This window comes from Pantoea sp. OXWO6B1 (genome assembly GCF_001641135.1).
Lineage (GTDB): Bacteria > Pseudomonadota > Gammaproteobacteria > Enterobacterales > Enterobacteriaceae > Pantoea > Pantoea allii.
Genome location: NZ_LWLR01000001.1, coordinates 771867 through 1002552, shown reverse-complemented (window position 1 = coordinate 1002552; position 230686 = coordinate 771867). Strand labels below are relative to the sequence as shown.

Here is a 230686-nt window from a genome sequence, read left to right as displayed (position 1 = left end):
AAGGAGTCGAGCGTCATGCATATTGACCTGATCCATTTTACTCCGTGGCAAAGCCTGGCGGGCGGGCTGCTGATTGGCGCGGCGGCGGGCATGTTAGTGCTATGTTGTGGCCGCATAGCCGGTATCAGCGGCATTCTGGGCGGTCTGCTTAAACGCCGGTCATCCGATAAGCCCTGGCGGCTGGCCTTCATCGCGGGGCTGGTCCTGTCGCCGCTGGTGTATCAACGGTTCAGCGCCCTGCCGTCAATCGAGATTGACGCCTCGTGGGGGCGGCTGGTGCTTGCTGGCTTACTGGTAGGGCTGGGAACGCGTCTGGGTTCGGGCTGCACCAGTGGTCACGGCGTGTGTGGATTATCCCGGCTGTCGCCGCGCTCACTGGTTGCGACACTGGTCTTTATGTTAACCGCCATGCTGACCGTTGGCGTGATGGGTCACGGGTAAAACCCAGGAGGCACGATGGCCGTTTTATTTTCTCTGCTGAGTGGACTGTTATTTGGCACGGGCTTACTCGTCAGCGGCATGGCGAATCCGGCTAAGGTTCTGGCTTTTCTGGACATTTTCCGCACCTGGGACCCGTCTCTGGCCCTGGTGATGTGCGGCGCGATTATCGTCGGGCGGCTGACGTTCTGGCTGGCTTCCCGACGGAAGCGCCCGGTATGGGGCGAAACCTTCCATCTTCCCGCCAACAGGGCACTGGATAAAAGGCTTATCATCGGCGCTATCCTGTTCGGGATCGGCTGGGGACTGGCGGGCATCTGTCCCGGCCCGGCGCTGGTACTGATCGGCGGCGGTGTACTTAAAGGCGCAGTCTTCATGATGGCTATGCTGGCAGGTATGCTGTTTTTTGCGTGGTTCGACAACCGCTCATCCACCAACATAACGTGAATTCACACAAGACAGGGATTAATGAAAACCTTCAGGATAGCGATCTCCGCCGTGCTGTTTAGCAGCACGACCCAGGCGGCTACGCTGCCAGCGCCCGTCCAGCAAATTGAAAAACAGGGCGTGGAAATAATCAAACCCTTTACGGCCCCCGGCGGGGTTCAGGGCTGGTTAGGTAAATATCAAGGCACCGGCGTCACCGTTTACCTGACGCCAGACGGTCAGCATGCGATTTCGGGCTATATGTACGATGCTCAGGGCAATAACCTCAGCGAAAAAATCATCAACGATGAAATTTACCTGCCCGCCGGGCGTGCAATGTGGAAGCGGCTTCAGGCCATGCCGGGCATCAATGAAGGCAGCACCACAGCCCGCTGTCAGGTGGTGGTGTTTGCCGATCCGTTTTGCCCTTACTGCCGAACGTTCTGGCAGCAGGTGCAGCCGTGGGTGCAGAACAACACGCTCAGCATCAAAACGCAGCTCGTCGGTATTCTTAAACCTGAAAGCGGGCGCTATGCTTCTGCCATTCTGGCGGCAGCCGATCCCGCCAAAGCCTGGCAGGATTTTGAACGCTCGCAGGGGCAAACCAAACCGGTCTTCCCGGACAGCACCCCACGGGCGCTGTTCGATCAGATTCAGCATAATCAGGCACTGATGCAGGAGCTGGGTGCCAACGGCACGCCCGCTATCTATTACCTGAATCATGACCAAAAACTCCAACAGATAGTTGGCCTGCCTGATAAGCAGCAGATGACGGACCTGGCTGCCTGTCGCTAAGCGGCGTTAACGCGCCAGAGAGGACCGGTAACGCAGCCTGGCGGGCAAGATAATTTGCTTGTCCGCCGGTTCCTGCCCCTGAATCATCTGGGTAATGACGGAAAAACACTCCTGCGCCAGGCGAGGGACGTTCTGCTCCACGGTATCGATATGCAGTGACAGCGAATCATACAGGTAGTGATCGTCGAAACTGGCGATGTGAATATCACTCTCCAGCAGACGGTGCTGACTCATGTAACGCAGTACCCCTTCCAACAGGCCACAGGCGGCGGTAAACAGCGCTTTGGGTGGTCTGCCAAGACGGGCACACAGGGCGGCAAACATCTCATAGCCGCTGCTGGGATGATAGTTGCCCTGAATAATCCATTCCGGACGTGGACTCACACCGGCGCGCTCCAGCCCCTGCATAAAACCGGCCAGACGATCTTTGGTCGGTGAAAGTCGTGGCTGACCGCCCAGGAAATACACCTCATCGGGATGCGCACGCGCCAGGCGCTCTACCAGCTCGGCGGTCGGCGTAATGGAATCGGTGATCACCAGCGGCAAACTGCTGTTATTCACATGACGGTCAAACAGCACCACCGGCAGTTGTTCACTCAGCTTCAGGTAATCGCTGTCGCTCTGCTGACTTGACGCGACGATCAGCCCATCCACCTGACGTGAGACAAGGTTGTTCACCACCAACGTTTCCTGGCTGGCATTTTCATCGGTACAGGAGATCAGCAGTTGCAGCCCGGCCTCACGACAGAGGTTTTCCAGCGCGTGAGAAAAAACGGCGAAACCGTAGTTAGTGATCTCCGGTACCACCAGCCCTAACGTATGGCTGCGGTTTTCGCGCAGCAGTCGGGCGTGGATACTCGGCAAATAATGGTGCTGTTGTGCAAGGGACATGACGCGATCGCGCGTCTCTTCTGCCACGCGCAGCTCTTTACCGCGCCCGTTGAGCACCAGGCTGGCCGTGGCTTTTGACACCCCGGCAAGCGCAGCGATATCACTGATGGTAACGCGCTTTGTTTTTTTCACGTCGGTGCTTCGTTTAAGGAAACAAGGGCTTATTCTACCATGCAGGATCGTAACGACCAGTAGCAGGCAGTGACTTCTGCGCTGCCGCTCAGGTGTAAACGGGCAGGATGCTGCGGGAAGTAGCGGCTGCTCATCACACCTTCTCCGTCGTTGATAAAAATCTCTACGCTGGAGTGGTCGCACAGAATATGCAGTTTGCGTGCGTGGCCGCACCAGTGACGATAAAGCCATTCGCCGTTTTCCAGACTGCGGCGTGCCAGACAAAGCGCATCCTGATGCCAGCTCAGCCGCAGCGTATCGGCAAAGTCCAGCGTGATATCGCCGTCAGACGTCAGCACCAGCTCAAGACGCCGGGCCTCTATCTCGGGTGCCCAGTCCGCACTGCCGTGATAGCGCTGCTCGTCCAGCCGCAGCGCCTGCAGCTCCGCGACCGGCTGTTGGTACAGTCGGCCTTCCCGCTCCGTCAGCTCACGCAGGCAGGTCATCTGATGAATCCAGCCAAACGCCACGGTCGGCTGGCGCATCTCTTCGCCGTCTGGTACGCCCATCCACCCCACCAGCAGCCTGCGTCCGTCCTGCGTCAGCGTGGTCTGCGGGGCATAAAACTCAAAGCCGGCATCCAGTTCATTAAAGGCACCGTGCTGGTAATGCGCCTGCTCATAGTCGAGCGTGCCGCTGAGCCATGCGCAGGGATGAGTGTTCAGATAGCGCTTCTCTTCCCGGGCAATGCCCTGCGGGCAGCAGATCAGAAACGTCGAGGCTCCCAGGGTAAACAGGTCGGGACATTCCCACATATAGCCCGCCGCGCCGAGTCCTCCCAGGCCGCTACCGGCAATTTCGCCCAGGTTATCCCAGTGGTGCAGGTCGCTGGAACGCAGCAGCAGGACTTTGCCCTGTAACTGCCTGTCCTGCGCGCCCAGCACCATGTACCAGTGCGCGCCATGCCGCCAGACTTTAGGATCGCGAACATGACCGGTGTAGCCTTCGGGCAGCGGAATGACCGGTCCCAGCTTGTCGAATCCGCCCTCGCTGTTCTGCACGGCCAGGCATTGCCAGGCGGTGCGCGAGCCGTCCTCGAATTTGACGTTACCGGTGTAACACAGGGTCAGCTCGCCGTTGTTGTCCACCGCGCTGCCGGAATAGCATCCACTGCGGTCATACTCTTCATCGGGCAACAGCGCGACCGGCTCGTGTTCCCAGTGCAGTAAGTCGGCTGAACGCCAGTGGCCCCAACATTTGTGCTTATGCTCGCAGCCCAGTGCATTCCACTGATAGAACAGATGATACTGTCCGTTGAAGTGGATAAATCCATTGGGATCGTTCAGCAGCCCCGTCACCGGTGCCAGGTGCCAGCCGGGATAGTGGCTGTCCTCACGCGCGTTGGGCTGGCCTTTCATTACCGCCTTAAGCATGGCGGGCAGCAGGTTTTTCAGGGCCATTATTCAGAATCCGTTTTGTACTTCAGCAGGAAAGCGATCACAAAGGCGACACTAAAGGCGATAACCATACCAATAACGTAGTTCAGCAGCGAACTGGCCTGAACAATCGCCATACCGGGTAAGCCGGTCAGCCCGACGGCGGTCATATAGACCTTAACGGACACCACCCAGGCACCGCCGATGGCTCCCCCGATCAATCCGGCGATAAACGGCTTCATAAAGCGCAGATTGATACCAAAGATGGCGGCTTCGGTGATCCCCAGTAAGGCCGAAAACGCCGAAGGTAAGGTAATGGCTTTGATCTTAGGATCGTTGGTTTTAAACCACACCGCCAGACACGCGCCACCCTGGGCAACGTTCGCCATTGCCCAAATGGGTAACAGAAAATTGACGCCGATAGCGGGATTACCGAGCAGTCCGGCTTCAATGGCATGGAAGCTGTGGTGCACGCCGGTAATCACAATCACCGAGTAAAGCCCCCCAAACAGTAATCCGGCCAGCCAGCCAGCATGGGCAATTAACGTGCTGAGTATGAAGGAAATGCCGTCACCCAGCGCGCGTCCCGCCGGACCGATAATCAGCAACGCCACAAAGCCAGAAATAATGACGGTCAGGAACGGGGTCAGAATCAGGTCGAGCGCGTCAGGGATAATGCGCCGCAGTTGTTTTTCCAGCAGGCTCATAAACCACACGGCCAGCAGCACCGGAAACACCGTGCCCTGGTAGCCGATCATTGCCACTTCAATTCCAAAGAAGTTCATGGTGTGGAAACCGGACGCCACGCCCCAGGCATTGGTTAAGGCCGGATGGGTCAGAATGCCGCCCAGCGTGGCACCCAAAAATGGGTTACCGCCAAACTCACGCGCCGCCGTAAAGCCAATCAGGATCGGCAGAATAATAAACGCCGCCGAACTGCACATATCCAGCATGATATACAGGGCATTTTCCGGGTTAACCCAACCATAGGTTTTGACCATCCCCAGCAGGCCCATTAACAGGCCGGATGCGACAATCGCCGGAATAATTGGAACAAAAATATTCGACAGTAACCGGGCAATCCGCTGGAACGGGTTGAGTTTGCGGGCGGCAATGTCGGCCGCTTCGGATTTACTCGATTCGCTGATACCGGCTTCCGCGACAAAGGCTGCGTAGACTTTGTTGACCACCCCGGTGCCAAAAATCACCTGTAGCTGTCCGGCATTACGGAAACAGCCTTTTACCCCGTCGATCTTACCAATTGCGCTGGTGTCCGCTTTGGCGTCATCGACCAGCACCAGCCGGAGCCGGGTCGCGCAGTGCGCCGCGCTGGCAATATTTTCTTTGCCACCCAGCAACGGCAGTAATGCACGGGAGATGTGTACAAAATCCATAAAAAACCTCTGTGTTATCGTGTGATGGTGTCAACCCGCCAGAAACGGCCCCGCAGGGCCGGATCGTCAGAACCAGGTTTCCATTTGTACGCCAAAGTTCCATTCACCGCCGGCTTCAAAACCGCTGCTGCCAAAGGCATCGCCGCGCGCATAGTTATCCAGTCGGTGGTCCCAGTCCATCCAGGTGGCAAAGAGGCGAATTTCCGGTCGCTTAAGGAATTCCCCTACGTTGCTGGCTTTCAGCGTAGGCGCGACGGTCAGTTTGTAGAAGTTACCACTGACCGCACTGCGCTGGTTGAAGCCCTCTGGACGTAAATCCATATACTGATAGGTGGCTTCATACTGCATTTCAAAGTTCTCCGTTATCCCCTGAATCAGACGCATGTTGGCGGTGGCCCACTGATAACTGTCGCCCTTGACGTAACGATCCTTGCTGCTTTGTGCCAGCACCGCTGGCGCGATATGCCAGTCGCCGCCCAGTGGCGTTATGCCGTAGCTGGCCAGTCGCCAGGTATCGGCATCCGGTAACAGCGCCCCGTCTGACCCAATGGCTTTCACCTCTGCGCCTAAACCGTGCCCGTAGAGCAGCGCGGTTTTCGCAGACCCTTCACGCAGGCCATAGAAGCTGTCGTTGTGCAGCCCCAGCAGCGCATGGACACCGCTATTTGCGGCGTCGCCTTTGACTTTAAGGCCGTTCACATCCAGTCGGTCATCGTTGTCTTTCGCGCGCATGCCGCTCAGCATCAGCTGGAACGGGCCGTAAAAGTTGTTGGCCGTCAGGATGTAGTTCTGCGCGGTGTTATCGTTATTCTCAATATCACCGAACGTACGTCCATACAGCGACAGGTTACTGTGAGCCTGATCGCTCCACTTCATGTCGTAAATACCCGCCCCGGTACCGGCGAGAAACACCACATCGGAGTCGATCCAGTGGATATCGAAATTATCCCGGTCAAAGCGTTTACCTGCCCAGACGGTTGTGTCTTTGAACGCCCCCGTGAAGGTCGGGAGCTGGCCCAGTTCGACAAACGCCTGACGCAGATTGAGGTCGCTGCTGGAAGCCGTCCAGTCGTTATAGGTGCGCTGACCGTCGGCCAGCATCGCCTTGAAGCGGGTGGTCGCGCCGTTTTCCAGCGTTTGTTTATGTTCCAGATTCAGCTCAACGTAAGTATCGGGTTCGTTACCCAGACGTCCCACGTGCCCGCCGGTTTCCCCCGCAGGCGTCACGGTGGGGCCACCCTGGGTTTTCGTCGCCGAACTGTTCATCAGCAACCCAGAGCGGGCATAGCCGTGAAATTCAAAACCCTCTTCACTACTCGCTTTCTGTTCAAGCTTCGCCGTACGCTGTTCAACCTGTGTCGCGGTGGCCTGGCTCTTTTGCTGCGCGCTGGCAAGCTGCTGAGCCTGTTTTTCTGCCGCTTCCGCGCGATTTTCTGCCGCATTCGCCCGCTGTTCTGCCGCCTGTAACCGCTGCTCCAGTGCTGCCAGCCGTGCTTCAATACTGCTCATGCTTGGTTCTGCTGCCAGAACCGGCCCCGAACTCAATAGCAGACCAACGGTGACGGCAAGTGCCTTTTTTCTCATCGTTTTACATCCCAGAAAAGGTAACGGTAATGATGTCGTTTTTTTGCTAAACCGGTTTAGTTTGCGGATGATATTCATCGATGTATTTTCAGGCAAAGTAATTTGCTAAACCGATTTTATGAATGTGAGACAGTTCGCAAAATGAAGCGATGCGGCAGAAAAAGAAGGCGGGAAAGCGGTGAGAAAGCAGACAACCGGATGCGCCATCGAGCCCATCCGGTCAGGTTATGACAGTGAGGTCAGGCAGCCTGACGGCGTAAAAGCGTCAAGGGCCCCGGCCCACTGAGGGTGAAAACCGAGATCAACGTAAAGGCCATCGCAATACAGCCCAGCACCAGATAGGCACCGTGGAAGCCAATACTTTCGTACATGTTACCTGCCAGAACCGACATGAAAATCATGGCTAACTGCTTGAAGAAACAGAAGCACACCAGATAAATCGTGGCAGAGAAGCGTACCTCAAACTGACTGGTGATGTACTTAAAGCAGCCAACAATCAGGAAGGGAATCTCAAACATATGCAACGTTTTGAGGATCACCACTTCCACGGCGCTAGTGGCAAAGGAGGAACCAATAATGCGCACTGACATAATGGTTCCGGCCAGTAACAGGGCGTTCTTGCCGCCGATACGGTTGACGATCAACGGGGCAAAAAACATGATGGCGGCATTCAGTAATTCGCCTAAGGTGGTCACATAGCCAAATACCCGCGTGCCCTGCTCGCCGGAGGCAAAGAAAGAGGTGAAGAAGTTAGCAAACTGTTGGTCGAACACATCATATGTACAGGACACGCCCACCACATACAGCGACAAAAACCACAGCTTTGGCTGCTTAAACAGCTCCAGAGCCAGCTTCAGGCTGAACCCTGACTGATTCGCGCCAACCGCCTGGGCCACCGTGGCTGACGACGAGGTGCTGGTACGGGAGAAGAACAGCAGCAGCGCCAGAATCACGGCACAGCCTGAGCCCAACCAGAACACGAACTGGTTGTTGATGGTGAACATGATACCGACGATGGAGGCGCACAAGGCCCAACCTACGCAGCCAAACATACGTGCCCGACCAAATTCAAAGTTGCTGCGGCGACTGACTTTCTCAATATAGGCTTCAATTGCCGGTGCCCCGGCGTTGTAGATAAAGCCCAGGTAAATACCGCCAACAATCGAACCTGCCAGAATATTCACCTGCAACAGCGGGCCAAAAACGTAAATAAAGAAAGGGGCGAACATCACCAGCATGCCGGTGATCACCCACAGCAGGTGTTTGCGCAGGCCAAGCTTATCGGACAACAGGCCAAACAGCGGCTGAAACAGCAGAGAAAACAGCGAAATACTGGCAAAAATAATGCCGGTATCCCCTTTGCTGATGTGGTTGATATCATGCAACCAGATAGGGAAGAACGGGAAATAGGCACCCATGATGAAAAAGTAAAAGAAGAAGAAAAAACCAAACAGCCAAAAATTCGAATTTTTTAAATAGTACATAACGGACGTCCTCAAGCAAGCATCAGGCAGGCGCGAGCCTGCCCGCGCATTATTTTTGCTGCCCCCAGATAAACTGGTAGCTATAACGTCCTGCGCTGAGCAGGAATTCTGGTGATACCGACGGGCTCCAGGAATCATCTCCGCCGACGCCCATATGGAAGCCATCAAGATTGAGCCACGTGCCCGCTTCAGGCTGTAACAGGTGGCGATGGCTGGTTTCCATCAGCTGTTTCTGACTGTAGCGACTGATGTTGAACTGGAAGTTGCCGCGCCACTGATGCGCGCCATAGCTGAGTTCTCGCGTGCCACAGCGCAGCCCGTTCTCGGTGGGGAAGACATACGGGGTGTACATCTCACTCAGCGGTAAATCCCAACGATCAAAGCAGGCCGAGGTCAGGCGATCCGGGTAGTTTTCATGCGGTCCCAGGCCTAACCAGTTCACCCGGTCGGCAATCTCGGTCAGCTGACAACTCATACCGATGCGGGCCGGATAAGGCGTGCCACTCGCCACCTCCACATTGACCGTTACCGCCATCTCGCCAAATCCATCAATGCGGTAGGTTTTACGGCTGATAAACAGGGTTTTGCCCTGGAACTGCCAGGCATGGGCGGTGGTGATCACGACCGCACTGGAGAGCGTTTCAGCACTGCACTGCAGGTTCATCACCTCTGCCTGATAGTGGCCCGCCGCTTTCCAGCGCTCTACCCAGGCATTGGGATCGATGCGGGTGACTTCGCTGACACCGATATCGTTATCCAGCGGCGCGCGGGTGAACTGGTCGAGCAGCGGTGTCAGTAACTGCGGCTTATCGTCAATCCAGTACTGCATCAGTGCGCCCTGATGACGGCAGAATTCCCAGCGCTGGTTGTTGACCACAATGCTGTAGCTGGCTTCGCTGCTGCTGAGTTGAGGCGCGTTCGCCGCCGGAGAGGGTACGGCGATGCTCAGAATTTCGTCCAGCGGCCACTGCTGCCAGGCGCTGATATGACCGGCTTCTGACCAGGCGGTCGGCTGAGGCTGCGCCACCCGCACCGTCAGCCAGAGCTGGCCTGCGGATGCAGGCAGCGGCACGTCCGGTAGCCTGATCTGCTGGCTGCCCTGCGGGGCGATATCCAGCGTGACGTCACCGGAGGCCAGCAGATTGCCGTCCTGGGCAACCGACCAGTGCAGGATTTCATTATCGCTGTGACGGAACAGGTATTCACTGGTCACTTCCAGCGTGCGTTCGCTGCCCGCTAGCAGTCTGAACTGGAAAAACTGCTGTGCGTGACGGGCTTCATAAAGCGAAGGATGGGGCGTACGATCGGCAAAAACCAGTCCGTTCATACAGAACTGACGATCGTTTGGCGTATCGCCAAAATCGCCACCGTAAGCGGACCAGGGTTCGCCGTTATCGTCATGTTTAATCAATGACTGATCGACCCAGTCCCAGACAAAACCGCCCTGCAGACGCGGATACTGACGAAATGCCTGCCAGTATTTTGCATAGCCGCCAAGGCTGTTCCCCATAGCATGGGCGTATTCACAGAGAATAAGCGGACGCTGTTCGCCCGGCATAGACAGCCATTTTTTAATGGACCATTTCGGCACGGCCGGGAAAGGTTGATCCTGATCGACCCGCGCATACATCGGGCAGATAATATCGGTGGCCGCCGTATTCGCGCCGCCGCCTTCGTACTGTACCGGACGGGACGGATCTTCGCTTTTCAGCCAGCGGTACAGCGCATCGTGGTTCGCGCCGTGGCCCGACTCGTTACCCAGTGACCAGATAATAATGCAGGGATGATTACGATCGCGCTGCACCATACGCGTGACGCGCTGGCTCATCGCAGGCAGCCAGGTGGGATCGTCGCTCAGACGATTCATCGGCACCATGCCGTGGGTTTCGATATTGGCTTCATCGACTACGTACAAGCCATAATAGTCACACAGGCGATACCACAAGGGATCGTTAGGATAATGGGAGCAACGCACCGCGTTGAAGTTGTTTTGCTTCATCAGCAAAATGTCCTGCACCATGGTGTCGCGATCCATCACCTGACCGCGTTCAGGATGGTGTTCATGCCGGTTGGTGCCGCGAATTAACAATGGCTGACCGTTCAGCAACAGCAGGCCGTTTTCAATGCTGACGTGACGAAATCCTACGTCACAGGCTTCCGCCTCAATCAACGTGCCGTCTGCCCGATGTAACTGCACAACAGCCCGATAGAGATGCGGGGTTTCGGCGCTCCACAGCGCGGGGTTATCGACCTTGATACACAGCGTGGCCCGGTCGTTCCACGCGCCGCGTTCGTCAATAATTGCACTGCCCAGTGGCGAGGTCGCTTCGCCGGTCAGTTGGTCAGCCGCGAAGAGCTGCACGCTAACCCGTAAGTCGTCATCCAGCGCCCCGGCTACGCGCACCTCGGCTTCCAGCCGGGCACGACTGAAATCGTCGTTAAAGTGGGTACGAATGCGCAGGTCGCGGATATGGCTGGCGGGCTTATGCAGCAGGGAGACATCGCGAAAAATGCCACTCATGCGCCACATATCCTGGTCTTCCAGGTAGCTGCCATCGCTCCAGCGCAACACCATAACGGCCAGTCGGTTTTCACCGCCGATCAGAAACTCGCTCAGATCGAACTCAGATGGCAAGCGGCTGTCCTGGCCGTATCCCACCCAGCGTCCGTTGCACCAGAGATAGAAGGCGGAATTCACGCCGTCAAACACGATTCGGGTTTGCCCGCTTTGCAGCCAGTCAGCATCGACATTAAATGTGAGCGAATAACATCCTGTGGGATTTTCAGCCGGAACGCGCGGCGGATCAACCGGAATGGGATAGGTCACATTGGTATAAACCGGCACATCGTAGCCCTGCATCTGCCAGACTGACGGCACGGCGAGAGTGACCGCATCGCTCAGGTCGTGGGTGCGCCAGCTGTCGGGCACCGCCTCGGGCGCAGGAAAAAAGGCAAATTTCCATTCGCCGCTCAGGCTTTTTCGCTGCGCGGATTGTGCATTCTCGTGCGCCGCTTCCGCGCTGCGCCAGCTGTAAAGTGGGGGATGGGCGTCCAGTCGGTTCAGTTCGGTGACGCCGGGGTTTTCCCAGTCGCGCCGGGCCAGTACGGCCGCTAGTGAATGTGTATCCAGGGTCATGGCAGTCTCCTGCGTAAAATTGTTATCCGCTCACATTAAGCTGACATTACGAGGCCGGGATGGGGATGTAAAGCAAGGAAGGGCGAATGAGTGAACTGCCTCACAGCAAAGCGTGACTGGCGATGAAGTTTATGATCCGTGTCGCTGTCCTTGCGGAACCGGACAGCACGGGCCGTCCACAAGCGGGGGCGGCCAAAAATGGGCGGGGAAACAGACTGACAGCGGTTAAAACCGGGCGCGCTGCGCCGTGGGCACCTGGCGGCCTGCAACAGGCAAAGGGGCGAACCCTGGCACTGGCACTGGCACTGGCACTGGCAATCCCAGCCTTAACGCTGCCTATCGCCAGCGGCCAGTGATTCAGCAAATGCAAGGGCCGATTGGTTAACCGCAGCCTGACGCGACAGGCTGCATAGCCACCTGAATGGTTGGCCCGTTAATGTCTTTGTCGCGCGATCCGTTGACGCTGACCGGGGCACCGCCCGCAGGCTGACCTGATGCGGGCGATGGCGGTTCGTCCATGAATCGCGGTGTTATCGACTAATTATCCTTCAATTTGATGACGATAAGGCAGCGCCGTCATGGCCCCTTTCGCCGTGGTCGCCAGCGCGCCGCACTGCTGGGCGCTGCTGAGCCGTGCCGCCAGTTCAGCCTCATTGGCTGGCATTCCTTTTTCCGCCAGGCCCCACAGCAGCCCGGCGACAAACGCATCCCCTGCGCCGGTGGTATCTACGCTGACTACAGGCAGCGTGGGATAGTGATAATGCTGCCCTTGATGCCAGACTTTTACCCCGGCTTTGCCCTGGGTAACCATCAGTAGCGGAATCGCAAAGCGTTCAGCCAGCGCCTGCATACTGTCATCGCCTGGCGCATCCTGGGTCAGAAACACCAGCTCTTCCTCAGACAGCTTGACCACATCAGCCAGCTGCAACGCCCGGTTCACACAGTCCCGTAACTGGACGTCGTCACGCCACAGATCGTGACGAATATTGGGATCAAAGCTGACAAAACCGCCGGCATCACTTATCTGCTGCATGGCAGAAAAAGTGGTTGAACGCGAGGGTTCCGCCGCCAGGGCAATCGAGCAGCAGTGAAGCCATTCACCCGGCTGAAAGGTGGGGAGATCGCCGTCTTCCAGAAACAGATCTGCGCTGGGCCGTACCATAAAGGTAAAAGTCCGCTCACCTTCATGATCCAGCGCCACCACCACCGTTGAGGTACGCTGGGCGCTGTCGAGCGTCATATAGCGGGTATCAACCTGCTCAGTCGCCAGCGTATGTTGCATAAAGTGACCAAAAGGATCGTCCCCTACCCGGCCAATAAAACCGCTACTGCCCTGCAAACGGGCAATCCCGACCGCCACATTCGCCGGCGCCCCACCGGCACACTGTATTAAATGCCCCGGCCCGTCCGGAAGCAGATCCACCACGGCGTCACCCAGACACCAGACTCGCGCTGACATATTATTCTCCCTACTCAGATGCAGCTAAAAGTTTACTAAACCGTTTTAGCATAGCAACGCTCAGGCGTAATGAATGTGATTTGCGCCAGGAAAATGCACGTCAAAAAGCGGTAAAGCTGTCTGTAGCACGGTAGTAAAGCGATACAAAGTCACCGCCATCAGGGTTAAACCGGCGCGCTGGCAACTGCTACACTCGTGAAAACTCCAAACACAAAAAAGGCGAACCTCATCATGTCTGAACAACACTATCAGCCCGCTAAAGTCTGGAAGTGGGACCCGGAAGCGAAAGGTAATGGTGCCAGCACAAACCGTCCTACCGCGGGCCCTACCCATGAAAAAGCCCTGCCAGTGGGTAAGCATCCGTTGCAGCTCTACTCTCTTGGCACACCTAACGGCCAGAAAGTGACGATTCTGCTGGAAGAGTTGCTGGCGCTGAACGTGAACGATGCAGAGTACGATGCCTGGTTAATCAATATTGGTGAAGGTGACCAGTTCACCAGCGGTTTTGTTGAGATCAACCCCAACTCCAAAATCCCGGCACTGTGCGATCATTCCGCTACCCCGCCCATTCGCGTATTTGAATCCGGCAACATCCTGCTCTATCTGGCGGAAAAATATGGTTATTTCCTGCCGAGAGATCCGGCTCAACGTACCGAAACGCTGAACTGGCTGTTCTGGCTGCAAGGCTCTGCCCCTTACCTTGGCGGCGGCTTTGGCCACTTCTATCACTACGCACCGGAAAAGATTGAATACGCGATCAACCGCTTCTCGCTGGAAGCGAAGCGTCAGTTTGACGTGCTGGATCGCCAGCTCGCTGACAACCGTTATCTGGCAGGCGATGATTACACTATCGCGGATATCGCAACCTGGCCGTGGTACGGCAGCATGGTGCTCTACAACCAGTACAATGCGGCAGAGTTCCTTGACCTTCAGTCCTACAAAAATGTGGTGCGCTGGGCCAAAGAGATCGCCCAGCGTCCGGCCGTTGTACGCGGCCGCAAAGTAAACCGTGTAATGGGCGAGCCAGCCGATCAGCTGCGCGAGCGTCATGACGCATCGGACTTTGATACACAAACCCAAGATAAAAAAGCCTGAGGAGAAACACGTTGAGCGCTTACGTTGTATTTATTCGTGACAATACCCTGAATCAGGATGAAATGGCCATCTACGCTGAGAAAGCGGGTAAGGCCCATGGCAACCATCCCATCAAGCCTTTAGCCTTTTATGGCGAGCTGGAAACCCTGGAAGGGCCTGAAGCGGAAGGTGTGGTGATTATCGAATTCCCAAGCACCGACGCCGCCCACGCCTGGTATGACAGTCCAGAATATCAGGAGGCGAAACAGCACCGCCTGAAAGGCGCTAATTACCGTGTTCTGCTGGTGAAAGGCGTCGAATAACCGTTTGCCCTGAAAACAGCCGTCGTCCAGCAGGCCAGCCCGTGAAGCTGGCTGGCCTGCTGATTTACGGCGGCTCAATACGACGTCAGTGACGGGCCCGCGCCACTCTGCGCGGCAATGGCCGGGTTTGCACCTGTGCCCTCAGCCGCGCGCCCCCACGACCGCGTTTCTGCCTGCCCCGCTTAACTAAAACGGAACAGTGAGATAGCCTGCTGTAATGCGCTGGCCTGCTGACGCTGTTGCTGTGCCACCTGAAGCGTTTCCGTCACGTGTTTAACGTTGTGATGCACGCTGTCGTCAATGCTGTTAATGCTGTGCTGAATCTGTTCGATACTCTGATTCTGCTGCACGCTCATCTCCGACAGCTCGTTCACAAGCCGGGAAAGGCTGTCGATACTGACGAGAATGGCCTGCATGGTCTGGGCGGCCTGATCAACCTGTACGGTGCCCTGCTCGGCACTGGAACTGGACATATCCATGAGCTGGCGAATATCACGGGCGGCATTTTCACACCGTTGCGCCAGGGTGCGTACTTCGTTGGCGACCACGGCAAAGCCACGGCCTTCCTGCCCGGCGCGGGCGGCTTCCACCGAGGCATTCAGGGACAGGATATTGGTCTGGAACGCGATGCCGTCGATCAGCTCAAGAATGGTTTTGACCCGCCCCGACTCCACGTTAATTTGCGCCATGGAGGCCATGGCCTGCTGAATATTGTGTTGTCCCTGACGGGTAACCTGACAGGTTTCACGGGCCAGTTCGCAGGCCGTTTGCGCTTTATCCCGCGTATGACTGGCGGCGACGCTGATTTGCGACATTGCCGCAGTGGCAACGCCCAGCGCCTGCGCCTGCTCGTCGGTGCGCTGCGACAGGGCGGCGTTGCGCGACAGCATGCTGTCGGATTCCTGCAGCAGTGCGGAGACGCCGTGGCTGACCTGATTTAGCGTACCGCGCATGGTGCCGAGCGTCTGGCTGAAGGTTTTAGCGAACGGCGTTTGACTCTGCTGCGTATCCGCCGACAGCGTCAGGCAACCCGGTTCACGGTTGATCCAGGCGGCCAGTTGGGCGACCTCGCTCGCCGAACGCATGTCTGCCGCCATCTGACGCGCAATCACCACCAGCATCGCGGTTTGTACCACCACGAACAACCCGTGGAATAACACCATATTCAGGCCGGGATGATGAAAGACCACGATGCCAAACCGATCGTTTTCCTGCAGATAGTTGAACAGCAGATGATGCACTGCACCTGTCGCGGCGGCCATCAGTAGCGGTCTGCTGTCGCGATAAACCAGCAGCACTGACAACAAGACAAACACCGAGAAGTGAAATTCGGTTTCCCCCTGGCCCAACTGAATCAGTAAGCCCGCGAAACCGATGAGCGTGAAGGCCAGCCATAATCGTGAAAACAGCGTGCCATTCGCCAGCCATCCCACCAGCGTGGCGACCAGGGCCAGGCCAGCCCCCACGATGACCGCCAGCAGGGTTGCCTGATAAAGGCTGCCCACAATGACGGAAATCACCAACAATATCCAACACAGCACCACCATCAGCCGATCGGCCTGCTGTGCAATACGCTGGAGCGAAACGCCCTCCCCCGCGCGTGATCGGTTTTTATCCATGCTACGCTTCCACCAGAGGTTAAACCGCGCCTCCGGACGGAAACGCGGGCAATTATGGTCGGCGCAACGGGCGCAGACACCTCAGATCGCTATCGACAAAGCGTCAAAATACTTTACTGATGGTGATGTTTTACGTGGAGGATTTGTGCGAACCATCACAGGTTGGTTGATGCGGTATCAAGCTGCAGGTTTTCCTGCAGAAAGGTGACAAACGCCATCATGCGGGCCGGTTGCTGACGCTGCGCCTGCCAGACCGCATAAATATCGCCGTCCGGCGAGCGCCATTCCGGCAGCACGTGCAGTAACGCCCCTGCGCCGATGCTGTGTTTCGCATCCCACCAGGAGCGCAGCAAAATGCCATGACCATCCAGTGCCATGCGCATCGCCACTTCGCCATCGTTGGTCACCAGGTTTCCGCGCACTTTCTGGCTCAGGCTCTCTGCATCGCTGACAAAGCGCCACAGGGCGAAGTCGCTGTCATGCTGTCTCAGCAAAATGCAGTTATGCTGCGCCAGCGCCCGGATGCTGTCCGGCAGCCCGTGTTTTGCCGCGTAAGCCGGCGAGCAGCAAAGTACACGTGGGTTCTGCACCAGCTTGCGCGCGACCAGCCGCGAATCCGGCGGTTCGCCGACGCGAATGTCGATATCCACATGAGCATCAAGAAAATTCAGCGGCTGACTGCTCAGCTGCAGGGAAAGCGCCAGATGAGGATGCAGGGCAGCAAAGGCAGAAACGCAGGGCGCGATATGACGGCGACCAAAGCCGAAAGAGGCATTGATATTCAGCGTGCCGCGTAGCTGGGCCGTTTCACCACTGACTGCGTCTTCCAGCGCCACCAGTTGCTCCAGCAGCGGACGGGCACCTTCCAGGTAACGGCGGCCTTCCGGCGTCAGTTCCAGCTTGCGCGTGGTGCGGCGCAGCAACTGGACACCGAGCCGCTGTTCCAGCAGGCTCAGGCGTTTGCTGACGGCCGCCAGAGAAAGCCCCAGCTCCCGCGCCGCCGCTGTTAAACTGTCCAAAGATGCCACGCGCAGAAAAAACGCTAAATCGTCGCTTGAGGTTCGTGATTCTCTACTTTGATTTAACATGGGATTAACTTTCAGGCCAATTGTTTACCTCAGGTGGAGAGTTATACTGCGCTAACGCCCGGCTATAAATCAAGCTGCATAAAGACAGCATACCGAAACCCGGCGGGCCAACCCGACCAACCTCAGAGGTGCCCTGTGACAGAGAAGATCCATCGTATTGCCGTGATCCCCGGTGACGGTATTGGCAAAGAAGTGATGCCAGAAGGCGTGCGCGTGATGAACGCGGCGGCCGAAAAATTCAACATTCCGCTGCGCTGGGAGTGGTTCGATTATGCCAGCGCCGATTACTGGCAACAGCATGGCAAAATGTTGCCGGATGACTGGTTTGCTGAGCTGAAAACGTTCGATGCGATCTATTTTGGCGCGGTAGGCTGGCCTGATGTGGTGCCGGATCATGTTTCGCTGTGGGGATCGCTATTGCAGTTTCGTCGTGAGTTTGATCAGTACGTTAACCTGCGTCCGGTGCGCCTGATGCCCGGTGTTAAAGCGCCGTTAGCTAATCGTAAACCGGGCGATATCGACTTCTATGTGGTGCGCGAAAACACCGAAGGCGAGTACTCCAGCGTCGGCGGCACCATGTTCCCCGGCACAGAGCGGGAAGTGGTCATTCAGGAAACCGTCATGACCCGCGTGGGCGTCGATCGTATTTTGAAGTTTGCCTTCGAGCTTGCCCAGCGTCGGCCCAAAAAACACCTGACGTCTGCCACCAAGTCGAACGGTATCGCGATTACCATGCCGTATTGGGACAACCGCGTTCAGGCGATGGGTGAGCATTATCCTGATATCCGGGTCGATAAGTATCATATTGATATTCTTACCGCCAATTTTGTCCTGCATCCCGACTGGTTTGATGTGGTGGTCGCCAGCAATTTGTTCGGCGATATCCTGTCGGATTTAGGCCCGGCCTGTACCGGCACCATCGGCATCGCCCCTTCCGCCAATATCAATCCGGAAGGCAAATTCCCGAGCCTGTTTGAACCCGTACACGGCTCCGCGCCCGATATTGCCGGTAAAAATATCGCCAACCCGATTGGACAGATTTGGTGTGGTGCCATGATGCTGGAGCATCTCGGCTACAAAGAGGCCGGTGATGCTGTGCTGAATGCCATTGAGCGTACCCTGGCCGCCGGTGAGCATTTAACCCGCGACCTCGGTGGCAGCGCCGACACGCAGCAGTTGGGTGCCGCGATCGCGGCGGCGCTGTAACTTACTCTGCCAGCTGCACGACGCTGTCCGGATGCCAGCCTGACGGCAGCGGCTCAGGCCGCTGAATCGTCAGGTTGTTTAACTGCAGGTTCTCTACGCCTCGTGCAAACAGTCCCGGCAGGCCGCCGGGATAGCGCTCAACACCGTAAGCGTCGCCGGTGGTTTTATCCAGCCGGTAAGCGTTATCCAGCCCCATCCCCGTCGGGGAATCCGGGTTACAGGGCGGACGCACATCGTACTGTCCCTGCACGCCCTGCGCTACACCTTGTCGCAGCTGTAAATGGTTGATAGTGATATCACGTATCCAGCCGGGCTGCGCCGCATGCAGGTTGATCGCGCCCTCTGCCACACCGCTGAGATGAGTAAACTGGATCTGTTCAACGATCCCTGGCGGCACCAGCGGATCACGGGTGCGCACCGAGATAAACAGCGGATCGGCTTTGCCCCAGTGGCAGGCGGCAACATGGTGACAGTTAAAGGTGATAGCGCTGAACAGCACGCGCCGAATCGCCCCACCATCGCGTGACACAATGCCAATACCGCGGTTGGAATCAAACAGGGTACAGCCTGAAACGGTGATGTCTTCAATATCGTCCCAGGTTTCCGTACCAATCTTAAAGGCACAACTGTCGCTGCGTAGCAGGCAGTTGCTGACCGCTATCCGTCGGGCCGGTCGGCGCAGGCCTGCAGGCTTAAAGGTGGTTTTGATGCAAATCGCGTCATCGGCGGCACTGAAGTAGCTGTTGCTGATAAAAACCGCCTCGCAGCTGTCGATATCCAGTGCATCGGTGTTGGGCAGCGTCATGGCGTTATCGATGGTCAAATGGTCAATGTGCACATGGCGGCAACTGACAAGATGCACCGTCCACATCGGCGCATGGATAACGCTGATGTCCTTCAGCGTAACCTGCTCGCAATCTTCAAACACAATCATGCGCGGCCTGTCGGGTTTTGGCACCCGGTAGCCCTGTTCGTCAGGGTCCACCGCAAACCACGCTTCGGCGTCCCCTTCAATACGGCCTTTACCACTCACCGTCAGGTTACGCTGCCCCAGGGCATACAGCAGGACATTGTGGGATTTTTCTGCACAGCTGAGCGTTTTGCACTGTTGATAGTCAGCCAGATGACGGCTGGCAATCAGGACCGCACCGGCTTCAAGGTGCAGGTCGAAATCAGAAGGAAGGTGCAGACTGCCGCTGCGATAACGGCCAGGCGGCAGCGTAAGTCGCCCACCGCCAGCCGCAGCAATCTGATCAATCGCCCGTTGCAGAACACGCGTATCCGGGGTTTCACCGTCCGCTACGGGGTGAAAGTCGGCAAGGGAAAGATGCATCATCCAGCCTTAGTTAAAGAGGAATTACCGGGTGGGTTTACTTCACCGCACCTTCCGTTACGCCACTGATAAACTTACGCTGGAAAAACAGGAAGACCACGATAAGCGGCATAATGACGATCATCGCGCCTGCCATCAGTACCGGTATATCAATGGTGTTTTTGTTCTGAAAAAACATCATGCCAATGGGCAGGGTTCTCAGCTCATCTTTGTTAACCAGAATCAGCGGAATCAGGAATTCGTTCCACGTCCAGATAAACAGCAGCAGCGCCAGCGTCGAGATCGTAGGCCAAATCGCCGGGACTAAAATACCCCAGAGGATTTTGACACGCGGCGCGCCATCCATCACCGCGGCTTCCACCAGCTCTTTGGGGACCTGCTGAAAAGCGCTGGCAATCATCAACGTGGTAAACGGCAGCGACAGCGCGATTTGCGGCAGAATCAGGGCCAGATAGGTATTGGTCAGCCCCATCCAGTGCAGTTCGTGATAGAGCGGAATAATAAAGGCTTCACTCGGCAGCACCATGCCCAGCGCCAGCATGCCCGCCACTACTTTTTTGCCAGGAATCTTCAGTAGGGCAAAGCCAAATCCGGCCAGAATACCCAGCAAAATACTGCACAGCACCACCGGGAACACCACCAGCACCGAGTTCATGAAGTAAACGTTAAAGTGCCCCTGCTGCCAGGCGGTGATGTAGTTTTTCACATTCAGTGAGGCGGGCAAATGAAAGACGCCCTGAAACAGCTCCATCTGGGTTTTAAACGAGGTCATAAACGCCATCAAAAACGGCATGATGGTCATCAGCGCCACTATCCAGATCAGCGCACGGGAAAGGATCGGGGTGCTTTTCATCAGTAATGTTCCTTCAATGCCAGATGAATCAGGTAGTTAATCCCTAACACAATCACCATACTGAACACGGCAACCGATGAGGCATAGCCGAAGTAGTGCAGATCAAAACCCTGCTTGTACATAAAGATGTTGGTCACCATGGTGGATGTGCCGGGCCCGCCCTGCGTCATGACATACACCAGATCGAAGGCCTTCAGACTGGCGATCACCGTCAGCAACAGCGCGATGCGCAACTCAGGACGCAGTCCCGGCAGCGTAATGCGCATAAACTTCTGGCGACGCGAGGAACCATCCAGATCGGCCGCTTCAAGCAGGGACGGGTCCATGCGTTGCAGGCCCGCCATAAACAGCACCAGACAGAAACCAAAAAAGTACCAGGTGGCGACCATGCCGACGGCCGGCAGTGCCCAGGTAAAATCACCGAGCCAGGACATCGCCAGCTGTGGCAATCCAACGGCACGCAGGAACTGATCGATGGGGCCAAAGGCCGGGTTATACAGCCAGCGCCAGACCACGCCCAGAACCGCCATCGGCATGATATAGGGCAGGAAGAACAGGATGCGCAGTACGCTGCGTTCGGTATTGTTACGCGTGTCATACAGAAAGCTGCACAGCAGCAGCCCCACGCTGATGGGCAGCAGCGTATAAAACAGCATCAGGATGGCGTTATTACCAAGGGCAATCCAGAAGACCGGATCGCTGAACATGCGCAGGTAGTTACTGACGCCCGCGAAAACCGGCAGGGAGGTTCCATCCCACTCGGTAAAGCTGATCCCCAGTGAAGCCAGCAGCGGCAACAGCAGAAACAGCCCATAAACCAGCACTGCGGGAAGAAGATAGAGAAAATTACGCCAACTGCTTTGATTCAACATAACCGTACTCGTCGTAGTGAGATCGACATTCAGGCCCGGCAGGTTCGCTGCCGGGCGATCGGCTTAGTGTTTCAGGGTTTTCATATAACGCTGGTAGTTGTTATCGAAGTTAATAACCATCTGCTCTGCCGTCTGTCGGCCCGCCAGTAACAGCTGAACGTTTTGATTCAGTTCGGCGTTCATGGTCGGGGTTGCCCAGTCGACGTAGTGGCCCAGGCCATCATAGGCATTGAGCGCCAGCCACACCTGCCAGGCTTCGCCCAACAGTGGGTTATCCGCCGGAATTTTTGCGTTTTTATTGGTGCTGGCTGGCAGGAAACCGACGTTCAGCCACCGGTTTGCCATGCTGTCTGACACCATATAGTTGATAAATTTGGCGGCGGCATCCTGCTGCGCTTTGCTTTTCGCCATGCTGGTCATCGAGAAGGCCAAATCGGTACCGCCGACCATTAACGGCTGTTTAACGCCGTCACCGGCTGGCATCGCGGCAAAATGGATATCTTTGTTGTCTTTAAACTGACCCAGATACCAGGTTCCACTGACCAGGAACGCAGACTGTCCGTTCTGGAACAGCGTCGCGGCATCATCATGGCCAATGCCCTGATAGCCCGGGAACAGGTAACCTTTGTCAGCCCAGCTTTTCATCATCGTGGCGGCTTTCGTCAGTTTTTCATCTTTGAAGGTGCCGCCTACGTCGTAAATCAAATCATCCAGTTTTTTGCGGTCACTGCTTTCAATTTGTGCTTCCCACAGTGTACTGAGCAGCTGCTGTCCCATATTGCCGTCTAACAAACCCAGCATCATCGGCGCAGTGCCTTGCTGTTTGAGTTTTGCCATCGCGGCGTCCAGTTCGCTCAGGGTTTTCGGTACTGCAATACCGGCTTTATCCAGCAGCGCCTTGTTGTAGTACAGGCCGACCATCTCACCAAGACTGGCCACACCGTACAGCTTGCCACTACCAAACTGGCCACTGTCAGACCAGCGGTTGCGTTTGAGAATCGAGTCCGGGAATTTTTGGGCCCAGCCATATTCGGCTGCATAGCTGTCCAGCGGCAACAGCAGTTTGTCTTTGACCAGCGAACCCATATCGCCGCCGCCCTGATTCACCTGGGCAATCTGCGGACCTTCACCGGCGGTCAGGGCCAGCTTCAACGGAATGCGCGTGTCTTCAAAGGAGTGCACGGACCGGTTGATGACGATACCGGGGTTTTGCTGGGAAAAGGCTTTAATGCCTTCGTCAACGGCCGCCGTTTGCTGAGGATAACTGTAGATATCCCACTCATTCAGAGTGACGGTGCTGTCGGCATGAGCAACGCTGCCCATCAGCAAGCCCGCCGCCAACAGGCTACGAACCGAAGTGCGAAAACGGAACGAACGAACTGAGGAATCAGACATCATGCTCACTTTCTCCAATACAGGATGGACATCCTTTCTTCACAGGGTCTGCAATCCTGCAGACTGTAGCCGCATAAATCACCTTCTCACTCATAGTTACTTTAATAAAAAAATAAAGTCAAACATCCCACGGAGTGAATTACCAGGTTGTGAGCCTGCGCAAAAAAACACAATGGCGGGCCTGCAGTCAGCATAAGCACGGGCTAATCAAGGTGGATTTAGCGCATTATCCGTGCCCGTTCGCCTCCAGACAGCAGGATAAACCACGCCTAAAGTGGCGTAATAACTTGCTGATAAAAAATATGAAAATCCTATGACGCTCACATTTTTAACTTTTTATTTACCCTGCCAATTCCTGACAGGCAGGCTGCTGCCCGCCACAGAAGCCCACAGAGACTGGTCTGGTCAGCCATTAATGCCAATGCAGATGCAGGTTTGGGATAACAGGGTAATTATTCCATCTTGAAAACTAAGTCAGCTTTCATTACCGTGAGGTTGTTCAACTACTGACCTGTGAGAGATGACGATGGCGAATCAAGGTGTCATTCGTCCGGCCACCGAGTCGGACTATCCAGCGCTTTACCGCATCTGTCTGGAAACCGCCAATGCCGGTAAGGATGCCCGTAACCACTATTCCGATCCCGAGTATCCCGGGCAGCGTTTTGCGGTGCCCTATGCCCGTTTTGCGCCGGATTTTGCTTTTGTGCTGGAGGTAGAGGGTGAGGTGATGGGCTATGTCGTCGCCGCGCCAGATACCCGCGCCTTTGAAGCGCAGCTTGAGCACCACTGGTGGCCTCAGCTTCAGGATAAATACCGCGATCGCACAGCCAGCGCCCCATATGACAGCAAAATCCTCGACAGCATTCGTCAACCCGATCGTGCCGATGCGCAGTTAGTGGCGCAGTGGCCCGCCCATTTGCATATCAATCTGCTGCCGCCGGTACAACAGGGCGGCTGGGGCCGCAAGATGATCGCGCATGAACTGGCTGCGCTGCGGCAAGCCGGCATAAAAGGCGTCCATCTTGGCGTCAGCCTGCAAAATGAACAGGTTTGCGCTTTTTATCAACGCATGGGATTCAGCCACATCCTGCGCAGCAACGCCATTTATATGGGCCAGTTACTTTGAGTGAGGGAGTTTATGACCAGCCTGCGCTTGCAGAATGTTAAGAAGTCCTATGACCATATCGATGTGATTCACGGCGTCGATCTGACGATAAACAGCGGCGAATTTGTGGTGTTCGTGGGGCCATCCGGCTGCGGTAAATCGACCCTGCTGCGGATGATCGCCGGGCTGGAAGAAATCACTGACGGAAAATTGTTGATAGAAGACAAAGACATGACCCAGCAGCCCGCGACCGAACGCGGCATCGCCATGGTCTTTCAGTCTTATGCGCTTTATCCCAATATGACGGTGCGTGGCAATCTGGCTTACCCGCTTGAAGTCATGAAAAAGTCTAAAGCAGAGATTGCTCAGGCCATCGAACACACCGCGGCGCGGTTACATCTGACCGAACTGTTGGATCGCCTGCCGCGTGCGCTTTCCGGTGGTCAACGCCAGCGCGTGGCGATTGGTCGGGCCATTATCCGCCATCCGCGCATCTTTCTGTTTGATGAGCCGCTCTCCAACCTGGATGCCGAGCTTCGTCTGCAAATGCGCATCGAGATTGCCCGCCTGCACGCCTCGCTGGGCAACACCATGATTTATGTTACCCATGACCAGTCAGAGGCGATGACGCTTGCCGATCGGATCGTGGTCCTGCGTAAAGGGCGAATCGAACAGGTTGGCGCGCCGTTAGACCTCTACAGCGATCCGGACAACCTGTTTGTGGCCGGTTTTATTGGCTCGCCGAAGATGAATTTCCTCCATGCCGAGGTCACCGCCACCGGTCAGGGAGAAGTCCAGCTACGTGTGCCGGACCTGAAGATGTCGCAACTGGTGCTGAAGATTGCTGCGCCCTGCCGTGAAGGCCAGCGCGTAACCCTGGGCATTCGCCCGGAGCACATGCAGCCCGCCGCCAGTACGCCGCCAGCGCTGCAGTTTAGCGGTACGCTGTCCTTTGCCGAAATGCTGGGGCATACCAATTATCTTTATCTGGATGTGGGCATTGAGCAGATGTTGGTTGTCGAGGCGCGCGAGGCACAACGGCGGGATTTAGGCGTGGAGGTCAGGCTGGGACTGTCGGCAGACCACTGCCTGCTGTTTGATGAGCAGGGGCAGCGTCTGCGTTAAACCGGATGGCGCTTCGGCGCCTTCAGGTCACGGGCTCTTCGTCTGCCTGAGCCGCCAGCAGATCGAGCAGCATATTGACGGCAAAGCCTGCCGCGCCCAGCGCCCACATGCGGTTTGATTCCGTCAGAAACTGTAGCGGTGTCATATGGGGAGTGAGCTTCAGGCGGTAAGCCTGAAAACTCTGGGTGATGTGGTCCAGCAGAATACGCGAAGCCATATGCGGCTCCATCGCCAGATACACCACATCGGGATCGTAGGCCACCGACAGGTTGGCCAGCGAAATACCCAGTTCACGTCCGGCCTCTTCCAGTGCGGTCAGCACCTCGGCTGTGGGCCACTGATCCAGCGCCCGCAAGGTTAACGGGCCGTCCGCGTCATCCTGGGAGACACGCTGCAAGATAGCCTGGGACGATGCCACATCTTCAAGCAGCCGCAGCGACCCATCACCGACCAGACCGTTACCGATCTCACCGGCTTTGCCGTGCCGCCCGCGATAGAGCCGACGGTTAAGAATAATGCCTGCGCCGATGCCTTTACCGTAGGTGGCGATGACCGCCGACTGTGCGTTGCCCAACTGGCCAAACACCAGCGTCGCCATCGCCATGGCGTTGGCATCATTTTCGATAAACACCGGCAGGGAAAAGCGCGTTTCCAGCATCTGCGCGATAGGGACATTCTCCCAGTCCAGCACCTTGGAACGAATACAGTAGCCGTTTTCGGCATCGACTAAACCGGATAAGGCCAGGCCGATCGCCCCCACGTGCTTCTCTTCAACGCCGCGTAAAAATTTGGCCAGCGCATCGCCCAGCTGACGTGGCGTGATCGCGCCCGAAGGCATCTGCTGTTCACCCAGCAAATTGCCGCTGAGGTCTGTCATCACAATCAGGTTACGTTCGGCGTTAAGCTGAATACCAATGACGCTGGCGCGGTCAGGATTGAGCCCCAGCAGGGTTTTAGGCCGCCCCATCGACACCCGGCGCAATCCCAGTTCCTGCACGATTCCCTGCGCCAGCAGGCGATTAGTCGCCTGAGAAACGGTCGACATGCTTAGCCCGCTACGGACCTTCAGGTCGGACTGGCTAACAGGCGCATGTTCCACAATCAGTCTCAGAATGCGCGCGGTGACGTTTGGAGCGATCATAAAGTCCTCAGATTTGACCGTGCCATCATTAATGCCCCGTCCAGGGCATCGTATTGCGCGGCGACCAGCCGGGCATGAATATCCCTTGCCAGCCAGGGCTGAATCGGTGCCGCCAGGCCACCCATGAGGGCCACCCGGCCCTGGCTAATCGCGGAGAGACGACTCACCATTAAGCCAATATCGTTCGCAGTTTGACGCAGTAAATCAATAGCATGCCGATCGTCCGCCTGCGCGGCGGCAAAAATCTCAGGCACCACGCGCGCCCAGTCGGCTGGCATGGCATCTCGCGTCCACAACAACATGGTTTCCGGGCTATGGTTAAACTGCGCCATCAGGCTATGGGTGAAGTCCGTGCTGTCGATAATCGCTTCATGAGCCAGCAATGCCAGCCGTAGCGCCCGTCGCCCCAGTTCTGCCCCTGAGCCTTGATCGGACAGTGCGAACCCCCAGCCACCCAGCAGCGTGAAGTGCTCGCCGTCCCACGCAGCGCCCTGGCTACCGGTGCCGATAATAAAGACCGCGCCGGGGGCCGCCGCATGCGCACCGGCACAGGCGATCTCGACATCGCTGACCACCTGACATGCCGCGCAGGCGGGCTGCCATTGCGTCAGGCGCGCCTTAACCGAGGCCACATTCGCCCCCGCTAACCCTGCCACCAGCGAGGTCTGCGTCAGCGCCTGTGACGCCAGCCCCGCCTGAGACAGCACTGCGGCAATGAGCTGTTCAACGCAATTCAGAGCAGCATCAAACTGTGACCAGACGTTGGCGGGGCCGCCAACGGCCTGCGCCAGCACGTTGCCATGACTGTCGGTCAAGCGGGCGCGACACTGCGTGCCGCCGCCATCAATGCCAAGGAGATAGTGTGATTGCACGCGCTTCCTCCCGCCGTAACTCATCTCGATTCTGTAATCTGCGAACGATAGGTGAAAAAAACTTAAATCGCAATAACAAATAAATATAGGGAAAAAACAATAACTATTTATTATTTAAAATCAATGAAATAAACAAAAAGACGTACGCAAATCACACAACCCGTTATTGACATTAGTTTTTCCGTCGTAATAAGTTGGTAGCCAGTCTTTCAATCATTACGTCCCGTCAGCGGCGTACTCACCGTTGTCAGAATTCAGGATCAGGGGTTTACCATGAAAGTAGGCATTATTGGTCTCGGCTTTCGTCTTTCTCACGTTGTTAAAGAGTTTCACAAAGCTGATACCGAATTTTCGCTGGTAGGGTATTACGATCCAGCACCGGCCGGTTTGCCGAATCTGCACAGTTTCGGTATCGATCCCGGCAACGCATTCGATTCCGTTGAGGCGCTGCTGCAACACGGTGGCTTTGATTTGCTGCTGGTTGGCTCGCCTAACTTTATGCATCTTGAGCATGTCACACAGGCGCTGGCAGCAGGCTATACTGTGTTTACTGAAAAGCCTGTCGTGATTAACGAAGAACAAACGATGGCGATGGCAAAACTGGTTCAGCAATATGGCGAAGACCGTATTCTGGTTGGACTGGTGCTGCGTTACTCACCGCTCTATCACGACCTGCTGGCTGCACGTGACGATCGTCGCCTGGGTGAAATCACCTCGATTGAAGCGACAGAACATATCAAGCCTTATCATGGCGCGTTCTTCCAGCGCGACTGGCGCAGACTCGAAAAATATGCCGGTCCTTATATTCTGGAAAAATGCTGTCACGACATCGATCTCTACCAGGGATTAATGCAGGAGCGCCCCGTTCGGGTGGCCAGCTTTGGCGGACGCAAATCCTTTACGCCTCAGCATGCACCGCAAGGGGCGATAACCGAGCAGTCTGAGATTTACCACACTAAGCCCAGCGGCTGGTCGAGTACCGACGCGGTATTTAGCAGCGATGCAGATATTGTCGATTACCAGACCGCCCTGATTGAATATGCCAGTGGCGCAACGCTCTCTTTTCACGCCAACCTTAATGTACCGGACGAATTCCGCCGGTTCTGCGTGATAGGCACTGACGGCATGGCGGAAGGTGATTTTGTACGTAACTATTTTCGCGTGCACAACGCACGCACCGGTGAAAAAGAGGTGGAAACCGCCTACAGCGGCAATGCCTACGACGGCCATTACGGTGCCGATGCCTTGATGGCAGAAGAGATCGTTAAGCACATCAAGCAGGGAACGCCGCTAAAAGTCTCCGTCGTTGACGCACTGGAAGCCGGCCTGACGGCGATTAAGATTGATGAAGCGCGTAAAACCCGCAGCGTCGTTGATCTGACCGAAAGCTGGAAACGTTTTGACGCCAACCTGGGAAAAACGGGAACCCACTAGTTCCCTCTTGATATCTCACTCCCCCGAGACCATCAGGTTATTCATAGCTCGACTGACTGGCACCTTACTTAAACCGGCCTCAGGCCGGTTTTTTTATTCTTTCTTTTTACCCCGCCTTCCACCTTGATGACCGCCGTTCCCCCTGCATCAGGTGCGCTACACCGGCTTCTTTTCATGATGATGACGGCGTGGGACGTATTAAAAAAACCGTCAGCTCTGCTGATAAGTTTACTCAGGATAAGATAAAGCCGTAAACGAAACGGTAAATGAAGCAGAAAAATGGCCGTTTCTGCTGGTCATCTTGTCGCGTTTATTACAGGTTTTTAGCAGAAACATCCTGTGTGATTAATTAACAGTTCCATCGGGTAATCACGTTAGAAAAGACCATTCAACGTTATCATTAGAGTGCATATAAATTTAAATAACGGGTGAGAAAAAAGCGCTGATTAATATATAAAAAACGTGTATTGCCAGGAGAATCGCGTATATTAATCGCCGGACTTTCCTCTGGTTATGCAAAGAATATAAATCACAGCAAACGTTAAATAGTTTCGATGAGATAATGAAAAATAGCTTATATAACCCCTATATTACTGAGCCTATTCACCACGTCACGAGTCAGGTGGCCGGTATTTGCTACCATCTTCCTAATTCTGACTACCCGCAGCCTGCGCAATGGATACTTAACGATGACAACATTATTTCATTACACAACCACCTTGCGACTGAAGCGGCATTAATCATTATTCCCCTTTGTGATTCACAGTTAGAAGAATGGATTTATCACCCCGGGCGTTATTTACATTTGCAGGATGCGCGGGTGCGTATCGGTATTAATTATCGCAACCTGAAGACTCATCAGGAAAAATTACTGGAATTAACTAACGCTTATCGTTTCTGGCTTTTTGATTTTGCACCGCCTGGTGCAGACTGTCATTTGGTGGAATCCTTTCCTTTTTCTGCAATTGTCTTAAGTCATACATTCTTTAATGACAACTATCGGAAATTCACCTTTCCTTTTTTTATTGAATCACTACGTGGAAAAGGTGCCAGGATAATCGTGCGGGGATATGAACCGACGTTAACAGCAGAACAACTCGCGGCATTAAACATTTGTGGCTGGCAATTACAACGTGCATCAGGCGATCTCATTCCCTTTACGCTTTAACCTTTCTTATCCCCTGGTACTATTGAATCATATCGGCAAGAACCATTAACTCCGTCTAAAGTGTTGCCTGAGGTCTCTTGTTAAGAGCTTTAAGCCAAAAAAATCAAAACTCATACCAGTTTTGCTATAACATTTAACAGATATGGATCATCAAGCGTCACGGAAGAGCGAAATAAGCATACCTTTCATCTTTTGTACTTTATGACTGATAACAATCTATCTGATTGTTTTCTTGTGTTTTATGGCAACGAAATGAGGTCAACATTATGGGGAAAAACTCCTCATCCTTTAGCGTGGTCCGTTTTTTAACGGTGCTGTTCGCCGTGCTAACGGGTGCGTTCATGTTAATTGGTGGTATCTGGTTAGCCACGATCGGTGGTTCCTGGTACTACATCATTGGCGGTGCAGCCATGCTGCTTACCGCTTTTCTGCTCTGGCGGCGTAACAGTGCTGCCCTGCTGGTGTATGCACTTTTACTGCTGGCAACGCTGGTATGGAGCGTGTGGGAAGTCGGTACCGATTTCTGGGCGCTGGCACCGCGTACCGATGTCCTGGTGATCTTTGGTGTCTGGTTAGTCTTGCCCTTTGTCTATCGGAGCTTATATAGCCCAGGTAAAGGTGCGTTGGGTGCCATGGGCATCGCCCTGATTGCCAGTGCAGCCGTGCTAACCTATGCCGTCTTTAATGACCCGCAAGTGGTGAATGGTGCAGTGCCTGCGACGGCCGATAATGCCCCTCAGGCCCAGCCGTTGAGCAACATTGCCGATGCTGACTGGCCGGCTTATGCGCGCGATCAGCAAGGTACGCGCTACTCGCCGCTCAAGCAGATCAATCATGACAATGTGAAAGAATTGCAGGTGGCCTGGCAGTTCCAGACCGGCGATCTGAAAAAACCTAGCGATCCGGGTGAAATCACCGATGAAGTGACGCCAATCAAGATTCGCGATACGCTTTATCTTTGCTCACCGCACCAGATTTTGTTCGCGCTGGATGCGGCAACCGGTAAGCAAAAATGGAAGTTTGATCCCGGCCTGAAAACCAATCCTACCTTCCAGCATGTGACCTGTCGTGGCGTGTCCTATCACGAGTTCCCGGCAGCGAAGGATGCGTCCAATACTCAGCCAGCGCTGTGCTCGCGTCGTATCTATTTGCCTGTCAATGATGGTCGTCTGTTTGCGCTGGACGCGGACACCGGTGAACGCTGTCCGGCCTTTGGTAATAACGGTGAGCTGGATCTTCAGCATCAGCAGCCGGTCACTACGCCAGGCCAGTATGAGCCAACCTCGCCGCCGGTTATCACCGACACCACCATTGTGATGGCCGGTGCCGTCACCGACAACTACTCGACCCGTGAACCCTCAGGCGCTATCCGTGGCTTTGATGTGAACACCGGTAAGCTGCTGTGGGTGTTCGATCCGGGCGCGAAAGATCCTAATGCGATTCCGGCGGATGAGCATACGTTCACCATGAACTCACCTAACTCATGGGCACCTGCGGTTTACGATCCGAAGCTGGATATTGTTTACCTGCCCATGGGTGTGACCACGCCCGATATCTGGGGCGGCAACCGCACCCCAGAGCAGGAACGTTATGCCAGTAGCGTGCTGGCGCTGAACGCGACCACCGGTAAGCTGGTCTGGTCGTATCAGACCGTCCACCACGACCTGTGGGATATGGATCTGCCCTCGCAGCCGACGCTGGCCGACATTACCGATAAAGACGGTAAAACGGTTCCGGTTATCTATGCTCCCGCCAAAACAGGGAACATTTTTGTTCTGGATCGCCGTACGGGTAAAACCGTGGTGCCCGCCCCGGAAACCCCTGTACCCCAGGGTGCCGCTAAAGGCGACCATGTAGCCGCGACTCAGCCTTACTCTGAACTGACCTTCCGTCCGAAGCAAAACCTGACGGACAAGGACATGTGGGGCGCGACAATGTATGACCAGCTGGTGTGCCGCGTGATCTTTAAGCGTCTGCGCTATGAAGGTCCGTTCACCCCACCGTCTGAACAGGGCACCCTGGTTTTCCCAGGCAACCTGGGCATGTTTGAGTGGGGCGGCATTTCGGTTGATCCACATCGTCAGATTGCGATTGCAAACCCAATGGCGCTGCCGTTCGTGTCGAAGCTGATTCCACGCGGTCCGGGTAATCCAGAAGAGCCACAAGAAGGCGCTTCTGGCGGTTCAGGTACCGAAACCGGTATCCAGCCGCAGTACGGCGTGCCCTATGGCGTTGAACTGAATCCGTTCCTGTCACCGTTCGGTCTGCCGTGTAAACAGCCTGCCTGGGGTTATGTTTCGGCGGTTGACCTGAAAACGAACGAAGTGGTCTGGAAGCAACGTATTGGTACCGTTCGTGACAGCTCGCCGCTGCCGCTGCCATTTAAAATGGGCATGCCAATGCTGGGCGGTCCGGTCGCCACGGCGGGTAAAGTGTTCTTTATTGGCGCAACCGCGGATAACTACCTGCGTGCCTACAGCACTGATACCGGTGAGCTTCTGTGGCAGGCGCGCCTGCCAGCCGGTGGTCAGGCAACACCGATGACGTATGAAGTCAACGGCAAGCAATACGTGGTGATTGCTGCCGGTGGTCATGGTTCATTTGGTACCAAGCTGGGTGATTACGTGATTGCCTATGCGCTGCCCGACCAGAAGTAACTAACCCCTGTACAGAGGCGGACTCCGGTCCGCCTTTTTTTATGCCTGCTATCCACCTGCCCCTTTTCCTTTTGCCTGTCGCTGGTTCAGCCAGGCGCATAACCCCATCACCACACAAGTCGCCAGAAACACGGGCCGCATTCCCCATGCCCCGCCGATGATCCCACCAAACAGCGGACCACTCACCTGCCCGATATACTGCGCCGATGTCGAATAGCCGAGCATGCGCCCCACCTGGGTGGCGGGAACATGGTGGCGGATAATAGCGGTGATGCAGGGCATCAGACCGCCCAACGCGATCCCCATCAGGAAGCGCAGCGGCAGGAGTTGCCAGGCATCGGTAATAAAAGCCTGAGGGATCAGTAACAGCGCGCAGCCAAGCAGACCCGCGCGTAATACCCGCCAGTGCCCAATGCGGTCAGCCAGCTTACCGGTATAAGGTGCCGAAATAATGCTGCCCAGTGCCGCCGCGGCCATCACCAGGCCCGACATCAGCGTGATGGCATGATCCTGATGTAAAAACTGACCGATATACAAGGTAATCACCGGCTCGATCGACATGTTGGCAAACACCAGCAGCATGGCGGTGAGCCACATCAGCCTGACCACCGTCCGGTTAAAGGGGGCAAGGGCTACGACCGGTTGGGAACGGGCGCTGTCTACTTTGCGCGTCGGTGCCGGTTCTTTAAGTAAAAACGTGGTGGCGAGAAAAGCCACGAAAATGACCGCACCGGTAAGCCAGAACGTGGCCCGAATACCGATCAGCGGCGGCAGTACGCCCCCCAGCAACGGGCCGATCACGTTACCGGCCATCATGCCGGAAGCCAGCATGCCCAACGCCCATCCGGTATGAGATTTAGGCGTTTGCGCGGCAATCAGGATGGTGGAACCGGATGAGTAGCCCCCGAGTAATCCCGCCAGTAAACGTAACGCCACCAGCTGCCATACGGTGGTTACCATGCCAATCAGTGCCATCGCAACTGCCATTCCCAGGCTCGCCCGGATCAGCATCAGCTTGCGCCCATAGCGATCGCCCAACCTGCCCCACAGCGGGGCGGTCAACGCCGCGCTGAGAAAAGTGGCACCATAAGCAACGCCGGACCAGCGCGCCATGGCCGCCGGTTCCTGTACACCCAGTTGTTGCACATACAAAGGTAAAAAAGGTAACAGTAAGGTCATGGCGACAAGGGTCGTAAAAGAGCCAAAGACGCAAACCCATACGTTACGTTTCCAGTGGCGAAAGGCAGGTGCCTCAGACGTCATTTCCATGCGATATCCCCATCGAGTTCAGGGACTCAGGCTAACAATGGTGACGAGGCAACAACAGTCGGCGCGTGATATTTGCTGACTGGCATAGTTTGTTGCTGTACTGCAACAATCAGCGTCCGCCCAGTTGGTCGATCAGGATGTCGCACAGCAGGCTAACGGGCGAGGCAGGCGCGATGTCCTGATGCATCAGCAGATAACTCTGTAAGCGATCCATCTGCCACTCAGGCAGAACCTGAACAATCTGCCCCTGGGTCAGCGCCTCCTGCACCATGTAGGAGGGCAGATAAGCAATCCCGTTGCCCGCCAGCGCCGCATTCAGCAGCGCCATGCTGTTATTGGCCCGAAAACGGCTACGCACGTCCACCGCCAGGCGCAGCTTGTCGCGACGAAACGGCAGCGCGGCAGTATGCGCCGGGCCGTGAAACATCAATAAATCATGACGAGGTAACAGACGGGGATGCGAGATGGCAGGATGCTGAGCCAGATAAACCGGTGCGGCATACAGCCCCCAGTGGATGTCGCTTAATAGCCGAAAGTTGCCCTGGCGGGGCGCATGGGCGCGAATAACAATCGCCACATCCACCCCGTCGCCAATCGTCTCGTCGTTATTATCCGTCAGGCTGAGATCGACATTGATGTGCAGATGACGGCGCAGAAAGCGATTAAGCAGCGGCACAATACACTGGCAGCCAAAGGTGACGGGCGCCTGTAAACGCACATTCCCGACGGGATTTTGGTGCGCCTGTTGCACAAAATCCTCGGCCTGATGCAGTTCATCCAGCATACGTACACAAAACGGATAGTAAGCCTGGCCCAGCTCCGTCAGCGTCATTCTGCGGGTGGTACGCTGCAGCAGCCGAATGCCCAACCGTTGTTCCAGCCCGGCGATTTCCCGACTGATATGGGACTTCGATACGCCGAGTACACGCGCGGCTTCCGTAAAGCTTTTAAGCTCGACCACGCGCGCAAACAACATCATGGCGATCAGGTTATCGCTGTTATTCATCGGTTTCCTACGGGCCAGAACGGCGGCTGCGGGTTATGGCACAGCAATGACGCCATGCATCTGGCAGTAAGAATAAAGCAACGGCGGGAAGGCTAACAGCGTCAGTAGCGGAAAAGGCGTGCGGGACAGCCCTGGCGATGCATGGACATTCCCACAGGCTAGCGGATGGGAATGTCCATACAGTGACTAACTTGCCATGGCATAGGGAAACAATAAACGGTCAGGCTCCACCCGGCGCTGGCGGCGCAGCTGGCCTGGCGTCACCATAAAATAGTTTTTAAACGTCCGCGTATAGGCCTGCTGGGTATCAAACCCATAGCTCATCGCCACCTGTAAAATCGCCTCGTTACTGTTGAGCAGCGTTAAGGCCGACTCGGTCAAACGACGCTGACGAATATACTCGGCCAGTGAGAAGCCGGTGTGCTGGCGAAATAAACGCTGCAGATGCCAACGGGAATAGCCCGCCCGGCGCGCCACTTCGTCCAGATGCAGATCGTGTCCTAAATTGCTTTCTATCCATTCCAGCAAACTACGAATAAACTCGCGCTGATTCATGGTGTTCTCCTGGTTAAAGCAGATGTGCAGGGAACACACTTTAGCGCGCTAAATTTATCCCTTAATTAGCGAAAACTTAGCGCAGAATTAGCAAAGCGGTAAAATCGTCCGTTTCAGGGTGCATTATCACCCCTTAACCGGGCGCGTAACGGCATTTTGCCGCACTCGGCATGCCAATAATTCTGCGCTAATAATCCAGCGCTACACTGTTGCCATTTTTCGGGGGACGTCATCCATGCGCGTGTTGTTGGTCGAAGATGATGAAATGATCGGCGCAAATCTGCAGCAGGCGCTGGAAGCGGCAGGCTGGTCAGTCGACTGGGTGCGCGATGGCGTTTACGCGCAAAACGCCTGGAGCGAAGGCGGCTACAGCTGCGTACTGCTCGATCTCGGCTTACCCCGCGACGACGGTTTGCAGGTGCTGCGGCGCGCGCGGGCGCGCGGCGATGCCACGCCGGTTTTAATTCTTACCGCCCGTGATACGGTCGCCCAGCGGGTACAGGGCCTGGATTACGGTGCGGATGACTATCTGCTTAAGCCTTTTGATCTGCAGGAAGTGATGGCCCGGATGCGGGCAATTACCCGCCGCCATCATGGCTCTGCCGATTCGCTGCTGGGCAGCGGTGATGTTCAACTGGATATGCTGACACGCGAAGTGCTGTACAAAGGGCAACGTGAGCAGTTAACCGCGCGTGAATATGCCCTGCTCTATGCGCTGCTGGAACGGCCCGGTGCCATCCTGTCACGCGAGCAGTTGGAAAACCGTATTTATGGCTGGGGTGAAGAAGTCAGCAGTAATGCAGTGGATGTCTTAATCCACGGGATGCGGCGCAAGCTGGATAATGATGTGATCCGCAATGTACGCGGACTGGGTTGGCGGGTACCGGCAATATGAAAATTTTTATGCGATCGTTACGTAATAAATTACTCAGTACGTTACTGGTGATTCATTTGCTGATGATTGGCGGCGTGGCCTGGTACTTTTTCAGCTGCTACGGTGAAATGGTTGGCGTCATCAAGGATGAGCAGTTAGCCAAGCTGGCCGATGCCTGGTCAGTGAACCGCGAAATCCCCCCGCTGATGCCGCTTATTGCGCCCGCACACAAGATTAAAAGCGCCTTCGTGATTCAGTTATGGGACGCCAAAGGCCAGTTACGCTCCAGCTCCTGGCCTGAACTGCATGCGCCGCTGCAGGCTGAAAACGGCTATAAAGATGTGCAGATTGGCGGTTGCCACGACTGCGAATGGCGGATTTACACCCGCTCAGGCCAGCCGGGCAGCGAGATAAAAACCATTCAGGTGATGCTCAATCTCAGCTACATGAAAGAAATGATGGTGAGACGGGCGCTGTCAGCCATTATTCCGCTGATTTTAATGATGCCACTGTCGTTGCTGGTGATCTGGCTGGTGGTACGCAAAATCACCCGAGATTTGCGCGTTGCCTCGCGTGAAATTGCCGCGCAGGACGCCCATCACCCACACAGCGTTTCCCCTGAAAGCCTCCCCGACGAAATTCAGCCGCTGGTCGCCGCCTATAACTCTTTGCTGGATAAGCTCCGTGCCGCCTGGTCTTCACAGCGTCAGTTTATGGAAGATGCCGCTCACGAACTGCGGACGCCGGTCACGGCGGTCACGCTCCAGTTGGAAAACCTGCGTCAGCACATTCAGCCTGGCGAGGCCAGCCGCCAGTTTGCGCAACTGGAATCCGGCGTCACCCGTACACGTCACCTGGTCACCCAGTTGCTGAATATGTCGCGCTGGGAAGATCAGTCCGTCGTCGCCAGCATGGAAAATATCGCGCTGGAAGATGTGCTGAAAGAGAGCATTGAGCAGCTCATGGTGGTGGCCGATAAGCGCGGTATCGATATCGGCTTTAGCGGAACCACGCACTACCATTTGCAGGCCGGACGTTCAGAGCTGCGGAGCCTGTTTGACAACCTGATCGGCAACGCCATGTTGCACACGCCCGAAGGCAGCCTGGTGGATGTCCTGCTGCATCGGGTGGCGGGGCAAACCGTGGTGGATATCGTTGATAACGGCCCGGGTATGCCTGAGTCCTTTATCGAACGCGCGTTTGACCGTTTTGCCCGCTCGCCCGATGTAAAAGCGCAGGGGAGCGGTTTAGGGTTGTCGATTGTGCGCAGTGTTGCGCAGAAACATCAGATCCACGTTGCCCTGTCCAACTGCCTGACTCCGCAAGGTGACCGCTGCGGTTTTCAGGTGCGCGTCACCTTTCCTTAATCCCCGTCGTTCGAACCGGAACCCGACAACGTAAACGGTTGCCTGGTTCCGTTCGCCTCCAGCAATATTGTGATTCAAGTCACAATATTGATGAATTGTTATGCAACACATTTTGACAAATGTGATCAAAAGCTATTTTCTATCTCATTGTAAAAGGCACGCTATGCTAACTAAAAAAATGCGGCCCAGATACTTCACCGCCCAACCTTTGGGATTGATTTCCAAACAGCGCGCAAACGATTGTCTTGCGCATAAGAAACCAGTGGTCAAAATACAATGAAATTTAAAACGTTAATGGCAGGTGCCCTGCTGGCAGGCTCCTTAAACGGTGCAGTGCAGGCTGCAGAAAACGATCCCCAGTACGTTTCCGACTGGTGGCATCAAAGCGTCAACGTGGTGGGCAGCTACCACACCCGTTTCGGACCACAGTTCAATAACGATGTGTATCTGGAATACGAAGCTTTCGCGAAGAAAGACTGGTTTGATTTTTACGGCTACGTTGATCTGCCAAACTTCTTTGGCGCGGGCAACAGCAATGCTAACGGCATTTTCGACCACGGTTCGCCGCTGTTCATGGAAATTGAGCCACGTTTCTCGATTGATAAACTGACCGGCACCAGCCTGGCCTTTGGTCCGTTTAAAGAGTGGTATTTTGCGAACAACTATATCTACGATATGGGCCGTAACAGCGCTAACCGTCAAAATACCTGGTATATGGGTTTGGGCACAGACATTGATACGCACAGCGATATCGGCCTGTCACTTAACGTCTATGCCAAATACCAGTGGGAAAACTACGGTGCGGCGAATGAAAACAGCTGGGATGGCTATCGCTTCAAAGTGAAATACTTTGTGCCGATCACGACCCTGTGGGGCGGTAATCTTGGCTATGTTGGCTTTACCAACTTCGACTGGGGTTCGGACTTACGCGATAAGTCGGGCCCGATTCGCACCAGCAACGCAATCGCCTCCAGCCATATCTTGTCACTGGGTTACGCTCACTGGCACTTCTCAGCCGTTGCACGTTATTTCCATAACGGCGGTCAGTGGGGAGCCGGTCAGGAGTTAGGATTTGGTGACAGCGCGTCTGAAATCAAGTCTACGGGCTGGGGTTACTACCTGGTTGCTGGCTATAACTTCTGATTGCTGGCACGACCCTAAAAAAACGTTGAGGCCTTCCTGAAGAAGGCCTCTCGTCTTTTCAGGGTTCATACCGTGCATTACGCGTCGGATTTCACCACGTTGATGCGCCATGGAATATTGAATTTATCAATAAACATAGCAAAGCCGTTTGACCAGAAGGTTTCCTGCCACGGCGTGGTGACTTTCCCGCCCGCAGACAGCTTCTCAAACCAGGCTTTACCCTGCTCTGCATCGTCCGTTGCCAGACTCACGGCATAGCCCGCGTGTTCTGAGGCCGGTGGCTGGTACGGATTACCGTCACTCATCATCAGCTCGCCCTGACCAATACGCAGATGGGCATGCATAATCTTTTCAGGTGGCAGCGGCGGTGCGGATCGATCGCCGACCTGTTCGCCCTGCTCCGGATTATCGCCAAAGGTCATTTTTTGCAGCAGTTGTCCACCCGTTGCCTGCAAATAGAATTCCATCGCTTCTTCACAGCGACCATAGAGAAACAAATAGGGACATACTTGCATTATTACCTCGATACCGGTGAGTAAAGTCTTTCTTATACAGAGATAATAAGTGTAGACGACAGGTCGGGGATAACGATGATAACCGGGAAAATCTTCATCATTCGGATTATTTACCTGGCAGCTAAAAGCGTTTCCCCCTGATATTTTTACAACCAGAACAGGGCCAGAAAAAAGAATAGTTTGTCTTGAATAACCTTTCGGTATTGTTTTATTCGCAATAATCACTATTTATTACTTCTGATAAAGCCTTTATTTATAGCCAGTTAAAGAAAAAAACGTTCGCCAGAATAACGAACTTCGCCAGAGCTGTTCCGCTTAAACCGTTTTTCTTACTTCAGGCACCAGCCTGGCTGGCCCTGAAATTTTCAGATTCAGTAACGTCATACGCTAAATAAGCGAAGCGGTAAGACAGACAGTCGCTTAATTATATTGAATCAGCTGGTTCATTATTTTGCTCATGTTTTATACACATTATTCTTTATTCCTTTCAGTACCTTCCTGCTAAATATTTACCACCCAAATGCCGATAACTGTGTTCTTAATTCATTATTCGGGACTGTGTAATGTCGTTAAAAAAATCTTCACTCCTGGTTCTCTCGTTCCTGTTGATTCTTTTCCTTATCAGTATATCGGTCAGCATCTGGTTACTGGCTCGCAGTAACGCATCGTTGAATGCCGTGAATAAAGAAATCCGTGTGGTGCTATCGGTTATCGATCCCATCAATCACAGCCGCACGTTACGCGTACGCCTGATGGAGTACATGAAGGAGATTGAGAGTGACGGCACTCAGGCCAACTCGTCGCTGGACAGCGTGAAAAGCGTGGCCGCGAAAGCCGATGCGGCCTTCCAGGCTTATCTGAGCGCGCCGCGTATTCCCGGTGAAGAGGCCGACGCCGACCGCTATCGCCAGGCCTATTTGGCTTACCGCAATCAGGGAATTCAGCCTTTAATTGAAGCCGCCGAAGCCCGCGATCAGACGCGCTTTAAAAACCAGATCGCCAACGTAGTGCGCCTTGACCGGCAGTATGAAATTGTCCTGGACCAGGTGCTGGCCCAGCATGAGGCTTACGCGAAGAAACTGAACACGGATGCCCAAAGCAACTTTTCATCCGGGATCACACTGCTCATGGTATTTGGCCTGTTATTCCTTGCCATCATCATTGCGATACTGATCTTTGTCAGACGCTATATCTTATCGCCATTGAATAACGCAAAAGCGCACTGCAGCGAGATTGCGGCAGGCGTGCTCGACCATCCGGTGCCGGTCAACGTCGGCTCACGGAGCGAGATTCAGCAACTGATGGGTTCAATGGAGCAGATGCGGACGTCCCTGACGGACATCATTATCCGGGTACGTCACTCTACCCACGCGGTGTCCTGTGCTTCTCAAGAGATTGCCAGCGGAAATATCGATCTGGCGTCCCGTACTGAACAGCAGGCCGCAGCGCTTACCGAAACGGCGGCCAGTATGGAGCAGTTGGGGGCAACGGTTAAACAGAACACGGACAACGTGTTTGAAGCCTGCCGTCTGGCCAATGAAGCGGTACAGAATGCGGAAACCGGCGAGAACGTTTCTCAGCAGGTGATCGTGTCCATGGCAAAAATCAACGAAAGCTCGAAAAAGATCGAGGACATTACCAGCGTCATTAACAGCATTGCCTTTCAGACCAATATCCTGGCGCTGAACGCGGCAGTCGAAGCGGCGCGCGCCGGTGAGCAAGGCCGAGGGTTTGCGGTGGTCGCCGGGGAAGTACGCAATCTCGCGCAGCGCAGCGCCGTGGCCGCCAAAGAAATTGAAGGCCTGATTGCCGAATCGGTCGCAACGATACGCGTCGGGTCTGATCAGGTCAGCCGCACCGGCGAAGCGATGAATGCCATTATCGCCTCGGTCAGCCGGGTTAACGAACTGATGGACCACATATCCACCGCGTCCGATGAGCAGCATCACGGTATCAGCCAGATTGAAAAGGCGGTAACCGAGATGGATGGCGTCACTCAGCAAAACGCCGCGCTGGTCCAGGAATCGGCTGCCGCTGCCGCCTCGCTGGAAGAGCAGGCGCAGCATCTTACCCACGCCGTTTCTGCTTTCCGCCTGTCGGGCGCGTAAAACAGGCTCCCGCTCTGGTGATAATGCCAGGGCGGGAAACAGATGTGTTGCCGGGCGGGGTAAGGCACTGAATGACCCGGCTGACGTCTGCCTTTACCGCTGTGCCCGTCAAGATACCTGCTGACTGCGCTTTTTGCCCTCACCGGCTCGTGCGCCGTTGACATCTGCAGTCTTGCCGTCCACCTGAAAAGCCGTGCCAGTCAACCTTGCAATATGCGTTGCTAAAAATTCATCACTATTCCTGTCGGCAAGAATCAGGTAATTGATTATTCTGCTGCTTCACGGCTCGCTAATGGGCAATTATTTCAAAACACATCACGGCCTGTAGTGGGAATGGCAATCATCCTGATATGAGGTTCACCTTACATGACATCCGCCTTCATCACAGGGATGGCACCGTCGCCGGCATCGTCGACCGCCAACACCAGCTTAGCTGAGCGCATTGATGCGCTACCTTCCTCTGCCGGCTTATGGCGCTTTATCTCGCTCCTGGCGCTGGGAGGCTTCTTTGAACTCTACGATCTGTTTGAAACCGGTTATATCAGTACGGGCTTGCTGGCAGCCGGTATTTTCCATGCGGGCAGCGCCGGAATACTGGGCATCACCGATCAGGCGGCATTTGCCTCGGCTACCTTTCTCGGGCTGTTTGTCGGTGCCAGCCTGCTCACGCCGTTTGCCGATCGCTTTGGCCGTCGACTGACCTTTATCTGCGCCCTGGCCTGGTACGGTGTGTTCTCACTGATCATGGCTTTTCAGCACAGTGCTGAGATGGTGATCCTGTGCCGCTTTTTAGTGGGGATTGGGTTGGGCGTAGAGCTGGTGACCATCGATACCTATCTGAGTGAATGGGTGCCCACTCACTTGCGTAACCGGGCGTTCGCCTTTTCGTTTTTTATCCAGTTTTTATCGGTGCCCGCCGTGGCGTTAATGTCATGGTGGCTGATGCCGCAAAACATTCTTGGCCTGGAAGGCTGGCGCTGGGTGGTGATTGCCGGTGCGGTCTGCTCACTGGTTATCTGGCTTGTTCGCAAAAATCTGCCGGAATCCGCACGCTGGCTGGCGCAGCAGGGACGCCTTGATGACGCTCATCAGGTGATGTCAAAAATGGAAAAACGTTGCGGCATCACCCCTGGCCTGCCGCTGACGACGTTAACGGGCGCGGCAAGCCGACAGGAAAAGAGCCGTTTTCGTGAGATTTGGTCATCCCGCTATCGTAAGCGCACGCTCATGCTGGTGGTGATGAACTTCTTTCAGGCGATTGGTTTTTATGGTTTTGGTAACTGGCTGCCGGCGCTGCTGTCAGGCCAGGGGACATCCATCACCCACAGCCTGCTGTATGCGTTTTTTATTACGCTGGCCTATCCGATTGGATCGCTGATTTGTGGCAGCTTTACCAGCCAGCTTGAAAACAAATGGCAAATCGTTCTCTCTTCGCTGATGACGGTGGTGTTTGGGACGCTGTTTGCCCTGCAAACCAACCCGGTCTTGCTGATTATTTGCGGTTTCCTGATCACCTTCTCGAATGCCTGGCTGACCTGCAGCTATCATGCCTATCAGACTGAGATTTTCCCCACGCACATCCGCGCCCGGGCGGTGGGGTTCTGCTACTCATTCAGCCGGTTGTCGACCGCGTTCAGCAGTATTTTAATCGGTGTGATTTTGCAGTATGCGGGAACACATGGGGTTATCGTGTTTATCGTCCTGAGTATGCTGATGGTTATGCTGTCGGTGGGCCTTTTCGGTCCGAAGACGCGCAGTATCAGGCTGGAAAACATCTGAACATTCAGCCTTCCCCCTGCGGGGAAGGCTGAAACACTGCGGTTTACTTCCCTTCTAACACCTTGATGTCCGCATTACCCTGACGATCTTTGACGTCTTCACGCAGTTCGGCCACCTGCTTCGCCGTCACGTTATCCGTGGCATTATTGCCCCAGCTGCGGCGAATAAAGTTCACCACGTCCGCGACCTGCTGATCGTTCAGACGCCAGCCAAATGCCGGCATGGTAATGGTCGAAGGCGCGCCGTTGACGCCCCGCAATTCCCCCCCGACCAGCACGATGTGAATCAGCGAGGTGGGATCGTCCGCCATCACCACAGGATTGCCCCGCAGCGCAGGATAAAACCGTTTGTAGCCGCTGCCATCGGTTTTATGGCAGGCTGCACAACTGTCAACATACGTCGCGGCACCCGTCTGGCTGTCATCGCCCTTCCACAGGGCTTTAGCGGTGGCGTCATCCGCGCTAAACGCGACCTGATGCGGATCTTTCGCGCCCAGCGACTTCAGATAACGGGCAATCGCCGTGATGTCTTCCTCCGTCAGGTGCTGCAGGCTGTGATCGACAACGTCCACCATGCCGCCAAATGCCGCGGTATGATCGTTACGGCCATAGCGCAGGAACTGGCGTAAATCCTCTTCACTCCAGCGGCCCAGGCCATCGCGGTTATCCCCGCGCAGATTGCTCGCCGTCCAGCCGTCAACCGGCGCACTGCTGCCCGCCAGATAATCGGTGCCCTCGGTGTTATTTAATGCTTTTTCCTGCATGGTGACGCTACGCGGCGTATGGCAGGCACCGCAGTGGCCCAGTCCTTCCACCAGATAACGGCCACGCGCCAGCGTCGGGTCCTCCTGCGCGGCTGGCTGGAACGCCTTCACGTCCGGTGCAAACAGGCTGCGCCAGATTGCCAGCGGCCAGCGCATGGACAACGGCCAGGGGATATCACTCTCTTTGTTGGCCTGACTGACAGGTGCGACGCCGTGCATGAAGTACGCATACAGCGCCTTCATGTCCTCATCGCTGACCACCGCATAAGAGGGATAAGGCATGGCGGGATAAAGCGTATCGCCGTTTTTTGCCACGCCGTGCCGCACCGCTTTCTGAAAGTCGTCGTAGCTGTAGTCACCAATTCCGGTCGCTTTATCCGGCGTGATATTGGTGGAGTAGATAGTGCCAATCGGCGTCGCCATCGGCAATCCACCCGCAAAGGGCTTGCCGCCGTCACTGCTGTGGCAGGCGACGCAGTCACCCGCGCGGGCCAGATACTCGCCGCGTTTTATCAGATCGCCAGCAGGCTCATCGGCCAGGGCAACAAAGGTAATACCGCCCAGAATCAGGGCTAAAATGCCGTTTTTCATCGCCATCTTCCTTATGCCTGTACCAGTGGGCCTGGGTTTTTCAGGTACTGTTCGCGAATCGCTTTCGCTGACCAGTAGGTCAACGCCGCCACCATACCGGTGGGGTTATATCCCAGCCCCTGCGGAAACGCCGACGCGCCAGGCACAAAGACATTCGGCACATCCCAGCTTTGTAGATAGCGGTTGACCGCGCTGGTCTCAGGAGACTCGCCCATAATCGCCCCGCCGCTGATATGCGTGGTCTGATACACGGTGGTGTCGAAATGCGTGCCGGGTTTTTTGGCCCCGCCAATGATCATTTTGGGGTTCATGGCTTCGGCGATCTTATGCATTTTCCCCACCATAAACTGCGCCATCTTGATGTCGTTGTCCTGCCAGTCGAACGTCATACGAAGCAGCGGCTGGCCGTAGGCATCTTTGTAATTAGGGTCCAGGTCCAGATAGTTCGCGCGGTAAGACTGGTGCGCACCATGTGCATCCATCGAAAGATGGTGCGTGTAGGTATCAGCAACGGCGGCTTTCCACTGACTGCCCCAGTTTGGCGTGCCGGTTGGCGTGGGCAGACCCGATATCGGTTTAGTGCCCGCCTGGTTCACCCAGAACGGCGACCCGCCGACAAACCCGTGTGGACCGTGATCAAAATTATCGGCATTGAAATCATCCACGGCGACACCGGCCCCGCCCGCCCCAATAAAGGGATTGGTGGTGGTGTTTTTATCGAACAGCGCTTTCAGCGTCGAGAGGTTCTGATAGGCGAAGTTGCGCCCTACCGTGCCTTCGTTGGTGATCGGGTTGTAAGGTTTGCCGATGCCGGACAACAGCATCAAATGGACGTTATGGAACTGGAAAGCAGACAGGATGACCAGATCCGCCGGTTGCACCTGCTCGCGCCCCTGCGCGTCCACATAGGTGACGCCGGTCGCGCGCTGCTTATCTTCCGTGAGGTTAACGCGCAGCACGTAAGAATTGTTGCGCAGCTCAAACTTTGGCTCCTGACGCAGTGCAGGCAAAATATTCACATTGGGCGATGCCTTGGAATACATATAACAGGCGTAACCACTGCAGTAGCCACAGAAATTGCATGGCCCCATCTGAGCGCCGTACGTGTTGGTATAAGGGCCAGAGGTGTTCGCCGACGGCAGATCGTAAGGGTGATAACCTACGGACTCGGCGGCCTGTGCAAACAGCTGAGCCGACCAGGTGCGCTTTTGCGCGGGCAGCGGAAAGTTGTCAGAGCGGTCGGGAGCAAACGGGTTACCACCCTTGTCTTTGCCGACGACCTTGCCCTGAATACTCCAGGCACTACCGGAGGTGCCAAACACTTTTTCAGCTTTATCAAAAAACGGCTCCAGCTCCTGGTAGTCGACGCCAAAGTCCTGAATCGTCATGCCTTCAGGAATAAAGTTTTTGCCGTAGCGCGCCTCATAGTGGCTACGCAGCTTCAGCTCTACGGGATCAACCCGGAAATGGACACCTGACCAGTGCAGTCCTGCGCCACCGGTTCCGGTGCCGGGCAAAAAGGCCGCCAGCTGGCGATAAGGTACTGCGGTCTGCGAGGCATCGTGACGAATCGTAACGGTGCTTTTAGACAGATCCTGGAACAGCTTTTTGCGAACGTTGTAGGTCAGTTCATCAATAGACTGTGGGTAAGAACCATCGGGATAGGTGTCACGATGCGGGCCGCGCTCCAGCGCCAGCACGTTCAGGCCCGCCTCGGTCAGCTCTTTAGCCATAATGGCGCCCGCCCAGCCAAAACCCACAATCACGGCATCGACTTTGTTTAATGCATTCGCCATGCTCAGCTTCTCTCCCCACGAATTGACACCGACGGGAACGGATAACGTTCACCGCGCTCTACCCAGTCCATAAAGTCGGCGCGTGCGCCAGGGAAGTTGATCAGCTTCCAGCCCACCATGCCCTGATTACCGCCGTGGATGGGATCGCTAAAGAAACCTTCGCGGGTGTTCTGAAGTAAATAAGAAAAAAACACGTTGGCGGGCAGCTGACTGAAGTTGGCTTTACCGCTCTCCATGTTTTGTAACAACGTGTCCTGCTGCCCGGCATCGAGTTGGGCAAACACCTTAGCGTGCTGCTGCTTGCTGTACTGGTCCGCATCCGCCAGGCCAAGACGGTAAATCTGTTGCGGCACCAGCGGCAGTTGATAACCCATTTCTTTGGGTAAGTCGGGATTAAACGGGCCCTGCATATACCAGTTCGCGCCGGTGGCATAAGGTGTATTCATCTGGCGATCGATAAACTCAGGCACGCCAGCTTCCAGCGCGCCGGGGCCTCGTTCATCGGCAGGAATCAGACGCGCAACCGCAGCCTTAATAAAGGCAAATTCTTCGGCGGTAAACCAGGTGGGCTGATAATCGCGAGCAGACGGGGTTTCGGCGGGTGCGGCCGCCTGAGCGGGTGCAGAAAATGCACCGAATGCGCTACTGCCTACCGCCACTGCGGGCGCCAGGGTGATGGTCTTCAGCAAAAAATCCCTGCGTGAATGACCCTTTTTCTGGTCTGACATGACATTGCCTCATCACCGCATCAACTGCGGTACGAAAAAGAGAAGTGAGTGCGTTGTAGTGGTTTTTATCTGCGGATTTCGGGTACAACCAACTGTTACCGGTAACAGTTGGTGCAAGTGTAACACCATTACCAATAAACATTTAGTTTAAGGAAACAAAAAAGCACAATTCCATTAACATATATTTTGTCGATGTCATGTTCAGAAACAACAGGCTACAGACAGATAGCCGTTTAAACGTTATAAAAGCGATTACACAACAGCGGAGTACCTATGTTTAAGTCTTTCTTCCCGCGACCGGGGCTGTTTTTCAGCACGGCCGCCATTTGGAGTTTGCTGGCCATTTTTGCCTGGTTTGGCTTCGCCAGCGAGTTACCCGGGCATTTTTGGCCTGCTTTTCAGGCGGCAATGAAGCAGCCATTACCCACGACGGTGATGCGTTTTATTGCACCGGGTGAATTGTGGTTTTATGCCTATTACTGGCTGATGGTCGCGATCTTCGCGGTCGCCTGGCGGTTGGTTGATAACCATCCCTGGCAGCGCTGGTCGGTATGGGGTTCGGCACTGATTATTTTTGTTACCTGGTTTGGGGTGCAGGTCGGTGTTGCCGTGAATGCCTGGTATGGCCCTTTTTACGATTTGATTCAAAAAGCGCTGACGAAAGCCGGTTCGGTGCAAATTAACGAATTTTATGCTCAGGTGATGGCATTTTTAGGTATCGCCTTAATCGCGGTCGTGATTGGCGTGATGAACGCCTTTTTCATTAGCCATTGGGTATTCCGCTGGCGTACCGCGATGAATAATTATTACATGCACCACTGGCAGCGTTTACGCCATGTCGAAGGCGCAGCCCAGCGTGTGCAGGAAGACACCATGCGGTTTGCCACGACGCTGGAAAGCTGGGGCGTAAACTTTATTCAGGCCATTATGACGCTGGTGGCGTTTTTGCCGGTGCTGATTGCCCTGTCACATCACGTCGAAAATATCCCGATTCTGGGTAATATTCCGTATGCGCTGGTGATTGCCGCGGTGCTCTGGTCCCTGTTCGGGACCGGCCTGCTGGCGCTGGTCGGAATTAAACTTCCCGGTCTGGAGTTCCGTAATCAGCGGGTTGAAGCCGCCTATCGTAAAGAGCTGGTTTACGGCGAAGACAATGCTGACCGCGCAACGCCGCCCACGGTAAAAGTGCTGTTCAACAATGTCCGGGTTAACTATTTCCGCCTGTATTTCCACTATCTCTATTTCAATATCAGCCGCATTCTTTATCTTCAGGTGGATAACGTGTTTGGGCTGTTTCTGCTGTTCCCGTCCATCGTAGCCGGAACCATTACACTGGGCCTGCTTAACCAGATAACCAACGTTTTCGATCAGGTGCGCAGCTCGTTCCAGTACCTCATCACCTCGTGGTCAACGCTGGTTGAGCTGATGTCTATCTATAAACGTCTGCGCAGCTTTGAGCAGATTCTGGATGACGTGCCGCACGGTGAGATGATGCGTGACGCCTCTGAAGACGTGTCATAACCTGAGTCTTCGCCTGCGGCGGATTCGCGCAGCAGGCGAATCATCATGCGTCCAGCGTCATGCACAGGATGCTGCCAGGCCATGCTGGCAGCGCTTTGCGCCATTCCGGCGGTTTGACGCTGACAAACCGTGCTTTTCCGTTGACAGCGATCGCCAGACTGGGAGCCGTCTTAGCGGCCTTCCGGGTGATGCTGATGCGTTTTCGCCTTTCTCCCCCTGACCTGAGTCACGCTCTCCTCACCTAAATCGGTGATGTCCTCTCACATCCCCTGGCGCCTGACAGGGCTACGGCAGCCTTACCGTTTCACGCGTTGGCGACCGTTCGGGGTAAGCGTGTTTATCACCTTGCTGCTGCTGGCAGCAAAACGTTTCCCGCATGACGCCGTTACCGGTGCAGCAAGCGCGTTAGTGTGTTTGAAATTCAGGCAAGCGCCTGATGCAGGCTGAAATGATTATTGCGTGCTTAAAAAGGTGAACGTCTGGCAGGGAAACAAGGATGAGAAAGGATAAGACGGAGACGGATATGCACCCACAAACGCCGCCAGGACGCCCAAAGGCGTCCTGTCAGCACACAACTTCCAGCATTATTTCAGCAGTTCAGCCGTCATATGTACGCCGTTGTTGGTGTTGGCTTCGGTGATTTTATAGGAAGCACCAGCTTCTTGCGCCTGCGCAGCAATTTTCGCTTCGGTGCTGTCCAGAGTAGAACCGGTCGCGGTCACAGTTTGCGCGAAGCCTGCAACAGGAAGTACAACAAGGGCGATAACAGCAGCAAAAGTTTTGATAGCTTTCATGATTAATTCCTCGGTCTTTTTCAGTTTAATTAAGGCGTTCTGCCTTGTGTGAAAACATAATAGGCCGAATCTTGATCAGAAAAAAGCAGAGGCTTTTGCTTAAGTTGTTCAATAAAACTGAAAGTAAAGAGCACGTTTAGCTTGGTTAAAACACAAAAGGTTAAAAAACCAGGATAAAATAAAAAGGCAGCATATATTGCTGCCATAGGTCCACTCAACCGTGATGCCTGACACGCGTATATATCGTGAGCGCCGCCACCAGCATCAGCGCGCTGCTGGCAAGAAACACACCGCCCGCGCCGCGAAAATCGAACATCCAGCCTCCTGCAGCCGCGCCCACCGTAATGGCCAGCTGTATGGTCGCCACCAGTAAACCGCCGCCGGATTCGGCATCGTCAGGCACCGCTCGTGAAATCCATGTCGACCAGCCCGTCGGCATCGAACCAAAGGCCAGGCCCCAGAGCGCGACGCCCACGGCGACCAGCCCACCCACATGACCAAACCCTACCAACAGTGAGGCTGTGATGCCCATCAGCAAGGCCATTCCGCTCAGCGTCAGTGACACACTGCGTGTCACCAGATAACCAGCCAGATAGGTGCCCAAAAAGTTAGCGATGCCGAATGCCAGCAGCACCAGAGAGAGCTGGCTAAGGTTCAAGCGTGCCACGCTTTCCAGGAACGGACGCAGATAGGTGAAAAAAGCAAAGTGCGCGGTAAACATGATGATCACCGCCAGCATTCCCCAGCGCATGACATTAATCCGTAGCAATGACAGCACGCCGCCGCTGCGCGTGTTGCCTTCCACCGGCATGGCGGGAAGCGTGAAAAACTGCCACAGCAGGGAAGTCGCCCCCAGGCCCGCCGTAAACAGAAAGATAGCGCGCCAGCCGACCAGCCCACCCAGATAACTGCCCAGTGGCGTCGCTATGATGGTCGCCAGTGAAATACCACTAAAGACGATGGAGAGGGCGCGCGGCACCTGATCGGCGGGCACCAGCCGCATGGTAATGGCGGTCGACAGCGTCCAAAAACCGCCGATTGCCACGCCAAGCAGGACGCGCGCCAGCAAAATGACGGTCAGATTGGCGGCAAAGGCCACCATCAATGCCGAGACGATGAGGAGTAGTGAGAATGCCAGCATCATCACCCGGCGATCGATACGTCCTGCCACGCTGCCTACGGTCAGGCTGGTAAAGAGTGCAATCAGGGCCGTGACGGTAACGGTTTGCCCTGCCAGCCCTTCTGAGACATTAAGGCTGTGCGCTATCGGCGTCAGCAGGCTGATCGGTAAAAACTCTGCGGTGATCAGGCTAAACACACCAAACGCCATCGCAAAGACGGCCCCCCACGCAGGACGCGTGGATAAGGAAACCTCATCAGCCACATCGGTGTTCAGACTCATGTTGCTTCTCCGGATAAAAAAAAGTAGTGCTGAGCATAGAGGGGAAGAGCAAGACGATCTATGATGGTTACACCGTTATTTTTGATAATTCGTCTGGATTCTGCCATGAGCCGTTACGATGAGTTAACCAGTGAGTTGCTAATGGGCATGCGCCTGTACGGCGTTAACTACCAACGTATTGCCGTCAGCGCCCCGTTTGGCTTGCGCTTTAACGCCTCGCCGGGACGTGCCCAGTTTCATTTCGTGGGTCGCGGTACGCTGTTGGTGCGAGGTGCATCCGGCGCACTCTTCACGCTCAACAGTGGCGATGCCCTGCTCATCCCACACGGTAAACCGCACAGCCTGCTTTCCAGTGAGGAGGCGGACTGTCAGTGTATTGACTCCCTGGCAAGCAAGCCGATCTGCGACAGCATCTGCGCCATTACCGCGCCCGCGGATGCCTGTGAAGATGACCACAGCGTCTTGTTATTCAGCGCCAGCATGGCGTTTGAACTGGGCGGTATGCAGCCTTTAATCAACACCATGCCGGACGTCATGCTGGTCAGTACGCTGCTGTCGCAATATCCGGAGATTCGCCCGATGCTGGAAGCGATGGAACGTGAGTCCCGCACCCGACATGCGGGCCATGCGGGCATCCTTTCGCGTCTGGCGGATGTGGTCGCTGCGCTGGTGGTGCGTGGCTGGGTGGAGAATGGCTGCGGGCAAAGTAGCGGGCTGGTGCAGGCGATGCGCGATCCGCGCCTGAGTCAGGCCATTGCGGCCATGCACCGTTCGCCAGGCGAGAACTGGACGGTAGAACGTCTGGCGCGCGAAGCCGGAAGTTCACGCTCGGTGTTTGCCGAACGCTTTCTTCATGCCACCGGTATGACACCGCTGCGCTACCTGACCGAATTACGTATGCGGCTAGCCGTCAAGCGCATCGTCAATCATGGCGAAGCGCTGGAAACGGTAGCCTTCGATTTGGGGTACGGTTCGCTGGCCGCTTTTAGCCGCGCGTTCAAACGGATTATCGGACGGTCGCCGGGTGCGCTGCGTGCCGAGTATGTCAGCACGCAGGCAGCCGTTTCTTAGCGAAACACGCTTATCGCTTCCACCAGCCGGTTAGCCTGGTGAGTCATGCGACCCGAGGCTTCCGCGCTTTCCTGTACACGGGCCGCATTTTGATGGGTGATATCATCCAGATCTTCCACCGCCGTGCTCACTTCACTCAGCGCGGTGGACTGTTCGGCGGTCGCGGCACTGATTTGCGCAATCAGAGAAGTGACATTCTGTACCTGCTGCACAATGTCCTGCATGGTATGGCCTGCTGCGCCCGCATGCTCATTGCCTGAACTGACCCGGCTGGCACTGGTTTCAACCAGCGCTTTGATCTCGCTGGCGGCTTTTGCACTGCGCTGCGCCAGGCTGCGCACCTCACCAGCGACGACGGCGAATCCTTTACCCTGCTCGCCCGCTCTGGCAGCTTCGACTGCGGCGTTCAGTGCCAGAATATTGGTCTGAAAGGCAATGCTGTCGATCACGCTGGTAATACTGGCAATGCGCTGTGAGCTGTCAGCAATTTCCGCCATCATCCCCATCATTTCTTTCATTACGTCGCCGCCTTTAATGGCAGCTTCGCTGGTGTTAACCGAGAGCGAATTCACTTCCTGGGCGGTCTGCGTATTGCTTTTCACCGTGGCGGTCATTTCGTTCATGGTCGCGGCCGTTTGCTGCACGTTGGCTGCCGCCTGTTCGGTACGCCGGCTCAGTTCGTTATTACTGCGGGCAATAGCATCACTGGCACTCAGCACATTAATGGCCTGGCCGCTGACATCATCCACTAACCAGCGAAACATCAAACCCAGCTGTCCAATGGCTCGGAGCGTCATGCCCACTTCGTCGATGCGATCCATCTGCTCAACCTGATGACTGGCACCGGTTGCCACCCGCAGCGCCTGCTTACACATGCGCTCAATGGGACGGGAAATCTGCTGTTCGAGCCACAGGCTGACCAGCAACAGCAGGCAGGCCATCCCACCAGCAAATCCGCTCAGCGCCAGCAGCGAGACGCCCATTGCCCACACACCGGCCACGGACAGCGGCAATACAGCCAGTAAGGCGGTACGGATGCGCCAGCGCAGCGGCAGCGTTTTCAATATCGACCCCAGACGACGCCAGCCGCTGCGGACAATCAGCCCTTTATGAAACTGGCGGCCTTTCGCGCGTCCTTCGCGGAAATCGCGATAAAGCGCTTCACACTGCTTCACTTCCTGCGCTGAAGGCTTGGTGCGCACCGACATATATCCCTGAACGTTGCCATCACGCACGACCGGAATGGCATTCGCCCGCACCCAGTAATGGTCACCGTTTTTACGTCTGTTTTTCACCAGCGCCGTCCAGGGCTCGCCCTGTTTTAAGGTTGCCCACATGTCTGCAAACGCTTCTGGCGGCATATCCGGGTGGCGCACCATATTGTGCGGCTGCCCTTTTACCTCATCAGATGAAAATCCACTGGCCTCAATAAAAGCGTCATTGGCATAGGTGATATAACTGTTGAGGTCGGTGGTAGACATCAGCGTTGCATGATCGTCATAGACATATTCACGCTGAGAAACAGGTTGGTTGTTACGCATAGGCGTCCTTGTTAGTACCAGTCAGACTTGCACCAGAAGCATTAATGAGTGAATGTTAAAAGGTAAAGATTACCTTTTTTTATGTTTTCGGCACTTGCGTAATGACTCTTTAGTGCTACACGTAAATTTGTTGCATTAAAAAAGCCGCTTTATCGCGGCTTTCTCTGTTTTTAGGGGATCGGATACATCACGTCGGCTGAGCTTACTTTGCCGCTACTGGTTAGCACACAGCAGGTTTACTGGGGTTTTGCGCTAAAAGGCACGCCAAATCCATTCACTTTCAGGCGTGCCAATGCGGTTTTCATCATTTACTGCTTATGAATTCAGCTCAGATCGATATTGCGCATACCGAACCACCACGTCAGTAAAAAGCCGCTTATCCAGGCGACGATCAATCCTCCCAGATAAACCGCCATGCCGGCAAAAATACCCTGATGGGAGGTCATCAACGGCAGCGTGACCAACCCAGAGGGGCCAAATACCGTATTCATGCCCACCGGTAATCCCAGCCACGCCACTGAGCCAATGAAAAATCCGCCGATGGCCCCCCCGCCGCAGGCCGTGATAAAGGGTTTAAGGCGCGGCAGCGTCACACCATATATGAGCGGTTCACCGACGCCGAGTAAGCCCGGTACGATGGCACCTTTGATCTGGGCACGCAGCAGTGCACCTTTTTCTGCTTTGCACCAGAGCGCCAGCGAGGCCCCGACCTGACCTGCACCAGCCATGGCCAGAATCGGGAACAGTGAATTAAAGCCCTGGGTTTCCATCAGGGCAAAATAGACCGGAATAAAGCCCTGATGGATGCCAAACATCACGGCAATTAAAAACAGTCCGGCCAGCAGTGCGCAACCAAACGGATTGTTATTGAGATGGATAAACAGCCACGACATGCCCTTAAACAACTCGCCGCCTAACGGCATGATCAGCAAGTATGTCAGCGCGCCGGTGATCAATAAGGTCAACAGCGACGTAAGAATCATATCCAGATTGTCCGGGATGACCTTGCGCAGTTGTCTTTCCAGCCAGCCGCCAAACATGGCCGCCAGCAGGACGCCGATAATATTGCCGCGCGGATCGATCGCCACGCCAAAAAAGCTGTCCATGCCGCTGTAGTAGCCGACTTTTGCATCGGGCACGTAGCCCAGAATAAACAGTGACGCGATGATGGCCCCGTTTACGCCCGTGCCGCCAAAGGCTTTTTGCGCATTGTAGCCAATCAGAATGCTGAGAAAGGTGAACAGCCCTTTGCCAAACACTTTCATATAGGCCACGCCCTGAATTAACCAGGCAGGATGATCGCCAGGCGTGCTGAGGTGAAGACTTTGCTCAATCAGCGTGGCAAACCCCAGCAGCAAACCTGCGGCAATAAACCCAGGGATGAGCGGGGTAAAAATGGTGGCGAAGCGCGCCAGAAACTGCTGCAGCGCGCTGGTCTGTCTGGCTTTTATGTGCTGTTTTTGTTGCGCGGCGACCTGCTGCAAAACCGGTGACTCGCCCGGCGCCTGCGCCAGTATTGTCAGCATTCGTTCTGCCGCCGTCTGCGCTTTACCGGGACCGAGCACTATCTGTAACTGATTATCGCTGTCGATGACGCCCAGCACACCAGGCAGGCTTTTCAGCCGGGCAATATCGGCCTGGTTGTGTTTCAGCGTCAGTCGTAAACGGGTCATGCAGTTGCCGCATACGGCGATATTTTCCGCCCCGCCAACCGCCTGCACGATAGCGTGCAGAAGTGCATCGGTCATTTTTGCCATCAGCGTGCTCCCGCATCCTGTAAAGCCTGGCGGATAAAGCCTTTGTGCTGAGCGAGCAGCGCGATCGCCTCGTCGGCAGTTAATCCTGCCAGCACCATCAGAATGGCGGTTTTACAGTGCCCGCCACAGGCCGACAGCGCCGAGCGGGCGCTGGCTTCATCGCAGTCGGTGGCCTGCATAACAATGTTCACCTGACGCTGTACCAGCTTCTGATTGGTGGCCTCAACATCGACCATCAAATTGCCGTAAACCTTGCCGCTGCGAATCATCGCCCCTGTGGTGAGCATATTCAGCACCAGCTTCTGTGCGGTCCCGGCCTTCATACGTGATGACCCCGTGACCACTTCTGGCCCCACCACTGGCGTCAGCGCGATATCGGCGACCTGCGCCATCTTGCTGTGGGGATTGCAGGTCAGCGCCACCGTGGATGCAGCGCATTGTCGGGCATAGTCCAGCGCGCCTAACACGTAGGGCGTGCGTCCGCTGGCGGCGATGCCAACCAGCACATCGTCGCGGCTGAACTGGATATCTTTCAGATCCTGAGCGCCTTGTTCCACATTGTCTTCCGCGTTTTCCACCGCCTGTAGAATGGCCTGATGTCCCCCGGCAATCAGGCCAATAACCTGCTCGCGCGGGGTTCCGAATGTTGGTGGGCATTCACTTGCATCAAGAATTCCCAGCCGCCCGGAGGTCCCGGCACCACAGTAAATCAGACGGCCACCCGCGCGGAATGCGGCGCAGATGACATCCACCGCGCGCGCAATCGCTGGCACAATGGCCTCCACGGCCAGGGCGACTTTTTTATCTTCATCGTTGATCACCCGCAGCATCGCCTCGGTGCTCATTTCATCAATATGCTGGCTGGCTGGATTACGCCCTTCAGTGATCATCTGACTGAGATCGATTTTCACGATCGTCCTCCACAGGAATAATTTATTCTGAATATTTTTAACACAACGAATGAATAATTCATCCATTGCAGACGTTTTTTTCTTTCATCGTTAGCGGGAATGAAAACAGGGGCAAAAAAAAGGCCCAACCACCGTTGAGCCTTTATATGATAAACCGCGATTAACTGGCAGTTTGCGTCCGTAATTGTAATTCGTACGCCCTGGCCTGTTCTACATCGAACTGATTTTCCCAGCGGGCAATCACCAGCACGGCCAGCGCGTTCCCGACCACGTTCAGCGCGGTACGGGCCATATCCATAATGCGGTCCACGCCCGCAATAAACGCCAGCCCTTCCAGCGGGATACCGACGCTGCCCAGGGTGGCTAACAGCACCACAAAGGATACGCCGGGCACACCCGCGATGCCTTTAGAGGTCACCATCAGCGTCAGGACCAGAATAATTTCGTCCGTCAGCGACAGATCGATGCCGTACAGCTGGGCAATAAAAATAGCGGCGATACTCTGGTACAGCGTTGATCCATCGAGGTTAAATGAATAACCGGTCGGGACCACAAAGCTGGTTATCGCTTTGGGCGCGCCATAGGCTTCCATCTTCTCCATGATGCGCGGCAGCACGGTTTCTGAACTGGAGGTCGAGTAAGACAGGATGAGCTCATCTTTTAAAATGCGCATCAGCGTCGTAATACGTAGCTTACAGAAACGCGCCACCGCCCCCAGCACCACAAAGGCGAAGAACAGGATCGCGACATACACCAGCAGCACCAGCTTAGCGAGCGGCCAGAGTGAGGCGAAACCAAAGTTAGCAATGGTGACGGCAATCAAGGCAAACACGCCCACTGGCGCGTAGCGCATGATCATATGCGTTACCTTGAACATGGTTTCTGACACGCCACGGAACAGGTTTACCAGCGGATCACGCTGTTCTGACGGCAGAGCGGAAAGGCCCAGGCCAAACAGTACCGAGAAAAAGATAATCGGCAGCATTTCACCTTTCGCCATCGAGGCAAAGATGTTCTGCGGGATCAGCGACAGGATGGTTGCCACCAGGCTGTGGGTGCCTTCCTGCACCTGGGCGGTCGTGGCTTCATATTTAGAGATGTCCACCGTTGCCAGCGTAGACATATCAATGCCGGTGCCGGGCTGAAACACGTTGGCCAAGGTAATACCGACAACAATGGCAACGGTGGTAATCACTTCAAAGTACAAAATCGTTTTGAAACCAATACGGCCCAGCTTTTTCGCATCCCCGACACCTGCAATGCCGACAATCAGGGATGAAATCACGATGGGCACGACAATCATCTTTATCAGATGAATAAAGATATCGCCCGCCGGGCTGAGAATATTATTGACTAACCATTCACGATCTTCTGGCTGATTATGCAACACGGCACCGACGATGATGCCAAGTACAAGTGCGATCAGAATCTGCCAGGCAAGGCTGATTTTAAAACCTTTCATAACGCGTAATTTCCTCAGTCAAAACCCGTTTCTCTCTACTGCGAAGGTGCAGAAGACAATACACACAGGGAAGTGAGCAAAAAGCCCGGTAAATTAGAGGGTGTTTGTAGACGGCGTCCCGCATTTAAATGCGATGATTTCCATACCCATTTTCAGACGCGGTCTGAGTTGATACCTGATTATCAGGGGCGGATAAGTACCATTTTCACTGCAGTAAATGCAACCCTTGGTGGCTTCGATTAAAACTTCACCATCTGGTCAGCATAAAATGCTGGCGCAGACGTTAATCCCTAACTTGCTGTTATGAAAAGTAATACTTCGATAAGTTTTCGCATAGCTATTCAGACTATGCTCAATGTGTGTGCGGTTCGTTTGCTGATTTTTTAAACAGCAACATACACAAAATGTTGCAACTTAAATCCCCATTCTCCGCAGGGAGTTAGCGTTTATTTCCTCGGTTTACGACGTTTTTATGTCAGCAAGGTTAACGCGTGATCTATGGCGCAAAAAAGAAACAAAACCGGCTGTCGGGCTTCACTTAACCATTGATTGACATATGATTAACATCTTCAAGGAGATTCGCCATGAGCCAAAATCATAACTATCCTGTTCCAGAAAATATTGCAGCAAACGCGCTGATTACTGCCGAACAGTATCAGGCGATGTACCAACAATCCGTTACCGACCCCGAAACGTTCTGGGGAGAGCAAGGTAAAATCCTTGACTGGATAAAGCCTTACAGCAAAGTTAAAAACACCTCTTTTGCGCCAGGCAATATTTCTATTCGTTGGTACGAGGACGGCACGCTCAATCTGGCAGCGAACTGTCTGGATCGTCATCTGGCTACCCGAGGCGATCATCCTGCCATCATCTGGGAAGGCGATGATGCCAACGAAAGCAAAACCCTTACCTTTCGTCAGCTTCATGCTGATGTCTGTCGCTTTGCCAACGTACTGGAACTGCTCGGTGTTAAAAAAGGCGACGTCGTCGCGATTTATATGCCCATGGTGCCGGAAGCGGCAGTCGCTATGCTGGCCTGCGCACGAATTGGGGCCGTACATTCGGTGATCTTTGGCGGCTTTTCACCCGAAGCCGTGGCCGGTCGTGTTATCGACTCCAGTGCCGCATTAATTGTGACGGCCGATGAAGGCGTGCGTGCTGGCCGTACCATCCCACTGAAGAAAAACGTGGATGATGCGTTAAAAAATCCCAATGTAAACAGCGTAAAAAACGTCGTGGTCTTTCAGCGTACCGGCAAAGATGTCGGTTGGGTGGAAGGGCGCGATCGGCACTGGCATGAGCTGATGCAGACCGCCAGCACTAACCACTCTGCGGCTGAGATGCAGGCAGAAGATCCGCTGTTTATCCTGTATACCTCAGGTTCAACCGGCAAGCCAAAAGGCGTGCTGCATACCACCGGCGGCTATCTGGTTTACGCCGCCACCACCTTTAAATTTGTTTTTGACTACCATCAGGACGACATTTACTGGTGTACGGCTGATGTGGGCTGGGTAACCGGCCACAGCTACCTGTTATATGGCCCACTGGCCTGCGGGGCCACGACGCTGATGTTTGAAGGCGTGCCTAACTGGCCAACTCCGGCCCGTATGGCGCAGGTGGTGGATAAGCATAAAGTCACCCTGCTCTATACTGCCCCCACGGCTATTCGTGCGCTGATGGCAGAAGGCGATAGAGCGATTGAAGGAACGGATCGTAGCAGCCTGCGTATTATGGGATCGGTGGGAGAGCCGATTAACCCGGAAGCCTGGGAGTGGTACCACAAGAAGATTGGCAACGGCAAATGTCCGATAGTCGATACCTGGTGGCAGACCGAAACCGGGGGCTTTATGATCGCCCCGCTGCCCGGCGCGACCCTGCTCAAGGCCGGTTCCGCGACCACGCCTTTCTTCGGCGTACAGCCCGCGCTGGTGGATAACGAAGGCCATCCTCAGGAAGGTGCCTGCGAAGGTAACCTGGTGATCACAGACTCCTGGCCTGGTCAGGCCCGCACGCTGTTCGGTGACCACGATCGTTTCGAACAAACTTACTTCTCTACCTTCAAAAATGCCTACTTCAGCGGCGACGGTGCGCGACGGGATGAGGACGGTTATTACTGGATTACCGGCCGCGTGGACGATGTGCTGAATGTGTCAGGCCACCGCCTGGGCACAGCCGAAATCGAGTCAGCGCTGGTTTCCCATCCTAAAATCGCCGAAGCGGCTGTCGTCGGGTTCCCGCACAGCATCAAGGGCCAGGCCATTTACGCCTATATCACCCTGAATCACGGCGAGGAGCCGTCACCTGAGCTTTATACCGAGGTACGTAACTGGGTACGCAAGGAAATTGGCCCGATTGCCACACCCGATGTGCTGCACTGGACCGACTCTCTGCCGAAAACCCGCTCCGGCAAAATTATGCGCCGTATCCTGCGCAAAATCGCCGCAGGCGATACCAGTAATTTAGGCGATACCTCGACGCTTGCCGATCCTGGCGTCGTCGAGAAATTACTTGAAGAGAAACAGTCCATCACCATGCCGTAATCATCCGGCGGAAAGCATCAGGCTTTCCGCCACCACTTCCCTACGTAGTGTGTTTCTGTAGTCACAAAAATATAACTAATTCACGCGCTTGCGTGAGGTCCACGCCTGCATGCTTCTGGAGATAATGTGATGAATGATGCCCTGCCCGAACAGGAAAGGATCTACCAACAAATTGAAAGTAATCCTCGCTTTCAGGAATTGGTACACAAGCGCCAGTCCTTTGCCCTGCTGCTGTCGATAATCATGCTGGTGCTGTATATCGGCTTTATTCTGCTTATTGCTTTTGCCCCTGGCTGGCTGGGTACGCCCCTGTATGCCGGTACCAATGTGACGCGCGGCATCCCGCTCGGGGTGGGGTTGATCGTCATCTCTTTTTTACTCACAGGCGTTTACGTCTGGCGCGCAAATGGCGAGTTTGATCGCCTGACTAAAGCCATCCTCAGCGAGGTGAAACTATGATTCGTCTTATGCTGTGGATGCTGGCAGCGCTGCTGCCCTTTTCTGCTCTGGCTGCCGATGCCATCACGGGTGCGGTGCAGAAACAGCCCGTCAATTATCAGGCGATCGTCATGTTTGTGATTTTCGTCGGTGCCACGTTAAGTATTACGTACTGGGCGTCGAAGCGAACCCGCTCACGTAGCGATTACTATACCGCTGGCGGCAACATCACCGGCTTTCAGAATGGCCTGGCCATGGCGGGTGACTTTATGTCCGCAGCCTCCTTTCTGGGTATTTCGGCCCTGGTGTATACCTCGGGTTATGACGGCTTAATCTATTCGCTGGGCTTCCTGGTGGGCTGGCCGATGATTCTGTTCCTGATTGCCGAGCGCTTGCGTAATCTGGGTCGCTATACTTTCGCCGATGTCGCCTCTTATCGTCTGAAGCAAAAACCGATTCGTACCTTGTCGGCTTGCGGCTCACTGGTCGTTGTCGCGCTGTACCTGATTGCGCAGATGGTCGGTGCAGGTAAGCTGATCCAGCTCCTGTTTGGCCTGAATTATCACGTTGCCGTTATCCTGGTGGGCATTCTGATGGTGATGTACGTGCTGTTTGGCGGCATGCTGGCGACCACCTGGGTACAGATCATCAAAGCCGTTCTGCTGCTGTTTGGTGCCACGTTTATGGCCATTATGGTCATGAAAAGCGCCGGGTTTAGCTTCAATACCTTGTTTACCGAGGCGATGGCGGTACATCCGAAAGGCGCAGCCATTATGCAGCCTGGCGGGTTGGTGAAAGATCCGATTTCCGCTCTGTCGCTGGGGCTGGGACTGATGTTCGGCACAGCGGGATTGCCGCATATCCTGATGCGCTTCTTTACCGTTGCCGACGCCAAAGAGGCGCGTAAAAGCGTGTTTTGGGCCACCGGTTTTATGGGTTACTTCTACTTCCTGACCTTTATTATCGGTTTCGGTGCCATTCTGCTGGTAGGGGCTAATCCGGCCTTCAAAGATGCCTCCGGCGCATTGATCGGCGGTACCAATATGGCGGCGGTGCACCTGGCGGATGCAGTCGGTGGCAGCACCTTCCTGGGCTTTATTTCAGCAGTGGCATTCGCCACCATTCTGGCGGTGGTTGCCGGTCTGACGCTGGCGGGTGCCTCGGCGGTCTCTCATGATTTGTACGCCAGCGTCTACCGTAAAGGACAGGCCAGCGAGCGCGACGAGCTGCGGGTTTCAAAAATTACGGTGCTGGTGTTGGGGGTTGTGGCTATCGCCCTTGGCATTTTGTTCGAAAAGCAGAACATCGCCTTTATGGTCGGGCTGGCATTCTCGATTGCGGCCAGCTGTAACTTCCCGATCATCCTGCTGTCCATGTACTGGTCAAAACTGACCACGCGCGGCGCAATGGTCGGTGGCTGGTTAGGGCTGATCACCGCCGTGGTGCTGATGATTCTTGGCCCAACCGTCTGGGTGCAGGTGCTGGGACATGCGTCGCCCATTTATCCTTATGAGTATCCGGCCCTGTTCTCTATCACTATCGCCTTTGTGGGCACCTGGCTGTTTTCTGTTACTGACCATTCGCAACAGGGTGCAGAAGAGCGATCACGCTTCCGGGCGCAGTTTATTCGCTCCCAGACCGGTGCCGGTATTGAGAAAGGCAAAGCGCACTAACCGCGTTAACTGAGCATAAAAAAGGGCAGTGACCGCAAGGTCACTGCCCTTTTTCTCAAGCCGACATCAGAAGCGCAGTGACGCGCCTACGTACGGACCATCAACGAGTACGTTATCTTTACGACCGCCTTTGTTATTCAGCTCAATATACTGATAACCCACGCGCAGGTTCAGCAGAGAGATCGGCGTGAAGCTCACACCACCGCTCGCTTCCTGGTAGCTGTCGAGATGATCGGTAAGGCCTTCCGGCGCATAATAATACTGACCGTACAGACCCCACATGCTGTTGAAGCTGTACTGTGCGCTACCGCCCAGCGCCACCGCAAATCCGTCTTTCCCGTCTTCAGGATGGGTAAAAATCGCCTTTGCGGTTGGCGCCAGTCGCAGATCGCCGACATCAACGTTGTAACCCAGACCCGCACCATAGGTGCTGCCGTCATGATCGCTACGCAACCAGTTGCCGTTCAGGAACAGGCCCGGCGACGTCGTGCCCAAACCGAGATTAAGGTTGGTGCTGTGCTCGCCAACATCAACGCTGCCTTCGATGGCCTGCGCGGCGCCGCTCAGCATAATGAAGCTCAGAGCGCTTCCAGTGACAAGTTGCTTAAACATGATTCTACTCCATGAAGGGTCAAATAATTCCGCATCAAGGGTAGCAGTCTGAAATGAGGTGACAACTAAATTTGGAAAGCTTTACGTAAAAAGAGATGTCATTTTGTGCCAAAAAGGACAAGTCGCTGTGAATTACGCGGAGAACAGTCGTTATCCGGGTTAACCGTATCCGGCGCAGGCTTGCCTTAGTGCGCCCACATCAGGTGCCCGATAAACGGAGCCAGTATGACGGTGACGACGCCAGACAACATCATCACCAGGCTTGAAACCACGCCTTCCTGCGGCCCCAACTGGTAGGCGCGTGCCGTACCGGCACCGTGCGAAGCGGCGCCCAGCCCAGCGCCTTTCGCCACGCCCTGTTTGATCGCGATGCGCAGGAACAGTACATCCCCTACCGCCATGCCAAATACGCCGGTCACAACCACAAACAGTGCCACCAGATCGGGCTGCGCGCCCATAGGCTTCGCTGCCGCCAGCGCGAAAGGTGTGGTAATGGATCGCACGGCGAGACTGCGCTGAATGGTTTCCGGTAAATTCAGTAAACGCGCCAGCCATACGGAACTGCATATCGACACCGTTGTGGCAGTTAACACGCCCGCACTCAGCGATAACCAGTGGCGTTTAATCACGTCCAGATTTTCGTAGACCGGCACCGCAAAGGCTAACGTCGCGGGGCCGAGTAACCACAGTAGCCAGTGGCTTTCCGCAATATAGTTTTGCCAGCTGATATGGGTCAGCAACAGCAGCGTCACCAGAATGAGCGGCGTCATGACCAGCGGCATCAGTAACAGCGTTGTCCAGCGACGATACAGCCGTTTATTCAGGTAATAAATCACCAGCGTGACGGCGGCACATAACAGACTGATGAGCAGATTATGCATTATTGCCCTGCTTACGCGCCGCGCGCGTGACTTCAAAACGGTACAGGCGATCGACCACCAGGGCTGTCGCCGCCAGCACCAGTAGCGTACTGACCGCAATCACCACCAAAATCCGCCAGCCTTCCATCTGCAGCAGGTCAGCGTAATTCACCACCGCCACCACCGCCGGGATAAAAAACAGCAGCATCTCTGCCAGCAACCAGCTTGCACCGGCTTTCACCCAGCGCAGCGGTAAAATGCGTAACGCAATCAGCATCAACATCAGCAGCATACCGACAATGTTGGCAGGCAGTGGCAGGTGCAGCCAGTTCACCAGTTGCTCGCTGGCGATAAAAACCGAGATAAACAGCACCAGCTGTAAAGGTAAGCTGAGCCGTTGCAGCCTGCCGACGTTCAGGCGGCGCAATGCCAGTGCCATCGTTTTTCTCCCATCAAGTTAATGCGCTCAGTATAGAATCACGAGGTACTGTGAAAAAAATGAATTAAAATTATTCAAATCATGCCAGAAAGGAATAGTTATGGACGTTCGCGCGTTGCGTTACTTTACCGAAGTGGTACGTCAGCAAAGTTTTACCCGTGCTGCACAGAAGCTGTTCGTGACACAGCCTACGATCAGCAAAATGGTGCGCCAGCTGGAAGAGGAGCTGGACTGCGCACTGCTCATTCGTGATGGGCGACGACTGCACCTGACGGATAGCGGGCAAGCGGTCTATCAGCGCGGGCTGGCTATTCTGCAAGAGTTTCATCAGCTTGAGGCCGAGATAGGCGATATCAATCAGCTGAAAACCGGCAAGCTGCGGCTGGGCATTCCCCCGATGGTGGGCATGCAGATCGCCGGATCGGTTTCGGCGTTTCGCCGTCGCTATCCGGGTGTGGAACTCAGTATTGCTGAGTTTGGCGGCTTAACGGTTCAGGAAGCGGTGCTGGCGGGCACGCTGGATATTGCACTGACGGCCCTCCCCGTTGATGCCGAGTTGCCCCTCGAAACGTTATCGCTTATGCAGCATCCGCTGTGTGTGCTACTGCCACGTCAGGCACCCTGGCTGCAGCGCACGCAGCTTGGCCTGAGCGATTTGGCCTCCCATCCTTTGCTGATCTTTAATGAAGAGTTTTCGCTGAACCGCCAGTTGATGAAAGCGTTTCAGCGTCAGGGGATCACGCCTGAGATTGCAGTACGCAGCGGGCAATGGGATTTTCTGGCGGCCATGGTGCAGGCGGAGATGGGCCTGGCGATACTGCCGGAGCCCATTTGCCAGCGGTTAGATAAGCAGTCGTTATTGTGGCTTCCGCTGGAGTCCGAGCTGCAGTGGCATCTGGGGCTGATCTGGCGTGAAGGCAGCTACGTGTCACGCAGCGCGCGGGCCTGGATAGCGTGTTGCCGGGAACACTGGCCTGATAATGCGCCGCGTCTTTCCGTCTAGCGCCCCAGACCGCCCGATAATCGCAGAGCGCAGGTTATCGGGCGAACGGGAGTGCATAACAAGAAGATTACTCTTCTTTCTCAATCAGCAGCGCTTCCAGCAGGTCCAGATCGTGCAACAGTTTTTGCATCGTCTCGTTTGATATCTGCTGAGTCGCACGCAGGTGATAGACCTCTGCACGCTCGGCACGTAACGCGTTCAGACGAAAACGACGTTCCAGATTTTCGGCAAACAGCGCGTGCTCAAGATCGTTTTTCCCTTCCGCGCGACGACGCAGATTCCCGATCACCCGCAGGCTGACCTCTTTCAGTAACTCAGGGTCGATGTTTTCTTCGGTTTCCTTTTCAAGCCGCGCCTCCATCTTATGCAGACTCTCGATAGCGACACCGGCCATCACCGCTCTTGCATGTTGCAGTTCGTGCCGATGGGCGCTTTTATCGATCGTCTCTACACCGCGCAGCAGCATCGGCAGAACGATGACGCCAACCAGCAGCGAGAACAGAATCACGCCGGTTGCGATAAACACCAGCTCATAACGCGCCGGGAAAGGATGGCCGTTGGTCAGGAACAGGGGAATCGACAGCACACCCGCCAGGGTAATGGCACCGCGTACGCCCGCAAAAGAGGCAATCAGCAGTTCACGCAACGAGTAGCTGGAGAACACTAATGGTTTCTTTTTCAACCAGCGTTTGCTGAAACGCTGCATGATCCACAACCAGCCGAAACGCACCACCATTAACGCCGCGTAGACCAGGACGATGTCCGCGAAAATCATCCAGATATCCACATTGGGATCGGCTGTTGCCTGGTCAATCGAGTTTTGCAGAATAGAGGGCAGCTGCAGGCCCAGCATCAGGAACACCATGCCGTTAAACACAAACTCCAGCATGTGCCAGACGCTGTTGGCGCGCAGTCGCATGGTCAGCGGCGCCTGGCGGATAATACCGGAGCGCGTGATGGTCATCCCGGCCGCGACGGCGGCTAAAATCCCGGAAACGCCCAGGTGTTCTGCAATCAGATAAGAGGCAAAAGGCAGCAGCAGCAGCAGGACAATCTGTGTGGCAGCATCGTCCCCGCCGCTCCAGCGGTTCAGGACGCGCAGCGATTTACCGTAGAGCCAGCATACCGCGACACCGGCGATCAGGCCGCCCACGGCCACTTTCAGGAACTCGACGCTGGCTCCGCCCCAACTAAACACCATGGTGCCCATCGCCACTGCGACCGCAAATTTCAGTGAAACCAGGCCAGAAGCATCGTTCATCAAGGCTTCGCCTTGCAGTATTCCCATAATTTTCTTCGGAATACGGCCTTCGCCGACAATGCCTGACAGCGCCACGGCATCGGTAGGTGATAACACGGCCGCCAGGGCGAAAGCGGGAATCAGGGGAATCCCGGGCACCGTCCAGTAAATCAGATAGCCAATACCGACAACGGTAATCAGCACCAGCACCAGCGCCAGGCCAAGGATTTCCCGCCCGTAATGCAGGAACTCGCTGACCGGGGTTTTCCAGCCGTCAGCAAATAACAGCGGCGGAATGAATAAGACGAGGAAGAGTTCCGGGTCGAAATCCACGTGCAGCCCGAAGGTCGGCCAGGCCAGCAGCGCACCGACCGCGATCTGCACCAGAGGCAGGGGAATCTGAAAAGGCAGAATACGGGCAGCCACCCCGGAGAGCGAGACCACCAGCGTCATAATCAAAATAGTAAAAAAGATTTCCATGCTTTCCTTAGGCGGTAGTTATCTTCGAATCAACATTAGGTTAAAAGTGTAAAACAAACTGGCGAGGGCGGGAAAAGCTACGCGTGCTTCAACGAGCAAAAAGCGGATAATTCCGGACATGCCGCGGCACGTCCGGTTGAACAGTCAGATCGCCCAGCCTCCGGCATAAAAAGCGACTAACGCGACGGCGATCACCACCGTGCCCACGTTTAGCCTGCGCCACTCACCCGCAAACAGACGGCCCACCACCAGGGTCGCGAAACCGATCATGATGCCGGTAACGATGTTACAGGTCAGCACGATGATCACCGCCGTGAGCAGACCGGACATGGCATCAACGAAGTCACCGAAGTCGATCTTTGCCACGTTACTCAGCATCAGCAGGCCAACGTACATCAACGCAGGCGCGGTAGCGTACGCCGGCACCAGATAAGCCAGCGGAGACATAAACAGAATGAGCAAAAACAGGAGGCCAACAACAATGGCCGTCAGGCCGGTTTTGCCCCCTGCCGCCGTCCCGGCGGCAGACTCGATGTACACGGCCGCCGGTGAGGCACCCACAAGACCGGCAAACAGGCTACTGACGGAATCCGTGGTCAGCGCCCGGCCGCCGTTAATGATTTGCCCGTCTTTATCCAGCAGGTTAGCCTGACCCGCCACCGCGCGGATCGTACCGGTGGCATCAAAGACCGCCGTCATCACTAACGCCAGCACGCTGGGTAAGACCGCAGGCTGCAAAGCGCCCATGATATCGAGGCTGAATAACAGTGACTCGCCCTGCGCATCACGCAGGCTGGGCAAGGCAAACAGCCCCTGCCAGCGCACGGACGGATCGAACGCCAGCCCCAGCGCAGAAATCGCAATAACGGTGAGTAAAATGCCGCCCGGGACACGGCGTTTTTCCAGGCCGAAAATCGCAGCCAGCCCCAGCAAAGACATCATGACGGGGAACGACGTAAAATGGCCCAGCGCAACGGGTAAACCTGAGGCCGGGTTTCTGACGACCAGCCCAACGTTGTCTGCCGCAATCAGCAGCAGAAACAGGCCAATCCCGATGCCGGTGCCGTGGGCGACGCCCATCGGCAGATTACGTAAGATCCAGGCGCGAATCCCGGTGGTGGAAATCAGGGTAAAAAGCAGGCCCATCAGGAACACGGCCCCCAGCGCGACCGGAACGCTAATGTGTTGACCCAGGACGAGGCTAAAGGCCGTAAAAGCCGTCAGTGAAATGGCACAGCCAATGGCCAGGGGTAAATTGGCCCACAGCCCCATGATGATCGATCCAACGCTCGCCACCAGGCAGGTAGCCACAAACACCGCCGAAGGTGAAAACCCCGCTTTACCGAGCATGCCAGGCACCACGATCACCGAATAAACCATGGCGAGAAAGGTGGTCAGCCCGGCGACAATTTCCTGCCGCACGCTACTGCCTCGGGCCGAAATGGCGAACCAGGCATCCAGTTTTCCACTGGCCGGGCGTGATTCAATTGACATAGTTGAGCCTCAAAAATTTTTGTTGTTGGATCGCGCGGTAACCGCCCTGAATTCCCCGAAAGCTGTCATCGCCAACAGGCTGCCGACAAAAAGGCAAACGTTTACTTAGCCGCACAGAACGGGGCATCGTACATCCCCGTTTAAAGGGGGCCGATTATCCGGCGTTTTCCCGCCGCTTTTCAACCGCTCTGTGAGGATTCCTGGCTATAAAGATCAGGTCGATAACATCGGGGATGCTCTTGATACTATCGTGTAACATTCAGTGCGTCAGGATGCGGTGATGATTACGCCGCATTATCGAGAAAGCAGACGAAGATGACGCCGGGCGGCGTCATCCGATAGGACAGGATAGTGCGCGATCAGCCCGAAAGATGAATTTCACCGCCTTGCTGAATGGCCCGTTGCCAGGCCGCACGCTGTTGCACGGTCGTTAACCATTTTTGCGTGGCGGGGGCATCCTTCAGTCCGGCGCGCTGGCTCAGCGCCAGAATCGGAAAGCTCATCTGCACATCAGCAATGCTGAAACGCTGACCGGCAAACCACGGATGCACCGAGAGGTGATCTTCAATCACCTGCTTATGCAAGGTAAGTTGTTTATCCAGCCAGGCTTTCTGAACGCCTTTGCCGAGCGCCGCACCGATGGGACGCAGCAACCACGGCACAGGCGCGCTGCCAAGGCGGCCAAAAACCAGCTTCATGACCAGCAGCGGCATCAGTGAACCTTCGGCGTAATGTAGCCAGTAACGCGCCTGCAGCCGTGCCTCTTCGTCGGTGATCTGCAGCCGCCGTTCGCTGTCGTACTTCTCTTCCAGATACTCAAGGATCGCCCCGGACTCGGCCACCACGCGATTGCCATCGGTGATAACCGGCGACTTTCCTAACGGATGCACTTTTTTTAACGCGTCCGGCGCCAGCATCGTGGGTTCACGCTGATAGCGTTTGACCTGGTAAGGCACTTCCAGCTCTTCCAGCATCCACAGCACCCGGTGAGAGCGCGATTGTTCAAGATGGTGAACGGTGATCATCATGATTCCCTGTCAGTGAATATGCAGCAAGTATAGACGTCACCTTGTCTTATGCAGTGCACCATCCTGTTCAGGATCAAGCAGTACCGCGCCCGAACCCTGCTGCCCAAGCCGATCGCCGGGATTGCGCAGCGGACAGTCACGCATCGATAAACATCCACAGCCAATGCAACCATCCAAATCGTTACGCAGGCGCGTTAGCGTTTCGATGCGCTTATCCAGTTCATCACGCCAGTGCTGGGTCAGATTGCCCCAGTCCTGAGCCGACATACGTTTATCCGCCGGCATGTTTTCAAGGCTGTCGCTGACGCTGGCAAGCGGAATCCCAATGCGCTGTGCAATTTTAATAATGGCGACCCGTCGCAGAACATCACGGCTGTAGCGTCGCTGATTTCCGTTATTGCGGGTGCTAAAGATGAGCCCTTTGCTTTCATAAAAATGCAGCGCAGAGACGGCCACGCCGCTGCGGCGCGCCACTTCACCCGGCGTCAGCACCGGTTTTGGGTAATTGCGATCTTTTTTCATTTGGCACTTTACCTCAAGTTAACTTGAGGAATTATACTCTTTTCCCATCAGAACGACACGCTCCCTCACGACGTCATTCGCCAGCAAACGGGCGCGATTTTCATCGCGACTCGCGCGCAAAGGCAGCATGAACGCACGGGGAAATTCACCAGAAGGATGAGGCCATGATACAAGAAGAGATCATTCATTCACTGACACACTGGATTGACCAAAACCTGGATAAGAGCCTGTCAATTGATGAAGTGGCCGCGAAATCAGGCTATTCGAAATGGCATCTGCAACGTATGTTCCGTAGCGTGACGAAACAAACGTTGGGTGGTTATATTCGTGAACGCCGTCTGACTCTGGCCGCAGAAGCGCTGCGGCAAACTCAGCGGCCGGTATTCGATATTGCGATGCAATATGGTTATGACTCGCAGCAGACCTTCTCCAGGGTGTTTCGCCGCCAGTTTTCCCAAACGCCCACGGCTTATCGCCATGCTATGCGCCGCCAGACGATTCAGCGTCCGCGCCTGATGAGTTTTGACTGCAGCGACAATATGACCAGCTTTACCCAGCGCACCATGGGCGAGTGCTGTCCGGTTAGCTGAATATCACCGTGCGCCTGGCTGGGCGCACACCGCTTTTCTCAGGTTTTCTTCCCCTGCACCCGCCACCCACTTCTGCTGAAAAACCAGACAAATTTTGTACAAAATTGGAAAATCGAATGCTATAGTGTGACCCACATCACATTATGACATTTGTTGCCGACGAAAGAGCCCGACCTGACAGACTTTTCCGCCGACGTGATGCTCGCAGACAGTCAGGCGTAATCTCCGATTTTGAGGTCAAAATTGATGGCTACCTTAACCACCAGTTTTCTTGTTATGCGCTGGGAATTGTTGAGCGCTGTAATGATGTTCTTTGCCAGCACGTTAAAAACCCGACTTCGCCAGGATAGCCATCACGTGATGGCATTTATCTGTGGCAGCGTTGGCGTGGGAATGTCGTGCTGGTTTGTGACGGGCTTGATGGGCATCACGCTGAGTATGGAAAACGTACACCATTTTTTCAGCGTCTCTAAAGACGTCTTTATTGACGTAATGAGTCATGCGCCAGCTAACTGGCAAATGCCCTGATTGACCAATAAAAAACCCCGCAACGCGGGGTTTTTTATATTGCTGTGTAACGTCAAATTTTCTTCAACATGACAGGAATCGCAATATCCTGCACTTCTACGTCCGGCCTCTGCGTTCCGCGACGATCCTGAATCCACATGTCACCCATCATCTGATCTAATCCGCTATCCAGTCCCGTCACCATGCCTGCGCCTGGCGTAAACGTAAGCTCGCCGAAGTAAATGTTTTGGTCATGGATATACCAGTCCACGCGCACATAGTCGAAATCGCTGGCCAGCGTTTTGCTTAATGCCAGTGCCTGCTCTAACGAAGGCATAACCGTTGAGACGTCGAGCCCGGTATCACGAATTTTATGAAACACCTCGCTCAGGTTGTTCACATAAAAGTTCATCGAAAGCTGAGGCTGGCCGCGGTTGTAAATGATCTGAAGCACATACTCAAAGTTGCCATCACGCTTGTTGAACATGTGAAACTTGTAATCAACCGGTGCCTGTTTGCCATCACCAATGTACTGCTCCACCAAAATGCGTGGCTTGATGTAGCGATAGTGGATCTCGCGTGCTTCGCTGGCAAAATCCGTTTTTAACCACGTGTAGCAGTTATGAATGATTTGCTGCTTGCGAAGGGCACTCGGTTCCTCCAGCACGATCTCTACCATGTTTGAAGCATGGTTTGGTTTAATCACCGTTCCCTTCCAGCGCGTCAGGTTGTTGAGCGTGGTGGGATCGGTGGTGTCGTGCAGCAAGGGAATCAGGTACGCATTACCGATTTTCTCAGCAATAAATTCACGCACCGAAAACTTGTCGGACAGGCGTGCATACAGCTGATAATCGCCATGGATGAACTTGCGATACAGCACTTTTTCATTGAAGACCTTTGGCTCATGCAGGTTAGGAAGCCTTCTGAACTTGCGGAAGTAATAAATCCGATCCTGATAAGTCCAGGGCATCTTCTTGATAAAGTACTGCAAACTTCTTCTAAGCTCTTGTTTTAACTTGAGCATATTTGACCTCATTTGTAGGTTTTGTAGTTGAGTGAGGAAACCTGGATTTTTTGAATAACGCCGTGTTTAAAAAAATAATTCATGACGGTCAGGGACAGGAGCTCTGAAAGAAAAACGCTCCATGCGGCTCCCGTAATGCCGTAGTCCTGAATTAGCCACCAGGAAAGCGGCATGCTGATGATCACCAGACAAATGATTTTCTTCAGTAAATAATCAAAGCCCCCTTCTTTCACCATGTAGCGATACGCGACGGTTCCCAGTGCCGAAAAGCTGGTCGCTATCGACAGCAGGGTGATGAGCTGGCCCGACTGCCTGAACGCCGGGCCATACAACGCCGTGATGATCTGTTCGCCAAACAGCGCAACGATAAGCAGCATCAGCAGGGACACGGCCATCACGTAGCCATTGAGCCGCGCCGTCAGCCTGATCGCTTCATCACCGCGCGCCCGAAAAATTTCACTGAAGCACGAGGTAATCAGCGCGACCGGGATAAAAATCCATGAAGCGGCGATGGTATTGGCTGCGGCAAACAAGCCCAGCTCTTGTGCAGACGCGATGCCTGCCAAAAACATCTGCGCGGCTTTTACCTGTATAGAAATAAAGATGCTGGAAATCGCCAGCGGCAATCCGGCATACATCAGGTAACGCAAATACAGCGTGCGCGTCGCCGGCGGCGGGAGCCGATCCTGATGCGCCTGGTAAAAGGTGTAGCGTTTGATGGCGTAGGGCACTAACGTCACCGTGACCACTGACAGCGTTAGCCACAGTGGGTTAAGGCGTAACCAGGCAATGGTAAAGCTCAGAGCAAAGCTCATCAGCATGCCAGCCGCATTCGCAACGGCGTTGAGCTTTGAAGCTAAACGCGCGTTGTTGTAGACGCTAAAGGTGTCCTGCGTGACAAAAACAGACGCCACAAATGAGGCCAGCGCAAATGCCAGGAAATTTTCCTGCATGTTGTACCAAACCCAAATTAATACCGGCACCGAGGTAAGAAGTAATAAACCCATACGCAACGTGCGTGCAATGCGCATTAAACGTAAAGCTTTTGTCGCATTTTTACTGACACGTTTAAACAAAATAGTTTCAGTGCCAAATATGGCTATGGTTTGCACCATGGCAAATAATGACGTTGAAAACGCCATCTGACCAAATAGGGTCGGACCAAAGGATTTGGCCACATAAGACGTCACGAAAATGACGCCAAAAACGGAGATAATCTTTTCAGACATCATCCAGGCGGCATTAGCCATTACGCTCAATTTCATCAACTATTCCTTAGTATTACTCTACCTCTACCGCTTCGGCATCCCCATCCCTGGGGGCGAAGTAATAAGCGTTTAAATTTCAAAGCGAAATTATAAACATCAAGCCAGTCCGGCTCGGAAATGAGAATCGGGTCTTATTTTATCGAGTGAATTCAGGAGAATTCTGATTATACCTGGCCCGAATACCGCCAATTGGAAACGATTTCAAAGTGAAATCAATAATGTTTCCAAAAACCACCCTTCCATAATAAAACAGGTCAAGGAATGTTGAATATCAAATTTACAGTCGTTTTTTATCTTTGGGATGCGATGAATTTATATCAAAAACCGCATGCCAGGAAGGCGCGGCATCCCGATCAGAATAAAATAAGATTTATCCCATGATGATATTTATTCTAAATATCTTAATTTAACCCTCGCAATTTAACGTACGTATTTAAATACGGCACTCAATGAAATCATACAGTACCAAAGGTTAATAAAGTAATTCTCATCCATTAATTGATAAGAAAGGTAAGAGCATTTATGAGAAAGTCACGATATAGCGAAGATCAAATCACAAATGCCATTAAAGCTTCTGAATCGGGCGTTAAAGTTAAAGAGATTTGTGAGGAGCTTGGCATCTCTGAGGCAACCTTCTACAGCTGGAAGAAGAAGTTCTCTGGGTTATCTTCAGAAGAAGGCAGAAAAATCAAAGAACTGGAAGAACAAGTTCAGTCTCTGACGCGCGAACTGCATGCGCTCAACTCGGATAAGGAAATGCTACAAAGCGTCCTGAAGAACTTCTTCACCACGAATGACAAACGTCAGGCGGTCAACTTCTTACAGAGCACTTTTGATGTTGGAACCCGGCGCAGCTGCCGTTTACTGGATATAAGCCGTAGCGTTTATCATTACCCAGCCGGTTCTGATAACCGCTAATAGTGAGATGACGGCTTTTAATGGCCACATCGCTGCGATTTGTTCTTACCAGAAGAGATGAAGAGCATTTAACAGGACATTTATGGTGGTGCGCTTCGCCCAGTCCGTAATTAATGAATGGATTGGCGGTTACGCTTCTTTTTTTGCGGTAAAATTGATTCACAACAGCAAAAGTCTCGCTATCTACGCCACTTTTATCCGCCCAATCTCATTTCGGTGAGATTGGCGTCTCTCTTTTTTTTCATTAGCATCCCTAAAAGAACCTATATCCCCTGTGCTTTTATGTTCAGTGCTGGTAATGATATCCAGGCCAACATGCTGTTTTTTTCAGCCCAGGCTGGCCCTGAGAAATTTTTTGCCGATCGCGGAATGATTTCCAACAGCATAAAAAGGTAAAAAAAGCCCAGAATAATCCCAGAAAAATAGTTTATTGCTACTTATCACTTTCTTCAGCAAATACCGCTTGTGGGGTGCTATTGATGCCCATTGTTAAACATTAAATAAAAGCGAAGCGTGGTGAAATCCCGATTTAATTAGGGATAGCTGGAGTAAAAGGGGGTTTTTTATAAGGAATTATCTTAACCAAACGGCCTGGCAGCCTGGTTTTCGGGCGTTAAATTCGCTTCCAGGATACACATCGCCCCCCGATCAATGCCATTTGAAGGTTAATCGTGGTCGCAACCTGGACAAAACTGTCTATTTTTTGCTCAAAATAAGGCTTTGCACGGCGGTAAATGGCCGGGTGAGATCGCATTTTGCCGGGAACAGTGCGTGGCATTTAACTGTTGGGCGCCGATTTTCGCCGTACCAGTGGCCGATTTCGGCATTATTTCGCCAATCCTGAGTGAGGCATTATCTGAAAAAGCGTGAATATCACCCCTGGTAATAATCAATCACAAGCGGTAATTATTATCAGGGATCGATGGCGGTCACCCGGGGTTGAGGTTTAATCCGCATGGCCCCTACCACGCCCAGGATCAGACAAGTAATACCAGCGGAAGTTAAGGCCGGTGGCCAGCTTTGATACCAGACAAAAGTCCATAACAGCCCAAACAAAATTTCAAACACGATGAGCGGCCCCATTAAAACCGTGGGTAAGCGTTGGCTGGCCGCGTTCCAGCATAAGGTCCCGACCCATGAGCAGAGCAGCCCGATAATCAACATTAATGAGACGAACACCTGCGGTCGGGGACCAAATGGCAGGGCAAAGTCGGGCCGTTGCCACGCCAGTTGCGCACTCACCAACGCGTACATCATCAGGGCCAGCGGCAGAGTCACTAATCCCTGGGCTGTCGCCCATGTGGCGGGTTTAAGTTGGGGATGGGTTCGTAACCAGCGCGCATTACGCAGCGGATACCAGGTCCAGCAGATGACTGCCATCACCGCCAGGCCAATCCCCGTCAGATAACGGCGGCCATCAAGCGACGCGCCTTGCGACTGCAACTCTGCTGCATTGACACAGACGAGGCCGGCTCCTGTTACCATCAATGCCGGGATCAGCCGCCGCCAGGACAGCCGTCCTTCAAGATGGCCGTAACACAGGTTAGCGGTGACGGCGATAACGATGGGTAAGGTGCCAATAATCATGGTGGAAACCGGCGCGCCCGTTCGCTGGATAGCATTGGCGAGAAACGCGTAATAAAACAGGTTGCCGATCAGCGACAGCTTCAAGGCTTCCCGCCAGTGAGCGGACGTAAGCTGACGCAGTCGATGACGATCGTGCCAGGCCAGCGGCAGGGCTATCAGCCCAAAAGCCACATAACGTCCCGCCGACTGTAAGGTGCCCGGGTAATCCGGGACCAGGATCGGTCCGACAAAAATCAGCCCCCACATCATGCCCGCGGCAAGGGCAAACAGTATCCCCATCAACATCGTTTTTTCCTGTCTGAGTTTTAACATCAGTGTGACCAAATCAGGCAAGAAAGGCTTGTAGCAAATTGCGCTCAGGCTATCGCGAGATTATCTGTTTCTGATAACGCCCTGGGGTAATGCCATAACGGTTAGCAAAGGCGCGCGTGAGATGCGCCTGGTCGGTCAAGCCCACCGCAGCGGCCACGCTGGCGATCGCCTCGCCCTGCGCCAGCCTCTCTTTGGCTTCATACAGTCGGTACGCCATTAACATTTGCTGAGGTGTCACGTGGAAACGATCGCGGAAAGCCCGTAAAAAATGCCAGGGCGATAATGAGACTAAGGCTGCCAGCGTCTCCAGCCTGACCGGTTCAGCCAGATTCGCACGCAGGTAGTCGCGCACCTTGTCGAAGCGATGCCTGGCTTCCGCTTTGCGGGGAGAGGCCATGCGCGCCAACGGGCGCAGATGAAGCAGCAGTTCTGATAACAAACTGTAACGTGCCAGCGCCGTTTCGGCGTGCCACAACGTCGAGAGAACCTGCGATAACGGTTGTGCCAGGCGGATATCCGTCCTGAGCGCGTCGTTAAACCACCAGCCGCGGTCACCGCTGAGTTCATCCATCAGCTGCGGCTGGATGTAAATCATTTGATAACGCCAGCCCTCTTCGCAGGCCGATTCGCCGGTGTGCAGCTCATCTGGATTCATCATCACCAGCGAATGCGCCGGTGCGGTGTACTGCGTACCACGATAGCGAAAACGTTGCGCGCCCGCCTCAATCGTCCCAATGCCAAACGCTTCATGCGTATGTGGTTCAAATGCGTAACGAGAGATATGTGCCTGATAAAGCTCCACGCCGGGCAGTTCAGGCGATTGCTTAAACTGCGCGCGATCTTTTTCACAGGGGAAAACCGCAGGAATGCCCTCCACGTCACCTCTCCTTTTATATGCGACACCGTCTTTTATATTGCCCGCAAAGCACGACGACAGGCAAAGATTGTCATCCCCGTTTGAATACGCAACACTGCTAACAGGCATCCTGACAAGGAACGATCATGCAGCGTGTAGTAATGGTAGTTGATATGCAAAATGGTGTGTTTGCATCGCCGCGTTTCGATCGCGCAGGGCGAGTCGCCCAGATCAACCGGCTGATCAGACAGGCTGACATTACCCTGTTTATTCAGCATCGCGAAGGAAACATGACGGAAGGCAGCCATGCGTTTGCCCTGTTACCTGATATTGAACAACCCCAGAATGCGCATTACATCACCAAAACCGCGTGCGACAGCTTCTGGCAAACGCCCCTGGCGTCGCTGCTGACCACTTTATCGGTTACCGACTTCGTGATTTGTGGCTGTGCCACCGACTACTGTGTTGATACCACCATTAAAGTGGGCGCGAGTTTAGGTTATCGCATCACCGTGGCAGCCGATGCGCACACCACCGCCGACCGCACTTACGTCAGCGCGGAGCAATTAATTGGTCAGCATAATGAAGTGTGGGCAGGGTTTGGTCTGCCGGGTAACGTGCCGCGCGTCGTCAATACCGAAACCCTGCTGGCTGAATGGCGGTAGCGGCGACCAACCAAAAGGCACCTGAGCCTATACTTTATGCTCTGACTACTCTTAACGGTAAGGCTATGACTTATGACGCATTTTGGAGGCGCCGTGTTCGAATCCTTTTCCTGGATCAATGAACCTGCACAGTGGCGGTATCATGACGGCACGTTGCAGGTCGTCACCGATGAAAAAACGGATTTCTGGCATAAGACCTGGTATGGATTTGAACGTTTTTCCGGGCATATCTTTGCCACGGAAATGCAGGAGGATTTTACTTTCCAGGTCAAAATTTGTGCGGATTTTACCACGCTGTACGATCAGGCCGGACTGATGCTGATGCGCGATGCGCAGCACTGGTTGAAAGCGGGCATTGAATATAATGATGGTGCGCCCGCCATCGGCAGCGTATTGACGCTTGGCCAGTCTGACTGGGCCACGGGCATCTTTCCCGGCGATGCGCGGGCATTCTGGCTCAGATTGACGCGCAAAGGGGACAGCCTGAGACTGCAGTATTCAACCGATGGTCAACGCTGGCCGTTACTGCGTTTGTGCCCTTTCCCGGCGGGCAGCGTTAACGTCGGTGTCATGTGCTGCACACCAGAACGCGCTGGCCTGAGCGTGGCATTTCAGGACCTGTCTTTGACCCCGCCGCTGGATAAGGCCCTGCATGACCTGAGCTGAAGGGAATCGCGTCACGCCAGAACACATGCAGAAAAACAAAAAGCCCCTGTAGGGGCTTTTGCAATACGGCACAACGACGCAATGTCTTAATCAGAACGGAATGTCGTCGTCGAAATCCATTGGTGGTTCATTGTTGTTGCTGGCCGGTGCGCCTGGCTGCTGCTGAGGACGAGACTGCGCGCCGCCACTGAACTGGTTATTGTTCGCCTGCTGCGGCTGTGGCTGCTGAGGCTGGCCCCAACCGTTGTTGCTGCCCTGACCGCCGCCTGCTGCTGGCGCGTTACCGCCCTGCTGACGTCCACCCAACATTTGCATGGTGCCGCCAACGTTCACCACCACTTCCGTGGTGTAACGTTCCTGGCCACCCTGGTCCTGCCACTTACGGGTGCGCAACTGGCCTTCAATATAGACCTGAGAACCTTTACGCAGATATTCGCCGGCAACTTCAGCCAGCTTGCCAAACAGCACGACACGGTGCCATTCGGTGATTTCTTTGTTTTCACCGGTCTGTTTATCACGCCAGCTTTCCGAGGTAGCCAGCGTAATGTTGGCGACAGCGCCACCATTTGGCATGTAACGTACTTCCGGATCCTGACCCAGATTCCCGACAAGAATCACTTTGTTAACGCCACGACTGGCCATGTTGCTGTCTCCCGATGAATTTTTACGTAAACTCTAAACGATCAATTCTAACACGTCCCGCGCCTGGTTTCCCAGTTTAGAGAGGTGTTCCATTTTTAATCATCTCCCTTTAAAAAGCAAAAAACTACTGGATATTTGTTCAGTCTATTTTTTGTGCCATAATGATGCGTTTATTCTGGCCGTGTCGTATGGCGCGGTGAGTGCTGCTAATCCGGGAAAGGTGAATGGATAAGATCGAAGTTCGTGGTGCCCGCACCCATAATTTGAAAAACATCAACCTGACGATTCCTCGCGACAAACTCATTGTGGTTACTGGCCTGTCAGGGTCCGGTAAGTCATCTCTGGCGTTTGATACGCTGTATGCGGAAGGTCAGCGCCGCTATGTGGAGTCGCTCTCTGCTTATGCGCGCCAGTTTCTTTCATTGATGGAGAAACCGGACGTCGATCATATCGAGGGTTTGTCGCCGGCTATCTCCATTGAGCAAAAGTCCACCTCGCATAACCCACGCTCTACAGTGGGAACGATCACTGAGATCCACGATTACCTGCGCCTGCTGTTTGCCCGCGTGGGTGAACCTCGCTGTCCGGATCACGACGTGCCGCTGGCGGCACAAACGGTCAGCCAGATGGTTGACCAGGTTCTTGAGCAGCCTGAAGGCCGTCGTCTGATGCTGCTGGCACCGGTGGTGAAAGATCGTAAAGGTGAACATACCAAAACGCTGGAGAACCTGGCTACGCAGGGCTATATCCGCGCCAGGATCGATGGCGAGGTGTGCGATCTTTCCGATCCACCCAAACTGGAACTGCAGAAAAAACACACCATTGAAGTGGTTATCGATCGCTTCAAAGTGCGCGATGACTTAGCGACGCGCCTTGCCGAGTCGTTCGAAACCACGCTGGAACTGTCTGGTGGTACGGCGATTGTCGCCGATATGGACGATGATGCCGCCGAAGAACTGCTGTTCTCCGCTAACTTTGCCTGCCCGATCTGCGGATACAGCATGAGTGAGCTGGAGCCGCGCCTGTTTTCGTTCAACAACCCTGCCGGTGCCTGCCCAACCTGTGATGGTCTGGGCGTGCAGCAGTATTTTGATCCTGATCGCGTGGTGCAAAATGTGGAGCTGTCGCTGGCCGGCGGCGCAATCCGCGGCTGGGATCGCCGCAATTTTTATTACTTCCAGATGCTGCGCTCGCTGGCTGAGCACCTCAAGTTTGATATCGAAGCGCCCTTTAGCAGCCTGCCGGACAACGTGCGTAACGTCATCCTGTATGGTTCTGGTAAAGAGAGCATTGAGTTTAAATATATCAATGACCGTGGTGATACCTCGGTGCGCCGTCATCCGTTCGAGGGCGTGCTGAACAATATGGAACGCCGTTATAAAGAGACGGAGTCGTCGGCGGTGCGTGAAGAGCTGGCGAAGTTTATCAGCAATCGTGCCTGCACCAGCTGTGAAGGAACGCGTCTGCGGCGTGAAGCGCGCCACGTCTACGTGGAAAATACCACGCTGCCCACCATCTCAGAAATGAGTATTGGGCACGCCATGTCGTTTTTTGAAAACCTGAAGCTGAGTGGTCAGCGGGCTAAAATCGCCGAGAAAGTGCTGAAAGAGATTGGCGATCGCCTGAGCTTTCTGGTCAACGTTGGCCTGAATTACCTGTCGATGTCGCGCTCCGCTGAAACCCTCTCGGGCGGTGAAGCACAACGTATTCGCCTGGCCAGTCAGATCGGTGCTGGCCTGGTCGGTGTCATGTATGTGCTGGATGAGCCTTCCATCGGCCTGCATCAGCGTGATAACGAGCGCCTGCTTGGTACGCTGATTCACCTGCGCGATCTGGGCAACACGGTGATTGTGGTGGAGCATGATGAGGATGCGATTCGTGCCGCCGACCACGTGATTGATATCGGTCCCGGCGCAGGGGTACACGGTGGATCGATTGTCGCGGAAGGGACCGTCGACCAGATCATGGCCGAAGAAGCCTCCCTGACCGGGCAGTTCCTCAGTGGAAAACGCGAAATCGCCTTGCCAAAAGCGCGGGTGAAAGGCGATCCGTCTAAGGTGCTGAAAATCACCGGCGCACGGGGCAACAACCTTAAGGATGTGACGTTAACGCTGCCTGTTGGCCTGTTTACCTGCATCACCGGTGTCTCCGGTTCAGGGAAGTCGACGCTCATCAACGATACGCTGTTCCCGATTGCACAGCGCGCCCTGAATGGCGCGACGATTGCCGAACCGGCCCCCTACCGCGAGGTGGTCGGACTGGAGCATTTCGATAAAGTTATCGATATCGATCAGAGCCCTATTGGCCGAACGCCGCGCTCAAACCCGGCAACCTATACCGGTATTTTTACGCCGGTACGTGAGCTGTTTGCCGGCGTCCCGGAGTCCCGTTCACGCGGTTACAATCCTGGCCGGTTCAGCTTTAACGTCCGTGGCGGACGCTGTGAAGCCTGTCAGGGTGATGGCGTACTGAAAGTTGAGATGCACTTTTTGCCGGACATCTATGTGCCGTGCGATCAGTGCAAAGGCAAACGCTATAACCGTGAAACGCTGGAGATTAAATACAAAGGCAAAAGCATTCACGAAGTGCTGGAAATGACCATCGAAGAGGCACGCGAGTTCTTTGATGCCGTACCGGCGCTGGCGCGTAAGCTGCAAACGCTGATGGACGTGGGTTTGTCCTATATCCGCCTGGGTCAGTCGGCAACGACACTCTCCGGCGGTGAAGCCCAGCGTGTGAAACTGGCGCGTGAGCTGTCAAAACGCGGTACCGGTCAAACCCTGTATATTCTGGATGAGCCGACCACCGGGTTACACTTTGCTGATATCCAGCAGTTGCTGGAAGTGCTGCATCAGCTGCGCGATCAAGGCAACACCATTGTGGTGATTGAGCACAATCTGGACGTGATTAAAACGGCGGACTGGATTGTCGACCTGGGGCCAGAAGGCGGCAGCGGCGGCGGTGAAATCCTGGTGTCGGGTACGCCGGAAACGGTGGCGGAGTGCGAGAAATCCCATACCGCGCGTTTCCTCAAACCCTTGTTGAAAAAATAAATTGTCACGCCCGCCTCTGGCGGGCTTTTTTTCAGAACTGCTCTGTTTAACCGGATAAATGCAGAATCAGGCAAGATTCAGACACGTATAGGCATATACGCTTTTCGATCCCCTGACTATCCTTAATCCGTTCCTCTTTGGTACGCCCCTGGCGTCACCTTCTTGCTGCGCGCTTTATGCTGCGGCGTTGATTCAAAAATCACGACACACCTTAACTGGAGACTCCATGAACATTACCCATGCGTATGCTGCTCAGGATGCAAAATCCAAACTGGCACCGTTTGATTTCAAACCGCGTGAGCTTCGTGCTCATGACGTACAGCTTGAAGTGCTGTTCTGTGGCGTTTGTCACTCTGACTTACATCAGGCGCGCAATGAGTGGAAAAACACGATTTTCCCTGTGGTACCTGGGCACGAAATTGTCGGTCGCGTTACCGCTGTTGGCCCGGATACGCAAAAATACAAAGTGGGCGATCTGGTCGGCGTCGGCTGTATGGTGGATTCCTGCCGTAGCTGTCCAAGCTGCCAGGAAGGGCTGGAACAATACTGTGAAAACGGTTTTGTCGGCACCTACAACGGTGAAGATCGCGTAACAGGTGCCATTACCTATGGCGGTTACTCGACCTCGATGGTAGTGGATGAAAGCTTTGTGCTGCGTATTCCCGAAAACCTTGAGCTGGCAGGCGTTGCACCGCTGCTGTGTGCCGGTATCACTACCTATTCACCGCTGCGTCACTGGAACGTCGGTCCGGGTAAAAAAGTCGGTATCGTCGGCCTGGGCGGTCTGGGTCACATGGGCGTGAAAATTGCACATGCGATGGGCGCGCATGTGGTGTTGTTTACCACCTCACCGTCAAAAATCGAAGATGGTAAACGCCTGGGTGCGGACGAAGTCGTAATCTCTAAAGATGCCGACCAGATGGCCCAGCATACCAACAGCTTTGACTTCATCCTGAACACCGTCGCAGCCCAGCACGATCTTAACCCTTTTATCACCCTGCTGAAGCGTGACGGCAATATGACCCTGGTGGGCGCGCCTGAGCATGATCACCCGGCACCGCAGGTGTTTAACCTGATCTTTAAACGTCGCAGTGTTGCCGGTTCGCTGATCGGCGGCATCGCTGAAACCCAGGAAATGCTGGATTTCTGTGGCGAGCATGGCATTACCTCAGATATCGAGCTGATTGCTATGGATCAGATTAACGATGCCTACGAACGTATGCTGAAAAGCGATGTAAAATACCGCTTTGTTATTGATATCAATACGCTGCGTAACGAATCTGCGGCATAACGCTGCCGTTCGCCCTCTCCCGCCTCGGGGGAGGGACCTTATCGTCCGGCGTCAGCCTGCTGAAAAGAGGCATCCACCAGATAGTAGATTTGCGAATCTTTTAGCGTGCCATCCAGAAACAGCGTGTTCCAGTGGGATTTATTCAGGTGTTCACTGGGGAACACATCGCTGTGCTCATCCCGCATCAGTTCAGCCAGCGCAGGCGTGGATTTTAACGACACCGCCGGTCGACCTTTCACTTCATGAACCATGGCAAACAGCACGCCGTTGCTCTTAATCTGTGTGGCCTTCCAGTCGCTGTGAACGCTTTGCTCAGCGCCAGGTTTGCTCATGCAATAGGTCAGTAACTCTGAGTTATTCATCATCATTCCCCTTGTAGGGTGGCAACGATACGTCGGGCACCACCGTGAATGCGATGCTCACCCAACCAAATACCCTGCCAGGTTCCCAATACCAGCTGGCCACGCTGCACAGGCAACGTCAACGATACGCCAAGACTGGACGACTTAATGTGCGCGGGCATATCGTCACGGCCTTCATAATCATGTTGATAAGGTGCGTCTTCCGGGACATGACGCATAAAGTGCTGTTCCATATCACGTCGTACCGTCGGATCGCAGTTTTCATTCAGCGTCAGTGAGGCTGAAGTGTGTTGCAACAGCAAATGCACCAGTCCGATCCTGATATCACGTAAACCTGTCAGCTGTTGCACGATTTCGTCAGTGACCAGATGAAAACCGCGTGATTTCGCGCTTAAGGTCAAGGTTTGTTGATGCCACATACATTTTTTTCCTGAATCTGTCAGACCATTTAAGTGTGCAGAATGTGGCGCAAAGGTAAACCCGAACCGTAAAAATAAAAAAGCCGCCAGACAATGCTGGCGGCCAGAACCTGCGACGGCTGAGAATTACATTACCGCAGCAAAGGCTTCTGCTACCTGATGGACATTTTTACTGTTGAGGCCCGCCACGCACATACGACCGCTGCCAACCAGATAAACGCCAAACTCTTCTCGCAGGCGATCCACCTGCTGCGCGCTCAGGCCGGTGTAGCTGAACATCCCGCGCTGCTTTAACAGATAGTCAACGCTTTTACCCGGCAACGCCGTACTCATCACCTGTACCAGCGCCTGACGCATGTCGATAATACGCAGGCGCATCGCTTCCACTTCTGCCAGCCAGTTCGCCTTTAGGGCAGGATCGTTTAACACGCGTGCCACCACCTGCGCGCCGAAATTCGGCGGGCTGGAATAGTTACGACGCACGGTCGCTTTTAACTGGCCCAGAACACGGCTGGACTCTTCAGCGCTGTCGCACACGATGGAAAGTCCACCGACGCGCTCGCCATAGAGCGAGAAAATTTTTGAGAATGAATTGCTGACCAGCGCAGGCAAGCCCGCCGCGGCAACCGCACGCATCGCGTAAGCATCTTCTTCCATACCTGCACCAAAGCCCTGATAGGCGATGTCGAGAAACGGAATCAGTTCCTGTGCTTTCAGCACCGCGACGGTTTCGTCCCACTGCGCATTCGTCAGGTCAGCACCGGTCGGGTTATGACAGCACGGATGCAGCAGCACGATGCTCTGGCTGGGCAATGTTTTCAGCTTGCTGAGGAAAGCGTCAAACCGCACGCCGTTGCTTTCCGGGTCATACCAGGGATAGGTATTTACCTCGAAACCTGCGCCGCTAAAAATGGCGACATGGTTTTCCCAGGTCGGATCGCTGACCCAAACGTTTGACTGTGGAAAATAGCGCTTGAGGAAATCCGCACCCACTTTGAGCGCACCCGAACCGCCTAATGTCTGGATGGATGCAACATGGCCCGCTTTCAGTACCGGATGCCCGGCCCCAAACAACAAGGGCGCAATCGCGTTGCGGTAGCTGCTTAACCCTTCCATCGGAAGATAGAGAGAAGCCTGCTGCGGCTCGGCACGCAACTGTTCTTCAGCATCGGCAACGGCCTGTAGCTGAGGAATGATGCCTTGCTCATTGTAATAAAGCCCAATACTCAGGTTCACTTTATGCTCGCGCGGGTCCTGTTTAAAGGCTTCCATCAGCGACAAAATAGGGTCGCCAGCATAGGCATCAACGTTTTGGAACACGGTGCAGATCTCCATGGTTGGTCTTGAAATAAAAAGGGCCACTAAACCCTGTAACGCCCGGGACGATGGTTCATTGCGATAATCAAATTAAGCACCACTGCGCCGGCGACAGACGCAAGCAACATCGGCAGGCTGACGACAAACAGCGACGCCAGCACCACACAGGTATCCACTGCCATTTGCAGTTTACCGGCGCGAATGCCGAAACGGTCCTGTAACCAGAGCGCCAGAATATTGATTCCACCCAGGCTGGCTTTGTGACGAAACAACACTATAAACCCAATGCCCATGATGACGTTACCGAACAATGCCGCATAAAAAGGATTCAGCGTGGAAAAATGCATAAATAACGGGTGCAGGTGGGTAAAAAGTGACACCAGGCCCACGGCACTGAAGGTTTTCAGGGTAAATTCCCAGCCCATACGCTTTACGGCCAGCCAGTAAAACGGGATGTTAATCAGAAAGAAGGCACTGCCAAAAGAGACGGGCGACAGGTAGCTGATTAAAAATGCGATGCCTGCCGTACTGCCGGTCAGGGCACCCGCCTGCTTCAGCATGATCACGCCAAACGAGACCATTAAGGTGCCGAGCAGAATAGCCAGCGCGTCTTCAAGACGAGAATGGGGAATATCAACGGGTTGTACAAGGTTATCCATAATACTTTCTCAGTGCGAAGGAATGACGCACTGATGCAATAACTACGCCAGCCTTAGTGTGCGGAAAACGCGGTTGTCTTCATCCGCCTGTGTCATCGGCTCTGACAGGGCGAATCGTGCATAGTCGATTTATGTGGCGCACAAAAAACGCATAGATTGACGATTCATCGCACCACATTTGCACATCATGCGCTTTTTTGGCGCACAGCGGGCTCAGCACTCATCATCAGACCATTCTCTTTAAGCCTGCCCAGCACAACCGACGTTTTAACATGGGAAACGCTTTGGTGCCCGGCTAACAGCTGGCTGATTAACGCACTGAGTGAGGCTAAATCGGCCACCGCCACTTTTAGCAGGTAGTCGGCATCCCCGGTGGTTTTATAAGCATCAACAATGGCCTCTTCCTGCGCCACCATCTGATGAAAACTCTCGACATACTCAGCGGTGTGGTTGATAAGACGCACTTCGATCAACCCGACCATGCCAAGACCTACCGCGTCCGGCGACAGGCGGGCGTGATAGCCAAGAATCAGGTTTGCCTGTTCAAGATTGATACGACGACGTGAGCATTGCGACGCAGAAAGACCCACTAAATCACTGAGTTCCTGATTGGTAAGGCGGCCGTTGGATTGTAACAGAGTGAGGATTTTTAGATCGTAATCGTCTACATGAGTCATGCTGTTTCCATCGCGTAGGAGTGTCGCTTTGCTACAGATAACCCGATTATCTGCGGGATTGTCCAACACTATTTCGTACGGTGGTAAGCGACATGCACAGATCGTGCATGTCGGCGCATAACAGGATTACTCGTCGTCGTATTGCGGTCCGGCGTAGTTATCGAAACGTGACCACTGACCGTTAAAGGTGAGGCGCACGGTTCCGATGGGGCCGTTACGCTGCTTGCCCAGAATGATCTCGGCAATCCCTTTAAGATCGCTGTTTTCGTGATAAACCTCATCGCGATAAATAAACATGATCAAGTCAGCATCCTGCTCGATCGACCCGGATTCACGCAGATCCGAGTTCACCGGGCGTTTATCGGCACGTTGTTCCAGAGAGCGGTTCAACTGGGACAGGGCCACCACAGGCACATTCAGCTCTTTTGCCAGCGCTTTTAACGAACGGGAAATCTCCGCGATCTCCAGGGTACGGTTATCCGACAAGGCAGGTACGCGCATCAACTGCAGGTAGTCGATCATGATCATGCTCAGTCCACCGTTTTCACGGTAGATACGCCGCGCGCGAGAACGCACTTCGGTCGGCGTCAGGCCAGAAGAATCATCGATATACATATTCTTCTTTTCCAGCAAGATCCCCATCGTTCCCGAAATGCGCGCCCAGTCTTCATCGTCGAGCTGGCCGGTACGAATGCGCGTCTGATCGACCCGCGACAACGAGGCCAGCATACGCATCATGATCTGTTCGCTGGGCATCTCCAGGCTGAAAATCAGCACCGGTTTGTCCTGTAGCATGGCGGCGTTTTCGCACAGGTTCATGGCAAAGGTGGTTTTACCCATCGACGGACGGGCGGCCACAATAATCAGGTCTGATCGCTGCAGACCCGCCGTTTTCTTATTCAGGTCCTGGTAACCGGTATCCACCCCGGTAACACCATCATGCGGCGTCTGATACAGCGATTCGATGCGTGAAACGGTGGCTTCAAGAATCTGCTCAATATTCTTTGGACCATCATCTTTATTCGCCCGCGCCTCAGCAATCTTGAATACGTTCGACTCGGCAAAATCCAGCAGATCTTCACTGCTGCGTCCCTGGGGATCGTAACCGGCATCGGCAATTTGATTTGCCACGGCGATCATTTCACGTACTACTGCGCGTTCGCGTACGATATCCGCATAGGCACCAATGTTCGCAGCACTGGGCGTATTTTTTGCCAGTTCTGCCAGGTAAGCGAAGCCGCCTGCCATGTCCAGTTCGCCGCGCGTTTCGAGCGATTCAGACAGGGTGATCAGGTCTATCGGCTTGCTGTTTTCCAGCAGACGCTGCATCTCGGAAAAGATCAGACGGTGCGAGCGATTGAAAAAATCATTAGCCACGACGCGTTCGGACACGTTGTCCCAGCGCTCGTTATCCAGCATTAACCCACCCAGCACCGACTGTTCCGCTTCCAGCGAATGCGGGGGCATTTTCACGCCTTCCAACTGGCGATCCTGCGTTTCGTTCGATTTGTTGGTGGGTTTATTTCCTGCCATAGTGAATGCATTACCGATCTTCTGTGGGGACGCGCAAGTATACCTCAGTTAAGGGGCGCGCCTCACCCTCATGATGAAACAATCACAGGAGTAAGAATGGCAAAGCGTATTCAGTTCAACGCACACGGCGGTCCCGAGGTTTTAAGCTGGGTCGATTTTGAGCTTGCCGATCCCACTGAGCATGAAATCCAGGTAGAAAATCGAGCGATTGGCATCAACTATATTGATACCTACATTCGCAGCGGGCTTTATCCAGCCAGTCATTTCCCGTCAGGCCTGGGCACCGAGGCGGCTGGCGTGGTGACGCGTGTCGGCTCGGCTGTGACACGGTTTAAGCCCGGCGATCGCGTTGTGTATTGCCAGGCGGCACTGGGTGCTTACAGTGAACAGCATAATGTGGCGGAAGAGCGCCTGATGCTGTTACCGGATGCCATTAGCTTTGAGCAGGCGGCCGCCAGTTTCCTGAAAGGGCTGACTACTCAGTATCTGCTACGTCAGACCTACAAGGTGAAACCAGATGAAATCTTCCTGTTTCATGCGGCTGCCGGTGGTGTCGGGCTGATTGCCTGTCAGTGGGCGAAAGCGCTAGGCGCGCACCTGATTGGTACCGTCGGCTCCCCCGAAAAAGCGACGCTGGCAAAAAATGCTGGCGCCTGGGCCACGATTAATTATCAGCAAGACGATATTGCTCAGCGCGTCATGGAACTGACCGGGGGCGAAAAGGTTGGCGTGGTCTATGACTCGGTAGGTAAAGCCACCTGGGAAGCCTCGCTGGACTGTCTGCGTCGTCAGGGGCTGATGGTGAGTTTTGGTAATGCTTCGGGGCCGGTGACCAATATCGATCTCAGTATTTTGAACAAGAAAGGATCGCTATTCGTTACCCGACCTTCCCTGTTCGGATACATCACCAATCGTCAGGAACTGGAAACGGCCAGTGCCGAGCTGTTTTCATTGCTGGCCAGTGGCGCGATTAAGGTCGATGTGCCTGAGCAGCAAAAATTTGCCCTTAAAGAGGCCAGTAAAGCGCATCAGGCTCTGGAGAGCCGGGCCACGCATGGCTCCAGCCTGTTAATTCCCTGAAATAAAAAGGGCTTCCCGCAGGAAGCCCTTTTTTTTATTTTTCATTCGCACTGATGTAGGGTCAGAAGCGATGAATATGTTATGAAACAACGCGACTTATCCTGACAGAAAACATAAGTAAAAAGTATGGCCACCGGCCATTATCTTACCGGCAATGTCACACCCTGTGATCCCGGACACATTTAGTACCAGCCGTCTTTTTCCAGCCGACTGAAGCGGCGTTTAAGCCTGTTGCGTCGGCGCGTCTCTTCGTCTGTAAAAAAGCGGCGATAAAGCCATACCGCTGCCACCGCCAGGATTAACCAAGGCAGAACCTTCACGATCAGCGCCAACATGCCACCTACAAACATCACCACCGTGGCGACGATCAGGGCAGCAATCACGCCTAACAGGGACACGCCGGTCAGTAACAGCATCAGGAAAAAACCCAACACAAAAAGAATATCCATTTTGGAGCTCCTCGTTATCAATACACTGACTATTACAAGAAACGCGCCAAAGGTTAACCTTTTGATTTTAATAGAAATAGCAAAAAAAACGAAACCCACAATTGATGAAATTAACCAACTAATGGTGTTAAAAAAACCAGCCGGATGGCTGGTTTTGCAGGATTATGCTTCCTGAGGAATTTTGTCGGCGACCAGGGCTAGCGCCGCCTCCAGTACACGGACATCGGCACCGGGCTTGTGGGCGTTTTCACTGAGGTGACGTCGCCACTGACGTGCGCCAGGAATCCCCTGGAACAGGCCCAACATATGGCGCGTAACATGGCCAAGGTAAGTCCCTTTGGTGAGTTCCGCTTCAATATAAGGATACATAGCCCGCACCACCGCGACCGGATCGACCGCAGGGCGATCGCGGCCAAATAACTCATGATCCACCTGCGCCAGGATTCCGGGGTTTTGATAGGCTTCACGGCCCATCATCACGCCGTCCAGATGCTGAAGGTGCATTTTTGCCTCTTCCAGCGTTTTCACGCCACCGTTGATCGCAATCGTCAACTGCGGGAAATCGCGCTTTAACTGGTAAACCCGCGGATAATCCAGCGGCGGGATCTCACGGTTCTCTTTCGGGCTGAGGCCAGAAAGCCAGGCTTTGCGGGCATGGATAATAAAGGTGTCACAGCCACCGCGCTCTGCCACGGTGCCGATAAAGTCGGTAAGGAAAGCATAGCTGTCCTGATCGTCAATGCCGATACGGGTTTTAACCGTTACCGGGATATCCACCACATCGCGCATCGCGTTGATACCCTCTGCCACCAGGCCTGCTTCCGCCATCAGGCAGGCCCCAAAGCGACCATTCTGTACCCGATCTGACGGGCAACCCACATTGAGGTTCACTTCATCGTAGCCGCGCTGTTCCGCCAGCGCCGCACACTGTGCCAGGGCGGCGGGATCGCTTCCGCCCAGTTGCAACGCGACCGGATGTTCCTGTTCGCTGTATGCCAGATAATCGCCTTTGCCGTGAATGATTGCGCCCGTCGTTACCATTTCGGTATACAGCAGCGTGTCCGCAGTGAGTTGACGATGAAAGTAGCGACAGTGACGATCGGTCCAGTCGAGCATGGGGGCAACAGAAAAGCGTTGGGATGAAAAAGTATCGGTCATGAAGCGCAGTCGATCCGGTAGTTAACAGTGATGATATTCTGCGCAAGGATAGCATAAGGGCGGACGACAAGGTATCGCCCGCCCGTTAATGGCAAGGGATTAGAAATTAAATCCAAGCTGTGCCATTGCACCCCAGGTATTGTTTTGGCCCACTGAGCCAGCCAGATCCAGATGCACAGAGTTGTTGAACGGTGACACACCGAAACCGGCTGTGGCCACGTTTTCATCAGTAGAACGCATGTCCGCGCGGTAACCGGCACGTAACTGCAACCACTCCAGCACGCGGTATTCCGCACCTACGCCAGCGTACTGGCTGTTTTCCTGCGATTTAAAGCGGTGGGTTTCGGTCAGATCAACATCACCGGTCAGGGTAACGGGGCCTTTATCCCATGCTAAGCCCGCCGTCACTAATGGGCGAATTTCGTAAGTATCGCGATAGCCGTTCACTTCTTTCGTTTGCAGATCGCGGGAAACCAGGTTTTGTCCGGTCACGCCCAGCGTCCAGTTTTCGGCAAAGACCGTCGCCACACCGGCATCGATGTTAAAACCGCTTTCGGTGCTGCGGTAACGACCGTCGCGCAAATCGTTTTTGTCGTAGTTATAGACGCTGGCGGAGTAATTATACAGCCAGGTTTTTTGCAGTTTTGGCGTAATACCGATTGAGACAGGTTGTCCGGCAATCGTGAACTCATGGGCAACGGAAATACCGTAATCCGTATTCAACGCCGCCAGGCCATTCGCGCTGGAGCCCAGCAGGTTTTGAACGTTCGCCAGGCCAAAGGCACCGCCAGGAATACCTGCAAAAGTGCCATCAGCAACGCCCTGCAGAATAACGATGTCACCTTCTTTCACATTCGCGCGAACGTGCGCGGTACCGTAAGCCTTGGTGATAAAGGCAAAAGGCAGTGTTTCATTGGGAATGGTTACGGCGATCGCCGCACCCGCTGTGGCATTGGCTTTATTACCGCGTAAATCCCTGAGCGTATTGGCTAAGTCGCCGGAGGCAGCCTGGATTTGCGGGATACGGCGTAACAGCTCAAATCCTGTGGCGTTGCCGAACAGATCCTGATAGCGATTTACCGTATCCGTGATGGTATCGATCTTATCGACCATCTTGTCTTTGTCCGTGATTTGCACACCGGCACTGGGAATAATAATGCTGACGTTATCGTCGGGCCTGGCTTTGGTCATTAACGCCGGGTTAGCCAACACAGCCGAACCGTAGTTTGAGGACGCCACGCCCGTTCCGCCCATGGCGTCGTTGCGGGCATCATACCAGGTTCCGGCGGCCAGCGCGGAAGATGAAAAAACCAGGGCATTGAATACTGCAGGAAAAACCAGAACGGAACGTGGAACGGTTAATTTTGCCATTTGCTTATCATCACCTGAAATATTGCCGTTAATACATTAACGACTGAATAGTTTGTTAGCTCCATTGTGGAGGATTGCTAACGCTTTATTGCTGTGAATTCAGAGTAAATAGTGGCGCAATTCCGTGGATTGATTGTTTTTCGATCCGATATGTGAGGTTCCCGCCGAAAATGCTTCAGGCAAATCCAGTCTGGGCCAGCACTTTATTAAGAACATTTAAACATTAGTTCTTAACTCAGTGAGATGTAAAGTAAAAGTAAAAAATATCTATAAACATTCTGAAACAGACTGGTACGAAGCCAGCTGTCGACAAAGGATAAGCGAATGGAAGGGAAGAAACAGAAGCGTGTAAGCGGGCGCTGTCTGGCTGGCGGCAAGGTTCAACGTCATAACAATTATTGTGATAAGATAACATCACCTGTCTAGCGGAGAAACGCCATGTCAACCATGACGCCAGAGCAAATTATGACCCAGGCTGAGAAGCTGTGTTTACAGCGCGGTGTTCGCCTGACGACCCAGCGAGCAGAAGTGCTACGGTTGATGGCCGGACAGCCAGGCTCTATCAGTGCTTATGACCTGCTTGATCAGTTGCGGGTTAGCGAGCCGCAGGCTAAGCCGCCTACCGTTTATCGTGCGCTGGATTTCCTGCTCGAACAGGGTTTTATTCATCGGGTTGAATCGAATAACAGCTATGTCATGTGTCATCACTTCGAAGCGCCTGCGCATACGTCGGTTATGCTGGTTTGCGATCGCTGTGCTGGGGTGACAGAGAAGCAGGCTCAAGGCGCAGAGCAGATCATCGCGTCTTTGGCTCAGGAGGCACACTTTGTGCTACGCCATAGCGTGATTGAAGCCCATGGCTTATGTGAGAACTGTGCTGAAGTTGAGGCCTGTGAACATCATGAACATTGTGATCACGACCATCAGACTGAAGGGAAAAAGCGCGGTAAACGGGGTTAACAGGGTTGGGATTACAAGGCTACAGGGTTACAGGGTTACAGGGTTAATGTGCACATCCTTGTGCGGTGGCCGGCATGAGCGTACCGACCCGGGTAGGAGCGTCCCTGAAAGCGTGATTACCAGCGGTAATCTTTGTTGGAACCTTCCCAGGCCGTTACTTCTTTCTCCGCTTCTTCTTTCGCGTAGCCGTAACGTTCCTGAATTTTTCCGACCAGCTGATCGCGTTTACCTTCAATGACTTGCATATCATCGTCGGTCAGCTTGCCCCATTTCTCTTTCATCTTTCCTTTGAACTGTTTCCAGTTACCACTCGCTTCGTCTTTATTCATTGCAGACCTCCACGTCATCCTTCGGTTTCGTTTTATTTTGCAGTTAAACAAAATCACGATATAAAGCGCTACTTAACAGCACCATTCAAAGTTAATTGTAGTAGGTAATTTCAGGTTTGCCGGAAAAAATGAAAATAATATGTATCCTGCGTCATAATTCCGGTTCAGCGATCAGGCAGTGAACCAGGTGCCATTGCGCCAGTGTTTACGCCAGACCAGCCACAAGGATAAGCCACGCAGGGCAAGGAAGACCGCTATCGCCAGCCACAAACCATGGTTGCCGAGCAGGGGCACCGTAGCGAGCGTCAGGAAATAGCCCAAGGCAGCCACCGCCATGCTGTTACGCATTTCTCTTCCCTTTGTCGCACCAATAAACATGCCATCCAACAGATAGCACCAGACGCCGATTAGCGGCATGACAATCTGCCAGATCAAAAAGCGGTCAGCGGCCTGTTGCAGCGCATGGATAGAGGTGAGGAATGCCACTATCTGATAGCCAAACAGGGCATAGACGAGTGAGAAAAACAGCGCCACCACCAGCGCCTGACGACAGGCAGATAGCCATACCTGCTGCAGCCGGGTGCCGTTTTTTGCCCCGTGCGCTTCACCGGCAAAGGCTTCTACGGCGTAGGCAAACCCATCCAGCGCGTAGGCGGTGAACGTAATGAACATTAACAGGATGGCATTGACCGCGACGACGTCAGGGCCAATGCGGGCGCCGAGCACGGTAAGAGAGGCAAAGCAGAGCTGCAACAGCAAGGTGCGCAGTAAAATATCGCGATTAAGGCGAAGAAGGCGGTGGATGTCGCCGCGCCAGCTGTGAGTGAGCATCTCCAAGGTGATACCCCGCAGCGTTAGTACGCGCCACACCATCACCGCACCGACCAGTAACGTTGCGTATTCTGCCAGCGCAGTGGCGCTAGCGGCACCCGCCACGCCCCAGTGCAAACCCAGCACGAGCCAGAGATCCAACAGGATATTAATGACGTTACCTACCACCAACAAGATGACCGGTGCCCTGGCATACTGAACGCCCAGCAGCCAGCCCAGGATGACTAAATTAGCCAGCGTTGCGGGCGCACTGAGCCAGCGAATATGGATAAACAGGGCTGCCTGTTCCAATACCGCGGGGTCCCCACCAATAAAGCGGGTGGCTAACGTCGTAACGGGATAGCGAAGGAAGATAAATAAGAGGCCCGCGACCAGCGCGATGAGCAGTGGCTGAGTCAGCGCTCGCGCCAGAGCGGTCTTATCACCCGCACCCAATGCCTGAGCCGTTAAGCCCGTGGTACTCATACGCAGAAAGAGCAGCAACATGAAGATGAAGCTGGTGATGGTCGTACCGACAGCCACACCACCCAGATAAACCGGGCTGTCAAGATGGCCGATCACGGCCGTGTCGACCAGACCGAGCAGAGGAACCGTAATATTTGACAGGATCATGGGCAGCGCTAACCGCCACAGGTTTTTATCGGTAGCTGTCAGAAAGCGCATTCTTGAATCCGTGCGATAAACCGCCGGGGCCAGAGATAAACCCACAGCGGCAAAGTAAGGGCAGACTGGAGAACGTTAAGATTGACGCATGCCAATAACCTTAACGGGTTTTACAACCACTCACCGTTACGGACAATGCCGACAGCCAGACCTTCAACGGTGAGCGACTGAGCACGCGTGTCAACAATGATAGGCTCGAAATCGTTGTTTTCAGGTAAAAGATGCACCACAGAACCCTGTTTCTTCCAGCGTTTTACCGTGACTTCATCATCAATACGCGCAACCACAACCTGACCATTACGCACTTCCTGCGTTTTGTGAACCGCCAGCAAATCACCATCCATAATGCCGATATCTTTCATCGACATTCCGCTCACGCGCAACAGGAAATCCGCTGCAGGCTTGAACATGTCAGGATCTACTTTGTAATGCGTTTCAATGTGTTCCTGGGCCAGTAATGGCTCACCGGCGGCGACGCGACCAATCAACGGCAGGCCGTCTGATGGCTCTTCTTCCATTAACAAACGGATACCGCGGGACGCACCAGAGACGATTTCAATCACGCCTTTACGCGCCAGTGCTTTCAGGTGTTCTTCGGCTGCATTTGGCGAACGAAAACCAAGCTGCGCGGCGATTTCTGCACGCGTTGGCGGCATGCCTGTTTGATTAATGTGGTCGCGAATCAAGTCGTAGACCTGTTGCTGCCTGCTGGTTAATGCTTTCATCCCGCCCCCTGGTTGTTTATACAGTCGCTGTGAGTATATACAGGTATTGGTGAAATGGAAACCAAAACTCAGGCCAAAATCAGTTATTTGACGCGAGATGGAACGCTTATCGCAAATGCGACCAAAGCAGCGTTCCCCAGACAAAAAGGGCCAGTAATATTGCGATGAAAACGGCGGCGGAGCCCATGTCTTTTGCACGCCCAGCAAGAGGATGCCGCTCCTGACCGGTGCGGTCTACCACCGCTTCTATGGCACTGTTCAGGACTTCAACAATAATCACCAGTACGACAGAGCCAATCATCAGGATGCGCGAAACGCTATCGACATCCAGCCAGCAGGCCAGGATAATCGCTACCAGTGCGGTAACCGCTTCCTGACGGAAAGCAGCTTCATGCTGCCAGGCAGCACGAAGACCTTGCCATGAATAGCCCGCAGCTTTCACAATTCGGTTAAGGCCGGTGACATTATTTGTCATAATAAAGGAACTCTTTTCAAAGGATTGACGTCAATATTGGGCAGCGCACAATTGTCGCTGTCACAGATTTTTGCTGCGCTTTCTGATAAGCTTGCGCCGCTTTGCTAACAAGAGGCTTCATGTTGTCTATGTCAGGTTGGCGTATACTTTTTTATAAATTACTGAATTTACCCCTGTCGTTTCTGGTAAAGAGTAAGGCCATTCCGGCCGATCCCGTATCCGAACATGGGCTGGACCCAACCCGGCCTATTATGTATGTCCTGCCTTATGATTCAAAGGCCGATCTCCTGACTTTGCGCGCGCAGTGCATCAGGCACGAGCTGCCCGATCCGCTTTCGCCGCTGGAGATTGACGGGGCCTTGCTGCCGCGTCATGTTTTTATCCACGATGGCCCACGCGTGTTTCCCTATTTCGTGCCCAGCGTCGAGTCGGTAAAAATCTTCCACGAGTATCTCGATCTGCACCGCAGTAACCCTGAGCTTGATATCCAGATGTTACCGGTTTCCGTCATGTTCGGCCGCGCACCCGGCCGGGAAGTGCAGGGAGAAGATAATCCGCCTCATTTACGTTTGTTAAATGGGGTACAAAAATTCTTTGCTGTGCTCTGGCATGGTCGCGACAGTTTTGTGCGCTTCTCGCCAACCGTTTCCCTGCGTCGTATGGCGACTGAACACGGTACGGATAAATCAATTGCGCAAAAACTGGCCCGGGTCGCTCGTATCCACTTTGCCCGTCAGCGTCTGGCGGCGGTCGGTCCGCGCCTGCCTGCGCGTCAGGATTTGTTCAATCGCCTGCTGCAATCGAAAGCGATAGAAAAAGCGGTAGAAGACGAAGCCCGCAGCAAGAAGGTTTCGCATGAAAAGGCACAGCAAAACGCCGTTGAAATGATGGAGGAGATTGCCGCCAACTTCTCCTACGAAGCGATTCGCGTCACGGATCGCGTGATGGGTTGGCTCTGGAGTCGACTTTATCAGGGCATCAACGTCAACGGCGGTGAGCGCGTTCGTCAGCTGGCTCAGGACGGTCATGAAATTGTTTATGTGCCCTGCCACCGCAGCCATATGGATTACCTGTTGCTGTCTTACGTGCTGTATCACCAGGGGCTGGTTCCGCCGCACATCGCCGCCGGTATTAACCTGAACTTCTGGCCTGCCGGGCCGATTTTCCGCCGTCTGGGTGCTTTCTTTATTCGCCGGACCTTTAAAGGCAACAAGCTCTATGCCACCGTCTTCCGTGAATACCTGGGTGAACTCTTTACCCGTGGCTATTCCGTGGAGTACTTCGTGGAAGGGGGCCGTTCACGTACCGGCCGGCTGTTAGATCCGAAAACCGGCACGCTGTCCATGACGCTGCAGGCCATGCTACGCGGCGGCACGCGCCCTATCACGTTAGTGCCTATATACATCGGTTACGAACATGTCATGGAAGTGGGCACCTATGCGAAAGAGCTTCGCGGTGCCACGAAAGAGAAAGAAGGCTTCATGCAGATGGTGCGCGGCTTACGTAAGCTGCGCAATCTAGGTCAGGGTTACGTGAACTTTGGCGAGCCGCTACCGCTGATAAATTATTTGAATAAGCACGTTCCTGAATGGCGCGATGCTATCGATCCCATTGAAGCACAGCGTCCCGGCTGGTTGACCCCGGCGGCAAACGATATCGCGGCCACCATCATGGTGCGTATTAACGAAGCCGGCGCGGCGAATGCCATGAACCTGTGCGTTACCGCTCTGCTTGCTTCGCGTCAGCGCTCTTTGACCCGCGAGCAGTTGGTTGAGCAACTGGAGTGCTATACCCAGTTACTGCGCAACGTGCCCTACTCGCCGGATGCCACCTTGCCCGACATGTCTGCCGAAGCCCTGCTGGATCATGCGCTCAGCATGAACAAATTCGAGAGTGAAAAAGACAGTATTGGTGACATCATTATTCTGCCGCGCGAGCAGGCGGTACTGATGACCTACTACCGTAATAACATTCATCATATGCTGGTCATGCCGTCGCTGATTGCGGCGATTGTGCAGCAGCATCGCAACCTGAGCGAAGCCGAACTGCTGCGTCAGGTCAGCCTGATCTATCCCATGCTGAAGAGCGAGCTGTTCCTGCGCTGGAGCCATGATCAACTGCCGCAGTTACTGACTAACTTATGTCAGGAACTGACGCGTCAGGGGCTGATTACCGTTGAGGCAGGTCTGCTGTCGTTTAACACCGCGCGTTACCGTACGCTTCAACTGCTGGCCGCCGGTGTGCGTGAGACGCTGCAGCGTTACGCCATCACCTTCTCGATTCTTAGCGCCAAGCCCACCATTAACCGGGGCACGCTGGAAAAAGAGAGCCGTACCCTGGCGCAGCGCCTGAGCGTGTTGCACGGGATCAATGCGCCGGAGTTCTTTGATAAAGCGGTATTCTCCTCACTGGTGCTCACGCTGCGTGATGAAGGTTATATCAGCGACAGCGGTGATGCCGACGTGGCGCAGACGCTGGCGACCTGGCACATCCTGGCTGACCTGGTCACCAGCGATGTACGCATGACCATCGAAAGCGCCGTAGCGCACGATTAGCGGATCAGTGAAGACGAAAAAGGCGACCTTGCAGGTCGCCTTTTTTATTCGCGTTTTAACATCATCCTCAAACCTGCATTAACGCATCCTTCCGTCTGCAGACTGGCAGGCGTGGCTCGCCGCGCCTGTTACAGCAGTTGTAAGAACGGCGGCGTATTCATCAGCACGCCCAGAAACAGAACCAGTCCCACATAGTTGTTATTCAGGAAGGCGCGGAAACAGGCCTGACGATCGCGCTGCGCAATCAGCTTTTGCTGATAAACAAATAACCCACCAGCCAGTAATAGCGTCCAGTAAAACGCGCCGTTCAGATCCAGCATCGTCCCCACCAGCGCCATCAACACCAACGTAGACAGCTGCAGCAGACCAATAATCAATTTGTCATAGCGACCAAACAGTATCGCCGTGGACTTAACGCCTATCTTCAGGTCATCCTCGCGATCAACCATGGCATATTGCGTATCGTAGGCCACCGTCCAGCAAATGTTTGCCAGGAATACCAGCCAACAGACCAGAGGTAAGGACTCACTAACTGCCGACCATGCCATGGGGATCGCCCAGCCAAAGGCCGCGCCTAACACCACCTGAGGCAGATGTGTATATCGCTTCATAAACGGATAGACCCAGGCCAGCGCCAGGCCCACGACCGAGAGCATAATGGTCATCAGGTTCATGCTCAGTACCAGGGCAAACGCAATCAGCCCCAACACCACAAACAGCATTTTGGCTTCTTTCGCCGTCACGGCACCGCTTGCCAGCGGCCGGTGCCTGGTGCGCTCAACGTGCCCGTCTACCTTACGGTCAGCATAATCATTGATCACACAGCCCGCAGCGCGCATCACAAAGACACCGGCGACAAACACCGCCAGTGTCGGCAGCGGTGGGACGGTCATCTTTGCCAGCCAGAGTGCCCACAGCGTTGGCCATAACAGCAGTAAAGCACCGATCGGTTTATCGATTCGCATCAGGCGGCTGTAAGCCTGCCATTTCGTCATTTTTTGTGTGTTTTGCACAGGTCAAACCCTTAACCTTGATCACGATAGACCGGCGATGCCGGTAAAAACAGTTCCGTTAACAGTAGCGGCTTACCCGACAGCCGCAGCCGGGACCGGCGTCCCCAGAGCGTTTCAACGCTGCCAGGCTCAATAAAGTCGCGGGTAAGCGTTGAAGAGGAGAACAGGTAACGTCCCAGAGGTCGCGTACCGAGTTGTTGTAACATGGTTTCCGGGCCGTTGAGGGTACTTTCAGGCACCAGCGTGCGTCCCGCCAGCCACGGCTGCTCATCTCCGTAGAGAATCACTTCACGCAGCCAGAAACGCTGGTCTGCAGGTAATAACGCGCCTTCGTCGCCTAATTCGTCAGCATCGATAAAGCCTTCCCGTACAGGTTCCACCCTGACCTTCTGGCAATGCTGTTCGAAACGTCGCGTCATGGAGTCCTCCTCCATCAGCCAGTCACGAAGCGGTTGCGTAAATGCGGCATCGTCCAGCGCCAGCCAGGTGAGTGAACGTAATAAACGGAGCGGGTCTTGCGTCATGGCACTTTCCCCCAAAAATTTTCAGAGAGGTAGTTTAGCGCAGAGCGATACAAGGAACACCGTCCTGAATGCTGACGGCTTCGTTACTCGCGTTTAAGCCGGTTACTGTTTGCCAGCCACAGGGTGATAACCAGCACCAGGATAGCCGCGGAATAACATAACGTATCAATGGGATTTTTATGGTCGACGATGATCAGCCTGATGATGGCGGTAATCCCGATGTACACAAAGTAGCGTAAAGGGAAATGGTAGCCCGACTGGAAGTACTTCACGATGAGTGCAATAAATTCGAAGTAGAGAAAATAAATCACAATGCCGTCAATCAGCAAGTAGGACGACGCCTGCTCACCGGTGCTAAACAGGACATTGGCTAAGTGAACTGTCTCTTTGCCCAAAAACACCATCAAAATCACCGCCAGGATCAGCAGTCCCGCGTTCAGTACCCACTGCATCAGGCGCGCAATCTTCTGTGCTACCGGGTTTTTGTCACTCATGTCACGCCTCAAAAATTAAATGGGGTTTTATTGGCGCTATCATGCGTGAGTGTGACCTAAATCACAATATAACCGTCAGGCTTACCGCACCCGCTGCCATTCCGCCTCCCGATGTGACATGAGCAAGGCTTATCAATGAACGCCATAACCCCTGAAAGATCAGAATCATAAAGCAAGAACAGCGCGGGTGAGGATGGATGTTTTCACGCACATCGCGCGTCAACTGCTGCTGTTGCTACGCCTGACGCCGGTTATCCCCTTATAACTGCCTGGTTGATTCCACCTGTTGGTAAAGCCTGTCATCCCTTTTTCACATGTGAGGGCTACATTGACTCGGTTTTGGCGACCGAATGATCCAGACCCGGTTTTAGCCCGACAACGCTCAGCTCTACGCATTCACAACTTTATGTAGCGGTATTGCCTGTATCGACTGGCGGCTAATCAGGCGAAGTGCCAGCGCATAAGACGCGATGCGGCCGGGAAAAGGCATTTAACCCACTCCGTTTTCGCAGAAAAGTTTGTGTGTACTTACAATCAAAAAAGCTATTGATAAACCTGGATATTCCCGATGAGCGAAACAATAACGCTGCATCAGACAACCCAATAGTGCCCTGTTAAGAGTACCGACGCGCACAACCTAAGCCACAGTAAGGAGAACAGCATGAAAACGATTCTGGTGATTCTGGACGGCCTGAGTCATCACGTGGCACAACACGCTATGGGCTACCTGCATGCAGAATGTGCCCATGGCAAAGGCCATTACTACAGCCTGACCTGTGCGCTGCCTTCGTTGTCACGTCCGCTGTATGAGTGCATTCTGACCGGCGTCACACCGGTGGAAAGCGGGATTATTCATAACGATGTCAACCGCATGAGCCACGAACGCAGTGTGTTTCACTATGCGCGTGACGCCGGGCTGACCACCGCCGCCGCCGCTTACCACTGGATAAGCGAACTGTATAACCGCACGCCCTTCGAACCGGCCCGCGATCGTCACACGGACGCCCCGACGCTGCCTGTTCAGTTTGGGCACTTTTACTCCGACGACGGCTATCCCGATTCCCACCTGTTTGAAGATGCCGAAAGCCTGCGGTTACGTTACAACCCGGACTTCCTGCTGATTCATCCGATGAATATCGATCATGCCGGTCATCAGCATGGCCTGTCTTCTGCCGCGTACCGCAACAGGGCGCGCATGGCAGATGGTTATCTGTCACAGTGGATGCCAGGCTGGCTGGCAGAAGGCTATCAGGTCATGGTTACCGCCGACCACGGCATGAACGATGACCGTTCGCATGGTGGCATGTTGCCAGAAGAAACGACCGTTCCCCTGTTTGTATTTGGTGAAGGCTTCTCGCGAAAGGCCGGGCTGGCCCCGCAACAAACCGAACTCTGCGGCACCCTGTGTTCGCTGCTCGGCGTCACACATGATAAGTCGGTCCATCGCGCCTTGCTGGCGGGTTCAGCGTCCTGACGTTAACGCGCTGAAAACCAGGCAGAGAACGTACAGATTTCCACATTCCCGCCGCGCGGGGTCATCATGAACCGCAGCGGCACCTCACCCTGGACTGACGGCGGCCGTCTTCCCCTTCAGCACTGTCAAAACGGGCGGCCTCGTCTTGTCTGTAGCCAGTCTTTCCGCCGTAGATATTCGTTCAGTCCTGTTTCAGGCGTGCACAATCAGGAAGGTGAGCGACGTGCGCCGGGTTGGATTTGTCCATGCAGATCAGTAGAGTAGTCTACATTTAAAGATGTCGACATTGCGCAGGTTGCTTAAAACACTGAAAAAAATTGCGCAGCGTCCGGTAGCCACGTTCTCAGATTGCGCTTTCCATCAGGCTGGCAATCTGCACCGCCTGAAGCCTGATGGTTGAGGAGCGACTATACGTGTTAACCCTGCTTAACTTACTCTCTGCCGTTGCGCTTCTGGTATGGGGCACACATATTACCCGCTCCGGGATTATGCGCGTGTATGGTGCCGATTTGCGCCGGGTACTCAGCCGCAGCGTGGAAAAGAAACCCATGGCGTTTCTTGCCGGCGTTGGCGTCACCATGCTGGTGCAAAGCAGCAATGCCACCACGCTGCTGGTGACGTCGTTTGTTGCTCAAAACCTGGTGAGCCTGACGCCTGCGCTGGTGGTGATATTGGGGGCAGATGTCGGCACGGCCATTATGGCGCGCATCCTGACGTTTGATCTCTCCTGGCTTTCACCGCTATTTATCTTTTTCGGCGTGGTCTTTTTCATCAGCCGCAAGCAAACCCGGGCCGGACAGCTCGGCCGCACCAGCATTGGTCTGGGACTCATCCTGCTGGCACTGCAACTGATTGTCGAAGCCGCCAAACCTATCACTCAGGCATCCGGCGTACAGGTACTGTTCTCCAGCTTAACCGGTGACGTGATGCTGGACGCCCTGCTCGGGGCCGTCTTTGCCATTATCAGCTACTCAAGCCTGGCGGCGGTGCTGATTACGGCCACGCTCACCGCAACCGGCGTAATCGCCTTTAAGGTAGCGCTGTGTCTGGTGATTGGCGCTAACCTTGGCAGCGGTCTACTGGCCGTCATCAATGGCAGTGGTTCCAACGCAGCCGGTAAACGCGTGGCGATGGGCAGCCTGCTGTTCAAGTTGATTGGCTGCGTGATTATTCTGCCCTTTGTCGATCCGCTGGCAGTGTGGCTGGATAAGCTACCGGTAAATGACGAAGAGCTGGTGATCTTCTTTCATGTCTTCTACAACCTGATTCGCTGTGTGGTGATGGTGCCGTTTGCCGACGCCATGGCGCGCCTGTGTTGCCGACTGATCGCTGACGATGCCGAAAGCGAGACGACGCTGAAGCCCAGGCATCTCGACAGCAGCGCGCTGGATACGCCAGCACTGGCGCTGGTCAATGCTGCACGTGAGGTGTTGCGCATGGGGGATGTGCTGGAGCAGATGCTGGATACGTTTCTGCAAGTGGTGCGTGGAGAAGCCCGGGCGGAACGCAGGGTACGGCGGCTGGATGATGACGTGGATGTGCTGTATACCGCCATCAAGCTTTATCTGGCGCGCATGCCCAAAGAGGATTTATCCGAGCAGGATTCCCGCCGCTGGGGGGAAATCATTGAAATGTCGCTGAACCTGGAACAGGCAGGCGATATCATCGAGCGCATGAGCGGCGATGTGGCCGACAAATCCCTTGCCGCGCGACGCACCTTTTCGCCAGAGGGGCTGAAAGAGCTGGAAGCATTACATGAACAGCTGATTGATAGCCTGCGGCTGAGCCTGTCGGTTTTTCTCTCCCACGACGTCACCAGCGCGAAGCGGCTGCGCCGCGCCAAGCACCGTTTCCGCCTGAAAATACGCCGCAATTCCCACTCCCATGTTAACCGCCTGCATCAGCAGAACGTGCAGAGCATTGAAACCAGTTCGCTGCATCTGGGGTTGCTGGGTGATATGAAGCGGCTGAACTCGCTGTTTAGCGCGGTGGCCTACACGGTGCTGGAGCAGCCTGATGATGAGCGGGACGACGATTAACATGCGGGGGCCGCTTGGCCCCCGCGAGGTCAGCTTCGCCCGCACAGCGTTACTTTTTTTTCTCGACCGGTTTGCCCGACCAGTAACCCGCAAGCAGCGAACCGGACAGGTTATGCCAGACGGAGAACAAGGCACCCGGCAGCGCTGCCAGTGGAGAAAAGTAGAGTTTGCCCAGCGTTGCAGCCAGTCCGGAGTTTTGCATGCCGACTTCCAGCGCCAGCGTGCGGCAGGTGGACTCATCGAAGCCAAACAGTTTCCCGCCCCAGTAACCTCCCAGCAGACCAATGGCATTGTGCAAGATGACCGCGGCAATCACCATCACCCCCACTGATCCAATAAAGCTCTGGCTGCCCGCCACCACGGCGCTGATGATCAACAGAATACAGATCATGGAAAAGGCCGGAAGATAAGGCTCGATCCGGCGTACCACGCTGTTCATGGTGTGATGGATGATCAAGCCTAACCCGATAGGGATCACGACGATCTTCACGATGCTCATTAACATCCCCGCGACATCAACCTGAATGTGCGTATCCACATAAAGGCGCGTCAGTAACGGCGTGGCAAACACGCCTACCAGCGCCGACACGGAAGAGATCGTGACGGAAAGCGCCACATCGCCCTTAGCCAGATAAATCATCACGTTAGAGGCGGTGCCGCTGGCAACGCTGCCAACCAGAATCATGCCTGCAGAGAGATCGGGCGGCATATGAAACAGCTTAGCCAGTGCCCAGGCCGCCAGTGGCATCACCAGATAGTGTAAAAAGGTCCCGGCGATTACCGGCGCCGGGCGCGTCAGTACGCGTTTAAAATCGTCAATATTCAGCGTCACGCCCATGCCAAACATAATCAGCATCAGCAGATACACCACCCACGGACCGATGCCAAGAAAGGTCGTAGGTGAGTAGTAGGCAGCCGCAGATAACAGGACGGCCCACAGAGGAAACAAGCGAGTTAAGGTGGCGAGCATGAACAGACATCCTTATAAGCAAGTGAGGGATTACTGTGAAAGAACGCGTTGCCGTTCAGCAGCTGGTCATTAAAAAGCCGGACAATGTCCGGCTTCAAACTTATCCTGGCGATGCGCTTATTCAAACAGATTGTGATGCAACGTACGCACCACGCTTTCAGCATCATTGCCCGGCACCAGGAAGCAGAGGTTATAGCTGCTGGCACCGTAACAGATCATCCGCAGGTTGAAAGGTTCGAGCACGCCGAAGACCTCTTTCCCAACCCCGCAGGCTTTTGACAGCTCGTTGCCGATAATCGCCACCAGCGCCAGGTTTTCTTCCACCTCGACGCGACACAGTGACGACAGTTCCGTCAGCAGCGCCTGGCTCAGCAGATTGTCGCCCGTTGAGGTTGAACCGGTGGTATCCAGCGTTAACGCAACGCTAACTTCAGACGTGGTGATGAGATCCACTGACACGTTGTGACGCACCAGAATATTGAACACTTCAGACAGGAAGCCTGGCGTGTGTAACATATTCAGGCTGTGCAGCGTCACCAGGGTTTGCTTGCGACGCAGGGCCAGCGCACGGAACAGCGGGGGATTGGCTGTCTCATTGCAGACGCGCGTGCCGCCCGCTGCCGGATCTTTGCTGGAGCCGACAAACACCGGGATGTCGCTACGAACGGCAGGCAGCAGAGTTGCAGGATGCAGCACTTTGGCCCCAAAGGTGGCCATTTCTGCCGCTTCCTCAAAGGTAATTTCATCAATACGTTTAGCCGCAGGCACCACGCGCGGGTCAGTGGTATAGATGCCCGGTACGTCAGTCCAGATATCCACGCGCGACGCTTTTAACGCTTCACCCAGCAGGGCCGCCGTGTAATCACTGCCGCCGCGACCGAGCGTAGTGGTGCGCCCTTTTTCTTCGCTGCCGATAAAGCCCTGGGTCACCACCAATGACGCCGCAATACGCGGCTGCAACTGCGCGCTGACCTGTTCCGCCAGAACGGCCACATCCGGCTCAGCACGGCCAAAACGGTCATTCGTGCGCATCACTTTGCGAACATCGAACCATTCAGCATTCACCTGGCGTTCACGCAGGATCTCGACGAACAGTAAGGTCGACATCAGTTCGCCATGGCTGACCAGCTCGTCGGTTAAGGCGTTAGAGGTGGCCAGCGCGGCCGCGTCTGACAGCATGCCGATGTTGTCGATCATTCGGTCGATTTCGTCGCGAATAACGTCAGGATGTTGCAGGCGATCGATGATGGCATATTGAATGCGGCGGATGTCATCAAGTTGAGCCGCACGCTGCGATGTCTCCTGACCTTCTGCAAGGGAGACCAGCAGATTCGTGATGCCCGCAGAGGCAGAGAGCACCACCAGCCGGGTATTGCTGTCCTGCAATACCACATCGGCGCTACGGTTCATGGCATCGAAATCGGCAACGCTGGTACCGCCAAATTTCGCTACATTCAGATTCAGAGACATTGTATGACCTCGTGTCAGGGTACGTTGCCCTCACCCGTTGACGGATGAGAAACAGTAATTCAGCCTAAGCACAAGGAAAGAGCAGAAACGGGCAGACAAGATCGAATAGACGAGTCACCCAGAAGCGCTCCACCTTGCAAAACGTCCGACTGTGGACGTTTCTGGTGACAACCCAGAGGATTCAGCCCCTGTAGCCGACAGGCAACACACCGTGTGTTGACCACCTCGGCGTCGCTCCCCCTGATGTGTTATCTCCGGATACGGTTCCTCCAACACACTGCCTGGGCGACGCGCCTCTTCTGGCTTGCGCACAGGTGCGCAAGTAGCGCGCATAGATTTATCGATTTCTACCCCTGCTGTCAATCACCGTCGTGGGACAATTTTTCATGCAGAGCGCACCGGATAACAAATTTCGCCTTATCGCAGCGACTACAGTGCTTAATGGCTTCAGCAAGGCCACCACTTTCTGATGCGGCACAAAGTATGCGGGCCGCCAATGCGCCATACTTTTCAGCCTTTCTCCCATGGGATCAGACTGAAATTTAGCGGCATTATCCACCGTGAAACAGACGGTTTTCATTACCGTGCCATTATGGCGCAGACAAAATTTTCCTTTCAGTTGCAACTGTGGTCATACTGAAATGCTAACCGGGTACGATGCGACCCCGATGGAATGACGGTTCTTAATATCAACAAGAGTGTTGCCATGAAAAATATCAATCCGACCCAAACCGCAGCCTGGAAAGCGCTGCAAGAGCACTATGAACAGATGAAAACGGCGAAAATTGCCGACCTGTTTGCCCAGGATGCCGATCGTTTTGCTAAATTCTCAGCCACCTTTGACGACCAGATGCTGGTGGATTTTTCCAAAAACCGCATTACCCAGGAAACCCTCGATAAGCTTCAGGCACTGGCAAAAGAAACCGATTTAAGTGGTGCGATTAAATCCATGTTCTCCGGTGAGAAGATTAACCGCACTGAGGATCGCGCCGTGTTGCACGTCGCGCTGCGCAACCGCAGTAATACGCCGATTATTGTTGATGGCAAAGATGTGATGCCTGAAGTCAACGCCGTGCTGGAAAAAATGAAAGGCTTTTCAGAACGCATTATCGGCGGTGACTGGAAAGGCTATACCGGAAAGCCCATCACGGATGTCGTTAACATCGGTATCGGTGGCTCCGACCTCGGCCCGTTTATGGTCACTGAAGCGCTGCGTCCGTATAAAAACCACCTGAACATGCATTTTGTGTCCAACGTTGACGGCACGCACATCGCGGAAACGCTGAAAGATCTCAGCCCTGAAACCACGCTGTTCCTGGTCGCCTCTAAGACCTTTACCACGCAGGAAACCATGACTAACGCGCACAGCGCACGTGACTGGTTCCTGAAAACCGCCGGCGATCAACAGCACGTTGCCAAGCACTTCGCAGCGCTTTCCACCAACGCCAAAGCGGTAGGTGAATTTGGTATTGATACGGACAACATGTTCGAATTCTGGGACTGGGTTGGCGGTCGCTATTCACTGTGGTCAGCAATCGGCCTGTCGATTATCCTCTCCATTGGCTTCGATAATTTTGAGCAGTTGCTGAGTGGCGCCCACGCCATGGACAAGCACTTCTCAACGACGCCCGCAGAACAGAATATTCCGGTACTGCTGGCGTTGATCGGAATCTGGTACAACAACTTCTTCGGGGCTGAAACAGAAGCCATCCTGCCGTATGACCAATATATGCATCGCTTTGCGGCCTATTTCCAGCAGGGAAATATGGAGTCGAACGGTAAATACGTTGACCGTGCAGGTCAGCCTGTCACCTACCAGACAGGCCCGATTATCTGGGGCGAACCGGGCACGAACGGCCAGCACGCGTTCTACCAGTTGATTCATCAGGGAACCAAACTGGTGCCGTGCGACTTTATCGCACCGGCAGTGAGTCACAATGCGCTTGCCGATCATCACCCTAAACTGCTCTCTAACTTCTTTGCCCAGACCGAAGCGCTGGCTTTTGGTAAATCGCGTGACGTGGTGCAGAAAGAATTTACCGATGCCGGCAAATCTGCGGAATCGGTGGCGCACATCGTGCCGTTTAAGGTTTTTGAAGGTAACCGGCCGACTAACTCCATTTTGTTACGCGAAATCACCCCATTTAGCCTGGGTGCCCTGATTGCCCTGTATGAGCATAAAATCTTCACCCAGGGTGCCATCCTGAATATCTTTACCTTTGACCAGTGGGGCGTTGAACTGGGTAAACAGCTGGCGAACCGTATTCTGCCACAGCTGGAAAATGACAGTAATATTACCAGTCATGACAGCTCCACTAATGCCTTAATTAATCGCTACAAGAGCTGGCGTTAAATTTCCACAAGCACAAAAAGGCGGCTATTTAGTCGCCTTTTTCATTGCATGGCGCTGAGTGCAACCCGCTTTTAATCTGAAAAGCCCGCAAACGGATTGGATAATTCTTAAAATAGGCTGAGGCAAATCTGAAGATGACAGGTGTTTGAATATGACAATCTTATTAAAAATGGACCTAAATCAGCACACAGAACATTCTTACCTGTTGTTTTATAATGCTATTTAATTTATTCATGCGTGAGGAAATTCCGATTATTCTTATTCCGTACCAAACAATACTAAATAAGTAGAAACCGCTTTGCTTTCTCCCTGTTCGCAGACAAATATTCGGCCTTTTAAGACAAACTCACGGCTTTAAAATAAGTTAACGCTAAATTTACTTAATTTAGCCCGTTTTTTGCCCTGCATTTCGACAGGTTTTTACGTTACTGAACTCTGGTATTTTGTTGCCCTATACTGGACGCGCCCGTAATGGGTCTGTCCTTCGACTTTGCGGCAACGGTTCATTCTGTTGTGCAGAATTGTCGGATAGCAATCCTTCATTCACTCAATGTAGGTGTTGTTATGAAAAAACGCATGATTGCCGGTCTGGCATTACTCATCGTAGCCGTCTCTTCCAGTGCGTTTGCCGCGCCGGAAGAAGCAGGTGCTGCAGCGGGCGCACAAGCGGGCACTATGTCCGCAGGTACGACTACCGCTGTGGGTATCGGCGTGCTTGGCGCGTTAGTAGGACTCGGTGTTGCCGCTTCTGGCGGTGGTGACGGGGCAAATACTGGTACAACAACCACAACCACAACGGGCACCACACGTTGATGGGTACCCTGCTCCTTCGGGCTGTAGCAAGGCTGCGAACGCGCATATCACGATTCATTTGCGCAAGTTAATGAGTCGCCATCAGGACGCCACTGCGTCGGCGGCCTGAAAGAGTAAGGGTACGGGAGCTTTAAACATAACCACACTTTCGTGTGGTTATTTTTACTTTGGCATCATTTATCAGGGACACACTGTGCGCCAACTTCCTCTGCTGCTCGTTTGCCTGCTGCTGCAGGCCTGTACACAAACGCAAAAAGGACTCGAACAAACCGTGATGATGGCCATTGAAGGGCCAGATGACGTCACCGTTACGCCTCAGCAGATTGATAATCTGCCCTATGCCAGCCTGTATGCCCGAATCAATGACGGTCCACGCATTTTTGTCGTGTTGGGTTATAACGAAAACGGTCAGCAAAAGTGGGTGACGCGCGATCAGTCCATGCTGGTCACCGCACACGGCAGACTGATTAAAACCCTGGGCTTGCCTGATAACCTGACAAGCGTCAGCAATCTCCAGCAAGACCCGCTGGCAAAAGGCCTGCACATTAGCAATGGCCAGCGCTGGACGCGGATTGTTCAGTGGACCGTTCAGGGCAACGTTCATAGCGGTACCCTGAGCTCAACCTTTGAGCGTGGCGACGATGAGGTGCTGAATATTGCGGGAAACCGCATTGCCTGTCGCGTCTGGCATGAGCAGCTGCATATCGACAGCCTTAACCGCGAGTGGCAAAACACGTTCTGGATCGACAACAGCAGTGGTCAGGTGGTGCAATCCCGACAGATGCTGGCTGCCGATACTTTCCCTGTTGATATCACCATTCTGAAGCCGGCAAAATCATGAAAAAAATAACACTATTGTTGGCAGGAGTGAGCCTGCTCACCAGTCTGGGTGCGCAGGCCGCAGGCCAGGTCACCGTGCATGCGCCCCATGATACGAACAGCGTCCAGGTCAATCAGGTAGAGAACCTGGCCCAGTTGGTGACTCAGCCCGCACTGATGGCACAAACAGACTGGCGTCGCGCCGTCATTGCCGAATACGGCGCGACGGCAATAGCACAACAACAGTATCAGCAGACACTGGCGCAGCTACGTGCCTGGCGTGCTGACAGCAGCGGAGAACAAGCCGCCGCCATTGATGCTGTGATACGTCAGTTAAGCAGCATCAAGGTGACCGGGCGGCAGTTCACGTCACTGGACCCCGACTGGATTCGCCTGCACCCAATGGATAACCGCCGCCTGGAAGGCCGTTACGATCTCTATCTGACCCAGCCCAGCACCAGCGTCCTGCTGTTTGGCCCCATCGCGGGGGCCGGTGCTGTGAGCTGGCAACCGGGTAAATCAGTGCGGGATTACCTGAGCGATCACCCGCTCCTGTCTGGTGCAGAACGCAACATCGCGATTGTGATTGCGCCGGATGGTACGACGCAGGAAGCGCCCGTGGCTTACTGGAATCACCGCCACGTCGAACCCGAACCCGGCAGCATCATTATGACGGGCTTTTCGTCATGGAGCCTGCCTGGCGCGTATGAAGACCTGAATAGCCGCCTCGTTTCTGTTCTGACTCACCGGATACCAGACTGATGAAAAAACGTTATCTTCTCAGCCTGTTGGCTGTTTCTGTGGCAAGCGCCTGCCAGGCCCATGCGGAAATGTATGCGGCCCCGGTAACGCCTTCGCAGTCTGATTTTGGCGGTGTGGGCCTGATGCAGGTGCCTACCGCGCGTATGGCGAAAGAGGGCGAATTCAGCCTGAACTTCCGTGATAATGACCAGTACCGCTACTATTCTGCTTCGTTACAGCTGTTCCCCTGGCTGGAAACCACCGTGCGTTATACCGACGTGCGGACCCGGCGTTACAGTGCGGTGGAAAGCTTCAGCGGCAATCAAAGCTATAAAGATAAGGCCTTCGACCTGAAGCTGCGACTGTGGCAGGAAGGTTACTGGCTGCCGGAGGTGTCATTTGGTACCCGCGATCTGGGCGGTACCGGTTTGTTTGACAGTGAATATCTGGTCGCCACCAAAGCCTGGGGCCCCTTTGACTTTACGTTGGGGATGGGCTGGGGCTATCTGGGCAACAGCGGCACCGTCAAAAACCCCTTCTGTTCCTACAGCGACAGCTACTGTCAGCGTCCTGGCGTCGGTCAGGCGGGATCGATCAACGGCTCGCAGATGTTCCATGGCCCTTCCGCCGTGTTCGGCGGGATCGAATACCAGACGCCGTGGCAGCCGCTGCGCCTGAAGGTGGAATACGAAGGTAACGATTACAAGGATGATTTTGCCGGACGCCTGCCGCAACGCAGCAAGGTCAACGTGGGCGCGATCTATCGCCTGACGGACTGGGCAGATATCAATGCCAGCTATGAACGCGGCAACACCTTTATGTTCGGCTTTACCATCCGAACTAATTTCAACGATATGCATCAGGATCATATCGACAGTCCGAAGCCTGCTTACCAGCCGAATCCGCAGCCTAAACTGCTGGAGACCACGGTCACCGGTAGCCAGCTGTCTGAACTGAAGTCTAACGCTGGCCTGGCAGGGCCAAAAATTCAGACCAAGGGCAGCACGTTATACGTCTCGGGCGAGCAAACCAAATACCGCGATACACGCGAAGGCGTGGATCGCGCAAATCGTATCATCATGAATAATCTGCCGGACGGTATTGAAACCATTAACGTGACGGAGTCGCGTTACAATATGCCGCAAGTCACCACGGAAACCTCTGTTGCCAGCCTGCGCAATGAACTGGGGGGTTATCCGTTAGGGCATGAGCAGCCGTTACAACAGGTCCGCAAAAATCCTGTTGATCCGGACCCAACTGAGCAGGGCATGTTTATTCGTAAAGAGCGCCTGAGTTACAGCCTGTCGCCGGTACTGAACCAGTCGGTGGGCGGCCCGGAAAGTTTCTATCTGTACCAGGTCGGCGTGATGGGCAACGTCGATTACTGGCTTACCGATCATTTTCTGGTCGGCGGTAGCCTGTTTGCTAACGTGGCGAATAACTACAACAAGTTTAACTACAACGGCGCGCCTGCGGATTCAACGCTGCCGCGCGTGCGTACGCACATTCGCGACTACGTTGAGAACAATGTTTACGTCAACGATCTGCAAGCCAACTACATGGATTATCTGGGCAATGGCTTCTATGGTCAGGTTTATGGCGGCTATCTGGAAACCATGTATGGCGGCGTAGGTGGGGAAGTGCTCTATCGTCCGGTTGACAGCAACTGGGCCGTTGGGGTGGACGCCAACTATGTGCGTCAGCGTGACTGGGATGACATGATGAGATTCACCCGTTACGAGGCACCTACCGGTAACCTCACGGGCTACTGGCGTCCCTGGTTTATGCAGGATGTCCTGGTCAAAGCCAGCGTCGGGCAGTATCTGGCGAAGGATAAAGGCGTCACCATTGATGTGTCCAAACGCTTCGACAGTGGCGTGATGGTGGGCGTTTATGCCACTAAAACCAACGTGTCATCGCAGCAGTATGGTGAAGGCGACTTTACCAAAGGCTTCTACATCTCTGTTCCAATGGATCTGTTTACCGTTACGCCAACCCGTGGCCGTGCGCAGATTAACTGGGTGCCGCTCACCCGTGACGGTGGTCAGATGCTGGGACGTAAGTACCAGCTGTACGATATGACCTCGGACCGTGACGCCCGGTTTAACTAACAAAAAGGCAGCCTTTTGGCTGCCTTGCTTTTTTAGTCTGCGTCGTAACCCAGGTTGGGCGCCAGCCAGCGTTCCACTTCGCTGACGGACATGCCTTTGCGTGCCGCATAGTCTTCAACCTGATCGCGCTGAATTTGCGCCACGGCGAAGTAGCGGCTGTCAGGGTGACTGAAATACCAGCCTGACACCGAAGCGCCTGGCCACATGGCAAAAGACTCCGTGAGTTTCATGCAGGTATGGGTTTCCACATCCAGCAGCGCCCAAATAGCCGCTTTCTCGGTATGTTCCGGGCAGGCGGGATAACCCGGAGCCGGACGAATCCCCTGATAATTCTCGCGGATCAGTGCCTCATTGCTCAGGCTTTCGTCGGGGGCAAACCCCCAAATCGTTTTACGCACCTGTTCGTGCAGATATTCTGCGAAGGCTTCGGCTAAGCGGTCAGCAATGGCTTTGACCATAATCTTGTTATAGTCGTCGTGTTGCTTATCGTAAGCCTCAGCCAGCACATCCTCCTCCAGGCCGCCCGTAACCGCAAAGGCACCCAGGTAATCTGCTTTACCGCTGGTTTTCGGTGCCACGAAATCGGCCAGGCAGTAATTGGCAAAATCTGTTTTTTCCGTTTGCTGCCGCAGATGATGGCTGACATTCAGTACAGTATCGCGCTGCTCATCGGTGAAGATATGGATATCGTCACCCACGCGGTTAGCCGGGAATATGCCCACCACGCCGCGTGGCGTCAGCGCCTTTTCTGCACTCAGCTTATCCAGCATGGCGTTGGCATCGGCAAACAGCCGTTTCGCTTCATCGCCCACTACCTCATCTTCAAGGATGCGCGGGTATTTACCTGCCAGCGACCAGGTCATAAAGAACGGCGTCCAGTCAATGTAATTGCGCAGCACATCAATGTCGGCTTCCACGCGCCTCACGCCCCTGTGCTTCGCCACCGGTGGTGTATAACTCTCCCAGTCAATTTTCGTGGCATTATCGCGCGCCACGCTGAGTGACACCGGCGGTGTGCGGGGTTTTTTACGCGCATGCTGAATCCGCACGGTTTCATATTCTTTTCGCGTACGGGCGACAAAGTCATCCCTGAGCGTGTCGGAGAGCAGGGATGACACAACACCGACCGTGCGCGAAGCGTTTTGCACATACACGGTGGGCCCACTGTAGTTCTGTTCGATTTTCACCGCCGTATGGGCTTTAGAGGTGGTTGCGCCACCAATTAACAACGGCAGCGTGAAGCCCTGACGCTCCATCTCTTTCGCCATGTTGACCATTTCATCCAGCGAGGGCGTAATTAAGCCAGAAAGACCAATGATGTCAGCATTCACTTCACGCGCGGTTTTCAGGATTTTCTCGCCTGGCACCATCACGCCGAGATCGATAATTTCATAGTTATTGCACTGTAACACCACGCCAACGATGTTTTTGCCGATGTCGTGGACGTCACCTTTTACCGTCGCCAGCACAATCTTGCCGTTACTGCGCCCGTCTTCTTTACTGGCCTGAATATAGGGTTCCAGCCAGGCGACGGCCTGCTTCATCACGCGGGCAGATTTGACGACCTGCGGCAGGAACATTTTGCCTTCACCAAACAGATCGCCGACCACATTCATACCGGACATCAGCGGCCCTTCAATCACGTCAATCGGACGTGCGGCCAGCTGACGGGCTTCTTCCGTGTCCAGCTCAATAAATTCCGTGATGCCTTTTACCAGCGAGTATTCCAGCCTTTTCACCACGTCCCAGCCGCGCCATTCGGCTTGCTGTTTTTCATCCGCACCGTCACTTTTACTGCTGCGATATTTTTCCGCCAGCGCCAGTAACCGTTCGGTGCCGTCGGCACGTCGGTTAAGCACCACGTCCTCAACCGCCTCACGCAGTTCGTCGGACAGGTCGTCATAAATGGCTAGCTGTCCGGCGTTAACGATCCCCATGTCCATACCGTTACGAATGGCGTAGTAGAGAAATACCGCGTGAATCGCCTCACGTACCGGATCGTTGCCCCGGAAAGAGAACGAGACGTTAGACACACCGCCCGAGATCATGGCATGAGGCAGCTCGCGCTTGATGTCTTCGCACGCCCCGATAAAATCCATCGCGTAGTTGTTATGCTCTTCAATACCGGTCGCAACGGCAAAAATATTGGGATCGAAAATGATGTCTTCCGGCGGGAAACCCACCTGTTGCGTCAGGATCTGGTAGGCGCGACGGCAGATCTCAATCTTCCGATCACGGGTATCGGCCTGTCCCACTTCATCAAATGCCATCACCACCATGGCAGCCCCGTAGCGGCGGACAAGCCGGGCATGATGGATAAATGCGGCTTCGCCCTCTTTCATTGAGACAGAGTTAACGATGCCTTTTCCCTGTATGCACTGCAGCCCCTTTTCGATGACCGCCCATTTTGAGGAGTCGATCATAATGGGCACGCGGGCAATATCGGGTTCACCGGCAATCAGATTGAGGAAACGCACCATCGCCGCTTCTGCGTCCAGCATTCCTTCATCCATGTTGATATCAATAATCTGGGCACCGCTCTCAACCTGCTGTAACGCGACTTCCAGCGCCTCGTTGTATTTATCTTCTTTTATCAGGCGTTTAAACCTGGCGGAGCCGGTAACGTTGGTACGTTCGCCCACGTTCACAAACAGCGACCCGGCGCTGATATTCAGTGGTTCAAGACCCGAGAGTCGGCAGGCAACCGGCAACGTGGGACGCTTACGCGGCGCAACGCCTTCTACCGCCGCCGCCATCGCGGCGATGTGCTGTGGCGTCGTGCCACAGCAGCCGCCAATAATATTCAGAAAGCCAGCGTTGGCCCATTCGCCAATCTGCTGTGCCATTACGTCTGCGTCGAGATCGTATTCACCAAAGGCGTTGGGCAAACCGGCATTGGGATGAGCCGTGACATAGCCTTCCGCGATGCGCGACAGTTCGGCGACATACTGGCGTAATTCATCCGGGCCCAGCGCGCAGTTCAGGCCAAAGGATAAAGGCTCAGCGTGGCGCAACGCATTATAAAAGGCTTCGGTAGTTTGTCCGGAAAGCGTGCGGCCTGAAGCATCGGTGATGGTTCCGGAGATCATCAACGGCAGCGCCACGCCCAGGGCTTCCATTTCCGTTTTGACTGCAAAGATGGCCGCTTTGGCGTTGAGCGTATCGAACACTGTTTCAATCATAATGATGTGACAACCGCCTTCCACCAGCGCCCGAGTGGATTCACGGTAGGCGTCCACCAACTGATTAAAGGTGACATTACGGAAAGCAGGATCGTTAACATCAGGTGAGATCGAACAGGTGCGGTTAGTTGGGCCGAGTACACCTGCCACGTAGCGCGGTTTATCTGGCGTTTTCGCCGTCCACGCATCTGCACTGGCGCGTGCCAGCTTCGCGGCCGCGAAGTTGATTTCCGCCGACAGGGCTTCCATTTGGTAGTCCGCCATCGCAATGGGGGTGGCGTTAAAGGTATTGGTTTCCAGAATGTCAGCACCGGCGGCCAGATACGCTTCATGGATCTCGCGGATCACCTCTGGCTTCGTTAACACCAGCAGATCGTTATTGCCTTTGAGATCGCAGGGCCAGTCAGCAAAACGGCTGCCACGAAAATCGTGCTCGTCCAGTTTATAGCTCTGGATCATGGTGCCCATGCCACCGTCTAATAGCATAATGCGTTGGGCAAGTTGCTGATGCAGCGCGTCGGTTAGATTGCTCACTGTTGTCTCATCCACGTCAATCCGCTGGTGAAATACCAGCCAGTCATTCTTGCATAAGGTCGTTATGGCTCAAAGTAACCTTAGTTGAGATTTTCAGCAGAAGCCGCTATCAGGTCTGACCAGCGCGTCAGCGTTTGCAATTGATGAGATTAAAACGAAAATGGTTTCCACTATGTGAAAAGGAGAGACAATATGGCAACGCCTGTCCCCGCAAAGCGCGGTAAAAAACCCCGTGGCACCCCTGCCCCATCAGCGCCCGTGGGCGGTCAGGTTCAGTCACTGACCCGGGGATTAACGCTGTTGGCGTTAATCGCCAATTCACATGGCAGCGTAGCCCTGACCGAACTGGCACAACAGGCGGGCCTGCCTAATTCCACCACCCACCGCTTGCTGACCACGATGCAACAGCAGGGTTTCGTGCGGCAGGAAGGCGATTTGGGCTACTGGACCATTGGCGCACAGGCATTTGTCATCGGCAGCAGTTTTTTGCAGAGCCGGAACCTGCTGGCGTTGGTCCACCCGGTGCTACGCACGCTGATGGAACATTCCGGTGAAACAGTCAACCTGGCGGTGCTGGATCTTAGCGATTTTCAGGCCGTTATTATCGATCAGGTGCAGTGCACGCAACTGATGCGCATGTCCGCGCCGATCGGCGGTAAACTGCCGATGCATGCATCGGGAGCCGGTAAGGCTTTTCTGGCCCATCTCAGCGACGAACAGGTCACCGCGCTGCTGCATCAGAAAGGCTTACATTACTACACGCCAAAGACACTGATGTCGCCACAAAGCCTGAAAACGAACCTGGCCCAGATTCGCACGCGGGGGTTTTCTTTCGATGATGAAGAACATGCCCTCGGTTTGCGTTGTGTGGCTGCTCCCCTTTATGACGAACATGGCGAACCTTTCGCTGCACTTTCGATTTCAGGCCCTATCGCCCGCATGACTGACGATCGCATTACCGAACTGGGTGCGCTGGTCATCCGTGAAGCGCGTCAGGTGACGCTGGCCTACAGTGGTCGCTAAGTCACGGCTGACCGCCCGATAGCACTGGCGCAGCCGCCCTCATACGTTATAAACCCCGGTCTCTATCAGCAACAGCCTGTACCCGAGCCACCTGCGGGCTGGCCAGCGCCTCAAAAAGAGGCGCCAGCCGTCAGCGCCTTCCCGTCACCGCGCCTGTAACCCTTTATACACGGCATCGCGCAGCATGATCGGGAACTGACCATTGACCCCTTCCGGTGTCGTGTTTGTCATGGCGACCACGCACAATTCGTTTTTGCGATCGACGAACCAGGTGTGGCCGTAAGCACCACTCCACGAGAGCGTACCTGCTGACTGAGGCGATCTGGCCGCATCAGGGTCCACCAGCAATGCCCATCCCACGCCAAATCCCCATCCTGGCCCCTGGGTCGCATATTTCGCCGCCACCTGTTCCTGCGTCATATAGTCAAAACTGTCTTGTGAGATGAGTGGCGATCCCTGACGCCGGAGGGTTTCCAGCAATTGCATAAAGTCTGGTGCCGTCCCTGCCATGCCACCCCCACCGCAGGGCCAGGCGTCGGGTTTAAGAATACGATCAGGGCAGAAAATAGCGGCACCTTCACCGAAAGGTATCCGCTGGTTATCACTCATCGCCGTGGGCGCCGGACTGTCGTCGGTATACACCGTGGTTAAACGCTCCCTGTCCCTGACGCTAAACAGCGTATCTTTCATCCCGAGTGGGGTTGTTACGTGATGACTCACCAGCTCCGGTAAGCTTTTTCCCGTCGCCCGCACCATGATTTCGCCCAGGACATCAATGCCCAAAGAATAACGCCAGCCGGTTCCGGGCCTGAACTGTAACCGGGTGCCTGCAAGGCGCTGCAGATTCTCCTCGAGGGTCAATCCCGGTTGGTAATCGATCCCGTCAGACACATTCAGCGTGTGGTAAAGAGAATCCGCCGGAGCGGAATAGCGGTAGCGTAAACCGGAGGTGTGGCTCAGAAGGTGCCGCACCAGGATGGTCGCAGGCTGACCGTCTTCCAGACAGGGACGAAAATCGGGAAGCCAGCGGGTAATATCGTCATCAAGACGCATGTCGCCTTGTTCAATCAGGCGCATTGCCGTCAGGCTCACTATGGGCTTAGTCAGTGAGGCAAGGCGGAAAATGGCGTCCGGCGTCATGCTTTTCTTTTGCTCTCGGTCAGCCAGCCCTGCCGCCCGCTGATAAATTAATTCGCCCGCTTTTGCCACCATCACCGTGCACCCAACAACACGCTGTATATCTATTGCATAATCAATAGCCGCATCTATTGCGGCTTCAAGCTTCGCAGAGTATTTAACCAGTCCTGATGTAAAATAAAGCATTATCGATTCCTTGAATAAATTGGAAAAATGAAAGGCATTATCGTTATGCATTCTTTGCATTACGCATTAAATTCACTTTATATATATTTTATTAACCATCCTACTTAACAATCACTCCAAATAATAAACACACTAAATAACATCCGCCTGTCGCAAAAAACACCTCACTTATTTAATTGGTCAACCAAAAATTGAATTTAAGTCTAACTGATGGACATCCAGGGGATTTGTGATCAACCTCTTTTTTTTAAAAGAGCAGAGTGATTACTATTCCCTCGCACCACTTTTATAAAAACAGACTGATAAACAATAAAAACAAACTGACTTCTTATCTCTACCGCGCTTAATACTGGTCAACCAAAATAAACCAAACATTAATACACAGCTTGCTTTACTTATTTAAAACAGCCAGATCAGAAAATAATAAAAACAACAAAGGAGGATCATCATTTAAACAAAACTCCGATTAAACATAACTATTTATCTAATTAAAAACCAAACAGAAAATATTTCTTCATCTTCACGAACGCATAACCACCGGAAGATGTTTTATGACTGTCACACTGAGTTAATCAAGGGAAAACCATGATGACAACAACAATACCGCCACGCAGGAAGGTGGGGACGGGCACCGCAATAGGCTATGGCATTACCGATATTTTTGGCGGCGGCTCCATGGCGCTAATCGGTACATGGCTACTGTTTTTCTATACGACGTTTTGTGGACTTTCCATGCTGGAGGCGAGCTCGATTTTTGCTATTGCCCGCATCATTGACGCCATTCTCAGCCCAATAATGGGCTATATCACCGATAAATTTGGCAGCACCCGATTGGGTAAACGTTTTGGTCGACGCCGCTTCTTTCTGCTGATCAGCGCCCCGATGATGTTTATCTATGCGCTGGTCTGGGTCAGTGATATGGGCTACTGGTACTATCTTGGCACCTATCTCGCCGTCGAGTTACTGGTGGCTATGGTGCTGGTGCCCTGGGAAACCCTGGCGGCAGAGATGACCAATGATTTTGGTGAGCGAACCCGGATGGCGGCAGTCCGTCTGACGTTTTCGCAGGTGGGTGTGTTTCTCACCGCCTCAGTACCGGGCATTATGATCCAGTATTTGGGCCAGGATTCAGCGCTGACCTTTACCTATACCGGCATCCTGTTTTCAGGTCTGTTTTTTATTGTGGTGCTGATCACCTGGTACTGTACCTGGGAATCAAAAGATATGAATCCCGAAGCGTTTGAGCGGCTCAATTCTGGGCCGGGTATTGGGCTTTTAGCTCACCTGAAAAATATGTTCATCGAGCTGGCCACGACGTTCAAGATAAAAATATTCAGACAGCACCTGATTATCTATATTTCATCATTCACGGCACTGGATATTTTCATTGCGGTTTTTGTTTATTTCGTGGTTTATGGTCTGAACCTGGATGCGGCAAACGCATCCGCCTACCTTTCGATTGCCACCTCCGTTTCCATTCCCGCAACGCTGCTTTTTATGTTTATGCTGGACAAGCTGAATATCCGGCCCGCGCTTGCTATGCGTATTTCTTATCTGTGTGTTTTTGTTGTACTGGGCTATCTCATTTTGATGTATATCGGCCATAGCGCGGTTTCTTCATGGTGGCTGACCACACTGGTCTTTGTTCTGTTGGGCTTTGGTCGCGCGGGACTTTATTTTATCCCCTGGAATATTTACAGCTTTATTCCTGATGTGGATGAAATGGTCACGCGTCAGCGGCGTGAAGGTGTTTTTGCCGGTGTCATGACGCTGATGCGTAAAAGTACCGTCGCCATCGCCATTATGGCGGTCGGTACCGTACTGGAACACAGTAATTTCGTTAAAGGCCAGCTAATCCAGCCTGAAAGTGCTCTGAATGCGATTACCGGCCTGCTGGTCTTTGGCACCGGCGGTTTATTACTCATCAGCTTATATATGACCTTCAAATTTAAGCTCACCCGCGAAACACATCGGGTTCTGGTGAAAGAAATTGATCGTCTGAAGGCGGGCGGGAATAAAGCCGACTGTACACCCGAGACTAAAGTCGTGGTGAAGGCCCTGACCGGCTATGACTATGATCAGGTGTGGCAGCAGGAGAATAACGCGCGTCCTTAATTCAACCAGGCCTGTTTTACAGTGGGTTGCCCGTTACGCATGGCTTATCCAACCGGATAGCAGCCCACTCTGCCTTCGCCTGAATGTCATGAAAAAAATAATAAATACGCTATGGGTTCCTTTATGAAAACACACTTTTTTCGCTACATGGCTATCGCGTTGCTGCTTTGCCCCGCGCTGCCGTACGCCGCCGCCATTAATGACAATGAAGACAGTTTAAGAATTCGTTTAAAAAATGATTTTAGACGGGCAGATAAGCCCAGTGCTGGCACGGGGCGTGATATTTACGCCTGGGTACAAGGCGGACTTATTGACGTGAATACCCGCTACTACGCTGACTTTATCGGCGTTAGCGCAGGTGCGTACTATGTTTACAAGCTGGGCGCCAAAGACAGCTGGAGCACGCGCTACTATCTGGACGGGCACGACAGTTTTGGTGTGGCTATCGGCGCACTCAAACTTAAACCCGCTGATAATCTTTACTTAACCCTGGGCCGATTTGGGACTGACTATGGTTACGGTAGTTTGCCGTACCGCATCCCATTGATTGCCGATAATTCGTCGCGCACGATACAGACCCTTTCTGAAGGTGTGCTGGCCCGCTTTGAGGCAACAGAAAACCTGACGTTGTGGTCAATGTGGCGTAAGCGCGCCTTTTACTATGTTGATTCGGCTACCGGTATACGTGATGAAGGGGTGATTGACACCGCAACGGGCAACTATTATCCCCGTCGGGCGCGCACTTATCTGGCCGGTTCCTGGCACGATGCCTCTTCACGCTATTCGGTTGGTGCCTCTTACCAGCCAGATGTTTCAACGCAGATCCAAAGCATTTTCGAAAAAACCCACACCTTTGATGATAATCGCTCGCTGAAATGGGAGTTGATGGGGTTTTACGGTCAGGTTGAGGGAATGAGTAAACCCCTCAGCTACCATCATGACACCGCGCTGGTTTCAGGTCGTTTAACCTACTCGTTTGACAATGCGCGCCTGTTTGGCGCTATCGGTAAACTGACGCATGACATTGATGGTCGCATTATTTATACCGACATCGGTTATCCCGATTCACTGAGTATCGATCGCAATAAAGAAAACATGCTGTCGGTTCAGCTTGGCGGGCAATATTTCTTTAACCAGAACCTCGGTGTGATGCTGGGGCCGGTGATCACCCGAGGTTATGAAGACAAGCAGCGCCATACCAGGATCAAAGGGCTGGGGCTGATGGGCGGCGTGATGTACAACGTCACAGAGGGATCGTTCAAAGGACTCAACATGTATGTGGCGGCTGACCGCGCCAGAGAGAAACGGCCTGGCAGCGCACTGGGTGACACACTCTATTACTGGGATGTGAAAGCCGGCATACAATACGACTTTATGCTTAAGTGACCGTTTCCCCTTGCACGTCACAAAGATGTTTCAAAAGCGGCACTTGTTAGCGCCGCTTTTTAATGATTATTTAAATACTTGTTACGCAAAGAATAAATCCCCTACCCATCTGGTTGACCTGTTTATCCTGTCGTGCGTAGAACCCTGTTGCCGCAGGATTTAGGTGGTATAGTTTTTGCCGGTAGCGCGTGTCCGACAGGAGCATCATCATGAAATCTGCCTCTCAACAGAGGCCCTATCAGCAGGTGGCTGCAAAAATTCGGCAGCTTGTTCTGGAAACCCCTTACCGCTGTGGTCAGCGTTTGCCGCCAGAGCGCGAAATGGCTGAGAGGCTTGACGTCAGCCGGACCGTGGTGCGCGAAGCCTTAATTATGCTGGAAATAGAGGGGCTGATTGAAGTCAGACGCGGTGCGGGTATTTACGTCGTTGAGTCTCAAACGCCGCTGCACATGAACAATGTGAACACCGGCTTTTGCAATGATGCGGGCCCGTTTGAGCAGCTCCAGGCACGGCAGCTGCTGGAAAGTAATATCGCCGAGTTTGCTGCACTTCAGGCCACCCGCCAGGATATCATCAAGATGCGCCAGGCCCTGCTGTTAGAAGAGCGCGAACTGGTCTCCTGCTCGCTGGAAAACTCAGAGAGCGGTGACATGCATTTCCATCTTGCCATCGCCGAAGCGACGCATAACAGCATGCTGGTCGAACTGTTTCGTCAGTCATGGCAGTGGCGTGAAAATAATCCCATGTGGATTCAATTGCATAGCCACCTTGGTGATACGCTTTATCGCAAAGCATGGTTAGTGGATCACCGGCAAATTCTTGCTGCACTCATCAAAAAAGATGCTCGCGCTGCCAAGCGGGCAATGTGGCAACATCTGGAAAATGTTAAACAGCGCCTGCTGGAGTTTTCCAATGTGGATGACCTCGACTTTGATGGTTACCTGTTTGACTCATGGCCGCTGGCAAATACTGACGCCTGAACGCCTGTCACGGCAGGCACACCGGGCGGCAACGCGCTGCCGTAACGGATGCTGAAACGCTGAGCATGTTGCCAGGCCATCACATCCTCAATATGTCCCTGGGCGATACGCTGCTGTTGCGCGCGCCACCAGCCCGCCTCAAAAATTTCCGGATGCCGCTTTTGTAGCAGCGCACCTGTCGCTGGCTCGCTGCATAATGCATAACGGAAGGTTTCAGGAAAAACGTCATCCGGCCCCACGCTGTACCAGGGTTCTGCACAGAGTTCATCTTCTTCATAACGCGCCTGTGGCACATCGCGAAAAGTGAGTTCGTGCATAGGCCGGATTTCATCATAATCATAAAACACGACGCGCCCATGTCGGGTGATACCAAAATTTTTAAACAGCATATCGCCGGGGAAAATGTTGGCGGCAGCCAGCTGCTTGATCGCATTGCCGTACTCTTCAATGGCATGCTGGCGCTGGCTTTCACTGGCCTGCGCCAGATAGAGATTAAGCGGCTGCATACGGCGCTCCAGCCAGAGATGACTGATGATCAGGCGATCGCCTTCGATGCGTAGTTTCCCGGAAATGGTCTGTTGGAACTCCAGCAGCAGCGCCGGCGCAATGCGCGCGAGCGGCAGCGCAAACTGTTCGAAAGCCTGTGTATCGGCCATGCGTCCCACACGGTCATGCTCTTTGACCTGTTGATAGCAGGCCCTCACCTGCATTTCGGTGACCTCTTTTTGCGGGGCGAACCGATCTTTGATGACTTTAAATACCCGGTCAAAGCCCGGTAATGTGAAGACCAGCATCACCATGCCACGTATGCCCGGTGCAATCTCAAACGCGGCGTCGGATTGCGCCAGCGCCTGCAGATATTCACGGTAGCTTTCCGTCTTGCCATGCTTCTGGCAACCGATGGCCATGTAACGTTCTGCCAGCGTTTTCCCTGGCAATATGGGCTTGAGCCAGGCCACCAGCGCCGCAGGTAGCGGGGCGTAAACCATAAAATAGGCGCGGGCAAAGCCAAACACGATGCTGGCATCGTTCACGTCCGTCAGGCAAGTATCAATCCACAGCTCGCCCTTATCGCTACGTTGAATCGGCAACAGACAGGGGAAAATACCGTCTGGCAGATGCAGCCGGGCAACAATCCAGGCCGTTTTATTACGAAAAAACAGTTCACTGCAAACGTCCAGCCAGCCATTATCCAACTGTGATGCGGAAAATTGCTCATGCAAATGCCGTAAAATCCACGCTTCATCGCGCTCCCGATCCTGCCATGGCAACGTTAACGGCACGTCGCGCAGTACCTGATCGAGCAGCACTTGCCAGCCCTGATGTGGCAGATAGGTTCGCGCCAGCGGGCGCGCAGAGTGCGTGGGTGCCGAGGCCGGCTGTGAGCTGAAAATGAACAGACGTTCCGGCTGCAGCGCGTGATGTCCATGCAACCGGCAGTAAACCGAATTAAAGAAGCTCTCGGCAATTTCATAGCGCGGATAGTCAGGTAACAAGGTTTCATAATGGCTTTTGATCGCCAGCCAAAATGCATCGTCCCAGTGTGCCGCCCCGTTCAGTGCCCGTAGCTGATCGGCGACCAGAGCTACGTGATGATCATAAAGATGAATACGCGCCTTCATCGCCTGCTGTACCGCTTGCCATTCGGCCTGTTCAAAACGCTGTTGTGCGCCCGCAGTAATGTCGAGAAAACGGCCATACTGCGCGTCGAACCCCTGCAGAATGGTATGCGCAATCAGTGATTCGCGTGGCGGCATGATTCCCTCCTGAAAAAGCCCGCCCGTTAATACCGGGCGGGAAAGACACAGACTCAACTCAAAACTGGTGTTCCTCGGTGGAGCCTGTCAGGGCCGTCACCGACGACTTACCGCCCTGAATCGTAGTGGTCACCCGATCGAAATAGCCGGTACCAACCTCTTGCTGATGCGAGGAGAAGCTGTAACCCCGTTCGCGGGCAGCAAACTCCGGCTGCTGTACTTTTTCCACATAGTGACGCATGCCTTCGCCCTGGGCGTAAGCGTGCGCAAGATCGAACATGTTGAACCACATGCTGTGAATACCGGCCAGCGTAATGAACTGGAAGCGATAACCCATGTCACTGAGCGCCTGCTGAAAAGCTGCGATGGTTTTATCATCGAGATTCTTTTTCCAGTTAAACGAGGGCGAACAGTTGTAAGCCAGTAGCTTGCCTGGATAGCGGGCGTGGATAGCATCGGCAAAACGCTGGGCCATTGCCAAATCTGGCGTGGCGGTTTCGCACCACAAGACATCGGCATAAGGGGCATAAGCCAGCCCCCGGCTTATGGCCTGCTCAATACCGGCGTTGGTACGGAAAAAACCTTCCGCCGTGCGGTCGCCGCGGATAAACGGCCGATCGTATTCATCACAGTCAGAGGTAATCAGATCGGCGGCATCCGCATCGGTGCGCGCCAGCAGAATAGTGGGCACGCCCATCACATCGGCGGCCAGGCGCGCCGCCACCAGTTTCTGCACGGCTTCCTGGGTTGGCACCAACACCTTTCCGCCCATATGGCCGCATTTCTTCACGGCCGCCAGTTGGTCCTCAAAGTGCACGGCCGCCGCGCCTGCGCTGATCATTGACTTCATCAACTCAAACGCATTCAGCACGCCACCAAAACCGGCTTCTGCATCGGCCACGATGGGCAGAAAATAGTCGACAAAGCGGCTGTCCCCCGGTTCGATACCGTTGGCCCACTGAATCTGGTCGGCACGCTGGAACGTCTGGTTAATGCGGGTGACCACCTCAGGCACAGAGTTAACCGGATAGAGCGACTGATCGGGATACATCTGCCCTGCCACGTTGGCATCGGCAGCGACCTGCCAGCCAGAGAGGTATATCGCTTCTATACCGGCTTTTGCCTGTTGCAACGCCTGACCGCCTGTGAGTGCCCCCAGACTGTTGATATAGCCTTTTCTGGCATCACCGTTGAGCAGCGACCAGAGTTTCACCGCCCCGCGCTCTGCCAGAGTGCAGGCTGGCAGAACCGAACCGCGTAGATTAACGACTTCTTCTGCGCTGTAGGGGCGGGTAATGCCCTGCCAGCGCGTGTCCTGCCAGTATTTTTCGAGTTGCTGGATGTGTTGAGTACGTGTCATGGCAACGGCTCCTTGAGTCAGGGAAGCAGGCGGTAGCCTGGCAGAGTAAGAAAAGAAACCAGTTCGTCCTGGGTTGTGATCTGCGCCATCAAGCGTGCCGCTTCCTCATAACGACCTGAACTGAAAGACTTATCACCCAGATGCATCTGTAACGTTTGCAACTCATCATTCAGTAGCTGCTGAAACAGTTCCGCCGTCACTGGCTGTCCATCCTGCAGGGATTTATGGTGGCGTATCCATTGCCAGATAGAGGTACGGGCAATTTCTGCGGTTGCGGCATCTTCCATCAGGCCATCAATGGGGACACAACCATTGCCGCTAATCCAGGCTTCCAGATACTGCAACGCCACCCGAATATTGGCGCGCATGCCCGCTTCCGTTCGATAGCCTTCACAGGGTGCCAGAAGCTGTTCAGCCGTTATCGGACTGTCATCCTGCCGCAGAATGTTGAGCTGATTGGGGCGTTCACCCAGTACATGGTTGAACACTGACATCGCCGTGTCTGCCAGGCCGGGATGCGCGATCCAGGTGCCGTCATGTCCGTTGTTGGCTTCACGCTGTTTATCTTCTGTAACGCGCTGCAGTACCCATTCATTTCGCGCGCTGTCTTTGCTGGGAATGAGCGCTGACATGCCGCCCATGGCGAAAGCGCCACGTCGATGACAGGTTCGGATCAGTAATCGTGAGTAAGCATCCAGAAATGGCTGAGCCATGGTTACAGACTGGCGATCGGGCAGAACCCGATCCGCATGTTCGCGCAGCGTTTTGATATAGCTGAAAATATAATCCCAGCGGCCGCAGTTCAGTCCCACGATATGATCCCGCAGATTCCACAGGATCTCATCCATCTGGAAAACAGCCGGTAGCGTTTCGATCAACACGGTGGCTTTGATGGTACCGCGCGCCAGATCAAAACGATCCTCGGCAAAGCTGAAAATGTCCCGCCACCACGCCACCTCCTGCCAGCTCTCGGTTTTTGGCAGGTAAAAATAGGGGCCACTGCCTTTTGCCAGTAAGGCTTTGACGTTATGAAAAAAGTAGAGTGCGAAGTCAAACAGACCGCCGGGAATCGCATTGCCCTGCCAGCTAACATGTTTTTCAGACAGATGCAGGCCACGAACCCGACACATCAATACCGCAGGATCGGCTCGTAGCTGATAGATTTTGCCGTTATCGCTGGTATAACGCAGCGTGCCGGCAACGGCTTCGCGTAGGGTTTGCTGCCCATCAACCAGTTTTTCCCAGGTGGGTGCCAGGGAGTCCTCAAAATCTGCCATAAACACGTTTACGTTGGCATTCAGGGCGTTAATCACCATTTTGCGATCGGGCGGGCCGGTGATCTCCACTCGACGATCCTGTAAATCGGTCGGGATGCCGCGGATGGCCCATTCACGATCCCTTATGGAAACAGTTTCCATATCGAAACCCGGTAGCTGGCCGGAATCATACTGCTTCTGCCTTACCTGACGTGCGGTTAACAGCGCCTCACGCTGTGGCGCAAAACGCGTCACCAGCGCCTGTAAGAAAGCGATGGCATCTGCGGTAAGCAGCTGTTTTTCAGCATCATTAAAGGGCTTGCTGAACAGTAATTCACTGTTGATAACGGAGTCTGTCATGTTTGCTCTCTCCTGTTTTCAGGCGGATCAAAACGGGTGATCCGCATATAGGGTAATTATTGAGCTACAGGATCAGAGCATATTCATTTTAATTTTAAAATCAAAAACTATTTCCATTTTTAATAAAAAAACAGCTTATCATCATGATTAATAAATGATTTATTTTATTTTTTAACAGGTAATACTTTTCACTAAAGTTTTACAGACGAAAAAAAACCGTGCTGCCAGCGGCTAACACGGTTCAGTTGTGGCTAAAAAAGAATTATTCCAGCGTGGGATTCATATGGCGCAGATCAAACGGCGTAATCTGGTAGACGTAATAATTCAGCCAGTTTGAAAACAGCAGGTTTCCATGGCTACGCCAGGTGGCGCGCGGTGTAAGCTGGGGATTATCCTGTGGGAAATAGTTATAGGGTACTTCAGGATTCAGCCCGGCTTCATAGTCGCGTTGAAACTCTCCCGCCAGCGTCAGTGCATCGTACTCCGGGTGCCCGGTCACAAACGCCAGCCTTTTGTCTTTGCTCGCCATAAGGTAGGCACCGGTTTGTTCCGATTCAGCAAATAATTCGAGGTCAGTGTAATCCGTGATTAACTGGGTAGGGAAATCGGCATAACGGGAATGAGGCGCCAGAAAATTATCATCAAAACCCCGGGTCAGTAATGAGTGGGGATGCAGTATCTGATGTTCAAAGACGCCTGCCAGTTTAGTCTGCCGGGTTTGTTTAGGAATGCCGTATAAAATGTTTAATGCCGCCTGCACCGCCCAACAGACAAACAGGGTTGAGGTGACATGGTTTTTAGCCCATTCCAGAACCTGTTTTATCTGCGGCCAGTACGCCACATCGTTAAATTCGACCAGCCCGAGCGGCGCACCTGTAACGATTAAGCCGTCGTAGTTATCGTGCTGGATATCGTTAAAGTTACAGTAGAAATTGTTGAGATGATCGCTGGGTGTATTGCGCGATTCCCGGCTGTCGATACGCAGCAGTTGAATATCAATCTGTAACGGAGAGTTTGAGAGCAACCGCAGAAACTGATTTTCAGTCTCAATTTTTTTCGGCATCAGATTAAGAACCAGCACTTTAAGCGGACGGATCTCCTGAACACTGGCACGTGACGACGTCATCACGAAGACGTTTTCGTTACGTAAAAAATTTACTGCCGGTAATTCATCGGGGACCCTGATTGGCATGGCTTAATCACCTCTCATAACCATATATACGTTTAGACATCCAGACAGCCAAAGATAACCAGTTAAACGCTAAATGTCGAGCCTGCATATCGACAGGTGAAAAAGTTTCAAGGCGCGGGGAGGCCTTCCCTTCAGCACAGGGTTTGAGGCGAACAGAAATTAAAGAGGCATTTTAAAACCGAGGGGCAGAAAACCGTGCTGCCGCAAAATACGTTGCGCCTCGTCGGAGCGCAGGAAGGCGGCAAGCGGCCTGGCGGCAGCTGACAGCGTGGCCCAGCCATACTTCGCCTGCACGTTGTAATCGGGAGGGATAGTCAGGACAAGGCATTGTGAATGAGGGTTCAGGCGGGGCGCATAGCTGGCGTAGCCGATAAAAAGGTCAGCACGTCCTGTATCGATTAACCACTTTGCCGCCAGTTCGCCATCTGGAACCGGCAAGCTGTCCGGGCCGCCCACCATCGCGATTGCTCTGCGCCTGAGAAAATCGCCGCAACCGGGATGGCGCTGTTCAATATTGTCGAACAGCTGCCAGGCATAATCACCGGAGGGATCACAATGTGGGGTTGAGATCGCCAGCCGTAAATCATTACGCCGCAGCAGCGACAGCCAGTCGTCCCCGGCCCGGACACAATCACGTTTCACCGTCAGGCAGAGCGTATTATTTGTAAAATGACCGGTATCTTGTGCAAGGCCTTGCAACAGCAACCTGGCAGGATGCTGCAGGTTGGCCGAAACAAACAGGTCGCACACGTCACCCTGCTCAATATGCTGGCGCAGTAAACCGGCAGGGCCATACTGCGTGTCTGCCATTAAGCCGGACTGGATGTTAAAGGCTGCGATTAGCGCCTTCCACACATCACGCAGGCTACCTGCTGCCAGAACGTGTAACGTTTTCATGGTACGAGGTCCGGTAAAAACGGTGATACCAGCGGTCAGCCTGCTGCTGCATATCAATGTCGCGAAATTTATCAGGATAGAGCTTCTTCGCCATCCACAGTTCACCTAAACCTATCGCTTCCGGCATCGGATAACCCCATGCCTTGGCATACTCAGGCATTAGCCATACCTGATGATGTTTCACTGCATCAAGGGTTCGCCAAAGCGGATTTTGCTGAATCTCCTGTACCACCTGTGGATAACGATGCTGAACGAAAATCACCTGTGGGTTCCATACTACCACCTGTTCCATACTGACCTGCCTGAAGCCCTGAATGGTCGAGGCTGCAACGTTTAGGGCACCTGCATGGGCCATCATCAGGCCGGTATATTTCCCTGCGCCATAGGTAGTGAGATCGGGATTGGCCATATAAGCGCGGACACGCTGCTGTTCAGGTCTGTTTTTGAGACGGTCAGTCACTATCTTTCGACCGGCAAATGCCGCTGAAAGTAATGCTCTGGCCTGTTGCTGCCTGTTCACCACCTCACCAATCAGCGTAATGCCTTCTTTGATACCCAGATCGTACGCCTGATCTTCGTTTTGCATATTGGGGTTAATCTCACCCTGCTGCCCGGCATCATCGTGACGCAACGAGATTGCCAGCACCGGAATGCCCAGCGCAGTGATTTGGTCAATCATCTCTTTCGGCGCATAGTTGGTAACAAATACCACCTGTGGATGCAGCGCGACCAGTTTTTCCAAATCCACGTGGGTCAAATCACCTAGCAGCGCTTTATGCGTCAGTTCAGGCACCAGGGTTGCGTAATCGTCCCCGAGCTGCTGTTTCCAGTTAGCGAGAATTCCCACGATTTTATCTGTCGCATTTAACTGCACGAGGAGATTGAGCGTTTGATGCTGAAGCACGACCACGCGATTAACCTGATCTGGAATCGTGACGGTACGGCCAATTTGATCGGTCACAACACGACTGGCGTAGCTGTTTGAGGCGGTCAACGTCAGCAGGCCAGCAAGGACCAGGCGAGTCAGTATTTTTTTCAATGAAGCGTCTCCAAAGCGTAATGCAATGGATTATATAGCGCTTATCTGCGGCAAGGTAGCCTGTTGATGCTCAACGCCTGGCACGTGTCGCAATGGAACAGTAGCGAACGGCTCAGCCTGCGGCCATTAAGCTCATCGGGAATTGGCGGATTGAGGATTGAGGCCAGAGAAGGAGAGGAGCAAGCCTGTTCAGCCTAAGTGATTTTACGGGCCAGGCTGAGCCTTTTGCCTGGATCATACTGGCGGCGAACATTGAGACATACTTATGCCCTTGGAAGGATCATGATGAACGGCATTCTCGTACCCAATTCAGATAACAGTTTGACCCGGTACGATTGAAGGCCAGACAGAATCGTTGTGTGAGTTGCATAAAACTGGCAGGAGAGTTTTGAGGTTTTTAGCCAACGCCTTTATCTGCCTGGCGTCGGAGGGCTATTACTTATTATTCGCCCTATTAACTAAAAAAGTCGGGCGGAAATTACACCTCATCTGTGTAATTCTATTATTTCAGTATTAAATCCCTACACATTTAACTCACTGATATTCTCTTTTACACTCTGACAATAATGCTATCAGCTTGATATTAATTAGAGCACACGGCGTTAATTTTAGAATGCATACATTTTGCTAACTTGATTTTAACGGAGCCATACAGACTCCTTCATCAACCGGAATTAAGGGGTAATGTTATGAAAATCAATAAAGTAACGTCAGCTGCGGCTGCTGTAGCCTTTTCACTGATGTCTTTTGGTTGTTTCGCACAAACTGTCTCTGCCACCTCATTAACGCTGGATGGCGCGGTTTCTAAAATCGCCCGACAGGCTAAACAACAAGGTGACCATTTTAAAGTTATCAGTGCAGACACGAATAATTACGCCCATGTAACGGCTGAATTATACAAATAATGCCAGCGCTAAATAAGCAAAAGGGCCAGCTGTTTTTATATAACGGATATCCGTTTTATAAAGCAGCTGGCCTTTTTTAGGTATTTTATCATTAAGTCTGCCTGTAATACCGCCGCACAGATTTCAACACTGGAAAGGGTTCTGAAGTGCGTCTTTCCAAAAGCCCCATCTGCCAATAAACGCAAATATAGCTGGAGCCTGTCTGGCTTGAGCCGGATAGCGCTGGCGACCTTTACTCATCCTGCCGTTTAGTCGACAACCATTCACGACCTTTATTGCTGTTGCGAGTTAATGCAGGGCGGCGCTGTGCTGGATCTAAAACACAGAGGGAATTTGGCGGGTGCGGGCAGGCATTCGCGGCGTTTGTTGTATCCGGATGATCAGGCGGTTCGCCGTCTTCGGTCAGGGCCGCAGGTACATGACGCCAGGTGCGGCATTCCATCCGGCTTTCTCACGCGCCGTTTTATCCCGGCCCGGCGGTTTGAATGACGCGGACGGCGCTCGCGCAGTCCCGGCCGCGCAGCATAACCGGCCTGACGCCCCGCTTTCCGCAGGTTACGGACGTAAAAAAGCCCTGAACTTTCGTTCAGGGCTTCTTCACTTGTTTGATGCCTGGCAGTTCCCTACTCTCGCATGGGGAGACCCCACACTACCATCGGCGCTACGGCGTTTCACTTCTGAGTTCGGCATGGGGTCAGGTGGGACCACCGCGCTACAGCCGCCAGGCAAATTCTTTGTGCACGAAACGACTCTTTTACGCCATGAACGCGTTGCATTCGCTCTGCCGCAACGGTCACATACTTCAGTATGCTCCCGCTGACGTCATCGCTCTGCGCCTTCTCATGCCGCAAAATCTGTCGTTTCCGCAAATTCTTTTCCGGTAAACAATGCTGAAAATTTAATCGTCTCTCAACCAAAACGCCTCTGGCGTTGTAAGGTTAAGCCTCACGGGTCATTAGTACCGGTAAGCTCAACGCATCGCTGCGCTTACACACCCGGCCTATCAACGTCGTCGTCTTCAACGTCCCTTCAGGACCCTTAAAGGGTCAGGGAGAACTCATCTCGGGGCAAGTTTCGTGCTTAGATGCTTTCAGCACTTATCTTTTCCGCACTTAGCTACCGGGCAGTGCCACTGGCGTGACAACCCGGACACCAGCGGTGCGTTCACTCCGGTCCTCTCGTACTAGGAGCAACCCCCCTCAATTCTCCAGCGCCCACGGCAGATAGGGACCGAACTGTCTCACGACGTTCTAAACCCAGCTCGCGTACCACTTTAAACGGCGAACAGCCGTACCCTTGGGACCTACTTCAGCCCCAGGATGTGATGAGCCGACATCGAGGTGCCAAACACCGCCGTCGATATGAACTCTTGGGCGGTATCAGCCTGTTATCCCCGGAGTACCTTTTATCCGTTGAGCGATGGCCCTTCCATTCAGAACCACCGGATCACTATGACCTGCTTTCGCACCTGCTCGAGCCGTCACTCTCGCAGTCAAGCTGGCTTATGCCATTGCACTAACCTCCTGATGTCCGACCAGGATTAGCCAACCTTCGTGCTCCTCCGTTACTCTTTAGGAGGAGACCGCCCCAGTCAAACTACCCACCAGACACTGTCCGCAGCCCGGATCACGGGCCTACGTTAGAACATCAAACATTAAAGGGTGGTATTTCAAGGTTGGCTCCACGCAGACTGGCGTCCACGCTTCAAAGCCTCCCACCTATCCTACACATCAAGGCTCAGTGTTCAGTGTCAAGCTGTAGTAAAGGTTCACGGGGTCTTTCCGTCTTGCCGCGGGTACACTGCATCTTCACAGCGATTTCAATTTCACTGAGTCTCGGGTGGAGACAGCCTGGCCATCATTACGCCATTCGTGCAGGTCGGAACTTACCCGACAAGGAATTTCGCTACCTTAGGACCGTTATAGTTACGGCCGCCGTTTACCGGGGCTTCGATCAAGAGCTTCAGCTTGCGCTTAACCCCATCAATTAACCTTCCGGCACCGGGCAGGCGTCACACCGTATACGTCCACTTTCGTGTTTGCACAGTGCTGTGTTTTTAATAAACAGTTGCAGCCAGCTGGTATCTTCGACTGGCTTCGGCTCGGGGAGCAGGTCCCTTCACCTACGCGCCAGCGTGCCTTCTCCCGAAGTTACGGCACCATTTTGCCTAGTTCCTTCACCCGAGTTCTCTCAAGCGCCTTGGTATTCTCTACCTGACCACCTGTGTCGGTTTGGGGTACGATTTTGTGTTACCTGATGCTTAGAGGCTTTTCCTGGAAGCAGGGCATTTATCACTTCAGCACCGTAGTGCCTCGTCGTCACGCCTCAGTGTAAAGTGAACCGGATTTGCCTGGAACACACACCTACACGCTTAAACCGGGACAACCGTCGCCCGGCTGATATAGCCTTCTCCGTCCCCCCTTCGCAGTAACACCAAGTACAGGAATATTAACCTGTTTCCCATCGACTACGCCTTTCGGCCTCGCCTTAGGGGTCGACTCACCCTGCTCCGATTAACGTTGAACAGGAACCCTTGGTCTTCCGGCGACAAGGTTTTTCACCTTGTTTATCGTTACTTATGTCAGCATTCGCACTTCTGATACCTCCAGCATGCCTCACAGCACACCTTCAACGGCTTACAGAACGCTCCCCTACCCAACAACACATAGTGTCGCTGCCGCAGCTTCGGTGCATGGTTTAGCCCCGTTACATCTTCCGCGCAGGCCGACTCGACCAGTGAGCTATTACGCTTTCTTTAAATGATGGCTGCTTCTAAGCCAACATCCTGGCTGTCTGTGCCTTCCCACATCGTTTCCCACTTAACCATGACTTTGGGACCTTAGCTGGCGGTCTGGGTTGTTTCCCTCTTCACGACGGACGTTAGCACCCGCCGTGTGTCTCCCGTGATAACATTCTCCGGTATTCGCAGTTTGCATCGGGTTGGTAAGCCGGGATGGCCCCCTAGCCGAAACAGTGCTCTACCCCCGGAGATGAGTTCACGAGGCGCTACCTAAATAGCTTTCGGGGAGAACCAGCTATCTCCCGGTTTGATTGGCCTTTCACCCCCAGCCACAGGTCATCCGCTAATTTTTCAACATTAGTCGGTTCGGTCCTCCAGTTAGTGTTACCCAACCTTCAACCTGCCCATGGCTAGATCACCGGGTTTCGGGTCTATACCCTGCAACTTAACGCCCAGTTAAGACTCGGTTTCCCTGCGGCTCCCCTATACGGTTAACCTTGCTACAGAATATAAGTCGCTGACCCATTATACAAAAGGTACGCAGTCACCCCCATAAAGAAGGCTCCCACTGCTTGTACGTACACGGTTTCAGGTTCTGTTTCACTCCCCTCGCCGGGGTTCTTTTCGCCTTTCCCTCACGGTACTGGTTCACTATCGGTCAGTCAGGAGTATTTAGCCTTGGAGGATGGTCCCCCCATATTCAGACAGGATACCACGTGTCCCGCCTTACTCATCGAACTCACAGCCTGTGCACCTTTGTGTACGGGAGTATCACCCTGTACCCTGCGACTTTCCAGACGCTTCCACTGATGCACAAGCTGATGATGGTTCTGGGCTCCTCCCCGTTCGCTCGCCGCTACTGGGGGAATCTCGGTTGATTTCTTTTCCTCGGGGTACTTAGATGTTTCAGTTCCCCCGGTTCGCCTCATGCAGCTATGTATTCACTGCATGATAGTGTGACGAGTCACACTGGGTTTCCCCATTCGGGTATCGCCGGTTATTGCGGTTCATATCACCTTACCGGCGCTTATCGCAGATTAGCACGCCCTTCATCGCCTCTGACTGCCAGGGCATCCACCGTGTACGCTTAGTCGCTTAACCTCACAACCCACAGGCGTTTTACGCTGCGTGTCATGAGCTTTTGAGAGACTCGAACGCGTTGTCCTGTGTTCCTTATTACGGAGGAACACGACAATGCGTCGTTTCAAATTTTCAGCTTGTTCCGGATTGTTAAAGAGCAATATCTTAAACACGACTCGTAAGTCATCTTTAAGATATGTGGGCAACACCTTTCACCTGTCACCAAGCAAGTGGCGTCCCCTAGGGGATTCGAACCCCTGTTGCCGCCGTGAAAGGGCGGAGTCCTAACCGCTAGACGAAGGGGACACGGACGTGTCTCGACTTCGCAGCCGTCTTGCTTCTTTAACTTTCTATCAGACAATCTGTGTGAGCACTTCGCGGGAAGGTATCTTCAGGTAAGGAGGTGATCCAACCGCAGGTTCCCCTACGGTTACCTTGTTACGACTTCACCCCAGTCATGAATCACAAAGTGGTAAGCGCCCTCCCGGAGGTTAAGCTACCTACTTCTTTTGCAACCCACTCCCATGGTGTGACGGGCGGTGTGTACAAGGCCCGGGAACGTATTCACCGTGGCATTCTGATCCACGATTACTAGCGATTCCGACTTCACGGAGTCGAGTTGCAGACTCCGATCCGGACTACGACGCACTTTGTGAGGTCCGCTTGCTCTCGCGAGGTCGCTTCTCTTTGTATGCGCCATTGTAGCACGTGTGTAGCCCTACTCGTAAGGGCCATGATGACTTGACGTCATCCCCACCTTCCTCCGGTTTATCACCGGCAGTCTCCTTTGAGTTCCCGACCGAATCGCTGGCAACAAAGGATAAGGGTTGCGCTCGTTGCGGGACTTAACCCAACATTTCACAACACGAGCTGACGACAGCCATGCAGCACCTGTCTCACGGTTCCCGAAGGCACTAAGGCATCTCTGCCGAATTCCGTGGATGTCAAGAGTAGGTAAGGTTCTTCGCGTTGCATCGAATTAAACCACATGCTCCACCGCTTGTGCGGGCCCCCGTCAATTCATTTGAGTTTTAACCTTGCGGCCGTACTCCCCAGGCGGTCGACTTAACGCGTTAGCTCCGGAAGCCACTCCTCAAGGGAACAACCTCCAAGTCGACATCGTTTACGGCGTGGACTACCAGGGTATCTAATCCTGTTTGCTCCCCACGCTTTCGCACCTGAGCGTCAGTCTTCGTCCAGGGGGCCGCCTTCGCCACCGGTATTCCTCCAGATCTCTACGCATTTCACCGCTACACCTGGAATTCTACCCCCCTCTACGAGACTCAAGCCTGCCAGTTTCAAATGCAGTTCCCAGGTTAAGCCCGGGGATTTCACATCTGACTTAACAGACCGCCTGCGTGCGCTTTACGCCCAGTAATTCCGATTAACGCTTGCACCCTCCGTATTACCGCGGCTGCTGGCACGGAGTTAGCCGGTGCTTCTTCTGCGGGTAACGTCAATCACTGCGGTTATTAACCACAATGCCTTCCTCCCCGCTGAAAGTACTTTACAACCCGAAGGCCTTCTTCATACACGCGGCATGGCTGCATCAGGCTTGCGCCCATTGTGCAATATTCCCCACTGCTGCCTCCCGTAGGAGTCTGGACCGTGTCTCAGTTCCAGTGTGGCTGGTCATCCTCTCAGACCAGCTAGGGATCGTCGCCTAGGTGGGCCGTTACCCCGCCTACTAGCTAATCCCATCTGGGTTCATCCGATAGTGAGAGGCCCGAAGGTCCCCCTCTTTGGTCTTGCGACGTTATGCGGTATTAGCCACCGTTTCCAGTGGTTATCCCCCTCTATCGGGCAGATCCCCAGACATTACTCACCCGTCCGCCACTCGTCACCCGAGAGCAAGCTCTCTGTGCTACCGTCCGACTTGCATGTGTTAGGCCTGCCGCCAGCGTTCAATCTGAGCCATGATCAAACTCTTCAATTTAAGTTTGATTTGCTGAAACCAGTTCAGCGGTGCTCATCTGTAAAACGTCATAATGAATTTCATTATGTGTTCACTCGTGAGACTTGATATTTTTTACGTCCGGAGACGCTGATATCAATCCTGCGAGTGCCCACACAGATTGTCTGATAAATTGTTAAAGAGCAGTGCGAACAGCGGGTTAACCGTCTGTCGCGAGGTGGCGTATATTACGCTTTCCTCCTTCAGAGTCAACCTCTTTTCCAGAAGTTTTTCTCCGGCGGCTCAGTTTCCCGAACCTCCCGACACCGCATTCCGTAAGCCGTTGTGCCGTGTCAGTGGAGGCGCATTATAGGGAGTTCTCTCAGGCTGACAAGGGCTAAATTCAATAAAAATGACCGTTCGCTGCATTACACAGCAAAACCCCACTTTATACGCAGTTACACACAAAGTTATCCACATTCCTGGAAGCGTTAAATTTAGACGAGCATCACGCAAACGTTTTCGCTACAATGCCCCGCAACGCAATGGATGCCCCTTTTCGGGGCGTTACCTGAAGTTTTTACGCTTTTGCTTCTCTATATAGAGAGAAGTGAGCACGCAAGCTTGATGTAACGCTCTTATTTACGCGAATCAAAGCCAAGGGATAAAACCACCATGCCACAACCTCGTCCTTTACGCCGCGCCCTGCTCAGTGTTTCTGATAAAGCCGGCATCCTCGAATTTGCTCAGGCACTCTCCCAGCGCGGTGTAGAGCTGCTCTCCACAGGTGGTACCGCTCGCCTGCTGGCAGAGGCGGGACTGCCCGTCACCGAAGTGTCTGACTACACCGGTTTCCCGGAAATGATGGATGGACGCGTTAAAACACTGCACCCAAAAGTACACGGCGGTATTTTAGGACGTCGTGGGCAAGATGATGCCGTAATGGCGCAGCACGCTATCAGCCCTATCGATATGGTGGTCGTAAACCTTTATCCCTTTGCCCAAACCGTCGCAAAGCCGGATTGTTCACTGGAAGACGCTGTCGAAAATATTGATATTGGCGGCCCAACGATGGTGCGCTCGGCAGCCAAAAACCACAAAGACGTAGCGATTGTGGTTAAGAGCAGCGACTACCAGGCCATTATCGCCGAGCTGGACGCCAACCAGAACTCGCTCACGCTCGAAACCCGTTTCGATCTGGCGATTAAAGCTTTTGAACATACCGCCGCGTACGACAGCATGATCGCCAACTATTTTGGCAGCCTGGTCCCGGCTTATCATGGCGAAACCAGCCAACCTGCAGGCCGCTTCCCGCGGACTCTCAATCTTAACTTCATTAAAAAGCAGGATATGCGCTATGGCGAGAACAGCCATCAGGACGCGGCCTTCTATATAGAAGAAGATGTGCAGGAAGCATCAGTCGCTACCGCCAGGCAGGTGCAGGGCAAAGCGCTGTCTTATAACAACATCGCGGATACCGATGCCGCGCTTGAGTGCGTGAAAGAGTTTGTTGAGCCCGCCTGCGTTATTGTCAAACATGCTAACCCTTGTGGTGTCGCTGTGGGCGAGTCCATTCTGGCGGCTTACGAGCACGCTTATCAGACTGACCCCACTTCTGCCTTCGGCGGCATTATTGCCTTTAACCGCGAGCTGGATGAGGCTACCGCAAAGGCCATCATCAGTCGGCAGTTTGTTGAAGTCATCATCGCCCCTGCGGCAACGGAAGCTGCGCTGAAAATTACGGCGGCTAAACAGAACGTCCGCGTTCTGGTATGCGGTAAATGGCAAGGTCGGGTCGCCGCCCTTGATTTCAAACGTGTGAACGGAGGTTTGCTGGTTCAGGATCGCGATCTCGGTATGGTCGATGCCAGCCAGCTACGCGTGGTAAGTCAGCGCCAGCCTTCAGAGCAGGAGTTGCGTGATGCGCTGTTCTGCTGGAAAGTAGCCAAATTCGTTAAGTCCAACGCGATTGTCTATGCACGGGACAACATGACCATCGGCATTGGTGCCGGACAGATGAGCCGCGTCTACTCAGCCAAAATTGCAGGCATTAAAGCCGGTGATGAAGGTCTGGAAGTGAAAGGGTCCGCGATGGCTTCCGATGCTTTCTTCCCGTTCCGCGACGGCATTGATGCCGCTGCTGCCGTGGGCGTCAGCTGTGTGATTCAGCCGGGCGGTTCTATTCGCGACGATGAAGTCATTGCAGCAGCCGATGAGCATGGCATTGCCATGATCTTTACCGATATGCGTCACTTCCGCCATTAATTCTGTGGAGCGTTTTATGAAAATTTTAATCATTGGTAACGGCGGACGTGAACACGCACTGGCCTGGAAGGCTGCACAGTCGCCGCTGGCGGAAACCGTTTTTGTTGCACCGGGCAATGCAGGCACCGCACTGGAACCCGCGTTGCAGAACGTCGACATTGCACCAACCGATATTCCTGCCTTACTGGCCTTCGCCCAGCGTGAACAGATCGATCTCACCATCGTTGGCCCTGAAGCGCCGCTGGTGTCAGGTGTCGTTGATGCGTTCCGTGCGGCGGGCTTAAAAATCTTTGGCCCGACCCAGGCCGCCGCGCAACTGGAAGGATCTAAAGCCTTTACCAAGGACTTCCTGGCACGTCATAACATCCCGAGTGCGGAGTACCAGAATTTTACAGAGGTCGCCCCTGCGCTGGCTTATCTTCGTGAAAAGGGCGCGCCGATTGTCATCAAAGCCGACGGACTGGCAGCCGGTAAAGGTGTCATTGTGGCAATGACGCTGCAGGAAGCAGAAGACGCCGTGCACGATATGCTGGCAGGCAATGCGTTTGGTGACGCGGGACACCGTATTGTTATTGAAGAGTTCCTGGACGGCGAAGAAGCCAGCTTTATTGTGATGGTTGATGGCGAGAACGTGTTGCCGATGGCCACCAGCCAGGATCATAAACGTGTGGGTGACGGCGATACCGGCCCGAACACCGGGGGAATGGGCGCGTATTCCCCTGCCCCGGTTGTAACCGATGCGATCCACCAGCGCGTAATGGATCAGGTTATCTGGCCAACCGTGCGCGGCATGGCGGCAGAAGGCAACGTTTATACTGGTTTCTTATATGCCGGGCTGATGATCGATCAGGCGGGTCAGCCAAAAGTGATCGAATTCAACTGCCGCTTCGGCGATCCAGAAACGCAGCCTATCATGCTGCGCCTGCAGTCGGATCTGGTGGATCTCTGTCTGGCGGCCTGCGACGGAAAGCTAGACCAGAAGGATTCCCAATGGGACCCGCGTCCATCGCTTGGTGTGGTGCTGGCCGCTGGCGGCTATCCCGGTCACTACAATAACGGCGATCACATTCAGGGTCTGCCGCTGGAAGAGGTTGCCGACGGCAAAGTTTTCCACGCTGGGACTCGCCTTGAAGACGATCGGGTGCTGACCAACGGCGGGCGCGTTTTGTGCGTCACCGCCTTAGGCGACGATGTCGCTGCGGCACAGAAACGGGCTTACGAACTGGCTAAACCGATTTCCTGGCAAGGCAGCTTCTGCCGACGCGATATCGGCTATCGTGCAATTGACCGTAAATAAAGAACGAAGGGGCACCCAGTGCCCCTTTTTACTGTCTCAGAAGTCTGCCTCTTCAGGCGCATCTGCACACTCATCTTTTTGACTGACACGCAGTAGCTGCACGCCTTCAGGGGCTTCCAGCCACGAAATCATCAACGGTCCCGTCTTATTGCTGCGGTAATGTGTTAGCGTCTGCAGGGCATAACTGTCAAAAGCAGGCGTCACCTGCTGGCCCTCACAGGTTTCCACAGCCCTTCCGCCTGACCAGTGCCCCTGTTTCAAGAACACACGACCACTTAACAGCGCATCGCTGACTTCGCGCATACGTTGTGCATCGAATTTGTAAAGCTCCACTGCATCTGGACTGACTGCCTCACGGCGCGTCGCGAGCTGGCGCTGCATGAAATTAAGGCTGCCATTTTGATCAAAGCGTAAGGTGACGTCGTCTGGCTTATCGCCTTTGACCTGACGCTCTACGCTGATTAAGTCATCCCCAAGCCAGCGATAATCAGTAATTTCACTTTTTTCACTGTTGAACGGATTGTACAGCGTACGAATATGTACCGAATGATGATCGGTATTTTTGCGCCAGATACGTACACTGCCGCGATCGGCAAGGTAACCGCTGGCCGAGAAAGCCGGGATGTCGGGGGTTGAGCTGCACCCGATAATCAGTGAGGAGAGGAACAGGGCAGATAATCGCTGGAACAGCGTAGTCATGGTGGCTGGCCCTTAAACAAAAGGGGCGAAATCGCCCCTGTTTAAAACGTTACCGCAATGCGACGTCTTACTTAACGGCGTCTTTCAGAGCTTTACCAGACACGAATGCAGGTACGTTTGCCGCAGCGATTTTGATTTCTTTGCCAGTCTGTGGGTTACGACCGGTACGCTCAGCGCGGTGGTTCACTTTAAAAGTACCAAAACCAACCAGTTGTACAGCATCACCCTCTTTCAGAGACTCGGTGATTGCAGCCAGAGTAGATTCCAGCGCTGCCTTAGCCTGGGTTTTAGACAGGTCAGCTTTTTCTGCGATCACATCAATCAGTTGAGTCTTGTTCATAAGTTATCCTTAAAGTGTATTTATCGCTTGCTAAGCAACGAGTGCGAGGGAAAAGCCGGCTTCGGGCACTCTTCAGCCTGCACGCACCGATAGCCACAATTTTCAGCCCCCCAAATGTAGACCAGACAGGGGGCTGATGTGAAGCCTCCAGGCGCGCTAATTAAGGCCTGAAGTCACGTTTTCTCGCCTTATTGCTGAATTTTTATACCGATGTTACTAATTCCCGCCTCACGCAGGTCGGATCGCAGACCTTTTATCAATTCAAGGTCTCGCTCTTCACAATCCGCGAGCAGGCGAAAAATCTCCCATTGCAGGTCCCATTCGTCGATGACAGCCGGATTTTCTCGCAGCTCTTCATCGGTCATTTCGCGACCTTCGTGAGTCATTTCCAGAATGGCAACGGTGGTGATCGAAGTCTTACTGACTTCAATCGCATGCTCAAGCGTTTCACCGCTTAACTGCGAGTGCAGGACTTCACTCAATGCAACGCAGGCATCAATTGCCGGATACACACCGTATACCTCAAACGCATCACCATCGGGAATCGCTGCTTCAAGCTTTTCCAGTTGGCTGTCAAAATTGATCTTTGCGTCTTTCACCGTCAGCGTTTCCCAAATCAGGTCCAGGATGCGGCGGTAAAGGGCAGGATCGGCAAACTCGGTTTGCTGGCAAAAAGCCACGTAGTTGGGATACATGCGCTCGCACAGGCAAGCCATAAACGTCAGATGTTGCCAGCTTTCCAGCTTGGTCAGACGCAGATGCACAGGGTTTTGTAACATACACAGAGCTCTTATTCATTTCGCTGGCGGCAGTGTAACGCAAAAGCGCCATACAAACAGTGTTAAAGCGCGCTTTGCCAGCGCAGAAATGCGGGGCGTTGGGATGCCACAGCATCCGCCCAGCGGGTAGGTTCCGGTAAACGGTATCCCTGTGTACACTTTTCGACCCACTGCAGGGCGCTGTCCAGACTGACGCGGTGCCCGGTGGCCACAAACAGCGGATTACAGCGCGCCTTGCTGCGCCATACCCAGCCAATTTGCTCACCTTTGTCCACTAACGGCTGGCGACTGCCGGGGGTTTCATCCAACGGCTCACAGCGCCCGCACAGGCGTTTTTTCGCGACGCCGATAGTGGGGACATCGACCATCAACCCAAAATGCGAAGCCACACCGAGCCGGCGCGGATGTGAAATACCATGACCATCGACAAATAACAGGTCGGGCTTCTGCTCCAGCATGTTCCATGCCGCCAACAGAGCCGGATACTCACGGAAAGAGAGGAAACCGGGAATGTAAGGCATGGTGGTGTCAATGCGCGCGATGCGATGCTCCACCAGCTTCAGGGACGGGTATTCAAGAATGACCAGCGCAGCACGCGTGACTGCACCTTCCTGCTCAAAACCGACGTCTGCGCCACCGATAAAGCGTGGCGGCAGTACGTCAAAGTCATCCTGCCGCACGACCTCTACGGCACGCTGTAATTGCTCCGCGCGGAGTGCAGCGATATCCATTAAGACTCCTGATGATACGGGCGTGAGAGCCGGTGCACCGCCTCAACAAATACACCTGCGTGCTCTGGCGGCACATCCTGATGGATGCCGTGCCCAAGATTGAAGACGTGGCCTTCGCCCTTGCCGAACCCGTCCAGGATCGTAGCGACTTCCTGCTCAATTCGCGCGGGCGGTGCGTAGAGCATGGATGGGTCCATGTTGCCCTGCAAAGCGACTTTGTGGCCTACGCGACGACGGGCTTCGCTGATATCGATTGTCCAGTCCAGACCAAGTGCGTCACAGCCAGTCTCGGCAATCGCTTCCAGCCACTGCCCGCCATTTTTGGTAAACAAGGTGATCGGCACGCGACGGCCTTCGTTTTCATGTAGCACGCTGTCGACAATTTTATGCATGTAGTAAAGCGAGAACTCACGATAGTCGTTCCCGGTTAACACGCCGCCCCAGGTATCAAATACCATCACCGACTGCGCACCGGCGCGAATCTGGGCATTGAGATAGAGAATGACGCTGTCAGCCAGCTTATCCAGCATGGCGTGCAGCGTGGCCGGCTCGGCGTACATCATTTTTTTAATTTTGGTGAAGGCTTTGCTACTTCCCCCTTCAACCATGTAGGTAGCCAGTGTCCACGGGCTACCTGAGAAGCCAATTAAAGGCACCTCGCCATTGAGGTTTTTACGGATGGTGCGCACCGCGTTCATCACGTAACCCAGTTCCTGCTCAGGATCGGGCACGGGAAGGCGATCGACATCGGCACGGCACGTTACTGGATTAGAGAAACACGGGCCTTCACCCGTTTCGAAGTACAGCCCTAACCCCATGGCATCAGGAATGGTGAGAATATCACTGAAGAGGATTGCCGCATCCAGCTTGAAGCGACGCAGGGGTTGGAGGGTGACTTCGCAGGCCAGTTCGGCATTCTTGCATAGCGACATAAAATCACCCGCCTGGGCGCGCGTCGCTTTATATTCCGGCAAATAACGCCCGGCTTGACGCATCATCCATACGGGGGTGACATCTACAGGCTGGCGTAACAGGGCGCGCAAATAACGGTCGTTCTTCAGTTCACTCATGTCAGGACTCTCTCGGTATCAAGCGAGTAGTGTAGCACTCTCACGCCTCAGCGCGGCAGAGGGCCACGGTATCTTCAATTAATCGACGGGCAACGGTACCGGGCGGAGGAAGTAACGGCAGCGCATCAAAGCGGAACCATCCGGCATCCAGCAACTCTTTACCGTCATGCTGTAACTCACCGCCATCATATTCCGCCATAAAGGCCATCATCAGGGATTGCGGAAAGGGCCAGGGTTGCGATGTTACATAGCGAACATTCCTGACACGCACATTGCTTTCTTCCATCACCTCACGCGCGACAGCCTGTTCAATGGTTTCACCGACCTCAACAAACCCGGCCAGCACAGTGTAAATGTTATTACGATGGCGCGCATGATTAGCCAGCAGGATCTCGTCCCCCCGGCGAATCGCAACGATAATGCAGGGCGCAATTTGTGGATAGTAACGTTCACGACAGTGACTGCACAGACAGGCAAACTCACGCTTGCTGGGGTGCATCTCATGACCACAGTAGCCACACCAGCGATGAGAGCGATAAAACTCGGCCAGTTGTACACCGCGCCCCGCCAGCTGAAATAGCGCCGGATCTTCGTTAAGCAACTGCCGCAGCGACAGCATATCCTCTGAACGTGCTTCGCAAACCAGCCAGACTTTCTCACTCTGCCATTCGCCGATAACGCGTCCCTGATGGCCTGTCAGGCCAAACTGTTGCGCATTACCGTGAGGGAGATCCCCTTGCGGTAACCAAATTTTCTGTTCACTGCTGACAATCCACCATCCAGCGTCTACGCTTGAAATTTCGCATTGCATTTATTTCGTCATCCTTAGCGTCAACCCGCACGCTGAAGTCCCGATGTTAAGTGTGTAGATGAACAACTATACCCAAATAATTCTGGTTGCAAGACGACAGCACGCTTATTTATCCCCGACTGGCTCGTGGAGAACAAGCGCAATTGACGCATCGCTAATCTGAAATATGAAGGTGCATAACTCATACGGAGTTAACTATGCTCAACCAGTTAGACGTTCTGACCAAACGCGTAGGTGGCAGTAATGAACTGGTAGATTCATGGCTGGCCGCTCGCCGCCAGCTATTGGTTTCTTATTATCATTTGGTCGGTATTAAGCCAAAGAAAGAGGCACTGACTCGTCTGGATGAACAGGCGCTTGATAATTTTTGCCATAATCTGGTCGATTACCTGTCATCAGGCCACTTTAGTCTTTACCAACGCCTGATCGGTGAAATGGACGGCACCAGCCCGTTGCTGGCCGCCACGCAGATTTATCCCTCGCTGGAAGCCAACACCGAAAAACTGATGCAATTGTATGACGGGCATCTTCAGCAGGCGATTGATGACGATAACTATGTCACCTTTCAGAATGCCCTGTCAGAGGTGGGTGAAGCCCTTGAAGGACGCTTTACCCTTGAGGACAAGTTAATTCAGATGGCATGGGATAACCACCTTACCCCGCCCGTGGCTAACGACAGCGAAATTGCCCGCCCTGCCTAAAACCTCATCGATTGTAAAAGACTTGTGATTAGTAAAAAGCCCCCTTATGCTGAGTGGGCTTTAAACGTAATGCCTAATGTAGTCGGTGTTTTACGGTTGAAACGTTACCTACACGTCCTGCTCTCGTTATCGGTTATTTACAGGTAAGGCAGCGCAGGCGTCGTCGCGTAAAGCGTTAAAACCACATCTTGTCGGAGTGCCCTCTGGGCTGAGACCGTTAATTCGGGATCCGCGGAACCTGATCAGGTTAGAACCTGCGAAGGGAACAAGAGTAAATTTATACGGTACGCCACCGGATGGTGCCAGCAGTGCCGTTACTCCTTCCGAACTCCGGACAAGCAACCTTCCCACTTACTGGAATATTGCTATGTCTACTGCTAAAACGACCCGTCGCGAACAACGTGTTCAGGCACAGGAATTTATTGATTCTCTTCAGGGCGGCAGCGCCTTTCCCAACTCAAAACGTATCTGGCTCACCGGCAGTCGCGACGATATTCGTGTCCCGATGCGGGAAATTCAACTCAGCCCTACCCTGATCAGCGGCAGTAAAGACGCGCCTGTTTATGAGGAGAATGAGCCCGTACCGATTTATGATACGGCGGGCGCCTATGGCGATCCGGCAGCACAAATCGATGTTCATCGCGGGCTGGATAAACTGCGCGCGCGCTGGATTGAAGAACGTAATGACAGCGAGAATCTGATGCAAATCAGCTCAGCCTACACGCAGCAGCGGCTGGCCGATGACGGGCTGGATCATCTCCGTTTTGAACACCTGCCAACGCCGCGTCGCGCTAAAGCCGGCCGCTGCGTGACCCAGTTGCACTATGCACGCCAGGGCATTATCACGCCGGAGATGGAATTTATCGCGCTGCGGGAAAATATGGGCCGGGAACGCATCCGTGGTGAAGTGCTGTTACAACAGCATCCGGGGCACAGCTTTGGCGCGCATTTGCCGGAAAATATTACACCTGAGTTTGTGCGTCAGGAAGTGGCAGCCGGACGCGCCATCATCCCGGCGAATATCAATCATCCTGAATCCGAACCCATGATCATTGGGCGCAACTTTCTGGTGAAGGTAAATGCGAATATTGGCAACTCCGCCGTGACCTCCTCCATTGAAGAAGAGGTGGAAAAGCTGGTGTGGTCAACCCGTTGGGGCGCGGATACCGTTATGGACCTCTCTACAGGGCGCTACATCCATGAAACCCGCGAATGGATTTTGCGTAACAGCCCGGTGCCGATCGGTACAGTCCCGATTTATCAGGCGCTTGAGAAAGTTAACGGTGTAGCAGAAGACCTGAACTGGGACATCTTCCGCGATACCTTGCTGGAACAGGCTGAACAGGGCGTGGATTATTTTACTATCCATGCTGGCGTGCTGTTGCGCTATGTCCCCATGACCGCGAAACGCCTGACCGGCATCGTCTCTCGTGGTGGGTCCATTATGGCGAAGTGGTGCCTGTCGCATCACAAAGAGAGCTTTCTCTATGAGCACTTCCGCGACATCTGTGAAATTTGTGCTGCTTATGATATTTCGCTGTCGCTGGGAGACGGTCTGCGTCCAGGATCAATTCAGGATGCCAATGACGACGCGCAGTTTGCAGAACTGCACACCTTGGGTGAGCTGACAAAAATCGCCTGGGAATACGATGTACAGGTCATGATTGAAGGCCCCGGTCATATTCCCATGCAAATGATCCGTCGCAACATGACTGAACAGCTGGAACACTGCCATGAAGCACCGTTTTACACCCTGGGTCCACTGACCACCGATATTGCTCCGGGTTACGATCATTTTACCTCTGGCATTGGTGCGGCAATGATTGGCTGGTTCGGTTGCGCCATGCTCTGCTATGTCACGCCGAAAGAGCACCTGGGTCTGCCGAATAAAGACGATGTGAAACAGGGTTTGATTACCTACAAGATCGCCGCGCACGCCGCCGATCTGGCAAAAGGCCATCCGGGGGCGCAGATCCGCGACAACGCCATGTCGAAAGCGCGTTTTGAGTTTCGCTGGGAAGACCAGTTTAATCTTGCACTGGACCCCCATACGGCACGCGCTTACCACGACGAAACCCTGCCGCAGGAATCAGGCAAGGTTGCGCACTTCTGTTCCATGTGTGGCCCCAAATTTTGCTCAATGAAAATTACCCAGGAAGTACGCGACTATGCCGCGAAGCAGGAAGCAGAAGCCCAGGCGATTGAAGTGGGGATGGCAAAGATGTCAGATAATTTTCGTGAGCGCGGCGGTGAGCTCTATCATCCCGCAACCGCCCTTAAGGAGGAATAAATGGACGCCTTTCCCGCCACCGCACCACGCTTAGGGCTGTATCCGGTTGTCGACAGCTTTGAATGGATTGAACGTCTGTTAGACGCCGGTGTGCGAACCCTTCAGCTTCGGATCAAGGATCAGCCCGATGAGGTGGTTGAACCCTTTATTATTCGGGCTATCGCCGCAGGTAAGCGCTATCAGGCACGTCTGTTTATCAATGATTACTGGCAGTTGGCGATTAAACATCAGGCTTATGGCGTTCATCTGGGCCAGGAGGATTTAGACGTCGCGAATCTTCAGCAGATTTTGCACGCTGGCTTGCGACTGGGGCTGTCAACCCATGACGATGCGGAGCTGGATCGGGCGCTGGCGCTGCGCCCTTCTTACATTGCACTGGGGCACATCTTCCCCACGCAGACGAAAGTGATGCCTTCTTCTCCGCAAGGGCTGGTTGAACTTAAACGCCATTTGGGTCGGCTGGCGGGCATCTCTACTGCCGCGATCGGTGGCATCAGCATTGCCCGTGCGCCTGAGGTCTTAGCCACCGGCGTCGGCAGCATTGCGGTGGTGAGCGCGATTACCCAGGCAGAAGACTGGCAGGAAGCCACGCGTATTCTGCTGCAGCTTGCCGAGCCTGAAACCGCGCATTAACTGGCGTTATCGCGCAAAAATACGCGCAGTCAGTGCAATCGGTAGATAAAAACTGGAAAGCCGCGCACGGCAATTCATCTTGCTGCTGGCGCGGTTTTTTAATGCCCTTTAAAGTCACAGGCGTCCAGCAGGGATTGCCGGACCAGGGCCAGCCTCCTCCTCTTTCTGGCCCTGCTTCTCAACTGCAGGTTCAGAGAGATAAGGGACTGACTCCATCAATTTATCATGGGTGCAGGCTATGATTGCCTGCTCCACGGCCTTGCCGGTTATCGCCAGTGCCCGTTCGATGGTATCACTGGCGGGCAGCGCGTAATTCAGACGCAGGCAGTTACGATATTTGCCCGAGGCGGAAAACAGCGAGCCGACAGCAATCTGAATACCCGACTGGCGCAGCGTGTTATTAAGCTGCACCGCATCAAAGGCTTCTGGCAGTTCAATCCACATCAGAAAACCGCCCTGAGGCCGCGTAACGCAGATCCCACAAGGAAAATAGTGCCTGACCCAGCAAATAAAGGTTTCGTAGTTGTGCTGATAAACCTGACGCATCCGCCGTAAATGGGTCTGGTAGTGCCCCTGACGAATAAACTCTGCTACCGCATGCTGCGGCTGGGTCGCGGTGGAGCCGGTGCCGATATATTTCATATGCAGTACCCGATCGCGGTAGCGTCCCGGCGCAACCCAACCGACGCGTAAACCCGGTGCCAGCGTTTTGGAAAATGAACTGCACAGCAACACGCGCCCATCTTCATCCAAAGATTTAATGGATGACGGTCGTGGGTATTCCCAGGCCAGTTCACCATACACATCGTCTTCAATAATCGCTGCGTCAAAACGTTGCGCCAGGGTCAGCAAGGCGCGCTTGCGCTTCTCGGGCATAATAAAGCCAAGCGGGTTATTACAGTTTGGCACCACTACGACAGCTTTAATTGGCCACTGATCAAACGCCAGCTCCAGCGCCTCAAGACTGATGCCCGTCACCGAATCCGTGGGGATCTCAATGGCGCGAATGCCAAAACCACGCAGCGTCTGCATAATGCCATGAAAGGATGGTGATTCCACGGCGATGATATCGCCCGGCTGGCAGACAGCACGAACGGACACGGACAGTGCTTCATGGCAGCCGGTTGTTATCACAATGTCTTCAAGGGTAAGCTGGCAACCGCTGTCAATCATCAGTCGGGCGATCTGCTCCCGCAGGCAGGCTACACCATACAGATTATCGTAATTCAGCAGGTGACTTTCCTGCTTCTGAGCCTGTCGGCTAAAGGCTTTCCAGAGGGGTTTCAGGGTGGATTGTGTTAAATCCGGCATGCCGCTGCCCAACTGCAATATATCGTCTTCCAGCCGGCTGTTAAGCAGTTCAAATACCGCATCCCACTGGGTTATTTCTACGGGTCGTTGCACCGGTCGGGTCAGTGCCGGGATGGGCGGCATCGCCTTATGGGGCGCAACAAAGTAGCCTGAACGCGACTGTGGAACGATTAACTGTTTCTGCTCCAGCAAATAATACGCCTGCTGCACCGTGCTGATACTGACGCCGTGCTCAGCACTCAGACTCCGCACTGAAGGTAAACGTTCGCCGCTCCGATACAGCCCCTGCTCAATGCGCTTTTCCAGCAGCATGGCCAAATGTTGATATCGCGTCATTGTATGCCCTGTGAAAATTGACCGCCCCGTAAAGCAGTACAGATAGAGATTATTTCTACCATTCAGTTCGCCTGCAGCGCAATCTGTATGTTAAATATTTGCTTATCGTGCATCTGTATTGAAAATACGCTCTGCGTGAAAATGTTTCTCAGATAAACAACTGAGGGCAGGATCATGGAATATGAAGAAAACCGCGCGGCCAGGCCATTTACGATAAGACCGTTTCGTTTCTTACGCCTTATCTGGAGCAGCATCAGACGTTGGCAATGTCAGCGTGAAACCCGGGCTATTTTATCCCGGCTCAGCGACTGTCAATTAAAAGACATTGGACTAGACCGAAACGATATCCGCTGAAGATTTTAAGATAAAAAAAACCCTGCCTGAGCAGGGTTTTTTATCGGGCGTTTGACGATTACTCGTCGTTTTTACCGCCCAGACCAGCGTTCAGCAATTCAGCCAGGCTTGCAGAGGCTTCATCCGCAGTAACCTGCGGTGCTACCGGTACTTCGCCTGCCGCTTTGCGGCGCATACGATCCTGATGGTAAGCATAACCCGTACCGGCTGGGATCAGACGTCCCACGATAACGTTCTCTTTCAGACCGCGCAGTTCGTCGCGCTTGCCTGCCACTGCCGCTTCGGTCAGGACACGCGTGGTTTCCTGGAACGATGCAGCAGAGATGAACGATTCGGTTGCCAGTGACGCTTTGGTAATACCCAGCAGATCACGCATGAAGGTTGCGCCAACTTTTCCGTTCGCTTCAAGTTCACGGTTAGAGATCTTGATACGAGAGAATTCAGCCTGCTCACCTTCCAGGAACTCGGTACTGCCCGCGCTCATGATGGTCGCTTTACGCAGCATCTGACGAACGATAACTTCGATGTGCTTATCGTTAATCTTAACGCCTTGCAGACGGTAAACTTCCTGCACTTCGTTAGTGATGTAACGGGTAACCGCATGCACGCCACGCAAGCGCAGGATGTCATGTGGTGACTCTGGGCCATCGGAAACTACGTCACCGCGCTCAACACGTTCACCTTCGAACACGTTCAGCTGACGCCATTTCGGAATCATCTCTTCGTACGGATCGCTACCATCCAGCGGAGTAATGACCAGACGACGCTTGCCTTTCGTCTCTTTACCGAAGGAGATGATGCCGCTGATCTCCGCCAGAATAGCTGGCTCTTTCGGACGACGCGCTTCGAACAGGTCAGCAACGCGTGGCAGACCACCGGTAATATCCTTGGTACCGCCAGATTCCTGCGGAACACGCGCCAGGGTATCACCCGAGCTAATCTTCACGCCATCTTCTAACTGTACAATCGCTTTACCTGGCAGGAAGTACTGAGCTGGCATATCGGTACCAGGGATCAGGACATCGTTGCCGTTAGCATCAACGATTTTCAGGGCTGGACGCAGGTCTTTACCACCCGCGGTACGCTCGGCAGAATCCAGCACCACCAGCGATGACAGACCGGTAAGGTCGTCAGTCTGACGGGTAATGGTCTGACCGTCGATCATATCCGTGAAGCGAATGAAACCGCCCACTTCAGTGATAACCGGCATGGTATGCGGGTCCCAGTTTGCAACGGTTTCGCCCGCTGCAACCTGCTCACCATCACCTTTCGCCATGGCAGCACCGTAAGGAACTTTATAGCTCTCTTTCGTACGGCCAAATTCGTCGATCATTTTCAGTTCAACGTTACGCGAGGTGATAACCAGCTTGCCTGCCGAGTTGGTTACCGACTTGGCATTGGTCAGCTTGATCGTACCTTTGTTCTTCACCTGAATGCTGGATTCAGCAGCCGCACGTGATGCCGCACCACCGATGTGGAACGTACGCATCGTCAGCTGTGTACCCGGCTCACCGATAGACTGTGCCGCGATAACACCGATTGCTTCACCTTTGTTGATGATGTGACCACGTGCCAGGTCGCGACCATAGCAATGTGCACACACACCAAAATCGGTTTCACAACCTACAACCGAACGTACCTTCACGCTGTCTACTGAGTTCAGTTCCAACACGTCACACCAGTGCTCATCAAGCAGCGTGTTACGTGGAACCAGAATGTCAGCAGTACCCGGCTTCAGGACGTCTTCTGCCGTCACACGACCCAGAACACGCTCACGCAGTGGCTCTTTTACGTCGCCACCTTCGATGACTGGCGTCATCATGATGCCTTCGTGCGTGCCACAGTCGTCTTCGGTGACAACCAGATCCTGCGCAACGTCAACCAGACGACGCGTCAGATAACCGGAGTTAGCCGTTTTCAGTGCGGTATCCGCCAGACCTTTACGTGCACCGTGCGTCGAGATGAAGTACTGGAGTACGTTCAGACCTTCGCGGAAGTTCGCGGTAATTGGCGTCTCGATGATTGAGCCATCTGGCTTAGCCATCAGACCACGCATACCGGCCAGCTGACGAATCTGTGCAGCAGAACCACGCGCACCGGAGTCAGCCATCATAAAGATACTGTTGAAGGAAACCTGACGCTCTTCCACGCCATCGCGGTTGATCACGAGTTCGGTAGAGAGGTTTTCCATCATCGCTTTAGCAACGCGTTCGTTGGCCGCAGCCCAGATATCGATCACTTTGTTATAGCGTTCACCCGCGGTCACCAGACCAGACTGGAACTGTTCCTGGATTTCAGCCACTTCTGCTTCCGCTTCGGTGATGATTTCCACTTTCTTCTCTGGGATAACCATGTCGTCGATACCCACAGACGCACCTGAACGTGCCGCATAGGCAAAGCCGGTGTACATGGTCTGGTCAGCAAAGATAACCGTTGGTTTCAGTCCCAGGATGCGGTAACAGGTGTTCAGCATCTTGGAGATCGCTTTCTTGCCCAGCGCCTGGTTGACGATGGAGAAAGGCAGACCTTTTGGCACGATCATCCACAGGATGGCGCGACCAATAGTTGTGTCGATGATGCTGGTTTTAGAAACCCACTCATCCTGCTCGTTTTTCTCGTGCTCAGTGATACGCACTTTAACGCGAGCGTGCAGCGAAGCGAGGCCAGCGCGGTAAACGCGTTCAGCTTCTTTCGGACCAGTCAGCACCATGCCTTCGCCTTTGGCGTTAACACAGTCGCGGGTCATGTAATACAGACCCAGTACAACGTCCTGTGAAGGAACGATGATTGGCTCGCCGTTCGCAGGTGACAGGATGTTGTTGGTCGACATCATCAGCGCACGCGCTTCCAGCTGGGCTTCCAGCGTCAGCGGTACGTGAACAGCCATCTGGTCACCATCGAAGTCGGCGTTATAAGCCGCACAAACCAGCGGGTGCAGCTGGATAGCTTTACCTTCGATCAGGACGGGCTCAAATGCCTGGATACCCAAACGGTGCAGGGTTGGTGCACGGTTCAGCAGTACCGGGTGTTCGCGGATCACTTCGTCCAGGATATCCCAAACGACAGCTTCTTCACGCTCAACCATCTTCTTAGCGGCTTTGATGGTGGTGGCCAGGCCACGCAGTTCCAACTTGCCGTAGATGAACGGTTTGAACAGCTCCAGTGCCATTTTCTTCGGCAGACCGCACTGATGCAGACGCAGGTAAGGACCTACGGTGATAACAGAACGACCAGAGTAGTCAACACGCTTACCGAGCAGGTTCTGACGGAAACGACCCTGCTTACCTTTGATCATGTCAGCCAAAGATTTCAGAGGACGCTTGTTAGAACCCGTGATCGCACGACCGCGACGACCGTTATCCAGCAGGGCATCTACCGCTTCCTGCAGCATACGTTTTTCGTTGCGCACGATGATATCTGGCGCGGCCAGATCCAGCAGGCGTTTCAGACGGTTGTTACGGTTGATCACGCGGCGATACAGATCGTTCAGATCTGATGTCGCAAAGCGGCCGCCGTCCAGCGGTACCAGCGGACGCAGATCCGGTGGCAGGACTGGCAGCACGGTCAGGATCATCCACTCTGGCTTGTTACCAGACTGAACGAACGCTTCCAGCAGCTTAATACGCTTGGTCAGCTTTTTGCGTTTGGTCTCGGAGTTCGTTTCGTTCAGCTCTTCGCGCAGCTGTTCGCACTCTTGCTCCAGATCCATATTTTTCAGCAGTGCCTGAATCGCTTCTGCACCCATCTTCGCGTCAAATTCGTCACCGAATTCTTCCAGCGCATCCAGGTACTGCTCTTCAGTCAGAATCTGACGCTTCTCAAGGTTGGTCATGCCACCTTCGATAACGACATAAGATTCAAAATACAGCACGCGTTCGATGTCACGCAGTGGCATATCCAGCAGCAGGCCGATACGCGAAGGCAGTGACTTCAGGAACCAGATGTGTGCGGTAGGTGAAGCCAGCTCAATGTGGCCCATGCGCTCACGACGCACTTTAGTCTGGGTCACTTCAACGCCGCACTTCTCGCAGATCACACCACGGTGTTTCAGACGCTTGTACTTACCGCACAGGCATTCGTAATCTTTTACCGGCCCAAAGATACGGGCACAGAACAGACCATCGCGCTCTGGCTTGAAGGTACGATAGTTAATGGTTTCCGGCTTTTTCACTTCACCGAAAGACCAGGAACGGATCATGTCTGGCGATGCCAGCGCAATTTTGATCGCATCAAACTCTTCGGTTTTAGTTTGCGCTTTCAGAAACTTAAGTAAGTCTTTCACGGATTTGCTCCCGTCGGAGTGAGACTCAGGGGCGTCCAACCGAAATTGAACGCCCCATAACCAGTACAAATGCGAGCGCGTTAACCCTGCGCTTCCAGGCCAGGCCTGTTACTGAGGGTTACTCGTCTTCCAGCTCGATGTTGATACCCAGCGAACGAATCTCTTTCAACAGTACGTTGAACGATTCAGGCATGCCAGGTTCCATCTGATGGTTGCCATCCACGATGTTCTTATACATCTTGGTACGGCCATTAACGTCATCAGACTTAACGGTAAGCATTTCCTGGAGGGTATACGCAGCACCGTAAGCTTCCAGCGCCCATACTTCCATCTCACCGAAGCGCTGACCACCGAACTGTGCCTTACCACCCAGCGGCTGCTGAGTAACGAGGCTATAGGAACCGGTAGAACGTGCGTGCATCTTGTCATCAACCAGGTGGTTGAGTTTCAGCATGTACATATAACCCACGGTTACCTGACGTTCGAACTGCTCGCCCGTACGGCCATCAAACAGGGTAATCTGACCGGAAGAAGGCAGACCGCCAAGCTCTAACAGCTCTTTGATTTCGCTCTCTTTCGCACCATCAAACACCGGCGTGGCAATTGGCATACCTTTTTTCAGGTTCTCAGCCAGGCGCAGGACTTCGTCATCAGTAAAGGTATTCAGGTCAACTTTCTGACGCACATCAGTGCCCAGATCGTAAGCACGCTGGATGAATTCGCGCAGTTTGGCGACTTCTTCCTGCTTCTTCAGCATCGCGTTGATTTTCTCGCCGATACCTTTCGCTGCCATCCCCAGGTGAGTCTCAAGGATCTGACCGATGTTCATACGCGATGGTACGCCCAGCGGGTTCAGTACGATATCGACCGGCGTACCGTTCTCATCGTAAGGCATGTCTTCGATTGGGTTGATCTTAGAGATAACACCTTTGTTACCGTGACGACCCGCCATTTTATCACCAGGCTGGATCTGACGTTTAACGGCCAGATAAACCTTAACGATTTTCAGCACGCCAGGTGCCAGATCATCGCCTTGTGTGATTTTACGACGCTTGCCTTCGAGTTTTTTCTCAAACTCGTGCTTCAGTTCGTCGTACTGCTCGGCCAGCTGTTCCAGCTGGTTTTGCTTGGCTTCGTCAGTCAGACCCAGTTCCAGCCAACGCTCACGCGGCAGCTTGTCCAGTTTGTCTGCTTCAACGCCACCCGAAATCAGAACAGACTGGATACGGCTAAACAGGCCCGCTTCCAGGATCTGCAGCTCTTCAGACAGGTCTTTCTTAGCCTGCTTCAGCTGCATCTCTTCGATTTCCAGCGCACGTTTGTCTTTTTCCACGCCATCGCGGGTGAAGACCTGAACGTCGATAACCGTACCGGAAACACCGTTAGGTACACGCAGAGAAGAATCTTTAACGTCAGACGCTTTTTCACCGAAGATCGCACGCAACAGTTTTTCTTCTGGTGTCAGCTGGGTTTCGCCTTTCGGCGTCACTTTGCCCACCAGAATGTCACCGCCGGTCACTTCAGCACCGATGTAAACAATACCGGACTCATCCAGTTTAGAGAGTGCAGCTTCGCCCACGTTCGGGATATCAGCGGTAATCTCTTCTGGCCCCAGCTTGGTGTCACGAGACACACATGCCAGTTCCTGAATGTGGATGGTAGTGAAGCGATCTTCCTGAACCACGCGTTCGGAGACTAAGATGGAGTCTTCGAAGTTGTAACCATTCCACGGCATGAACGCGACGCGCATGTTCTGACCGAGCGCCAGCTCACCGAGATCGGTGGATGGGCCGTCAGCCAGCACATCACCACGTTCAACTGGCTCACCCAGAGATACACATGGCATCTGGTTGATACAGGTGTTCTGGTTAGAACGGGTGTATTTGGTCAGGTTGTAGATGTCGATACCCGCTTCGCCCGGATACATTTCGTCTTCGTTTACTTTGATAACGATACGAGATGCATCAACGTACTGAACGGTACCGCCACGTTTCGCAACCGCGGTAACACCTGAGTCAACGGCTACAGCACGCTCCATACCGGTACCTACCAGCGGCTTATCAGCACGCAGAGTAGGAACGGCCTGACGTTGCATGTTCGCACCCATCAGGGCGCGGTTGGCGTCATCGTGTTCCAGGAACGGGATCAGTGACGCACCGACAGAAACCACCTGCTGGGTGGAAACGTCCATGTAGTCAACCTGATCGCGGCTGAACAGACTTGATTCGCCTTTGCTACGGCAGGTGACCAGGTCATCAACGAACGCACCTTCTTCTGACAGATTGGTGTTCGCCTGAGCGATAACGTAGTTACCTTCTTCGATTGCAGAAAGGTAATGAATTTCATCGGAAACCACACCGTCAATAACGCGACGATAAGGCGTTTCCAGGAAACCGTACTCGTTCGTCTGCGCGTACACAGACAAGGAGTTGATCAGACCGATGTTCGGACCTTCAGGGGTTTCGATTGGGCAGACACGACCGTAGTGCGTTGGGTGTACGTCACGCACTTCGAAGCCGGCACGCTCACGGGTTAAACCACCCGGGCCGAGAGCAGAGATACGACGCTTGTGCGTAATCTCTGACAACGGGTTGTTCTGATCCATAAACTGAGACAGCTGGCTGGAACCAAAGAACTCTTTCACCGCCGCCGAAATTGGCTTGGCGTTGATCATGTCCTGTGGCATCAGCGTATCGAGATCGCCCAGAGAAAGACGCTCTTTCACTGCACGCTCAACACGTACCAGACCGACACGGAACTGGTTCTCAGCCATTTCACCGACTGAACGAATACGACGGTTACCGAGGTGGTCGATATCGTCCACTTCGCCTTTACCGTTACGGATGTCGATCAGTTTTTTCATCACTTCAATGATGTCTTCTTTGCTCAGGATACCTGAACCTTCGATTTCATCACGCAGCAACGAACGGTTAAACTTCATGCGGCCGACTGCAGAAAGATCGTAACGATCTTCAGAGAAGAACAGGTTCTCAAACAGGTTCTCTGCAGCTTCACGCGTTGGCGGCTCACCAGGACGCATCATGCGGTAGATCTCAACCAGCGCGCTCAGGCGGTCATTGGTTGGGTCAACGCGCAGCGTCTCGGAGATGTAAGGGCCGTGATCCAGATCGTTGGTGAACAGCGTTTCAATGCGCTTGTGACCAGACTGGCTCAGCTTCGCCAGCAGATCCAGCGACAGTTCCATATTCGCCGCGACGATCAGCTCACCGGTGTTCTCATCGATGTAGTCTTTAGCAACCACTTTGCCCGCGATGTATTCAACAGGCACTTCGATGTGTTGGATAGCGTCTTTTTCCAGCTGACGAATATGACGCGCAGTGATGCGACGCCCTTTCTCAACGTAGACCGTGCCATTCGATTCAATATCGAAAGTCGCGGTTTCACCGCGCAGGCGCTCTGGCACCAGTTCCATCTGCAGCTTGTTGTCACGGATTTCGTACACCACTTTCTCGAAGAAGACGTCGAGGATTTGAGCAGTGGTGTAATGCAGTGCGCGCAGAATGATACTGGCCGGCAGCTTACGACGACGGTCAATACGGACGAAGAGGTTGTCTTTCGGGTCAAACTCGAAGTCGAGCCATGAACCACGGTAAGGGATGATACGTGCGTTATACAGCACTTTACCCGATGAGTGGGTTTTACCCTTATCGCTGTCAAAGAACACGCCAGGACTACGATGCAGCTGAGAAACGATAACACGTTCAGTACCGTTGATAACAAAGGTACCGTTGTCAGTCATGAGCGGAATTTCACCCATGTAGACTTCTTGTTCTTTAATGTCTTTTACAGTGCCTTCTGGCGCTTCGCGCTCATAGATCACCAGACGCAGTTTCACGCGCAGCGGTGCCGAGTAGGTCACGCCACGGATCTGACACTCTTTCACGTCAAAGACAGGTTCACCTAAGCGATAGCTGACATACTGCAACTCAGAATTGCCGCTGTAGCTCGCGATAGGGAATACAGAGCGGAATGCAGCTTCCAGTCCGTACTGACCTTCTGGATCTTGCTCGATAAACTTCTGAAACGAATCAAGCTGGATGGAAAGGAGATAAGGTATGTCCAAAACTTGTGGACGTTTACCAAAATCCTTACGAATACGTTTTTTCTCGGTATAGGAGTAAACCATAGGGTTCCTCAGCTAGCTGACAAGTCGACCCACGCTGTCCGTCCTGACAGGACAGTTCATGCAACACGATTTTGTTTGATTCACCTACTGCTTTGCAGTGTGTGCAATACCTCTTTCTATCACGCTTAAATCATTTCATTGCTTCAGCGTGGGCAGGGAACCCGCACGGGAAAGCAGTATATTAAGTCGTCGATAGAGAAAGATATTGAAGAGCAACAATGGACAAACAGTGTGAAACCCCATTGAGGCCCTGGAGCGCAAAAAGGCTGGTGACCAAAAAGCCACCAGCCATCAGTCTGAAACTACTCAGACTGCAACCCGAGGGTTGTCTTACTTAACTTCAACTTCAGCGCCAGCTTCTTTCAGAGCAGCTTCAAGTGCAGCTGCGTCATCTTTGCTGATGCCTTCTTTGATCACGCCAGTTGCTTCAACCAGATCTTTGGCTTCTTTCAGGCCCAGACCAGTTGCGGTACGTACGGCTTTGATAACTGCAACTTTGTTCGCGCCAACAGCTTTCAGAACGACGTCGAATTCAGTTTTCTCTTCAACAGCTTCAGCTGGGCCAGCAGCAACAGCTACAGCAGCAGCAGCAGAAACGCCGAATTTTTCTTCCATAGCAGAAACCAGCTCAACTACTTCCATTACGGACATAGCGGCAACGGCTTCCAGAATTTGGTCTTTAGTAATAGACATAACAATTGTTCCTAAGAATCAGAAAAAGTTTATACGTTAGCAAGTACGAAGAAAAGAGAGGCCTTAAGCCGCTTCTTTTGCATCGCGAACAGCAGCCAGAGTGCGAACCAGTTTGCCGGCAGCGGCTTCTTTCATGGTCGACATCAGACGTGCCAGTGCTTCTTCGTAGGTCGGCAGAGTTGCCAGACGGTCAATATTGGCCGCCGTGATCAGCTCACCTTCAAAGGCTGCAGCTTTGACCTCGAATTTTGCATTCGCTTTCGCGAAATCTTTGAACAGACGAGCAGCAGCGCCCGGGTGTTCCATAGAATATGCAATCAGGGTCGGACCAACAAACGTGTCTTTCAGGCACTCGAACTGAGTACCTTCAACGACGCGGCGCAGCAGGGTGTTACGAACAACACGCATGTAAACGCCAGCTTCACGACCTGCTTTACGCAGTTCGGTCATTTTATCAACGGTAACGCCACGAGAATCCGCAACAACCGCTGAAAGCGCACCTTTGGCTACTTCGCTGACTTCAGCAACAATCGCTTGTTTGTCTTGAAGATTTAATGCCATTAGCTTTAGCTCCTGGATTTGACCGGGGAAGGATTTCCCCGGAACTCACTTCACTTACTCGCCCGGAGGAAAATAAGCGCTATTACACGGTGAGCAGAATCCAGTTAAGAAAAATATCTTTTGGTTCTGTCACCGTCTACGCAGGGTATTAAGCATTACATCCGAGGATGTGCCGCTCCTGCGGTCTTGGACGGAGGCCAGGATAAGGCCTGGCTCCAACCTAAAATTTGGGTCGCGTGTCGCCACTCAAATTGCTATTGCGCCGACTGTCTTTATCCGCTTCCGTTGCACAGTTGACCATGCTCCGGGTAGCCGACTCAGCCACCGTCTTACCGCAATCTGAATCACGCACTTCTACGTCTGCACGAATGCAGAACAACGGGCGTAAGATTCTAGGTGAATTTTTCGCCCGTTTCAAGTAGAAATTAGTTTGCTACGGCAGTCAGACCAGCCTGGTCAACGGAAACGCCCGCGCCCATGGTGGTAGAGATGCTAACTTTCTTGATGTACACGCCTTTCGCCTGAGCAGGTTTGGCTTTTTTCAGCGCAACCAGCAGAGATTCCAGGTTTTCTTTCAATTTGTCAGCATCGAAGTCCACTTTACCGATGGTAGTGTGGATGATGCCGTTTTTGTCGTTACGATAACGAACCTGACCTGCTTTAGCGTTCTTAACCGCTTCAGCAACGTTAGGCGTTACAGTACCCACTTTCGGGTTTGGCATCAGGCCACGTGGACCCAGAATCTGGCCTAACTGGCCAACAACGCGCATTGCATCTGGAGATGCAATCACAACGTCAAAATTCATTTCGCCTTTCTTGATCTGATCGGCCAGGTCTTCCATACCTACCAGCTCAGCGCCAGCTGCTTTAGCAGCTTCAGCGTTTGCGCCTTGGGTGAAGACAGCTACACGTACTGAACGACCAGTACCGTGTGGCAGAACAGTCGCGCCGCGCACGTTCTGATCAGATTTACGTGCATCGATGCCGAGGTTAACGGCAACGTCAACGCTTTCTACGAACTTAGCGGTAGCCAGTTCTTTCAGTAAAGCGATTGCTTCAGCAATATCGTACTGCTTGGTCGCGTCTACTTTGTCGCGAATTACGCTCATGCGCTTGGTCAGCTTTGCCATTTCTTAGTCCTCTACAACCAGGCCCATGGAACGAGCAGTACCTTCGATTGAGCGAGTCATCGCTTCAACGTCGGAACCCGTCATGTCCGCAGCTTTAGTTTCTGCGATTTCACGTACCTGAGCACGAGTCACTTTACCGACTTTATCTTTATTCGGCTTACCAGAACCTGACTTGATGCCTGCTGCTTTTTTCAGCAGAACGGCAGCCGGAGGCGTTTTGGTAATAAAGGTAAAAGAACGGTCGCTGTATACGGTGATAACAACAGGTGTTGGCAGACCTTTTTCCAGAGATTCGGTCTTCGCGTTAAACGCTTTACAGAATTCCATGATGTTAACACCCTGCTGACCCAGAGCTGGACCAACCGGTGGACTTGGGTTCGCCATACCAGCTGCAACCTGCAGCTTGACGTAGGCTTGTACTTTCTTAGCCATGATAATTCCTCAATTGGGTTATAGCGCCTGTAGAAGGCTCCCCGTGGTAACGATTTATACGCTGTTGCCAGCGCATAAAAACAAAAGGCGCGAAATTATAGTTAAATTTCGCGCCTGCTGCAACAGCCAAATTGTAAGTCGGGAAAGGTTAGCCTTTCTCTACCTGACCGAAGTCGAGTTCTACTGGTGTTGCACGTCCGAAGATGGACACAGAAACGGTCAAACGACTCTTCTCATAATCCACATCTTCTACCACACCGTTAAAGTCGGCAAATGGACCATCGTTGACACGTACCATTTCGCCTGGCTCGAACAGCGTTTTTGGACGCGGCTTATCACCCACCTGCTGCAGGCGGTTCATAATCGCATCAACTTCTTTATCGCTAATAGGCGCCGGGCGATCGGATGTACCGCCAATAAAGCCCATAACGCGCGGAACACTGCGTACCAGGTGCCAGCTGGCGTCATTCATCACCATCTGTACCAATACGTAGCCGGGGAAGAATTTGCGCTCGCTTTTACGGCGTTGACCACCACGGATCTCAACAACTTCTTCTGTAGGAACCATGACGTCGCCAAACAGCTCTTCCATGTTGTGCAATTTGATGTGCTCACGCAGCGACTGTGCTACGCGGCCTTCAAAACCGGAAAACGCCTGCACGACGTACCAGCGTTTCTTTGGAGCTTCAGACATCTCAGAACCTCAGGCCAGTGATAAACGATACCAGACGGACCAGAATACCATCCAGCCCCCACAAAATCAGTGACATCACGGCAGTAACCGCGGCAACGATTAACGTGGTATGCAGTGTTTCCTGGCGGGTTGGCCAGATAACTTTACGCATTTCGGTTCTTGCTTCACGTGCAAAGGCCACGGTTGCTTTGCCTTTCGTCGTCAAAAGCGCAATGCCGCCTGCTGCCGCAATCAGGACTACTACAGCCAACGCGCGCAAAGGCAGCGTCACATCGCGATAGAGGTAGTTACCTACGATCGCCGCAAGCAGTAATAAGACTACCACTACCCACTTCAGCGCTTCGAGGCCGCGCCCGCTCCCTTGAGCTTCGGTATTCGCACTCATAAACCAACCTGCCACAATAATTCAGAAACTATTCTGCCCCGCATTGCGAGGCATCCAAACCGAATGAGCTTTTGGGGCGTAACTCGGTATCCAGCGCCACATAACAGAGCCTGTCTCAGCAATGATTATGGTTCACAATCACTGATGAGTCAGGTTCTATGTAACAGCGTACAAAAAGGGCATCAAATGATGCCCTTTCCACGTGCATTGCGTCAAATATTATCGGTAATTAAGCGATAACTTTGGCAACAACGCCCGCGCCAACGGTACGGCCGCCTTCGCGGATGGCGAAGCGCAGACCTTCGTCCATTGCGATTGGGTGAATCAGGGTAACAACCATTTTGATGTTGTCGCCCGGCATGACCATCTCAACGCCTTCTGGCAGCTCTACTGAACCGGTCACGTCTGTGGTACGGAAGTAGAACTGTGGACGGTAGCCCTTGAAGAACGGAGTATGGCGGCCACCTTCGTCTTTAGACAGAACGTAGACTTCTGACTCAAACTTGGTGTGTGGCTTGATTGAGCCCGGCTTAGCCAGTACCTGACCACGCTGGATGTCTTCACGCTTGATACCGCGCAGCAGAACACCACAGTTTTCGCCTGCCTGACCCTGGTCCAGCAGTTTGCGGAACATTTCAACGCCGGTACAGGTTGATTTCGCAGTATCTTTGATACCCACGATTTCAACTTCGTCGCCGACTTTAACGATGCCGCGCTCTACACGACCGGTCACAACGGTACCACGACCAGAGATTGAGAATACGTCTTCGATTGGCAGCAGGAATGGCATATCGATTGCACGTACCGGGTCCGGGATGTAGTTATCCAGGTGACCAGCCAGCTCAACGATTTTCTCTTCCCACTCTGGGTTGCCTTCCAGCGCTTTCAGAGCTGAACCGCGAACGATTGGAGTATCGTCGCCCGGGAAGTCGTACTGTGACAGCAGGTCACGGACTTCCATCTCAACCAGTTCCAGCAGCTCTTCGTCATCAACCATGTCACACTTGTTCAGGAACACGATGATGTAAGGAACGCCTACCTGACGACCCAGCAGGATGTGCTCACGGGTCTGCGGCATTGGGCCGTCAGTCGCAGCAACAACCAGGATCGCGCCGTCCATCTGCGCAGCACCGGTGATCATGTTTTTCACATAGTCGGCGTGGCCTGGGCAGTCAACGTGCGCATAGTGGCGAGACGGGGTTTCATACTCAACGTGTGCAGTGTTGATGGTGATACCACGTGCTTTTTCTTCCGGGGTGCTGTCGATCTGGTCGAACGCACGCGCCTGACCACCGTTGGTTTTAGCCAGAACGGTGGTGATAGCTGCAGTCAGGGTGGTTTTACCGTGGTCAACGTGACCGATGGTTCCCACGTTTACGTGCAGTTTGTTACGTTGAAATTGCTCTTTAGCCATCGCTAGTCCCTCTAAGACACGGATATATCAAAGATATAGTCACATTAACCAGGCATTGCCTGACTGCAAGGAGTTACAGAGAAAAATCAGGAGGGAGATAAAGGAAGTGGTGCTGATACCCAGAGTCGAACTGGGGACCTCACCCTTACCAAGGGTGCGCTCTACCAACTGAGCCATATCAGCACATCTGGAGCGGGCAGCGGGAATCGAACCCGCATCATCAGCTTGGAAGGCTGAGGTAATAGCCATTATACGATGCCCGCATCCTGGAACTCGGCTACCTGTTCTTTCTGTAGCTTGTGAATAACAGGGGAAGTCCCCTATTATTCTTTGCCTGTCAGCGGAGCTGACTGGCTTTGACTGAGCTTACACCCAATCTGAATTCAGGGTGAGAAGAAGTGACTCACCTGCCAGACAAACAGGTTGTTTATCTGTTTCTCAACCCGGGGGTTGAGATGGTGGTGGGAGAAGGATTCGAACCTTCGAAGTCTGTGACGGCAGATTTACAGTCTGCTCCCTTTGGCCGCTCGGGAATCCCACCTACTTGATGGTGCCGGCTACCGGAATCGAACTGGTGACCTACTGATTACAAGTCAGTTGCTCTACCAACTGAGCTAAGCCGGCATCAAGTGACGCGCATTCTAGGAAGGTCGGCAGAAGGATGCAACAAAAAAATCACTGTTTTTGTTCTATCGCTTACTATTTGTGCAAAGCATCGCAATTTATCCCCGATCTGCAGAAATAACACCCAATTACTGGTCAAAATTTCTCTTCACTCTCGCCCTTGCCTTTTTGCGCCCTGCAGGGTATTGCCCCTTTACTTGTCCGGCTGCATCACGTTTTTTGGCTTACTCAGCAAAAAAGTGTATTAACTGCTCAGTTTTCAACCGACTAAACCGCGCTTCAATTTAAATCGTACGGTCACACAAGCCTCAGCACGAGCTGCACCCCTAAAAAATCCTTCACCGGTCACTGCTTGTCATGATGATCCGCCTTAGATGGAGAGATGCAGACCGCTCCTTCGGGGAAGTGTGATGTGACAGAGGAAGGTGGGAGACAACCCGTAATCCTACAGTGACAGATAATAAGCCTGTGTGAACATGCTTAGCGCGACAGGAGATGCCGAGACACAAGTCGCGAGGATGTGCTTAACCTTATAGAGAAAGCCCCTGTGCATGTGCCTGACGCATCATGGCAGCTGACAGAGAGCCTGTGTGGACAAACTGGCGTGACAGGAGACGCTGAGAGAACAACCCAGCGGGAATGCGCTTAACGCCAGAGTAAGACGTGGCAGCACATCGTTTATGTACCTGGTGCAGCTTTCAGACAGCCTGTTGGGACGTGCACAACGCGACAGGGGAAGCAGAGACCATATACAGCGTCAATGCGCTTAACGCCAGAGAAGATGTGGCAGTCCATAGTGTACGTGCCCGGTGCAGCGTTCTGATAGCCTGTAAGGGCTTCACAGGTGACAGGGGAAGCGGGGACCACCTCCAGCGGGGATGTCTTAACGCCAGAGAAGGCGTGGCAGCACATGGTTTATGTGCCTGGTGCGGCTTTCAGACAGCATGCTGAGTACGACTACTGCACTGTGGTATCAACATGGGTGCTAATTATTTCTACAAGACCCGATGTCAATGTGCGGCATATCCTCAATATATGGCTATCCAGACGTAATGACGGTTACTGCTTTTTTTACTTGAGAAGTGGCTGATGCCTCAACGAGGATAAAAAAGCATAACGATTAAAGATTTCAAGCCCCTACATTGAAGATTTATCAAAATCTGCGGTGAGCCTTGCGAAAGCAGTTTACTGTTTATTTTTTACTTCTTTTAAAAGCTATACTGGTGATACCCTCCAGCCCATTGTTCTCGTTAATAACCCTGTGACCGGCAATTCATTTCTCTACACTACCCGGATAGTGATCGGCAAAATGTACAGATGGGTTTGAATCTGCAGTCAAATGTATACTTATGGATAAAACGACATCACTCACCACGCCTTATTTACAGTTCACACGTGAACAGTGGGCGGCATTACGCGACTCGGTTCCCATGACGCTGTCAGAGGATGAGATCGCCCAATTGAAAGGGATCAATGAAGATCTTTCAATTGAAGAAGTGGCAGAAATCTATCTGCCACTCTCACGTTTACTTAATTTCTATATCAGTTCAAATGTCCGCCGCCAGGCCGTGCTGGAACAGTTTCTGGGAACGAATGGGCAAAAAATTCCCTATATCATCAGCATTGCAGGCAGCGTCGCGGTTGGCAAAAGTACTACCGCCCGTGTTTTACAGGCGCTTCTGAGCCGCTGGCCCGGACACCGTAAGGTTGAGCTCATTACGACAGATGGTTTTCTTCATCCCAACGCTGTGCTTAAAGAACGCGGCTTAATGAAGAAAAAAGGCTTTCCTCAATCCTATGATATGCATCGGCTGGTTAAATTTGTTTCTGACCTTAAGTCAGGGGCCAGCCAGGTCACGGCTCCCGTCTATTCCCATTTAATTTATGATGTGATTCCGGATGGTGACAAGGTGGTTAAGCAACCTGACATTCTGATTCTGGAAGGATTAAATGTGCTGCAGAGTGGCATGGATTATCCTCATGATCCGCATCATGTTTTTGTCTCTGATTTTGTGGATTTTTCAATCTACGTAGATGCGGAAGAAGATCTATTACAGCGCTGGTATGTGAATCGTTTTCTGAAATTTCGTCAGGGCGCTTTTACCGATCCCAACTCTTATTTTCACCACTATGCTCAGTTGCCTGAGGACGAGGCTGTGAACATTGCCGGCGCGTTGTGGAAAGAAATTAACTGGTTGAACCTTAAGGAAAATATTCTTCCTACACGTGAAAGGGCCAGTTTGATTATGACTAAAAGCGGGAACCATGCGGTAGAAAAGCTGCGTCTCAGAAAATAGTCAACGGTATATAAAGCCTGCTAAAAAGCAGGCTTTATTTATTCCTCAAAGCGGTCGAAGCGATATTTCTCCCCCGACCCACGATTTAATTATCCCGTCTTGTTCAAGCCGCAAACCACCCTGGTTATCAATACCGCGAGCGATGCCGTGCACTTCTCGTTCGCCAATCAGTAATTTCACCGGGCGATTAATGAAGTTATCCAGTTCAGCCCAGCGCGCGACAAAGGGGACTAAGCCCTCCTGCTCAAATACGGGTAATGCTTCACGCAGGCGATTGATCAGTTTTGCCGCAAGCTCGTTACGATTAATGGTTACGCCAGCTTCCTGCAAATTAATCCAGCCCTGATTAATCTGGGCTGCTTCGGCATTTCTCATCGCCAGATTTATTCCGGCACCAATGACAATATGAGCGGCATCGCCGGTTTTACCGGTTAATTCGACTAAAATACCTGCTAACTTTCTGTCATTAAGGTAAATATCGTTGGGCCATTTCACCCGTACGTCTTGGGCACCCAGCGACCGCAGGGTCTCTGCCATAATGATACCAATCACCAGACTGAGCCCCATTGCAGCTGCCGGTCCCTGGTCCAGACGCCAGTACATAGACATATAGAGGTTGGCACCAAAAGGCGAAAACCAGTGCCGCCCACGTCGTCCTCGCCCTGCTTGCTGATATTCAGCAACACAGACCGATCCTGAGGGCAGTGAATTCATGCGTTCGAGTAAATACTGATTCGTTGAATCAATCACTGGTATGACTGCAATATCAGGCTGGGACAGCTGAGCAAGAATCTCTTGTTCATTCAGTAACTGAAGCGGTGCAGGGAAACTGTAGCCTTTACCCGTCACGGTATACACGTCAAGGCCCCAACTTTTCAGCGTTTGAATATGCTTATTAATCGCCGCACGGCTCATGCCAAGCGTTTCTCCTAGCTGCTCACCAGAGTGAAATTCGCCATCTGCCAGGATATCGATTAATTTCAATGGTACGCTGTGATCCTTCATGAGATTACCTCTACAGCGTTGCATTCACCTTGTGCCTTAATGAAACGGACTTCTGGCTCCAGCCAGACATTAAATTTTTCACCTACGTGTGCGCGCACGCTTTTTGCCAGAGCGACAATGTCATCAGGTGTGGCATTTCCAGCATTGATTAGCACTAAAGCCTGCTGCTGGTGAACTTCCGCACCGCCAATCCGGTAGCCTTTGAGCTGGCATTGATCGATAAGCCAGCCTGCTGCAAGTTTAATATCACCTGTAGACTGAGGGTAATTTGGCATCGTCGGGTACTCATTCAGCAACGCAGCGGCCTGCGGACCTGTTATCACCGGGTTTTTAAAAAAACTGCCCACGTTACCGGTTATTTTCGGATCCGGTAATTTACTCTGTCGCATATGGCAGACCGCATGGAAGACATCCCAGGCATTTGCCGTCGCAGGATTTAGCGTTTTTAAATCACCATAGGTGAGGACGGGCTGCCAGTGTTTTTTTAATGAGAAACCGACGGCAATAATCGTATAGCCTGACTGGTACTGGTGTTTGAAAATACTGTCACGGTAACCAAACTGGCACGCCTCCCGGCTCAGGCGTTGCGTGATGCCGGTATGCAAATTCAGCACGTCGACGTACTCACATACATCTTTTAACTCTACCCCATAAGCGCCAATATTCTGGATAGGTGCTGATCCCACCATTCCAGGAATGAGCGCAAGGTTTTCCAGGCCTGAAATCCCTTTCTCCAGCGTAGTTTTCACCAGTTGATGCCAGTTCTCACCCGCCCCAACATGCAGTTTCCAGCTCTCATTCTCATCGCGGATCTCAACCCCTTTGATACGGTTGATCACGACAATGCCCGCGAAGTCTTCAAGGAACAGCACGTTGCTGCCTTCCCCAAGGACCAAAAAAGGTTGCTGATTGTGCTGGCTCATTTGCCAGGCTGAAAGTATCGCTTCAGTCGTTTCGGCGACAATGCGTGTTTTTGCGCTGACATCAAGCCCCAGCGTGTTGTCGGCTTTTAATGAGGTGTTCGAACTGGACATGAGACGGCCTTAACTGGTTAATCTGGCCGTAGTTTACCGCATCACAACGATAATGCGGGGGAAATTGCGTGCGGTGAATGGCTTTCTGGGATGCTGTTGCTCTTGAATAATCTCAATAGCAGCGGGAATAGAGCGTACAAGCAGGCTAATACAGGATGATTTTGCGGTTGTGTCACATATGAGGATAAGAATGGCTGTGTGCAGAAGGCAATAAAGCAGGAGGAGCGATCTTGAAGACCCGCTTTCCGCAGGTTACGGACGTAAAAAAGCCCTGAACTTTCGTTCAGGGCTTCTTCACTTGTTTGATGCCTGGCAGTTCCCTACTCTCGCATGGGGAGACCCCACACTACCATCGGCGCTACGGCGTTTCACTTCTGAGTTCGGCATGGGGTCAGGTGGGACCACCGCGCTACAGCCGCCAGGCAAATTCTTTGTGCACGAAACGACTCTTTTACGCCATGAACGCGTTGCATTCGCTCTGCCGCAACGGTCACATACTTCAGTATGCTCCCGCTGACGTCATCGCTCTGCGCCTTCTCATGCCGCAAAATCTGTCGTTTCCGCAAATTCTTTTCCGGTAAACAATGCTGAAAATTTAATTCGTCTCTCAACCAAAACGCCTCTGGCGTTGTAAGGTTAAGCCTCACGGGTCATTAGTACCGGTAAGCTCAACGCATCGCTGCGCTTACACACCCGGCCTATCAACGTCGTCGTCTTCAACGTCCCTTCAGGACCCTTAAAGGGTCAGGGAGAACTCATCTCGGGGCAAGTTTCGTGCTTAGATGCTTTCAGCACTTATCTTTTCCGCACTTAGCTACCGGGCAGTGCCACTGGCGTGACAACCCGGACACCAGCGGTGCGTTCACTCCGGTCCTCTCGTACTAGGAGCAACCCCCCTCAATTCTCCAGCGCCCACGGCAGATAGGGACCGAACTGTCTCACGACGTTCTAAACCCAGCTCGCGTACCACTTTAAACGGCGAACAGCCGTACCCTTGGGACCTACTTCAGCCCCAGGATGTGATGAGCCGACATCGAGGTGCCAAACACCGCCGTCGATATGAACTCTTGGGCGGTATCAGCCTGTTATCCCCGGAGTACCTTTTATCCGTTGAGCGATGGCCCTTCCATTCAGAACCACCGGATCACTATGACCTGCTTTCGCACCTGCTCGAGCCGTCACTCTCGCAGTCAAGCTGGCTTATGCCATTGCACTAACCTCCTGATGTCCGACCAGGATTAGCCAACCTTCGTGCTCCTCCGTTACTCTTTAGGAGGAGACCGCCCCAGTCAAACTACCCACCAGACACTGTCCGCAGCCCGGATCACGGGCCTACGTTAGAACATCAAACATTAAAGGGTGGTATTTCAAGGTTGGCTCCACGCAGACTGGCGTCCACGCTTCAAAGCCTCCCACCTATCCTACACATCAAGGCTCAGTGTTCAGTGTCAAGCTGTAGTAAAGGTTCACGGGGTCTTTCCGTCTTGCCGCGGGTACACTGCATCTTCACAGCGATTTCAATTTCACTGAGTCTCGGGTGGAGACAGCCTGGCCATCATTACGCCATTCGTGCAGGTCGGAACTTACCCGACAAGGAATTTCGCTACCTTAGGACCGTTATAGTTACGGCCGCCGTTTACCGGGGCTTCGATCAAGAGCTTCAGCTTGCGCTTAACCCCATCAATTAACCTTCCGGCACCGGGCAGGCGTCACACCGTATACGTCCACTTTCGTGTTTGCACAGTGCTGTGTTTTTAATAAACAGTTGCAGCCAGCTGGTATCTTCGACTGGCTTCGGCTCGGGGAGCAGGTCCCTTCACCTACGCGCCAGCGTGCCTTCTCCCGAAGTTACGGCACCATTTTGCCTAGTTCCTTCACCCGAGTTCTCTCAAGCGCCTTGGTATTCTCTACCTGACCACCTGTGTCGGTTTGGGGTACGATTTTGTGTTACCTGATGCTTAGAGGCTTTTCCTGGAAGCAGGGCATTTATCACTTCAGCACCGTAGTGCCTCGTCGTCACGCCTCAGTGTAAAGTGAACCGGATTTGCCTGGAACACACACCTACACGCTTAAACCGGGACAACCGTCGCCCGGCTGATATAGCCTTCTCCGTCCCCCCTTCGCAGTAACACCAAGTACAGGAATATTAACCTGTTTCCCATCGACTACGCCTTTCGGCCTCGCCTTAGGGGTCGACTCACCCTGCTCCGATTAACGTTGAACAGGAACCCTTGGTCTTCCGGCGACAAGGTTTTTCACCTTGTTTATCGTTACTTATGTCAGCATTCGCACTTCTGATACCTCCAGCATGCCTCACAGCACACCTTCAACGGCTTACAGAACGCTCCCCTACCCAACAACACATAGTGTCGCTGCCGCAGCTTCGGTGCATGGTTTAGCCCCGTTACATCTTCCGCGCAGGCCGACTCGACCAGTGAGCTATTACGCTTTCTTTAAATGATGGCTGCTTCTAAGCCAACATCCTGGCTGTCTGTGCCTTCCCACATCGTTTCCCACTTAACCATGACTTTGGGACCTTAGCTGGCGGTCTGGGTTGTTTCCCTCTTCACGACGGACGTTAGCACCCGCCGTGTGTCTCCCGTGATAACATTCTCCGGTATTCGCAGTTTGCATCGGGTTGGTAAGCCGGGATGGCCCCCTAGCCGAAACAGTGCTCTACCCCCGGAGATGAGTTCACGAGGCGCTACCTAAATAGCTTTCGGGGAGAACCAGCTATCTCCCGGTTTGATTGGCCTTTCACCCCCAGCCACAGGTCATCCGCTAATTTTTCAACATTAGTCGGTTCGGTCCTCCAGTTAGTGTTACCCAACCTTCAACCTGCCCATGGCTAGATCACCGGGTTTCGGGTCTATACCCTGCAACTTAACGCCCAGTTAAGACTCGGTTTCCCTGCGGCTCCCCTATACGGTTAACCTTGCTACAGAATATAAGTCGCTGACCCATTATACAAAAGGTACGCAGTCACCCCCATAAAGAAGGCTCCCACTGCTTGTACGTACACGGTTTCAGGTTCTGTTTCACTCCCCTCGCCGGGGTTCTTTTCGCCTTTCCCTCACGGTACTGGTTCACTATCGGTCAGTCAGGAGTATTTAGCCTTGGAGGATGGTCCCCCCATATTCAGACAGGATACCACGTGTCCCGCCTTACTCATCGAACTCACAGCCTGTGCACCTTTGTGTACGGGAGTATCACCCTGTACCCTGCGACTTTCCAGACGCTTCCACTGATGCACAAGCTGATGATGGTTCTGGGCTCCTCCCCGTTCGCTCGCCGCTACTGGGGGAATCTCGGTTGATTTCTTTTCCTCGGGGTACTTAGATGTTTCAGTTCCCCCGGTTCGCCTCATGCAGCTATGTATTCACTGCATGATAGTGTGACGAGTCACACTGGGTTTCCCCATTCGGGTATCGCCGGTTATTGCGGTTCATATCACCTTACCGGCGCTTATCGCAGATTAGCACGCCCTTCATCGCCTCTGACTGCCAGGGCATCCACCGTGTACGCTTAGTCGCTTAACCTCACAACCCACAGGCGTTTATCTGTAATACCGTAACGGCTGCGCGTAAAGAATGCGTCGTTGCGCGGTGCTCGCCATGCTCACGTACTTCAGTACGCTCCGCTGGCTGTGCGCCGACGCGCCTTGCTTTCTTCACTGCTCGCGCGCTACTGCATAACAGTTAGCTTGTAAGCTGTAAGCTTTTGAGAGACTCGAACGCGTTGTGCTGTGTTCCTTATTACGGAGGAACACGACAATGCGTCGTTTCAAATTTTCAGCTTGTTCCGGATTGTTAAAGAGCATAATACTTCGCAGCACACCGTCGCCGGTACGCTCTGAAGTATTTTTCAGAAATACAGTAATATCAGTATGGTGGAGCTAAGCGGGATCGAACCGCTGACCTCCTGCGTGCAAGGCAGGCGCTCTCCCAGCTGAGCTATAGCCCCATACAGTTACTGCAGAGACCACTACTACCACTCAACCGAGTACACTTCATGAGAAATGTAATTCGTGCTCAGGCAAGGCATGTTTTCGCGAAGCATAGTGAACTATGCGAGCCGGAAACATAACGCAGCATGAGACGAATTTGGTAGGCCTGAGTGGACTTGAACCACCGACCTCACCCTTATCAGGGGTGCGCTCTAACCACCTGAGCTACAAGCCTGTAGAGGTTTTTTCTGCTCGTTACTTTCTATCAGACAATCTGTGTGAGCACTTCGCGGGAAGGTATCTTCAGGTAAGGAGGTGATCCAACCGCAGGTTCCCCTACGGTTACCTTGTTACGACTTCACCCCAGTCATGAATCACAAAGTGGTAAGCGCCCTCCCGGAGGTTAAGCTACCTACTTCTTTTGCAACCCACTCCCATGGTGTGACGGGCGGTGTGTACAAGGCCCGGGAACGTATTCACCGTGGCATTCTGATCCACGATTACTAGCGATTCCGACTTCACGGAGTCGAGTTGCAGACTCCGATCCGGACTACGACGCACTTTATGAGGTCCGCTTGCTCTCGCGAGGTCGCTTCTCTTTGTATGCGCCATTGTAGCACGTGTGTAGCCCTACTCGTAAGGGCCATGATGACTTGACGTCATCCCCACCTTCCTCCGGTTTATCACCGGCAGTCTCCTTTGAGTTCCCGACCGAATCGCTGGCAACAAAGGATAAGGGTTGCGCTCGTTGCGGGACTTAACCCAACATTTCACAACACGAGCTGACGACAGCCATGCAGCACCTGTCTCAGAGTTCCCGAAGGCACCAAAGCATCTCTGCTAAGTTCTCTGGATGTCAAGAGTAGGTAAGGTTCTTCGCGTTGCATCGAATTAAACCACATGCTCCACCGCTTGTGCGGGCCCCCGTCAATTCATTTGAGTTTTAACCTTGCGGCCGTACTCCCCAGGCGGTCGACTTAACGCGTTAGCTCCGGAAGCCACTCCTCAAGGGAACAACCTCCAAGTCGACATCGTTTACGGCGTGGACTACCAGGGTATCTAATCCTGTTTGCTCCCCACGCTTTCGCACCTGAGCGTCAGTCTTCGTCCAGGGGGCCGCCTTCGCCACCGGTATTCCTCCAGATCTCTACGCATTTCACCGCTACACCTGGAATTCTACCCCCCTCTACGAGACTCAAGCCTGCCAGTTTCAAATGCAGTTCCCAGGTTAAGCCCGGGGATTTCACATCTGACTTAACAGACCGCCTGCGTGCGCTTTACGCCCAGTAATTCCGATTAACGCTTGCACCCTCCGTATTACCGCGGCTGCTGGCACGGAGTTAGCCGGTGCTTCTTCTGCGGGTAACGTCAATCACTGCGGTTATTAACCACAATGCCTTCCTCCCCGCTGAAAGTACTTTACAACCCGAAGGCCTTCTTCATACACGCGGCATGGCTGCATCAGGCTTGCGCCCATTGTGCAATATTCCCCACTGCTGCCTCCCGTAGGAGTCTGGACCGTGTCTCAGTTCCAGTGTGGCTGGTCATCCTCTCAGACCAGCTAGGGATCGTCGCCTAGGTGGGCCGTTACCCCGCCTACTAGCTAATCCCATCTGGGTTCATCCGATAGTGAGAGGCCCGAAGGTCCCCCTCTTTGGTCTTGCGACGTTATGCGGTATTAGCCACCGTTTCCAGTGGTTATCCCCCTCTATCGGGCAGATCCCCAGACATTACTCACCCGTCCGCCACTCGTCACCCGAGAGCAAGCTCTCTGTGCTACCGTCCGACTTGCATGTGTTAGGCCTGCCGCCAGCGTTCAATCTGAGCCATGATCAAACTCTTCAATTTAAGTTTGATTTGCTGAAACCAGTTCAGCGGTGCTCATCTGTAAAACGTCATAATGAATTTCATTATGTGTTCACTCGTGAGACTTGATATTTTTTACGTCCGAGGACGCTGATATCAATCCTGCGAGTGCCCACACAGATTGTCTGATAAATTGTTAAAGAGCAGTGCGAACAGCGGGTTAACCATCTGTCGCGAGGTGGCGTATATTACGCTTTCCTCCTTCAGAGTCAACTTCTTTTTCAGAAGTTTTTCTCCGGCGGTTCAGTTTCCTGAACCTCTCAACACCGCATTCCGTAAGCCGTTGTGCCGTGTCAGTGGAGGCGCATTATAGGGCGTTCGCGCGGCCTGACAAGGGTTAATTGCAAAAACATTACTGTTCGTCTCAAATTTCGCCAGATCGCGTTATTTCAGTACGATTTGCCTGGTAACTGTGCAAAATCCCTGGCAAAACGCTGTACCTGCTGCCAGTCGGTATATTCCACTTCTTTCGTCGCATCAGTTTCCCCCCCGGTCATGCGCATTATTAACTGAATCATGACACGGTCAAACCAGCGATAGCGGGGATAATAGAGCGCACCAGCGAAAACAGCACAGCAATCAGGCTGCCAGGGCGACTGCGTTAAGAACTTGACGGTATAACCATTCGTTTCGGGCGTACGCTTCTCTGGCTTGCGCGCCGTCAGGTTAACGGAGAAGAAACCGCTTACGCGCTGCTGCAACGCAGCCAGATTATGCTTCACAAATTCACTTACCACTGGCTGGAAATGGCCATAGCGGATTGAAGCACCAATCAACACCCGATCGTACTGTTGCCAGTCAATGGCCTTTGCATCCTGGATATTGATGACATCGCAAGATTGCTGCCCCTTGATCTCATCTGCGATAGCAGAAGCTATTTTTTGCGTTTGACCATCACGGGTCGAAAAGAGAATTAACGCTTTCATCATCTGCATCCTTATTGGTTATTCTCGCCAGAAGGTCGGCGTGAATAACACCAGCAATGTGAATACCTCAAGGCGACCAAACAGCATAGTAGAAATCAAAATCCACTTTGCTACATCGTTCATAGAGGTGAAGTTATCAGCGACCACGCCCAGACCTGGGCCAAGATTGTTTAATGTCGCGGCGACCGCAGCAAACGCAGAAAAATCATCAACGCCGGTGGCAATAATCGCCAACATGCTAATCAGGAACACCAACGCGTATGCCGAAAAGAATCCCCATACGGCTTCAAGGATACGTTCCGGCAGTGCGCGATTGCCCAGTTTAATGGTGTAGACCGCATTGGGATGGACAAGGCGCTTAAGTTCGCGATTACCCTGTTTGCACAGCAGCAGAATACGAATCACTTTTAAACCGCCGCCCGTAGAACCCGCACAGCCACCAATAAATGCAGAACACAACAGCAACACCGGTAGAAACAGCGGCCAGCGCGCAATGCTGTCTGTGGTGAATCCCGCAGTGGTTGCCATGGATACGACCTGGAAAAAGGCCTGGTTCAGCGTTTGCCAGCCACTGTCATACACATTGTGGAGCCACAAGACGATGGTGCAAATCAGCACCAGCGTCAGTTGCACCCCGATAAACATACGGAACTCAGGATCGCGCCAGTAAGCCCGCAGGCTGCGGTTACTGAGTAATGAGAAGTGTAGGCCGTAGTTACAACCGGAGATCAGCAGGAACACCGCCACAATGGTGTTGATCGTTCCACTCTGGAAATAGCCGATACTGGCATCGTGCGTTGAAAAACCGCCAATGGCGATAGTGGAAAAACTGTGGCCGATTGCATCAAAGGCAGGCATCCCGGCAAACCACAGGGCCAGCGCACAGGCGACTGTCAGTAACACATAGATGAGCCAGAGCGTCTTGGCCGTTTCCGCAATGCGCGGGCGCATTTTATTGTCTTTCAACGGGCCAGGCATTTCAGCACGATACAACTGCATGCCACCGACGCCCAGAATCGGCAGGATAGCCACGGCCAGCACAATGATCCCCATGCCGCCAAGCCACTGCAACATCTGGCGATAAAACAAGATGGCCTTGGGCAAGGAGTCCAGCCCCACCAGCGTGGTCGCGCCTGTGGTGGTCAGGCCGGAAAAAGATTCAAAAAAGGCGTCCGTAACGGAAAGATGCGGCTGCTCGGCGAAGATAAACGGCATGGCACCGACGCTGCCCAGCACGGTCCAGAACAGCACAACAATCAGGAAGCCTTCCCGGGGTTTCAACTCCGTTTTCTTCTTACGATTCGGCCACCACAGTAACGAACCGATCACCAACGCCATCATAAAAGTCTGGCTGAAGGCTCGTCCGGCACCGTCACGATAAATCAGCGCAACAAGGCCGGGTAAAATCATCGTTACCGAGAAGAGGATCACCAACAGACCGACAATGCGGGTAATGGCGCGAAAGTGCATTAAGCCGTTCCTTTAATCAAAGAGAAGAACATCATGGTGTAAGCGGAAGAAGCGTTAACGCACCCCGGCTGAAGTCTGACAGATTTTGCTTGAATCCATTAATTTGTCCATAAGGCAGCGCCAGTGTCAGAAAGATACGCTCAAGATACTCACTTTCTGTGATGCTGCCTTCAAAGCGTTGCACCAAACGCTCAATATCACTCAACTGGCCGTAATCACATTGCAGGGTAAACTGCTTTACCGGCACTTTCCGCTGACGCGCCAGCTGTTTTAATCCTTGCTGAACGCCGCCACCATACGCTTTCACCAGGCCGCCCGTGCCTAACATGATGCCGCCGTAGTAACGCACAACCACTGCGGTAATTTCTCCGATATCGGCACCCATTAACTGCGCCAGCATGGGTTTACCTGCCGTACCGGAAGGCTCACCATCATCGGAAAAGCCCAACTGCTGTGAGTCGTTGGGCGCACCCGCTACCCAGGCCCAGCAATGATGGCGGGCAGTGGGATGATCCTGCTTTACCTGCTGGACAAAAGCACGCGCCGCTTCCACGCCACAGGTGTGAGCCAGCAGCGTAATAAACCGGCTCTTCTTGATCGTCTCTTCACTGACGCTCAGAGCCTGAGCAGGAATATCAAAAGCCTCCATCAGGCAAGGTGCAGATCGCGCGTCATGTTTTCGACGCGGTTCGCATGGATAATCACGTTGTCCTCAATGCGGATACCGCCATAAGGCTTAAGCGCATCCAGTGCCTGCCAGTTAAAATGCGAACTGAATTTACCTGCACGCAACGGGTCCAGCAGCGAATCAATAATATAGAAGCCGGGTTCAATGGTTAACACCATTCCCGGCTGGATCACCCGGGTACAGCGTAGGTAAGGATATTGCGCAGGTGCAGCAAGATGTGTACCGCTTTCATCATGCATAAAGCCGGCGACGTCATGCACCTGCAAACCCAGCGGATGACCTAAACCGTGCGGCATAAAAGGGCCCGTCAGATCGTCGGCGACCAATGCCTCTTCACTTATACCGTGGACCAAATCAAACGTCGTCAGCAATTTCGCAATACGCTGATGCATTTGCAGATGATAATCGGTGTAGCGCACGCCCGCTTTCAGCGTGGCAATCAAAGCCAGCTCTTCCGCGTTCATCGCCTCAACCATTTTGGCATACAGCGTTCCGCTTTGTGCGGCATAACTGCGCGTCAGGTCGGCGGCATAGCCTTGATATTCCGCGCCAGCATCAATCAGGAAACTGTAGCGTTTAGCTGGCGGTTGATGATCCAGTTTGGTGTAGTGGAGCACGGCGGCATGTTCATTCAGAGCGATGATATTGCCATAGGGCACATCGGTATCACGATGCCCGGTTGCCGTCAGGTAAGCCTGATTGATATCGAACTCACTCAGGCCAGCTGAAAAGGCCTCTTTCGCTGCACGATGCCCGGCCACGGCAATTTTTTGCGCCTGACGCATACAGCTGAGTTCGTAGTCGGTTTTAATACTGCGGTGATAATGCAGGAAATCGATCACCCCTTTTGGATTGATATTCCCCGCGTTGATACCCAGCTGTGCCGCGCGTTCGGGCACCGGGCCAATATAGGCCACGTTTTCACGCTGGGCAGGAAGGAGATCGCCAACAGCATTCGCGTTTGCCAGGCCGACAATCTCAATATCATCGGTCCAGAAACTGTGCGGGAGAGGTTCAACGTTGTGCCAGTAGTCCACGGGCGAATAAAACCACAATCTCGGTTTGTTCACGCCATCAATCCACAACCAACAGTTTGGTACCTGTGTCACGGGCACCCAGGACTTAAATTGCGGGTTAACCTTAAACGGATAGGTATGATCATCCAGAAACACGGTGAGCAACTCGCCAGAATGGATCAGCATTGCATCCAGTTTATGACGTGCTAATACCTGCTGAGCACGTTGTTGCAAAGTAGTGATATGCGCGTGATACAAGCTTTTCAATGAATCCATTGCCGCCTCTCCAGTATCCAGAAAAGCCGCAGTTTATCACAGCCGAAATGCGGATGCCGGGTTCAGCGCAGCTGTGATCTTGTTAGCAAATAAACAAAGACTTGTTTGCAAAATATTAACATCACTCCCAAACTCACGATCATCTGGTATGACCAGATCACCTTTCGCGGTTTCAGGAGACGTACATGCTCTACCAAGGCGCTAACCTCACTCTTAACCAGTTGGATGATGGCATCGTCGAGCTGGTGTTTGATGCCCCCGGCTCCGTTAATAAGCTGGATACACAAACCGTCGCCAGCCTCGGCGAAGCGATTGCCGTGCTGGAGCAACATGCCGATCTGCGCGGCGTGCTGCTAAGTTCAGCCAAACCCGCCTTTATCGTGGGTGCTGACATTACCGAATTTCTGGCGCTTTTTGATGCGCCAACGGAAAAGCTGAGCCAGTGGCTGACCTTCGCCAACAGCATTTTTAATCGCCTGGAAGATTTGCCGGTTCCCACCATCGCCGCGATCGATGGCTACGCGCTGGGCGGTGGCTGTGAATGCGTTTTAGCAACCGATTTGCGGGTTGCCACACCAACCGCCCGCTTAGGCTTACCCGAAACCAGGTTGGGCATTATGCCAGGCTTTGGCGGCAGTGTTCGCTTACCTCGCCTGTTAGGCGCTGACAGCGCGCTGGAAATCATTGCGGCAGGTAAAGACATTGACGGTCTAGCCGCACTGAAGCTTGGCCTGGTCGATGCGGTTGTCAGCCCTGATAAACTGCGCGATGCCGCGCTGACGATGCTTAAAGCGGCAGCCAGTGATGGCAGCTGGCGGGCACGTCGCGCCCCTAAATTAGCCCCGTTAAAGCTGAGCCCTGTTGAGGCCGCAATGAGCTTTACGATCGCTAAAGGCATGGTCATGCAAACGGCCGGAAAACATTATCCCGCGCCGATCACTGCCGTTAAGACGATTGAAGCCGCAGCCGCATTAGGCCGTGACGATGCGTTAAAACTCGAAACGGCAGCGTTTGTTCCTCTGGCACAGTCTGACGTGGCCCGCGCGCTCGTGGGCATTTTCCTCAACGATCAGTACATCAAGGGCCTGGCCAAAAAACGCAGCAGTGAAAGCGGCGCGCCGAAACAGGCAGCCGTGCTGGGCGCCGGTATTATGGGTGGCGGCATCAGCTATCAGTCGGCGTGGAAAGGCGTGCCGGTCAAGATGAAGGATATTAATCCGCAGGCGCTTACCCTGGGCATGAATGAAGCCAGTAAGCTTCTGAACAAACAACTGGAACGAGGCAAGATAGACGGGAATAAGCTGGCCGCCGTCATTGCGACCATCCAGCCCACGCTGGATTATTCCGGGTTTGATCAGGCCGATGTTGTGGTTGAAGCCGTGGTGGAAAACCCGCAGATCAAAGCCAGTGTGTTAGCGGAGACTGAGAAACACATGCGTGCCGATGCTATCCTGGCGTCGAATACCTCTACGATTCCCATCAGCCAGCTGGCCCAGGCGCTGCAACGTCCTGAAAACTTTTGTGGGATGCACTTCTTCAATCCGGTCCCTCGTATGCCACTGGTAGAAGTGGTTCGCGGTGAGAAGACCAGCGAAGCCACCCTGGGGAAAGTTGTGGCATGGGCCAGTAAAATGGGCAAAACCCCCATCGTGGTCAATGACTGTCCGGGCTTCTTCGTTAACCGTGTCCTGTTCCCTTATTTTGCTGCCTTCGGCATGTTGCTACGAGACGGCGCGGATTTCCGCCAGATCGATAATGTGATGGAAAAGCAGTTTGGCTGGCCAATGGGGCCTTCCTGGCTGCTGGACGTGGTGGGGATTGATACAGCACATCACGCCCAGAGCGTTATGGCGGATGGTTTCCCACAGCGAATGAAAAAGGATTATCGCGATGCTATCGATATTCTGTTTGAAGCAAAACGCTTTGGTCAGAAAAACGGTAAAGGCTTCTGGCGTTGGGAAGAAGACAAAAAAGGGAAGCCCAAAAAAGTGCCTGATGCTGAGGTAGATGCCTTGCTTGAAGCTGCCTGTCAGCCGAAGCGGATTTTTAGTGACGAAGAGATTATGAACCGCATGATGCTGCCGATGCTGAATGAAGTTGTTCGCTGCCTTGAAGAGAAAATCATTGCCTCCCCTGCCGAGGCGGACATGGCGCTGGTGTATGGTCTGGGATTCCCACCATTCCGTGGAGGGGCTTTCCGTTATCTCGATACGCTGGGTAACAGTAACGTCGTGGACCAGGCGAAACGCTATACGGCACTGGGCGGTCTGTATGCGCTACCGGCCCTTTTGTCCGAAAAAGCGCGCCAACATGAAAGCTGGTATCCCGCCGTCAAACCGATTGATGAAGCCGCGTTCAGAAGCGCCTGAGGGAATAAAAATGGAAAATGTAGTCATTATTGACGCGGTGCGTACACCAATGGGTCGTTCCAAAGGCGGCGCTTTCCGCCACGTGCGTGCTGAAGACCTGTCTGCGCATGTTATGCGGGCGCTGCTAAGCCGCCAGCCGGCGGTCAATGCAGCAACGCTGGATGACGTTGTCTGGGGCTGCGTACAGCAAACGCTGGAGCAAGGTTTCAATATTGCCCGCAATGCCGCGCTGTTGGCAGAAATCCCGCATGTCGTCCCGGCTACGACAGTCAATCGCCTGTGTGGCTCGTCAATGCAGGCGTTACACGATGCCGCCCGCGCCATTATGGTCGGTGATGCTCATGCCTGTCTGATCGGCGGTGTCGAACACATGGGACATGTCCCCATGAGCCACGGCGTTGATTTTCATCCCGGCTTAGGGCGCACTGTTGCGAAAGCGGCAGGGATGATGGGATTAACCGCAGAGATGCTGGCGCGCATGCACCACATTAGCCGCGAGCAGCAGGATGCATTCGCTTTGCGCTCCCATCAACGTGCCTGGCAGGCGACACAGCGCGGCGATTTCGCAAATGAAATTGTTGCGATACACGGCCACGACGCCGACGGCGTGCTGAAACGCTACGACTTCGACGAAGTGATCCGTGAAGATACCAGCCTGGAAGGGCTTGCGGCACTACGACCTGCATTTGATCCCGTGACCGGGACGGTCACTGCAGGCACATCCTCAGCCCTGTCGGATGGGGCAGCCGCCATGCTGATTATGAGTGAAAGCCGCGCACGGGAACTGGGCCTGAAACCACGCGCCCGTATTAAAAGTATGGCGGTGGTGGGCTGCGATCCCTCGATCATGGGTTACGGTCCGGTACCCGCCAGCAAGCTGGCTTTGAAGCGCGCGGGGCTGAGCGTGAACGACATTGACATCTTCGAGCTTAATGAAGCCTTTGCCGCACAGGTTCTGCCCTGCATTAAGGATTTGGGCCTGTCAGACAAACTGGATGAGAAGGTCAACTTAAATGGCGGTGCTATCGCGTTGGGCCATCCGCTGGGCTGCTCAGGCGCACGTATCAGTACGACGTTGCTGAACATTATGGAACGCCGCGATGCGCAGTTTGGCCTGGCATCAATGTGCATTGGCCTGGGTCAGGGCATCGCCACCGTGATTGAACGCGTTTGATACGTTGGGACGTTATTATGGGATTGACCCGCCTGTCAGGGGCGGGTTTTTTCTTTCTGCGTGCGATCAGATAAAGGCAAAAGCATCGCCATACATCTGTGATTCGACTGCGCCACGCTCTGAACAGAAGCGATCGCGGGCAATTTTAGCCATTTCAAAGCGCCCGGCGATATAGATCTCATGCTCACTCAGGGTGGTAAAGTCCTGCATCACTGCCGTTAATACGGTGCCTGAACGCCCCTGCCAGCCAGCTTCAGGCTGTTCCACCACCGGAATCACCTTGAGATTAGGATGCTTGATAGCCAGCGCGTCTAGCTCATCCATATCGTACAGGTGTTTCAGTTCACGGCCGCCCCAGTAGATCGCAATATCACGGTCGGGCTTCTGTGAGAGCGCCGTCAACAAAATGGAGCGCGCATAGGAAAAGCCCGTACCACCCGCAATTAAAATCAAGGGTTTGTCACTCTCTTCACGTAACCATGCATCGCCGTGAGGAATATCAACAACGATTTGCCCGTCTTGCTGGATGCGGTCCATCACGGCCATCGCATAGAGGTTGAGCTCCGACGCCCCGATGTGCAGCTCAATGATTTCGGTTTCCATTGGCGTAGAGGCTACAGAAAACGGGCGCTTATCACGCTCATCCATCACTACCATAAGATACTGTCCTGCACGAAAGCTAAAATCCGCCTCCGGAATCAGACGAACGCGATACACCGTGTCGGTAATCGCTTCAACTGAAGTTACTTTACAGCTTAACGTTGTCATGCGTTCCCTCTGTCGGGTCGTCTTTATGGTTATTGCGCGCCATCAACGCTGTGATGGCTGTTCAAAATACCGAGGTCATCCCAGATAGCGTCGATACGCGCAGTGACTGCCGGATCTTTAACAATCGGCGTGCCCCACTCTCGTTCTGTCTCGCCCGGCCATTTATTTGTCGCATCCAGGCCCATCTTGGAACCCAGTCCTGAAACCGGTGACGCAAAATCAAGATAATCGATTGGCGTGTTTTCCACCAATACGGTATCGCGCGCCGGGTCCATTCGCGTAGTAATTGCCCAGATAACGTCGTTCCAGTCCCGGGCATTAACATCGTCGTCACACACAATAACAAATTTGGTGTACATGAACTGCCTAAGAAATGACCAAACGCCAAACATCACGCGCTTGGCATGACCGGCATACTGTTTTTTAATCGTGACGACCGCCAGACGGTAGGAGCATCCTTCCGGTGGCAAATAGAAGTCGACGATTTCCGGAAACTGTTTAACCAGAATAGGCACCAGCACTTCATTTAACGCCACGCCCAGAACGGCAGGTTCATCTGGCGGACGTCCTGTGTAGGTTGAATGATAAATAGGCTGATGCCGCTGCGTAATATGCGTAACGGTAAAAACCGGGAAGCTGTCGACTTCATTATAGTAACCAGTGTGGTCGCCATAAGGACCTTCTGGGGCTATATCGCCGGGTTCAATATAACCCTCCAGCACGATTTCCGCGCTGGCAGGCACTTCCAGATCGTTGGAAATGCATTTAACCACTTCGGTTTTGTTACCCCGCAGCAGACCCGCAAAGGCATATTCTGACAAGGTGTCCGGGACGGGCGTCACCGCGCCAAGGATGGTTGCCGGATCGGCGCCCAGCGCAACGGAGACCGGAAAACGCTCGCCTGGGTGGGCGTTGGTCCACTCCAGATAATCAAGGGCGCCGCCGCGATGAGAAAGCCAGCGCATGATAAGGCGGTTTTTACCAATAACCTGCTGGCGATAGATGCCCAGGTTCTGCCGCTCTTTGTGCGGCCCGCGGGTTACGGTGAGCCCCCAGGTAATCAGCGGAGCCGCATCGCCGGGCCAGCATTTCATGACGGGAATCCGCGTCAGATCGACGTCATCGCCGCTGAAAACCTCTTCCTGACAGGGTGCATTGCGCAACCTTTTGGTGGGCATATTCAGCACCTGCTTAAACTGCGGAATTTTGCTGAACAGGTCACGGAAGCCTTTCGGCGGCTCAGGCTCTTTTAAGAAGGCCAGCAGTTCACCCACCTCACGCAGTGCACTGACCTCTTCCTGTCCCATTCCCATGGCAACGCGCTTTGGCGTACCGAACAGGTTACACAGGACGGGCATGTCGTAACCCTTTGGGTTTTCAAACAACAGTGCCGGGCCGCCTGCTCGTAAGGTGCGGTCCGCAATTTCCGTCATTTCCAGTTCGGGGTCGATCTCGTGCGATATACGCTTCAGTTCACCACGCTGTTCAAGCAGCGCAATAAAGTCTCTTAAATCCTGATATTTCATGCGGCTTCAACTTTCCGGCCAGAGTGAATGGGTCATTATAGGGCTGATTGTGGGGGATGTGTTGAGCTTTATGCACCGCATCCTCTCCCTTACCTGTCACTGACGGCAATCAGGCGGCTTGCGGCAATAATTTTTACCCCGTTGGTTGCGAATAATTCACAGTTATTCACTTTATGCGGTGGCACTCACCATTCAGAACAATCTTAGTTTATTTTCCATGCAACGCCGCTTTCCAACCCCCCAATGCGCTATAACTCTGGCTGGAGGTTTGCTATTCTTAGCGTCCATTCATTGGGAGCAGTTATGGAATCCTGGTATTTACTCTATTGCAAACGTGGGCAGCTATTGCGTGCGAAAGAGCATCTTGAGCGGCAAGACGTAAATTGCCTGAGTCCGATGATCGCGCTGGAGAAAATCGTGCGTGGTAAGCGAACTACCGTCAGTGAACCGCTGTTTCCAAACTATCTGTTTATTGAGTTTGATCCGGAAGCCATTCATACCACAACCATAAGCAGCACGCGTGGCGTCAGCCATTTTGTCCGCTTTGGTACGACGCCGGCTACCGTGCCTGCCGTGGTTATTGACGCGTTACAAACCGACGTGCCTCAAACGCTGCTCGATCCCGAAACACCGCAAAACGGTGATGAAGTGATCATCACCGAGGGAACGTTTGAAGGCTTGCGGGCGATTTTTTCAGAGCCGGATGGCGAAGCGCGCTCAATCCTGTTGTTGAATCTGCTGAACAAACAGGTCGTACGCAGCGTGGACAACCGGCAGTTCCGCAAAGCTTAGATCAGCCTAAACAGCTTACGCGCATTGTGATCCACCTGTTTTGCCAACGTCCCGGCATCTTCGCCGCGCCAGATTGCGACCTGCTGCAGGATATGCGGCAAAAAGCAGGGTTCATTCCGTCTTGATGTAGGACGGGGGCGCATATCACGTGGCAGCAGATAGGGCGCATCCGTTTCCAGTAATAATCGATCGGCGGGAATCAGCGGCAACATCTCACGCAGCGCGATACCACGGCGCTCATCGCATACCCAACCCGTAATGCCTACTGACAGCCCCATTTCCAGGCAGGCCGCTAACTCTTCACGCGTGCCGGTAAAGCAGTGAATGACGGCGGCAGGCAGTTTAGGCAACCAGGGTTCAAGCACGGCGGCAAAACGCGCATGCGCTTCCCGACAGTGAAGAAACACGGGCATATTCAGCTCAGCGGCCAGCGCCAGCTGCGCATCAAACGCATACTCCTGCTGCTGGTGAGCGGCCAGGTTACGATTGAAATCCAGTCCGCATTCACCGATTGCCACCACCTCTTTTTTCTCAGCCAGGCGGCGCAACGTGCTCGCAATCTCCGCTGACCATTCACTGGCATGATGTGGATGCACGCCAGCAGTTGACCAGCAATAATCCTGATGGGCCTCTGCCAGTTTTTGCGCCTGCTGACTTTCAAGCGCGTTGGTGCCGGTAATCAACATGCCGGTGACGCCCGCTTCGCGCGCGCGTGAGATCACCTTTTTCCGATCGGAGGCGAACTGCGTGCTGGTCAGGTTTACACCGATATCAAACATATTTTTTCCACTCTTTATCATTAACACCATAAACAAAAACCGCCTGGCGGCGGTTTTTGACTTGACTCTCCCGCCTGTGCGGGATGCTGGATCTGACATCAGGAGTCGGCGTTATCTTCCTCATCCTCTGCCTGACGGCCTTTCCCCACATAGTAACGTGAGAAGAATACGCCGACTTCAAACAGGCAGTACATCGGAATAGCGAGCAAAGTTTGGGAAAAAACATCTGGCGGTGTGAGCAACATCCCAACAACAAACGCACCAACCAAAATATAGGGGCGTTTCTTTTTTAAATCGTCGGGGTTAGTGATGCCCGTCCAGCAGAGCAGCACAATCGCAACCGGCACTTCAAACGCCACACCAAATGCCATAAACAATGTCATCACGAAATCGAGATAGTTGGTGATGTCTGTTGCGATGGTCACGCCCTGCGGAGCCGTTTTAGCGAAGAAGCCAAAAGCCAGCGGAAAGACGATGAAGTAGGCAAACGCCACGCCAACGTAAAACAGCAGGGTGCTGGAGAACAGTAACGGCATGACCAACTTGCGTTCATGACGATAAAGGGCTGGCGCGACAAAGGCCCAGACCTGATAGAGGATAACCGGCACGGCAAGAAACACCGACACGATCATCGTCAGCTTAATCGGGGTAAAAAAGGGTGACGCGACATCAGTCGCGATCATGCTGGCACCCGCAGGCATCTGATTAATCAACGGCGATGCCACCGCGTGGTAGATGTCGTTAGCAAAGTAGATCAGGGCCAGAAAGATGACCAGCACAGCACCAATACAGTTCAACAGACGCTTACGCAGCTCAATCAGATGGCTGATAAGTGGTTGGGTATCTTCAACGGCCATTATCGTTCATCACTTGCAGAAGGAGTAGAAACTGAACTTGCCGACGGCGCAGCGCTTTCGGGCTTAACCGCAGGTTGTGCATCGACACGCGCTGGTGACTGTGCCGGAGCACTGGCGTGCCCAGATGCAGGATACGACTGAACCGGCGCGGGCTCAGCACGGCTGTCAGTCGGTTGAGAAGCAACAGGTTCAGGTGTCGCCGCTGGTGACTGTACAGGTGCAGGGTACGACTGAACCGGCGCGGGCTCAGCACGGCTGTCAGTCGGTTGAGAGGCAACAGGTTCAGGTGTCGCCGGTGGTGCCTGTACAGGTGCCTGCGCCTGATGCTCACTGGTCGCGGGAGTAACCGGGTGCAGCGTATCAGCGGTCGATGTATGTTGTGGAGAATGAATGGTATTGGCTTCGTCTTCGTCTCTTTCAATATCAATGCTCTGCTTTACTGAGCGCTTCATTGAATCCGCCGTTTTACGCAGCTCTTCCATGGATTCTTTAAGCTCGGGCGACAGCGTGCCCCGACCGGCTTCCTCCACCTTTTTCAGGCTGTCCTGCAACTCCTGCAGCTTCAGCTCTTGCGCCAGCTCACTTTGAACGTTGGCGGCCAGCGAGCGAATCGCTCTGATCCAGCCCATGACCGTTTTAACCGCAAGCGGAAGCCGTTGCGGGCCAAGAACGATCAGCCCGATCACGAATACCAATACCAATTCACCAAAACCAATATCGAACACGGTTTACACCTGCTTGTCGTTCTTGACTTCGTCTTTTTGAGCCGACGTTGGCTGCTTATCCGCCAGCGTTTTGGCATGGAAATCAGCGTCCTGCTCTTTCGGTTGATCCTTTTTATCGTCTTCATCGCCCATGGCTTTCTTAAAACCACGGATAGAAGAACCTAAATCCGAACCCAGATTACGTAATTTGTTGGTACCGAACAGAAGAACCACAATCACGGCAATAATTAACAGCTGCCAAATACTAATACCGCCCATGAGATAGCCTCGATTTTTTTGTTAAACGCTGTGGCGTAATGCCCTACAGAAACCCGTATTTATTCGGGCCCGAATCAGCGACATTACCGTGTTTCTGGCGCAAGTGACAATCAGTTTGTCTTACGCCAGCCAATTAACCAGCTGACAAAGCCCGCCGCCATTAATGCCGCCGGGAACAGGTCCCATTCAGGCCTGCTGAGGAGCACCGCCGTTCCGCTAATCAGCAGTGTCGCACCTACGCCAAACAGGTAACGAGCCTGATGCTGACGTGTACGTTGGACACTTATATCGTTCGCGAGTTTATCCACGCTGAGACGTAGCTGCTTATGCTGACGCAAACTGTCGTAAAACAGCTCTGGCAGCTCTGGCAATTTTTCTGCCCAGTAAGGGGCTTTTTCTTTCACGGCACGGATAATCGCCGGAATACCGATCTGATCCTTAATCCAGTCCTCAAGGAACGGTTTTGCCGTTTTCCATAAGTCCAGTTGCGGATAGAGCTGGCGACCAATCCCTTCGACATACAGTAAGGTTTTTTGCAGCAGCACCAACTGGGGCTGCACTTCCATATTAAAGCGACGCGCTGTGTTAAACAGGTTCAGCAGCACGTGACCAAACGAGATTTCCGCTAGCGGTTTCTCAAAAATAGGCTCGCACACGGTACGGATGGCAAACTCGAAATCTTCAACGTTGGTGTCGGCTGGCACCCAGCCCGAGTCGACATGCAGCTCCGCGACTTTGCGGTAATCACGGTTGAAGAAGGCAATAAAATTCTCTGCCAGATAGCGCTTATCTTCTTTATTGAGCGATCCGACAATGCCGCAGTCGATACCAATATACTGCGGGTCTTCAGGATGATCGTAGCTGACAAAGATATTGCCGGGGTGCATGTCGGCATGGAAGAAACTGTCGCGGAAAACCTGCGTAAAGAACACCTGAACGCCACGCTCCGCTAACAGCTTCATGTTAACGCCGTGCTGCTCCAGCGTTGCCACATCAGAGATAGGAATGCCATAAATGCGTTCCATCACCATCATGGTTTCACTGCAATAGTCTGAGTAAACCTCCGGCACATACAGCATGCGGCTGTTTTCAAAGTTCCGTCGCAGTTGAATCGCATTGGCCGCTTCGCGTAACAGGTTTAACTCATCAATCAGGGTTTTCTCGTAATCCCGAACCACCTCAACCGGGCGCAGACGGCGGCCATCGGGCAGCAGACGGGGCACCCAGCGGGCAATGCGGTAAATGAGCTTCATGTCCGCTTTAATGACCGGCAGGATATCCGGACGGATGACCTTGATGACGACTTTTTTACCTGTGGATTTTAGCGTTGCCGTATGAACCTGAGCGATAGAGGCCGAAGCCAGTGGGATAATCTCGAAATCATCAAACCAGGATTCAATCGGTGCGCCCATTGAGGCTTCGATCTGCGCTTTAGCCTTGACCCCATCAAAGGGGGCAACGCGGTCCTGCAGGACCGCAAGTTCATCGGCAATCAGCGGCGGAAACAGGTCACGACGCGTTGACAGCATCTGCCCAAACTTGATCCAGACCGGGCCTAACTGCTCCATGGCCATACGTAAACGTACGCCAAGGAGTTCTTGCTTGTGCTGGTTGGGGATCCAGAAAATACAGCGGCGCCACAGTCGCAGTGGAAGTGTCAGACGCATTTGTGGAATCAGTTCATCAAGGCCGTACGTCAAAAACACCTTAATAATAAAATATAACCGGCGGATCTCTCCAAAACTCATTTCGCCTCCAGCTGTGCCAGACGCGCATCAAGCGCCTCAAGCGAACGTTCCATCGCGCTAACCTCCTCAGAGAACCAGGCAAATTCCAGCGCACCAGGCGCCACCCGCCACTCTTCTGTTAATGCCTGACCAAGGTAGTCCTGACGCCGTTGTGTTTCTGCTTTGAAAAAGCGCAATGCACGCTGTGCACCCTGACTCATCCCCTGAGCGGCAATGTCACCGACCCAGGGGGCAAGGTATTCAGCAGGGTCCAGCTCGGCCAGATCCATTAGCGCAGAAAAGTGCTGAACCACCTGCAAGTCACCTTCAACCTGTAACTCACCGCTGCGAATCAGCGTCGTAAGCTGCTGGCGATCGCGTAATTTTGGCAAGGATTTGAGCTGTGTAATGACCGTGCAGTCACTCTTGTCCTGCCAGTCACTGAGCACGTCCAGCTGCTGTTCGCTAAATACCAGCACCAGCGGCCAGGATAACTCAGTTAAACGTAACGTCAGTACCTTACCGACAAGGCGCTGGCGTGCGCTTTTCAGGCCACGGTCACGATACAGTATGCGGTTTAACGCCGTCTCAATACCGGCGGTGATTACGGGTGTTAAGGTCATCGCCATAATGGTTAAAATTTGAACCCACGATGAAGCGCCACGATGCCACCTGTCATATTGAAATAGGTGGTGTTTTCAAATCCTACGTCATTCATCATCGCTTTCAGGGTTTCCTGATCGGGATGCATACGAATGGATTCAGCAAGGTAACGATAGCTTTCCGCGTCCTGAGCGACCAGTTGCCCGATACGTGGCAGAACGTGGAAGGAATAGGCATCGTAAGCTTTGCTCAGCGGTTCGATAACCGGTTTGGAGAACTCCAGCACCAGCAAACGTCCACCCGGCTTCAGCACGCGGAACATCGACGCCAGCGCCTTCTCTTTTTCAGTCACGTTACGCAGGCCGAAAGAGATAGTGATGCAGTCAAAATAGTTATCAGGGAACGGCAGTGCCTCGGCGTTAGCCTGCACATAGCTGACGTTACCTACCACGCCCAGATTGCGCAGCTTTTCCCGGCCCATCTTCAGCATTGAGCTGTTAATGTCAGCCAAAACGACCTGACCGGTTTCGCCCACCAGGCGCGAGAATTTTGCGGTTAAATCGCCTGTCCCGCCCGCCAGGTCCAGCACACGCTGGCCACGGCGCACGCCGCTGCTGTCAATGGTAAAACGCTTCCAGACTCGATGGACGCCAAACGACATCAAATCGTTCATCAGGTCATATTTTGCCGCTACGGAGTGAAACACATCCGCGACTTTGTCGGCTTTCTCGCTTTTGGCGACCGTCTGAAAGCCAAAATGGGTGGTTTCCTGCTGTGATTCATCTGCCATCGGTTTTACCTGCTCCACAAACAATACTTACCGAAGTGTATCAGAGTCATGGAGGTCAGGCACGTTGGCGACCTGCTTATTCGCGGAGGTGCCGGACCTGCTCATGATGTTCGTCTGGATGGTTCTCGTCATCTGGCGCGCTGTCGTGCTCATTTTCAGGCATAGCTTGCTCGACCAGGTGCGGGTTAATGGCGCGTTTGACTTCTACGCCCAGATCGCGAAAGCCTTCCGCCTGTGCGATAAGGTTGCCCCGCCCTTCTGCCAGCTTTTTCATTGCCTCGCGATAGCTGTTCTGCGCCTTATCAAGGCTATGGCCAATCCCGCTCATATCATCAACAAACAGCCGCATTTTGTCATACAGCCGGGAGGCCCGCTCTGCAATGCGCTGTGCATTACGACTCTGATGCTCATAGCGCCAGAGATTGTTAATCGTCCGCAGGGCCACCAGCAGTGTAGTCGGGCTGACCAGCATGATGTTCTGCTGAAGGGCTTCACTGATTAATTCTGGCTGACGATCAATAGCCAGCAGGAAGGCCGGTTCAACCGGAATAAACATCAACACATAATCCAGTGAGCGTAAACCGGGTAATTGTTGATAATCTTTGCGGCCCAGTAGACGAATGTGCCCACGCAGGGCGCTGACATGTTCCTGAATGGCCTGTTCACGCTCAACGTCATCATCGGCATTAAAATAACGCTCGTAGGCCACCAGCGTCATTTTGGCGTCGATAACCACATCTTTTCCCTGCGGCAGGCGGACAATCACATCAGGCTGCATACGACTTTGCTGTTCGTTCTGCATGCTGACCTGAATATCATACTCATAGCCTTCACGCAGCCCTGAGGCTTCCAGTACCCGACTCAGTACCACTTCGCCCCAGTTGCCCTGAATTTTGTTGTCGCCTTTCAGCGCCTTAGTGAGGTTAAGCGCCTCCTGAGCCATCTGGGCATTTAACTGCTGTAACTGACGAATTTCATGGGTCAGCGTGTGCCGCTCACGGGCTTCCGCGCCAAAGCTTTCATTCACCTGGCGACGAAAACCATCAAGCTGTTCCCGGAGCGGCCCTATCAGGCTGTTCAGGCTTTGTCGATTCTGTTCATCGACCCGACGTCCACTGTTTTCAAAAATTCGGTTGGCAAGGTTTTCAAACTGCGCGCTGAGCCGCTGCTCACTGTTTGTCAGCAGGCGCTGTTTTTCTTCCGCTGCGAAGCGGGTTTCTTCCAGGCGAATCGTGACCTCACGCAGTTCCGCTTCCTGGGCGCTGTTCACTTCCAGTTGGTTCCGCAGTTCACGTGTGAGCTGTTCACTCTCGTTGCGCCAGTAATCAAGCTGTTGCAGGCGCTCACTGGCCCCACTTAATGAACCATGAAGCTGCCTCAACTCCTGCTCGCGCTGCTGCACCTGCTGCTGAAGTTGTTCGATTTGCTGTTGCTGACGCTGCTGTGCCTCGTTGAGCAAGCGGCGTTCCGTGGAAAAGCTGGCTAACTGATGGCCGACGCGCATTTGCGCCAGTATCCAGCCCACACCAAGGCCGACAAGCGCCAGGCAGATGCTGATAATGATGTGCTGATCCATATTTTCCCCGCTGGTCAGACTAATGAGGGAAAAGGTAAATTCGCACTGTATGAATGTCCAGATATATTTACTGGCGTTGGAAGCGGTGACGCAACAATCTGTCTGGGATGAGACAGGCAGGCCTGATCACTCGCCTGCCTGTTAAAACAGGGGATTACAGTAAACGGCGCGCGGCTTCTACCACGATTTTCACCGCATCGCTTTCCGTCTGCTTCATCGTCACGGCATCCGGAATTTCTTTCTGCGTACGGTTGACGATCACGCCCGCCACCATTCCCGCTCTCAGCCCCTGGCTGGCACACATGGTTAACAGGGTCGCCGACTCCATCTCGTAGTTCAGCACGCCCATCTGCTGCCACTCCTGCATCGATCCCTGGAAACGATTAACGACGCGACCGGAAAAGGTATCGTAACGTTCCTGACCGGGATAGAAGGTGTCAGAGGAGGCCGTAATACCGATATGCGTTTTGGCACCACAGGCTTCTGCGGCCGCCACCAATGCTGTAGTACAGGTGAAATCCGCCACCGCCGGGAATTCCATGGGGGCGAAATGCAGGCTTGCCCCGTCCAGGCGTACTGAGGCCGTTGTGACCAGAACATCCCCCACGTTGATATGCGGCTGAATCGCCCCCGTTGTGCCCACGCGCAGGAAGGTACGCACGCCAAGCTGCGCCAGCTCCTCGACGGCAATTGATGTCGAAGGCCCGCCAATCCCTGTGGAACACACGACAACCGGCTTGCCATCCAGCTTAGCCAGCCAGGTGGTGAATTCACGATGAGAAGCCAGGTGCTGTGCATCTTCCATCAGCCCGGCAATCTTTTTCACGCGCTCAGGATCGCCGGGAACAATGGCCAGCGTCGCCCCCTGCAGGTCAGCTTTGGTCAGGCCAAGATGGAAAACGTCAGACTGTGTCATATCAGACTCCGGGTTAAGGAAAATTTTCACGCCACTTTACGTCACCGGGCGAGGTAAATATGTGACTAAATTCACTTAAGAAAATGAAAGTTACATTTTCTAAGAAAAATAGGGTGATCAATATCACACATCCATTCATCGCCTTGTGTATTGCTACATATGGTGATGTGGAAGCTATCGCGGGAATGTTAAAGAGAAGTGTAATTTTATTGGTTAACCACTCTGTTACTCCCTGTCTGGAACCTGTCACAGGTGGCCAGGCTATAGTTACGTGATTGCGCCTATGCTTGCACGGAGAGAATGATGAAGACCGACGATAATATGACACAAAAATCAGCTGCAGGCGCGTTTGCTCCGGCAGTTCAGCCCACAGCATCAACCACGATTATTACCGACAGCCCCACCATCCATTCGGGGGAAACCTCTATTCCGAGTCAGGGCGAAAACCTGCCGGCTTTTTATGCGAAACCACAGTCAGCAGACGGTCCTTTGCCGGTGGTGCTGGTGGTACAGGAAATTTTTGGCGTTCACGAACACATCCGCGATATCTGTCGTCGGCTGGCGCTGGAAGGCTATCTGGCGGTCGCGCCAGAACTGTACTTCCGTGAAGGCGATCCGAATGACTACAATGACATTCCGACGCTGTTTAAAGAGCTGGTCAGCAAAGTGCCTGACAGTCAGGTGCTGGCGGATCTCGATCACGCAGCGAACTGGGCTGCCCGTAACGGTGGGGATATTCGCCGCATGGGGATTACCGGTTTCTGCTGGGGCGGACGCATCAGCTGGCTTTATGCCGCGCACAACCCGCAGCTGCGCGCCGCCGTGGCCTGGTATGGTCGTCTGGTTGGCGAAAAAACCATGAAGCAGCAAAAGCACCCTATCGATATCGCCGTCGATTTGAACGCACCGGTTCTGGGATTATACGGTGGTCAGGATGACGGCATTCCGCTGGAAAGCGTCGAGCAGATGCGTCAGGCACTGCATGCGGCCAATGCCAACGCTGAGATTATTGTTTATCCCGATGCCGGACATGCTTTCAACGCTGACTATCGTCCGAGCTACCACGCAGAATCGGCAACCGATGGCTGGGCGCGCATGTTGGCCTGGTTTACGCAATACGGCGTTGCACCCGCGACGTGATCAAAAAAAGGGGCGCGCAAGCGCCCCAACATACTGACAACGTATTGACACAACACCAGGAAATCAGGCGGTTTCACCCCGCAGGTTTTTTGCCGCTTTAACCATGTTAGCCAGTGCCTGTCGGGTTTCGCGCCAGCCACGGGTTTTCAGGCCGCAGTCCGGATTCACCCACAGACGTTCTTCTGGAATACTTTGTGCCGCCTTACGTAACAAATTTTCTATCCACTCGACATCGGGTACGTTGGGCGAGTGAATATCGTAAACACCGGGCCCGATTTCGTTTGGATATTCGAACGCGTTAAATGCATCCAGCAAATCCATATCAGAACGCGACGTTTCGATGGTAATCACGTCCGCATCCAGTGCCGCAATGGATGCCATGATGTCGTTAAACTCGCAATAACACATGTGCGTGTGAATCTGTGTGTCGTCTTTGGCGACGGCGGCGTTTAACCGAAACGCCTCTACCGCCCAGCGCAGATAGTCGGCCCAGTCTGACTGATGCAGCGGTAAGCCTTCACGCAGTGCAGGCTCATCAATCTGAATGATGCCAATACCGGCGGCTTCCAGATCGGCAACTTCATCACGCAGCGCCAGCGCAATCTGTTTGGCGATCGTTTCACGTGACACATCCTCACGCGGGAATGACCAACAAAGAATCGTTACCGGACCCGTCAACATGCCTTTTACCGGCTTATCGGTGAGTGACTGAGCATACCTCGCCCACTCGACGGTAATGGCTTCCGGACGGCTGACATCACCAATGATCACCGGCGGTTTAACACAACGTGAACCGTAGCTTTGTACCCAACCATTTTGCGTAAACACGAAGCCATCCAGGTTCTCGCCGAAGTATTCCACCATATCGTTGCGTTCGGCCTCGCCATGAACCAGCACGTCCAGCCCCAGGCGCTCCTGTTCAACAATCGCCTGCTTGATGTGTCCGGCAATACCGGTACGGTAATGCGCGCTATCTATTGCGCCTTTTTTGAAGTCGAGCCGCAGGCCACGGATTTCGGGGGTTTGTGGAAAGGAGCCGATGGTAGTGGTCGGCCACGCGGGCAGATTCAAACGCTGGCGCTGTGCTCTGGCCCGCTCGGGGTAAGCACTGGCGCGCGCGCTATCTTTGGCCTGAACGTTTGCCAGACGCTGCGCAACAGCCGCATTGTGAACGCGGCTTGAGTGAGCGCGCGCCTGAACCGGCGCGCTCCACTCCACCAGGGAGCCGGGATCGTTGTGATTAAGCGCCGTGCTCAGTAGCGACAGCTCACGACATTTTTGCAACGCAAAGGCAAACCAGCTTTTCACTTCATCGTCCAGACGGGTTTCTACGCTGAGATCGATGGGGCTGTGCAGCAGTGAGCATGAGGTACCAATCCACAGGTGCTTGCGTGAGCCCACCAGCGGCTGCAGGCGTTCAAACCAGTGGCTGAGATCGGCACGCCAGACGTTACGACCATTGATGACACCGACAGACAGCAGCCACTCTGCGGGCAGTTGTTGGTTCAACCGCTGAATGTCATCTTTGCCCTGCACCAGATCCACATGCAGGCCTTGCACGGGCAGTGACCTGATGACATCCAGGTTCTGACCGATGCTGTCAAAATAGGTGGTGAGCAGCAGTTTGCTATAACCCTGTAATGCAGCGTAAGTCGGTTTAAACGCATCACGCCATGCCTGCGGCAGTTCCAGCGCCAGGGCGGGCTCATCAATCTGTACCCACTCTATGTTGCGCTTTTTCAGTTCGGCCAGGATCTGCTGATAAACGGGCAGAATGTCGTTCAGCAGTGACAGACGATCAAACGGCACGCCTTTTACTTTCCCCAGCCAGAGGTAGGTTACCGGGCCTAACAATACGGGCTTGATGTGATGACCCAGCGCCAGCGCCTCGTCCACGTCATCCAGCAGTTGAGTCCAGGTTAACGAAAACGACTGCCCTTGAGTGAATTCTGGCACGATGTAGTGATAGTTGGTGTTAAACCATTTGGTCATTTCCGCCGCTGCCGCCGGCTCACCCGTCGGTGCACGACCACGGCCCAGGCGGAACAGCGTATCCAGATCAACGGAGCCATCGTTGTTTTGATGGCGAGCAGGCACATTGCCCAGCATCAGGCTGGTCGTCAGAACGTGATCGTACCAGGCAAAATCACCGACCGGCAGCACATCGACGCCGGCCTCTTTCTGTTGTTGCCAGTGGCGGGCGCGCAGTTCGCGACCCACCGCCAGAAGTTCTTCCTGCGTGATGTTGCCAGCCCAATAACTTTCTTGTGCTTTTTTTAGCTCACGACGCAGGCCAATACGTGGAAAACCGAGAGTATGATTCAGGATAGTCATTCACTATTCTCCAGAAATTCTTCGGCTTTAGCGGGTCGCTAAAGATGTTTAGCCGTCCAGATGTTTACACCGCTATATTCTGCGGGTACTGTATGTTCCTCAAGCGCAAATTATTCAGTTTCGATGTGAAGGACTCTCATGATCGAATTCAAACACCTCCGGACGCTTCAGGCTCTGCAGAACACGGGCTCGCTGGCAGCAGCAGCGGCTCAGCTTCATCAGACACAGTCGGCGTTATCACATCAGTTCAGCGATCTGGAACAGCGGCTGGGATTCCGTCTGTTTGTCCGTAAAAGTCAGCCATTGCGTTTTACGCCGCAGGGCGAAATTTTATTGCAGTTGGCAGAGCAGATACTGCCGCAGATTCAGCAGGCACTTCAGGCCTGCCATGAGCCGCATCAGACAACCCTGCGCGTGGCGATTGAGTGTCACAGCTGTATCCAGTGGCTTACGCCGGCATTAGATAAGTTTCGCCAGAGCTGGCCCCAGGTGGTGATGGATTTTAAATCCGGCGTGACCTTTGATCCGCAGCCTGCCCTGCAGCAGGGGGAACTGGATATTGTATTAACCTCGGATATCCTGCCGCGTTCAGGCTTATTCTATTCCCCGATGTTCGATTTCGAAGTCCGACTGGTGCTGGCACCGGATCATCCTCTGGCACAGGTTGAACATATTTCCCCTGACGATCTGGCGGATGAAGTCCTGATGATTTATCCGGTACAACGCCAGCGGCTGGATATCTGGCGTCACTTTCTGCAACCCGCTGGCATCAGCCCTGCACTTAAGAACGTCGATAACACACTGTTAATGATTCAGATGGTATCGGCGCGCATGGGAATTGCGGCACTGCCGCACTGGGTGGTAGAAAGCTTTGAAAAACAGGGACTGGTGATCACCAAAACGCTGGGCGACGGCTTATGGAGCCGCCTTTATGCCGCCGTGCGCGACGGGGAACAGCGTCAGCCGGTACTGGAAGCCTTCATGCGTTTTGCCCGTCAGCATGCCTGCGAGCATCTGCCGTTCGTCAGGGACGCCGCGCATCCTGCTAAGGTTTTATCGCGTGAGTGACAAAGCTGCACGGTAGCAGGCAAAATCCCCTATAATGCGCAGCCTGTCGATTTACCATGAGAAGATCTCACCATGACTAACAACGATATTCTGCGCAGCGTGCGCTATATGCTCGATCTGAACGATGCCAAAATGGTGGCGATTTTTGCGCTGGCTGAATGTGAGGTTGCTCAGGCTGATATCACCAGCTGGCTGAAGAAAGATGAGGATGCGGCATTCCGTCCCTGCCCCGATGTTGTGATGGGATATTTCCTTAACGGTTTAATTTTTCATCGCCGTGGCAAAAGTGAAGACGCGCCCGCGCCGTCCATTGAGCGCAAGATGAACAACAACATCTTCATGAAAAAGCTGCGCATCGCGTTTGATTTAAAAACGACGGATATTCCTGAGGTGCTAAAAAAGGCCAATTTTACGGTTTCTCAGGCGGAGATTGGCGCGATCTTCCGCAAACCGGATCATAAAAATTACCGTGAATGCGGTGACCAGATTCTGCGTAATTTCCTTAAAGGGCTGACGATGATTCATCGGCCCGCCACAGGTAAACCCGCTTAAAACGCAGCTCGATGGTATTTCACCCGGTCGGGAAAGCAGACATCCGTGCCCGCTTGCTTTCCTGCCTGAGGCGCAGAGGCTGTGTCCTGTCGCTGGCTCGGAAATATGTCATCACGAGTAAGCATAAGCCGTTCAGCCTTTAGCGCATCAGGCGTCCGTCGCCGGACGAGGCGCCCGGCGCGCCTTCTCATCCCCCACTGACCTTTTTTCCTGCTAAGGTCAGCCCGGCTATTTCGCGCTGTTACCGACTACCCAGCGCTTATGTACCCACAGCGACGCCATAATCACGAGGGCACCTGCGATAAAGCTTGGCCAGTGCGGTTTTTGCTGCCATATCGCAAGGTTAACCAGCAATCCGGCCGGAACGTGCATGTTATTCATAATGCCCAACGTGCCGGCATCGACCTGCGTTGCCCCATAGTTCCACATAAAATAACCCAGTCCCGACGCCGCAACGCCCAACCACACAAGGATTCCCCATTGCAGCGTCGTCGTGGGTAATTTGTTGGGATTGCCCCAGGCTGCCCAGGCAATAATAGCTATCAGCACCGCGCCCAGATAAAACCACGAAAACGCCGTGTGCTGCGGCATCGGCCGGGTTTCCTGCAAACGCTTATAGCCCACCATCCCGGCCGCGAAGCAGATATTGGCTAACTGCACTAACAGCAGACCAAACCAGAAGTTTTCGCTGACTTTGTCGTAGCGAATAATCGCCGCGCCCGCAACGGCCAGCAAGGCACTGAAAATGTATCCGACGCGCAGAGGCCTTCGACTTATCAGGTCGTAGATCAAGGTGACATAGAGCGGCGTCATCACGGTAAACAGCAGGAATTCTGACACGCTCAAATACAAATAGGCTTCAAAACTCAGTAAATACATAATGCCCAGTTGCAGCATCCCGACCAGCATATAGAGCAAGAGCGTTGAAGGCCGGTAGCCACGCCAGCGCAGGAACGGCAGAAAGACAATGGCGGCCAGCGCCAGGCGCATCAATACGGAAAACCAGCTGTCGACCTGCCCGGCAAGGTACTCACCGATCAGGCTAAAAGAAAATGCCCACAGAATGGTAGTAACGATCAATAAAAGCACGGTAACAACCCCGAAATAAACAGAGCGTCAGTGTAAACAAAGTCCTGAATCAGAGCCGATTTATCTGGTTGACATCTGGTTACTTACCAGGCATTCAGGCGTTATCCTTTTTCTCTGCCTGTATTATCCTTCCCACACCACGCCTGTTGCCGCCAAAAATGTGCGAAAAAGCGCATCTGCCTGGCATTTTCGCGCTTTACTGTAATAAAACTGTAACAAATTTGTCATTCATCACAGTAAACAGCACTGTCTCTGTCTATTCTCTGCGCGAAATGGTGCATCGCGAGCACCATTTTTTTTATGTTTCGACCCAACCTGCTGGGGAATCAAAACCATAATGCGCCCGGAGGGCCACCATAATGCTAAGTATTTTTAAACCTGCACCACACCAGCCCCAGGTGGCAGAGGAGCGTGTCGATCCCCTCTATCGCCGCCTGCGTTGGCAGATCTTCATCGGTATTTTCTTTGGCTATGCGGCTTACTATCTGGTCAGGAAAAATTTTGCCCTGGCCATGCCTTATCTGGTTGAACAGGGCTTCTCGCGCGGCGATCTGGGGTTTGCGCTTTCGGGCATCTCTATCGCTTACGGCTTTTCCAAGTTCATTATGGGTTCGGTATCGGATCGCTCTAATCCCCGCGTTTTTTTACCTGCCGGATTGATTCTGGCCGCTGTCGTGATGCTGTTCATGGGGTTTGTTCCCTGGGCGACCTCCAGCATTATGGTGATGTTTGTCTTGCTGTTTATCTGTGGCTGGTTCCAGGGAATGGGCTGGCCGCCCTGCGGACGCACCATGGTGCACTGGTGGTCGCAAAAAGAACGTGGCGGTATTGTGTCGGTGTGGAACTGTGCGCATAACGTCGGCGGGGGAATTCCTCCCCTGCTGTTTTTGCTGGGAATGGCGTGGTTTAACGACTGGAAAGCGGCCCTTTATATGCCCGCCTTCGGCGCGATTGCCATTGCAATCCTGGCCTTTGCGCTGATGCGAGATACGCCACAGTCCTGTGGCCTGCCGCCTGTTGAGGCTTATAAAGACGATTATCCGGCGGATTACAACGCGAGCCATGAAGAAGAGTTCACCGCAAAACAAATCTTCATGAAGTATGTCCTGCCAAACAAATTACTGTGGTATATCGCCCTGGCGAACGTGTTTGTTTATCTGCTGCGTTACGGCATTCTGGACTGGTCGCCGACGTACCTCAAAGAGGTGAAACACTTCACCCTGGATAAGTCATCGTGGGCTTACTTCTTCTATGAATATGCAGGAATTCCCGGCACGCTGTTGTGCGGCTGGATGTCAGATAAAGTCTTTCGCGGAAACCGTGGAGCGACGGGCGTGTTCTTTATGACGCTGGTCACCATCGCGACGGTGGTTTACTGGCTTAATCCGCCAGGAAATCCCGGTGTAGATATGGCCTGCATGATAATCATTGGCTTTTTGATCTATGGTCCGGTGATGCTGATAGGGCTACATGCGCTGGAACTCGCACCGAAAAAAGCCGCCGGGACGGCAGCCGGTTTTACCGGATTGTTCGGTTATCTGGGCGGTTCGGTCGCAGCCAGCGCCATTGTGGGTTACACGGTGGACTATTTTGGCTGGGATGGCGGCTTCATGGTGATGATTGTGGGCTGTGTGCTGGCGGTGATTTTGTTACTGCTCACCATGGTCAGCGAGCATAAACACAAACAAAAACTGGCGTAACCGTCAGAAGGCCGGTTCGCCGGCCTTCTGCGCAGGCGCGCTACGATAAATACAACTTTCTTAGCGTTGCCGGCACCGCATCCTCGGCGTTGCTGCCAATCACTTCCAGCTCCGGCAGGGTATCTTTCAGACGCTGGTGCGCGTTAGCCATAATGCAGCCCTTGCCTGCCATACTCAGCATTTCTACGTCGTTCATACCATCACCAAAGGCAATACAGTCTTTCAGCGTAAAGCCTAACTGTTTCGCTACGGATTCAAGCGCATGACCTTTAGAAACACCGCCCGCCATCACCTCCAGACAGGTCGGCAGTGAAAAGCTGACGTTAACGCGATCGCCCCAGCGCGCTTCAATCGCCAGCTCCATAGGAATCAGATGCTCAGGCTCTTCACAGGTGAAAAAGACTTTGCTGATGCCGTCAGTCGGCAATATACCCGGTTCATAAACCTGATAATGGAAATCGGATTCGCGAAAATAGTCTTTCTCTGCCGGGCTGCAACGGCTGACAAACCACTCATCATCGCGATAAACGTGCGTCAGCACTTCCGGATGATGGTACTGCAGCCCAAACAGATCCTGGGCAATATCCATATCCAGATTGTGGCTAAAAATCAGCTCTCCTGCGGGATTGTGCACGCGCGCGCCGTTTGACGTAATCATATACGCCGGAATACCCAGCTTGTCGCGCATTTGCCCAACATCAATATGATGGCGGCCCGTGGCGAAAATAAAGTGAATGCCTTGTGCAACCAGCTGTTGCAAGGTTTCGCGGGCATCAGGCGTGAGGCGATGTTCGGGGGAAAGCAGTGTGCCGTCCAGGTCGGACACAACAATGTGGTACATGAAAACCTCGGGTATCTGTGTCGGTTGGCCGTAGCCGGTAATGTAAACGGAGTACTAATGATGCGACAAAAAGAAATCGACGATCGCATTGAGTGCTTCAGCACGCATGCTGTCTTTTTCAAACAGGATCTCGTGGCGCGCACCTTTAATGATCTGGGGTTTGCGTCCCTCACAGGGATGACCCGCCGCCGCCATGGCGGTACAAAAAAGATCTTGTGAGCGGTTATCTACCACGCTGTCTTCGCTGGCCTGCAGCAGCAGCAGCGGGGTAGTCATTTTATCCACCTGACTGAAGATGTTACGTCCGGCATGAATGCCTTCCCGAACCCAGTGATAAGTGGGTCCGCCAACACGAATGGCCGGATCGTCCGCATAAAAACGCAGGCTGCGCCGATAACGCTCATGGCTGTGTGTCAGGCGATTAATGCCAAAAGGATGCGCCCGCCAGCGCCCTGTGCCTAACGCATAGCCATCGCGCACGGCAGGCCTTTTTTCCGCCCAGTCGAGTATTTTATGCGCCAGAAAAGAGGGTAACGGCAAAGCAATGCCAAACATCGGCGCGACCAGTGCCGCAGCGTGAAACGCACCAGGCTGACGCGCCAGAAACAGGGCCAGAATCGCCCCACCCATCGAATGGGCTAACGCATAACGCTGCTGATAATGACGGCTTACAATCTCTTTGAGATAAAGCGTTTCGAGATCATCAACATAGTGGGAAAACTCCACGACATGTCCACGATGAGAGTCGTCCAGCAGGCGATCCGATCGTCCCTGTCCCCGATGATCGAGCACGATCACGTCAAATCCGCAGTGGAACAGATCGTAAGCCAGCTCGGGGTATTTAACGTAGCTCTCAATGCGCCCGGGTACGATCAAAATAACGCGCTTATGTTTCGGTGAAATGAACCGGACATAACGTAACGTCAGATTTTCAACGCCGGTAAATTCACACTCTTCACGGCTGTGCCAGAAATCAAGCAATGGGCCGGTAGCAAAGGCGGCAAACGCCTGTTCACGTTGCAGCCAGCTTGCTCTGTGTTGCTTCATCCGCCCTCCTGGTTGCCGAAAAAAAAGAGTCTGAACGGCCGCATGATGCCCGTAGCCCTGCGCATCATTCTGGCGTATTGTGTCACACTTCAGACGCGACAGGGAGTACAACCCATGACCATCGAATGGTGGCTGACCTATCTTCTTACCACCACAATTCTTAGCCTTTCGCCCGGCTCTGGTGCCATTAACACCATGAGCACCGGCATCAGTCACGGTTATCGTGGCGCGGTCGCGTCTATTTCTGGCTTGCAGGTCGGTCTTGCACTGCATATCGCCCTGGTGGGGATCGGTCTTGGGGCGCTCTTTTCCCAGTCGCTGCTGGCGTTTGAGATTTTAAAGTGGGCTGGTGCAGGTTATCTGGTCTGGCTGGGCATCCAACAGTGGCGCACTGCGGGCGCTATTGACCTTAACGCCATGTCGAAAGCCATGCCGCGTCGTCGTCTGTTCAAACGGGCGGTGATGGTGAACCTGACCAATCCGAAAAGCATTGTGTTTCTGGCGGCGCTGTTTCCCCAGTTTATCCTGCCTCACCAGCCACTCATGCTGCAGTATCTGGTACTGGGCGTAACAACCGTCCTGGTGGATATCGTGGTTATGATTGGCTATGCCACGTTAGCCACGCGCATTGCAGGATGGATTAAAGGACCTAAGCAGATGAAGCTGATGAACCGCATTTTCGGCGGCTTATTCATTGCGATTGGGGGACTGCTCGCCAGCGCCAGACGTATCGCCTGACCGGGCCGAGGCTGCCGCTGACAGTGACCCTGTCGGCGGCTTACCGCAGTGGCGCTGAAGTGACCGATAATCGGTTATCAGCGCGACAGGATCAGGTGAATGCCAAAACCAGCGAACAGCACGCCCGCCACGCCATCCACCCACTTGGCAGCACGTTGATATTTATCCCGCATCCACGGCAGGGAAAAAATAGCAGCGACCAGAGAAAACCACGCAAAAGTCTCGACACTTATCAGCACGAACAGCCCCCAGCGTTCCAGCTCGCCCATATCGTTACCGATAAACAATGAGAAGACGCTACCAAAGTAGATCACCGCTTTCGGGTTAGACAAGTTGGTCAGCAGGCCTTTAATAAAGCTTCTGCCTTTCTTTGACAGCTCGGCGACAGGTTCCTGCTGGACGGGCTGCTTATGACGCTGGCGCGCTGAGCTGATTAACTGCCATCCCATCCATAACAGATAGAGTCCGCCACCGACCATGATGATTTGGTGTAACCAGGCCATCTTTTGCAGAATCAGATGCAGGCCCATTAATGCCACCCCAGCCCAGACCATAACGGCCAGCGTAATGCCCAAAACACCCAGCATGGCTTCTTTGCGCGAACGACTGGCGGCGGTTTGCGAGACAAAAAAGAAATCGGGGCCGGGGCTCATCAGCGCAACAAGATGGACCAGGGCAATGGTACTGAACAAGATCAACATGATAACGCCTCTTTACTCTTCATCGAGATGTTCTTTAATCATCAGCAAAAAGGGCTTACCAAAACGTTCCAGTTTGCGATGACCTACCCCATTCACGCTCAACATTTCAGACGCACTGACCGGCATCTGCTCAGCCATCTCCAGCAACGTAGCATCGTTGAATACTACATAGGGAGGAATATTCTCTTCATCCGCAATCGCTTTACGCAGCTTGCGCAGTTTAGCAAACAGCTTGCGGTCATAGTTGCCACCATAGACTTTTGCCGACCCGCTGCTTTTCGGTCTGGCGGTTATCAGTCTTGGCACCGCCAGCATCAGCGGGACTTCACCGCGTAATACCGGTCGGGCGGCTTCCGTCAGCTGCAGCGCGGAGTGCATAGCAATGTTTTGCGTAACCAGTCCCAGATGAATTAACTGACGCAAAACACTGACCCAATGCTCATGGCTGTTTTCTTTACCCAGCCCATACACGGGCAGCTTGTCGTGTCCCTGCTCACGGATGCGGTGATTATTGGCACCGCGTAATACTTCAACAATGTAGCCCATACCAAAACGCTGGCCGACACGATAAATACTGGAAAGCGCCTTCTGGGCCTCCACCAGGCCGTCATAGCGTTTAGGTGGATCGAGGCAAATATCACAGTTTCCGCAGGGTTGCTGTCGTCCTTCACCAAAGTAGTTCAGCAGCACCAAACGACGACAGGTCTGCGCTTCGGCAAACGCATTCATCGCATTCAGTTTATGACGTTCAATATCCTGTAACGGGCCGGGCTGCTTCTCTTCAAGGCATTTACGTAGCCAGGCCATATCAGCAGGATCGTAGAGCATCATGGCTTCCGCAGGCAGGCCATCACGTCCGGCGCGTCCTGTTTCCTGATAATAAGATTCTATATTGCGCGGAATATCGAAGTGCACCACAAAACGCACATTCGGCTTGTTGATGCCCATCCCAAATGCCACGGTCGCCACCACGATTTGCAGATCGTCGCGCTGGAATGCTTCCTGTACGCTGGCGCGCTGCGCGCTATCAATACCGGCATGATATGCCCCGACGCTCAGGCCACGGCTTTGCAGACGCGCTGCCGTATCTTCGACTTTTGCCCGGCTGTTACAGTAGATAATGCCGCACTTACCCCGCTGATCCTGCACGTAGCGCAGCAACTGATCGGTCGGCTTAAACTTTTCCACCAGGGTGTAACGAATGTTCGGACGGTCAAAGCTACTGATTTGAATCAGTGGGTCCTGCATATGAAGCAGGTTAACGATATCAAGTCGGGTCGTTTCGTCAGCGGTCGCCGTCAGGGCCATCACAGGCAGATCGGGGAAACGCTGGCGCATCTTACCCAGCGCGCCATATTCCGGACGGAAATCGTGCCCCCACTGCGAAATACAGTGCGCCTCATCCACGGCAAGCATACAGGGCTGCCAGTGCGCCAGGCTTTCAAGGAAGTTGTCCATCATCAGACGTTCTGGCGCAATATAAAGCAGCTTAACGCGCCCATTACGGCAATCCGCCATCACGGCCTGCTGCTGCTCGCGCGTCATGGTCGAATTCAGACAGGCTGCAGCCACGCCGTTCGCCAGCAGTTGATCTACCTGATCTTTCATCAGAGAGATTAATGGTGACACCACCAGCGTCAGCCCCTCGAGCACCAGCGCCGGGATCTGATAGCAGAGTGATTTACCGCCGCCGGTTGGCATCACCACCAGACAATCCCGCCCACTCAGCGCTTCATTGATAATGGCCTGCTGACCGGGACGAAACTGCTGGTAGCCAAAAGTATCCTGCAATACCTGCTTAGCCAACGCTTCCTGATTAAGAACTGCCGAGGTTGCCACTGTATTCCTGACTTAATGGTTAATTAGAACAAATCGTTAAGCGTTACACCTACGCCCAAGCGTGTCTGACGGTGGTTATAGTCAATAAGGGATTCGCCATAGCCGCTGAACAGCTGGGTGTAGAAACGCACGTGCGTAGTAATCGGGTAGCTCCAGCCCAGCGTAGCGCCGCCATAGCCGCTATTCCAGTTATAGTTGCCTTCCACGCTGAAAATGCTGTCACCCATCGCGTAACCCACTTTGGCACGGTAGTAGCCCATGTATTTCGTAATATCGGGGTTATCATCCGTACTGGCGCTTTCAGAAATACGGAACCAGGGTTTGATCTCCACCAGGAAATTACCGTTTTGCGCCATCAGGCGGGTATAAACGCGGTTCCAGCTGCGGGAAGTCGGATCGCTGCGACCATTGGACTGATGATTAACGCCCACTTCAACATCACGCAGCGTCCAGCCAGCGAGAGAGTAATCTGTCGCCCAGCCCAGGAAAATCTGTGGCTCGTAGTTCGTCTCCCGGAAAGGTGACGACTCTTTTTTATTCGATACCTGCCACCATGAGCGCTGCGTGTAAGACGCCGCTAACACGGAGTTATCACCCACGATGCCGCGCCATAGCGGAAATGCCAGGCTGAGCTGGAATTTCACTTCGTCTTTGCGTGCGTTTTTTGCCCAGTTATAAGAGGAAATCGCCTCTTTATTGATGTCGCTGGTGTACGTGTACAGCAGATAGTTATTTTCGTAAGGATAAAGCACAAACGGATTGTCGTGCTGCTCCAGCAGATTGGCAATAATGCTGCCCCTCACCTGCGGTGCGTCGTGAACGTGTTTGATCGTGGCTTCGTCCGCCTGCGCCAAAGCAGGAAGTAACATTGCCGCCAGCAAGGCGCGATGCTTACGCATAGGATTCTCCGGTGAAAACTGCGTATTCATAAAAGCGAATGGGTGTCTTAAAAAGCAGGACATTCTACACACAAATGTGAGCGAACATCAGCGCTGATTTCCTAAACTGGAAAGCCTGTCGAGCGAAGCATAGAATAAACAACTTGTTAACATCTACAGTTTATTTGCCAGCTATTCAGGACTAAACACCATGTCATCCGTGCTATTGACTCAGCAGGAAGCTCGCCGCCTGGTCGGTGAAATTTTTATTTATCACATGCCGTTTAATCAGGCTCTCGGCCTGGAGCTGGATCGCCTTGACGCCGACTGCGCTGAAATTAGTTTTACGAACAAAACCATGCTGGTCGGCAATGCCGCTCAGCAGATCCTGCACGGTGGCGTGACCGCCGCCGTACTGGATGTGGCAGCAGGTATGGTGTGCGTCAGTCATGCGTTGACGCGTGATGAAAGTATTCGCGAGGAGGTGCTGCGCCAGCGGCTGGCTCGTATGGGAACGATTGATATGCGGGTTGACTATCTGCGTCCCGGTCGGGGCGAGCGTTTTATTGCCACCAGCCGTTTGCTGCGCGCCGGGAATAAAGTCTCTGTCGCACGGGTTGAATTACACAATCAGCAGGGTGACTACCTGGCGACCGCCACGGCAACCTATCTGACAGGCTGACAGGGAAAAGGAACGTGGGGCTGCCGCGCTGGCGCCCCACGTCTGCGTCAGCTGGGCATCAGAACAGGGTATTCGCATTAGCCGATTTTTCAGGCACCTCCTGAACCACATCCCAGTGCTCAACAATTTTTCCTTTTTTAACCCGGAAAATATCCGTCACGGCCCGACCACGATCGTTTTTACCATTGGTTGAGTGCACATGTAGCCACACCAGATCGCCATCCGTTGCACTGCGTACGATGCGTGCTTTTGACTGCGGGTTTTTCCTGAAAAAATCGGAAAAAAAGTTAACAAGCGGTGCCTTACCATTGGGCAATCCGGGATTGTGCTGGCGGTAATCGTCCGCCACAACCCGGGCCGCTTCTGCGACATTATGGTGATTAAAAAATTGATCATAGAAGTTGAGCACCAATGCACGATTAGCCTCTTCCGTCTTGAGATCGCGGCCGTCGCCGGGTTGCGCGGCGTAAACCGCGCCCGCTGTCAGGATACCTACCGCCAGCAACAGGTTTTTCAGAAAGGTGGTCATCATTATTCTCCTTGCGCATTTGTTATGGCGCTAACCGTTACGCGCCCGAAAGTCAGTCCTGACAGGCCGCCAAAGATGAGCCGGACTCGCCATCAGGTTTTGATATCACACCAGGTCACAAAAATAGACTGGTCACGTTGTGGATGTTACATTCGCCAAAAATGGTTAACAAGAAGTCACGTTGTGATGACCCAGTCACGTGAACGTGACTATTGACGCTGCGCAGGAACTCACCGATGCCAAAATCTTTACCCGCAACCTTTACTTACGAGCAACCTTGTCCCATCCGTGACGTACTTGACCGGATAGGTGATAAATGGAGTTTATTGATTCTTGAGGCGCTGGCCGAGCAGACGCTGCGGTTCAATGAGCTTCACCGTCATATCGGGGATGTTGCCCGCCAGGTCCTGTCGCGCAGTCTGAAACGGCTGGAAATGGACGGTTATATCCTGCGGACGCTCTATCCGGAAGTGCCGCCACGGGTTGAGTACAGCCTGACGGATTTAGGCCGTTCATTTCTCAAACCCATGCAGCAACTGATTGAGTGGGCAGACAGCAATCATCAGGCCATTTGTCTTGCTCGCCAGCGCGCCCTTGAGCCGGATAAAGACTGATCCTGTTTTATCACCCTATCTGGCTACAGAGATAACGAAGACTGCGGTAATATTGCGGCCCTCTGTCACGCCGCTTCACCTTAGTGACCTCCGGTACAGGACGAATTTTCAGGATATGTTATGGACACCCAGCAAACCCGTCAGGGAATAGGTTTTGCGCTTGGCGCGTATTTCATTTGGGGCATTGCGCCCGCCTACTTCAAAGTAGTCAAGGCCGTTCCTGCCACCGAAATCATGACCCACAGGGTGATCTGGTCAGCCCTGTTCATGCTGTTATTGATCACACTGAGTCGCAGTTGGGGCCAGGTCAGGAGCGTGCTGCGCCAGCCCAAAAAAGTGTGGCTACTGGCACTCACGGCGGTCACGGTGGGGGGGAACTGGCTGCTGTTTATCTGGGCGGTGAACAACCAGCACATGCTGGAGGCAAGCCTGGGCTATTTTATCAACCCATTGATTAACGTCGTGTTTGGCATGATTTTTCTGCGTGAACGCTTTCGTCGTCTGCAGTGGCTGGCGGTGGCCCTGGCGGCCTTCGGCGTGCTTTTGCAACTGTGGCAATTTGGCTCTGTGCCGGTGATTGCTTTAGGCCTGGCGTTCAGCTTTGCGTTCTACGGCTTAATGAGAAAGAAAATTCAGGTCGATGCCCAGAGCGGCATGCTGATAGAAACGCTGTGGCTGTTTCCGCTGGCCGCACTCTACCTGTTTGGCGTTGCCGACAGCAGCACCAGCCACCTTAGCGCCAACCCCATGAGCCTGAACCTGTTGCTGATCGCCGCAGGCATCGTCACCACCATTCCGCTGATGTTCTTCGCGGCAGCCTGTACCCGACTGCGCCTGTCCACGGTGGGCTTCTTTCAGTATCTTGGCCCAACGCTGATGTTCCTGCTGGCGGTGCTGTTTTATGGCGAAACGGTTACGCCAGATAAAATGGTGACCTTTGGGTTTATCTGGCTGGCGCTGCTGGTCTTTATTCTGGATGCCGTGGCATTTTCAGCGCGGAGCCGTGTGCGCAAAGCGTGAAATAAAGCGCGCCATTGCCGGGCCGGTCAGAAGAATGGTGAACAAGCGCAGAGTCTGCATCGCCATCACAAACGCCATATCTACCCGGCTTCCGGCAGCAATAATCGCCACCGTGTCCAGTCCACCCGGACTGGTGGCGAGATAGGCGGTCATCAGATCGATATGCAAAACGCGGGTTAACATCCAGGCCAGTCCACCGCACAGCAACATCAGGCCAAAAATTGACAACAGCATCTGCGGCAACGTACTTAACGCCAGTTTGAAAATCGGTCGGGTAAAGCGTAACCCCACGCTCCAGCCAATCAAGGCGTACGCCAGCGCAAGCAGCCATTCAGGCATCTGCAGCACTGCCGTGCCGGTTGAATGCAGCGTCGCGCCAATCAGTGCCGGTATCAGTAATGCCCCGGACGGAATACGCAGCCATGGCCCCAGCCAGGCGCTGCAGATGACCAGGCACATCGTTACCAGAAAACCGCCATTAAGCGCGGGAAACCATATCAGTGAACCCGCATGACCGCCGTCGCCCAGGCCGATACGCGCCACCATGGCCGCCGCGCCCGCGACAAACAGCACACGCAGATACTGCATAAAAGCAACCAAACGCACGTCGGCACCGAATTCGCCCGCCATCGCCACCATCGCTGAGGCACCGCCCGGTGAAGACCCCCACGCGCCCGTGGGACCAGGAAGCGGGCTGAAACGCACCAGCAAAAAGCCCGACAGGCCACTGGCCGCCAGCGTCAGCAGCAGTACCGCTAACACAACAGGCCAGTCCTGTAACAGCGGCGTCAGGATAGAAGGTGACAGGCTCTGCGCAATCATGCAGCCCAGTACCGCCTGCGACAGCAGGAATAACCGCTTATTAATACGCAGTGTGGCACCGGACAGGCCCATGACCACGCCAACGATCATCGGCCCCAGCAGCAGGGCGGCAGGCACGTGAAAATACTGGAAGATCGCACCGAGTAATACAGATGACACTAACAGCAGCAGCCACTGCCAGCGCAACGAAAGAGAGTCCATAAAAAAATCAATCAATTATGAAAATTGAGCGGGTAGATTAGCAGAATTAAGGCGACAGGCCAGCTAAATGGGCCGAATTAACAGCCCGTGCTGATGATTAAAGCCAGTTTTTACGCTTGAAATAGAGATAAGGCGCAAGACCTGCAAGCATCATCAGGCAAATGGCGCCAGGATAGCCAAAGCTCCACTTCAGTTCAGGCATAAATTCAAAGTTCATGCCGTAGCTGGATGCCACCAGCGTTGGCGGCAGGAAAACCACGGATACCACCGAGAAGATCTTGATGATGCGGTTCTGCTCAATGTTGATAAAGCCCATCGCTGCCTGCATCAGGAAGTTTACCTTCTGGAACAGCGACTCATTGTGTGGCAACAGCGACTCGATATCCCGCAGAATTTCACGCGCCTGCTCCAGTTGGTTGCCTGGCAAACGTGCCTTACGGACCAAAAAGTTAAGTGCGCGCTGGGTATCCATCAGACACAAACGCACCTTCCAGCCGATATCTTCCAGCTCGGCTAATCGTGATAACGCCTGGTCGTATTCCTCACCCTGCTGGCCTTCCATGATGACGCGGCTGAGCTTTTCCAGAGCGCTGTAGATGTTTTCAATCTCGTCTGCCAGCTGTTCGATTTTCGTCTCGAACAGATCAAGCAGCAGCTCATAAGCGTTGCCATCAATCAGTGTCTGGTTACGGGCGCGCATTCGGTAAAGGCGAAAGGCGGGGAGTTCACGTTCGCGCAGCGTATATAAACGCCCTTCGCGGATGGTAAACGCAACGGTTGAGTTGCCAGCGTGATCTTCGGCATCCTCAAAGAAGAAGAAGGAGTGAATGTGCAGGCCGTCTTCATCTTCGAAGAAACGCGCCGAGGCTTCAATGTCTTCCAGTTCAGGGCGCGTTGCCAGGCTCTGGCCCAGTTCGGATTGCACGCGATCGCGCTCGCCTTCTTCAGGCTCGACCAGGTCAACCCAAACTGACGTGGTCAGTTTATCGCTTTCATCTTCCAGTTCCAGACGCGTCAGGCGGCTGTTATCAAGTTTAAATGCGCTCAGCATAGCAAGACTCCCCATTGCAGACTTTATGGGACAACGCTGTCGGCCGGTCTGAATTCAGACCCGCGAACCTGAACACGGATAAAGGATAAATCAGTGCTGACTCGTGCGACGGATTAAAAAGGGAGGTCGCTGATAACCGCTAAGGCTACCAGCGTAATGAGATAGCCTTAGATGTTATTCCTGAAAACCAGGTTAATGAGCCAGCATCGACTGGGCGTGTCCAAGGCATTGTCCTCTCATGATAATAGTGCGCGCATGTTACGCTGAGACGAAAAAGTCGTCAACACGCGACTAGACGGTTTCCAGTTTGGCGTAGGCTGCCACCAGCCACTTGATCCCTTGCCCCTGAAACGCCACCTGCAGACGGCTGTGTTCACCGCTGCCCTCCAGATTAACGATAGTGCCTTCACCAAACTTGGCGTGACGAACCCGTTGCCCCAGCGAGAATCCCGTGTCGCTTTTGGTCATCGGCGTGCCCATGCGTTGATGACTGACCGGGCGCGTTACACTGGCGCGTAAACGCACTTCTTCGATACAGGCTTCGGGCAGCTCGCCAATAAAACGCGAGGGCCGATGGTAGACTTCTTTACCGTAGAGACGGCGGGTTTCGGCGTAGGTCAGCGTGAGCTTCATCATCGCGCGCGTGACGCCGACGTAAGCCAGGCGACGCTCTTCTTCCAGTCGCCCCCCTTCATCCAGCGCCATCTGGCTCGGGAACATGCCCTCTTCCATGCCGACGATAAACACCTGGCTGAACTCCAGCCCTTTCGCAGAGTGCAGCGTCATCAGTTGGACCGCGTCCTGCCATTTGTCCGCCTGCCCTTCCCCGGCTTCAAGGGCCGCATGGGACAGGAATGCCTGGAGCGGCATCAGATCTTCATCTTCATCCTGGTAGCTGAACTGGCGCGTGGCCGTCACCAGTTCCTCAAGGTTTTCGATACGGGCCTGGCCCTTTTCACCCTTTTCCTGCTCGTACATGATCCACAGGCCAGAGTCCTTGATAACTCTGTCGGTCTGTACATGCAGCGGCATCTCCGCGGTTTCGCTCGCCAGTGAATCCACCAGCTCACAAAAGCGCTGCAGCGCTGAGGCCGCGCGGCCGGCAAGGGCGCGCGACTGGAGCAGCTCACGCGTTGCCTGCCATAAGGTCATCTGTTTTTCGCGTGCTGTCTGACGTACCACATCCAGCGTGCGGTCGCCCACACCACGCGTTGGCGTATTCACGACTCGCTCAAAGGCCGCGTCGTCGTTGCGGTTAGCCATCAGTCGCAGATAGGCCAACGCATCTTTGATTTCCTGACGCTCGAAAAAGCGCATACCGCCATAAATACGGTACGGCATACTGGCCTGCAGCAGGGCCTCTTCCAGCACGCGCGACTGGGCATTGCTACGATACAGGATGGCGCAATCCGCCAGCGCATTGCCGTTTTCCATCCAGGCTTTGATGCGGTTGACGACAAAGCGTGATTCATCCAGCTCATTAAAGGCACAGTAGACAGAAATGGGTTCACCATCGCTGCCGTCGGTCCACAGCTCTTTCCCCAGTCGGCCGCTGTTGTTGGCGATCAGGGCATTCGCAGACTTCAGGATGTTGTTGGTCGAGCGGTAGTTTTGTTCCAGACGAATGGTATCCGCGCCGGGAAAATCCTTCAAAAAGCGCTGGATATTTTCCACCTGCGCACCACGCCAGCCGTAAATGGACTGATCGTCATCACCGACGATGATCACTTTGCTGCTGTCGCCCGCCAGCATGCGAATCCAGGCATACTGAATATTGTTGGTATCCTGAAATTCATCCACCAGAATGTTAGTGAAACGCTCGCGGTAGTGATTCAGGATGTGGGGTTTGTTTAGCCACAGCTCATGCGCCCGCAGCAGCAGTTCTGCAAAGTCGACCAGCCCGGCGCGATCGCAGGCTTCCTGATAGGCCTGATAAATCCGCAGCCAGGTTTGTTCTACCGGATTGCCATAGCTCTCAATATGCTTTGGCCGCAAACCTTCATCTTTCTTGCCGTTGATGTACCACATGCCCTGGCGCGCAGGCCACTGCTTCTCATCCAGGTTCATCGCTTTGATCAGGCGCTTCAGCAACCGCAGTTGGTCTTCACTGTCGAGGATCTGGAAATCCTGCGGCAGACCCGCGTCAAGATGGTGAGCACGCAGCAGACGGTGTGCCAGGCCATGAAACGTCCCTATCCACATTCCGCCCTGGCTGGTGCCAATGAGCTGCTCGATACGGTGGCGCATTTCTGCCGCCGCCTTGTTGGTAAAGGTCACCGCCATAATGGAGTACGGCGAACAGTTTTCTACCGACAATAGCCAGGCGATACGGTGCACCAGAACGCGTGTTTTTCCGCTGCCCGCGCCCGCCAGCACCAGCAGGTTACTGCGCGGGGCCGCAACGGCATCGCGCTGTTTGTCATTCAAACCGTCGAGCAGTTCAGAAACGTCCATAAGCACCAATAAGTCAGAAAATGCGAAGCATAAGACTGGATAAATTTACAGCCATTATAACAGCGAGGTCAGTGATGCCAACTGTGAAATTTCAACGTGTGGCAGCAGGCGGGCATCATCAATGTGCATCAGGTTGCCCTTACGCAGATTAATCCAGCAAGCTTGCATGCCAAAACGAATCGCGCCAGCCACATCGGTAGTGAGATCGTCGCCGACGTGCAAAATATATTCTGGGGCGATATCAAGGCGTTGCGCAGCCAACTGATACATATCCTGCCACGGCTTGGCGCGTCCATCCGGTCCTGCCCGCAGTGAAAACTGGAAGTAGTTTGCCAGACCGAGTTTTTCAGGCTGGGCATTGCCGTTGGTGATGGCCACCAGCGGCACTTTTTTCGCCAGGGCTTTCAGCGTGTGATGCGTTTCAGCCGGCATATCCACCTGGCTGCGCCACTGATGAAACACATCCATTACCTGCGCCGCGCCCCTGGCGGCTTCGGTTGCCGTTAAACCGGCATGACACATAACATGTTCTACCGAACGGCGACGCCATTCAGACACATCATGGTAGATATCGGGTTCACGTAAACATAGCTGTTTACGTGATTCGGCCACGTCGTCAGGCGTAACGTGACGCAGTGCCGGATGGAAAGCCTGCAGGGCCGCATGGGATGCTTCTGTGGTTTTGCGAATCACAGGATAGTTGTCATAAAGCGTGTCATCTAAATCGAAAGTGATTGCTTTAATGTCACGCAGAGGGCGATAAAACTTCATTCACTCTTTCCTCGTTTGGCGCGGGGATGGGCGGCATCATACACCGAGGCCAGGTGCTGAAAATCAAGATGGGTGTAAATTTGTGTGGTCGAGAGATTCGCATGGCCCAGTAATTCCTGCACGCCACGCAGATCGCCGCTCGACTCCAGCAAGTGGGTGGCAAAAGAGTGACGCAGCTTATGGGGATGAATGTGGCTGGTCAGGCCCTGCTTAATTCCCCACTCTGCAAAACGCTTTTGCACATTACGCGCCGAGATACGAGAGCCGCGACTGGAGAGAAACAGCGCATCATCTGCGGGATTAAACGCGATACGCAGCGGCAACCACTGCTGAATCCAGCTAACGGCGGTGCGGCCAATCGGCACGCGTCGCTCCTTGCTGCCTTTTCCTGTCACCCAGACTTCGCCCGCCTCAAGATCGACATGGCGACAATCCATATTGACCAGCTCGGAAAGACGTAATCCCCCGCCATACATGACTTCCAGCATGGTGCGATCGCGTATTGCCAGCGGATCATCAAGGTCAATATCCAGCAACTGGCTGACATCATCAACGTCGATATTTTTTGGCAGGTGGCGGCCATTGCGCGGTGTGGCGATCCCTTTCGCCGGATTGGCAGGCAACATGTCCTGGCTCACCTGCCAGTCAAGAAAACTGCGCAATGCGGACAGACGCAGCGCCAGACTACTGGCGGCCAGACCTGCGCGCCGGCTGCGGGCGGCCATGCTGCGGACCATAGCCGGATCGAGCTGTGACCATGCGCTGATTTTCATCTCGTCGGCAATCGTCACCAGTGCGGCAAGCTGACGCGCGTAGCTGCTCAGGGTAAGAGGGCTGAGCTGGCGTTCAACCTTCAGGTGGCGCAGAAAGCCGTCAACGGTTTCCTGCAACACGCTGCTCATGCGCGCTCTACCCAGCGTTCCAGCAACGCAGGCATCATCTGTGAAAGGTGTTGCAGCAGTAGAGTTCCCATACCCGACTGATAGTGCAGGCTGTCACGGCTACTGAAGATAATGATGCCAAGCTCACCGTCGTCACCCATCAACGACATGGCCACTGAACCAATGGCTTTTGCCTGCGGCAGCAACAGCAACAGTTCCGGGCCATTAATACTGCCCAGATAGTGCTGTTCATTACCGAAGCGCTGAATGCGAAGAGGTTCGAAAGCCTGACGCGCCAGGCCAAGCTGCACAAAGTCAGACGGCGCGCCCAGCCGCCACCGGTCATTAAACAGGCGGATATTAGCGCCCGCAAGGCCAAGATCGCGCGCCCAGCGGTGCAGGCGATTAAGCATATCCTGCAATGAGCTGGCGGCGGCCAGGTGACTTTGCAGCGAGAGCAGTCGCGCGAATAACTGCTGGTTCGCGGTGGCCTGCTCCATCAGCAGCGTGATCTCTTCTTCCAGCCGCTGAATGTGGTTGCGCTGGCGCGCCATGTGCCATTCCACCAGCGATACGCTTCCGCGAACCGGATGCGGCACCGCCATCTGTTCGACCTGACGCGCATTGCGCATAAAGAAGTCAGGATGCTGTCGCAGATAGTCACTGACGGCCTGATCGTCCAGCAGGACAGCATTTTCCGCCTGCTCTTCGATATTTTTCATAAGTGAATAAACCCATCGTAAACATGTGTGGCCGGGCCGGTCATATAGAGCGGCTGTCCGACGCCTTTCCAGGCGATATGTAACGAGCCGCCTGGCAAATCAACGCGTACTTTCTGGCTTAAAATACCCTGCTGGATACCACAGGCCACCGCTGCGCAGGCACCACTGCCGCATGCCTGCGTTTCGCCTGCACCGCGCTCATAGACGCGCAGCCGGATGTGCTCCGGATTAATGATTTCCATAAAGCCAACGTTGACGCGCTCCGGGAACCGCTCATGGCTTTCCAGAACCGGGCCTAAAAGCTCAACCTGGGCAGTTGTCGTGCTTTCCACCTGGATCACGCAGTGTGGATTGCCCATAGAGACGGCACCGAACATCACCGTTTGCTCCGCGACGCGTAGCAGATAAAGATTCTCGGCTTTATTGGCGCGAAAAGGCACCTGCTGGGGTTCGAAATTGGGCTCGCCCATATTCACGCGCACCAGATCGTCCGGCGTAACGCTTAACACCATGCGCCCCGCCTGGGTGCTCACGCGAATATCGCTTTTATTGGTTAGCCCTTTTAACTGAACAAAACGGGCAAAGCAGCGTGCGCCATTACCACACTGCGCGACTTCGCTGCCATCAGCGTTAAAAATGCGATAGTGAAAGTCGAGATCGGGATCGTAAGGCGGTTCAACAATCAGTAACTGATCGAAGCCAATCCCCAAATGGCGATCGGACAGCCGGCGGATCAATTCCGGCGAGAAAAAGACGTTTTGCGTCACGGCGTCCACAACCATAAAGTCATTGCCGAGACCGTGCATTTTGGAGAACTGCATTTTTTGCTCCGCCGGATGCGCCATAAGTGTTATTTCATTTGTGAGCTTGAATCACCCGTCACCAGACCACCCACATCCGCTTTAGACGCGTCGGTTTTCTGTTTTTGCGTTGATGCTGGCGTCGGCGCAGTTTGTTTTGGCGTGTCCTGCGGTGGGAAGTAGAGCGGTCCTTTCAATCCACAGCCTGCAAGGCTTGTCAGTGCCATTGTCATCGCTAACAGGCTTATCACTTTCTTCATTCTTTATGCTCTTCATATCCTGTGACCTGGATGCTTATCATCGCAGTTGAAGGTGGAAAAGCAACAGGAAATGCCAGCAAATCACGTGAGCGTTGTGGCAAGCCCTAAAGATAGCGTCACAGCGGGCCTGTAGAACTCAATGCACCTGATAGCGCGGCTGATAATCGTTGTTGTCGTTATCAGGCTGCGAGGCACAGAGTTCGGTGAGTGCCTGATTTCTGAATGGAATGACCTGATAACGTTCGCCGGTGTTCACGATCTGGTAGAACTGCGGCAGGTTAAAATTGATAAAACTTGAGCCGTAAGTGAAGCGATCGTGTGACGAGGAGTAAAAACGGCTAACGTCACGCACCAGCTCTTCTTTACTGCCTTCGCAGTGGTGATACACCTCAACACGGTTGCTTTCATCCAGAATATAAATGTTGAAACCCCGATCGTCGGTGGTGTCCTCAAAAAAGAACTGGATGATGCCTTCGCTGGCGTAGCCATTGACCACAGGCGGCAATGGCGTCTGATTCGACTCGACCTTAATCGACAGGCCGTGGAGCTTGTTGTTGGAGATGGCACCATAAAACTCAACGGCATTTTCCAGCTTCTGAACCGACACACCCATGCGTTCAAAGAACAGTCCCCAGGTCTGGCCGGCCATGCGCAGAGCTTTGAAGCGCCCAGGCTCCTGACGCGTACTGGAAAGACGCAGTTCAATACATTCTGACACCAGCTGCTGCACGCGGGTACGGATTAATCCACGGAGATGCTGGCTGTAACAGAACACCTCCACGGTGTCAGGCGGTGAAGCATCCTGATGCATTTTGCCAAGAATCGTTTTCAGCCCTTCAATCATCGCCTGTTCGCCGCTGAAGTGCAGTGTACGAACTTCATTCCATGAGTTGCGATACAGCAGATCGATACTGCCAATCAAACACTGCTGCTGCTGGCCAAAGCTGAACACATCAAGCTTGCGGAAATCGAAGTGCACCACCTGGTTACGAAACGCCGAGGTCGGATCGTGCTCAAGGTTAACGATGATGGCCAGATGGCGAATTTCACACGGGCTGTAAAGCGCCTTAGGCGTTGGCGCAGGCAGACGCAGCGGGAAATGGCTGGAAACATCGTCCACCAGTTCCTGCAGACGCGCCAAATCGCATAGCTCATTGCCCTTGATGTGCAGGCGCGTTTTGCTGGTCAGTAACCCATTGAACCAGGCCCAGGCCACCAGCTTGTTAAGATAGCGGTTATATTCCAGCGGCTGGTGACTGATGATCGAACTCATATCCGGCGACTGGTTGTACAGATACCAACCCGGGCGATTAGCACGGCCGGGTGGCACATGAATAAAGGTCAGGTTAGGTTCCGAAAGATCGGGGGAAATTTGCGGATTGACCAGCGTCACCTTGCCGGGCAGCGCTTCAAAAGCGGCGTACAATTTACGGGTCAGCACGCCGATATCCTGCGGGCTGGCGCTGACGCTTAAATTGTTGCGACGGGCAAAACGAATAAGGTTGCGATAGCTTTGCATCATCGCATCCAGCAATTCATTGTGTGCTTCACGCACGCGCTCGATTTTCCATTCTGCGCGGTTGTCCAGAATGGCGAGTTTCTCCTCATCCCATCCCCAGGCTTTAACCAGTTGCGACAGAATCTCACGGCGCCAGCCACTGCGCTGCTGGTGCTCCTCGGTCGTCAGTTTTTCGCAAACTTTCAGGTAGAAGCAACGGCGGACCAAATCGAGGCGGGGCTGATCGTCAATGCTGGTGAGGTAGTGCGTCACGCGCTCCAGCATCATACAGTAAGGATCAAGACCGAAGCAGACGATCTCCCCGTCGTGCAAACGCTGTTTGATATCCATTGCCAGCAGTTTGGTGTCCGGGTATTCCCAGCTATAGGCTTCCAGCAACAGCGTTTTCAGCACCGCTTTATAGGGCGAATCGATACTTTTATACAGCTGCCACAGGCTGGCACCGAAATACTCTTCGGCTGACAGCGTGCTGAGCCCGCCCAAATCCAGCCACTCGTTCGGGGTGAGTACGCCTTTCGCATAGAGCGACATCACATAGTCATCGTAATGATGCTCTTCTTCGCCAGGCACCATATTCCACAGAATACGTTTACCGGCCATTCTCACCGCCGTGCGATAGAACTCATCCAGCAGCAAAATATGCTGAGTAGAACCGCAATCTTCGCCACCAAGACTGCCGCTTTCATTGTGGCGGAAGCGGTTTTCATCAATCAGGAAAAAGCTGACTTCGATGGCCTGTGAGGCACACCATTTTTGCAGCAGCGCACATTTACGCTGCAGATTCAGGCGTTCTTCGTTATCCAGCCAGGATTGATGGCAAACCCAGATATCCAGATCGGACACGCTGTTTTGCCCGACGGAGGAGGTGCTCCCCATCGAATAGATACCGGTGATGGGCAACTCGCCTTTCGGCGCTTCGACCAGGGAAAGTTCCTGTTCGCCCGTTAACTCCGCGAGCAGTTGCAGCTGGTTTTCATCAGGCGTGAAGACGTTGATGCCATGGGGAACGCTACCTTCAAGGTAACCCGGCATCAGCGGATGTTGATAATGTAGTAAGATCGGAAGCAGACTGTAGACGCGCTGAAAAGCGGGTCCCATGGCAGCCAGAGCGCGGTCAACGCGTAGCTGGTTAATTGCATCCAGTCTCTGTTTTAGTGTCTCAATGTAGAGGTACAAGACGTTTCGCCTGGTTGTCCTGGAGTTAAAAACCCTGTTCCCGCTATCTGCTACTTATTAATTGAGTGTCGTGCAGATAATTGCTGGAAACGTGATCAATCTATCACTCGTCGGATTGACCGTAAAGAAAGTTACGCTACCGACATTTTAGCACGGTTTCGTCTACTTTTCGCTCACTCTGCTCATAGCCTGAGATTACTGCCTGATATATCAGGTTTAATCTACGGGCGGTTCTTTTCAATCCGTTGAAACTGACAGCATTCCCTCAACGATGATAGGATATTCGATGAACGATCTAAATGGTTAACGGCATGTTAAACAAAATTTTCAGAATTGCTACACGACAAAGTCCCCTTGCCATGTGGCAAGCACAATATGTACAGCAGCGTTTGCTCAGTGCCCATCCCGGCCTGCGCGTGGAGTTGGTGCCCATGGTGACAAAGGGCGACATCATTCTTGATACACCGCTGGCAAAAGTGGGCGGTAAAGGGCTCTTCGTTAAAGAGCTTGAGCAGGCGATGTTAGAAAACCGGGCCGATCTGGCCGTGCATTCGATGAAAGATGTACCCGTGGCGTTCCCGGAAGGGCTGGGCCTGGTCACCATTTGCCAGCGTGATGACCCGCGCGATGCGTTTGTCTCCAATCACTACGCGTCGATAGATGCGCTGCCACAGGGTGCCGTTATTGGTACGTCCAGCTTACGGCGTCAGTGTCAGATTAGCGCACGTCGTCCAGACCTGGTGATTCGCTCTCTGCGCGGTAATGTGGGAACACGATTGAGCAAGCTTGATGCCGGCGAATATGACGCCATTATTCTTGCCGCCGCCGGGCTGAATCGCCTGGGGCTTGCCGATCGCATTCGCCAGCCGCTGCCTGCGGACGTTTCTCTGCCGGCCGTGGGCCAGGGCGCAGTCGGGATTGAATGTCGGCTAGACGACAGCACCTTAATTGGATTGTTACAGGCATTGAATCATGACGATACGGCGGTCTGTGTGAAAGCCGAACGCGCCATGAATACCCGACTTGAAGGCGGCTGTCAGGTTCCCATCGGCAGCTTTGCCGTGCTTGAAGGTAACGAACTCTGGCTTCGCGGCCTGGTGGGCGCACCTGATGGTAGCGTCGTGGTGAGCGGTGAGCGCCGTGGACCACGCGATCAGGCAGAACAGATGGGTATTTCGCTGGCAGACGAGTTGCTCAACAGCGGCGCGCGTGAAATTCTGCACGACGTTTACCAGGGACAACCTCCCGTATGACCATTCTGGTGACACGCCCGGAACCCGCAGCGGCTGAGCTGGTCTCACGCCTGCACGCTCAGGGTAAACAGGCGTGGAGCCTGCCACTGATTGAATTCGCCCCGGGTAACGATCTGCAGCAGTTACCGGCAGCCCTTGCCACACTGAAACGCGGCGACCTGGTGTTCCTGCTTTCGCAGCAGGTTATTCACTTTGCACAGCACGCCATCAACGCATGGCCCGCCGACGTAGACTATTATGCAATTGGTCGCAGTACCGCTTTGGCTTTTCATACGATCAGTGGTTTGCAGGTGACCTATCCTCATGCGCATGAAACCAGTGAAGAGTTGATAAAACTGGCGACACTGCAGCAAATGGCGGGTAAGCACGCGCTTATCCTGCGAGGAAACCAGGGGCGCGAGCTGCTGGCAGAAACACTGATAGCACGCGGCGCACAGGTCACCTATGCGGAGTGCTATCAACGTTGCCAAAAACACTATGACGGTGCCATTGAAGGCCGTCGCTGGCGCGATCGTAATATTGACACGCTGGTTGTGACCAGCGGTGAGATGTTGCATCAGCTGTATTCGCTGTTCCCCGAGGTCGATCGTGAGGAATGGCTGCTCCGCTGTCGACTGCTTGTCGTCAGCGAACGTTTGGCTTCCCTGGCCGCCAATCTTGGTTGGCAGACGATTCAGGTAGCCGATGGTGCCGATAACGATGCGCTGCTGCGCGCGTTATGTTGAACTTAACAATGGGATGTGCCAGATATGACGGAACAAAAAGACACCTCCGCCGTGGTTGAAGAAACCACTCCAGCGGTTGATCGCCCCTCTTCTACCCAGGAAAAATCACCGCGTAAGCGTCATAACGGCGGCATGGTGCTGGGTGCAGTCGCGATCGTCATCGCACTGGCGATTGGCGCAGGCTTATACCTGAACGATAAACACCAGGCCGAACGGCAGGCGCAAACCAACCAGGATCTGAGCGACCAGTTGGTAAAGCTGCAGCAACAGGCGAACAGCGACAAACAGCAACTCACTCAGCAGTTGAATGCCGCAGAGAAAACGCTGGAGACCGCCCAGTCGCAACAGGCTGCTTCGGCGAAAGAGCTGGAAACGTTGCGTGAAAAGATGGCGTCCATATCAGGTAACGACGTACGCAGTTGGTTAGTGGCCCAGGCGGATTACCTGGTGAAGCTGGCCGGTCGTAAATTGTGGAGCGACCAGGATGTGACTACCGCTGCGGCGCTGCTAAAAAGTGCCGATGCCAGCCTGGCAGACATGAACGATCCCAGCGTTATGAACGTTCGTCGTGCATTGACCCAGGATATCAGTACGCTTTCCTCCCTCTCTCAGGTGGATTATGACGGCATCATTCTGAAACTTAACCAGTTATCAAACGGTGTGGATAACCTGCGTCTGGCGGATAACGATAGCGATGAAGCGCCCATGGACAGCGACAGCGGTGAACTATCCAGTTCCATCCGTGAATGGCGTCAGAACCTGGTGAAAAGCTGGCATAATTTTATGGATGACTTTATTACCATCCGTCGCCGCGATAATACGGCGCAGCCGCTGTTGGCACCGAATCAGGATGTTTACCTGCGCGAGAACATCCGCTCTCGCCTGCTGATCGCAGCTCAGGCCGTGCCGCGCCATCAGGAAGAGATTTACAAGCAATCGCTCGAAACCGTCTCTGCATGGGTACGTGCATGGTATGACACCAATGATGCCTCGACGAAAGCGTTTCTGGCTCAGTTGGATGAATTAAGCCAGCAGAACATTAATATGGACCTGCCGGACAGCCTGGAAAGCCAGCCGTTGCTTGATAAGCTGATGCAAACCCGCGTTCGTAACCTGATGGCACAACCCTCTGCCGCCGCTAACCAGCAGGGAGGCTAATCATGCTTAAGGTATTTATCCTCTTTGTCCTGCTGATTGCCGGCATTGTACTGGGGCCGATGATCGCGGGCCATCAGGGCTATGTGCTGATTCAGACCGACAACTGGAACGTTGAAACCAGCGTGACAGGCCTGGCCATTATCCTGATTATCAGCCTGTTAGTGATTCTGGCGGTTGAATGGATACTGCGCCGTCTTTTCCGTACCGGGGCGCGTACCCGCGGCTGGTTCACCGGTCGTAAGCGCCGTCGTGCCCAGCGCCATACGCAAAATGCCCTGCTTAAGCTGGCAGAAGGCGATTTCAGGCAGGTTGAAAAACTCCTGTCTAAAGACGCCGAGCATGCTGATGTCCCCGTGGCTAACTATCTGTTAGCGGCGGAAGCCGCACAGCAGCGTGGCGATGAGATGCGGGCCAACCAACATCTTGAACGCGCGGCTGAACTGGCAGGCAATGACGTGATTCCGGTTGAGATTACCCGAACCCGCATTCAGTTGGCTCGTCATGAAGATCATGCCGCGCGCCATAGTATCGACCGCCTGCTTGAGGTAGCGCCACGTCACCCGGAAGTGCTTCGTCTGGCTGAGCAGGCTTATGTTCGCACCAACGCCTGGAGCGCACTGCTGGACATTCTTCCCGCCATGGAAAAATCACAGGTCGGAACCGAAGAGCAGCGCACCCTGCTACAGCAGCAAGCCTGGCTGGGACTGATGAACCAGGCGATGGCCGATCAGGGCAGCGAAGGGTTGAAACGCTGGTGGGGCAATCTGAGCCGTAAAACACGTCATGAGACAGCATTGCAGGTGGCGATGATTGACCATTTAATTGAGTGTGACGATCACGACACCGCGCAGGAGATTTTGCTGGATGGGCTGAAGCGTCATTACGACGACCGCCTTGTACTGCTGATGCCTCGTATCAAGAGCGGCAATCCAGAAGCACTGGAAAAAGCCTTACGCCAGCAAATCAAACAACATGGTGCCACGCCTTTACTGCACAGCACCCTGGGGCAGTTGCTGATGCGTCACGGCGAGTGGGAGCAGGCAGCAGAATCACTTCAGCAGGCGCTGGCTCAGCGCCCTGACGCATTTGACTACGCCTGGCTGGCGGATGTTTACGATCGCCTGCGTCGCCCGGAAGACGCGGCAAAGATGCGCCGTGAAGGCCTGTTGCTGACGTTGAAAAACAATCCCGATGCCTGATTGATAGCACCTTAGCGCATCACATAAAAAACCGGGTTAGCCCGGTTTTTTTACATCCGTTATTTCAGGCAAAAAAAACACCTGCCATAAGCAGGTGTAAGATCAGGTCGGTTTGACAACCGAAAGGTACCCGACTCAACGTGGTGTCTGATAACCCTGTAAGACTTTCGCGATACAGGCAGGCAGACAACAGGTACCCAAATTGGCTCTGCGTCATTCCCAGGTTTATGTAGCCTAAGCAGACATAAGAGGTGGAATGAGCATCTACACTCTGATTATTGCATAATTCATGCCAGTTGCAGATTTTATTTTATCTTGTCTTAAAAATCATAAACTTAAAAATAAAAAAATGATCAGGCTGATTGAGATTTGTGATATCCGTCGGGTTATAACGACAAAACCCGGCATGGATGTCGCAAATAAGCGACATACAAAGTAAAGACCTGTCAATTACTTATAAAACAACCCGTTAAGCGTCTCGGTTTTGCGACAGTTTGTGTTATGGCTTGATCCGGAGTTGATCCATTGAGAGGCCTGTCGCTGAGGGACTGATTAATAAGATATCAATCGCCCCTGGGCCGTTGCACTCGGGCCGTTGCCTTCGCAACGTTGTCTCGCTTCGCCCGGCGCAAACGGCCTTCGGAGGTGCTCATCCTCATTTTACACAGACGAAAAAAAACCTGTCTGAAAAGACAGGTTTCTAAAATGGTCGGCGAGAGAGGATTCGAACCTCCGACCCACTGGTCCCAAACCAGTTGCGCTACCAAGCTGCGCTACTCGCCGATTTTTTATTTTGTTTTGCCTGGTGCGAAGAGAGGGACTTGAACCCTCACGTCCGTTAAGACACTAACACCTGAAGCTAGCGCGTCTACCAATTCCGCCACCTTCGCGTATCCCAGCAAAATCTGGGGTGGCTAATGGGACTCGAACCCACGACAACTGGAATCACAATCCAGGGCTCTACCAACTGAGCTATAGCCACCACTGTACTGAATGTTGCAAGTCAAACCCACAGCATTTAAAACTTTGTTACTAACGCGGTACTCAAACCACCGAAGCTCTTACGCACAAACTAAATGGCGCGCCCGACAGGATTCGAACCTGAGACCTCTGCCTCCGGAGGGCAGCGCTCTATCCAGCTGAGCTACGGGCGCGTAGCGCCGTTGCGGATGTGCATACTAGAGATAAGCGCCCATCCTGTCTAGTGCTTTTTAAAGAAAATAGCGCGTTTGATTACGCTTTGTGCATTTCGTCGACAATTACCGCATTTACGCCAGCACAAGTGCTAAAAACCTGGCATTAATCAGCGATCTCAGAGATCACCACGCCAGTGATAACGCAAATATTTCACCAGCTTTAACTGTCTATGTATGCGGCTGGGTTGCTTAATCAAGCGATAGAGCCACTCCAGTCCAAGCTTCTGCCAGATTAAGGGCGCACGCTTTACATGCCCCGTAAACACGTCGTAAGTGCCGCCTACGCCCATATATAACGCATCGGGCCAGTGATGCCGACACTCGGCCATTAAACGCTCCTGCCGTGGCGAACCCAGCGCCACCGTCACCAGTCTGGCACCACTCGCCGCAACGCGGGCAAACAGAGCGTCCCGTTCGTCAGGCGAAAAATAGCCATCCTGAGCACCGACAATATTCACATTCCACTGACGACGTAATTTATCGCAGGTTTCATCCAGTACCGTCTGCCGGCCCCCAATCAGGAACACTGGCGTTCCATTGCGGCCCGCGCGCTCCATCAAGGCTTCCCACAGGTCTGCACCAGCAATGCGCTGCACTGAGGCGTGAGGATATTTCTTGCGAACAGAGCGCACGATGCTGATGCCGTCGGGGTATTTGAATTCAGCCTGCTCAATTTGAGCGCGCAGCGCCTCATCCTGCTCGGCATTCAGCACCTTTTCCGCATTGATAGCCACCAGCGTTCCTGTCCGAATACCTGACAGCGGCATCAGGAAATCCACAAAAGCAGTCATGCTGTTAAAAGCGTAAAGCGTAATACCGCGAATCACATAGCGTGGCGTATCGGAAACCGTGCTCATTTCTTTTTAATTCTTCCCTTAAAGACCAGAGGTTAATCAGGATGGGCTATGAAGCGCCCGCTCACTACGGCTGCGAATCAGGCCGACATGATCCAGTAACCAGAAAAGCAATTTCGCCATTCCCAAACAGGCGGCAAAAATAATACAGAAAAACACCACGCGCGATCCAAACGCATCCAGCCCTTCTCGCGCCAGCACAATCATGTTGAACACCGCACCAAAACAAAAACTCTGCAGAATCGCACCGGTGTAACGATTCGATTCCTCGCGGCCACGCTGATATAAGGTATCAAAGGCCTTGATGATTAACCCGACAGCCACGGCACCTGGCACAATCGCCCAGACGCCGCCCATAACCAGTAACGAACCGATTAAGGTGGGTGAAATGGCCAAACCGGAATGGTTATTCAGCACATCCCAGGTAAAGTAGTTGGCGCTGTTCAGGACCGCCATGGGACGATCGGGCCACAGCCATGATGGGATAAATACGTAGAAATCACGCCACATAGGCGCTAAGCCCTGAAAATCTATTTTATGGTAATTCTCCAGCAGCAGAGCCAGATTTTCCCATGGCGAAAACGTATCGCGCGTCAGGTAGAGGAAGGTGTAAAAAGCCTCATCACCCATGACATCCAGGTTGTAGCGACGCAACGCCAGCCAGAACATCCCGGCAATCGCCATGACGCCCGCCGCGGCCAACATCCACAATGTTATCCAGCCACGCGTAATGCCAATAAACAGAAACAGCGCAAAGGCGATAATGATATTGGCGCGCGTGCCACCGACCAGGGCATACGTCAGCAAGCCAAAGCTTACCGTGACAATAAGAAACAACAGCCAGTTACGTCGTGTGGGATGTAAGAAATAGGGAATCAACATCGCCGGGATGAAGAAATAGAAGAATCGCTTCAGCGCCACGCCAGACACTTCGCTGGAAAAAATCTGGTTGTAGGCCGTGAGGCGGAACAACAAAAATCCGTTATGGGCAAAGAACACCGTAACCGTAGAAATCGCGACCA

The 230686-nt window shown here is 53.7% G+C and carries 187 protein-coding genes, 11 tRNA genes, 6 rRNA genes, 1 other RNA gene and 2 riboswitches (1 of these 207 running past the window's edge); of the genes, 67 read left to right on the top strand and 138 right to left on the bottom strand.

What is annotated here, in order from left to right:
• Positions 1-15 precede the first annotated feature (15 nt).
• From A6A26_RS06930 to dsbG, 3 genes are read left to right on the top strand one after another with little or no spacing between them, the layout of a single operon-like run.
• Positions 16-441, top strand: coding sequence for a YeeE/YedE family protein (locus A6A26_RS06930; protein ID WP_063878060.1), 426 nt, complete (start codon positions 16-18; stop codon positions 439-441).
• A 15-nt stretch (positions 442-456) separates the two neighbouring features.
• Positions 457-885 carry a DUF6691 family protein gene (locus A6A26_RS06925; protein WP_063878059.1) on the top strand — a complete coding sequence of 143 codons (429 nt, stop codon included), beginning with the start codon at positions 457-459 and terminating at the stop codon, positions 883-885.
• A 21-nt stretch (positions 886-906) separates the two neighbouring features.
• Positions 907-1659, top strand: a complete 753-nt coding sequence (dsbG, locus tag A6A26_RS06920; protein WP_063878058.1) for a thiol:disulfide interchange protein DsbG — start codon at positions 907-909, stop codon at positions 1657-1659.
• A gap of 6 nt (positions 1660-1665) precedes the next feature.
• On the opposite strand, the gene A6A26_RS06915 is transcribed toward dsbG, so the two are convergent.
• The 6 genes from A6A26_RS06915 to A6A26_RS06890 all read right to left on the bottom strand — a co-directional run bounded on the left by A6A26_RS06915 (position 1666) and on the right by A6A26_RS06890 (position 11695).
• Positions 1666-2682 carry a substrate-binding domain-containing protein gene (locus tag A6A26_RS06915; protein ID WP_063878057.1) on the bottom strand — a complete coding sequence of 339 codons (1017 nt, stop codon included), beginning with the start codon at positions 2680-2682 and terminating at the stop codon, positions 1666-1668.
• Between the two features lie 29 nt (positions 2683-2711).
• Positions 2712-4121 (bottom strand): sucrose-6-phosphate hydrolase, encoded by a 1410-nt coding sequence (locus tag A6A26_RS06910; RefSeq protein WP_063878056.1) that lies wholly within the window; start codon positions 4119-4121, stop codon positions 2712-2714.
• Positions 4121-5491 (bottom strand): sucrose-specific PTS transporter subunit IIBC, encoded by a 1371-nt coding sequence (locus A6A26_RS06905; protein WP_063878055.1) that lies wholly within the window; start codon positions 5489-5491, stop codon positions 4121-4123. The genes A6A26_RS06910 and A6A26_RS06905 overlap by 1 nt, the downstream gene beginning before the upstream one ends.
• Before the next feature lie 66 nt (positions 5492-5557).
• The gene (locus A6A26_RS06900) at positions 5558-7075 is read right to left on the bottom strand and encodes a carbohydrate porin (protein ID WP_063881080.1); all 1518 of its coding nucleotides are present in this window, start codon (positions 7073-7075) and stop codon (positions 5558-5560) included.
• Between the two features lie 239 nt (positions 7076-7314).
• A complete protein-coding gene (locus A6A26_RS06895) occupies positions 7315-8559 on the bottom strand; it encodes an MFS transporter (protein ID WP_063878054.1) in 1245 nt (414 codons plus the stop codon).
• Positions 8560-8608: 49 nt separating this feature from the next.
• Positions 8609-11695, bottom strand: a complete 3087-nt coding sequence (locus A6A26_RS06890) for a beta-galactosidase (RefSeq protein WP_063878053.1) — start codon at positions 11693-11695, stop codon at positions 8609-8611.
• 131 nt (positions 11696-11826) lie between these two features.
• Here A6A26_RS06890 and A6A26_RS06885 point away from each other — a divergent pair, with 131 nt between their 5' ends.
• On the top strand, positions 11827-12051 hold the full coding sequence (locus A6A26_RS06885; protein WP_156506647.1) for a hypothetical protein: 225 nt from the start codon (positions 11827-11829) through the stop codon (positions 12049-12051).
• 25 nt (positions 12052-12076) lie between these two features.
• On the opposite strand, the gene A6A26_RS25385 is transcribed toward A6A26_RS06885, so the two are convergent.
• Both A6A26_RS25385 and A6A26_RS06880 read right to left on the bottom strand, forming a co-directional pair.
• On the bottom strand, positions 12077-12214 hold the full coding sequence (locus A6A26_RS25385; protein ID WP_156506646.1) for a hypothetical protein: 138 nt from the start codon (positions 12212-12214) through the stop codon (positions 12077-12079).
• Positions 12215-12236: 22 nt separating this feature from the next.
• Positions 12237-13154: an aminoimidazole riboside kinase gene (locus A6A26_RS06880; protein WP_063878051.1), complete on the bottom strand. Its 918-nt coding sequence runs from the start codon at positions 13152-13154 to the stop codon at positions 12237-12239.
• Between the two features lie 231 nt (positions 13155-13385).
• Between A6A26_RS06880 and yghU the strand changes: the two genes are divergently transcribed.
• A complete protein-coding gene (gene yghU, locus A6A26_RS06875) occupies positions 13386-14249 on the top strand; it encodes a glutathione-dependent disulfide-bond oxidoreductase (protein WP_063878050.1) in 864 nt (287 codons plus the stop codon).
• Between the two features lie 11 nt (positions 14250-14260).
• A complete protein-coding gene (locus tag A6A26_RS06870; protein ID WP_063878049.1) occupies positions 14261-14551 on the top strand; it encodes a DUF1330 domain-containing protein in 291 nt (96 codons plus the stop codon).
• 182 nt (positions 14552-14733) lie between these two features.
• On the opposite strand, the gene A6A26_RS06865 is transcribed toward A6A26_RS06870, so the two are convergent.
• Positions 14734-16170, bottom strand: coding sequence for a methyl-accepting chemotaxis protein (locus A6A26_RS06865; RefSeq protein WP_063878048.1), 1437 nt, complete (start codon positions 16168-16170; stop codon positions 14734-14736).
• Between the two features lie 155 nt (positions 16171-16325).
• Entirely contained in the window at positions 16326-17258 is a 933-nt protein-coding gene (locus A6A26_RS06860; RefSeq protein WP_063878047.1) for a LysR family transcriptional regulator, read from the bottom strand.
• 135 nt (positions 17259-17393) lie between these two features.
• On the opposite strand from A6A26_RS06860, the gene A6A26_RS06855 reads away from it, so the two are divergent.
• Positions 17394-18464, top strand: coding sequence for a tartrate dehydrogenase (locus tag A6A26_RS06855; RefSeq protein ID WP_063878046.1), 1071 nt, complete (start codon positions 17394-17396; stop codon positions 18462-18464).
• Position 18465: 1 nt separating this feature from the next.
• Here the strand turns inward: A6A26_RS06855 and A6A26_RS06850 are convergent, their stop codons facing one another.
• From A6A26_RS06850 to A6A26_RS06835, 4 genes are all read right to left on the bottom strand, one after another.
• Positions 18466-19797: a glycoside hydrolase family 28 protein gene (locus tag A6A26_RS06850; protein ID WP_063878045.1), complete on the bottom strand. Its 1332-nt coding sequence runs from the start codon at positions 19795-19797 to the stop codon at positions 18466-18468.
• Between the two features lie 37 nt (positions 19798-19834).
• Positions 19835-20650: a carbohydrate ABC transporter permease gene (locus A6A26_RS06845; protein WP_063878044.1), complete on the bottom strand. Its 816-nt coding sequence runs from the start codon at positions 20648-20650 to the stop codon at positions 19835-19837.
• Positions 20650-21522: a carbohydrate ABC transporter permease gene (locus tag A6A26_RS06840; protein WP_063878043.1), complete on the bottom strand. Its 873-nt coding sequence runs from the start codon at positions 21520-21522 to the stop codon at positions 20650-20652. Before A6A26_RS06840 ends, A6A26_RS06845 begins: the two co-directional genes overlap by 1 nt.
• A 63-nt stretch (positions 21523-21585) precedes the next feature.
• Positions 21586-22917, bottom strand: coding sequence for an extracellular solute-binding protein (locus A6A26_RS06835; protein WP_063881079.1), 1332 nt, complete (start codon positions 22915-22917; stop codon positions 21586-21588).
• 526 nt (positions 22918-23443) lie between these two features.
• On the opposite strand from A6A26_RS06835, the gene A6A26_RS06830 reads away from it, so the two are divergent.
• A complete protein-coding gene (locus A6A26_RS06830; RefSeq protein ID WP_063878042.1) occupies positions 23444-24043 on the top strand; it encodes a GNAT family N-acetyltransferase in 600 nt (199 codons plus the stop codon).
• A 12-nt stretch (positions 24044-24055) separates the two neighbouring features.
• Positions 24056-25147 (top strand): ABC transporter ATP-binding protein, encoded by a 1092-nt coding sequence (locus tag A6A26_RS06825; RefSeq protein WP_063878041.1) that lies wholly within the window; start codon positions 24056-24058, stop codon positions 25145-25147.
• A 22-nt stretch (positions 25148-25169) separates the two neighbouring features.
• Here the strand turns inward: A6A26_RS06825 and A6A26_RS06820 are convergent, their stop codons facing one another.
• Together A6A26_RS06820 and A6A26_RS06815 are read right to left on the bottom strand one after the other, a co-directional pair.
• A complete protein-coding gene (locus A6A26_RS06820; protein WP_063878040.1) occupies positions 25170-26288 on the bottom strand; it encodes an ROK family transcriptional regulator in 1119 nt (372 codons plus the stop codon).
• On the bottom strand, positions 26285-27160 hold the full coding sequence (locus A6A26_RS06815; RefSeq protein WP_063878039.1) for a glucosamine kinase nucleotide-binding domain-containing protein: 876 nt from the start codon (positions 27158-27160) through the stop codon (positions 26285-26287). The genes A6A26_RS06820 and A6A26_RS06815 overlap by 4 nt, the downstream gene beginning before the upstream one ends.
• Positions 27161-27433: 273 nt before the next feature.
• On the opposite strand from A6A26_RS06815, the gene A6A26_RS06810 reads away from it, so the two are divergent.
• The 3 genes from A6A26_RS06810 (at position 27434) to A6A26_RS06800 (ending at position 32419) form a co-directional block, all read left to right on the top strand.
• A complete protein-coding gene (locus A6A26_RS06810; RefSeq protein ID WP_063878038.1) occupies positions 27434-28594 on the top strand; it encodes a Gfo/Idh/MocA family protein in 1161 nt (386 codons plus the stop codon).
• Between the two features lie 562 nt (positions 28595-29156).
• Positions 29157-29762 (top strand): hypothetical protein, encoded by a 606-nt coding sequence (locus tag A6A26_RS06805; RefSeq protein WP_063878037.1) that lies wholly within the window; start codon positions 29157-29159, stop codon positions 29760-29762.
• Positions 29763-30028: 266 nt separating this feature from the next.
• Positions 30029-32419, top strand: a complete 2391-nt coding sequence (locus A6A26_RS06800) for a glucose/quinate/shikimate family membrane-bound PQQ-dependent dehydrogenase (protein WP_063878036.1) — start codon at positions 30029-30031, stop codon at positions 32417-32419.
• 48 nt (positions 32420-32467) lie between these two features.
• Here the strand turns inward: A6A26_RS06800 and A6A26_RS06795 are convergent, their stop codons facing one another.
• The 3 genes from A6A26_RS06795 to A6A26_RS06785 all read right to left on the bottom strand — a co-directional run bounded on the left by A6A26_RS06795 (position 32468) and on the right by A6A26_RS06785 (position 35249).
• A complete protein-coding gene (locus A6A26_RS06795) occupies positions 32468-33688 on the bottom strand; it encodes an MFS transporter (protein WP_063878035.1) in 1221 nt (406 codons plus the stop codon).
• Between the two features lie 109 nt (positions 33689-33797).
• Positions 33798-34694 carry a LysR family transcriptional regulator gene (locus tag A6A26_RS06790; protein ID WP_063878034.1) on the bottom strand — a complete coding sequence of 299 codons (897 nt, stop codon included), beginning with the start codon at positions 34692-34694 and terminating at the stop codon, positions 33798-33800.
• A 186-nt stretch (positions 34695-34880) separates the two neighbouring features.
• A complete protein-coding gene (locus A6A26_RS06785) occupies positions 34881-35249 on the bottom strand; it encodes a helix-turn-helix domain-containing protein (protein ID WP_014606915.1) in 369 nt (122 codons plus the stop codon).
• 235 nt (positions 35250-35484) lie between these two features.
• Here A6A26_RS06785 and A6A26_RS06780 point away from each other — a divergent pair, with 235 nt between their 5' ends.
• From A6A26_RS06780 to A6A26_RS06770, 3 genes are all read left to right on the top strand, one after another.
• On the top strand, positions 35485-36144 hold the full coding sequence (locus tag A6A26_RS06780) for a response regulator (protein WP_063878033.1): 660 nt from the start codon (positions 35485-35487) through the stop codon (positions 36142-36144).
• On the top strand, positions 36141-37490 hold the full coding sequence (locus tag A6A26_RS06775; protein ID WP_063878032.1) for a sensor histidine kinase: 1350 nt from the start codon (positions 36141-36143) through the stop codon (positions 37488-37490). Before A6A26_RS06780 ends, A6A26_RS06775 begins: the two co-directional genes overlap by 4 nt.
• A 276-nt stretch (positions 37491-37766) precedes the next feature.
• Entirely contained in the window at positions 37767-38633 is an 867-nt protein-coding gene (locus A6A26_RS06770) for a nucleoside-specific channel-forming protein Tsx (RefSeq protein WP_063878031.1), read from the top strand.
• Between the two features lie 77 nt (positions 38634-38710).
• On the opposite strand, the gene yjdN is transcribed toward A6A26_RS06770, so the two are convergent.
• On the bottom strand, positions 38711-39148 hold the full coding sequence (yjdN, locus tag A6A26_RS06765; RefSeq protein WP_063878030.1) for a VOC family metalloprotein YjdN: 438 nt from the start codon (positions 39146-39148) through the stop codon (positions 38711-38713).
• A 563-nt stretch (positions 39149-39711) separates the two neighbouring features.
• Here yjdN and A6A26_RS06760 point away from each other — a divergent pair.
• The gene (locus A6A26_RS06760) at positions 39712-41256 is read left to right on the top strand and encodes a methyl-accepting chemotaxis protein (protein ID WP_063878029.1); all 1545 of its coding nucleotides are present in this window, start codon (positions 39712-39714) and stop codon (positions 41254-41256) included.
• 366 nt (positions 41257-41622) lie between these two features.
• Positions 41623-43035 carry an MFS transporter gene (locus A6A26_RS06755; RefSeq protein ID WP_063878028.1) on the top strand — a complete coding sequence of 471 codons (1413 nt, stop codon included), beginning with the start codon at positions 41623-41625 and terminating at the stop codon, positions 43033-43035.
• A gap of 43 nt (positions 43036-43078) precedes the next feature.
• Here A6A26_RS06755 and A6A26_RS06750 read toward each other — a convergent pair whose 3' ends face one another.
• From A6A26_RS06750 to A6A26_RS06740, 3 genes are read right to left on the bottom strand one after another with little or no spacing between them, the layout of a single operon-like run.
• On the bottom strand, positions 43079-44389 hold the full coding sequence (locus A6A26_RS06750) for a c-type cytochrome (RefSeq protein WP_063878027.1): 1311 nt from the start codon (positions 44387-44389) through the stop codon (positions 43079-43081).
• A gap of 11 nt (positions 44390-44400) precedes the next feature.
• Complete coding sequence (locus A6A26_RS06745) at positions 44401-46185, bottom strand: GMC family oxidoreductase (RefSeq protein WP_063878026.1); 1785 nt, start codon at positions 46183-46185, stop codon at positions 44401-44403.
• Between the two features lie 2 nt (positions 46186-46187).
• On the bottom strand, positions 46188-46913 hold the full coding sequence (locus tag A6A26_RS06740; protein WP_063878025.1) for a gluconate 2-dehydrogenase subunit 3 family protein: 726 nt from the start codon (positions 46911-46913) through the stop codon (positions 46188-46190).
• Positions 46914-47186: 273 nt separating this feature from the next.
• On the opposite strand from A6A26_RS06740, the gene sbmA reads away from it, so the two are divergent.
• Positions 47187-48434: a peptide antibiotic transporter SbmA gene (sbmA, locus tag A6A26_RS06735; RefSeq protein WP_063878024.1), complete on the top strand. Its 1248-nt coding sequence runs from the start codon at positions 47187-47189 to the stop codon at positions 48432-48434.
• Positions 48435-49018: 584 nt separating this feature from the next.
• Here the strand turns inward: sbmA and A6A26_RS06730 are convergent.
• Positions 49019-49228, bottom strand: coding sequence for a YdgH/BhsA/McbA family protein (locus A6A26_RS06730; protein WP_063878023.1), 210 nt, complete (start codon positions 49226-49228; stop codon positions 49019-49021).
• A 214-nt stretch (positions 49229-49442) separates the two neighbouring features.
• Positions 49443-50630 (bottom strand): MFS transporter, encoded by a 1188-nt coding sequence (locus A6A26_RS06725; RefSeq protein WP_063878022.1) that lies wholly within the window; start codon positions 50628-50630, stop codon positions 49443-49445.
• Between the two features lie 105 nt (positions 50631-50735).
• Here A6A26_RS06725 and A6A26_RS06720 point away from each other — a divergent pair, with 105 nt between their 5' ends.
• On the top strand, positions 50736-51701 hold the full coding sequence (locus A6A26_RS06720; RefSeq protein ID WP_063878021.1) for an AraC family transcriptional regulator: 966 nt from the start codon (positions 50736-50738) through the stop codon (positions 51699-51701).
• On the opposite strand, the gene A6A26_RS06715 is transcribed toward A6A26_RS06720, so the two are convergent.
• The 4 genes from A6A26_RS06715 to gltP form a co-directional block, all read right to left on the bottom strand.
• On the bottom strand, positions 51698-53242 hold the full coding sequence (locus tag A6A26_RS06715; RefSeq protein WP_063878020.1) for a methyl-accepting chemotaxis protein: 1545 nt from the start codon (positions 53240-53242) through the stop codon (positions 51698-51700). The two genes, A6A26_RS06720 and A6A26_RS06715, sit on opposite strands and share 4 nt — an antisense overlap.
• Before the next feature lie 323 nt (positions 53243-53565).
• Positions 53566-54999 carry a PTS N-acetylmuramic acid transporter subunit IIBC gene (gene murP, locus A6A26_RS06710; RefSeq protein ID WP_063878019.1) on the bottom strand — a complete coding sequence of 478 codons (1434 nt, stop codon included), beginning with the start codon at positions 54997-54999 and terminating at the stop codon, positions 53566-53568.
• Positions 54999-55910: an N-acetylmuramic acid 6-phosphate etherase gene (gene murQ / locus A6A26_RS06705; protein WP_063881078.1), complete on the bottom strand. Its 912-nt coding sequence runs from the start codon at positions 55908-55910 to the stop codon at positions 54999-55001. Before murQ ends, murP begins: the two co-directional genes overlap by 1 nt.
• 160 nt (positions 55911-56070) lie before the next feature.
• On the bottom strand, positions 56071-57372 hold the full coding sequence (gltP, locus tag A6A26_RS06700) for a glutamate/aspartate:proton symporter GltP (RefSeq protein ID WP_063878018.1): 1302 nt from the start codon (positions 57370-57372) through the stop codon (positions 56071-56073).
• 584 nt (positions 57373-57956) lie between these two features.
• Between gltP and acs the strand changes: the two genes are divergently transcribed.
• From acs to actP, 3 genes are all read left to right on the top strand, one after another.
• Entirely contained in the window at positions 57957-59912 is a 1956-nt protein-coding gene (acs, locus tag A6A26_RS06695) for an acetate--CoA ligase (RefSeq protein WP_063878017.1), read from the top strand.
• 129 nt (positions 59913-60041) lie between these two features.
• Positions 60042-60371 carry a DUF485 domain-containing protein gene (locus A6A26_RS06690; RefSeq protein ID WP_063878016.1) on the top strand — a complete coding sequence of 110 codons (330 nt, stop codon included), beginning with the start codon at positions 60042-60044 and terminating at the stop codon, positions 60369-60371.
• On the top strand, positions 60368-62023 hold the full coding sequence (gene actP, locus A6A26_RS06685) for a cation/acetate symporter ActP (protein WP_096010460.1): 1656 nt from the start codon (positions 60368-60370) through the stop codon (positions 62021-62023). The genes A6A26_RS06690 and actP overlap by 4 nt, the downstream gene beginning before the upstream one ends.
• Before the next feature lie 66 nt (positions 62024-62089).
• Here actP and A6A26_RS06680 read toward each other — a convergent pair whose 3' ends face one another.
• The 3 genes from A6A26_RS06680 to A6A26_RS06670 all read right to left on the bottom strand — a co-directional run bounded on the left by A6A26_RS06680 (position 62090) and on the right by A6A26_RS06670 (position 63934).
• Positions 62090-62635 (bottom strand): YfaZ family outer membrane protein, encoded by a 546-nt coding sequence (locus tag A6A26_RS06680; RefSeq protein WP_063878015.1) that lies wholly within the window; start codon positions 62633-62635, stop codon positions 62090-62092.
• A 185-nt stretch (positions 62636-62820) separates the two neighbouring features.
• Complete coding sequence (locus A6A26_RS06675; RefSeq protein WP_063878014.1) at positions 62821-63516, bottom strand: LrgB family protein; 696 nt, start codon at positions 63514-63516, stop codon at positions 62821-62823.
• Positions 63509-63934: a CidA/LrgA family protein gene (locus tag A6A26_RS06670; RefSeq protein WP_063878013.1), complete on the bottom strand. Its 426-nt coding sequence runs from the start codon at positions 63932-63934 to the stop codon at positions 63509-63511. The genes A6A26_RS06675 and A6A26_RS06670 overlap by 8 nt, the downstream gene beginning before the upstream one ends.
• Before the next feature lie 100 nt (positions 63935-64034).
• On the opposite strand from A6A26_RS06670, the gene A6A26_RS06665 reads away from it, so the two are divergent.
• Entirely contained in the window at positions 64035-64937 is a 903-nt protein-coding gene (locus tag A6A26_RS06665) for a LysR family transcriptional regulator (protein WP_063878012.1), read from the top strand.
• Positions 64938-65004: 67 nt separating this feature from the next.
• Here the strand turns inward: A6A26_RS06665 and A6A26_RS06660 are convergent, their stop codons facing one another.
• The 4 genes from A6A26_RS06660 to soxR all read right to left on the bottom strand — a co-directional run bounded on the left by A6A26_RS06660 (position 65005) and on the right by soxR (position 69701).
• On the bottom strand, positions 65005-66657 hold the full coding sequence (locus A6A26_RS06660) for a Na+/H+ antiporter (RefSeq protein WP_063878011.1): 1653 nt from the start codon (positions 66655-66657) through the stop codon (positions 65005-65007).
• A 144-nt stretch (positions 66658-66801) separates the two neighbouring features.
• Positions 66802-68151 carry an NCS2 family permease gene (locus A6A26_RS06655; protein ID WP_063878010.1) on the bottom strand — a complete coding sequence of 450 codons (1350 nt, stop codon included), beginning with the start codon at positions 68149-68151 and terminating at the stop codon, positions 66802-66804.
• 359 nt (positions 68152-68510) lie between these two features.
• Entirely contained in the window at positions 68511-69176 is a 666-nt protein-coding gene (locus A6A26_RS06650) for a glutathione S-transferase family protein (RefSeq protein ID WP_063878009.1), read from the bottom strand.
• 39 nt (positions 69177-69215) lie between these two features.
• Entirely contained in the window at positions 69216-69701 is a 486-nt protein-coding gene (gene soxR / locus A6A26_RS06645) for a redox-sensitive transcriptional activator SoxR (protein WP_063878008.1), read from the bottom strand.
• Positions 69702-69865: 164 nt separating this feature from the next.
• Between soxR and soxS the strand changes: the two genes are divergently transcribed.
• Positions 69866-70291 (top strand): superoxide response transcriptional regulator SoxS, encoded by a 426-nt coding sequence (soxS, locus tag A6A26_RS06640; RefSeq protein WP_063878007.1) that lies wholly within the window; start codon positions 69866-69868, stop codon positions 70289-70291.
• Between the two features lie 246 nt (positions 70292-70537).
• Positions 70538-70819 (top strand): YjcB family protein, encoded by a 282-nt coding sequence (locus tag A6A26_RS06635; protein ID WP_063878006.1) that lies wholly within the window; start codon positions 70538-70540, stop codon positions 70817-70819.
• A 52-nt stretch (positions 70820-70871) separates the two neighbouring features.
• Here the strand turns inward: A6A26_RS06635 and A6A26_RS06630 are convergent, their stop codons facing one another.
• Both A6A26_RS06630 and A6A26_RS06625 read right to left on the bottom strand, forming a co-directional pair.
• Positions 70872-71822 carry an ATP-grasp fold amidoligase family protein gene (locus A6A26_RS06630; RefSeq protein ID WP_063878005.1) on the bottom strand — a complete coding sequence of 317 codons (951 nt, stop codon included), beginning with the start codon at positions 71820-71822 and terminating at the stop codon, positions 70872-70874.
• 8 nt (positions 71823-71830) lie between these two features.
• Positions 71831-73087, bottom strand: a complete 1257-nt coding sequence (locus A6A26_RS06625; protein ID WP_063878004.1) for an oligosaccharide flippase family protein — start codon at positions 73085-73087, stop codon at positions 71831-71833.
• A gap of 525 nt (positions 73088-73612) precedes the next feature.
• Between A6A26_RS06625 and A6A26_RS06620 the strand changes: the two genes are divergently transcribed.
• Positions 73613-74008 (top strand): transposase, encoded by a 396-nt coding sequence (locus tag A6A26_RS06620; RefSeq protein WP_063878003.1) that lies wholly within the window; start codon positions 73613-73615, stop codon positions 74006-74008.
• 912 nt (positions 74009-74920) lie between these two features.
• Here A6A26_RS06620 and A6A26_RS06615 read toward each other — a convergent pair.
• A complete protein-coding gene (locus tag A6A26_RS06615) occupies positions 74921-75880 on the bottom strand; it encodes a DMT family transporter (RefSeq protein ID WP_063878002.1) in 960 nt (319 codons plus the stop codon).
• Positions 75881-75956: 76 nt separating this feature from the next.
• Positions 75957-76784: an AraC family transcriptional regulator gene (locus A6A26_RS06610; RefSeq protein WP_063878001.1), complete on the bottom strand. Its 828-nt coding sequence runs from the start codon at positions 76782-76784 to the stop codon at positions 75957-75959.
• Between the two features lie 125 nt (positions 76785-76909).
• On the opposite strand from A6A26_RS06610, the gene A6A26_RS06605 reads away from it, so the two are divergent.
• Together A6A26_RS06605 and A6A26_RS06600 are read left to right on the top strand one after the other, a co-directional pair.
• Complete coding sequence (locus tag A6A26_RS06605) at positions 76910-77428, top strand: isochorismatase family protein (protein WP_063878000.1); 519 nt, start codon at positions 76910-76912, stop codon at positions 77426-77428.
• Positions 77429-77500: 72 nt separating this feature from the next.
• Complete coding sequence (locus A6A26_RS06600; RefSeq protein ID WP_063877999.1) at positions 77501-78094, top strand: DUF1349 domain-containing protein; 594 nt, start codon at positions 77501-77503, stop codon at positions 78092-78094.
• A gap of 90 nt (positions 78095-78184) precedes the next feature.
• On the opposite strand, the gene ssb1 is transcribed toward A6A26_RS06600, so the two are convergent.
• Positions 78185-78736, bottom strand: coding sequence for a single-stranded DNA-binding protein SSB1 (gene ssb1, locus A6A26_RS06595; protein WP_063877998.1), 552 nt, complete (start codon positions 78734-78736; stop codon positions 78185-78187).
• 224 nt (positions 78737-78960) lie between these two features.
• Between ssb1 and uvrA the strand changes: the two genes are divergently transcribed.
• The gene (gene uvrA, locus A6A26_RS06590) at positions 78961-81789 is read left to right on the top strand and encodes an excinuclease ABC subunit UvrA (protein ID WP_063877997.1); all 2829 of its coding nucleotides are present in this window, start codon (positions 78961-78963) and stop codon (positions 81787-81789) included.
• Positions 81790-82015: 226 nt separating this feature from the next.
• Entirely contained in the window at positions 82016-83080 is a 1065-nt protein-coding gene (locus A6A26_RS06585) for an NAD(P)-dependent alcohol dehydrogenase (protein ID WP_063877996.1), read from the top strand.
• Between the two features lie 38 nt (positions 83081-83118).
• Here A6A26_RS06585 and A6A26_RS06580 read toward each other — a convergent pair whose 3' ends face one another.
• From A6A26_RS06580 to dnaB, 6 genes are all read right to left on the bottom strand, one after another.
• Complete coding sequence (locus A6A26_RS06580) at positions 83119-83442, bottom strand: MmcQ/YjbR family DNA-binding protein (RefSeq protein ID WP_063877995.1); 324 nt, start codon at positions 83440-83442, stop codon at positions 83119-83121.
• A gap of 2 nt (positions 83443-83444) precedes the next feature.
• Positions 83445-83861, bottom strand: coding sequence for a secondary thiamine-phosphate synthase enzyme YjbQ (locus A6A26_RS06575; protein WP_063877994.1), 417 nt, complete (start codon positions 83859-83861; stop codon positions 83445-83447).
• Positions 83862-83987: 126 nt separating this feature from the next.
• Positions 83988-85181, bottom strand: coding sequence for an amino acid aminotransferase (locus A6A26_RS06570; protein ID WP_156506645.1), 1194 nt, complete (start codon positions 85179-85181; stop codon positions 83988-83990).
• Between the two features lie 41 nt (positions 85182-85222).
• The gene (locus A6A26_RS06565; RefSeq protein WP_063877992.1) at positions 85223-85837 is read right to left on the bottom strand and encodes a YitT family protein; all 615 of its coding nucleotides are present in this window, start codon (positions 85835-85837) and stop codon (positions 85223-85225) included.
• A 185-nt stretch (positions 85838-86022) separates the two neighbouring features.
• Entirely contained in the window at positions 86023-86514 is a 492-nt protein-coding gene (locus tag A6A26_RS06560; RefSeq protein ID WP_063877991.1) for an Lrp/AsnC family transcriptional regulator, read from the bottom strand.
• A 126-nt stretch (positions 86515-86640) separates the two neighbouring features.
• Positions 86641-88047 (bottom strand): replicative DNA helicase, encoded by a 1407-nt coding sequence (gene dnaB, locus A6A26_RS06555; protein WP_063877990.1) that lies wholly within the window; start codon positions 88045-88047, stop codon positions 86641-86643.
• A 96-nt stretch (positions 88048-88143) separates the two neighbouring features.
• On the opposite strand from dnaB, the gene A6A26_RS06550 reads away from it, so the two are divergent.
• Positions 88144-89127, top strand: coding sequence for a quinone oxidoreductase (locus tag A6A26_RS06550; RefSeq protein ID WP_063877989.1), 984 nt, complete (start codon positions 88144-88146; stop codon positions 89125-89127).
• Between the two features lie 182 nt (positions 89128-89309).
• On the opposite strand, the gene pspG is transcribed toward A6A26_RS06550, so the two are convergent.
• From pspG to traF, 3 genes are all read right to left on the bottom strand, one after another.
• Complete coding sequence (gene pspG / locus A6A26_RS06545; protein ID WP_063877988.1) at positions 89310-89576, bottom strand: envelope stress response protein PspG; 267 nt, start codon at positions 89574-89576, stop codon at positions 89310-89312.
• A gap of 162 nt (positions 89577-89738) precedes the next feature.
• The gene (gene dusA / locus A6A26_RS06540; RefSeq protein ID WP_063877987.1) at positions 89739-90734 is read right to left on the bottom strand and encodes a tRNA dihydrouridine(20/20a) synthase DusA; all 996 of its coding nucleotides are present in this window, start codon (positions 90732-90734) and stop codon (positions 89739-89741) included.
• A 99-nt stretch (positions 90735-90833) separates the two neighbouring features.
• Positions 90834-92105, bottom strand: a complete 1272-nt coding sequence (gene traF, locus A6A26_RS06535; protein WP_063877986.1) for a conjugal transfer protein TraF — start codon at positions 92103-92105, stop codon at positions 90834-90836.
• Positions 92106-92543: 438 nt separating this feature from the next.
• On the opposite strand from traF, the gene zur reads away from it, so the two are divergent.
• On the top strand, positions 92544-93065 hold the full coding sequence (zur, locus tag A6A26_RS06530; RefSeq protein ID WP_063877985.1) for a zinc uptake transcriptional repressor Zur: 522 nt from the start codon (positions 92544-92546) through the stop codon (positions 93063-93065).
• A gap of 116 nt (positions 93066-93181) precedes the next feature.
• On the opposite strand, the gene A6A26_RS06525 is transcribed toward zur, so the two are convergent.
• The 4 genes from A6A26_RS06525 to A6A26_RS06510 all read right to left on the bottom strand — a co-directional run bounded on the left by A6A26_RS06525 (position 93182) and on the right by A6A26_RS06510 (position 96088).
• On the bottom strand, positions 93182-93394 hold the full coding sequence (locus tag A6A26_RS06525; RefSeq protein WP_014606944.1) for a CsbD family protein: 213 nt from the start codon (positions 93392-93394) through the stop codon (positions 93182-93184).
• Between the two features lie 171 nt (positions 93395-93565).
• Positions 93566-94888, bottom strand: coding sequence for an MATE family efflux transporter DinF (gene dinF / locus A6A26_RS06520; protein ID WP_063877984.1), 1323 nt, complete (start codon positions 94886-94888; stop codon positions 93566-93568).
• Between the two features lie 110 nt (positions 94889-94998).
• A complete protein-coding gene (lexA, locus tag A6A26_RS06515; protein ID WP_063877983.1) occupies positions 94999-95613 on the bottom strand; it encodes a transcriptional repressor LexA in 615 nt (204 codons plus the stop codon).
• 106 nt (positions 95614-95719) lie between these two features.
• On the bottom strand, positions 95720-96088 hold the full coding sequence (locus A6A26_RS06510; protein ID WP_063877982.1) for a diacylglycerol kinase: 369 nt from the start codon (positions 96086-96088) through the stop codon (positions 95720-95722).
• A gap of 128 nt (positions 96089-96216) precedes the next feature.
• Here A6A26_RS06510 and plsB point away from each other — a divergent pair, with 128 nt between their 5' ends.
• Complete coding sequence (plsB, locus tag A6A26_RS06505; RefSeq protein WP_063877981.1) at positions 96217-98643, top strand: glycerol-3-phosphate 1-O-acyltransferase PlsB; 2427 nt, start codon at positions 96217-96219, stop codon at positions 98641-98643.
• Between the two features lie 128 nt (positions 98644-98771).
• Here plsB and ubiA read toward each other — a convergent pair whose 3' ends face one another.
• From ubiA to psiE, 3 genes are all read right to left on the bottom strand, one after another.
• A complete protein-coding gene (ubiA, locus tag A6A26_RS06500) occupies positions 98772-99656 on the bottom strand; it encodes a 4-hydroxybenzoate octaprenyltransferase (protein ID WP_063877980.1) in 885 nt (294 codons plus the stop codon).
• An 11-nt stretch (positions 99657-99667) separates the two neighbouring features.
• Positions 99668-100180 carry a chorismate lyase gene (gene ubiC / locus A6A26_RS06495; RefSeq protein ID WP_063877979.1) on the bottom strand — a complete coding sequence of 171 codons (513 nt, stop codon included), beginning with the start codon at positions 100178-100180 and terminating at the stop codon, positions 99668-99670.
• Between the two features lie 83 nt (positions 100181-100263).
• A complete protein-coding gene (gene psiE / locus A6A26_RS06490; RefSeq protein WP_063877978.1) occupies positions 100264-100674 on the bottom strand; it encodes a phosphate-starvation-inducible protein PsiE in 411 nt (136 codons plus the stop codon).
• Positions 100675-101335: 661 nt separating this feature from the next.
• Between psiE and A6A26_RS06485 the strand changes: the two genes are divergently transcribed.
• Positions 101336-102148: an alkaline phosphatase family protein gene (locus tag A6A26_RS06485; RefSeq protein WP_063877977.1), complete on the top strand. Its 813-nt coding sequence runs from the start codon at positions 101336-101338 to the stop codon at positions 102146-102148.
• A 413-nt stretch (positions 102149-102561) separates the two neighbouring features.
• The gene (locus A6A26_RS06480) at positions 102562-104187 is read left to right on the top strand and encodes a Na/Pi cotransporter family protein (RefSeq protein ID WP_063877976.1); all 1626 of its coding nucleotides are present in this window, start codon (positions 102562-102564) and stop codon (positions 104185-104187) included.
• Positions 104188-104236: 49 nt separating this feature from the next.
• Here A6A26_RS06480 and panS read toward each other — a convergent pair whose 3' ends face one another.
• Complete coding sequence (gene panS, locus A6A26_RS06475) at positions 104237-105157, bottom strand: ketopantoate/pantoate/pantothenate transporter PanS (RefSeq protein ID WP_063877975.1); 921 nt, start codon at positions 105155-105157, stop codon at positions 104237-104239.
• 117 nt (positions 105158-105274) lie between these two features.
• Positions 105275-106627: a lysine-sensitive aspartokinase 3 gene (lysC, locus tag A6A26_RS06470; protein WP_063877974.1), complete on the bottom strand. Its 1353-nt coding sequence runs from the start codon at positions 106625-106627 to the stop codon at positions 105275-105277.
• 114 nt (positions 106628-106741) lie between these two features.
• Positions 106742-106934, bottom strand: a riboswitch (Lysine riboswitch).
• 399 nt (positions 106935-107333) lie between these two features.
• Here lysC and pgi point away from each other — a divergent pair.
• The 5 genes from pgi (at position 107334) to A6A26_RS06440 (ending at position 113464) form a co-directional block, all read left to right on the top strand.
• Positions 107334-108980: a glucose-6-phosphate isomerase gene (gene pgi, locus A6A26_RS06460; protein ID WP_063877972.1), complete on the top strand. Its 1647-nt coding sequence runs from the start codon at positions 107334-107336 to the stop codon at positions 108978-108980.
• 564 nt (positions 108981-109544) lie between these two features.
• Positions 109545-109793 (top strand): exopolysaccharide production protein YjbE, encoded by a 249-nt coding sequence (yjbE, locus tag A6A26_RS06455; RefSeq protein WP_063881076.1) that lies wholly within the window; start codon positions 109545-109547, stop codon positions 109791-109793.
• 193 nt (positions 109794-109986) lie between these two features.
• Positions 109987-110634 carry a YjbF family lipoprotein gene (locus A6A26_RS06450; protein WP_063877971.1) on the top strand — a complete coding sequence of 216 codons (648 nt, stop codon included), beginning with the start codon at positions 109987-109989 and terminating at the stop codon, positions 110632-110634.
• Complete coding sequence (locus A6A26_RS06445) at positions 110631-111374, top strand: capsule biosynthesis GfcC family protein (RefSeq protein ID WP_063877970.1); 744 nt, start codon at positions 110631-110633, stop codon at positions 111372-111374. The genes A6A26_RS06450 and A6A26_RS06445 overlap by 4 nt, the downstream gene beginning before the upstream one ends.
• The gene (locus A6A26_RS06440; RefSeq protein ID WP_063877969.1) at positions 111374-113464 is read left to right on the top strand and encodes a YjbH domain-containing protein; all 2091 of its coding nucleotides are present in this window, start codon (positions 111374-111376) and stop codon (positions 113462-113464) included. Before A6A26_RS06445 ends, A6A26_RS06440 begins: the two co-directional genes overlap by 1 nt.
• A 32-nt stretch (positions 113465-113496) precedes the next feature.
• Here A6A26_RS06440 and metH read toward each other — a convergent pair whose 3' ends face one another.
• Positions 113497-117180: a methionine synthase gene (gene metH, locus A6A26_RS06435; protein WP_063877968.1), complete on the bottom strand. Its 3684-nt coding sequence runs from the start codon at positions 117178-117180 to the stop codon at positions 113497-113499.
• 192 nt (positions 117181-117372) lie between these two features.
• Between metH and iclR the strand changes: the two genes are divergently transcribed.
• On the top strand, positions 117373-118203 hold the full coding sequence (gene iclR, locus A6A26_RS06430; protein WP_063877967.1) for a glyoxylate bypass operon transcriptional repressor IclR: 831 nt from the start codon (positions 117373-117375) through the stop codon (positions 118201-118203).
• Between the two features lie 144 nt (positions 118204-118347).
• Here the strand turns inward: iclR and A6A26_RS06425 are convergent, their stop codons facing one another.
• Entirely contained in the window at positions 118348-119526 is a 1179-nt protein-coding gene (locus A6A26_RS06425; protein WP_063877966.1) for a serine hydrolase domain-containing protein, read from the bottom strand.
• 585 nt (positions 119527-120111) lie between these two features.
• Between A6A26_RS06425 and A6A26_RS06420 the strand changes: the two genes are divergently transcribed.
• The 3 genes from A6A26_RS06420 (at position 120112) to uxuR (ending at position 124007) form a co-directional block, all read left to right on the top strand.
• Positions 120112-121641, top strand: a complete 1530-nt coding sequence (locus tag A6A26_RS06420) for an MFS transporter (RefSeq protein ID WP_063877965.1) — start codon at positions 120112-120114, stop codon at positions 121639-121641.
• Positions 121642-121764: 123 nt separating this feature from the next.
• Entirely contained in the window at positions 121765-123027 is a 1263-nt protein-coding gene (gene uidC / locus A6A26_RS06415; protein ID WP_063877964.1) for a glucuronide uptake porin UidC, read from the top strand.
• Between the two features lie 209 nt (positions 123028-123236).
• Complete coding sequence (gene uxuR / locus A6A26_RS06410) at positions 123237-124007, top strand: Uxu operon transcriptional regulator (RefSeq protein ID WP_063877963.1); 771 nt, start codon at positions 123237-123239, stop codon at positions 124005-124007.
• Here the strand turns inward: uxuR and aceK are convergent.
• The 6 genes from aceK to A6A26_RS06380 all read right to left on the bottom strand — a co-directional run bounded on the left by aceK (position 123965) and on the right by A6A26_RS06380 (position 131868).
• Entirely contained in the window at positions 123965-125764 is a 1800-nt protein-coding gene (gene aceK, locus A6A26_RS06405) for a bifunctional isocitrate dehydrogenase kinase/phosphatase (RefSeq protein WP_063877962.1), read from the bottom strand. The two genes, uxuR and aceK, sit on opposite strands and share 43 nt — an antisense overlap.
• Before the next feature lie 58 nt (positions 125765-125822).
• Entirely contained in the window at positions 125823-127124 is a 1302-nt protein-coding gene (gene aceA, locus A6A26_RS06400; protein ID WP_063877961.1) for an isocitrate lyase, read from the bottom strand.
• Positions 127125-127141: 17 nt separating this feature from the next.
• A complete protein-coding gene (aceB, locus tag A6A26_RS06395) occupies positions 127142-128740 on the bottom strand; it encodes a malate synthase A (RefSeq protein ID WP_063877960.1) in 1599 nt (532 codons plus the stop codon).
• Between the two features lie 262 nt (positions 128741-129002).
• Positions 129003-129932, bottom strand: coding sequence for a homoserine O-acetyltransferase MetA (metA, locus tag A6A26_RS06390; RefSeq protein ID WP_063877959.1), 930 nt, complete (start codon positions 129930-129932; stop codon positions 129003-129005).
• Between the two features lie 159 nt (positions 129933-130091).
• Positions 130092-130829, bottom strand: coding sequence for a substrate-binding domain-containing protein (locus tag A6A26_RS06385; protein ID WP_063877958.1), 738 nt, complete (start codon positions 130827-130829; stop codon positions 130092-130094).
• Positions 130798-131868 (bottom strand): ABC transporter substrate-binding protein, encoded by a 1071-nt coding sequence (locus A6A26_RS06380; RefSeq protein WP_063877957.1) that lies wholly within the window; start codon positions 131866-131868, stop codon positions 130798-130800. Before A6A26_RS06380 ends, A6A26_RS06385 begins: the two co-directional genes overlap by 32 nt.
• 689 nt (positions 131869-132557) lie before the next feature.
• Here A6A26_RS06380 and A6A26_RS06375 point away from each other — a divergent pair.
• Positions 132558-132773 carry a YdgH/BhsA/McbA family protein gene (locus A6A26_RS06375; RefSeq protein ID WP_063877956.1) on the top strand — a complete coding sequence of 72 codons (216 nt, stop codon included), beginning with the start codon at positions 132558-132560 and terminating at the stop codon, positions 132771-132773.
• Positions 132774-133383: 610 nt separating this feature from the next.
• Here A6A26_RS06375 and rrf (A6A26_RS06365) read toward each other — a convergent pair.
• The 4 genes from rrf (A6A26_RS06365) to A6A26_RS06350 all read right to left on the bottom strand — a co-directional run bounded on the left by rrf (A6A26_RS06365) (position 133384) and on the right by A6A26_RS06350 (position 138529).
• Positions 133384-133499 (bottom strand): 5S ribosomal RNA (gene rrf / locus A6A26_RS06365).
• A 208-nt stretch (positions 133500-133707) separates the two neighbouring features.
• Positions 133708-136614: ribosomal RNA gene (locus A6A26_RS06360) — 23S ribosomal RNA — on the bottom strand.
• A 210-nt stretch (positions 136615-136824) separates the two neighbouring features.
• Positions 136825-136899: transfer RNA gene (locus tag A6A26_RS06355), tRNA-Glu, on the bottom strand.
• Positions 136900-136989: 90 nt separating this feature from the next.
• Positions 136990-138529 (bottom strand): 16S ribosomal RNA (locus A6A26_RS06350).
• The 16S, 23S and 5S rRNA genes sit together here with 1 tRNA gene alongside, the layout of an rRNA operon.
• Before the next feature lie 633 nt (positions 138530-139162).
• On the opposite strand from A6A26_RS06350, the gene purH reads away from it, so the two are divergent.
• Together purH and purD are read left to right on the top strand one after the other, a co-directional pair.
• Positions 139163-140752 (top strand): bifunctional phosphoribosylaminoimidazolecarboxamide formyltransferase/IMP cyclohydrolase, encoded by a 1590-nt coding sequence (gene purH, locus A6A26_RS06345; RefSeq protein WP_063877954.1) that lies wholly within the window; start codon positions 139163-139165, stop codon positions 140750-140752.
• 16 nt (positions 140753-140768) lie between these two features.
• On the top strand, positions 140769-142049 hold the full coding sequence (purD, locus tag A6A26_RS06340; RefSeq protein ID WP_063877953.1) for a phosphoribosylamine--glycine ligase: 1281 nt from the start codon (positions 140769-140771) through the stop codon (positions 142047-142049).
• A 36-nt stretch (positions 142050-142085) separates the two neighbouring features.
• Here purD and A6A26_RS06335 read toward each other — a convergent pair whose 3' ends face one another.
• The 6 genes from A6A26_RS06335 to nudC all read right to left on the bottom strand — a co-directional run bounded on the left by A6A26_RS06335 (position 142086) and on the right by nudC (position 146479).
• Complete coding sequence (locus A6A26_RS06335) at positions 142086-142748, bottom strand: DUF1481 domain-containing protein (RefSeq protein ID WP_063877952.1); 663 nt, start codon at positions 142746-142748, stop codon at positions 142086-142088.
• Between the two features lie 67 nt (positions 142749-142815).
• Positions 142816-143088, bottom strand: a complete 273-nt coding sequence (gene hupA, locus A6A26_RS06330) for a nucleoid-associated protein HU-alpha (RefSeq protein WP_006121511.1) — start codon at positions 143086-143088, stop codon at positions 142816-142818.
• 188 nt (positions 143089-143276) lie between these two features.
• Positions 143277-143867: a YjaG family protein gene (locus tag A6A26_RS06325; RefSeq protein WP_063877951.1), complete on the bottom strand. Its 591-nt coding sequence runs from the start codon at positions 143865-143867 to the stop codon at positions 143277-143279.
• 62 nt (positions 143868-143929) lie between these two features.
• Positions 143930-144598 (bottom strand): deoxyribonuclease V, encoded by a 669-nt coding sequence (gene nfi, locus A6A26_RS06320; protein WP_063877950.1) that lies wholly within the window; start codon positions 144596-144598, stop codon positions 143930-143932.
• Entirely contained in the window at positions 144598-145668 is a 1071-nt protein-coding gene (gene hemE / locus A6A26_RS06315) for a uroporphyrinogen decarboxylase (protein WP_063877949.1), read from the bottom strand. The genes nfi and hemE overlap by 1 nt, the downstream gene beginning before the upstream one ends.
• Before the next feature lie 40 nt (positions 145669-145708).
• Positions 145709-146479 (bottom strand): NAD(+) diphosphatase, encoded by a 771-nt coding sequence (gene nudC / locus A6A26_RS06310; protein WP_063877948.1) that lies wholly within the window; start codon positions 146477-146479, stop codon positions 145709-145711.
• Positions 146480-146676: 197 nt separating this feature from the next.
• Here nudC and A6A26_RS06305 point away from each other — a divergent pair, with 197 nt between their 5' ends.
• The 3 genes from A6A26_RS06305 (at position 146677) to thiE (ending at position 150103) form a co-directional block, all read left to right on the top strand.
• Positions 146677-147180, top strand: coding sequence for an Rsd/AlgQ family anti-sigma factor (locus A6A26_RS06305; protein WP_063877947.1), 504 nt, complete (start codon positions 146677-146679; stop codon positions 147178-147180).
• 182 nt (positions 147181-147362) lie between these two features.
• Positions 147363-147462: riboswitch (TPP riboswitch) on the top strand.
• Positions 147463-147547: 85 nt separating this feature from the next.
• On the top strand, positions 147548-149470 hold the full coding sequence (thiC, locus tag A6A26_RS06300; RefSeq protein WP_063877946.1) for a phosphomethylpyrimidine synthase ThiC: 1923 nt from the start codon (positions 147548-147550) through the stop codon (positions 149468-149470).
• On the top strand, positions 149471-150103 hold the full coding sequence (gene thiE, locus A6A26_RS06295; protein ID WP_063877945.1) for a thiamine phosphate synthase: 633 nt from the start codon (positions 149471-149473) through the stop codon (positions 150101-150103).
• A gap of 114 nt (positions 150104-150217) precedes the next feature.
• Here thiE and A6A26_RS06290 read toward each other — a convergent pair whose 3' ends face one another.
• Complete coding sequence (locus A6A26_RS06290; RefSeq protein ID WP_063877944.1) at positions 150218-151750, bottom strand: aminotransferase-like domain-containing protein; 1533 nt, start codon at positions 151748-151750, stop codon at positions 150218-150220.
• A 174-nt stretch (positions 151751-151924) separates the two neighbouring features.
• Here A6A26_RS06290 and A6A26_RS26150 point away from each other — a divergent pair, with 174 nt between their 5' ends.
• Entirely contained in the window at positions 151925-152104 is a 180-nt protein-coding gene (locus A6A26_RS26150) for a DUF1127 domain-containing protein (protein WP_074180987.1), read from the top strand.
• 58 nt (positions 152105-152162) lie between these two features.
• On the opposite strand, the gene rpoC is transcribed toward A6A26_RS26150, so the two are convergent.
• The 13 genes from rpoC to A6A26_RS06220 form a co-directional block, all read right to left on the bottom strand.
• Positions 152163-156386, bottom strand: coding sequence for a DNA-directed RNA polymerase subunit beta' (gene rpoC, locus A6A26_RS06280; protein ID WP_063877942.1), 4224 nt, complete (start codon positions 156384-156386; stop codon positions 152163-152165).
• A 118-nt stretch (positions 156387-156504) separates the two neighbouring features.
• Positions 156505-160533, bottom strand: a complete 4029-nt coding sequence (rpoB, locus tag A6A26_RS06275) for a DNA-directed RNA polymerase subunit beta (protein WP_063877941.1) — start codon at positions 160531-160533, stop codon at positions 156505-156507.
• 330 nt (positions 160534-160863) lie between these two features.
• A complete protein-coding gene (gene rplL, locus A6A26_RS06270) occupies positions 160864-161226 on the bottom strand; it encodes a 50S ribosomal protein L7/L12 (protein WP_009092660.1) in 363 nt (120 codons plus the stop codon).
• Positions 161227-161289: 63 nt separating this feature from the next.
• Positions 161290-161787: a 50S ribosomal protein L10 gene (rplJ, locus tag A6A26_RS06265; RefSeq protein WP_003848098.1), complete on the bottom strand. Its 498-nt coding sequence runs from the start codon at positions 161785-161787 to the stop codon at positions 161290-161292.
• 425 nt (positions 161788-162212) lie between these two features.
• Positions 162213-162917, bottom strand: a complete 705-nt coding sequence (rplA, locus tag A6A26_RS06260) for a 50S ribosomal protein L1 (protein ID WP_063877940.1) — start codon at positions 162915-162917, stop codon at positions 162213-162215.
• A 3-nt stretch (positions 162918-162920) separates the two neighbouring features.
• Complete coding sequence (rplK, locus tag A6A26_RS06255) at positions 162921-163349, bottom strand: 50S ribosomal protein L11 (RefSeq protein WP_006121495.1); 429 nt, start codon at positions 163347-163349, stop codon at positions 162921-162923.
• 148 nt (positions 163350-163497) lie between these two features.
• Positions 163498-164043 carry a transcription termination/antitermination protein NusG gene (nusG, locus tag A6A26_RS06250; RefSeq protein ID WP_003848088.1) on the bottom strand — a complete coding sequence of 182 codons (546 nt, stop codon included), beginning with the start codon at positions 164041-164043 and terminating at the stop codon, positions 163498-163500.
• 1 nt (position 164044) lies between these two features.
• The gene (gene secE, locus A6A26_RS06245) at positions 164045-164428 is read right to left on the bottom strand and encodes a preprotein translocase subunit SecE (RefSeq protein ID WP_014606967.1); all 384 of its coding nucleotides are present in this window, start codon (positions 164426-164428) and stop codon (positions 164045-164047) included.
• 229 nt (positions 164429-164657) lie between these two features.
• Positions 164658-165842 (bottom strand): elongation factor Tu, encoded by a 1185-nt coding sequence (gene tuf / locus A6A26_RS06240; RefSeq protein ID WP_013027471.1) that lies wholly within the window; start codon positions 165840-165842, stop codon positions 164658-164660.
• A 107-nt stretch (positions 165843-165949) separates the two neighbouring features.
• Positions 165950-166025 (bottom strand) — tRNA-Thr (locus A6A26_RS06235).
• 5 nt (positions 166026-166030) lie between these two features.
• Positions 166031-166105 (bottom strand) — tRNA-Gly (locus A6A26_RS06230).
• A 193-nt stretch (positions 166106-166298) separates the two neighbouring features.
• A tRNA-Tyr gene (locus A6A26_RS06225) sits at positions 166299-166383 on the bottom strand.
• Positions 166384-166390: 7 nt separating this feature from the next.
• Positions 166391-166466 (bottom strand) — tRNA-Thr (locus A6A26_RS06220).
• A gap of 1349 nt (positions 166467-167815) precedes the next feature.
• On the opposite strand from A6A26_RS06220, the gene coaA reads away from it, so the two are divergent.
• Entirely contained in the window at positions 167816-168763 is a 948-nt protein-coding gene (gene coaA, locus A6A26_RS06215) for a type I pantothenate kinase (RefSeq protein WP_063877939.1), read from the top strand.
• A 45-nt stretch (positions 168764-168808) separates the two neighbouring features.
• Here the strand turns inward: coaA and birA are convergent, their stop codons facing one another.
• The 11 genes from birA to pepQ form a co-directional block, all read right to left on the bottom strand.
• On the bottom strand, positions 168809-169768 hold the full coding sequence (gene birA, locus A6A26_RS06210; RefSeq protein WP_063877938.1) for a bifunctional biotin--[acetyl-CoA-carboxylase] ligase/biotin operon repressor BirA: 960 nt from the start codon (positions 169766-169768) through the stop codon (positions 168809-168811).
• Entirely contained in the window at positions 169765-170802 is a 1038-nt protein-coding gene (gene murB / locus A6A26_RS06205; RefSeq protein ID WP_063877937.1) for a UDP-N-acetylmuramate dehydrogenase, read from the bottom strand. The genes birA and murB overlap by 4 nt, the downstream gene beginning before the upstream one ends.
• Before the next feature lie 307 nt (positions 170803-171109).
• Positions 171110-171225: ribosomal RNA gene (gene rrf, locus A6A26_RS06200) — 5S ribosomal RNA — on the bottom strand.
• A gap of 209 nt (positions 171226-171434) precedes the next feature.
• Positions 171435-174341 (bottom strand): 23S ribosomal RNA (locus A6A26_RS06195).
• Positions 174342-174689: 348 nt separating this feature from the next.
• A tRNA-Ala gene (locus A6A26_RS06190) sits at positions 174690-174765 on the bottom strand.
• 141 nt (positions 174766-174906) lie between these two features.
• Positions 174907-174983, bottom strand: a tRNA-Ile gene (locus tag A6A26_RS06185).
• A gap of 73 nt (positions 174984-175056) precedes the next feature.
• Positions 175057-176596: ribosomal RNA gene (locus A6A26_RS06180) — 16S ribosomal RNA — on the bottom strand.
• 407 nt (positions 176597-177003) lie between these two features.
• A complete protein-coding gene (gene hemG, locus A6A26_RS06175; protein WP_063877936.1) occupies positions 177004-177540 on the bottom strand; it encodes a menaquinone-dependent protoporphyrinogen IX dehydrogenase in 537 nt (178 codons plus the stop codon).
• An 18-nt stretch (positions 177541-177558) separates the two neighbouring features.
• On the bottom strand, positions 177559-179010 hold the full coding sequence (gene trkH, locus A6A26_RS06170; RefSeq protein WP_063877935.1) for a Trk system potassium transporter TrkH: 1452 nt from the start codon (positions 179008-179010) through the stop codon (positions 177559-177561).
• 31 nt (positions 179011-179041) lie between these two features.
• On the bottom strand, positions 179042-179659 hold the full coding sequence (locus A6A26_RS06165) for an IMPACT family protein (RefSeq protein WP_063877934.1): 618 nt from the start codon (positions 179657-179659) through the stop codon (positions 179042-179044).
• On the bottom strand, positions 179659-180990 hold the full coding sequence (gene pepQ, locus A6A26_RS06160) for a Xaa-Pro dipeptidase (protein WP_063877933.1): 1332 nt from the start codon (positions 180988-180990) through the stop codon (positions 179659-179661). Before pepQ ends, A6A26_RS06165 begins: the two co-directional genes overlap by 1 nt.
• 185 nt (positions 180991-181175) lie before the next feature.
• Between pepQ and fadB the strand changes: the two genes are divergently transcribed.
• Both fadB and fadA read left to right on the top strand, forming a co-directional pair.
• Positions 181176-183359: a fatty acid oxidation complex subunit alpha FadB gene (gene fadB / locus A6A26_RS06155; RefSeq protein WP_063877932.1), complete on the top strand. Its 2184-nt coding sequence runs from the start codon at positions 181176-181178 to the stop codon at positions 183357-183359.
• Positions 183360-183369: 10 nt separating this feature from the next.
• The gene (fadA, locus tag A6A26_RS06150; RefSeq protein WP_063877931.1) at positions 183370-184533 is read left to right on the top strand and encodes an acetyl-CoA C-acyltransferase FadA; all 1164 of its coding nucleotides are present in this window, start codon (positions 183370-183372) and stop codon (positions 184531-184533) included.
• A gap of 66 nt (positions 184534-184599) precedes the next feature.
• Here the strand turns inward: fadA and fre are convergent, their stop codons facing one another.
• Together fre and ubiD are read right to left on the bottom strand one after the other, a co-directional pair.
• Positions 184600-185301, bottom strand: coding sequence for an NAD(P)H-flavin reductase (gene fre, locus A6A26_RS06145; protein WP_063877930.1), 702 nt, complete (start codon positions 185299-185301; stop codon positions 184600-184602).
• A gap of 29 nt (positions 185302-185330) precedes the next feature.
• Entirely contained in the window at positions 185331-186827 is a 1497-nt protein-coding gene (gene ubiD / locus A6A26_RS06140) for a 4-hydroxy-3-polyprenylbenzoate decarboxylase (protein WP_063877929.1), read from the bottom strand.
• Positions 186828-187130: 303 nt separating this feature from the next.
• Between ubiD and rfaH the strand changes: the two genes are divergently transcribed.
• On the top strand, positions 187131-187619 hold the full coding sequence (rfaH, locus tag A6A26_RS06135; RefSeq protein ID WP_063877928.1) for a transcription/translation regulatory transformer protein RfaH: 489 nt from the start codon (positions 187131-187133) through the stop codon (positions 187617-187619).
• Here the strand turns inward: rfaH and tatD are convergent.
• From tatD to udp, 9 genes are all read right to left on the bottom strand, one after another.
• Positions 187616-188398, bottom strand: coding sequence for a 3'-5' ssDNA/RNA exonuclease TatD (gene tatD, locus A6A26_RS06130; RefSeq protein WP_063881075.1), 783 nt, complete (start codon positions 188396-188398; stop codon positions 187616-187618). The genes rfaH and tatD overlap by 4 nt on opposite strands.
• Before the next feature lie 98 nt (positions 188399-188496).
• A complete protein-coding gene (gene tatC, locus A6A26_RS06125) occupies positions 188497-189255 on the bottom strand; it encodes a Sec-independent protein translocase subunit TatC (RefSeq protein ID WP_063877927.1) in 759 nt (252 codons plus the stop codon).
• On the bottom strand, positions 189255-189980 hold the full coding sequence (tatB, locus tag A6A26_RS06120) for a Sec-independent protein translocase protein TatB (RefSeq protein ID WP_063877926.1): 726 nt from the start codon (positions 189978-189980) through the stop codon (positions 189255-189257). The genes tatC and tatB overlap by 1 nt, the downstream gene beginning before the upstream one ends.
• 3 nt (positions 189981-189983) lie before the next feature.
• Positions 189984-190238 carry a twin-arginine translocase TatA/TatE family subunit gene (gene tatA / locus A6A26_RS06115; protein ID WP_063877925.1) on the bottom strand — a complete coding sequence of 85 codons (255 nt, stop codon included), beginning with the start codon at positions 190236-190238 and terminating at the stop codon, positions 189984-189986.
• 110 nt (positions 190239-190348) lie between these two features.
• On the bottom strand, positions 190349-191986 hold the full coding sequence (gene ubiB, locus A6A26_RS06110) for a ubiquinone biosynthesis regulatory protein kinase UbiB (RefSeq protein ID WP_063877924.1): 1638 nt from the start codon (positions 191984-191986) through the stop codon (positions 190349-190351).
• Complete coding sequence (locus A6A26_RS06105; RefSeq protein ID WP_063881074.1) at positions 191983-192588, bottom strand: ubiquinone biosynthesis protein UbiJ; 606 nt, start codon at positions 192586-192588, stop codon at positions 191983-191985. The genes ubiB and A6A26_RS06105 overlap by 4 nt, the downstream gene beginning before the upstream one ends.
• Before the next feature lie 11 nt (positions 192589-192599).
• Positions 192600-193358 (bottom strand): bifunctional demethylmenaquinone methyltransferase/2-methoxy-6-polyprenyl-1,4-benzoquinol methylase UbiE, encoded by a 759-nt coding sequence (ubiE, locus tag A6A26_RS06100; protein WP_063877923.1) that lies wholly within the window; start codon positions 193356-193358, stop codon positions 192600-192602.
• A 76-nt stretch (positions 193359-193434) separates the two neighbouring features.
• Positions 193435-194934: a DNA recombination protein RmuC gene (rmuC, locus tag A6A26_RS06095; RefSeq protein WP_063877922.1), complete on the bottom strand. Its 1500-nt coding sequence runs from the start codon at positions 194932-194934 to the stop codon at positions 193435-193437.
• Positions 194935-195088: 154 nt separating this feature from the next.
• Positions 195089-195850 carry a uridine phosphorylase gene (gene udp, locus A6A26_RS06090; RefSeq protein WP_063877921.1) on the bottom strand — a complete coding sequence of 254 codons (762 nt, stop codon included), beginning with the start codon at positions 195848-195850 and terminating at the stop codon, positions 195089-195091.
• A 303-nt stretch (positions 195851-196153) separates the two neighbouring features.
• On the opposite strand from udp, the gene A6A26_RS06085 reads away from it, so the two are divergent.
• A complete protein-coding gene (locus tag A6A26_RS06085) occupies positions 196154-196990 on the top strand; it encodes a dienelactone hydrolase family protein (RefSeq protein WP_063877920.1) in 837 nt (278 codons plus the stop codon).
• Positions 196991-197053: 63 nt separating this feature from the next.
• Here A6A26_RS06085 and metE read toward each other — a convergent pair whose 3' ends face one another.
• Entirely contained in the window at positions 197054-199324 is a 2271-nt protein-coding gene (gene metE / locus A6A26_RS06080) for a 5-methyltetrahydropteroyltriglutamate--homocysteine S-methyltransferase (RefSeq protein WP_063877919.1), read from the bottom strand.
• Positions 199325-199462: 138 nt separating this feature from the next.
• Between metE and metR the strand changes: the two genes are divergently transcribed.
• Complete coding sequence (gene metR / locus A6A26_RS06075; protein ID WP_063877918.1) at positions 199463-200392, top strand: HTH-type transcriptional regulator MetR; 930 nt, start codon at positions 199463-199465, stop codon at positions 200390-200392.
• A 72-nt stretch (positions 200393-200464) separates the two neighbouring features.
• Positions 200465-200944 carry a YehS family protein gene (locus A6A26_RS06070; protein WP_063877917.1) on the top strand — a complete coding sequence of 160 codons (480 nt, stop codon included), beginning with the start codon at positions 200465-200467 and terminating at the stop codon, positions 200942-200944.
• 228 nt (positions 200945-201172) lie between these two features.
• Here the strand turns inward: A6A26_RS06070 and A6A26_RS06060 are convergent, their stop codons facing one another.
• Positions 201173-202033, bottom strand: a complete 861-nt coding sequence (locus A6A26_RS06060; protein ID WP_063877915.1) for a carboxylate/amino acid/amine transporter — start codon at positions 202031-202033, stop codon at positions 201173-201175.
• A gap of 359 nt (positions 202034-202392) precedes the next feature.
• Here A6A26_RS06060 and glpT point away from each other — a divergent pair, with 359 nt between their 5' ends.
• The gene (gene glpT, locus A6A26_RS06055; RefSeq protein ID WP_063877914.1) at positions 202393-203733 is read left to right on the top strand and encodes a glycerol-3-phosphate transporter; all 1341 of its coding nucleotides are present in this window, start codon (positions 202393-202395) and stop codon (positions 203731-203733) included.
• 40 nt (positions 203734-203773) lie between these two features.
• Here the strand turns inward: glpT and yigL are convergent, their stop codons facing one another.
• A complete protein-coding gene (yigL, locus tag A6A26_RS06050; RefSeq protein WP_063877913.1) occupies positions 203774-204574 on the bottom strand; it encodes a sugar/pyridoxal phosphate phosphatase YigL in 801 nt (266 codons plus the stop codon).
• 54 nt (positions 204575-204628) lie between these two features.
• Positions 204629-205621 (bottom strand): lysophospholipase L2, encoded by a 993-nt coding sequence (gene pldB / locus A6A26_RS06045; protein ID WP_063877912.1) that lies wholly within the window; start codon positions 205619-205621, stop codon positions 204629-204631.
• A 114-nt stretch (positions 205622-205735) separates the two neighbouring features.
• Here pldB and rhtB point away from each other — a divergent pair, with 114 nt between their 5' ends.
• A complete protein-coding gene (gene rhtB / locus A6A26_RS06040; RefSeq protein WP_063877911.1) occupies positions 205736-206359 on the top strand; it encodes a homoserine/homoserine lactone efflux protein in 624 nt (207 codons plus the stop codon).
• A gap of 77 nt (positions 206360-206436) precedes the next feature.
• On the opposite strand, the gene rhtC is transcribed toward rhtB, so the two are convergent.
• The 3 genes from rhtC to pldA are packed head-to-tail and all read right to left on the bottom strand — an operon-like array spanning position 206437 to position 209798.
• Positions 206437-207060, bottom strand: a complete 624-nt coding sequence (rhtC, locus tag A6A26_RS06035; RefSeq protein ID WP_063877910.1) for a threonine export protein RhtC — start codon at positions 207058-207060, stop codon at positions 206437-206439.
• Positions 207061-207072: 12 nt separating this feature from the next.
• A complete protein-coding gene (gene recQ / locus A6A26_RS06030) occupies positions 207073-208899 on the bottom strand; it encodes an ATP-dependent DNA helicase RecQ (RefSeq protein ID WP_063877909.1) in 1827 nt (608 codons plus the stop codon).
• A 23-nt stretch (positions 208900-208922) separates the two neighbouring features.
• Positions 208923-209798 (bottom strand): phospholipase A, encoded by an 876-nt coding sequence (gene pldA, locus A6A26_RS06025; protein WP_063877908.1) that lies wholly within the window; start codon positions 209796-209798, stop codon positions 208923-208925.
• Between the two features lie 190 nt (positions 209799-209988).
• On the opposite strand from pldA, the gene A6A26_RS06020 reads away from it, so the two are divergent.
• Positions 209989-210459 carry a thioesterase family protein gene (locus A6A26_RS06020; protein ID WP_063877907.1) on the top strand — a complete coding sequence of 157 codons (471 nt, stop codon included), beginning with the start codon at positions 209989-209991 and terminating at the stop codon, positions 210457-210459.
• A 58-nt stretch (positions 210460-210517) separates the two neighbouring features.
• Here the strand turns inward: A6A26_RS06020 and A6A26_RS06015 are convergent, their stop codons facing one another.
• Positions 210518-210991, bottom strand: a complete 474-nt coding sequence (locus tag A6A26_RS06015) for a nuclear transport factor 2 family protein (RefSeq protein WP_063877906.1) — start codon at positions 210989-210991, stop codon at positions 210518-210520.
• Between the two features lie 233 nt (positions 210992-211224).
• Here A6A26_RS06015 and A6A26_RS06010 point away from each other — a divergent pair, with 233 nt between their 5' ends.
• On the top strand, positions 211225-211602 hold the full coding sequence (locus A6A26_RS06010) for a winged helix-turn-helix transcriptional regulator (protein ID WP_063877905.1): 378 nt from the start codon (positions 211225-211227) through the stop codon (positions 211600-211602).
• A gap of 120 nt (positions 211603-211722) precedes the next feature.
• Complete coding sequence (gene rarD, locus A6A26_RS06005; RefSeq protein ID WP_063877904.1) at positions 211723-212622, top strand: EamA family transporter RarD; 900 nt, start codon at positions 211723-211725, stop codon at positions 212620-212622.
• On the opposite strand, the gene A6A26_RS06000 is transcribed toward rarD, so the two are convergent.
• The 10 genes from A6A26_RS06000 to A6A26_RS05960 all read right to left on the bottom strand — a co-directional run bounded on the left by A6A26_RS06000 (position 212593) and on the right by A6A26_RS05960 (position 223279).
• Positions 212593-213645 carry an AbrB family transcriptional regulator gene (locus A6A26_RS06000; RefSeq protein WP_063877903.1) on the bottom strand — a complete coding sequence of 351 codons (1053 nt, stop codon included), beginning with the start codon at positions 213643-213645 and terminating at the stop codon, positions 212593-212595. The two genes, rarD and A6A26_RS06000, sit on opposite strands and share 30 nt — an antisense overlap.
• Positions 213646-213742: 97 nt before the next feature.
• On the bottom strand, positions 213743-214696 hold the full coding sequence (corA, locus tag A6A26_RS05995; RefSeq protein ID WP_014606985.1) for a magnesium/cobalt transporter CorA: 954 nt from the start codon (positions 214694-214696) through the stop codon (positions 213743-213745).
• Positions 214697-214863: 167 nt separating this feature from the next.
• On the bottom strand, positions 214864-214920 hold the full coding sequence (gene ysgD, locus A6A26_RS26240) for a YsgD/CorL family protein (protein ID WP_349887138.1): 57 nt from the start codon (positions 214918-214920) through the stop codon (positions 214864-214866).
• Positions 214921-214987: 67 nt separating this feature from the next.
• Positions 214988-217150 (bottom strand): DNA helicase II, encoded by a 2163-nt coding sequence (uvrD, locus tag A6A26_RS05990; protein ID WP_063877902.1) that lies wholly within the window; start codon positions 217148-217150, stop codon positions 214988-214990.
• A 54-nt stretch (positions 217151-217204) separates the two neighbouring features.
• Entirely contained in the window at positions 217205-217921 is a 717-nt protein-coding gene (gene yigB / locus A6A26_RS05985; RefSeq protein ID WP_063877901.1) for a 5-amino-6-(5-phospho-D-ribitylamino)uracil phosphatase YigB, read from the bottom strand.
• Positions 217918-218823 (bottom strand): tyrosine recombinase XerC, encoded by a 906-nt coding sequence (gene xerC, locus A6A26_RS05980; protein WP_063877900.1) that lies wholly within the window; start codon positions 218821-218823, stop codon positions 217918-217920. The genes yigB and xerC overlap by 4 nt, the downstream gene beginning before the upstream one ends.
• Positions 218820-219524 carry a DUF484 domain-containing protein gene (locus tag A6A26_RS05975; RefSeq protein WP_063877899.1) on the bottom strand — a complete coding sequence of 235 codons (705 nt, stop codon included), beginning with the start codon at positions 219522-219524 and terminating at the stop codon, positions 218820-218822. The genes xerC and A6A26_RS05975 overlap by 4 nt, the downstream gene beginning before the upstream one ends.
• On the bottom strand, positions 219521-220345 hold the full coding sequence (dapF, locus tag A6A26_RS05970; protein ID WP_063881073.1) for a diaminopimelate epimerase: 825 nt from the start codon (positions 220343-220345) through the stop codon (positions 219521-219523). The genes A6A26_RS05975 and dapF overlap by 4 nt, the downstream gene beginning before the upstream one ends.
• A gap of 29 nt (positions 220346-220374) precedes the next feature.
• Positions 220375-220584, bottom strand: coding sequence for an LPS translocon maturation chaperone LptM (locus tag A6A26_RS05965; RefSeq protein WP_063877898.1), 210 nt, complete (start codon positions 220582-220584; stop codon positions 220375-220377).
• Between the two features lie 136 nt (positions 220585-220720).
• Entirely contained in the window at positions 220721-223279 is a 2559-nt protein-coding gene (locus tag A6A26_RS05960) for a class I adenylate cyclase (RefSeq protein ID WP_063877897.1), read from the bottom strand.
• Positions 223280-223590: 311 nt separating this feature from the next.
• On the opposite strand from A6A26_RS05960, the gene hemC reads away from it, so the two are divergent.
• Genes hemC through hemY form a run of 4 tightly spaced genes read left to right on the top strand, consistent with a single transcriptional unit; the run spans position 223591 to position 227614 of the window.
• On the top strand, positions 223591-224532 hold the full coding sequence (hemC, locus tag A6A26_RS05955) for a hydroxymethylbilane synthase (protein ID WP_063881072.1): 942 nt from the start codon (positions 223591-223593) through the stop codon (positions 224530-224532).
• Positions 224529-225257 carry a uroporphyrinogen-III synthase gene (hemD, locus tag A6A26_RS05950; protein WP_063877896.1) on the top strand — a complete coding sequence of 243 codons (729 nt, stop codon included), beginning with the start codon at positions 224529-224531 and terminating at the stop codon, positions 225255-225257. Before hemC ends, hemD begins: the two co-directional genes overlap by 4 nt.
• A 24-nt stretch (positions 225258-225281) precedes the next feature.
• Positions 225282-226415 (top strand): uroporphyrinogen-III C-methyltransferase, encoded by a 1134-nt coding sequence (gene hemX / locus A6A26_RS05945; RefSeq protein WP_063877895.1) that lies wholly within the window; start codon positions 225282-225284, stop codon positions 226413-226415.
• A 2-nt stretch (positions 226416-226417) separates the two neighbouring features.
• On the top strand, positions 226418-227614 hold the full coding sequence (gene hemY / locus A6A26_RS05940) for a protoheme IX biogenesis protein HemY (protein WP_063877894.1): 1197 nt from the start codon (positions 226418-226420) through the stop codon (positions 227612-227614).
• Positions 227615-228160: 546 nt separating this feature from the next.
• Here hemY and A6A26_RS05935 read toward each other — a convergent pair.
• The 7 genes from A6A26_RS05935 to wzyE all read right to left on the bottom strand — a co-directional run.
• Positions 228161-228287: non-coding RNA, RtT sRNA (locus tag A6A26_RS05935), on the bottom strand.
• A gap of 33 nt (positions 228288-228320) precedes the next feature.
• Positions 228321-228397, bottom strand: a tRNA-Pro gene (locus A6A26_RS05930).
• Positions 228398-228417: 20 nt separating this feature from the next.
• Positions 228418-228504: transfer RNA gene (locus tag A6A26_RS05925), tRNA-Leu, on the bottom strand.
• Between the two features lie 16 nt (positions 228505-228520).
• Positions 228521-228596, bottom strand: a tRNA-His gene (locus tag A6A26_RS05920).
• Between the two features lie 95 nt (positions 228597-228691).
• Positions 228692-228768 (bottom strand) — tRNA-Arg (locus tag A6A26_RS05915).
• A gap of 158 nt (positions 228769-228926) precedes the next feature.
• Complete coding sequence (gene wecG, locus A6A26_RS05910) at positions 228927-229667, bottom strand: lipopolysaccharide N-acetylmannosaminouronosyltransferase (RefSeq protein ID WP_063877893.1); 741 nt, start codon at positions 229665-229667, stop codon at positions 228927-228929.
• Between the two features lie 36 nt (positions 229668-229703).
• Positions 229704-230686, bottom strand: partial view of an ECA oligosaccharide polymerase gene (wzyE, locus tag A6A26_RS05905; RefSeq protein WP_063877892.1) — the 3' portion only. It continues 361 nt past the right edge of the window; the window shows 983 of its 1344 coding nt (coding positions 362-1344); its start codon lies off the right edge, out of view; the stop codon is at positions 229704-229706.

Coding starts and splice junctions, on each gene's coding strand:
- A6A26_RS06930 (WP_063878060.1), top strand. CDS start 16: ATGCATATTGACCTGATCCATTTTACTCCGTGGCAAAGCCTGGCGGGC.
- A6A26_RS06925 (WP_063878059.1), top strand. CDS start 457: ATGGCCGTTTTATTTTCTCTGCTGAGTGGACTGTTATTTGGCACGGGC.
- dsbG (WP_063878058.1), top strand. CDS start 907: ATGAAAACCTTCAGGATAGCGATCTCCGCCGTGCTGTTTAGCAGCACG.
- A6A26_RS06910 (WP_063878056.1), bottom strand. CDS start 4,121: ATGGCCCTGAAAAACCTGCTGCCCGCCATGCTTAAGGCGGTAATGAAA.
- A6A26_RS06905 (WP_063878055.1), bottom strand. CDS start 5,491: ATGGATTTTGTACACATCTCCCGTGCATTACTGCCGTTGCTGGGTGGC.
- A6A26_RS06900 (WP_063881080.1), bottom strand. CDS start 7,075: ATGAGAAAAAAGGCACTTGCCGTCACCGTTGGTCTGCTATTGAGTTCG.
- A6A26_RS06895 (WP_063878054.1), bottom strand. CDS start 8,559: ATGTACTATTTAAAAAATTCGAATTTTTGGCTGTTTGGTTTTTTCTTC.
- A6A26_RS06890 (WP_063878053.1), bottom strand. CDS start 11,695: ATGACCCTGGATACACATTCACTAGCGGCCGTACTGGCCCGGCGCGAC.
- A6A26_RS06885 (WP_156506647.1), top strand. CDS start 11,827: ATGATCCGTGTCGCTGTCCTTGCGGAACCGGACAGCACGGGCCGTCCA.
- A6A26_RS25385 (WP_156506646.1), bottom strand. CDS start 12,214: ATGGACGAACCGCCATCGCCCGCATCAGGTCAGCCTGCGGGCGGTGCC.
- A6A26_RS06880 (WP_063878051.1), bottom strand. CDS start 13,154: ATGTCAGCGCGAGTCTGGTGTCTGGGTGACGCCGTGGTGGATCTGCTT.
- yghU (WP_063878050.1), top strand. CDS start 13,386: ATGTCTGAACAACACTATCAGCCCGCTAAAGTCTGGAAGTGGGACCCG.
- A6A26_RS06865 (WP_063878048.1), bottom strand. CDS start 16,170: ATGGATAAAAACCGATCACGCGCGGGGGAGGGCGTTTCGCTCCAGCGT.
- A6A26_RS06860 (WP_063878047.1), bottom strand. CDS start 17,258: ATGTTAAATCAAAGTAGAGAATCACGAACCTCAAGCGACGATTTAGCG.
- A6A26_RS06850 (WP_063878045.1), bottom strand. CDS start 19,797: ATGCATCTTTCCCTTGCCGACTTTCACCCCGTAGCGGACGGTGAAACC.
- A6A26_RS06845 (WP_063878044.1), bottom strand. CDS start 20,650: ATGAAAAGCACCCCGATCCTTTCCCGTGCGCTGATCTGGATAGTGGCG.
- A6A26_RS06840 (WP_063878043.1), bottom strand. CDS start 21,522: ATGTTGAATCAAAGCAGTTGGCGTAATTTTCTCTATCTTCTTCCCGCA.
- A6A26_RS06835 (WP_063881079.1), bottom strand. CDS start 22,917: ATGTCTGATTCCTCAGTTCGTTCGTTCCGTTTTCGCACTTCGGTTCGT.
- A6A26_RS06830 (WP_063878042.1), top strand. CDS start 23,444: ATGGCGAATCAAGGTGTCATTCGTCCGGCCACCGAGTCGGACTATCCA.
- A6A26_RS06825 (WP_063878041.1), top strand. CDS start 24,056: ATGACCAGCCTGCGCTTGCAGAATGTTAAGAAGTCCTATGACCATATC.
- A6A26_RS06820 (WP_063878040.1), bottom strand. CDS start 26,288: ATGATCGCTCCAAACGTCACCGCGCGCATTCTGAGACTGATTGTGGAA.
- A6A26_RS06810 (WP_063878038.1), top strand. CDS start 27,434: ATGAAAGTAGGCATTATTGGTCTCGGCTTTCGTCTTTCTCACGTTGTT.
- A6A26_RS06805 (WP_063878037.1), top strand. CDS start 29,157: ATGAAAAATAGCTTATATAACCCCTATATTACTGAGCCTATTCACCAC.
- A6A26_RS06800 (WP_063878036.1), top strand. CDS start 30,029: ATGGGGAAAAACTCCTCATCCTTTAGCGTGGTCCGTTTTTTAACGGTG.
- A6A26_RS06795 (WP_063878035.1), bottom strand. CDS start 33,688: ATGGAAATGACGTCTGAGGCACCTGCCTTTCGCCACTGGAAACGTAAC.
- A6A26_RS06790 (WP_063878034.1), bottom strand. CDS start 34,694: ATGAATAACAGCGATAACCTGATCGCCATGATGTTGTTTGCGCGCGTG.
- A6A26_RS06785 (WP_014606915.1), bottom strand. CDS start 35,249: ATGAATCAGCGCGAGTTTATTCGTAGTTTGCTGGAATGGATAGAAAGC.
- A6A26_RS06780 (WP_063878033.1), top strand. CDS start 35,485: ATGCGCGTGTTGTTGGTCGAAGATGATGAAATGATCGGCGCAAATCTG.
- A6A26_RS06775 (WP_063878032.1), top strand. CDS start 36,141: ATGAAAATTTTTATGCGATCGTTACGTAATAAATTACTCAGTACGTTA.
- A6A26_RS06770 (WP_063878031.1), top strand. CDS start 37,767: ATGAAATTTAAAACGTTAATGGCAGGTGCCCTGCTGGCAGGCTCCTTA.
- yjdN (WP_063878030.1), bottom strand. CDS start 39,148: ATGCAAGTATGTCCCTATTTGTTTCTCTATGGTCGCTGTGAAGAAGCG.
- A6A26_RS06760 (WP_063878029.1), top strand. CDS start 39,712: ATGTCGTTAAAAAAATCTTCACTCCTGGTTCTCTCGTTCCTGTTGATT.
- A6A26_RS06755 (WP_063878028.1), top strand. CDS start 41,623: ATGACATCCGCCTTCATCACAGGGATGGCACCGTCGCCGGCATCGTCG.
- A6A26_RS06750 (WP_063878027.1), bottom strand. CDS start 44,389: ATGAAAAACGGCATTTTAGCCCTGATTCTGGGCGGTATTACCTTTGTT.
- A6A26_RS06745 (WP_063878026.1), bottom strand. CDS start 46,185: ATGGCGAATGCATTAAACAAAGTCGATGCCGTGATTGTGGGTTTTGGC.
- A6A26_RS06740 (WP_063878025.1), bottom strand. CDS start 46,913: ATGTCAGACCAGAAAAAGGGTCATTCACGCAGGGATTTTTTGCTGAAG.
- sbmA (WP_063878024.1), top strand. CDS start 47,187: ATGTTTAAGTCTTTCTTCCCGCGACCGGGGCTGTTTTTCAGCACGGCC.
- A6A26_RS06730 (WP_063878023.1), bottom strand. CDS start 49,228: ATGAAAGCTATCAAAACTTTTGCTGCTGTTATCGCCCTTGTTGTACTT.
- A6A26_RS06725 (WP_063878022.1), bottom strand. CDS start 50,630: ATGAGTCTGAACACCGATGTGGCTGATGAGGTTTCCTTATCCACGCGT.
- A6A26_RS06720 (WP_063878021.1), top strand. CDS start 50,736: ATGAGCCGTTACGATGAGTTAACCAGTGAGTTGCTAATGGGCATGCGC.
- A6A26_RS06715 (WP_063878020.1), bottom strand. CDS start 53,242: ATGCGTAACAACCAACCTGTTTCTCAGCGTGAATATGTCTATGACGAT.
- murP (WP_063878019.1), bottom strand. CDS start 54,999: ATGGCAAAAATGACCGATGCACTTCTGCACGCTATCGTGCAGGCGGTT.
- gltP (WP_063878018.1), bottom strand. CDS start 57,372: ATGAAAGGTTTTAAAATCAGCCTTGCCTGGCAGATTCTGATCGCACTT.
- acs (WP_063878017.1), top strand. CDS start 57,957: ATGAGCCAAAATCATAACTATCCTGTTCCAGAAAATATTGCAGCAAAC.
- A6A26_RS06690 (WP_063878016.1), top strand. CDS start 60,042: ATGAATGATGCCCTGCCCGAACAGGAAAGGATCTACCAACAAATTGAA.
- actP (WP_096010460.1), top strand. CDS start 60,368: ATGATTCGTCTTATGCTGTGGATGCTGGCAGCGCTGCTGCCCTTTTCT.
- A6A26_RS06680 (WP_063878015.1), bottom strand. CDS start 62,635: ATGTTTAAGCAACTTGTCACTGGAAGCGCTCTGAGCTTCATTATGCTG.
- A6A26_RS06675 (WP_063878014.1), bottom strand. CDS start 63,516: ATGCATAATCTGCTCATCAGTCTGTTATGTGCCGCCGTCACGCTGGTG.
- A6A26_RS06670 (WP_063878013.1), bottom strand. CDS start 63,934: ATGGCACTGGCATTGCGCCGCCTGAACGTCGGCAGGCTGCAACGGCTC.
- A6A26_RS06665 (WP_063878012.1), top strand. CDS start 64,035: ATGGACGTTCGCGCGTTGCGTTACTTTACCGAAGTGGTACGTCAGCAA.
- A6A26_RS06660 (WP_063878011.1), bottom strand. CDS start 66,657: ATGGAAATCTTTTTTACTATTTTGATTATGACGCTGGTGGTCTCGCTC.
- A6A26_RS06655 (WP_063878010.1), bottom strand. CDS start 68,151: ATGTCAATTGAATCACGCCCGGCCAGTGGAAAACTGGATGCCTGGTTC.
- A6A26_RS06650 (WP_063878009.1), bottom strand. CDS start 69,176: ATGATCACCGTTCACCATCTTGAACAATCGCGCTCTCACCGGGTGCTG.
- soxR (WP_063878008.1), bottom strand. CDS start 69,701: ATGAAAAAAGATCGCAATTACCCAAAACCGGTGCTGACGCCGGGTGAA.
- soxS (WP_063878007.1), top strand. CDS start 69,866: ATGATACAAGAAGAGATCATTCATTCACTGACACACTGGATTGACCAA.
- A6A26_RS06635 (WP_063878006.1), top strand. CDS start 70,538: ATGGCTACCTTAACCACCAGTTTTCTTGTTATGCGCTGGGAATTGTTG.
- A6A26_RS06630 (WP_063878005.1), bottom strand. CDS start 71,822: ATGCTCAAGTTAAAACAAGAGCTTAGAAGAAGTTTGCAGTACTTTATC.
- A6A26_RS06625 (WP_063878004.1), bottom strand. CDS start 73,087: ATGAAATTGAGCGTAATGGCTAATGCCGCCTGGATGATGTCTGAAAAG.
- A6A26_RS06620 (WP_063878003.1), top strand. CDS start 73,613: ATGAGAAAGTCACGATATAGCGAAGATCAAATCACAAATGCCATTAAA.
- A6A26_RS06615 (WP_063878002.1), bottom strand. CDS start 75,880: ATGTTGATGGGGATACTGTTTGCCCTTGCCGCGGGCATGATGTGGGGG.
- A6A26_RS06605 (WP_063878000.1), top strand. CDS start 76,910: ATGCAGCGTGTAGTAATGGTAGTTGATATGCAAAATGGTGTGTTTGCA.
- A6A26_RS06600 (WP_063877999.1), top strand. CDS start 77,501: ATGACGCATTTTGGAGGCGCCGTGTTCGAATCCTTTTCCTGGATCAAT.
- ssb1 (WP_063877998.1), bottom strand. CDS start 78,736: ATGGCCAGTCGTGGCGTTAACAAAGTGATTCTTGTCGGGAATCTGGGT.
- uvrA (WP_063877997.1), top strand. CDS start 78,961: ATGGATAAGATCGAAGTTCGTGGTGCCCGCACCCATAATTTGAAAAAC.
- A6A26_RS06585 (WP_063877996.1), top strand. CDS start 82,016: ATGAACATTACCCATGCGTATGCTGCTCAGGATGCAAAATCCAAACTG.
- A6A26_RS06580 (WP_063877995.1), bottom strand. CDS start 83,442: ATGAATAACTCAGAGTTACTGACCTATTGCATGAGCAAACCTGGCGCT.
- A6A26_RS06575 (WP_063877994.1), bottom strand. CDS start 83,861: ATGTGGCATCAACAAACCTTGACCTTAAGCGCGAAATCACGCGGTTTT.
- A6A26_RS06565 (WP_063877992.1), bottom strand. CDS start 85,837: ATGGATAACCTTGTACAACCCGTTGATATTCCCCATTCTCGTCTTGAA.
- A6A26_RS06560 (WP_063877991.1), bottom strand. CDS start 86,514: ATGACTCATGTAGACGATTACGATCTAAAAATCCTCACTCTGTTACAA.
- dnaB (WP_063877990.1), bottom strand. CDS start 88,047: ATGGCAGGAAATAAACCCACCAACAAATCGAACGAAACGCAGGATCGC.
- A6A26_RS06550 (WP_063877989.1), top strand. CDS start 88,144: ATGGCAAAGCGTATTCAGTTCAACGCACACGGCGGTCCCGAGGTTTTA.
- pspG (WP_063877988.1), bottom strand. CDS start 89,576: ATGGATATTCTTTTTGTGTTGGGTTTTTTCCTGATGCTGTTACTGACC.
- dusA (WP_063877987.1), bottom strand. CDS start 90,734: ATGACCGATACTTTTTCATCCCAACGCTTTTCTGTTGCCCCCATGCTC.
- traF (WP_063877986.1), bottom strand. CDS start 92,105: ATGGCAAAATTAACCGTTCCACGTTCCGTTCTGGTTTTTCCTGCAGTA.
- zur (WP_063877985.1), top strand. CDS start 92,544: ATGTCAACCATGACGCCAGAGCAAATTATGACCCAGGCTGAGAAGCTG.
- A6A26_RS06525 (WP_014606944.1), bottom strand. CDS start 93,394: ATGAATAAAGACGAAGCGAGTGGTAACTGGAAACAGTTCAAAGGAAAG.
- dinF (WP_063877984.1), bottom strand. CDS start 94,888: ATGCGCTTTCTGACAGCTACCGATAAAAACCTGTGGCGGTTAGCGCTG.
- lexA (WP_063877983.1), bottom strand. CDS start 95,613: ATGAAAGCATTAACCAGCAGGCAGCAACAGGTCTACGACTTGATTCGC.
- A6A26_RS06510 (WP_063877982.1), bottom strand. CDS start 96,088: ATGACAAATAATGTCACCGGCCTTAACCGAATTGTGAAAGCTGCGGGC.
- plsB (WP_063877981.1), top strand. CDS start 96,217: ATGTCAGGTTGGCGTATACTTTTTTATAAATTACTGAATTTACCCCTG.
- ubiC (WP_063877979.1), bottom strand. CDS start 100,180: ATGACGCAAGACCCGCTCCGTTTATTACGTTCACTCACCTGGCTGGCG.
- psiE (WP_063877978.1), bottom strand. CDS start 100,674: ATGAGTGACAAAAACCCGGTAGCACAGAAGATTGCGCGCCTGATGCAG.
- A6A26_RS06485 (WP_063877977.1), top strand. CDS start 101,336: ATGAAAACGATTCTGGTGATTCTGGACGGCCTGAGTCATCACGTGGCA.
- panS (WP_063877975.1), bottom strand. CDS start 105,157: ATGCTCGCCACCTTAACTCGCTTGTTTCCTCTGTGGGCCGTCCTGTTA.
- lysC (WP_063877974.1), bottom strand. CDS start 106,627: ATGTCTCTGAATCTGAATGTAGCGAAATTTGGCGGTACCAGCGTTGCC.
- pgi (WP_063877972.1), top strand. CDS start 107,334: ATGAAAAATATCAATCCGACCCAAACCGCAGCCTGGAAAGCGCTGCAA.
- yjbE (WP_063881076.1), top strand. CDS start 109,545: ATGAAAAAACGCATGATTGCCGGTCTGGCATTACTCATCGTAGCCGTC.
- A6A26_RS06445 (WP_063877970.1), top strand. CDS start 110,631: ATGAAAAAAATAACACTATTGTTGGCAGGAGTGAGCCTGCTCACCAGT.
- A6A26_RS06440 (WP_063877969.1), top strand. CDS start 111,374: ATGAAAAAACGTTATCTTCTCAGCCTGTTGGCTGTTTCTGTGGCAAGC.
- iclR (WP_063877967.1), top strand. CDS start 117,373: ATGGCAACGCCTGTCCCCGCAAAGCGCGGTAAAAAACCCCGTGGCACC.
- A6A26_RS06425 (WP_063877966.1), bottom strand. CDS start 119,526: ATGCTTTATTTTACATCAGGACTGGTTAAATACTCTGCGAAGCTTGAA.
- A6A26_RS06420 (WP_063877965.1), top strand. CDS start 120,112: ATGATGACAACAACAATACCGCCACGCAGGAAGGTGGGGACGGGCACC.
- uidC (WP_063877964.1), top strand. CDS start 121,765: ATGAAAACACACTTTTTTCGCTACATGGCTATCGCGTTGCTGCTTTGC.
- uxuR (WP_063877963.1), top strand. CDS start 123,237: ATGAAATCTGCCTCTCAACAGAGGCCCTATCAGCAGGTGGCTGCAAAA.
- aceK (WP_063877962.1), bottom strand. CDS start 125,764: ATGCCGCCACGCGAATCACTGATTGCGCATACCATTCTGCAGGGGTTC.
- aceA (WP_063877961.1), bottom strand. CDS start 127,124: ATGACACGTACTCAACACATCCAGCAACTCGAAAAATACTGGCAGGAC.
- aceB (WP_063877960.1), bottom strand. CDS start 128,740: ATGACAGACTCCGTTATCAACAGTGAATTACTGTTCAGCAAGCCCTTT.
- metA (WP_063877959.1), bottom strand. CDS start 129,932: ATGCCAATCAGGGTCCCCGATGAATTACCGGCAGTAAATTTTTTACGT.
- A6A26_RS06385 (WP_063877958.1), bottom strand. CDS start 130,829: ATGAAAACGTTACACGTTCTGGCAGCAGGTAGCCTGCGTGATGTGTGG.
- A6A26_RS06375 (WP_063877956.1), top strand. CDS start 132,558: ATGAAAATCAATAAAGTAACGTCAGCTGCGGCTGCTGTAGCCTTTTCA.
- purH (WP_063877954.1), top strand. CDS start 139,163: ATGCCACAACCTCGTCCTTTACGCCGCGCCCTGCTCAGTGTTTCTGAT.
- purD (WP_063877953.1), top strand. CDS start 140,769: ATGAAAATTTTAATCATTGGTAACGGCGGACGTGAACACGCACTGGCC.
- A6A26_RS06335 (WP_063877952.1), bottom strand. CDS start 142,748: ATGACTACGCTGTTCCAGCGATTATCTGCCCTGTTCCTCTCCTCACTG.
- hupA (WP_006121511.1), bottom strand. CDS start 143,088: ATGAACAAGACTCAACTGATTGATGTGATCGCAGAAAAAGCTGACCTG.
- A6A26_RS06325 (WP_063877951.1), bottom strand. CDS start 143,867: ATGTTACAAAACCCTGTGCATCTGCGTCTGACCAAGCTGGAAAGCTGG.
- nfi (WP_063877950.1), bottom strand. CDS start 144,598: ATGGATATCGCTGCACTCCGCGCGGAGCAATTACAGCGTGCCGTAGAG.
- hemE (WP_063877949.1), bottom strand. CDS start 145,668: ATGAGTGAACTGAAGAACGACCGTTATTTGCGCGCCCTGTTACGCCAG.
- nudC (WP_063877948.1), bottom strand. CDS start 146,479: ATGCAATGCGAAATTTCAAGCGTAGACGCTGGATGGTGGATTGTCAGC.
- A6A26_RS06305 (WP_063877947.1), top strand. CDS start 146,677: ATGCTCAACCAGTTAGACGTTCTGACCAAACGCGTAGGTGGCAGTAAT.
- thiC (WP_063877946.1), top strand. CDS start 147,548: ATGTCTACTGCTAAAACGACCCGTCGCGAACAACGTGTTCAGGCACAG.
- thiE (WP_063877945.1), top strand. CDS start 149,471: ATGGACGCCTTTCCCGCCACCGCACCACGCTTAGGGCTGTATCCGGTT.
- A6A26_RS06290 (WP_063877944.1), bottom strand. CDS start 151,750: ATGACGCGATATCAACATTTGGCCATGCTGCTGGAAAAGCGCATTGAG.
- A6A26_RS26150 (WP_074180987.1), top strand. CDS start 151,925: ATGGAATATGAAGAAAACCGCGCGGCCAGGCCATTTACGATAAGACCG.
- rpoB (WP_063877941.1), bottom strand. CDS start 160,533: ATGGTTTACTCCTATACCGAGAAAAAACGTATTCGTAAGGATTTTGGT.
- rplL (WP_009092660.1), bottom strand. CDS start 161,226: ATGTCTATTACTAAAGACCAAATTCTGGAAGCCGTTGCCGCTATGTCC.
- rplJ (WP_003848098.1), bottom strand. CDS start 161,787: ATGGCATTAAATCTTCAAGACAAACAAGCGATTGTTGCTGAAGTCAGC.
- rplA (WP_063877940.1), bottom strand. CDS start 162,917: ATGGCAAAGCTGACCAAGCGCATGAGCGTAATTCGCGACAAAGTAGAC.
- rplK (WP_006121495.1), bottom strand. CDS start 163,349: ATGGCTAAGAAAGTACAAGCCTACGTCAAGCTGCAGGTTGCAGCTGGT.
- nusG (WP_003848088.1), bottom strand. CDS start 164,043: ATGTCTGAAGCTCCAAAGAAACGCTGGTACGTCGTGCAGGCGTTTTCC.
- secE (WP_014606967.1), bottom strand. CDS start 164,428: ATGAGTGCGAATACCGAAGCTCAAGGGAGCGGGCGCGGCCTCGAAGCG.
- tuf (WP_013027471.1), bottom strand. CDS start 165,842: ATGGCTAAAGAGCAATTTCAACGTAACAAACTGCACGTAAACGTGGGA.
- coaA (WP_063877939.1), top strand. CDS start 167,816: ATGGATAAAACGACATCACTCACCACGCCTTATTTACAGTTCACACGT.
- birA (WP_063877938.1), bottom strand. CDS start 169,768: ATGAAGGATCACAGCGTACCATTGAAATTAATCGATATCCTGGCAGAT.
- murB (WP_063877937.1), bottom strand. CDS start 170,802: ATGTCCAGTTCGAACACCTCATTAAAAGCCGACAACACGCTGGGGCTT.
- hemG (WP_063877936.1), bottom strand. CDS start 177,540: ATGAAAGCGTTAATTCTCTTTTCGACCCGTGATGGTCAAACGCAAAAA.
- trkH (WP_063877935.1), bottom strand. CDS start 179,010: ATGCACTTTCGCGCCATTACCCGCATTGTCGGTCTGTTGGTGATCCTC.
- A6A26_RS06165 (WP_063877934.1), bottom strand. CDS start 179,659: ATGGAGGCTTTTGATATTCCTGCTCAGGCTCTGAGCGTCAGTGAAGAG.
- pepQ (WP_063877933.1), bottom strand. CDS start 180,990: ATGGATTCATTGAAAAGCTTGTATCACGCGCATATCACTACTTTGCAA.
- fadB (WP_063877932.1), top strand. CDS start 181,176: ATGCTCTACCAAGGCGCTAACCTCACTCTTAACCAGTTGGATGATGGC.
- fadA (WP_063877931.1), top strand. CDS start 183,370: ATGGAAAATGTAGTCATTATTGACGCGGTGCGTACACCAATGGGTCGT.
- fre (WP_063877930.1), bottom strand. CDS start 185,301: ATGACAACGTTAAGCTGTAAAGTAACTTCAGTTGAAGCGATTACCGAC.
- ubiD (WP_063877929.1), bottom strand. CDS start 186,827: ATGAAATATCAGGATTTAAGAGACTTTATTGCGCTGCTTGAACAGCGT.
- rfaH (WP_063877928.1), top strand. CDS start 187,131: ATGGAATCCTGGTATTTACTCTATTGCAAACGTGGGCAGCTATTGCGT.
- tatD (WP_063881075.1), bottom strand. CDS start 188,398: ATGTTTGATATCGGTGTAAACCTGACCAGCACGCAGTTCGCCTCCGAT.
- tatC (WP_063877927.1), bottom strand. CDS start 189,255: ATGGCCGTTGAAGATACCCAACCACTTATCAGCCATCTGATTGAGCTG.
- tatA (WP_063877925.1), bottom strand. CDS start 190,238: ATGGGCGGTATTAGTATTTGGCAGCTGTTAATTATTGCCGTGATTGTG.
- ubiB (WP_063877924.1), bottom strand. CDS start 191,986: ATGAGTTTTGGAGAGATCCGCCGGTTATATTTTATTATTAAGGTGTTT.
- A6A26_RS06105 (WP_063881074.1), bottom strand. CDS start 192,588: ATGACCTTAACACCCGTAATCACCGCCGGTATTGAGACGGCGTTAAAC.
- ubiE (WP_063877923.1), bottom strand. CDS start 193,358: ATGGCAGATGAATCACAGCAGGAAACCACCCATTTTGGCTTTCAGACG.
- rmuC (WP_063877922.1), bottom strand. CDS start 194,934: ATGGATCAGCACATCATTATCAGCATCTGCCTGGCGCTTGTCGGCCTT.
- udp (WP_063877921.1), bottom strand. CDS start 195,850: ATGACACAGTCTGACGTTTTCCATCTTGGCCTGACCAAAGCTGACCTG.
- A6A26_RS06085 (WP_063877920.1), top strand. CDS start 196,154: ATGAAGACCGACGATAATATGACACAAAAATCAGCTGCAGGCGCGTTT.
- metE (WP_063877919.1), bottom strand. CDS start 199,324: ATGACTATCCTGAATCATACTCTCGGTTTTCCACGTATTGGCCTGCGT.
- metR (WP_063877918.1), top strand. CDS start 199,463: ATGATCGAATTCAAACACCTCCGGACGCTTCAGGCTCTGCAGAACACG.
- A6A26_RS06070 (WP_063877917.1), top strand. CDS start 200,465: ATGACTAACAACGATATTCTGCGCAGCGTGCGCTATATGCTCGATCTG.
- glpT (WP_063877914.1), top strand. CDS start 202,393: ATGCTAAGTATTTTTAAACCTGCACCACACCAGCCCCAGGTGGCAGAG.
- yigL (WP_063877913.1), bottom strand. CDS start 204,574: ATGTACCACATTGTTGTGTCCGACCTGGACGGCACACTGCTTTCCCCC.
- pldB (WP_063877912.1), bottom strand. CDS start 205,621: ATGAAGCAACACAGAGCAAGCTGGCTGCAACGTGAACAGGCGTTTGCC.
- rhtB (WP_063877911.1), top strand. CDS start 205,736: ATGACCATCGAATGGTGGCTGACCTATCTTCTTACCACCACAATTCTT.
- rhtC (WP_063877910.1), bottom strand. CDS start 207,060: ATGTTGATCTTGTTCAGTACCATTGCCCTGGTCCATCTTGTTGCGCTG.
- pldA (WP_063877908.1), bottom strand. CDS start 209,798: ATGCGTAAGCATCGCGCCTTGCTGGCGGCAATGTTACTTCCTGCTTTG.
- A6A26_RS06020 (WP_063877907.1), top strand. CDS start 209,989: ATGTCATCCGTGCTATTGACTCAGCAGGAAGCTCGCCGCCTGGTCGGT.
- A6A26_RS06015 (WP_063877906.1), bottom strand. CDS start 210,991: ATGATGACCACCTTTCTGAAAAACCTGTTGCTGGCGGTAGGTATCCTG.
- A6A26_RS06010 (WP_063877905.1), top strand. CDS start 211,225: ATGCCAAAATCTTTACCCGCAACCTTTACTTACGAGCAACCTTGTCCC.
- rarD (WP_063877904.1), top strand. CDS start 211,723: ATGGACACCCAGCAAACCCGTCAGGGAATAGGTTTTGCGCTTGGCGCG.
- A6A26_RS06000 (WP_063877903.1), bottom strand. CDS start 213,645: ATGGACTCTCTTTCGTTGCGCTGGCAGTGGCTGCTGCTGTTAGTGTCA.
- corA (WP_014606985.1), bottom strand. CDS start 214,696: ATGCTGAGCGCATTTAAACTTGATAACAGCCGCCTGACGCGTCTGGAA.
- uvrD (WP_063877902.1), bottom strand. CDS start 217,150: ATGGACGTTTCTGAACTGCTCGACGGTTTGAATGACAAACAGCGCGAT.
- yigB (WP_063877901.1), bottom strand. CDS start 217,921: ATGAAGTTTTATCGCCCTCTGCGTGACATTAAAGCAATCACTTTCGAT.
- xerC (WP_063877900.1), bottom strand. CDS start 218,823: ATGAGCAGCGTGTTGCAGGAAACCGTTGACGGCTTTCTGCGCCACCTG.
- A6A26_RS05975 (WP_063877899.1), bottom strand. CDS start 219,524: ATGAAAAATATCGAAGAGCAGGCGGAAAATGCTGTCCTGCTGGACGAT.
- dapF (WP_063881073.1), bottom strand. CDS start 220,345: ATGCAGTTCTCCAAAATGCACGGTCTCGGCAATGACTTTATGGTTGTG.
- A6A26_RS05965 (WP_063877898.1), bottom strand. CDS start 220,584: ATGAAGAAAGTGATAAGCCTGTTAGCGATGACAATGGCACTGACAAGC.
- hemC (WP_063881072.1), top strand. CDS start 223,591: ATGTTAAACAAAATTTTCAGAATTGCTACACGACAAAGTCCCCTTGCC.
- hemD (WP_063877896.1), top strand. CDS start 224,529: ATGACCATTCTGGTGACACGCCCGGAACCCGCAGCGGCTGAGCTGGTC.
- hemX (WP_063877895.1), top strand. CDS start 225,282: ATGACGGAACAAAAAGACACCTCCGCCGTGGTTGAAGAAACCACTCCA.
- hemY (WP_063877894.1), top strand. CDS start 226,418: ATGCTTAAGGTATTTATCCTCTTTGTCCTGCTGATTGCCGGCATTGTA.
- wecG (WP_063877893.1), bottom strand. CDS start 229,667: ATGAGCACGGTTTCCGATACGCCACGCTATGTGATTCGCGGTATTACG.